The organism is Pelosinus sp. IPA-1, assembly GCF_030269905.1.
GTDB lineage: Bacteria > Bacillota > Negativicutes > DSM-13327 > DSM-13327 > Pelosinus.
In genome coordinates, this window is the sequence record NZ_BSVC01000005.1 from 1 (window position 1) to 230,686 (window position 230,686).

Annotated in this window: 202 protein-coding genes, 7 tRNA genes, 1 other RNA gene and 1 riboswitch (1 of these 211 cut by a window edge); of the genes, 37 read left to right on the forward strand and 173 right to left on the reverse strand. The window is 39.3% G+C overall.

Annotation, left to right across the window (positions count from 1 at the left end):
* Nucleotides 1-231: 231 nt before the first annotated feature.
* From QSJ81_RS12800 to ilvD, 10 genes are all read right to left on the reverse strand, one after another.
* On the reverse strand, nt 232-510 hold the full coding sequence (locus tag QSJ81_RS12800) for a pro-sigmaK processing inhibitor BofA family protein (protein ID WP_038674755.1): 279 nt from the start codon (nt 508-510) through the stop codon (nt 232-234).
* A gap of 180 nt (nt 511-690) precedes the next feature.
* Nucleotides 691-984 (reverse strand): DUF2508 family protein, encoded by a 294-nt coding sequence (locus tag QSJ81_RS12805; protein WP_285717775.1) that lies wholly within the window; start codon nt 982-984, stop codon nt 691-693.
* A 56-nt stretch (nt 985-1,040) separates the two neighbouring features.
* Nucleotides 1,041-1,637: a recombination mediator RecR gene (recR, locus tag QSJ81_RS12810; RefSeq protein WP_038674751.1), complete on the reverse strand. Its 597-nt coding sequence runs from the start codon at nt 1,635-1,637 to the stop codon at nt 1,041-1,043.
* Between the two features lie 3 nt (nt 1,638-1,640).
* Entirely contained in the window at nt 1,641-1,967 is a 327-nt protein-coding gene (locus QSJ81_RS12815; RefSeq protein WP_038674749.1) for a YbaB/EbfC family nucleoid-associated protein, read from the reverse strand.
* Nucleotides 1,968-1,971: 4 nt separating this feature from the next.
* Entirely contained in the window at nt 1,972-3,696 is a 1,725-nt protein-coding gene (dnaX, locus tag QSJ81_RS12820) for a DNA polymerase III subunit gamma/tau (RefSeq protein ID WP_285717776.1), read from the reverse strand.
* A 112-nt stretch (nt 3,697-3,808) separates the two neighbouring features.
* Nucleotides 3,809-4,008: signal recognition particle sRNA large type (gene ffs / locus QSJ81_RS12825), an RNA gene on the reverse strand.
* A gap of 48 nt (nt 4,009-4,056) precedes the next feature.
* Nucleotides 4,057-4,146 (reverse strand) — tRNA-Ser (locus QSJ81_RS12830).
* 377 nt (nt 4,147-4,523) lie between these two features.
* On the reverse strand, nt 4,524-6,065 hold the full coding sequence (locus QSJ81_RS12835; protein ID WP_285717777.1) for a gluconokinase: 1,542 nt from the start codon (nt 6,063-6,065) through the stop codon (nt 4,524-4,526).
* Between the two features lie 230 nt (nt 6,066-6,295).
* Nucleotides 6,296-7,627: a GntP family permease gene (locus QSJ81_RS12840; RefSeq protein WP_285717778.1), complete on the reverse strand. Its 1,332-nt coding sequence runs from the start codon at nt 7,625-7,627 to the stop codon at nt 6,296-6,298.
* A gap of 62 nt (nt 7,628-7,689) precedes the next feature.
* Nucleotides 7,690-9,336: a dihydroxy-acid dehydratase gene (gene ilvD, locus QSJ81_RS12845; RefSeq protein ID WP_285717779.1), complete on the reverse strand. Its 1,647-nt coding sequence runs from the start codon at nt 9,334-9,336 to the stop codon at nt 7,690-7,692.
* Between the two features lie 346 nt (nt 9,337-9,682).
* Between ilvD and QSJ81_RS12850 the strand changes: the two genes are divergently transcribed.
* Nucleotides 9,683-10,546: a MurR/RpiR family transcriptional regulator gene (locus tag QSJ81_RS12850; protein WP_285717780.1), complete on the forward strand. Its 864-nt coding sequence runs from the start codon at nt 9,683-9,685 to the stop codon at nt 10,544-10,546.
* Between the two features lie 166 nt (nt 10,547-10,712).
* Here QSJ81_RS12850 and QSJ81_RS12855 read toward each other — a convergent pair whose 3' ends face one another.
* From QSJ81_RS12855 to QSJ81_RS12980, 26 genes are all read right to left on the reverse strand, one after another.
* Nucleotides 10,713-11,903, reverse strand: coding sequence for a M20 metallopeptidase family protein (locus tag QSJ81_RS12855; RefSeq protein ID WP_285717781.1), 1,191 nt, complete (start codon nt 11,901-11,903; stop codon nt 10,713-10,715).
* 186 nt (nt 11,904-12,089) lie between these two features.
* Nucleotides 12,090-13,418, reverse strand: a complete 1,329-nt coding sequence (locus tag QSJ81_RS12860) for a GTP cyclohydrolase (protein ID WP_285717782.1) — start codon at nt 13,416-13,418, stop codon at nt 12,090-12,092.
* Between the two features lie 133 nt (nt 13,419-13,551).
* Entirely contained in the window at nt 13,552-14,736 is a 1,185-nt protein-coding gene (locus tag QSJ81_RS12865) for a sugar ABC transporter permease (RefSeq protein WP_285717783.1), read from the reverse strand.
* Nucleotides 14,733-16,259, reverse strand: coding sequence for a xylose ABC transporter ATP-binding protein (locus tag QSJ81_RS12870; protein ID WP_285717784.1), 1,527 nt, complete (start codon nt 16,257-16,259; stop codon nt 14,733-14,735). The genes QSJ81_RS12865 and QSJ81_RS12870 overlap by 4 nt, the downstream gene beginning before the upstream one ends.
* 64 nt (nt 16,260-16,323) lie before the next feature.
* Nucleotides 16,324-17,403, reverse strand: coding sequence for a D-xylose ABC transporter substrate-binding protein (xylF, locus tag QSJ81_RS12875; RefSeq protein WP_285717785.1), 1,080 nt, complete (start codon nt 17,401-17,403; stop codon nt 16,324-16,326).
* Nucleotides 17,404-17,540: 137 nt separating this feature from the next.
* Nucleotides 17,541-18,854 (reverse strand): xylose isomerase, encoded by a 1,314-nt coding sequence (gene xylA, locus QSJ81_RS12880; RefSeq protein WP_285717786.1) that lies wholly within the window; start codon nt 18,852-18,854, stop codon nt 17,541-17,543.
* A 17-nt stretch (nt 18,855-18,871) separates the two neighbouring features.
* Nucleotides 18,872-20,368 carry a xylulokinase gene (gene xylB, locus QSJ81_RS12885; protein ID WP_285717787.1) on the reverse strand — a complete coding sequence of 499 codons (1,497 nt, stop codon included), beginning with the start codon at nt 20,366-20,368 and terminating at the stop codon, nt 18,872-18,874.
* Between the two features lie 232 nt (nt 20,369-20,600).
* Nucleotides 20,601-21,770 (reverse strand): ROK family protein, encoded by a 1,170-nt coding sequence (locus tag QSJ81_RS12890; protein WP_285717788.1) that lies wholly within the window; start codon nt 21,768-21,770, stop codon nt 20,601-20,603.
* A 391-nt stretch (nt 21,771-22,161) separates the two neighbouring features.
* Nucleotides 22,162-22,497 carry a L,D-transpeptidase gene (locus QSJ81_RS12895; RefSeq protein WP_285717789.1) on the reverse strand — a complete coding sequence of 112 codons (336 nt, stop codon included), beginning with the start codon at nt 22,495-22,497 and terminating at the stop codon, nt 22,162-22,164.
* A 67-nt stretch (nt 22,498-22,564) separates the two neighbouring features.
* Nucleotides 22,565-22,867: a PTS sugar transporter subunit IIA gene (locus QSJ81_RS12900; protein ID WP_285717790.1), complete on the reverse strand. Its 303-nt coding sequence runs from the start codon at nt 22,865-22,867 to the stop codon at nt 22,565-22,567.
* 1 nt (nt 22,868) lies between these two features.
* Nucleotides 22,869-23,198: a PTS sugar transporter subunit IIB gene (locus QSJ81_RS12905; protein ID WP_285717791.1), complete on the reverse strand. Its 330-nt coding sequence runs from the start codon at nt 23,196-23,198 to the stop codon at nt 22,869-22,871.
* A 37-nt stretch (nt 23,199-23,235) separates the two neighbouring features.
* Nucleotides 23,236-24,504, reverse strand: coding sequence for a PTS sugar transporter subunit IIC (locus tag QSJ81_RS12910; RefSeq protein WP_352230896.1), 1,269 nt, complete (start codon nt 24,502-24,504; stop codon nt 23,236-23,238).
* Between the two features lie 31 nt (nt 24,505-24,535).
* A complete protein-coding gene (locus QSJ81_RS12915; protein ID WP_285717793.1) occupies nt 24,536-27,322 on the reverse strand; it encodes a sigma-54-dependent transcriptional regulator in 2,787 nt (928 codons plus the stop codon).
* Between the two features lie 115 nt (nt 27,323-27,437).
* On the reverse strand, nt 27,438-28,823 hold the full coding sequence (locus QSJ81_RS12920) for an aminotransferase-like domain-containing protein (protein WP_285717794.1): 1,386 nt from the start codon (nt 28,821-28,823) through the stop codon (nt 27,438-27,440).
* A gap of 374 nt (nt 28,824-29,197) precedes the next feature.
* Nucleotides 29,198-29,497, reverse strand: coding sequence for a PTS lactose/cellobiose transporter subunit IIA (locus QSJ81_RS12925; RefSeq protein ID WP_038674710.1), 300 nt, complete (start codon nt 29,495-29,497; stop codon nt 29,198-29,200).
* A 26-nt stretch (nt 29,498-29,523) separates the two neighbouring features.
* On the reverse strand, nt 29,524-29,826 hold the full coding sequence (locus QSJ81_RS12930) for a PTS sugar transporter subunit IIB (protein ID WP_285717795.1): 303 nt from the start codon (nt 29,824-29,826) through the stop codon (nt 29,524-29,526).
* Between the two features lie 92 nt (nt 29,827-29,918).
* Nucleotides 29,919-31,208 (reverse strand): PTS cellobiose transporter subunit IIC, encoded by a 1,290-nt coding sequence (celB, locus tag QSJ81_RS12935; RefSeq protein ID WP_285717796.1) that lies wholly within the window; start codon nt 31,206-31,208, stop codon nt 29,919-29,921.
* A gap of 380 nt (nt 31,209-31,588) precedes the next feature.
* Nucleotides 31,589-33,025 (reverse strand): glycoside hydrolase family 1 protein, encoded by a 1,437-nt coding sequence (locus tag QSJ81_RS12940; RefSeq protein ID WP_285717797.1) that lies wholly within the window; start codon nt 33,023-33,025, stop codon nt 31,589-31,591.
* A 91-nt stretch (nt 33,026-33,116) separates the two neighbouring features.
* Nucleotides 33,117-34,466, reverse strand: coding sequence for an S-layer homology domain-containing protein (locus QSJ81_RS12945; protein WP_285717798.1), 1,350 nt, complete (start codon nt 34,464-34,466; stop codon nt 33,117-33,119).
* 619 nt (nt 34,467-35,085) lie between these two features.
* Nucleotides 35,086-35,445 (reverse strand): zinc ribbon domain-containing protein, encoded by a 360-nt coding sequence (locus tag QSJ81_RS12950; protein WP_285717799.1) that lies wholly within the window; start codon nt 35,443-35,445, stop codon nt 35,086-35,088.
* A 118-nt stretch (nt 35,446-35,563) separates the two neighbouring features.
* Entirely contained in the window at nt 35,564-36,700 is a 1,137-nt protein-coding gene (locus tag QSJ81_RS12955; protein WP_285717800.1) for an HD-GYP domain-containing protein, read from the reverse strand.
* 256 nt (nt 36,701-36,956) lie between these two features.
* Entirely contained in the window at nt 36,957-37,835 is an 879-nt protein-coding gene (gene dapA, locus QSJ81_RS12960) for a 4-hydroxy-tetrahydrodipicolinate synthase (protein WP_285717801.1), read from the reverse strand.
* A gap of 777 nt (nt 37,836-38,612) precedes the next feature.
* Nucleotides 38,613-39,083, reverse strand: a complete 471-nt coding sequence (locus tag QSJ81_RS12965) for a pyridoxamine 5'-phosphate oxidase family protein (protein WP_285717802.1) — start codon at nt 39,081-39,083, stop codon at nt 38,613-38,615.
* A gap of 37 nt (nt 39,084-39,120) precedes the next feature.
* Nucleotides 39,121-39,396, reverse strand: coding sequence for a hypothetical protein (locus QSJ81_RS12970; protein ID WP_285717803.1), 276 nt, complete (start codon nt 39,394-39,396; stop codon nt 39,121-39,123).
* 56 nt (nt 39,397-39,452) lie between these two features.
* Nucleotides 39,453-41,159 carry a glutamate synthase-related protein gene (locus QSJ81_RS12975; protein WP_285717804.1) on the reverse strand — a complete coding sequence of 569 codons (1,707 nt, stop codon included), beginning with the start codon at nt 41,157-41,159 and terminating at the stop codon, nt 39,453-39,455.
* 82 nt (nt 41,160-41,241) lie between these two features.
* Nucleotides 41,242-42,051: a D-alanyl-D-alanine carboxypeptidase family protein gene (locus QSJ81_RS12980; protein ID WP_285717805.1), complete on the reverse strand. Its 810-nt coding sequence runs from the start codon at nt 42,049-42,051 to the stop codon at nt 41,242-41,244.
* A gap of 365 nt (nt 42,052-42,416) precedes the next feature.
* Here QSJ81_RS12980 and QSJ81_RS12985 point away from each other — a divergent pair, with 365 nt between their 5' ends.
* The 8 genes from QSJ81_RS12985 (at nt 42,417) to QSJ81_RS13020 (ending at nt 50,857) form a co-directional block, all read left to right on the forward strand.
* Nucleotides 42,417-43,349, forward strand: a complete 933-nt coding sequence (locus QSJ81_RS12985) for an ABC transporter permease (protein WP_285717806.1) — start codon at nt 42,417-42,419, stop codon at nt 43,347-43,349.
* A 3-nt stretch (nt 43,350-43,352) separates the two neighbouring features.
* The gene (locus QSJ81_RS12990; protein ID WP_285717807.1) at nt 43,353-44,264 is read left to right on the forward strand and encodes an ABC transporter permease; all 912 of its coding nucleotides are present in this window, start codon (nt 43,353-43,355) and stop codon (nt 44,262-44,264) included.
* Between the two features lie 8 nt (nt 44,265-44,272).
* Nucleotides 44,273-45,271, forward strand: coding sequence for an ABC transporter ATP-binding protein (locus tag QSJ81_RS12995; RefSeq protein ID WP_285717808.1), 999 nt, complete (start codon nt 44,273-44,275; stop codon nt 45,269-45,271).
* 7 nt (nt 45,272-45,278) lie between these two features.
* Nucleotides 45,279-46,256 carry an ABC transporter ATP-binding protein gene (locus tag QSJ81_RS13000; RefSeq protein WP_285717809.1) on the forward strand — a complete coding sequence of 326 codons (978 nt, stop codon included), beginning with the start codon at nt 45,279-45,281 and terminating at the stop codon, nt 46,254-46,256.
* A 12-nt stretch (nt 46,257-46,268) separates the two neighbouring features.
* Nucleotides 46,269-47,060 (forward strand): serine hydrolase, encoded by a 792-nt coding sequence (locus QSJ81_RS13005; protein WP_285717810.1) that lies wholly within the window; start codon nt 46,269-46,271, stop codon nt 47,058-47,060.
* Nucleotides 47,061-47,085: 25 nt separating this feature from the next.
* Entirely contained in the window at nt 47,086-48,681 is a 1,596-nt protein-coding gene (locus QSJ81_RS13010) for a peptide ABC transporter substrate-binding protein (RefSeq protein WP_285717811.1), read from the forward strand.
* A gap of 83 nt (nt 48,682-48,764) precedes the next feature.
* Nucleotides 48,765-49,709 (forward strand): S66 peptidase family protein, encoded by a 945-nt coding sequence (locus QSJ81_RS13015; protein ID WP_285717812.1) that lies wholly within the window; start codon nt 48,765-48,767, stop codon nt 49,707-49,709.
* Between the two features lie 23 nt (nt 49,710-49,732).
* Entirely contained in the window at nt 49,733-50,857 is a 1,125-nt protein-coding gene (locus QSJ81_RS13020) for an amidohydrolase (protein ID WP_285717813.1), read from the forward strand.
* A gap of 49 nt (nt 50,858-50,906) precedes the next feature.
* On the opposite strand, the gene QSJ81_RS25725 is transcribed toward QSJ81_RS13020, so the two are convergent.
* The 6 genes from QSJ81_RS25725 to QSJ81_RS13045 form a co-directional block, all read right to left on the reverse strand.
* Nucleotides 50,907-51,071, reverse strand: a complete 165-nt coding sequence (locus tag QSJ81_RS25725; protein WP_352230892.1) for a DUF1540 domain-containing protein — start codon at nt 51,069-51,071, stop codon at nt 50,907-50,909.
* A gap of 226 nt (nt 51,072-51,297) precedes the next feature.
* Nucleotides 51,298-51,388, reverse strand: a tRNA-Ser gene (locus tag QSJ81_RS13025).
* 29 nt (nt 51,389-51,417) lie between these two features.
* The gene (tadA, locus tag QSJ81_RS13030; RefSeq protein ID WP_285717814.1) at nt 51,418-51,897 is read right to left on the reverse strand and encodes a tRNA adenosine(34) deaminase TadA; all 480 of its coding nucleotides are present in this window, start codon (nt 51,895-51,897) and stop codon (nt 51,418-51,420) included.
* 20 nt (nt 51,898-51,917) lie between these two features.
* Nucleotides 51,918-51,994, reverse strand: a tRNA-Arg gene (locus tag QSJ81_RS13035).
* 18 nt (nt 51,995-52,012) lie between these two features.
* A tRNA-Arg gene (locus QSJ81_RS13040) sits at nt 52,013-52,089 on the reverse strand.
* A 368-nt stretch (nt 52,090-52,457) separates the two neighbouring features.
* Nucleotides 52,458-54,512 (reverse strand): RNA degradosome polyphosphate kinase, encoded by a 2,055-nt coding sequence (locus QSJ81_RS13045; RefSeq protein ID WP_285717815.1) that lies wholly within the window; start codon nt 54,510-54,512, stop codon nt 52,458-52,460.
* Between the two features lie 259 nt (nt 54,513-54,771).
* Here QSJ81_RS13045 and ppx point away from each other — a divergent pair, with 259 nt between their 5' ends.
* On the forward strand, nt 54,772-56,289 hold the full coding sequence (ppx, locus tag QSJ81_RS13050) for an exopolyphosphatase (RefSeq protein WP_285717816.1): 1,518 nt from the start codon (nt 54,772-54,774) through the stop codon (nt 56,287-56,289).
* Between the two features lie 275 nt (nt 56,290-56,564).
* A complete protein-coding gene (locus tag QSJ81_RS13055; protein WP_285717817.1) occupies nt 56,565-57,632 on the forward strand; it encodes a tetraprenyl-beta-curcumene synthase family protein in 1,068 nt (355 codons plus the stop codon).
* Between the two features lie 148 nt (nt 57,633-57,780).
* Here the strand turns inward: QSJ81_RS13055 and QSJ81_RS13060 are convergent, their stop codons facing one another.
* Complete coding sequence (locus QSJ81_RS13060; protein ID WP_285717818.1) at nt 57,781-58,908, reverse strand: M20/M25/M40 family metallo-hydrolase; 1,128 nt, start codon at nt 58,906-58,908, stop codon at nt 57,781-57,783.
* 194 nt (nt 58,909-59,102) lie between these two features.
* On the opposite strand from QSJ81_RS13060, the gene QSJ81_RS13065 reads away from it, so the two are divergent.
* A complete protein-coding gene (locus QSJ81_RS13065) occupies nt 59,103-59,399 on the forward strand; it encodes a hypothetical protein (protein ID WP_285717819.1) in 297 nt (98 codons plus the stop codon).
* A 119-nt stretch (nt 59,400-59,518) separates the two neighbouring features.
* On the opposite strand, the gene QSJ81_RS13070 is transcribed toward QSJ81_RS13065, so the two are convergent.
* From QSJ81_RS13070 to QSJ81_RS13090, 5 genes are all read right to left on the reverse strand, one after another.
* Entirely contained in the window at nt 59,519-60,679 is a 1,161-nt protein-coding gene (locus tag QSJ81_RS13070) for a DNA polymerase IV (protein ID WP_285717820.1), read from the reverse strand.
* Between the two features lie 101 nt (nt 60,680-60,780).
* Nucleotides 60,781-60,871, reverse strand: a tRNA-Ser gene (locus QSJ81_RS13075).
* Nucleotides 60,872-60,883: 12 nt separating this feature from the next.
* A tRNA-Ser gene (locus tag QSJ81_RS13080) sits at nt 60,884-60,973 on the reverse strand.
* 80 nt (nt 60,974-61,053) lie between these two features.
* Nucleotides 61,054-61,821, reverse strand: a complete 768-nt coding sequence (locus QSJ81_RS13085) for a polysaccharide deacetylase family protein (RefSeq protein ID WP_285717821.1) — start codon at nt 61,819-61,821, stop codon at nt 61,054-61,056.
* 129 nt (nt 61,822-61,950) lie between these two features.
* Entirely contained in the window at nt 61,951-62,169 is a 219-nt protein-coding gene (locus QSJ81_RS13090; protein ID WP_285717822.1) for a hypothetical protein, read from the reverse strand.
* A 171-nt stretch (nt 62,170-62,340) separates the two neighbouring features.
* Between QSJ81_RS13090 and ubiE the strand changes: the two genes are divergently transcribed.
* Nucleotides 62,341-63,057: a bifunctional demethylmenaquinone methyltransferase/2-methoxy-6-polyprenyl-1,4-benzoquinol methylase UbiE gene (gene ubiE / locus QSJ81_RS13095; RefSeq protein WP_285717823.1), complete on the forward strand. Its 717-nt coding sequence runs from the start codon at nt 62,341-62,343 to the stop codon at nt 63,055-63,057.
* 93 nt (nt 63,058-63,150) lie between these two features.
* Here the strand turns inward: ubiE and QSJ81_RS13100 are convergent, their stop codons facing one another.
* A complete protein-coding gene (locus tag QSJ81_RS13100) occupies nt 63,151-63,732 on the reverse strand; it encodes a superoxide dismutase (RefSeq protein ID WP_285717824.1) in 582 nt (193 codons plus the stop codon).
* Between the two features lie 230 nt (nt 63,733-63,962).
* Between QSJ81_RS13100 and QSJ81_RS13105 the strand changes: the two genes are divergently transcribed.
* The gene (locus QSJ81_RS13105; protein WP_285717825.1) at nt 63,963-64,289 is read left to right on the forward strand and encodes a YnfA family protein; all 327 of its coding nucleotides are present in this window, start codon (nt 63,963-63,965) and stop codon (nt 64,287-64,289) included.
* Nucleotides 64,290-64,476: 187 nt separating this feature from the next.
* Here QSJ81_RS13105 and addA read toward each other — a convergent pair whose 3' ends face one another.
* Together addA and addB are read right to left on the reverse strand one after the other, a co-directional pair.
* Nucleotides 64,477-68,202: a helicase-exonuclease AddAB subunit AddA gene (gene addA / locus QSJ81_RS13110; RefSeq protein ID WP_285717826.1), complete on the reverse strand. Its 3,726-nt coding sequence runs from the start codon at nt 68,200-68,202 to the stop codon at nt 64,477-64,479.
* A complete protein-coding gene (addB, locus tag QSJ81_RS13115; protein ID WP_285717827.1) occupies nt 68,189-71,641 on the reverse strand; it encodes a helicase-exonuclease AddAB subunit AddB in 3,453 nt (1,150 codons plus the stop codon). Before addB ends, addA begins: the two co-directional genes overlap by 14 nt.
* Before the next feature lie 210 nt (nt 71,642-71,851).
* On the opposite strand from addB, the gene QSJ81_RS13120 reads away from it, so the two are divergent.
* A complete protein-coding gene (locus QSJ81_RS13120; RefSeq protein WP_285717828.1) occupies nt 71,852-72,403 on the forward strand; it encodes a hypothetical protein in 552 nt (183 codons plus the stop codon).
* A gap of 139 nt (nt 72,404-72,542) precedes the next feature.
* Here QSJ81_RS13120 and QSJ81_RS13125 read toward each other — a convergent pair whose 3' ends face one another.
* Nucleotides 72,543-73,721, reverse strand: coding sequence for an MGDG synthase family glycosyltransferase (locus tag QSJ81_RS13125; RefSeq protein WP_285717829.1), 1,179 nt, complete (start codon nt 73,719-73,721; stop codon nt 72,543-72,545).
* Between the two features lie 387 nt (nt 73,722-74,108).
* Nucleotides 74,109-74,450 (reverse strand): carboxypeptidase-like regulatory domain-containing protein, encoded by a 342-nt coding sequence (locus QSJ81_RS13130; RefSeq protein ID WP_285717830.1) that lies wholly within the window; start codon nt 74,448-74,450, stop codon nt 74,109-74,111.
* A gap of 243 nt (nt 74,451-74,693) precedes the next feature.
* Between QSJ81_RS13130 and QSJ81_RS13135 the strand changes: the two genes are divergently transcribed.
* Nucleotides 74,694-75,158, forward strand: coding sequence for a hypothetical protein (locus QSJ81_RS13135; RefSeq protein ID WP_285717831.1), 465 nt, complete (start codon nt 74,694-74,696; stop codon nt 75,156-75,158).
* 199 nt (nt 75,159-75,357) lie between these two features.
* Here the strand turns inward: QSJ81_RS13135 and rocF are convergent, their stop codons facing one another.
* Nucleotides 75,358-76,308: an arginase gene (gene rocF / locus QSJ81_RS13140; RefSeq protein WP_285718151.1), complete on the reverse strand. Its 951-nt coding sequence runs from the start codon at nt 76,306-76,308 to the stop codon at nt 75,358-75,360.
* A gap of 295 nt (nt 76,309-76,603) precedes the next feature.
* Here rocF and QSJ81_RS13145 point away from each other — a divergent pair, with 295 nt between their 5' ends.
* Nucleotides 76,604-78,607 (forward strand): methyl-accepting chemotaxis protein, encoded by a 2,004-nt coding sequence (locus QSJ81_RS13145; RefSeq protein WP_285717832.1) that lies wholly within the window; start codon nt 76,604-76,606, stop codon nt 78,605-78,607.
* Between the two features lie 495 nt (nt 78,608-79,102).
* On the opposite strand, the gene QSJ81_RS13150 is transcribed toward QSJ81_RS13145, so the two are convergent.
* The 5 genes from QSJ81_RS13150 to QSJ81_RS13170 all read right to left on the reverse strand — a co-directional run bounded on the left by QSJ81_RS13150 (nt 79,103) and on the right by QSJ81_RS13170 (nt 86,684).
* On the reverse strand, nt 79,103-80,788 hold the full coding sequence (locus QSJ81_RS13150) for a glutamine--tRNA ligase/YqeY domain fusion protein (protein ID WP_285717833.1): 1,686 nt from the start codon (nt 80,786-80,788) through the stop codon (nt 79,103-79,105).
* A 138-nt stretch (nt 80,789-80,926) separates the two neighbouring features.
* Nucleotides 80,927-83,980, reverse strand: coding sequence for an AAA family ATPase (locus tag QSJ81_RS13155; RefSeq protein ID WP_285717834.1), 3,054 nt, complete (start codon nt 83,978-83,980; stop codon nt 80,927-80,929).
* Nucleotides 83,977-85,131 carry an exonuclease SbcCD subunit D gene (locus QSJ81_RS13160; RefSeq protein WP_285717835.1) on the reverse strand — a complete coding sequence of 385 codons (1,155 nt, stop codon included), beginning with the start codon at nt 85,129-85,131 and terminating at the stop codon, nt 83,977-83,979. The genes QSJ81_RS13155 and QSJ81_RS13160 overlap by 4 nt, the downstream gene beginning before the upstream one ends.
* A 385-nt stretch (nt 85,132-85,516) precedes the next feature.
* Entirely contained in the window at nt 85,517-86,161 is a 645-nt protein-coding gene (locus tag QSJ81_RS13165; RefSeq protein ID WP_285717836.1) for a YigZ family protein, read from the reverse strand.
* 82 nt (nt 86,162-86,243) lie between these two features.
* Nucleotides 86,244-86,684: a YaiI/YqxD family protein gene (locus QSJ81_RS13170; RefSeq protein ID WP_285717837.1), complete on the reverse strand. Its 441-nt coding sequence runs from the start codon at nt 86,682-86,684 to the stop codon at nt 86,244-86,246.
* A 172-nt stretch (nt 86,685-86,856) separates the two neighbouring features.
* On the opposite strand from QSJ81_RS13170, the gene QSJ81_RS13175 reads away from it, so the two are divergent.
* Nucleotides 86,857-87,174: a hypothetical protein gene (locus tag QSJ81_RS13175; protein ID WP_038674649.1), complete on the forward strand. Its 318-nt coding sequence runs from the start codon at nt 86,857-86,859 to the stop codon at nt 87,172-87,174.
* Between the two features lie 185 nt (nt 87,175-87,359).
* On the opposite strand, the gene QSJ81_RS13180 is transcribed toward QSJ81_RS13175, so the two are convergent.
* A complete protein-coding gene (locus QSJ81_RS13180) occupies nt 87,360-88,325 on the reverse strand; it encodes a phenylacetate--CoA ligase family protein (RefSeq protein WP_285717838.1) in 966 nt (321 codons plus the stop codon).
* A gap of 240 nt (nt 88,326-88,565) precedes the next feature.
* On the opposite strand from QSJ81_RS13180, the gene QSJ81_RS13185 reads away from it, so the two are divergent.
* Nucleotides 88,566-88,958: a hypothetical protein gene (locus QSJ81_RS13185; RefSeq protein ID WP_285717839.1), complete on the forward strand. Its 393-nt coding sequence runs from the start codon at nt 88,566-88,568 to the stop codon at nt 88,956-88,958.
* A gap of 25 nt (nt 88,959-88,983) precedes the next feature.
* On the opposite strand, the gene QSJ81_RS13190 is transcribed toward QSJ81_RS13185, so the two are convergent.
* The gene (locus QSJ81_RS13190) at nt 88,984-89,685 is read right to left on the reverse strand and encodes a polysaccharide deacetylase family protein (RefSeq protein ID WP_285717840.1); all 702 of its coding nucleotides are present in this window, start codon (nt 89,683-89,685) and stop codon (nt 88,984-88,986) included.
* A 128-nt stretch (nt 89,686-89,813) separates the two neighbouring features.
* Between QSJ81_RS13190 and QSJ81_RS13195 the strand changes: the two genes are divergently transcribed.
* On the forward strand, nt 89,814-90,974 hold the full coding sequence (locus QSJ81_RS13195; RefSeq protein WP_285717841.1) for a D-alanyl-D-alanine carboxypeptidase family protein: 1,161 nt from the start codon (nt 89,814-89,816) through the stop codon (nt 90,972-90,974).
* Nucleotides 90,975-90,977: 3 nt separating this feature from the next.
* Here QSJ81_RS13195 and QSJ81_RS13200 read toward each other — a convergent pair whose 3' ends face one another.
* The 5 genes from QSJ81_RS13200 to hypA form a co-directional block, all read right to left on the reverse strand.
* Entirely contained in the window at nt 90,978-91,760 is a 783-nt protein-coding gene (locus tag QSJ81_RS13200) for a CheR family methyltransferase (protein WP_285717842.1), read from the reverse strand.
* 252 nt (nt 91,761-92,012) lie between these two features.
* Nucleotides 92,013-93,122, reverse strand: a complete 1,110-nt coding sequence (gene alr / locus QSJ81_RS13205) for an alanine racemase (RefSeq protein ID WP_285717843.1) — start codon at nt 93,120-93,122, stop codon at nt 92,013-92,015.
* A gap of 189 nt (nt 93,123-93,311) precedes the next feature.
* On the reverse strand, nt 93,312-93,479 hold the full coding sequence (locus tag QSJ81_RS13210) for a Spo0E family sporulation regulatory protein-aspartic acid phosphatase (protein WP_285717844.1): 168 nt from the start codon (nt 93,477-93,479) through the stop codon (nt 93,312-93,314).
* Entirely contained in the window at nt 93,472-94,146 is a 675-nt protein-coding gene (gene hypB / locus QSJ81_RS13215) for a hydrogenase nickel incorporation protein HypB (RefSeq protein ID WP_285717845.1), read from the reverse strand. Before hypB ends, QSJ81_RS13210 begins: the two co-directional genes overlap by 8 nt.
* Before the next feature lies 1 nt (nt 94,147).
* Nucleotides 94,148-94,489 carry a hydrogenase maturation nickel metallochaperone HypA gene (gene hypA / locus QSJ81_RS13220; protein ID WP_285717846.1) on the reverse strand — a complete coding sequence of 114 codons (342 nt, stop codon included), beginning with the start codon at nt 94,487-94,489 and terminating at the stop codon, nt 94,148-94,150.
* A 192-nt stretch (nt 94,490-94,681) separates the two neighbouring features.
* Here hypA and QSJ81_RS13225 point away from each other — a divergent pair, with 192 nt between their 5' ends.
* Nucleotides 94,682-94,945 carry an alpha/beta-type small acid-soluble spore protein gene (locus QSJ81_RS13225; protein WP_285717847.1) on the forward strand — a complete coding sequence of 88 codons (264 nt, stop codon included), beginning with the start codon at nt 94,682-94,684 and terminating at the stop codon, nt 94,943-94,945.
* A gap of 142 nt (nt 94,946-95,087) precedes the next feature.
* Here the strand turns inward: QSJ81_RS13225 and QSJ81_RS13230 are convergent, their stop codons facing one another.
* From QSJ81_RS13230 to QSJ81_RS13285, 12 genes are all read right to left on the reverse strand, one after another.
* On the reverse strand, nt 95,088-97,049 hold the full coding sequence (locus QSJ81_RS13230) for a PASTA domain-containing penicillin-binding protein (RefSeq protein ID WP_285717848.1): 1,962 nt from the start codon (nt 97,047-97,049) through the stop codon (nt 95,088-95,090).
* 141 nt (nt 97,050-97,190) lie between these two features.
* Nucleotides 97,191-98,309 carry an alanine dehydrogenase gene (ald, locus tag QSJ81_RS13235; protein ID WP_285717849.1) on the reverse strand — a complete coding sequence of 373 codons (1,119 nt, stop codon included), beginning with the start codon at nt 98,307-98,309 and terminating at the stop codon, nt 97,191-97,193.
* Between the two features lie 305 nt (nt 98,310-98,614).
* A complete protein-coding gene (locus QSJ81_RS13240; RefSeq protein ID WP_285717850.1) occupies nt 98,615-100,165 on the reverse strand; it encodes a sigma 54-interacting transcriptional regulator in 1,551 nt (516 codons plus the stop codon).
* A 152-nt stretch (nt 100,166-100,317) separates the two neighbouring features.
* Nucleotides 100,318-100,467 (reverse strand): hypothetical protein, encoded by a 150-nt coding sequence (locus QSJ81_RS13245; RefSeq protein WP_285717851.1) that lies wholly within the window; start codon nt 100,465-100,467, stop codon nt 100,318-100,320.
* Nucleotides 100,468-100,700: 233 nt separating this feature from the next.
* The gene (locus tag QSJ81_RS13250; RefSeq protein ID WP_285717852.1) at nt 100,701-101,981 is read right to left on the reverse strand and encodes an exo-beta-N-acetylmuramidase NamZ family protein; all 1,281 of its coding nucleotides are present in this window, start codon (nt 101,979-101,981) and stop codon (nt 100,701-100,703) included.
* Nucleotides 101,982-102,162: 181 nt separating this feature from the next.
* Nucleotides 102,163-102,852 (reverse strand): methyl-accepting chemotaxis protein, encoded by a 690-nt coding sequence (locus QSJ81_RS13255; protein WP_285717853.1) that lies wholly within the window; start codon nt 102,850-102,852, stop codon nt 102,163-102,165.
* 475 nt (nt 102,853-103,327) lie between these two features.
* Nucleotides 103,328-105,415 carry a diguanylate cyclase domain-containing protein gene (locus QSJ81_RS13260; RefSeq protein ID WP_285717854.1) on the reverse strand — a complete coding sequence of 696 codons (2,088 nt, stop codon included), beginning with the start codon at nt 105,413-105,415 and terminating at the stop codon, nt 103,328-103,330.
* A 367-nt stretch (nt 105,416-105,782) separates the two neighbouring features.
* Nucleotides 105,783-106,136, reverse strand: coding sequence for a hypothetical protein (locus QSJ81_RS13265; protein ID WP_285717855.1), 354 nt, complete (start codon nt 106,134-106,136; stop codon nt 105,783-105,785).
* 237 nt (nt 106,137-106,373) lie between these two features.
* Nucleotides 106,374-107,111 (reverse strand): M48 family metallopeptidase, encoded by a 738-nt coding sequence (locus QSJ81_RS13270; RefSeq protein ID WP_285717856.1) that lies wholly within the window; start codon nt 107,109-107,111, stop codon nt 106,374-106,376.
* Nucleotides 107,112-107,466: 355 nt separating this feature from the next.
* Nucleotides 107,467-107,940, reverse strand: coding sequence for a hypothetical protein (locus tag QSJ81_RS13275; RefSeq protein ID WP_285717857.1), 474 nt, complete (start codon nt 107,938-107,940; stop codon nt 107,467-107,469).
* Between the two features lie 56 nt (nt 107,941-107,996).
* On the reverse strand, nt 107,997-108,464 hold the full coding sequence (locus tag QSJ81_RS13280; protein WP_285717858.1) for an ankyrin repeat domain-containing protein: 468 nt from the start codon (nt 108,462-108,464) through the stop codon (nt 107,997-107,999).
* Between the two features lie 400 nt (nt 108,465-108,864).
* Nucleotides 108,865-109,140: a hypothetical protein gene (locus QSJ81_RS13285; RefSeq protein ID WP_285717859.1), complete on the reverse strand. Its 276-nt coding sequence runs from the start codon at nt 109,138-109,140 to the stop codon at nt 108,865-108,867.
* A gap of 822 nt (nt 109,141-109,962) precedes the next feature.
* Between QSJ81_RS13285 and QSJ81_RS13290 the strand changes: the two genes are divergently transcribed.
* Nucleotides 109,963-110,175 carry a hypothetical protein gene (locus tag QSJ81_RS13290; RefSeq protein WP_285717860.1) on the forward strand — a complete coding sequence of 71 codons (213 nt, stop codon included), beginning with the start codon at nt 109,963-109,965 and terminating at the stop codon, nt 110,173-110,175.
* 87 nt (nt 110,176-110,262) lie between these two features.
* Here QSJ81_RS13290 and QSJ81_RS13295 read toward each other — a convergent pair whose 3' ends face one another.
* The 21 genes from QSJ81_RS13295 to QSJ81_RS13395 form a co-directional block, all read right to left on the reverse strand.
* On the reverse strand, nt 110,263-111,423 hold the full coding sequence (locus QSJ81_RS13295) for a M48 family metallopeptidase (protein WP_285717861.1): 1,161 nt from the start codon (nt 111,421-111,423) through the stop codon (nt 110,263-110,265).
* A 253-nt stretch (nt 111,424-111,676) separates the two neighbouring features.
* Nucleotides 111,677-112,387 carry an MBL fold metallo-hydrolase gene (locus QSJ81_RS13300; RefSeq protein ID WP_285717862.1) on the reverse strand — a complete coding sequence of 237 codons (711 nt, stop codon included), beginning with the start codon at nt 112,385-112,387 and terminating at the stop codon, nt 111,677-111,679.
* Nucleotides 112,388-112,939: 552 nt separating this feature from the next.
* Entirely contained in the window at nt 112,940-113,227 is a 288-nt protein-coding gene (locus QSJ81_RS13305) for a hypothetical protein (RefSeq protein ID WP_285717863.1), read from the reverse strand.
* Nucleotides 113,228-113,719: 492 nt separating this feature from the next.
* Nucleotides 113,720-114,751 carry a tetratricopeptide repeat protein gene (locus QSJ81_RS13310; RefSeq protein ID WP_285717864.1) on the reverse strand — a complete coding sequence of 344 codons (1,032 nt, stop codon included), beginning with the start codon at nt 114,749-114,751 and terminating at the stop codon, nt 113,720-113,722.
* A 133-nt stretch (nt 114,752-114,884) separates the two neighbouring features.
* Nucleotides 114,885-115,088, reverse strand: coding sequence for a hypothetical protein (locus QSJ81_RS13315; protein ID WP_285717865.1), 204 nt, complete (start codon nt 115,086-115,088; stop codon nt 114,885-114,887).
* 129 nt (nt 115,089-115,217) lie between these two features.
* Nucleotides 115,218-116,249 (reverse strand): DUF3829 domain-containing protein, encoded by a 1,032-nt coding sequence (locus QSJ81_RS13320; RefSeq protein WP_285717866.1) that lies wholly within the window; start codon nt 116,247-116,249, stop codon nt 115,218-115,220.
* Between the two features lie 370 nt (nt 116,250-116,619).
* Nucleotides 116,620-116,901 (reverse strand): hypothetical protein, encoded by a 282-nt coding sequence (locus tag QSJ81_RS13325; protein WP_285717867.1) that lies wholly within the window; start codon nt 116,899-116,901, stop codon nt 116,620-116,622.
* Nucleotides 116,902-116,927: 26 nt separating this feature from the next.
* Nucleotides 116,928-117,068 carry a hypothetical protein gene (locus QSJ81_RS13330; protein ID WP_285717868.1) on the reverse strand — a complete coding sequence of 47 codons (141 nt, stop codon included), beginning with the start codon at nt 117,066-117,068 and terminating at the stop codon, nt 116,928-116,930.
* 326 nt (nt 117,069-117,394) lie between these two features.
* On the reverse strand, nt 117,395-118,267 hold the full coding sequence (locus tag QSJ81_RS13335; RefSeq protein WP_285717869.1) for a hypothetical protein: 873 nt from the start codon (nt 118,265-118,267) through the stop codon (nt 117,395-117,397).
* A gap of 59 nt (nt 118,268-118,326) precedes the next feature.
* Nucleotides 118,327-119,328, reverse strand: a complete 1,002-nt coding sequence (locus QSJ81_RS13340; RefSeq protein ID WP_285717870.1) for a YiiG family protein — start codon at nt 119,326-119,328, stop codon at nt 118,327-118,329.
* A gap of 110 nt (nt 119,329-119,438) precedes the next feature.
* Entirely contained in the window at nt 119,439-120,368 is a 930-nt protein-coding gene (locus QSJ81_RS13345; RefSeq protein WP_285718152.1) for an RDD family protein, read from the reverse strand.
* A gap of 217 nt (nt 120,369-120,585) precedes the next feature.
* Nucleotides 120,586-121,500: a DUF2167 domain-containing protein gene (locus QSJ81_RS13350; RefSeq protein WP_285717871.1), complete on the reverse strand. Its 915-nt coding sequence runs from the start codon at nt 121,498-121,500 to the stop codon at nt 120,586-120,588.
* Nucleotides 121,501-121,830: 330 nt separating this feature from the next.
* Entirely contained in the window at nt 121,831-122,280 is a 450-nt protein-coding gene (locus QSJ81_RS13355) for a hypothetical protein (RefSeq protein ID WP_285717872.1), read from the reverse strand.
* A 226-nt stretch (nt 122,281-122,506) separates the two neighbouring features.
* A complete protein-coding gene (locus QSJ81_RS13360; RefSeq protein WP_285717873.1) occupies nt 122,507-122,893 on the reverse strand; it encodes a hypothetical protein in 387 nt (128 codons plus the stop codon).
* 346 nt (nt 122,894-123,239) lie between these two features.
* Nucleotides 123,240-123,917, reverse strand: a complete 678-nt coding sequence (locus QSJ81_RS13365) for a DUF4241 domain-containing protein (RefSeq protein ID WP_285717874.1) — start codon at nt 123,915-123,917, stop codon at nt 123,240-123,242.
* A 175-nt stretch (nt 123,918-124,092) separates the two neighbouring features.
* Nucleotides 124,093-124,617, reverse strand: a complete 525-nt coding sequence (locus tag QSJ81_RS13370) for a hypothetical protein (protein WP_285717875.1) — start codon at nt 124,615-124,617, stop codon at nt 124,093-124,095.
* Nucleotides 124,618-125,227: 610 nt separating this feature from the next.
* On the reverse strand, nt 125,228-126,424 hold the full coding sequence (locus QSJ81_RS13375; RefSeq protein WP_285717876.1) for an IS110 family RNA-guided transposase: 1,197 nt from the start codon (nt 126,422-126,424) through the stop codon (nt 125,228-125,230).
* 341 nt (nt 126,425-126,765) lie between these two features.
* The gene (locus QSJ81_RS13380) at nt 126,766-126,927 is read right to left on the reverse strand and encodes a hypothetical protein (RefSeq protein WP_285717877.1); all 162 of its coding nucleotides are present in this window, start codon (nt 126,925-126,927) and stop codon (nt 126,766-126,768) included.
* A gap of 325 nt (nt 126,928-127,252) precedes the next feature.
* Nucleotides 127,253-128,254, reverse strand: coding sequence for a CPBP family glutamic-type intramembrane protease (locus tag QSJ81_RS13385; RefSeq protein WP_285717878.1), 1,002 nt, complete (start codon nt 128,252-128,254; stop codon nt 127,253-127,255).
* 149 nt (nt 128,255-128,403) lie between these two features.
* A complete protein-coding gene (locus QSJ81_RS13390; RefSeq protein WP_285717879.1) occupies nt 128,404-129,150 on the reverse strand; it encodes a hypothetical protein in 747 nt (248 codons plus the stop codon).
* Between the two features lie 545 nt (nt 129,151-129,695).
* Nucleotides 129,696-129,989, reverse strand: a complete 294-nt coding sequence (locus tag QSJ81_RS13395) for a hypothetical protein (protein WP_007954185.1) — start codon at nt 129,987-129,989, stop codon at nt 129,696-129,698.
* 393 nt (nt 129,990-130,382) lie between these two features.
* Between QSJ81_RS13395 and QSJ81_RS13400 the strand changes: the two genes are divergently transcribed.
* Nucleotides 130,383-130,556 carry an Arc family DNA-binding protein gene (locus QSJ81_RS13400; protein WP_285717880.1) on the forward strand — a complete coding sequence of 58 codons (174 nt, stop codon included), beginning with the start codon at nt 130,383-130,385 and terminating at the stop codon, nt 130,554-130,556.
* Nucleotides 130,557-131,325: 769 nt separating this feature from the next.
* Here QSJ81_RS13400 and QSJ81_RS13405 read toward each other — a convergent pair.
* The 26 genes from QSJ81_RS13405 to QSJ81_RS13530 form a co-directional block, all read right to left on the reverse strand.
* Nucleotides 131,326-133,359 (reverse strand): contractile injection system protein, VgrG/Pvc8 family, encoded by a 2,034-nt coding sequence (locus QSJ81_RS13405; protein WP_285717881.1) that lies wholly within the window; start codon nt 133,357-133,359, stop codon nt 131,326-131,328.
* Nucleotides 133,360-133,401: 42 nt separating this feature from the next.
* Nucleotides 133,402-133,731, reverse strand: coding sequence for a DUF4280 domain-containing protein (locus QSJ81_RS13410; RefSeq protein WP_285717882.1), 330 nt, complete (start codon nt 133,729-133,731; stop codon nt 133,402-133,404).
* Nucleotides 133,732-133,751: 20 nt separating this feature from the next.
* Nucleotides 133,752-134,276, reverse strand: a complete 525-nt coding sequence (locus QSJ81_RS13415; protein ID WP_285717883.1) for a hypothetical protein — start codon at nt 134,274-134,276, stop codon at nt 133,752-133,754.
* 39 nt (nt 134,277-134,315) lie between these two features.
* The gene (locus tag QSJ81_RS13420; protein WP_285717884.1) at nt 134,316-134,909 is read right to left on the reverse strand and encodes a hypothetical protein; all 594 of its coding nucleotides are present in this window, start codon (nt 134,907-134,909) and stop codon (nt 134,316-134,318) included.
* Complete coding sequence (locus tag QSJ81_RS13425; protein WP_285717885.1) at nt 134,906-136,447, reverse strand: DUF2345 domain-containing protein; 1,542 nt, start codon at nt 136,445-136,447, stop codon at nt 134,906-134,908. Before QSJ81_RS13425 ends, QSJ81_RS13420 begins: the two co-directional genes overlap by 4 nt.
* Nucleotides 136,447-137,079, reverse strand: a complete 633-nt coding sequence (locus tag QSJ81_RS13430) for a hypothetical protein (RefSeq protein WP_285717886.1) — start codon at nt 137,077-137,079, stop codon at nt 136,447-136,449. Before QSJ81_RS13430 ends, QSJ81_RS13425 begins: the two co-directional genes overlap by 1 nt.
* 110 nt (nt 137,080-137,189) lie before the next feature.
* Nucleotides 137,190-137,681, reverse strand: a complete 492-nt coding sequence (locus QSJ81_RS13435; protein ID WP_285717887.1) for a hypothetical protein — start codon at nt 137,679-137,681, stop codon at nt 137,190-137,192.
* A 62-nt stretch (nt 137,682-137,743) separates the two neighbouring features.
* Nucleotides 137,744-138,415 (reverse strand): hypothetical protein, encoded by a 672-nt coding sequence (locus QSJ81_RS13440; RefSeq protein WP_285717888.1) that lies wholly within the window; start codon nt 138,413-138,415, stop codon nt 137,744-137,746.
* A 33-nt stretch (nt 138,416-138,448) separates the two neighbouring features.
* A complete protein-coding gene (locus tag QSJ81_RS13445; RefSeq protein WP_285717889.1) occupies nt 138,449-139,225 on the reverse strand; it encodes a hypothetical protein in 777 nt (258 codons plus the stop codon).
* Between the two features lie 22 nt (nt 139,226-139,247).
* Nucleotides 139,248-141,893, reverse strand: coding sequence for an Hsp70 family protein (locus QSJ81_RS13450; RefSeq protein ID WP_285717890.1), 2,646 nt, complete (start codon nt 141,891-141,893; stop codon nt 139,248-139,250).
* 17 nt (nt 141,894-141,910) lie between these two features.
* Nucleotides 141,911-142,606, reverse strand: coding sequence for a hypothetical protein (locus tag QSJ81_RS13455; RefSeq protein ID WP_285717891.1), 696 nt, complete (start codon nt 142,604-142,606; stop codon nt 141,911-141,913).
* Complete coding sequence (locus tag QSJ81_RS13460; RefSeq protein ID WP_285717892.1) at nt 142,603-143,877, reverse strand: hypothetical protein; 1,275 nt, start codon at nt 143,875-143,877, stop codon at nt 142,603-142,605. The genes QSJ81_RS13455 and QSJ81_RS13460 overlap by 4 nt, the downstream gene beginning before the upstream one ends.
* Nucleotides 143,878-143,898: 21 nt before the next feature.
* Nucleotides 143,899-146,076 (reverse strand): hypothetical protein, encoded by a 2,178-nt coding sequence (locus QSJ81_RS13465; protein ID WP_285717893.1) that lies wholly within the window; start codon nt 146,074-146,076, stop codon nt 143,899-143,901.
* Nucleotides 146,077-146,096: 20 nt separating this feature from the next.
* Entirely contained in the window at nt 146,097-146,945 is an 849-nt protein-coding gene (locus QSJ81_RS13470) for a PP2C family protein-serine/threonine phosphatase (RefSeq protein ID WP_285717894.1), read from the reverse strand.
* 3 nt (nt 146,946-146,948) lie between these two features.
* The gene (locus tag QSJ81_RS13475; RefSeq protein WP_285717895.1) at nt 146,949-147,464 is read right to left on the reverse strand and encodes an FHA domain-containing protein; all 516 of its coding nucleotides are present in this window, start codon (nt 147,462-147,464) and stop codon (nt 146,949-146,951) included.
* A gap of 48 nt (nt 147,465-147,512) precedes the next feature.
* Nucleotides 147,513-148,103 carry an FHA domain-containing protein gene (locus tag QSJ81_RS13480; RefSeq protein ID WP_285717896.1) on the reverse strand — a complete coding sequence of 197 codons (591 nt, stop codon included), beginning with the start codon at nt 148,101-148,103 and terminating at the stop codon, nt 147,513-147,515.
* Between the two features lie 13 nt (nt 148,104-148,116).
* Entirely contained in the window at nt 148,117-148,563 is a 447-nt protein-coding gene (locus tag QSJ81_RS13485) for a DnaJ domain-containing protein (protein ID WP_285717897.1), read from the reverse strand.
* A 67-nt stretch (nt 148,564-148,630) separates the two neighbouring features.
* On the reverse strand, nt 148,631-149,056 hold the full coding sequence (locus QSJ81_RS13490) for a membrane-associated protease 1 (RefSeq protein WP_285717898.1): 426 nt from the start codon (nt 149,054-149,056) through the stop codon (nt 148,631-148,633).
* A 34-nt stretch (nt 149,057-149,090) separates the two neighbouring features.
* The gene (locus QSJ81_RS13495; protein ID WP_285717899.1) at nt 149,091-149,516 is read right to left on the reverse strand and encodes a membrane-associated protease 1; all 426 of its coding nucleotides are present in this window, start codon (nt 149,514-149,516) and stop codon (nt 149,091-149,093) included.
* Between the two features lie 96 nt (nt 149,517-149,612).
* Nucleotides 149,613-151,787 carry a transcriptional regulator gene (locus QSJ81_RS13500; protein ID WP_285717900.1) on the reverse strand — a complete coding sequence of 725 codons (2,175 nt, stop codon included), beginning with the start codon at nt 151,785-151,787 and terminating at the stop codon, nt 149,613-149,615.
* A 162-nt stretch (nt 151,788-151,949) separates the two neighbouring features.
* Nucleotides 151,950-153,578, reverse strand: coding sequence for a vWA domain-containing protein (locus QSJ81_RS13505; protein WP_285717901.1), 1,629 nt, complete (start codon nt 153,576-153,578; stop codon nt 151,950-151,952).
* A 450-nt stretch (nt 153,579-154,028) separates the two neighbouring features.
* Nucleotides 154,029-154,622 (reverse strand): manganese catalase family protein, encoded by a 594-nt coding sequence (locus QSJ81_RS13510; protein WP_285717902.1) that lies wholly within the window; start codon nt 154,620-154,622, stop codon nt 154,029-154,031.
* A gap of 16 nt (nt 154,623-154,638) precedes the next feature.
* Nucleotides 154,639-154,896 carry a spore coat protein CotJB gene (locus QSJ81_RS13515; RefSeq protein WP_285717903.1) on the reverse strand — a complete coding sequence of 86 codons (258 nt, stop codon included), beginning with the start codon at nt 154,894-154,896 and terminating at the stop codon, nt 154,639-154,641.
* A gap of 19 nt (nt 154,897-154,915) precedes the next feature.
* Nucleotides 154,916-155,149, reverse strand: coding sequence for a spore coat associated protein CotJA (locus tag QSJ81_RS13520; protein ID WP_285717904.1), 234 nt, complete (start codon nt 155,147-155,149; stop codon nt 154,916-154,918).
* A 79-nt stretch (nt 155,150-155,228) separates the two neighbouring features.
* Nucleotides 155,229-155,510, reverse strand: coding sequence for a PspC domain-containing protein (locus QSJ81_RS13525; protein ID WP_285717905.1), 282 nt, complete (start codon nt 155,508-155,510; stop codon nt 155,229-155,231).
* Between the two features lie 88 nt (nt 155,511-155,598).
* Nucleotides 155,599-156,789, reverse strand: a complete 1,191-nt coding sequence (locus tag QSJ81_RS13530) for an FtsW/RodA/SpoVE family cell cycle protein (protein ID WP_285717906.1) — start codon at nt 156,787-156,789, stop codon at nt 155,599-155,601.
* 132 nt (nt 156,790-156,921) lie between these two features.
* Between QSJ81_RS13530 and QSJ81_RS13535 the strand changes: the two genes are divergently transcribed.
* Nucleotides 156,922-157,899 (forward strand): YncE family protein, encoded by a 978-nt coding sequence (locus QSJ81_RS13535; RefSeq protein WP_285717907.1) that lies wholly within the window; start codon nt 156,922-156,924, stop codon nt 157,897-157,899.
* Nucleotides 157,900-157,950: 51 nt separating this feature from the next.
* Here QSJ81_RS13535 and QSJ81_RS13540 read toward each other — a convergent pair whose 3' ends face one another.
* The 5 genes from QSJ81_RS13540 to QSJ81_RS13560 form a co-directional block, all read right to left on the reverse strand.
* Complete coding sequence (locus tag QSJ81_RS13540) at nt 157,951-159,165, reverse strand: DUF2935 domain-containing protein (RefSeq protein WP_285717908.1); 1,215 nt, start codon at nt 159,163-159,165, stop codon at nt 157,951-157,953.
* A gap of 91 nt (nt 159,166-159,256) precedes the next feature.
* Nucleotides 159,257-159,946 carry a tRNA (guanosine(46)-N7)-methyltransferase TrmB gene (gene trmB, locus QSJ81_RS13545; RefSeq protein WP_285717909.1) on the reverse strand — a complete coding sequence of 230 codons (690 nt, stop codon included), beginning with the start codon at nt 159,944-159,946 and terminating at the stop codon, nt 159,257-159,259.
* 20 nt (nt 159,947-159,966) lie between these two features.
* Nucleotides 159,967-161,868 carry a sigma 54-interacting transcriptional regulator gene (locus tag QSJ81_RS13550; RefSeq protein WP_285717910.1) on the reverse strand — a complete coding sequence of 634 codons (1,902 nt, stop codon included), beginning with the start codon at nt 161,866-161,868 and terminating at the stop codon, nt 159,967-159,969.
* A 371-nt stretch (nt 161,869-162,239) separates the two neighbouring features.
* Nucleotides 162,240-164,042 carry a heme NO-binding domain-containing protein gene (locus tag QSJ81_RS13555; RefSeq protein WP_285717911.1) on the reverse strand — a complete coding sequence of 601 codons (1,803 nt, stop codon included), beginning with the start codon at nt 164,040-164,042 and terminating at the stop codon, nt 162,240-162,242.
* Between the two features lie 134 nt (nt 164,043-164,176).
* Complete coding sequence (locus QSJ81_RS13560) at nt 164,177-165,706, reverse strand: HD domain-containing phosphohydrolase (protein WP_285717912.1); 1,530 nt, start codon at nt 165,704-165,706, stop codon at nt 164,177-164,179.
* A gap of 249 nt (nt 165,707-165,955) precedes the next feature.
* Here QSJ81_RS13560 and QSJ81_RS13565 point away from each other — a divergent pair, with 249 nt between their 5' ends.
* Nucleotides 165,956-166,633 carry a ferredoxin-like domain-containing protein gene (locus QSJ81_RS13565; RefSeq protein WP_285717913.1) on the forward strand — a complete coding sequence of 226 codons (678 nt, stop codon included), beginning with the start codon at nt 165,956-165,958 and terminating at the stop codon, nt 166,631-166,633.
* 146 nt (nt 166,634-166,779) lie between these two features.
* Here QSJ81_RS13565 and QSJ81_RS13570 read toward each other — a convergent pair whose 3' ends face one another.
* From QSJ81_RS13570 to QSJ81_RS13585, 4 genes are all read right to left on the reverse strand, one after another.
* Nucleotides 166,780-167,115, reverse strand: coding sequence for a SemiSWEET family sugar transporter (locus tag QSJ81_RS13570; RefSeq protein WP_352230897.1), 336 nt, complete (start codon nt 167,113-167,115; stop codon nt 166,780-166,782).
* A gap of 175 nt (nt 167,116-167,290) precedes the next feature.
* Entirely contained in the window at nt 167,291-168,514 is a 1,224-nt protein-coding gene (locus QSJ81_RS13575; RefSeq protein ID WP_285717914.1) for an HD-GYP domain-containing protein, read from the reverse strand.
* Between the two features lie 247 nt (nt 168,515-168,761).
* Nucleotides 168,762-170,135 (reverse strand): triphosphoribosyl-dephospho-CoA synthase CitG, encoded by a 1,374-nt coding sequence (gene citG / locus QSJ81_RS13580; RefSeq protein ID WP_285717915.1) that lies wholly within the window; start codon nt 170,133-170,135, stop codon nt 168,762-168,764.
* 22 nt (nt 170,136-170,157) lie between these two features.
* Nucleotides 170,158-170,883 carry a nuclease-related domain-containing protein gene (locus tag QSJ81_RS13585; protein ID WP_285717916.1) on the reverse strand — a complete coding sequence of 242 codons (726 nt, stop codon included), beginning with the start codon at nt 170,881-170,883 and terminating at the stop codon, nt 170,158-170,160.
* A 368-nt stretch (nt 170,884-171,251) separates the two neighbouring features.
* Between QSJ81_RS13585 and QSJ81_RS13590 the strand changes: the two genes are divergently transcribed.
* Nucleotides 171,252-172,226 (forward strand): alpha/beta hydrolase, encoded by a 975-nt coding sequence (locus QSJ81_RS13590; RefSeq protein ID WP_285717917.1) that lies wholly within the window; start codon nt 171,252-171,254, stop codon nt 172,224-172,226.
* A 150-nt stretch (nt 172,227-172,376) separates the two neighbouring features.
* Nucleotides 172,377-173,192 carry a 4-hydroxy-tetrahydrodipicolinate reductase gene (dapB, locus tag QSJ81_RS13595; protein WP_285717918.1) on the forward strand — a complete coding sequence of 272 codons (816 nt, stop codon included), beginning with the start codon at nt 172,377-172,379 and terminating at the stop codon, nt 173,190-173,192.
* Between the two features lie 26 nt (nt 173,193-173,218).
* Here dapB and QSJ81_RS13600 read toward each other — a convergent pair whose 3' ends face one another.
* Nucleotides 173,219-173,848, reverse strand: a complete 630-nt coding sequence (locus tag QSJ81_RS13600) for a GntR family transcriptional regulator (RefSeq protein WP_285717919.1) — start codon at nt 173,846-173,848, stop codon at nt 173,219-173,221.
* A 289-nt stretch (nt 173,849-174,137) separates the two neighbouring features.
* Between QSJ81_RS13600 and QSJ81_RS13605 the strand changes: the two genes are divergently transcribed.
* On the forward strand, nt 174,138-174,359 hold the full coding sequence (locus QSJ81_RS13605) for a hypothetical protein (protein WP_285717920.1): 222 nt from the start codon (nt 174,138-174,140) through the stop codon (nt 174,357-174,359).
* Between the two features lie 228 nt (nt 174,360-174,587).
* Here QSJ81_RS13605 and garR read toward each other — a convergent pair whose 3' ends face one another.
* The 9 genes from garR to QSJ81_RS13650 all read right to left on the reverse strand — a co-directional run bounded on the left by garR (nt 174,588) and on the right by QSJ81_RS13650 (nt 186,326).
* The gene (gene garR, locus QSJ81_RS13610; RefSeq protein ID WP_285718154.1) at nt 174,588-175,490 is read right to left on the reverse strand and encodes a 2-hydroxy-3-oxopropionate reductase; all 903 of its coding nucleotides are present in this window, start codon (nt 175,488-175,490) and stop codon (nt 174,588-174,590) included.
* 33 nt (nt 175,491-175,523) lie between these two features.
* Entirely contained in the window at nt 175,524-176,879 is a 1,356-nt protein-coding gene (gudD, locus tag QSJ81_RS13615; protein WP_285717921.1) for a glucarate dehydratase, read from the reverse strand.
* Nucleotides 176,880-176,938: 59 nt separating this feature from the next.
* Nucleotides 176,939-177,853, reverse strand: a complete 915-nt coding sequence (dapA, locus tag QSJ81_RS13620) for a 4-hydroxy-tetrahydrodipicolinate synthase (protein WP_285717922.1) — start codon at nt 177,851-177,853, stop codon at nt 176,939-176,941.
* Nucleotides 177,854-177,878: 25 nt separating this feature from the next.
* On the reverse strand, nt 177,879-179,285 hold the full coding sequence (locus tag QSJ81_RS13625) for an enolase C-terminal domain-like protein (protein ID WP_285717923.1): 1,407 nt from the start codon (nt 179,283-179,285) through the stop codon (nt 177,879-177,881).
* A 19-nt stretch (nt 179,286-179,304) separates the two neighbouring features.
* A complete protein-coding gene (locus tag QSJ81_RS13630; RefSeq protein ID WP_285717924.1) occupies nt 179,305-180,678 on the reverse strand; it encodes an MFS transporter in 1,374 nt (457 codons plus the stop codon).
* A gap of 538 nt (nt 180,679-181,216) precedes the next feature.
* Nucleotides 181,217-181,984, reverse strand: a complete 768-nt coding sequence (locus QSJ81_RS13635; protein WP_285717925.1) for an IclR family transcriptional regulator — start codon at nt 181,982-181,984, stop codon at nt 181,217-181,219.
* Between the two features lie 174 nt (nt 181,985-182,158).
* Complete coding sequence (locus tag QSJ81_RS13640) at nt 182,159-183,241, reverse strand: iron-containing alcohol dehydrogenase family protein (protein ID WP_285717926.1); 1,083 nt, start codon at nt 183,239-183,241, stop codon at nt 182,159-182,161.
* A gap of 217 nt (nt 183,242-183,458) precedes the next feature.
* Nucleotides 183,459-184,994 (reverse strand): galactarate dehydratase, encoded by a 1,536-nt coding sequence (gene garD, locus QSJ81_RS13645; RefSeq protein WP_285717927.1) that lies wholly within the window; start codon nt 184,992-184,994, stop codon nt 183,459-183,461.
* 18 nt (nt 184,995-185,012) lie between these two features.
* Nucleotides 185,013-186,326, reverse strand: a complete 1,314-nt coding sequence (locus tag QSJ81_RS13650; RefSeq protein ID WP_285717928.1) for a nickel pincer cofactor-dependent isomerase, group 22 — start codon at nt 186,324-186,326, stop codon at nt 185,013-185,015.
* 314 nt (nt 186,327-186,640) lie between these two features.
* Between QSJ81_RS13650 and QSJ81_RS13655 the strand changes: the two genes are divergently transcribed.
* Nucleotides 186,641-188,554 carry a sigma 54-interacting transcriptional regulator gene (locus QSJ81_RS13655; RefSeq protein WP_285717929.1) on the forward strand — a complete coding sequence of 638 codons (1,914 nt, stop codon included), beginning with the start codon at nt 186,641-186,643 and terminating at the stop codon, nt 188,552-188,554.
* A gap of 78 nt (nt 188,555-188,632) precedes the next feature.
* On the opposite strand, the gene QSJ81_RS13660 is transcribed toward QSJ81_RS13655, so the two are convergent.
* Nucleotides 188,633-190,654, reverse strand: coding sequence for a methyl-accepting chemotaxis protein (locus QSJ81_RS13660; protein WP_285717930.1), 2,022 nt, complete (start codon nt 190,652-190,654; stop codon nt 188,633-188,635).
* A gap of 141 nt (nt 190,655-190,795) precedes the next feature.
* A riboswitch (cyclic di-GMP riboswitch) is annotated at nt 190,796-190,881 on the reverse strand.
* Nucleotides 190,882-191,051: 170 nt separating this feature from the next.
* Between QSJ81_RS13660 and QSJ81_RS13665 the strand changes: the two genes are divergently transcribed.
* Entirely contained in the window at nt 191,052-192,392 is a 1,341-nt protein-coding gene (locus QSJ81_RS13665; protein WP_285717931.1) for a Na+/H+ antiporter NhaC family protein, read from the forward strand.
* A gap of 162 nt (nt 192,393-192,554) precedes the next feature.
* Here QSJ81_RS13665 and QSJ81_RS13670 read toward each other — a convergent pair whose 3' ends face one another.
* Together QSJ81_RS13670 and QSJ81_RS13675 are read right to left on the reverse strand one after the other, a co-directional pair.
* Nucleotides 192,555-193,193, reverse strand: coding sequence for an RpiB/LacA/LacB family sugar-phosphate isomerase (locus QSJ81_RS13670; RefSeq protein ID WP_285717932.1), 639 nt, complete (start codon nt 193,191-193,193; stop codon nt 192,555-192,557).
* Between the two features lie 32 nt (nt 193,194-193,225).
* Nucleotides 193,226-194,011: a gluconate 5-dehydrogenase gene (locus tag QSJ81_RS13675; protein ID WP_285717933.1), complete on the reverse strand. Its 786-nt coding sequence runs from the start codon at nt 194,009-194,011 to the stop codon at nt 193,226-193,228.
* A 167-nt stretch (nt 194,012-194,178) separates the two neighbouring features.
* Here QSJ81_RS13675 and QSJ81_RS13680 point away from each other — a divergent pair, with 167 nt between their 5' ends.
* Nucleotides 194,179-195,039: a helix-turn-helix transcriptional regulator gene (locus tag QSJ81_RS13680; RefSeq protein ID WP_285717934.1), complete on the forward strand. Its 861-nt coding sequence runs from the start codon at nt 194,179-194,181 to the stop codon at nt 195,037-195,039.
* Between the two features lie 136 nt (nt 195,040-195,175).
* Here QSJ81_RS13680 and QSJ81_RS13685 read toward each other — a convergent pair whose 3' ends face one another.
* From QSJ81_RS13685 to QSJ81_RS13770, 18 genes are all read right to left on the reverse strand, one after another.
* Entirely contained in the window at nt 195,176-196,306 is a 1,131-nt protein-coding gene (locus QSJ81_RS13685; protein ID WP_285717935.1) for a YibE/F family protein, read from the reverse strand.
* Nucleotides 196,307-196,390: 84 nt separating this feature from the next.
* The gene (locus QSJ81_RS13690) at nt 196,391-197,143 is read right to left on the reverse strand and encodes a TIGR03943 family putative permease subunit (RefSeq protein WP_285717936.1); all 753 of its coding nucleotides are present in this window, start codon (nt 197,141-197,143) and stop codon (nt 196,391-196,393) included.
* Between the two features lie 19 nt (nt 197,144-197,162).
* Nucleotides 197,163-198,125 (reverse strand): permease, encoded by a 963-nt coding sequence (locus QSJ81_RS13695; protein ID WP_285717937.1) that lies wholly within the window; start codon nt 198,123-198,125, stop codon nt 197,163-197,165.
* A gap of 458 nt (nt 198,126-198,583) precedes the next feature.
* Complete coding sequence (gene lplT / locus QSJ81_RS13700; protein ID WP_285717938.1) at nt 198,584-199,753, reverse strand: lysophospholipid transporter LplT; 1,170 nt, start codon at nt 199,751-199,753, stop codon at nt 198,584-198,586.
* Nucleotides 199,746-201,857, reverse strand: a complete 2,112-nt coding sequence (locus QSJ81_RS13705) for an AMP-binding protein (protein WP_285717939.1) — start codon at nt 201,855-201,857, stop codon at nt 199,746-199,748. The genes lplT and QSJ81_RS13705 overlap by 8 nt, the downstream gene beginning before the upstream one ends.
* Before the next feature lie 15 nt (nt 201,858-201,872).
* Nucleotides 201,873-202,445, reverse strand: a complete 573-nt coding sequence (locus QSJ81_RS13710) for a TetR/AcrR family transcriptional regulator (protein ID WP_285717940.1) — start codon at nt 202,443-202,445, stop codon at nt 201,873-201,875.
* A gap of 110 nt (nt 202,446-202,555) precedes the next feature.
* Nucleotides 202,556-203,338, reverse strand: a complete 783-nt coding sequence (locus QSJ81_RS13715; RefSeq protein WP_285717941.1) for a hypothetical protein — start codon at nt 203,336-203,338, stop codon at nt 202,556-202,558.
* A 273-nt stretch (nt 203,339-203,611) separates the two neighbouring features.
* On the reverse strand, nt 203,612-206,710 hold the full coding sequence (locus QSJ81_RS13720; RefSeq protein ID WP_285717942.1) for an efflux RND transporter permease subunit: 3,099 nt from the start codon (nt 206,708-206,710) through the stop codon (nt 203,612-203,614).
* Between the two features lie 11 nt (nt 206,711-206,721).
* Nucleotides 206,722-207,819, reverse strand: coding sequence for an efflux RND transporter periplasmic adaptor subunit (locus QSJ81_RS13725; protein ID WP_285717943.1), 1,098 nt, complete (start codon nt 207,817-207,819; stop codon nt 206,722-206,724).
* Between the two features lie 92 nt (nt 207,820-207,911).
* Nucleotides 207,912-208,517: a TetR/AcrR family transcriptional regulator gene (locus QSJ81_RS13730; RefSeq protein ID WP_285717944.1), complete on the reverse strand. Its 606-nt coding sequence runs from the start codon at nt 208,515-208,517 to the stop codon at nt 207,912-207,914.
* Nucleotides 208,518-208,797: 280 nt separating this feature from the next.
* Entirely contained in the window at nt 208,798-209,184 is a 387-nt protein-coding gene (locus QSJ81_RS13735) for a ribosomal maturation YjgA family protein (RefSeq protein WP_285717945.1), read from the reverse strand.
* 134 nt (nt 209,185-209,318) lie between these two features.
* The gene (locus QSJ81_RS13740) at nt 209,319-210,668 is read right to left on the reverse strand and encodes a B12-binding domain-containing radical SAM protein (RefSeq protein ID WP_285717946.1); all 1,350 of its coding nucleotides are present in this window, start codon (nt 210,666-210,668) and stop codon (nt 209,319-209,321) included.
* A gap of 480 nt (nt 210,669-211,148) precedes the next feature.
* Nucleotides 211,149-211,811 (reverse strand): hypothetical protein, encoded by a 663-nt coding sequence (locus QSJ81_RS13745; RefSeq protein WP_285717947.1) that lies wholly within the window; start codon nt 211,809-211,811, stop codon nt 211,149-211,151.
* An 81-nt stretch (nt 211,812-211,892) separates the two neighbouring features.
* A complete protein-coding gene (locus QSJ81_RS13750; protein WP_285717948.1) occupies nt 211,893-212,750 on the reverse strand; it encodes an AraC family transcriptional regulator in 858 nt (285 codons plus the stop codon).
* Nucleotides 212,751-213,044: 294 nt separating this feature from the next.
* Nucleotides 213,045-213,884: a methyl-accepting chemotaxis protein gene (locus tag QSJ81_RS13755; RefSeq protein WP_285717949.1), complete on the reverse strand. Its 840-nt coding sequence runs from the start codon at nt 213,882-213,884 to the stop codon at nt 213,045-213,047.
* Between the two features lie 130 nt (nt 213,885-214,014).
* The gene (locus QSJ81_RS13760; RefSeq protein ID WP_285717950.1) at nt 214,015-215,274 is read right to left on the reverse strand and encodes an MFS transporter; all 1,260 of its coding nucleotides are present in this window, start codon (nt 215,272-215,274) and stop codon (nt 214,015-214,017) included.
* Between the two features lie 101 nt (nt 215,275-215,375).
* A complete protein-coding gene (locus QSJ81_RS13765) occupies nt 215,376-216,641 on the reverse strand; it encodes an L-cysteine desulfidase family protein (RefSeq protein ID WP_285717951.1) in 1,266 nt (421 codons plus the stop codon).
* 27 nt (nt 216,642-216,668) lie between these two features.
* Nucleotides 216,669-217,175, reverse strand: a complete 507-nt coding sequence (locus tag QSJ81_RS13770; RefSeq protein WP_285717952.1) for an L-2-amino-thiazoline-4-carboxylic acid hydrolase — start codon at nt 217,173-217,175, stop codon at nt 216,669-216,671.
* A 203-nt stretch (nt 217,176-217,378) separates the two neighbouring features.
* On the opposite strand from QSJ81_RS13770, the gene QSJ81_RS13775 reads away from it, so the two are divergent.
* Both QSJ81_RS13775 and QSJ81_RS13780 read left to right on the forward strand, forming a co-directional pair.
* Nucleotides 217,379-217,930 (forward strand): helix-turn-helix domain-containing protein, encoded by a 552-nt coding sequence (locus tag QSJ81_RS13775; RefSeq protein WP_285717953.1) that lies wholly within the window; start codon nt 217,379-217,381, stop codon nt 217,928-217,930.
* Between the two features lie 253 nt (nt 217,931-218,183).
* Nucleotides 218,184-219,818, forward strand: a complete 1,635-nt coding sequence (locus QSJ81_RS13780) for a WG repeat-containing protein (RefSeq protein WP_285717954.1) — start codon at nt 218,184-218,186, stop codon at nt 219,816-219,818.
* A gap of 198 nt (nt 219,819-220,016) precedes the next feature.
* Here QSJ81_RS13780 and QSJ81_RS13785 read toward each other — a convergent pair whose 3' ends face one another.
* Both QSJ81_RS13785 and QSJ81_RS13790 read right to left on the reverse strand, forming a co-directional pair.
* Entirely contained in the window at nt 220,017-221,201 is a 1,185-nt protein-coding gene (locus tag QSJ81_RS13785) for a M20 family metallopeptidase (RefSeq protein ID WP_285717955.1), read from the reverse strand.
* 115 nt (nt 221,202-221,316) lie between these two features.
* Nucleotides 221,317-222,717 carry a YfcC family protein gene (locus tag QSJ81_RS13790; protein ID WP_285717956.1) on the reverse strand — a complete coding sequence of 467 codons (1,401 nt, stop codon included), beginning with the start codon at nt 222,715-222,717 and terminating at the stop codon, nt 221,317-221,319.
* 357 nt (nt 222,718-223,074) lie between these two features.
* Here QSJ81_RS13790 and QSJ81_RS13795 point away from each other — a divergent pair, with 357 nt between their 5' ends.
* Nucleotides 223,075-223,941: a LysR family transcriptional regulator gene (locus QSJ81_RS13795; RefSeq protein WP_285717957.1), complete on the forward strand. Its 867-nt coding sequence runs from the start codon at nt 223,075-223,077 to the stop codon at nt 223,939-223,941.
* 193 nt (nt 223,942-224,134) lie between these two features.
* Here QSJ81_RS13795 and cuyA read toward each other — a convergent pair whose 3' ends face one another.
* Nucleotides 224,135-225,127: a D-cysteate sulfo-lyase gene (gene cuyA, locus QSJ81_RS13800; RefSeq protein WP_285717958.1), complete on the reverse strand. Its 993-nt coding sequence runs from the start codon at nt 225,125-225,127 to the stop codon at nt 224,135-224,137.
* A 158-nt stretch (nt 225,128-225,285) separates the two neighbouring features.
* On the opposite strand from cuyA, the gene QSJ81_RS25730 reads away from it, so the two are divergent.
* On the forward strand, nt 225,286-225,483 hold the full coding sequence (locus tag QSJ81_RS25730; protein WP_502929660.1) for a helix-turn-helix domain-containing protein: 198 nt from the start codon (nt 225,286-225,288) through the stop codon (nt 225,481-225,483).
* Between the two features lie 133 nt (nt 225,484-225,616).
* Here QSJ81_RS25730 and cuyB read toward each other — a convergent pair whose 3' ends face one another.
* Nucleotides 225,617-226,339, reverse strand: a complete 723-nt coding sequence (gene cuyB, locus QSJ81_RS13805) for a cysteate racemase (RefSeq protein WP_285717959.1) — start codon at nt 226,337-226,339, stop codon at nt 225,617-225,619.
* Between the two features lie 128 nt (nt 226,340-226,467).
* Between cuyB and QSJ81_RS13810 the strand changes: the two genes are divergently transcribed.
* Nucleotides 226,468-227,418 carry a LysR family transcriptional regulator gene (locus tag QSJ81_RS13810; RefSeq protein ID WP_285717960.1) on the forward strand — a complete coding sequence of 317 codons (951 nt, stop codon included), beginning with the start codon at nt 226,468-226,470 and terminating at the stop codon, nt 227,416-227,418.
* Between the two features lie 121 nt (nt 227,419-227,539).
* Here QSJ81_RS13810 and QSJ81_RS13815 read toward each other — a convergent pair whose 3' ends face one another.
* Nucleotides 227,540-228,298 (reverse strand): hypothetical protein, encoded by a 759-nt coding sequence (locus QSJ81_RS13815; protein ID WP_285717961.1) that lies wholly within the window; start codon nt 228,296-228,298, stop codon nt 227,540-227,542.
* Nucleotides 228,283-228,855, reverse strand: a complete 573-nt coding sequence (locus tag QSJ81_RS13820) for a hypothetical protein (RefSeq protein ID WP_285717962.1) — start codon at nt 228,853-228,855, stop codon at nt 228,283-228,285. The genes QSJ81_RS13815 and QSJ81_RS13820 overlap by 16 nt, the downstream gene beginning before the upstream one ends.
* A 314-nt stretch (nt 228,856-229,169) precedes the next feature.
* Between QSJ81_RS13820 and QSJ81_RS13825 the strand changes: the two genes are divergently transcribed.
* A tRNA-Ala gene (locus QSJ81_RS13825) sits at nt 229,170-229,245 on the forward strand.
* 41 nt (nt 229,246-229,286) lie between these two features.
* Here QSJ81_RS13825 and QSJ81_RS13830 read toward each other — a convergent pair.
* Nucleotides 229,287-229,976 carry a copper homeostasis protein CutC gene (locus tag QSJ81_RS13830; protein WP_285717963.1) on the reverse strand — a complete coding sequence of 230 codons (690 nt, stop codon included), beginning with the start codon at nt 229,974-229,976 and terminating at the stop codon, nt 229,287-229,289.
* A gap of 80 nt (nt 229,977-230,056) precedes the next feature.
* Nucleotides 230,057-230,686 carry the final stretch of an ATP-dependent DNA helicase gene (locus QSJ81_RS13835; RefSeq protein ID WP_285717964.1) on the reverse strand. Its footprint extends 816 nt past the window's final position, so only the last 630 of its 1,446 coding nucleotides appear in the window; its start codon lies off the right edge, out of view; the stop codon is at nt 230,057-230,059.

The following is a 230,686-nucleotide window of genomic DNA, read 5'->3' on the forward strand; positions in this document are numbered from 1 at the left end:
AAACGAGTACCGCACATCTGGCTTATTTTAACCTTACTTACATTGTTTAGTTTTCAAGGAACATCATGCCGCTTGTGGCGACTCATTTATAATATCACAGCCATTACCACCATGTCAATAATATTCATTAAAGTTTTATAACTTTTTTGATATTATTCAATGTTATCTAAACCTTGCAATACCTATTTATAAAACCAGAGCGGGAATTCATAGGAACTCCCGCTTTTATCCTTAGGCAACAAAGAGCTTAAATAAGATCAGTAGGATAACGCCTGGCAAGCCTAAAAATCCAGCAATCAATGCCGTAATTGGGTTAATTGCAATATTAAATCCAATATGTATTCCTATAAAATTCAACGCCCACAGCATAGCACCACCAATTAGACCATTATAAATCAAACGAAAGATAAGTTTAATCGGCATTAAAAACATTCGTCCTACTACATATAATAATATAATTCCGAAGACATATGCCAAAATTACATTAAATTCACCAAATCCAGCAAACATAAAATTACCCCCTTCTATTTTAAACAACCTATTACAATTTCAATCATTTTTGATTGTATCTTTATTATAACTGATATTCACCTCCTATAGATACTTTATGAGATAATATATGTCTCCAAGAGGCAAGTATGAAAAAAACCAGAGCATTTTACTCTGGTTTTTATTGATAATGATGTTTTTTTATTGTCTCTTATATATATTGGTATCAGAAATTTCGTAAGGAGAAGATCTCACTCCTTCTTGACGGGCTTTCTTCAGTAAATATATATATTTTTTTTCAGCTGCCTGCATCAAATATACAGCATGATCAACCAGGTCTTGATCTGATACAGTATTGTAATAATATTGAGCATTCAACCATTCCTGCCTAGCTTCTTCTACTACAAGAGAAAGAGCTGGCAGGGGTTTTGCTTCTATAGTATCACCACGGTAAAGATAATCTTGCACTTTCTGTAATGCTTCTACGAAATTCATCGTTCTCCCCCTCCTGTCTTAGGACTATTTTTTCCAAAAACAAGAAGATTTAAACATTACATTTCCCGTCGATTTTCCATCGCTTTCATTAAAGTAACTTCATCAGCATATTCTAAGTCGCCACCTACAGGCAACCCATGTGCAATTCTAGTGACTTTCACACCTAATGGTTTCAAAAGCCTGGCAATATACATTGCCGTGGCTTCACCTTCCACATCTGGATTGGTGGCCATAATGACTTCCGTGATTTCTCCAGACTGAATACGAGCCAGCAACTCTTTTATTTTAATGTCATTTGGGCCAACTCCCTCTAATGGAGACAATTGCCCATGTAACACATGATACCTGCCACGGAATTCACGCGTGCGTTCCATGGCAGCCACATCACGTGGCTCTTCCATCACACACAATATGCTGGTATCTCGCCCCTCGGCCTGACAAATAGAACATGGATTACAGTCCGTTAAATTAAAACAAACGTCACAATAACCAATTTTTTCTTTTGCTTCTATAATAGCCTGAGCCAACCCTTCAGCTCGTGTTTTATCCATTTCTAAAACATAATACGCCAAACGCGCAGCCGTTTTAGAGCCTATTCCTGGCAAAGCACGAAACTGCTCTATTAATTTCGCTAATGGCGCTATATATTGCATATTTTAAAACAATCCAGAAGGCAGATTCATACCGCCAGTAAGTTTACCCATTTCTTGAGCCATCATGTCATCCACTTTTTTAATGGCTTCATTGACAGCAGCAACTACTAAATCTTCCAACATCTCCATATCATCCGCATCCACTACTGTAGGATCAATTTTTAGAGATTGAATTTGTTTCTCACCAGTAATTACAACTTTAATCGCGCCGCCACCTGCAGTTGCTTCTAAAGTACGAGTTTTTAGTTCGTCCTGCATCTTCGCCATTTCACCTTGCAACTTTTGCATTTTTTTCATCATACCAGCCATATTCCCCATATTTCCAAACATTATCTTAGTCCCCCTTATATTCTTCTTTTTTTATAACTTTACCACCAAACATATGTATAGCCTGACGCAAAGCAGGGTGTTCTGCCCCCTCTGGCGGCAATACTGTAGTAACTGGCTTGTTTTTAGGCGGCGCAGTAGGCCCCTCTTTTGGCTTTGCTGCCCCATTTCCCAGTATACAACAAAGCTGCACTGTTTTTCCACAAAATTGAGCTAATACTTTTTCAATCATTACTCGATAATCATCTTTTTCAGTACGTTCTTTAGGAAAAGCTGCCGTAAATTGCACCGTAGCCTGTTTGTCATTTAGACTTATCAAATTTCCTTGGGAAACACAAGCATGAACAGAGCGCTTACCCGTTGTTACCAATTCCTTGAGAACTTGATCCCAAACCGCCTTAACATCTCCCGATACGGAAGGGTTTACCGTTACAGATTCTTGTTGGGATTCTTGACGTGGCTCAACCTTAGCTTCCGCTACTATTATATCTGCTATCACAGGTTTTACTGTTACTGGTTTAACCGGATTACTATAAAGAATTGGTTCTGTCGTCCTTACTATTTCCGGTTCTACATATATAGGAGTATTCGACAACTTGGCCTCTAATGCTGCTATTCTTTCTAATAAATTGGCTATATCCCCCTTCGCCGCAGGGCGACAGAGAGATAGGAAGGTCATTTCAGCCGTAATCCGCGGCTCGGGCGCCCACTTCGCTTCATTGGCACCCTCATTCACTATTTTAATCATATCGATTAATTCTTCATGAGTAAACCCTTCAGCATGTTTAGCCAACATAACCCGATCATCACCATATAACTCAATACTATCAATTGTAGGAGCAGCCTTGAATAACATAATACTTCTCAAATACAAAGCTACTTCTAACAATATTTGTCGAACTTCTTTACCCAATGAAATCAATTCACTTAAAGCCAGTAATATAGTCTTAAAATCCCGTTCCACCAATGAATCCGTAATTCGCCATACCCACTCATGGCCAATAAGCCCTAATAATTTCCGCACCTTATCTGCTGTTATTAAACCATCTTCCATAGTGGTACACTGATCTAAAATACTAAGAGCATCTCGTAGACCGCCATCTGCATGAGATGCAATAAGTTTTAATGCATCTTCCGCCACATGTAAGCCGTTATGCTCAACAATGGTAGCTAACCGTCCTTCAATTTCCCCTGCAGCAATACGTCTAAAATCGTAGCGCTGACATCTAGAATGAATCGTAGCGGGAATTTTATGAGCTTCCGTTGTGGCCAAAATAAAAACTACATGAGCAGGAGGTTCTTCTAATGTCTTTAGTAAAGCATTAAATGCCTCCGTCGTTAACATATGTACTTCATCAATAATATATACTTTATACCGTCCATCTACCGGAGCAAACTTCACAGTCTCACGAAGTTCGCGTATCTCATCAATTCCTCGATTAGAGGCAGCATCTATTTCAAACACATCCATCGAAGTACCAGTATTAATCCCGGCACAATTGGAGCATACATTACACGGCTCATGGGTTGGACCATGGATGCAATTTAAAGATTTTGCTAGAATTTTTGCAGTACTGGTTTTCCCCGTACCTCTCGGACCAGAAAACAAATAGGCATGCGCTATCTTCCCTGATACAATCGCATTTTTTAATGTAACACTAATATGCTCTTGCCCTACTAAGTTTTCAAAATCATGAGGACGCCATTGGCGATATAATGCGATGTAAGCCATCTAACAAACACCTCCTTACTCTAGTTATTCCATACTAAGATACAGTTTCCTTTTTATAAATTAAATTACCCTTATAGTCTCTATCATAGCCAAAAAGCAACCAGAAGTCTGGTTGCTTACTATATGCATTTATCATTTTAGCGTCGGGCCACAACAAAAGTCAGGCGACCTCACGGCACATAAAAATTATCACTTACCGCTGCTTCCTTCCGGACCTGACGGGGTTCATGAGTTTCCATTGCGTAAGACCCAACTTTTGTCGTGGCCCCACTCTAAAATAAATAAATGGCTAAAATATTAAATTTTACGCCAACAATTATCAGTACAATTCATCAACTGACATCCCTATGAAAATATAAATGGCGGAGAGAGAGGGATTCGAACCCTCGGTACAGTTGCCCGTACACACGCTTTCCAGGCGTGCTCCTTCAACCGCTCGGACATCTCTCCAAGTTGTATACTTCTGCAAAACCTTTTATTTATCTGGCTGCAAGAAATATAATATCATTTTACAAGAATATTGTCAACAAGAATATATGAGAATTACATAGGATATTTGTTGGGATTATTTACCAACCCTATAGAAGGCTATTAAGCCAACCTATAGGGTTATACATAAAGAAGACTTGATTCAGATGGAGTTTTAACTCCATCTGAATCTTAGTCGCACTTATCCAGGGACTTAGCCGCTCTTAACTCCCACTTATAGAAGATGGGAGTCTTAGAGCGGTTTAGTCATCGGATAAACAGATCCCATTTATATCAGCACCTTACGTTATTCGGTGCTTGTAACCATATTTAACTTTTGCAGATTACAAAAAAGTACTCTATTTTTTCCATGTTCGTTGAATTTCAGCAATTTCTTCAAATTCACTTTGGAGATTCCAGTATACTCGCTCATAAATTCCAAATAAACGTTGGTATATCTCACGATTTTCTTCATTTGGATAATAAATCTCTTTTATCGTAATGAATTTTTCAACCTCTTTAAGATCACTAATCATGCCTAAGGCATACATTCCTAAAACAGCAGCGCCAAAGGCCGACCCCTCAGGTTCACCTGGAACATGAATTACTCGTCCAAATACATCTGCCATAATCTGAACCCAAACCTTTGAACGAGTAAAGCTACCGCCAACGCGGATTTCATTTACTTCTCCTGCGACTTCCTCTAACGACTTAAAGATACTATACATCCGATAAATAATACCCTCTAGTGTCGCCCGAACCAAGTGGCGCTTCCCATGATTGAGGTTTAATCCAAACAATACTCCACGAGCATTCGCATTATAATAAGGCGCCCGTTCTCCCGAGAAAAGAGGCAGCATAATTAAACCTTCACAGCCAGCAGGTTTTTGTTCTGCGTAGCGACCTAAAATATCATAGGTATCAAGCCCTAGATTTGCTGCAACCCGCTGTTCTGTAGTCGCGAATTTATCTCTAGCCCAGCGAAATGCCACACCACCGTTACTTAATGCTCCACCTAATACCCACGTATCACCTGCAAGATTATAGCACCAAGTTCGCTGTTTTTCATCCGCTTGCGGCTTATTGGTAATCATTCGTACAGCACCGCTGGTACCAATCATGGCTGTCACCTGGCCTGGATTGATAGCACCGGAGCCTAATGTAGATAACACGCCATCACTTGCGCCTAATACTATGGCAGTATCAGATGCCAATCCAAGCTTTTGAGCAATCTCTGGTTTGAGGCTTCTTTCCGTATGAGTCGTAGGCAATACCTCAGATAACCGATCCGCGGTAATTCCTATCATTGCTAACAAATCCTCATCCCATGTACGAGTATGAATGTTGTACAAAGCAGTAGCCGAGGCAATGGATTCATCCACAAAATATTTACCAAATAATCGATGACAGATATACTCTTTAATGCCGATAAACTTCGCAGTGCGAGAAAAAATATCGGGCCGCTCATTTTTAAACCAAATTATTTTAAATAAAGGATACATAGGATGAATTGGACAACCTGTTTTAAAGTAGATCGTACTTGCATCAGGGGATGCTTTTACCTTTTCAATATAGTCCTGAGCACGGGAATCAGCCCAAGTTTGCATACGATCCAAAGCATTGCCATGCTCATCTACAGGAATCACACTATGCATAACTGAACTAAAACATAATCCCGCAATTTCTTCGGGAGCTAACTTTGCTTCGGCAATTGCGCCGCCGACCACTTCCAAAACACCTTGTAAGATTTCCTCAGGATCTTGTTCCGCCCAGGCAGCTTGTGGTGTATATAAAGGATATTCAATTGACCTACTGCCAATTGTCGTACCGTCTGGCCGATAAATAACAGCTCGGCAGCCTGTTGTACCAATATCTACACCAATTATATTTTGCCCACTCATGTTGGAAACCTCCTATAATACATAGTTTTATTAGTAGAAAGAAATGATCAAGCCAACATTTGATCATTTCTTTCTGAATCTAAGTCATAATGAAAATAATAAAGAAGACTTGATTCAGTTGGAGTTTTAACTCCATCTGAATCTTAGTCGCACTTATCCAGTGACTTAGCCGCTCTTAACTCCCACTTATAAAAGATGGGAATCTTAGAGCGGTTTAGTCATCGGATAAACTAAGCTAGAAACATGCTAAGTAATAAGGTAAAGACAAGTCCTGCTACACCAATAATTGTTTCTAATACGGTCCATGTTGATAGTGTTTCCTGAACAGTCATACCAAAGTATTCTTTAATCATCCAAAATCCAGCATCATTCACGTGAGATAAAACAAGAGATCCAGCTCCAGTTGCCAAAACCATTAACTCGGGGCTAGCGCCAGGAGACATCGCAAGAATTGGAGCTACAATGCCTGCAGCAGTCAACATTGCTACAGTAGCTGAACCTGTTGCTACACGAATTAATGCAGCAACCAGCCAACCAAGAACAATCGGGTTTAATTGTGCAGCCGTTGCTAATTTAGCAATTTCTGCTCCTACTCCACTGTCAAGCAACACTTTATTAAAAGCACCGCCGCCACCGATAACCATTAATATACTAGCAACCGCTGGTAAGGATTGGTCACAGTACTTGCCGATTTGAGCCATGGAGAAACCACGCCATAGTCCAAAGGTAAATAAACTGAGCAATACAGAAATCAACAAAGATGTGATTGGATTACCGATAAAATTGAGCACCATCCGAGCAGAAGCATCCTTGGGTAAATAAATATCTGCGAAAGTTGATAATAGCATCAAAAATACAGGGAATAAAATAGTAATCACTGTGATACCAAATCCAGGTAACTCCTCGTCTTTGCGACCAATTTTTACTGTATTAGCTATATTTTCTGGTGGAGTTATCTTCACTTTTTTACTAATAAAAGATGCAAATACTGGCCCTGCTAATATTGCCGTCGGTAAACCTACGATAATGCTATAAAGAATGGTTTTACCTACATCTGCTTTAAAAATGCCTACGGCTGCCATAGCTGCAGGATGTGGTGGAACTAGTCCATGTACCACGGATAAACCTGCAACAAGAGGTAGACCAATTTTAAGTAGAGAAATTCCAGTTTCTTTTGCAATGGTAAATACTAGAGGTAATAATAAAACAAAGCCAACTTGAAAAAATACAGGAATACCAACAATAAATGCTACAAACATCATTGCCCAGTGTACATTTTGTTTACCAAAACGATTAATCAGTGTGCGTGCCACCCGCTCCGCCGCTCCCGATTCTTCCATTAACTTACCAAGCATAGTGCCGAGTCCTAAGACAATAGCAATAAAGCCTAAGGTATTTCCTAATCCTGCCTGAATGGAGCCCACTATTTTGTCAAGAGGCATACCTGTAGATAATCCCACGAAAAAGGAAACAATCATTAAGGAAATAAATGGGTTTACCTTTAATTTTGTAATCAATAATAGTAACAATAAAATAGCAACAAACACAATTCCTAATAACATATTCTGATTCCCCTCCACTCATTTAATAGTTTACCAAAATCCCTAAATCATAGACGCTCCTCTCATTTTATTTTCCGGCGTACAGCGCCTTTTGCTGATGACGTGGTCGTAAGTCCATATAGTTTGAGAAATTCACTTTCGTCTTCTTGTTTTGCGATAGGTTTAGTATTTGTGCGACGGTAGTGTAACTCCTCGTCATCAATCCCTAACTGAATACTTCTTTCAAAAATATTTATATCAATTCGGTCACCGTTTTGTACGATTCCAATCGGCCCTTCTTCGGCAGCTTCCGGCGAAAGATAGCCTATTGATAAGCCTCCCGATGCTCCAGAAAAACGACCATCTGTAACAATTGCTACATTACCTACTTTCCCAATGACTTCTGTAGCCCGATGCATCTCACGCATACCTGGGCCCCCGATAGGTCCTTCATAGCGAATTACTACAACATCACCAGGTACAATGCCCCCATTATCAATGGCATCCATACACTCTTCTTCAGAATCAAATACTTTGGCCGGTCCAGAAAAGATCCACATATCAGATGGCACAGCTGAGCTTTTAACGACGGCTCCCTCAGGAGCTAAATTACCACGAAGCACTGCAATGCCGCCCTCTGCAGTAAAGGCCTTATCAAAATTGCGAATAATAGCACCATCTGCAGGTTTAGCACACTTAAGATTTTCTTCTAAAGTTTTACCGTTAATCGCTAGCGTATCTAACGTTAGTACCGACTTCAATTCATTCATAATCGTAGGAATACCACCTACTGGATATAAATCAGCTACCGTATATTCCTGACTATTTGGAACAACTCTAGTAATGAGAGGAACGTAGCGGCTAATGCGGTCAAAGTCATCATAAGTTACTGCAAGTCCACATTCATGAGCAATCGCTGGAAGGTGTAGTACCGTATTCAAAGACCCTCCCATTGCCAAGACCACTGCTACCGTATTATCAAAAGCAGCTTTACTCATAATATCTCGAGGCTTAATATCCTTTTGTACTAAGTCCATAATGACCAGGCCGGTATCATATGCCACCTTATGTCTAAGTTCACTTAATGCAGGGACTGCTGCTGATCCAGGAAGAGACATGCCCAATGTTTCAGCAACAATACACATGGTATTTGCAGTGCCAAGAAAAGGACAGACGCCAGCTGTAGGATAGTAATCTACCGTAACCTCGACTAGCTTCTCCTCATCAATTTCCCCTCGGATAAACTGTTGCCTAGCAGCTTTCGATTCTGCAGGCTTTATTTTATTAATCATAGGACCACCTGTTACCATGGCGGCTGGAATGTTTAAACGAGCAGCTGCCATCAGCATGGCAGGAACAATTTTGTCACAAGAGCCCAGCAATACCATGCCATCAAAAATCCCATGCGCCCGAATCATTACCTCAATCGAGTCAACAATTAATTCTCTGCTAGGCAATACGTATTTCATACCATCATGTCCTTGAGCAATACCATCGCAAATGGCTATCGTATTAAACTCTAAAGGATAACCACCCGCTTCTATTATTCCTCTCTTTACATCTTCTGCAAGTTCTCGAAGATGACAATGTCCAGGAACAATTTCATTCCAAGAGTTAACCACTGCAATAATCGGCCGATCCAAATTTTTATAAATTGCGCCGCATGATCCTAGGTGACCTTTGGCGATCGCCCGCTGATAAGCTGGCAATTTGTTAAGAGTTGTACTCATTTTAATGCCCCTTTGAAATTAAATATCTATTTCATTTCTTATTATGAAATATTTTTTCACAACTAATTATCATAATATACTGCTTTTTTACGAAAAGCAATAGGGCGCAAAAAATATTTCTTTTTCCAAGTGAAAATAGATATTATTTTTCTAAACAGCAAGCAACCTCCTTGCAGGATAGCAAAGTGTCTGTTACAATATTCCTACATAAGAAAAGACTTGGCTTGTGCCAAGTCCTCGGACGCAGGCAGAAGCCTTAGTCGTTCTTACTTGGAATCAAGAAAGTGTTATACTTTCTGATTCCGTAAAAAAGATCCTTTTAGCACAAAAGGGTGGAGGCCGTTGAATGGAACGTAATGAAAATATAGTAAGCTCATGCTTGCCTCGGATACGCAGTAGCTTTACTGATTTAACCAAAACAGAACAAAAAACTGCAACTTATATTTTGGAAAATCCATCGGAAGTCATTCACATGACCATTACAGAATTGGCTGAAGCAGCTCAAAATGCCGAAGCAACGGTTTTTCGGCTGTGCAAAAAACTAGGATTTTCTGGATACCAAGAGTTAAAAATTGCCTTAGCTGGTGATTTATATACCCCTCTAGAATCTGTTTACAAAGAAGTAGACCCTACAGACTCGATTCGCACAATGGCGAGTAAAATATTCTTAGGGATTAACGAAGGGCTGCAAGACACCCTCAAAATTATCGATGAAGATGCTATTGAAAGGGCCATTCAAGCCATCACCACCACGCGGCGTATCGATGTTTATGGCTCTGGGGGCTCAGCCATCATAGCTTCTGATATAGAACATCGGTTTATGCGTTTTGGTATCTCGGTAAGGTCTTATTCTGACCCACATCTCCAGATAGCATCAGCGACCCTACTTCAGCCAGGGGATTTAGTCATTGCAGTATCTCATACAGGTGCAAATCGGGATGTATTAGAGGCTGTAGAAATGGCCAAAAGCAATCAAGTTACTACCATTGCTATTACAAGCTATCTACGTTCCCCCCTCAGCCAAGCAGTAGATATTGCACTCCATGGCATGGGTAGGGAAGTCACATACCGCTCGGAAGCCATGGCTTCTCGCTTGATTCATCTAGCTATTGTCGACGTCTTATACGTTGGATCACTGCTTCGCCAACAAGATAAAATCATCGAAAACATGAAAAGAGTTCGTAAGTCCATTGCGAAACGAAAAATATAAGAAAAGACTTTGCTTAGGCCAAGTCCTCAGACGAAGGCAGAAACCTTAGTCGTTCTTACTTGGAATCAAGGAAGTGTTATACTTTCTGATTCCGTAAGAAAAGGTTATTAACTCACCTGAGTTAATAACCTTTTTCTTGTTTTACCACATTAAAAAATCGATTTACCTATACCTTTTCTTTATTATAATGAGTTAATGCTAATAAGACAGCTTTATACATAATAGTAGCGCCTATTAGCAGCGCATTCTCATCTATATCAAAATAAGAACTGTGCAAGTGGTAATTTTCTTCTCCCTCTTTACCACACCCTAACCAAAAAAACGCTCCTGGAACTTTTTCTAAATATCTGCCAAAGTCTTCTGCAGCTAAGACAGGTTGAACATCCGAGTGTATTTGCTCATCATCGAGTACTTGCTGGGCTGCCAGTATAATCAAATCCGTAGGCTCTGCCCAATTACTTAGTACAGGATAACCATATTGATAATCCAAAACATAACTTCCTCCCTGGGCAGCTGTGATACCAGTTACTGTACGTTCTACCTTTTTAGCTATCTGTCTACGTATTTTTTCACTAAGAGTCCGTACCGTTCCATCCAATAGGACTTCCCTAGCAATTACGTTATACCTCTCGCCACCCTGTATATTGCCAATGGAAAGTGTTGCGGCTTCCAAAGGATCAATTTGACGGTTCATTATATGGCCCAAACCTTGTATTACATCAGCAGCCATCGTTATCGCATCAACCCCATGCTGGGGCTGGCCAGCATGAGCTGCCTGACCTAGAATTTTGATACCAATTCGATCTGAGGCTGCCATTAAGGGACCTTGACGAGTTCCAATATGGCCGCAAGGAAGATCTGGCCATAAATGTAAACCAAAAATTACATCCACATCCTCTAAGACACCATCTGCTATCAATAAACTAGCACCGCCAATTGGAGCTGCTTCCTCTGCAGGTTGAAAAACGAATTTTATCGTCCCCGCAAATTCTCCATGACACAAAGAAAACGCTTTGGCTACGCCTAACAAAATCGCCATATGGCCATCATGACCACAAGCATGCATAACCCCTGGACGCTTAGAACGATAAGGAACATCGTTTGTTTCTGTAATCGGAAGAGCATCCATGTCACTCCGCAGGGCAACTGTAGGACCAGGGTATTTACCGTGGATAACACCACAAACCCCAAAGTGATCCTTAAATGTTAAAACTTCAATGCCCATGCTCTGCAAAATAGCAACGATCTCTCTCGATGTTTCTTCTTCTTCTCGACTTACTTCTGGATTGCTGTGAAACAAACGCCTCCAAGAAACTAACTGCTTCTCAAGATCTAGTGCCTTCCTCTCATCCCACATTCTTTAAAACCACCTTTTATGATAAATCACAATACGATTTACCAGAACTATATACGTATTATATCATATGTTTTAGGGCTTTTTAAAGACATTTCCTTAAATTGCTTTATTGGTTCAACAAAAAAGCCCCCATATTTTTATGAGAGCTTTCTAATTCTAAGAAACTCCGATGCTAGTTTTATCCCGCTAATCAGCTGCCTTTTTTAACAAAGAATTCAATAGCACCTTATACAATTTTCGTGGACGCCCTTTCGCCAACATCTCTGCCCCAATTACTTCGGCAAGACCTTGGTCAACCAGGGTAGATAGAAGTCGTCTAGCACTACGTGGAGTAATTGCCAGATATAGGGCCAAATCATCAGCCGCAATTGTATCCTTATCTAATTTGTTAATCGCAGCTAACAGCTTATTCACTGTTGTATTACTTATATTTAGGGTATCCGCAAATTGTCTAAGAATAGCGTCATCGACACGAATTGAATACTTAAGATGGGTAGCTGAACTGAGTGGCCCAATTGCCTCCCTATTATCTGTTACTACCATCCAAAGACCTTTTCCCCTTTGTTTTGCAAGACCAAGGGCATTATACGCATTTTCCTCCGCAGCGTAAGCAGTTGATCCAAAACCAATACCGCCACTTACCTTAGCAGCTACACTACGGGTAATTTCTTCTAGAATTGGCATAATGGTAAAATCAGCAGTAACTTCTTCAAGTATCCCCCGAGTAGAATATAAGGTATACTGCCCCTCTCCCCGAACAACGATGGAACCTTTAATTCTTTCGGCATAGCCAACCAGTATTTCATATAATCTCAGTTCAATTCGCTTTACCCCGTAACTAGAGCTGGCACGCACGATATCTTCATAATCATCAATTGCTATATGCTGAATGGCAATTTGCCCCCCCTTAAACCGCTGGGCTTCAAATGCACTAATCGCAATATCAAGTGTTGTACGAATATTACTACGCGTTGGCCATATGCGAAAAGCAGGAACGCCCATTTCCTTTAATTTTTCATAGGTTGCTAAAAGGCACGTAACTGCAATATTTGTTTTACCATCTTTCCATAGCTGATAATGATATTCCGTTATATCTTTTGCAGAAGTAACTCCGCTATAATGATTTACATAAATTTGCGGCAAGGGCAAATTGATATCAGTAAATGTCTCTTCAATTTCTTCTTCGCTGAAGGTATCAAAACTTATGCTACTGAGATTCAGTTTTTCAATATACGTAATTTGTAGTAAGGCACGCCACAAACTAGACCCTGCGTGTGGAATATAAAAAATTGGTTTTGCAACTTTTAATTGTAGAGCATGTTCATAAGGAACAATTCCTGAAAATACCCATACATCCACATCATTAGAACGTTCTGCTATTATATCTCCTACTTCAAGCGCATCCTGATACACGATAGGAATTGGTATTAAAATATCGGCCCGTTCCATTGCCACTTTATTTGCTAATACAATAGAATCAGCTGGCCCCACAATCGCCACTCTTATCTTATTCATCATTTTTCTCCCATAATGATATAACAATTACTTCTTTACCTATTATTATACCTATTTCAGGAGAAATTACCAAGTAAATGACAGAACACGCACCTATTATGAAACAAGAAACCTATAAGAATAGATAATCTTGTTACTTTTTATTTTTAGTAGCAATATCCACCCAAACTGCTAAAACTAAAATACTTCCCTTTACAATATACTGCCAAAAAGTTTCAATATTAAGCATACTCATACCGTTGTCCAAGCTAGCCATAACCAAAGCGCCAACGATAGCGCCACCAATACTTCCTACCCCCCCCATTAAACTGGCACCACCTATAACACAGGCAGCGATCGCATCCATCTCCGCATTTTGTCCTGCAGCGACGGAAGCAGCATTAAGTCTTGAACAGAGCAATATACCTGCAATCGAAACCAAGAAACCATTAATTGCAAATATACTTAATGTCATCTTATTAACATTAATTCCGGATAATTTAGCTGCTTCTATATTTCCACCTATTGCATAAATTCGGCGGCCGAATACAGTTTTATTTAATACATAAGTAAAAATAACGGCCAATACAGCGAGAATAAATACAGGAACAGGAAATCCTTGATATGAATTTAAGACAGTTACAAGCAATAATATCAAAGCCGCACTTAAAACAATTTTTAAGGTTTCAACCGATAAAGGGCGAAGGGCCAAGTTATATTGAAGGCGCAATTTTCGGCTGCTTATCGAAGTATAAATGATTGTTGCAATAGCCAATATCCCTAAAAATATTCCAATTCCTTCTACTAAATAGGCATTACCTAAAAACCTAATTTCTGGGCTCAAGGATGCTACGGTAGTGCCTTTCGTTGCTCCTACAAGAATTCCCCGAAATACCAATAGCCCGCCCAGCGTCACAATAAAGGAAGGTATTTTTTTATAAGCAATTAACCACCCATTAAACAATCCAATAGATAAACCTACTAATAATGTAATTCCCATAGCCAAAATACCATCCACTTTAAACCATACATTCGTAATTGCTGCTATACCACCTAGTAAACCCATTAATGAGCCTACCGAAAGGTCAATGTGTCCAGCTATAATTACAAAAACCATACCAATGGAAAGAATCCCAGTTATCGACATCTGTCTAAACAAATTAGATAAATTCCTTGCACTCAAGAAATCTCCATTTGTAGCAAACGTAAAGATTAGCCATATGGATACCAATGCAAATACCATAGTATAGGTTTTAACATTAAAATTAAACATTGATTTCAATGGACTTTGATGCCACTTATTCACTTTTGCATTCGTTTGCTCTATCTTCGTCGTCACCCTCTAGTCCCTCCTACAGCACAATGCATGATTTGTTCCTGGTCTAAATCCTTATTAATAAACTCGCCTTTAATTTTACCTTCATTCATTATTACAATACGATCGGCCATACCAAGAATTTCTGGTAAATCTGAGGATATCATAATAATCGCGATACCTTCCGCCGTTAAATTGTTAATTAGATTATATATCTCATATTTGGCACCAACATCAATCCCTCTAGTAGGTTCATCTAGTATTAATACCTTTAATTTTCGCAGTAAATATTTTGCTAGGATTACTTTTTGTTGGTTGCCACCACTTAGATTTTTAATGAGGGCATCCAAGCCCGGTGTTTTTATTTTTAACTTATCGATAAAATGATTTGTATCCGTTAATTCTTTACAATCATCTATGCAGTCTAAGTTTAATCGATAATTTTCAATATTCGCCAGTGTCATGTTTTGCTTAACAGACATTTGCTCTATAATCCCATGACGTTTACGATCCTCTGGCACCATAGCGATGCCATATTGCAATGCATCATTAGGATGATTAATTTTTATCTTCTTTTTATTTAAGAAAACTTCACCATACTGTTTGCCAGCATGAAAACCATAAATAGCAGAAACCAATTCTGTCCGACCAGCCCCTACTAAACCTGCAAATCCTAAAACCTCACCTTGTTTTAGGTGAAAACTTACATTATCAACTAATTTCTTATTGGCTTCGTTAGGATCGTATACAGTGTAATTTTTTACAGCAAAAATCTCTTGTTCAGTTACGTGAGCTACTTTAGGATATAAATCAGTAATTTCCCGCCCTACCATCATTCTTACAATATCATCTCGAGTAAGTTCATTCTTAGAATTTGTGCCAATGGATTGACCGTCACGAATAACGGTTACTGTATCTGCTAAACGGAATACCTCATCTAATTTGTGAGATATATAAATACAGGTAACTCCCTTAGCTTTAAGTCGCCCTAAAATATCCATTAAAATCTCCACTTCTCCTTCTGATTGAGAAGCAGTAGGTTCATCCAGTATCAGTAACGTAGCATTCTTCGCCAAAGCCTTCGCGATTTCAACCAATTGTTGCTGACCTGTTCCTAAATGTTTAACAAGGGTATCGGGGTTAATGTCTAATTTCATTTCTTTTAATAAATCCTGGGTTTGGGCTAGCATTGCAGGAGTATTAATAAAACCTTTTTTACTGCATTCATTACCCATAAAAATATTCTCATACACGGCAAGTTCCTTAAATAGGGCCAATTCTTGATGGATAATAGCTATGCCAGCCTGCTCAGCATCTCTAATATTTTTAATGATAAGATTCTTATTGTTAAAAAATATCTTTCCTTGGTAAGTGTCATGAGGATACACTCCACTTAGTACTTTCATTAAAGTTGACTTGCCAGCGCCATTTTCGCCACATAAAGCGTGAATTTCTCCCCGCTTTACTTTAAATGAAACATTTTTTAGTGCTTTTACTCCAGAAAATTCTTTGACGATATCCTTCATTTCTAAAATAAAATCATTCATTTTTATCCCCTCAAATCATAATTGGGAAGGCGGGGAAAACTCTTTTCCCCACCTTTTATATAGACTATCCTTTTGGCCATTTATCCTTTGATACATTTTTAAAGATATCTTCTAATTTGTTGTAACCATCCTTAATTACAGTTTCTACTATATTCTTAGAATCCACTGCAATCGGAGTAAGTAAAATAGCTGGAACATCTTTCGTACCATTATTCACTACGCCATCTGTTTTAATTGAGTCACCTTTGGCAAGTTTTACAGCGAGATCTGCTGCAGAGGTTGCCAGGTTCTTGATAGGCTTATACACAGTCATGGTTTGTTTGCCTTCTACGATTCTTTGACAAGCTGCTAACTCAGCATCTTGACCGGAGATGGGAACTTTTCCACCTAAACCTTGCGCTGATAATGCTTGGATAGCGCCACCTGCCGTACTATCATTTGAAGCAACAACAGCATCAATCTTGTTGTTATTCGCAGTCAAAGCATTCTCCATAATCTTCAATGCTTCTTCTGGCAGCCAATCCTTGGCCCATTGGTCTCCGACCACTGTAATGTCACCTTTGTCAATTAAGGGTTTTAAAATATTCATTTGTCCTTGACGGAACATCTTAGCGTTATTATCGGTAGGTGACCCCCCCATCAAAAAGTAATTTCCTTTAGGAGCTTCCTTTATGACTGCTTGGGCCTGCAATTCGCCAACTTTGATATTATCAAAGGATATATAGTAATCAACATCGGACTTAGTTATGAGACGATCATAAGCTAATACCTTAACACCAGCTTTATGAGCCTGTTCAATAATTGGTGCAATAGCCTCCCCATTGTGAGGAATAATAACTAACACATTGATACCTTGAGATATTAGATTTTCACATTGAGAAAATTGCGTTTGGTCATCACCATTCGCAGACTGAACAACAACTTCCGCACCTAATTCTTTGGCTTTTTGTACAAAAAGATCACGATCATGCTGCCATCTTTCTAGCCTCAAGTCATCCATACTAACACCGATTTTAATCGTTTTACTTTTTGGAGCCTCCTTGGAAGTAGTCGCCTCCTGTTTGGTACATCCAACCACCCCTAGTAAGGAAATAATACAAATCGCTACCAAAAGAACTAATCTTACATTTTTACCTTTAAACACAGTGCTTCCCTCCAACTATTTTATGATTCTAAAAATAATGAGATGGATTTTATATCGCCTCCTATGTGAATCATTTTTACCTAAGGCGCTGCGACGCTAAATATAGCATCCCGGCAGCCGTTGATTCCATTGGCCTTTTAGACTTCTAAAAGATATTGATTCAGAATCGATTTTATTTTTTCTTGTCGCCCTGATTGATTGTTTATCCTTTGATTTTCCATTGCATACTTTTCTAATGTATGAAAATCAGCATTCCCTGAAACGATAGCAAGACCTATGCCCTCTGTAAAACTATGATAGCGATCAGCAAGAACATCTTCAAAAACTCTATCTTCAATGAGTTTCTGCGCAACTTTTAACCCTCTAGCAAAACTATCCATTCCAGCGATATGAGCATAAAATAGATCATCCGTATCAATCGATCCTCGTCTTGGCTTGGCATCGAAATTAAGTCCCCCCTTGCCCAAGCCGCCATTCTTCAAAATTTCATACATTGCTAAGGTTGTTTCGTACATATCTGTGGGAAACTCGTCTGTATCCCAACCTAGCAATAAATCTCCCTGGTTAGCATCCACCGATCCAAGAATACCATTAATTCTGCACCATCTAAGTTCATGTTGGAAGTTATGACCTGCAAGTGTAGCATGATTGGCCTCAATATTCATCTTAAAGTGTTCCAGCAAACCATATCTTTCTAAGAATGCCACCGCTGCTGCTGCATCAAAATCATATTGATGTTTGGTAGGTTCTTTTGGTTTGGGCTCAATTAAAAACTGTCCTGTAAAGCCAATCTCCTTGGCATAAGCAACAGCCATATGGAAAAATTTAGCTAAATTATCTAATTCTAATTGAAGATCAGTATTAAGCAGAGTCTCGTAGCCTTCTCTACCACCCCAAAACACATAATTTTCTGCCCCTAACTCCTTCCCAACTTCTAAGCCTTTTTTTACCTGTGCCGCACTATAAGCAAAAACATCCGCATTGCAACTCGTAGCTGCTCCATGGACAAAACGAGGATGGGAGAAAAGATTGGCCGTATTCCAAAGTAATTTTGTCTTACTTGTTTTCATATATTCCTTAATCATAGTTACCATTGTATCTAAGTTTTTATTTGTCTCTTGTAAGGTACTTCCCTCAGGAGCTATATCTCGATCATGAAAGGCAAAAAAAGGGACATTTAACTTCTCAAATAATTCAAAAGCTGCTTCGACCCTTACTTTCGCTTTATCCATTCCCGTATACTGATCCCATGGTCTGGTCATCGTCGCTGCACCGAAGGGATCGGCCCCCTCAGCCGTAAAGGTATGCCAATAAGCAACTGAAAACCGTAATTGTTCTTCCATGGTTTTCCCAGCCACTATTTCTTCTGGATTATAGTATTTAAACGCCAATGGATTTTTTGATTTAGCACCTTCATAGGCAATCTTTGTTACATTCGCAAAATAAGTCATCTTATATCCTCCATTTTTTAAATCGTTACGTGCAATACTTCAAAAGTATCTTTTAATGTTTTATACAGTCCACGATATACAGGGTACATGTCATTGTATTTTTTCACATGCTCTAAGATAGGCTCTATACTATCTAAAGTTTTAATGGTCGCTTCACAGGCGTTTTCGACATTGGTAAATACCCCTGCACCTACTGCCGCTAAAATAGCCGCACCAAAGGCGGGCCCTTCAACCGAATTGACAACATCGACGCGTAAGTTAAGAATATCTGCTAATATTTGGCGCCATAGAATACTGTTTGCTCCCCCTCCGCTCACCCTAATAGCTTGAATGGAAATGTTTTGTTCCCGCGTTATTTCTAGGGAGTCCCTTAGACCAAAAGCTACCCCTTCTAAGATTGCCCGTGTCATATGTCCTCGTTTATGAGACATACTCAGTCCGATAAAAGTCCCCTTAGCATAAGGATCACTATAAGGTGTACGTTCACCCATTAAATAAGGAAGAAATAATAAACCCTCACTCCCCGGTGAAACCATCTTTGCCTCTTCCAATAGTGTTTTAAAACCGTCCTCTCCTAACTGACAAACCTCTTCAACCCACCATTTAAGACAAGACGCAGCCGACAACATAACGCCCATAACATGCCATTTCCCATTGGCATGACAAAAGGAGTGAAGACGGTTCTGAACATCCACAGCGTAATTCTCCTGACAAGCAAACACCACCCCTGACGTTCCCAAAGCTACAGACGCAACACCTGCCGACACAACGCCAGCCCCAACTGCGCCACAAGCTTGATCTCCACCGCCGCCAACTACGGGAGTTCCTAGGCGTAACCTAGTTTCTGAAGCTGCCCGGGAGTTTATCTTGCCAGTTACTTGATCTGATTCATAGCACTTCGGTAACACGTTTTCACGCAAACCTAGTACTTGCAGCATTTCTGGGGACCAACGCCGATTGGCAACATCAAAAAACAATGTACCGGAAGCATCGGATACATCTGTTGCATATTCTCCTGTTAACTGAAAACGTATATAATCCTTGGGCAGCAAAACGTGTCTTATTTTTTCATATACATCGGGACAATTTTTTCTGACCCATAACACTTTAGGAGCTGTAAAGCCTGTCAGCGCCTTATTGCCAGTATATTCGGATAATTTTTCACCTAATTGCTTGGTGAGGTAGTCGCACTCAGCATAAGTCCTTTGATCACACCATAACAATGCAGGCATGAGAATCTGATCCTCTTCCCCTAAAAGTACTAACCCGTGCATCTGCCCACTGAGGCCAATGCTACTTATTCTTTCTCCAGCAGCACCCGATTTTTCTACGATTTCTTTAATACCTTCTTTAGCAGCTTGCCACCAGTCTTCAGGATTTTGCTCAGCCCAGCCAGGTTTAGGATAATACACAGGATAATCCTTGGACACGGTTTGAATAACTTTCCCTTCTTCACTCATCAACAATAATTTGACAGAAGATGTTCCAAGATCAATCCCTAAGAAAGCATCCATATTACTCCTCCATTCTTCCTTTATATAATTTCTTATACATCTTTCGACTTAATTTGTTGTTTGTACAAACTAAGTTAAGTTAAAAAAATAGTTTGTTGTATGGATAAACTATTTCAACGTTAGTTAAAAAATTCCTGCAAGGATTATCTTTTTACAACTTATTTTTTTCATAGTCACTCTTTATAGATCCTTACCACCTATTTTTGTAAGGATCTATAAACGAGAAACATTACTACACTACAGGCGAAGCATAAAGTCTGGATATGACCAGCGCTGCGGCCCCCATAGCACAAGCGTGCATATTAAGCTCAGAAGAGAGTATTTTTACAGAATAATATTTAGAAGCAAAACAACGGAGTTCAACTTCTTTGCGAAGTTCATCCATAAGTATATCACCTACTAAAGGCAACGTATTTCCGATTATCACGATTTCAGGATTAAAAGCATTAATTAGATTGGCTACACCAATTCCCAAGTACTTTCCTACATATTTAAACCCTTCTTGAGCAGCGTCATCCCCATTTGTTGCTAAATCAATAAGATCGAAAACGCTTAACGATTCTACAGAAGTATGCTTTTGCATGTATCGAAATAATGCCTTTTCTGATGCATACTCTTCCCAGCAGCCGTGATTTCCACAGGAACAAGTCATGCCATTTAGCTCAACCGTCATATGACCAATTTCACCAGCCAATCCCTGTGAACCCCGATACACTTCGTTGTTAATGACAATTCCCGCTCCAATGCCAGTTCCAGCGCTAACATATAATAGATCTGTCGCTTTTTTGCCTGAGCCAAACCACTTCTCACCAATCGCCCCTGCATTTGCTTCGTTATCAATAAATACGGGGACTTGGAATCTAGTTTCAACAATCTCTTTAAGCTTAACGTCTGTCCAGCATAAATTAGGTGCTGACAGAATATGACCCTGTTCATAATTTACAATACCAGGAACACCAATCCCTATACCAATAACGCCACGCACAGAAGGCGGTGCATTTTTAATGGCTTCTTCTATTAATTGAAAGAGATCATCAATTCTCTGTAAAGAGGAATTACCATTCTTCTTTACACTAATACGTCTTTCCCAAATTATTTCTCCCGCGAAATTCGTTAGTACGCTCAAGATATAGTTTACGCCAAGGTCTATACCTATAATATTTCCTACCTCTTTATTAATAGAAAGATGTACTGGCTTGCGTCCACCCTGTGATTCTCCCGTCCCGGTTTCCATAATAAGTTCTTCTGCCAGCAATTCATCTACTAAAGCCGAAACTGTGGATTTATTCAGACCAGTCACTTTTGCTATCTCCGCTCTAGAAATTGGTTTCTTTTTATATATAGTATTTAGAGCTATGGCTTTATTAATTTGTTTTACTAAAATTTGATCAGCAGTTATCATATCTCACTCTACCTGTCTTTTTATTGTTATTTCTTGTTTTCAAGCATATAATCTAATATTTAGTTTGTATATCCAACAAACTAAATTTCTTCAGCAATATCCCTATTTCCTGCTTTTCAAAAGATATTATTTTCCTTTTTATAAAGAAGACTTGATTCAGATGGAGTTTTTAACTCCATCTGAATCTTAGTCGCACTTATCCAGGGACTTAGCCGCTCTTAACTCCCACTATAGAATATGGGAGTCTTAGAGCGGTTTAGTCATCGGATAAAGAGAAAAGGGTCTTCCGTTTAACAGCTTTAACATCAGCAAATGTTATGTTTTTTCTGGTTCACAAAAAACCAGCTAACCAAAGTAAAGCTTAGTTAGCTGGCTTTTCTATAAGTTCTAATTATTTTAAGATCCTTACTGGTGTACCTAATGGAACGATTCGAGATAGTTCTAGTACGTCTTTATTATACATTCGAATACAACCATGAGAGACAACACGACCAATTGAAGATGGGTCATTGGTTCCATGAATGCCATAGTGAGGTCTACTCAACCCCATCCACATTGCACCAAAGGGACCGCCCGGATTCGGTGCTTTATTAATAATAGAATAGGTACCAGTCGGCGTTGGGGTAACCATTTTACCAATACCCACTGGATAATACTTAACAGCTGAGCCACCTTGATAAAGTACTAGTTGTTTGGCTGACAAGTTTACAATAATTGAATACGCCACATCTATCCACCTCCTCTTTAGCATATGCGAAAACTATGTTAACGCTAACTAAAGTAAGGTGCTAAGATTATTTATCTTGCAACATACCAATCATTTCTTTAATTAAATCTTTTGCTAGCAACGCATTCATTAAGTGGTCCTGGGCATGCACTAATAATAGACTGACTTCTTGTTTTTCCCCCTGTGCCTCCAATTGTAATAGATTGGTCTGCATAGCATGTGCTTTTTGTAATTCCTTGGTGGCATCATCAAGCCGTTCTGCTGCGTCTTTATGTTTACCCGAACGCGCTGCCGTTAATGCCTCAAAGCAATAACTACGCGCATTGCCCGCATGCAAAATGATGGTAAAAATAACTTGTTCTCTTTCCACCTTATACCTCCCTCAGATCCTGTTCCTGTTTCACCAGGCTAAAGGCTTGTTCTAAAACACCAATAGCATCAACACGACCATAGTTAATCCCATTGATTACGGCACATCCCTTTTTCCTTGACGTAGCTAATGCCTTAATATATTTCTCTTTGTAACAAATCTGTGGTGCAATGAGCACTACATCATAGTTGTTTATATACTTCTCCATTTCATCAACAGAACAAGCAAAAATGTCCATATTATTTATCTGCTGTTTTTCTCTCTCTGCCTTCATTTTACTCATCAAAAGTCCTGTTGACATACCTGATGCACATACTAATAAAATATTCATGGTAGTCTCCTTTTAGTTTAACGTTACTTAATTGTTACTACTTGCCACAGATAGATTGCTCTTGTTCTTCCTTAACTTTGGCATTATCCCATATTTTTAAAAAGGGATAATAAATGATCCCAGCAATAATAAAATTTAAAACTTGCAGCGCTATCCCCTTCCAGTCTCCCGTTACCAAAAAACCACTGACAAAAGCAGGAGTCGTCCAGGGAGCCAAAGCATAGGGTTTGGCAACGATTCCCGAATTCATAAATACAAAAGTAGTCATTACACAAACCAAGGGAGCGATAATAAAGGGAATCATCATAATTGGATTCATTACGATCGGCATACCAAATGTAATTGGTTCATTAATATTAAAAAAACCTGGCAAAATAGAAGTTTTGCCCAATGCTTTTAATTGGCTGGATTTTACGGTAGTAAATAATAATACTGCTAATGCTAGAGTGGTACCAGAACCACCAATAAGAATAAAAGCATCAATAAATTGTTGACAGATAACATTGGGAATTGCTTCACCGACACTTTTAGCCGCAGCATTTTGTTGGGTAAAAGCCAACCAAATAGGTCCCATAATTCCTGTCCCGACTAAAGCTTGGCCATGTATTCCAAAGGCCCATAAAAGTTGAATGGCAAACACTGCGAATAATGTCGCTGGCAGCGTACCACCTAGATTTAAAAGAGGGGCCGTAACCACTTTATTAATAACGCTAGGAATGGATAACCCTCCCACATCTGCTAACGATACATTAACTAGTAATATTATAGTTAGAATAACGAAACCAGGCAGTAAGGCTGCAAAGGATCTTCCTACGGAAACAGGAACTCCTTTTGGCATAGTAATGATAATATTCTTATTAATCATAAACCGCTGTACTTCCACCACAAATATCCCAATAATCATAGCAACAAATAATCCTTCACTCCCCATTAATCTAGAGGCAATATTGCCATCCTTGGTTAAAGGTGAGGCTAGGAGAAACGCAGAAACGCTCAAAAGACCCGAAGACAAGGTATCTATTTGATAGGAAGCAGCTAAGCCATAGGCCACGGAAAAAGCTGCTACCAGACCCATAATACCAAAAGTGGCACTCACTACTGCAAGCAAAGCAGCACTATAGGGGGCCACTATTTTAGCAAAGAATTCGATTGGTGGAAAGGCAAAAACCAAAAAAAACGATCCAATTAATAATAGGGGAATGGTAGCAACTACACCATCCCTGATTGCTTGCAAATGCCTGTGTTCCGAAATTTTACCTACAATCGGCAGGAAATATCTTTCAAGAAATCTAATTAGCTTATCCAGTAACAAACACCTCCTAACCCATATAAGCTGGCTATGTATAATGAATTAATTTAACAATATTGCAATATTCGCTGATAGGTAACTTGATACGCAAATTTTCTTCGATAGACTGTAGGGCCGCCTCTACAATAACGTAGATTTCTTTATCTATCTCCATATCTATTAATTCGCAGGAATTGGAAGGAGCAATAATTTCACCTGTAAGCAATTTTTCAATGGCACAGGCCAAATGAAGAATTAAGCCAATACTGGCATCCTCACTAATGACAAAACCATTTCTAGCTAGCTCCAAGTAAAATAAGCGGAAAGATTCCATAAACTTTTCACTATCAATACTAACATGCTCACTAATAATCTTTTGCATAAAACTTAGCCTATCTAACGAGAATACAGTTTTTCCTTCCGAAATGTTTTGCTCTTCATCTACATTTACGTCTAAAGATATGTTACAAGGTAAAGTTTCTTTCCCATCACAAAATACGTTTGCTAATAAAACGTCTAGTTTGCCTTCGAGTAATTGTTTTGGAGAAATATAGTGTACAACACTATCCTTTGGCCGAATACTACTAACTACGGCGATTAGATTTTTTTCTTTTTTTATCTTAGTTAGCTTAGCGTCAAAATCCTTCATGCTAGAAATTTCCATAGGAATGATATCAACCCTTCTCTCTTGGGCGGTTAATAAACCTTCAATCATAGTTTTCAGCTTAATGGCTGTACCTTTACCAGTAATACAAGCTACTACAATTACATCATTCTTTAGACGATTACTAATTTCAGGTGGATTTGAATAAATCCGACCAATATAAGGACTCAAGTTAGTTACAGCATAATATATATCATCTAAAGGAACTCGCATTAGCGATTTTCTAACAGCTTCTAGTACCATGGGCGTGCTGGTCATCTCTATGGTTTTTATCGGGATGGATGTATTCTCATAAATCATATGGCCAAACATCACTAAAGATCCCATATCAACTAGCATGATGACGCCTTGCCCTTCATTTCGTTCTTTCACTAGTTGCGTAATTTCCGCTAGTGCGGTTTCCGTCTTTTTCTCAAGAGGCATATCGTATCCAATGGCATGTTGTTCACCGAGCAGTCGATTGGCAACTTCGGCCATGGAGCTGGCAGTACTTGTCCCATGCATGGCAACAACTACACCAACCCGCCCATGATATTCCTTGCCAATATACTCATCTAATACGATAAACATGGTGATAAACCCTATTTCATCAAGTGGTATCTGTATACCAAAAGTATCTTTTAACAATACTCCAAAATGAACCGCTGCCGAAAATTCTTTAGTATAGGATTTCTGTATTTCAGCTAAATGGGGATTTGAAATTTCCTTTCCTTCGCGAATCCTCTCCAGGGTGCTGGATATATGTATCGACATTCCAAATAGGATCTTATCATTAAATTGCTTACCAATTTTATTAGATGCATACCGCAAAAACTTTTGCGTTACATCTACCACTTTTCTATCCACTATTTTATATAATGCTTCTAAGTTATCTTTGCGAAACTTAGCCATATACTGCTTAATATAGGTATCAATATCCAACCCCATAATGAGTTGAATATTTTTTTCGCTCATCCCCTTCATTCTGAGGCTTTTTATTTTTTGTTCTAGCACTTCATAAATACTTACTGTATCCCTATATTTAATTTGAATTTTTTTCCCATGAGAAACTTGAAAAATAATATCTTCTGTTAGGCCAATCGTATCAAGATCCTCTCGATGTTCCTTGTATTTCACGAAGCCTTTCAGAATGTATTCTGGTAATTCCTCACTACTGACTTTGATAATTTCATCCTTGCTGCCTACATAATCTAAAAATGCCCTAGCACAACTAAGTTTGATATCACTTTTTAGTTGACCAATATTATTAGGACAATCATATAATAGAAACGCTTTTAAGGCATTCGGCGATACACTGATAGGAACATTGAGACATTGCACCTCTTGCTTGAAAAAACTTTTAATTAATTCCCAGCGTTCGCTTATCGTTCTCTCTCTGATAACTGGCAACTTAATAATCATAGGAATACGCCGGGTAAAAGTTTTAAGTAAGGAAGAATCAACGTTTTCCGTTGTGGCACAAATAATTAAAACTTCTACCTTTCTATAGGACTCTACTTCTCCCATACTGCGGAATAATCCCTTATCAATTAAATAAAATAGCATTTCTTGCCCTTCTGGCGACAAACGATGGACCTCGTCCAAAAATAAAATACCACCATTCGCTTTTTCCACTAGGCCTACTCGGTCACGATCTGCACCAGTATAACTCCCCTTTTTTGCACCAAATAATTGGGCTAACAGAAGCTGTGGATTATGAGCATAATCAGCACAATTAAAGGCGATGAAGGGAGCATCGGCCTGCAATTTCCCAATTTCTTGGGCATAACGAAAAATGGTTTCAGCAAACATGGATTTACCGACCCCAGTCTCACCTAGTAACAAAGTATGTAAGCCAAGTGGTGGGTATCTAACTGCAGCCTTGGCTTGCTTAACGGCATTTTTCAAACTTTTATCCGCGCCAATGATAGCATCTAAGGCTGATCGTTCCATTTGATCCTCATCTTCACTTTGCAAGCTATCAATACTTTGATATAAAACTGGTTTACCTTCTATTTTTTCCAATCTTCCAGCCTTTACCAACGAGTTTAAATCGCAGGAAGCATTCGATCGCTGAATACCAAGTCTAATAGCCACCTGCTCAGTGGATACGCCCGTTACTATCCCTTCTGTACTGGATTGTTCTTCGCATAAACTTTTAACGATTGTAAATACATTTTCAATTCGTTTCATCCCTACCTCCGGCCTTTTACCACATTAAATCCAAATTTATCAATACCGCATCTAACTATTGTCTAAATATTTCCACTTCACTTCGTGGTTTTATGCACATTATCCTGCAAAAGCTTTACTTTATATACTTTTCGAGAACTCCACAAATGACTTGAAGCCCTTTTTGGATTTCTCTACTATTGCTCCGGGAAATGCTTAACCGTACTCCCTTTTCATAAAAGGAATCATCAATGTAATACAATCTACCTGAAGTAACAAGAACATGCTGTTTCCTTAATTCATTAATAAAAAGATTTTCATTTATATACTCGGGAAGTTTCAAATAAGAATAGAACCCACTTTCCCCGCCAATGCACGTCATCTGATATTTTTCTATATCACGAAAACCACCCCGTAATGCTTTAAGTCGCTGCCCCAATTCTTTTCTAATTGAACTTACATGTTTTTCAAGTAATTTACTGCGAATATAGATATCTAATGTTGCCTGGGAGACCAAAGATGCAGAAAAGTAAGAATGATAATAAGAATACCAGGCATGCTCTTCAAAAGTTGGCACTAAATGGATAGGAATCACTACGAGTCCAATTCTAAACCAGGGTATTATTTTAGAAAAACTTTTTAAGTAAATATGATGATAGTGATCGCCCAACGTATAAATTGTATCGTATTTATGGTCTATAGAAGAAACATCACCAAAATAATCATCCTCAACAATATACACATCATATTTTGCTGCTAATGCTGCTATTGCTTTTCTTTCAGCTTTGCTATATGACGTTCCTAATGGATTATGATTACGAGGTACTGTATAGAAGAACTTAATCTTTTCTTCCCGAAAAATAGCTTCAAGTAGATTTAAATCTATACCTTCTTCAGATCGTTTTATGCCTTTTACCTTAGCACCAATGTGTTTTAAAAAATCAGTGAAAAATCGATAGGTGGGCTGCTCTATCAAAATTACATCCTTTCCATTAGGAAAAGGCATTTGGGTTAACATACTTAGGGCTTGTTGAACCCCTAAGTTAACAAATATGCTCTTGGGAGAAGTGAAAACCTGGAAATTGGCAAGGTATTTTGACATAATATTTCGCAGCGATTCTGTTCCATGTAGATCCCTCAACGCAGAATAATTATTGCTGCTATCAACTGCTCTATTAAGACAATGTTTTAGATCAGGAATATGTATCTTTCCGATTAGCGGATTACCTGTTGAAAAATCGATAACAGAATTATCTACTACTTCATTCTTTAGTAAATTTTCCAACACGTAATAGCCACTTTGCGGTACAGAATATACAATGTGTTTCATTTTTAATGACTCATATGCCTTAACAACCGTGCTTTGACTACAATGATAACATTTAGCCAACTCTCGAACAGATGGCAATTTTTTCTTTTTGTAAGTACCTTGTAAGATATTTTTTTCTAAATCTTCTACGATATTTTGATACATATCTTCCGTTACCCCCTTCAACTGTACTAATACAGTTCTACTCATCATGAGTGCCTCCCTTCCCTTGCCACTAATTTAGGAAATATAATTTAGTGACAGGGAGGTCCTTGCTCATAAATGTTTTAAAGGTTGTAACCTACCTCAGTTTAAGGCCGATTTTCCTTTAACTACGAAATAGAATAACTCATAAACTCATAGAAAAAACGACGCCTGATCTATTCAACTGATCTGGCGTCATTTTTTAAATAGTTGCCTTTAGGGTATTCGTAAAAAGTTATAAGATAAGCTATATTTATCGGCTTGCTCCGTCTATGTTTGAAAACAACTAGGTTTTACAATATAATCATCGCCACAATATGGACGGCATTTAAGCTTGCAGTTTTCATTTTTCATATAGAATTTAATAAATCTTTTTATCTAATCTACTTTTTAAACATTAAAATCATTTCTTCTATTAAATCCTTTGCTAAAATAGCAGTCATCAAATGATCTTGGGCATGTATCAATAAGAGGTTTATTTCCTGTTTTCCTCCCCGCGCTTCCGCTTGTAACAACTCCGTTTGAATTTGATGGGCAGCAATAAGCTGTATTTTTGCCTGGGCCATACTTTCATCTGCTTCCGTAAACTTATGATCGCGTGCATAACGTAGCGCCTCTAAAGCGTGGCTACGAGCATCGCCTGCATGTAGTATGATTGAAAAAGCAACTTGTTCAGTCTCCATTGGTGTCTCCTTTTTTTTAAAAATAACTATTTCTTTAATTGATATGCTTGAGCAAGGACTTTCTTGCCATCGACCATACCATAACTTACAGAATCAATGACAGCATATCCTTTCCCCTTTGCTGTAGCAATTTCACTAATGCTCTTTAATTTGTATCTTATTTGTGGTCCGATAAGCACCACTTCACAGTTATCAATATGCAGCTCTAACTCATCCACTGAACAAGCAAAGATAGTATCCTGATTCCCATTGGCTTGACTTTCATTTTGCATTTTGGTTACCAAAAGACTAGTAGACATTCCTGCATTGCAAACTAATAAAATATTCATAATAACATACCTCTCTTCTCATCTTTAATCCTAATTTTATAATCTCGATGCTATAGACCTCTTATTGACCCATAGCATCGAGATCTTATTACTTAAACTCCAATTGTTAGGTTTGATTTAGCCTTTGCATCCTGTGCAGCACCAAATTCTTCTTTGGTTTTCGCTGCATCCCACATCTTAAAGAAGGGGTAGTAAACCGCACCAGTAATAAAGAAGCAAAATATCTGCAATACTGCTGCTTTTATATCACCTGTATCTAAAAACGCATTGATAATAGGAGGAGTAGTCCATGGCGCCATGACAAATAACTTATCTACTAAACCTGCATCCATAGCAAAGTACGCAATCGTAATAGAAATAAGCGGTGCGAAAATAAAGGGAATCATTAGCACAGGGTTCATTACAATTGGCATACCAAAAAGAATCGGTTCATTGATAGCAAAAAAGGCAGGGCCTATTGCTGATTTACCTAACGCTTTTAACTGTTTGGATCTGGCAATGGTAAGTAACATGATTGCCAATGCAAAGGTGGCACCGGATCCGCCAATATTACCATAAACATCCCATAATTGTTGACATATAATATTGGGAATAGGCAGACCAGCAGCTTTTGCAGCAGCATTTTGTTGGGCTAATGTTAAGTATACAGGACTCATTACACCACCAACTAAGGCAGCACCATGAATACCAACACTCCATAACAACTGGGCAAAAAATATCGCAAGCAGGAAGGCTGGCAAACTGCCACCAAGGCTAAGTAGTGGTGCAGCAAGGATCTTGTAAATAACATCTTGCAAATTGGTTGCACTCATAGATAACATGCTATTAATAAACCACACGACACTGATTGAGATAAACCCAGGAATCAATGACATAAAGGAACGAGCAACCGCAGGAGGTACGCCCTCGGGCATTCTGATAACAAGATTTTTCTTAATCATATAGCGCTGTACTTCTACTACAAAGATGGCTATCAGCATAGCTACGAACAACCCTTTACTCCCCATCCAAGCGGAAGCAATATTACCATCTTTGGTAAAAGGTGTCGCTAGCATAAAGGTAGCCACACTAATCAAAGCATTTCCTAATGGATCCATTTTATAAGAGCCAGCCAATGAATATGCAATAGAAAATGATGCCATTAATCCCATGAGACCCATTGTAGCATTGTTAACGGATAACAAACTACCAACATAGGGTTCCACCATTTTTGCCAATCCAGCAACAGGAGGAAAGGCGATAATTAAAAAGAACGAGCCCATTAATAATAAAGGTATTAAGGATACGACACCATCTCGAATTGCTTTTAAGTGCCTCTGGTCACCAATGCGAGTCGCAACAGGTGCATAATATTCTTCGAGCCATTTGATAAATTTGTCCATAAAGCAACACTCCTTTTTCTTTTACTTACCTGCTACTAGATATTGCAAGATGCATGCCAATACGTAGTAAGAGCTTTTTCGCCGTCTAGAGGCTACTTTGCAGTTAGGACTTCTCTTCTAGAATTCCACTCTGAAGGCCCTATTTATAGGCTTCTTACCACTGCAGACTAACATAAATAGGTAAGTAATAAAGCTTAAGTATCCTTGTACCAGAATGTGTATTTTATCTCCTGGGATCTGTATTATTTTTTGCCATATATATGTCATTTTCTAAATACAAGTGTATTTTTTTCCAAAGTAATGCTAAAAACCAAAAAGGACTGCCTTAAATGGCAGTCCTTACGATTATTCTATCCAAATAGGGGTGTTCAGCATTCCGCTTATAATTCCTTCCCATTGGTTTCAATAACCTTCTTATACCAGTAGTAGCTTTGCTTTTTAATACGTCTCATATCTTTTTCACTTTCTTCATCTCGATTAACATATACAAAGCCATAACGTTTTTGGTAACCATTGAGCCAACTCAGTAAATCTGTAAAAGACCAAACGCAGTAGCCTAATAAGTCGACTCCATCTGTGATGGCTTTTTTGCATTCTTCAAGATGTCTACGGATAAATTCAATTCGATAATCGTCATTTACTACATCCCCTTCTTCGAGTGTATCAAAAGCACCTAAACCATTTTCTGAAATAAGAATTGGCAATCTGTAGCGACACGTAATCCTGCGCAAGGCAATACGTAATCCTATTGGATCAATCTCCCAATCCCAATCTGTCGCTTCTAAATTAGGATTTCTGATGGTTTTAAATAAACCTGGAATACCAGTATCCGGTGTAGACCCTTTTTTCCCTGTTGTATTCATTTGACCTGCCCCAACTCCAGCAAGTGAATTTATTTCATAGGTAGTCGTCCTATAATAATTGACCCCCATAAAATCGGGAATCCCAGCTTTCAATAGCTCCCTATCGCCATCTTCTATAGTAGGAGCCAAACCTTCTCTTTCGAGATAGTTCCAAACTGCCTTGGGATATTCACCCCAAGCATACACATCCATCCACCAAAAACTATTTAGTTCTTCCGCGTTTTCATAGGCTAGTACATCTTCTGGTTTACTACTAGATGCATAGGCAGGAGAGTAAGCAAAGCTGGGGCCAATTTTTCCATTAGGTACAACCTTTCTAAAATATTGGATGACCTTAGCATTCGCTAAGCTGGCAATATGATTTGCCTGATACATCCGCTTGCAGTCCATAACCTTTGGAGGATGAGCCCCACTCAGATAACCATGCATAATAAATATATTTTGTTCATTCAAAGATACCCAATATTTTACCCTATCTCCAAATCGTTTAAAGAGAGTAACGCAATAATTGCTAAAATCCTCGATGATTTTTCTAGATTCCCAACCACCATATGCCTCCTGTAATGCTTGGGGTAGATCCCAGTGGTATAATGTAATAATAGGCTCTACATTATTTTTGATCAGTTCATTGATTAAATCATCGTAGAATTTTAGACCTGCTTCATTGACCTCACCGCTGCCTTCAGGATAAATACGAGTCCAGGCAATAGAGAAACGATACGCTTTTAGCCCCATCTGGGCCATCAAAGCAACGTCCTCTTTATAACGATGATAATGATCAACAGCTACATCACCATTGGTTCCTTTAAAGGTAGTGCCAGGGATTCGCACATAAGCATCCCAATTAGAAGGTCCTTTACCATCTTCATCCCAAGCTCCTTCCACCTGATAAGCCGCCGACGCCGCACCCCACAAAAAGTTTTCAGGAAAATTCACCAATTTTTTATGAATCATATCAATTGCCCCTTTACTTAGAATAATTACTATGTCAGAAGTCTGAAAAAGACCGATAACAAGTTGTTAGCGGTCTTTTTCTATTATTTGATTAGAAGTGCAAGTCAAACTGAGTACGAATCAGCTTTCTGTTGTATTCCGAAGCTGAGTTAGATATTCCTACCTTTTGGTCGGAGTAAAGAGTTGTCCATTGCACATTTTTGGCAATTGCATAATCAACACCTAATACCCAACCTTTAGAATCTTGTCGCAATGAATCCCACTCGTCATCGTGGGAAGGATCGCCATTTAAGCCAAACTTGAAGTATCTAGCATATAGCCCATAGGTTCCTGGCTTGTTCAGGTCACAAGTTTTATAATCTAATCTAATATGCTCTGTATTATTAAAGTCATCTGCATTGGTTTTTGCATAGGTACCGGTCAATTTCAAGTCATCCGTTATCTTGGTGGTGAGAGTGACTCCACCCCAACTGCTCATTTGCTGTTTTTTCACAGTAGTAGTTGGAGCAACCCAGTTTGGCGAACCATTTTTATCTTCGTAGTAACCTGCTGTATTGATTGTCCGATCATTTTTTTGATTGCCACCAACTAGCAAGTTAATATTTAGTTTTTTTGAGATGTCGGTATTAAAGTTAACGCCGTAAATATTTGTATTCGTAGCATCAATCAGACTGATTGCCCCATTACCTTGAGTAGGCTTAGCCGCAAACACAGTAGTTTTTAATTTACCTGTAGGAAGATCCAACCACAAGCCAGTAGCTTCATGGCCCCACACTGCATTGTCCCCAAAACCAATCCATGCCCTACCTGCAGTAACACCTACATCACCCACTTTTCCTTGGGTCCAGATTCTAAACCAAGTACCATCGCCATCATTTGTATTATCCTGCTGTGTACCTAATTTGCTCCATCCATTAGAAGTGTAATCATGCCTTGTCTCACTTGCCCAATATGCTTGCCAATTATCGCTTACTTTGGCAGAACCGTCTAACCTTAAAAAATAATGTTTATTACCACCATTTATATTGTGACCATCACTAGTGTCACTATCATACTTACCGCGGATAAAACCGCTCCATTTTACATTATCCACCTTATTTTCTACTGTAGTCATACGAACATCTAGTTTACTAAGTTCACTGGCATATTCTTGGGATAATTTTTCAATAAGAGCCTTATTGCTTGCGTCAGCTTTATCCATTTTCGACATTGCTTTTGCTACAATGATTGCCATCTCATAACGACTAATGGTTGTATCACCGCGAAATGTACTATCACCATATCCTTCCAGAATACCGTCGTTAGCCAATTTTGTAACAGCTCCATAGGACCAGTGTTTCGCAGGGACATCAGAGAAAGGATTTACTACTGCTGCAAAGGAAGTTCCGGCTATACCTAACACCATAGAAGCCGCCAAAGATGCAATTAACTTTTTTTTCATAATTTAAATCTCTCCTTAGGTTTTTTCGTTTTTTTCTTGTACTACTGAGCCTAATTTGAGAGGGACCTATCTAAGTGTCTACATTTCCTTACATATTCCCTAACTAACAAGCCCATATCTACCATTACTCCATATACTGTACTCAGGTACCTAATATATGGCACCCCCCTCACCTGAGCCGATTGCGTAATGGAAGATCTAAAGTATTCTTACTCCAATACTCTGCAAGTCTCATGCCAATGTTTTTGCAATAATCTGTTATCATACCAACAAAAATTTTTTTTCACCTTCGTCCAAGAAAAATCAGCACTTATGTGTTATGTGGGAAGCAACTTTTTAATTTTAGAAGTTGGTAACCTAGAATGTTACACTTACGTGTATCACTGATATTAAAATGTGTATTCTTTTTCATATATTTTCCAACAAAATGAAATGTTGTGTATTACTTTACACTGCTACAATATTTAACACCAAGAATTTGGGGCGCAAAAAAAGAAAAGGCTCAACGGGCATTTGATTTCTACCCATTGAGTCTTTTCTTTAGACTATTCATTTTAATAACGTTCTAAACCTTATTCTACCAAACTTATAAGCCTCCACACTTGCCGACATTGAGGGATCAGCGTTTCCACCAAAGGTAAACCATCAATAAACCACTCCACAATCCAGTTAAGCTTTGGTATTCTTTAATTGTTTTAAATGTTGCAAGAACATATAGCAGCGCAATACATATTGCTATATAAAATAAATCGTATAGAATCTGCCACACTTTAGACCGATTTGTATGAGGTTTCTTTGGTAAAATCGCTTTATACCATGGCTCAAATCTTTTCCTTTGTTGCGTAACATCAAAAATCTTTAGTTCATTGATGATCGGCAAGGGCTGGGTATCGTCTAAAGGATCTTTTTGCCTCGAACCGCAATGGCGGCAATATTTTGCATTATAAGAAAGTTTTTTACCACAAGAATCACAATACATGGTTACCCTCGCATACCTTTTCTTACTCTATAGTTTTCCCAATATTTACAGTTCTTCTTCATATCAGAACAAAAATATTAGAAAAATCTTCTAGAAGTACTATGCATTATCCTTCCTATTATACCTCCTGCTCTTTTACATGAGAAATATAGGCACGGTCAGCATATGCTTGCGAATAACTAGATACTTCTTCAAAATCCACGATAAAGAGTCCAGGGGTCTTCATCAAATCAAGGGCCACAACCTGATCAATATCTTTTTGATCTTGGCTAGAAGTAATACGAACGATGGGTGTCGTTTTATTTTTTATATCAACACCAAGAATTACACCACTTTGCTGGTTACTAAGTCTTACTGTTTTTCCAATAGGGTAGATCGCAACATTCTGGTTAAATTTATCGATAATAGCCGGGTTAAAGTATTCCCCTGCCGCTTTGTTCAAAATGGCAACTGCATAATATACAGGTGTAGGCAAGCGATGAGGCATTCCTACAATCAACCGCTCGTAAACATCGGCGACACTAATAATCTGGGCATATTCACAGATATCATTTCCCTTAAGGCCCATAGGATAACCACTACCATTCCACCGTTCATGATGCTGAAAACAGGCATTAAGAACATTCACTGATAAGGAGTAATTTTCACGTAAGATTTCTAAAGAGTAAAAAGGATGCCGCCTATACTCATCCTTTTCCTTCTTCGTTAAGTAGTTAGGAAATTGCTGTGCTACGTTTTGTGAAAATTTAATTTTACCGACATCGTGAAGTATCGCTGCCAATCCCAATTCATCTAACTGCTTAGCATCATATCCCATAGCAATACCAGTCATAATTGATAAAATGCAGGTATTAATGGCATGAGAAAACATATACCCTTCCTTACGTCGTACGTCAAGAAGGTTAACCATACTTTCTGGCTTCTGTCCCAGATGATGAATCCATTCACTAACAAGATTTTTTACATTATCTAGCTTTAGTCCTTTACCAACACTAAAGTTATTAATTACTTCCCGTGCAGCGCCTAAAGCCTCTTGTTTTTTTTGTGGACTGTAAAAGTCTTCTTCAACTTTAGCCTTTTCTTCGATTTCTAGATCTCCAACAAATAGCGTTGTAAAACCTTTATTGCGAAGATACTCAATGTACCTTTCCTTCATTACTATGCCCTCATGAAGTAAAACCGTACCATCTGCGGTAATGAGTGGTTTTGATAAATACATGCCCGGCTCTATTTCATCTAAAGTTATACTGCGCATAAAAACTTCCCTCCCAGGATCATCGTGTTAACCACTAATTCTTACTATGTATATCGAAACATTAGCCAAAATACTTAAAAAATCAAGAAACATACTTTGCGGGCATACTCTCGTCTGGCTATGATAATGCAAGAAACACCATAATTAAATAAATAATTGCCTGATATCACGCAAAAAAAATCCTGCAAAGGTTATTGATCACCTTACAGGATTTCTCTATGTATTTAGAATATATCTCTTTCATGAAGCTGACTATTTAGATTAACCCATAAGCTTTCATTTCAGCGCGAAGAACCTCAAGATTATCTTCACTAAGTTCCGTTAAAGGCATACGACATAAACCAGTTCTAAAACCTAATAGGTTTACAGCTGCTTTAATTGGAATAGGATTTACTTCGCTAAATAATGCTTTTATGAGATTTAGTGTATGAAGCTGCATCTTGATAGCACCATTTACATCACCCTGGAAAAATTTTGCGACCATGTCATGAGTATCTCTTGGAATAATATTTGCCATCGTGGAAATGACACCTTTCCCGCCCAGTGACAAAAGAGGTAATACTGTATTATCATCACCAGAATACACCGCAAAATCTTCGCCACATAGATTTACTACATCACCAACTTGTCCAAGGTTGCATTCCTTAAGAGCAATAATATTATCAATTTCCGATAATGCTTTTATCGTCTCAGGATTTAAGTTCAGATTGGTTCTACTTGGTACGTTATACAGAATGATTGGAATCTTAATATGATTCGCAATCAATTTAAAATGTTCATATAAGCCTTTTTGTGTCGCTTTATTATAATAGGGAGTGACTGATAAGATTGCATCAGCACCTACATCTTGGGCTGCTTTGGATAATTCGATTGCATGACGGGTATCATTACTGCCAGTACCTGCAATAACCGGTACACGTTTATTGATTTTTTCTACTGCAAACTTGATAACGGCAATATGTTCATCATCTGGCATAGTAGAAGCTTCTCCTGTGGTACCACAGACTACAATAGCGTCTGATCCACCTGCAATCTGAAACTCAATTAATTTTTCTAATGTTTCATAATCCACACCATTTTCAGTAAAGGGAGTTACAATAGCTACAGCAGACCCGATAAATAAAGGTTTTTTCATTGATTAGCCGCCTTTCATTTCTATTTATAAATCAAAAAATCATTAATATTATAATTTTAGCTTATTATTATAAAAAAGGAAATTGTGAGTTTCCTCCATGCTCTTTTCTAAAAAAGATCCTATCCAAACATTATATAATATCTTCAAACTTGATAACTTTATTTCAGCCATTTAATTAAAACAGTTAACTACATTATATACCCTTCTACTAGAATCGTACAACCATCATTCAATGAACTATTTAAAGGCAATATTTATTGGTACTGGAACGAAACTCAATTAAAAAAGGCCGCCAATCTTATGGCGACATCTTGCTTACTTCTTTGATACTCTTATATTTACCTTTTTACCACATCCAGAACATATCCCGTTACCATAATTATCAATATTTACGATCTTCCCACATTGAATATGAATCAGCAATATTCATACCTCCTTTTCAACTACTTATTTATATCCTAACGATAGAGTTATCATACTTTATTTTTAAATTAAATACTTCCACCATAAGGTATAGATTTATAAACTTTTTTACGGCTACACATGTTATGCAGAAATCCTGTTTTTCTTTTTATCAATTTCACCCCCATATCTTTATAGTATTTACCTCAAAGAAGATTTTAATGTTAAGGAAAATAACAAAGAACTGCTTAAAAAAATATTCTTAAGCAGTTCCTATATAAATAACTTGAAGTCCAACCACCATACCTATATGTATGTAGAATTGATAAACTTTTCAAGCCTAGCTTCATTTGGGGATAAATTTGCAATAAAAACCTATTGTTCTCCAGGATCTATATTGGCTTTTCCTTGCATAGAGTCAACAGTTATCTCAACAACAGTAACACGCGAAGCGGCCTCAGCAGATATGTGAGGATAAGAACGCCCTTCGGCAAACTGCTCAGTAAAGATATTCAGAAGGTCTGTTTTTGCGGCTATATCTTCTATTGTATAGGCCTTACCGAATACCAACACAGAAGTATAGCGGGTAGAACATTGACAAGCTACCGAGCCAAATACAGATTTATTGACGCGACTGACCTCAAAACACACTTGAGGATTGGCAGCAATATTATCTAATTTACGCCCTTCATTTGCACAATGAAAATAAATTTTACCTTGATAGTATATATAATTAAGAGGCGTAATATAAGGCGTATTCCCCAAATCATAGGTTGCTAGGTGGCCTACCCTCTCCTCTGAAATAAATGTAATAATCTCTTCATTAGAAAGCTGTTTTTGCGGCATAATAATTCTCCTTTATATAATGATTGCATTCCTCTTTCTAGGATCTTATTTTAACCGTGTTACTAATTTTGCTACCGTTAAACAATAATCGAATCAGATATAAAACTTCTGATGGTTTCATCTTGTCATCATAACCTAATTGCTCAAACTCAGTCCATACAGTTTCTTGAACTTGTGCCGAAAGCTCCTTAAGCTTACGAATTTCAGGAACAATCGCATGTATTTCCCCATTGTCCATTAATTCAATAATGTTTCTGCCTCGTTCTAGACCTACTATAACAAGAAAAATAGCTGCTTTTTCCAATGGTTTCAATATATTTTACCTCCTTAGCAAAAACCAGGACGCTTGTATGAACGTGTTAAGATCATTCATATCTTTTCGCCGAGCTCTTTAATACGATCTTGGGCTGATTCCACCCAACTTTTGTCTTGTGGCAGATTGGCATTTTCAACAACCTTGCCGTATGCACGAATCGCGTCTTGGTATAACCCTTTTTTCTCGTAAGCTAGTCCCAGGCCGAAGTGGGCAAGAATATACTTTGGATTCAGTTCAATGGCCTTAGTAAACTCTTGAATTCCAATTTCATCCTTTAGTTCTTCAAGACTAAGCTGCTCACTCTTTTGTTTTGCTTGTTGCCCTTTCTCTTTATTATTATTTTTCGTTATTATCGCTGGAACAATAGGCTTATCAAATACACTTTTTACGCCTGTAATTCGGGCTGTAATATCATCAAGTGCTACAAGATCTTTAGCACTAAGTTCTTTTAGTGATTTCTTCCCTAAGGCGCGCATTGCTTCCTCCATTTCCAAAACCATGGCCGTCAATACATTTGCTACACTAGTGGCTGCCTGATCAACATCAAGCTGTGTTTTGGTTGGAGAATTGTAGTAAATCAACGTAGTAGGTGGTTCCCATGGGGCAACCTTTGGGATTTGATTATGTCCAAGGGCAAAAAGAGGTACAGTTGCCAAGTAAATAGCATCTGCTCCTAAAGCCAACGCCTTTAGACATTGACCGGGTGTAAAATACCCCCCTGATATAATCAGGCTCATTTGGCTATCTTGTAAAAAACGTTTTGCTCTTACCAGCGCGTGTAGGCTAGGTATGCCAAAATCATCTTGTTTAATAGGGGCAGTTGCATGGGAACCACCCTCACATCCATCAATAACAATTGCATCAAACCCTAATGCTACCGCCATAGCTAATTCTTCTTCTAGGCGATCCGTCGCCATGATTTTGAGCCCTATGGGAATGCCGTTCGCTCTTTGTCGCAATTCTTCAATGAACCTAGGCCAATCCTCCGGCTTTTCAATCCCCGGAGGGGCATTAAGGACAATTGCTGGCTCATCGGGAGCTAAGCCTCCCAAAACCCGTGCTCTGCCAGTAAACTCCGCAGCCTCTATGCGGGATACCCCGACATCTGCTCCTTGTCCCATCTTAACCTCTAACATATCAGCAAAGGCAATCTGTTTATTCGTTCTTGCCCCCCATGACCAACAGCAGACTTGTAGAACAAACTTGCCTGATTCCCCTGGTTCTTCAGGCAAAAAAGGACCTTCCCCCGAATTGGCTGCAGTTCCCAGTTTCTTTGAAGCTCTAGCCAATGCCACCTTAGCCTCTTCACTCATCGCAAGTCCATAGGCCATCCCCCCAATCATCAAAGGAATCTTTATCTTAAGAGGTTTTTTTGCACTAGAACCGATCGTTACACTCATGTTAATCTTAGCACTTTCAGGCAAAGATAAGGAAGTCATCTGCCTTGGAGAAAACATTAAATTATCATAGCCAACAAAGTGTTTCGGTGATCCTAAGGGCCGTGCTAAGGCTTTTCCCGTTTGAGCACGCAAACTCATTTCCACTAAATTTAATAAAGAAAATCGAGTTAGTGATGGCAACAACTCCGCAATATTTTGCGTATAATCATCGGTAAGCAGTTTGCCTAATGCATCATTTGTCACTCTTTTAATGATATAACGCATAACCGGCTTCGCCAAAAACATTGCTCCTAGTAACAAAAGTACTAATAAAATTAACAGTATATATATCCATTGATAATTATTTATGATTATTTGCATCTATGTTATCCTCTATCGTTTTTGCTAGTAGTATTCGACAGAGTCTAAATTTTTAAACTAGAGAACGCCAGATTGCATACGTTTACAGGCCAAGCTGAGCAAAACCGAAATCCAATAATTTAGTCGCATCGCGCCAGCGATAATCGCTGTTAAGGATGACAGCAATAAGTTCAACATTACCCCTTTTGGCACTCGCTACTAAACATTCACCAGCATCGTTGGTGTAACCTGTTTTAACACCATTCATCCCTGGATAGGTTTTTAGTAGTTTATTTGTATTATTCGCATAAATACTACCTCGATTGAGAAATTTAACCTCATATGTAGGAGTTGAAACGATTTTTACAAAGCTAGGCATTTTCATACCATATGCAGTAATCAATGCAAGATCATATGCTGTCGTATAGTGATTAATTGGGTCAGGCAAGCCATGAGGATTGGTAAAATGCGTATTTTCCACACCAATTTTATCTGCCATCTGATTCATCATTTCTACAAATTTGGGTATAGAACCACCTACATTCTCAGCGATTGCCTCAGCGGCATCATTACCTGAGACCAGCATCATACCTGTCATTGCTTCATTTAGTGTCAATTTGTCGCCTGCATTTAGTTCTAGCCTGGATTCTTCGCAAGCAGCAGCTTTGGGACTAACCGTTACGACACTGTTTGGGTTGCCTTTTTCTAAAGCAGTAATCAGAGTCATAATCTTAGTCGTACTAGCAGGATACATAATACCTTTGGAATTTTTCTCAAATAAGATTTCTTTTGTATCGGCTACCATTAAAATAGCAGCTTCGGCATCTACATCTGGTTGCTTAGCAGCCCCTAAGACAATCCCGCTCCATAGGAAAGTAATGAGGAGCACTAATGACAAAACTCTTCGACCCACGATGACTACCTCCATAGTATACTTGTTATTTAAGCTGAATTAAGCAGTATAGCTCGCAACCATCAGAAATGATTGAGCTCTGCTGCGTTAATCCCACTTATTTACTATTTGCTATCAAAATGTAAAACCCTGCAAAAATTTACTTACCTTATAATAACATCCCCTCGTAAAACCATTTAGTTCCCGTCAATAGAAGGACTTTACTGTCTTTTTATAGAAGTTTACCTTAAATTCCAACATACGCCAGTCCAAATAGGGTACTGTATAAGTCCCACAACATTAAGGGAGTCTATAGATAAGAATGATCCTCAAAAAGGCATACAGTACGTATGCCTTTTTCTGCTTAAGAAAGGAGTGTACCGCCTTTGTTGCGTTATATGCTAAACCGCACTTTTAATTCTCTTCTTGTATTATTGGCCATTATTACCATTACCTTTTTTTTAATGCATGCCATTCCTGGTGGTCCTTTTACTAGCGAAAAAAATATCCCCGCTGCTGTACTAAAAAATATTGAAGAACGCTATCGGCTTCATGATCCTTTGTGGAAACAGTATATTGACTATTTGGGTAATCTGATTCGCTTTGATTTGGGCCCTTCCTTTAAATATGGGGGACGCACTGTTAATGATCTCATTCGTGAAAGTTTTCCAATCTCCTTACAATTAGGGGTATTCAGTATTGGCTTATCGATTTTGATAGGAATTCCTGCTGGTGCCATTGCAGCTCTTCGCCAAAACAAATGGCAAGATTATACTACCATGATCTTCGCCACTCTAGGTGTATCTGTTCCTAGCTTTGTACTTGCTACCTTATTAATTTACGTCTTTGCTATTAAACTGTCATTATTGCCCGCAGCCATGTGGGGTGGATTTACTTATGCGATCTTACCGGCCACGGCCTTAGCCGCACATCCCATGGCCTTCATAGCTCGCCTTACTCGTTCGAGTATGCTGGAAGTTCTTGCTCAGGATTACATTAAGACAGCTAGGGCTAAGGGCTTATCCCAGACTGTTATCTTATATCGACACGCACTAAAAAATGCTTTAATTCCCGTTGTTACTTATATCGGACCTATGTCCGCTTCTATCTTGACAGGAAGCTTTATTATTGAGACCATTTTTGCCATTCCAGGCCTTGGGCGACATTTTGTCACTAGCATTTATAACCGAGATTATACAGTCATTCTCGGTGTAACAATCTTTTATAGTGTACTTGTAATTGGTTTGAATTTATTTGTGGATCTTATCTATCCACTGCTCAATCCTAGGATAAAAATAGATGGGAAACAGGGGGAATAATGAATGCAGCAAAATAGTCAATCCTTTGAGCCCATTTTGCAAAAGAGTGCCCTAGCCATTCCCGCTCGCCCTAGTACCACTTTTAGCCAAGCTGCTTGGCGGCGCCTGAAAAAAAATAAGTTAGCTATGATAGGCCTATATACAATTCTATTGATTTTCCTACTTGCTCTTGTTGGCCCTTTATTATCTTCGGGAAATTACTCCGATCAGAATCTTATGCAGACCAATAAGCCTCCTAGTGCCGAGCACTGGTTCGGTACTGACAGTCTTGGGCGAGACTTATTTATCCGCGTCTTGTATGGTGCACGAATCTCATTGTCTATCGGCGTGGTCGCCAGTTTCCTCAACCTTACTATCGGAGTTTTTTACGGTGGGATCTCTGGTTTTTTCGGTGGCCGTGTTGACCGAGTTATGATGAATCTTGTTGATATTTTATATGGTATACCTGTTTTGCTCTATGTAATCTTGCTGATGGTCGTCTTGCAGCCAGGACTGACGAATATTTTTATCGCCTTAGGTATTGCTTATTGGCTAAACATGGCACGAATTGTTCGTGGACAAATTTTAAGTTTAAAAGAACAAGAATATGTGATTGCCGCTCGTACCATTGGGGCGAGCAACTGGCGCATTCTTGTTTATCATCTGCTTCCCAATAGCATGGGCCCTATTATTATCACTATGACCCTAGCGATTCCCGAAGCAATTTTTACCGAAGCCTTTTTAAGCTTTATTGGTCTCGGTGTAGCAGCACCCATGGCAAGCTGGGGAGTACTAGCCTCTGAGGGAATTACCAGCTTAAGATCCTACCCCTTCCAATTGTTCTTTCCCGCCATGGCCATCAGTATCACTATGTTGGCCTTCAATTTCTTAGGGGATGGTTTGCGAGATGCATTAGATCCCCGCGTACGGCGTTAGGAGGTAAAATGAAAAAGTATCCTTTGTTAGATGTTCAAGAATTATCCGTGTCCTTTGATACCTATGCTGGCAAAGTAAAAGCCGTTGACCTTATTAGTTTTCAAGTCTTTCCTGGAGAGGCTCTCGGAATTGTCGGCGAGTCAGGCTGCGGCAAAAGTGTAACGGCCCATTCCATCATGCAGCTAATCCCAACGCCTCCTGGTCGTTATAGCAATGGGAAAATACTATTTGAGAGCTCTGATTTACTCAAAATGTCTGAAGCCGATATGGAAAAAATTCGGGGCAATGAAATTAGCATGATCTTTCAAGATGCTATGACAGCCCTTAATCCAGTGCTTACTGTAGGAATGCAAATCGTGGAAGCTCTTCAACTGCATCAGGGAATGAGCAAGAAAGACGCTTACACTCGAACCATAGAGTTACTACGTTTGGTAGGCATCCCTTCCCCAGAACAGCGTATAAAAGATTATCCCCACCAATTTAGTGGTGGCATGAGGCAGCGTGCCATGATCGCTATGGCACTCTCTTGTAACCCTAAACTCTTGATCGCTGACGAACCGACTACTGCGCTTGATGTAACCATTCAAGCGCAAATTCTTGATCTTATGAAAGATCTGCAAGAAAGATTTAATACAGCTATTGTCTTGATTTCCCACGATCTTGGGGCCATTGCTGGACTCTGCAGCCGAATTCTTGTGATGTATGCAGGTAAAATTGCTGAGGCGGGAACAGCCATGGACATCTTCCATAACCCCCAGCACCCCTATACCCAGGGGCTTTTACAATCGGTGCCGCGCATGGATGTGGATAAACAAGTACTATCTACCATTAACGGGCAGCCACCAGACCTTTTACAACCACCGCATGGCTGTCTCTTCCACCCTCGATGCCCGCATGCGATGCATATTTGCTTAGAGCATGCTCCTGAAACTACACATATTAGCCAAAACCACAGCGTGAGATGCTGGTTGCAACATCCTGACGCACCAGGGGCAAAAGGGAGGTAATTGGTTCATGAAAGAAACAGCGATTCTAGAAGTACGCAACCTTAAAAAATACTTTGTTACACAAAATGATTTCTTTGGTCGCCCCACTTCCTACTTAAAAGCAGTTGACGACGTAAGTTTTTCTATTGACAAAAGAGAAACTCTCGGACTCGTAGGAGAAAGCGGTTGTGGCAAATCTACTACGGGACGAACGATTATTCAATTATATAAGCCTACTGCTGGTGAAATCTTCTTCAATGGAAAGAACATTGATAATTCCACTGATAAAAAAAAGTTGCGACGTAACATGCAGATGATCTTCCAAGATCCTTATGCTTCTTTGAATCCTCGTATGACTGCAGGAGATATAATTGGAGAGCCCTTAGATATTCATAAACTTGTTTCACCCAAAGAACGTAAAGAGCGTATTATTGATCTCTTGCAACTGGTAGGAATGCACTCCGAACACATGAGTCGTTTTCCTCATGAATTTAGCGGTGGCCAGCAACAGAGAATCGGAATTGCCCGGGCTTTGGCTGTAGAGCCAAGTTTTATTATTTGCGATGAACCAATTTCTGCTTTAGATGTGTCTATCCAAGCTCAAGTCGTCAATCTATTGGAACGTCTGCAAAAAGAATTAGGTTTAACCTATTTATTCATTGCCCACGATTTAGCCATGGTAAAGCATATTAGTAATCGTGTCGCTGTCATGTACTTAGGCAAAATTGTTGAATTGGCGGATAGCGTAGAACTCTATAGCAAACCGCAGCATCCCTATACCCAAGCGTTACTTTCCTCTATTCCGATTCCAGATCCTTTAGTAGAAGGGAAGAGAAAACGAATTCACCTAGTAGGTGATATACCAAGTCCTATTCATCCGCCTTCTGGCTGCCGGTTTTCCACTCGTTGCCCCCACGTTATGCCCCTATGTTCGGAGCTAGAACCAGTTTTTGTTGATATAGGTGCTGGTCATATGGCAGCATGTCATTTACTACATAAAATGTAAAGGAAGAGAATAATGGAAGAATTACGTAGGAAAATAGAACCTGTTTTAGCAGGATATACAGGGCGCTGGGGCATCGTTATTAAGCACCACGCCACTGGAGAAAGTGTTAAAATAAATCCAGAAATGATATTCCCTTCTGCAAGTATGATTAAGGTCCCTATTCTCTATGAAGTCGTGCGCCAAACTGCATCAGGCCTCATATCCCTAGATAAGTCTCTTGTCGTAACGGATCATTTCCGTACAGGTGGTGCCGGTATTCTTAAGGAGTTGCGCCCAAATATTAGTATGACGGTTCGCGAACTTCTTACCTTAATGATTATCCTTAGTGACAATACGGCTACCAATATGCTGATTGACCTCGTTGGGATGGACTCAGTTAATAAAACTATGAAGGACCTTGGATTAGGGCAAACTGTACTTAGACGGCGCATGATGGATTTCGAGGCTGCCTTGGCAGGAAAAGAAAATGATACCTCAGCAGCCGATTTAGCCCATTTGTTCTCGATTATTTATGGCAATTCAAAACTACCTACCGAATATAGTGAATTAATGCTAGATATCTTAACAAGGCAGCAAGTCCAAGATAAGTTACCTTTTTATTTACCAGAAGAAACGGTAATCGCTCATAAAACGGGAACCTTATCTGGGGTAGAACATGATGGAGGGATTTTATTCCTGCCCGGTGGCCCCTATATTATTTGCATTTTGACAGCTGATCTTATTGTTAATTTCCAAGGGCTTCAGTTGGTAGCTTCTCTTGGTAAAGTGATCTATGACCACTTTTGTCTTCCAGAAGATAGGTAAACAATTTTTATTAGGAGGAATAACAATGTCGTATAAAAAACTCATTGGATTAATGCTAATGATGGTAATGATCCTTCTCCTCGGAGTAGGGTGTAGTAAAACGAGCAATAATGAACAGGTGCTTCGCTACGCCTTAGAAGCGGAACCAGCCACTTTAGATCCAGGCAAATCCACAGCCATTCCAGAATCCTTGGTAGAGCTGCAAATCTTTGAAGGGTTGACCCGTCTTGATGCCAAAGATCAGCCTACACCAGGTGCAGCAGAAAAATGGGATGTCTCTAGTGATGGACTTACATATACCTTTTACTTGCGCTCTAACGCCAAATGGTCCAATGGCGACCCTGTCACCGCCACAGATTTTGAATTTGCTTGGAAACGCGCTTTAAATCCAGAATTAGCTTTCGAAAACGCTTACATGTTATTTCCTATTAAAAATGCCCAAGCTTATAACGAAAAAAAATTAGGGTCCGACGCCCTTGGAATAAAAGCTCTCAATGATCACACCTTGGAAGTAACATTAGAAAAACCTACTGCCTATTTCTTGAATTTAACAGCCTTCCATGCTTTCTACCCTGTTAATCAAAAGACGGTAGCGGCTAATCCTGACAATTGGGCTAATGATGTTACAACATTAATCGGAAATGGCCCCTTCAAAATCACCAATTGGGTTCACAGCGGGCAACTTCAATTTGCTAAAAACGATCACTATTGGGATGCAGCAACCGTAAAATTATCAAAAATGGAATGGCCAATCAGCGATTCCCAATCAACTAGGCTGGCACTCGTTGAAAATAACCAAGCAGATATGATGGTAGAGCCACCAGTGGTAGAACACGACCGCTTAAATCAAGCTGGTCTCCTCAAAATATCACCTTATCTCGGCACCTACTACTATGTATTTAATACGCAAAAGGCCCCTTTTGATAATCCTAAGGTTCGCAAAGCCTTTTCCCTTGCAATCAACCGTGACGCGCTAGTTAAAAATGTTATTAAAGGTAGTAAAAAACCAGCCTACTCTTGGGTTGCACCTGGTCTTATTAATCCTGCTACCAATAAAGACTTCCGCGAGGAAGGAGGCAATTATGAGGTAGAAGATATAGCCTTAGCCAAAAAAATGTTAGCGGAAGCTGGATATCCTGAGGGCAAAGGACTACCACCAATCACGCTTTTATTCAATACAGGTGAAATTCATAAATCAATTGCCGAAGCCATTCAAGAAATGTGGAAACAAAATCTAGGTGTTTCCGTTACCTTAGCAAATCAGGAATCTAAAGTCTTCTTAGAATCGCGACACCAAGGTGAATTTCAAATTGCTCGTGCCTCCTGGCAAGGAGACTACACGGATCCTATGACGTTTATGGATGTATTTAAAGATCCTACTAATGATGCTAAATATAACAATCCCGTCTATAATCGTGTGATAGAACAAGCACAGTCCACTATGGATCAAAAGATCCGTATGCAAGCTATGCACGATGGTGAGAAAATTCTTTTTGATGATGGAGTCATTCTTCCCATTTACTATACAACCCAACCCTTTGTAACCAAACCTTATGTAAAAGGCTATTTCTGGTCCGTTCTTGGCCTCGCTGATTTTAAGACAGCTTTTATTGAAAAGTAAAACTGGCTCACTAATTAATTTAACTGGTAGATACAGTAGATTTTCAATCCTAGGCTGCATATCTTACTGCTAGAGGTGATTCTATGGATACAATTCCTAAGCTAAAACCAAAACGACTCTATCCAGGAGACACGATTGGCATCTTGTCTCCCGCAAGTCCTGGTGATTCGGAAATGAATATGGCTGGTGTAAAATGGCTAGAAGAGCAAGGTTTTCGCATCGAGCTGGGTAAAACCTTTGATCAGATCTGGGGCTATTTATCGGGATCAGATGCCCAACGCGCAGCAGATATCAACACCATGTTTGCCTCCCCTAGTATCAATGCTATTATTTGCCTTCGTGGCGGATACGGAACTATGAGGCTTTTAGAACTTTTAGATTATCCGCTTATTCGGTCTCATCCTAAGATTTTTGTTGGCTACAGTGACATTACCGCCTTACATACCGCAATTGGTCAACGAACGGGTCTTGTCACTTTTCACGGCCCTATGATCGCTTCCGATATGGGTAAACACTTGCCGGATTACACGAGGGATTCCTTTTACCGAGCACTCACTAGCCCATGGCCTATTGGCCCTATTACAAATCCGCCCCTTTCTCCTCCTCCCCAGTTTCTCGTGGCAGGAACAGCGCAGGGATACCTAGCAGGAGGAAACCTAAGCCTTATAGTTGCCACTCTTGGAACTCCATTCGAAATTGATACCCGTGGGAAAATTCTTTGCCTGGAAGAAATCGGTGAAGAACCCTACCGCATTGATCGTATGTTAACTCACCTAAGATTAGCTGGAAAACTGCAAGATGCAGCAGGCATTGTCTTTGCAGTGTGCGCAGATTGCGAAACGGCGGATGATCCTCCTAATTTCACTCTACAAGAGGTGCTACAAGATCGTTTAGGAGACTTAGGCAAACCTGTCCTTTATCATTTATACTTCGGTCATACTGCGGATAAAGCTACTCTCCCATTGGGAGCTATGGCAATGCTAGGTATTAATGGACTTGAAGTAATTGAAACGGCCACCATAGACTAAACTTTAAGAAAAGGAGGCAAAACGTGAATAAAAAAGCCTTAAAGGAGCAAGTGATAGCCCGAATTGATACCATGGCTCCAAATCTTAGAGAAATCAGTCTGTTTTTGCACAAACACCCTGAGCTAGGCGAACAGGAGCACGAAGCCGCTAAGCTGCTTCGTACAGCCGCTGAACAGGAAGGATTTAAGGTGGAGCAGAACATTAGCGGCTATGAAACAGCTTTTATTGCTACAAAAGGAATCTGTGGTCCTAAAATTGCCTTTTTAGCAGAATATGATGCCCTGCCAGAACTAGGGCATGCCTGTGGACACAACTTAATTGCCGCTATGAGCTGGGGAGCGGCTGCCGCATTTGCAGCCGTCGCAGGTGATAAAGCTGTTTCTTGTTTGATCGGTTGCCCAGCAGAAGAAACCAGTGGAGCAAAAGTAAGGATGGCCTCCGATGGAGTTTTCGACGGTTTAAAGGCTGCTCTCATTATTCACCCCGCAGATCGTAACAACATGGGTGGTACCTCCTATGCAACCCATCCGCTACGGATCACCTTCCGCGGCCGTCCAGCCCATGTTGCAAGCAAAACCAACAAGGGTGTAAATGCATTGGATGCCCTGATTATGTTTTATCAAGGAATAAAGCCATTGCGCCAAACTTTTACCCAGGAAACCATTTTAGCTGGCATCATTACAAAAGGTGGGGTTGCACCTAACATCATACCTGAAGAGGCCGAAGCAAAGTTTACCATCCGGGCTCTATCTTCTCATTACCTAGAAGAAACAGTAATTCCAGCAGTAAAGCAATTGGCAACAGGCGTGGCCTTAGCCACTGGAACAACAGTAGAAACTGTGCATTATGAACCTTTATACAAAGAATTGATTAATGCTCCGCAACTAATGGATTTATTCCAAGATAATATGACCCTGCTTGGCGAAACAGTAACTATCCTTGACCCAATGGACGCAGGCGGTTCCACTGATGTGGGAAATGTTAGCCACCAGACTCCTACTATCCATCCCGATATTAACATTGGAAACAACTTGTCCGCTCATACGCCAGAATTTGCAATAGCGACAGGATCTGACTATGCCCAAGAAAGGTTGTTAGTCGGCGCTAAGGCTATGGCAATGACCGCGATTGATCTTTTGGAAGAGTAAGAGTTAATAAATAATCCCGACCTGTTAAACAGGTCGGGATTTCCTTAAATTAGCCTTTCCTAAAACTTCCGCAGTCTGTGCATTCAACACTAACTGCCTTATGACCATGTCTTACTACCTGGATCTTGTCTAAAGTACAGTAATCATCATCTTTACAGTGAAACTCACATTCTGATACTACGCAACCTATGCTTGAATTATGGTTATGACCCATGCTTATTCCTCCTTTTATATGAATAGAAACATGTTTATTCTATGCCTATTAATGATAATTATACTTTAGAGATTATCAAAATAAAAACACGATAGGGCTAGATAAACAGATTCAATGATAGGAGGGCCTTATTTGCTCAAGCAGGGTCAGCCTTTTATTTTTATATAAATAAAAAACCAGAAGTCTTCACTGCAAGCAGCTACAACCTCTGGTGTTATTGACTTCATGGCGGAGAGGGTGGGATTCGAACCCACGAGACAGTTTCCCGCCTACTCGATTTCGAGTCGAGCGCCTTCGACCAGCTCAGCCACCTCTCCGTGACCTGATCTACTTGAATACTCATGTCTCAGGTATCTATCTTACTAGTATTACTCTTTTTTCTGCGTTCTCTAAAAAATTTTTTCATAATTTCAGCACATTCATCTGCTCTTACACCTGATCTAACTATCATCCGGTGGTTTAGTGCTTCATTTTGAACTATATTAAATATCGAATCAATTGCCCCTGCTTTTACATCCACACTGCCATATACCAAGCGGTCAATGCGGCTCATGACTAAAGCACCTGCACACATAGGACAAGGTTCTATCGTAGCGTATAATGTAAGTCCAGTTAAGCGCCATCGCCCCAGCTTTTCACAAGCTTCACGAATCGCTATCATTTCTGCATGGGCCGTTGCATCATGCCAAATTTCTCGCATATTATGTCCCGTGGCCACTACCTGACCATCCAGAACAAGTACAGATCCAATTGGAACTTCACCGATGTCATAAGCCTTTTGCGCTTCCAACAAAGCTAATCCCATAAAATAGTTATCATCCAACATCCGGTCACCACACAAAAAATTGGTGCGCCCGGGGGGACTCGAACCACCGGCACACGGTTTAGGAAACCGTTGCTCTATCCGCCTGAGCTACGGGCGCAAATACAGTAGTAAAAAATGGTGACCCCGGCAGGATTCGAACCTGCGGCCTTTTGATTCGTAGTCAAACGCTCTATCCAGCTGGGCTACGGAGTCACGTCCCTCGATGGAACCCTTGTCCCGTCGACAAAAAATATCTTACCACAGATAGCAATACAAAGTCAACATCTTTTTATTATGAATATTTTTTTAAGAATCAAATTTTACTTCTCTTTCCCTAAATGAATGGATAAAGTAATGTGGATAACTTTATCCACATTACTTTATCCACACCTTTTTACCCACTCAGACCATAAATATCCTTAATTTTTCAAGGCTCGTCATTATATTTCCACATAGTTATCCACATTTGCACACCTTTTGTTGATAATTTTGTGGATAACCCTATGATTAGTGTGCAAAATGCAGTAGTAACTTGATTTCTCTGGCAAGTTGCTACTGCATCTAAATTTTAAAATTTTTTTTTAGAAATCTGTTGTTCCAGCTTTTTCTTGTGCCTCTTGATATAAATATTGCTGACAATTTACTACTTTACCTCGACGGTATGCTCGCCGATATGTTCCATCACTTTTCATAATGTAGGCTTTGCGATTATCTTTTAGCATAATATGCAAAGTATCTTTAATACGTTCCATAAGTTCATGCTTGTCCACAGGGAACAATAGCTCTACCCGCTCACTTAAATTGCGATGCATCCAGTCAGCGCTAGATAGATATATCTTTTCTTTGCCACCATTTGCAAAATACAAAATACGATGATGTTCTAGGAAGCGTCCCACGATGCTTCGCACAGTAATATTCTCACTCACCTTGGGGAGACCTGGGATTAGAGCGCAAATACCACGAATAATAAGTTCAATTTTAACACCCTTACTGGAAGCCTCATATAATTTAAGAATAATTTCTTTATCTAGTAAAGAATTCATTTTGGCAATGATATGTCCGCCTTTTCCAGACTCGGCAAATGCAATTTCTCGATCAATCATTTCCTTCAATTTATCCCTTAAACCGATGGGAGCAACCACTAATTTCTTCCACGAGGGTGGCTCAGAATAGCCTAATAACATATTAAAAAAATCAGACGCGTCTGCGCCAATTTTCTCATTAGCGGTAAATAGACTCATATCAGAGTACATTCGGGCAGTAATGTCATTATAATTACCTGTCCCCATATGCACATACCTTTTAATCTGCGAGCCTTCTTGCCTAATAATCAAAGCCATTTTCCCATGGACTTTAAAACCTAATAAACCATAAATAACATGACATCCCGCCTCTTCTAGGCGCCTAGCCCATTGAATATTGTTTTCTTCATCAAAGCGGGCCCGAACTTCCACCACAACGGTGACCTGTTTGCCATTTTCTGCAGCTTGAGCAAGGGCCTTAACAATAGATGAATTACCACTTACTCGATATAAGGTTTGCTTGATCGCTAAAACCTTAGGATCAATTGCTGCCTGTCGAATGAAATTGACGACGGGCACGAAAGATTCGTAGGGATGATGTAATAAAATATCTTTACTCCATATTACGTCAAACAAAGATTGAGCATCTTTTAATTCTATAGGGATTTGCGGTGTAATTTGTTCATAACGTAAATAATCGTAACCAGTTAAGTCTGTCAAAGTTGTAAAACAAGAAACATCAATCGGTCCAGAAATTTCATATAAATCTTGCTCATCAATATTAAACATTTCTAGTAAAAAATCTTTTAAAAAAGGTTTATTGATTTTACTCGTTTCTAGGCGCACCGCTTCACCGCGTTTTCGCTGACGTAAGGATTTTTCTACTTCTGCTAAGAGATCCTCAGCACCTTCCCCATCAATTAACAAATCTGCATTTCGCGTAATACGGAAGGGTACAATCTCTTTAATGTTATACCCACAAAAGAGTTGGGAGCAATGGGTCTTAATAATATCCTCTAAGAATACAAATAGTTTGCCTACCCCTTGATCTGGTACTTCAATCATTCGAGGTAGAGCACTTGGTACTGGAAGAATCGCCGTTTGCATTTCCTCTTTCCCTTTACTTAGTAGAACCGCTAAATTTAGGCTCCGATTCGCCAACAATGGAAAAGGATGACTCGCATTGACAGCTAAAGGTGTAAGAATCGGATAGATCGTATTATAAAAATAACTTTCTACCCATTGTTTCCCATTACCAGATAAACTTTGTACATCGTTTACATAAATATCATGGTTTTGCATGCCACCAAGAATTTTCTTTAAATACAAATACTGTAATCGTACCATTTCCCGCACAGACTGCCCAATCAATAGAAGCTGCTCTCTTGCATTAAACCCTGCCGCATCCTTCTTAACAATACCACTCTCAACTTGCTGTTTTAATCCAGCAACTCGAATCATAAAAAACTCATCTAAATTAGAACTAGCAATCGCCACAAATTTTAATCTCTCTAGCAAAGGTTTTCCAGAGTCATTGGCTTCTTGCATTACCCGTTCATTAAATTTCAGCCAGCTTAATTCTCTATTTAAGAAATTTTGCTCTTTATCAAACATGGCTCCACCCTGCCTATATTAAAATTTTCAATTATTTCATGTAAATTTTCACTTTCGACATAAATCCTTTTATTTCCTGCACTTTTAGGCAGCAAAGGGTGACTTTTGCAGGAATTAACAATATCTTAACAATATAAATATTGCAATCTTCTTAATATTGCGCGTTTAATATTTTGCTAATTTTGCAGAGGATTTTTAATAAATAATGCTAATACTTAAGAAGATAAATATTTGTAGTCGATAAAGGAGAAATGAATTCATGAATCAACGAATTGCTATTATTGATTTAGGATCAAACTCTGCCCGCCTAATCATCGTAGAAATCTACGAAAACGGTGCTTATAATCTAATTTATCACCAAAAAGATGCCGTTCGTTTAAGTCAAGCTGCAGATAAAGACCGTAGATTACAACCTGAAGCCATGGATCGCGCTATGAACCTACTAAAAAGCTTCACCCATATGTGCCAAATACATAAAACTGATAAAATTCTAGCAGTAGGTACAGCAGCACTCCGTAATGCAGTTAACGGTGCGGAATTTATTGAAGAGGTTCAACGAGAAACAGGAGTTACCATTGAAATTATTAGTGGTGAAGTAGAAGCCAAACTTGGTTATCTAGGAGCTATTAATACGCTAGATGTAACAGATGCTATCTTATTTGATCTCGGCGGCGGCAGCACAGAAATAACATTAGTTAAAAATCGCAAGGCTGAAAAATTAATCAGTTTACCCTTTGGCGCCGTCACATTAACAGAACGATTCAATATCGAGAATAAAGCCAGCGAAGAACAACTAGCAAATCTCAATGATTTTATCAGCCAAGAGATTGATAAAATTCCTTGGTTAAAAAACCTTAATCTTCCCCTCATTGGTATCGGTGGAACAGCCCGCAGTATTGGTAAAATGGAGCAGAAGCGTAACAATTATCCTTTATTGAAATTACACAACTACCGCACTAGTTCTATCTCCTTTCATTCCTTATGGGATGATGTTACAAAAATGACCTGTGCTCAGCGCCGCAAAGTAGCTGGCCTCAGCAATGATCGCGCCGATATTATTATTGCCGGACTGGCTATTGTTAAACAATTATTCGATAAAAACACAAGCACCCAACTTATCATCAGTAGCTGTGGCGTACGAGAAGGACTATTCTTTGAATATTATCTTTCCAAAACCGGACACACAGAACTTATCCCTAGTCCCCTCGTCCATAGCACCCACAACATGTTATTATTCTATAAAGTAAATACAAGCCATGCCTATCATGTGGCCAAATTAGCCGACCAACTGTTTAATGATTGGCAAGAAGCATTAGATCTACACCCCAGTGATAAACCCCTTTTAGAGGTTGCTGCCTTGCTGCATGATACCGGTATTCGTGTTAATTATTATGATCACGCTAGACATAGTGCCTATCTGATAGAAAATGCTCGTTTATTTGGCCTTTCTCATCGGGAGCAAATTATGGCGGCTATCATTGCCGGCTGGCATCATAGTCCTTCGGTAAAATACTCCTACAACAGAATTTATAATGAGTTCTTAGATGCAGGCAATTGGCAAACAGCTCGAAAATTAGCTTTACTACTTGCTTTCGCCGAAGCCTTAGATACGACCCAAATGGGCCTTGTTGAAAAAGTTACCACTGTATTTTCAGATAAACAAGCCCAATTAAAATTAACTACTAAAGACGCCATTCCTCTAGAACTACAAGCACTAAAGAAACATAGCAAATGGTTAAAAAGAGAAATCCGCTTAGAATTGAATATTACTGAGTAAAAATAACTAGAAGGTAAAAGGCACAGCAGAGTAATCATCTGCTGTGCCTTTTACCTTCTAGTTACATTCATCTTTAGTTTGTGCTAAAATCCAAATTCTGAATTAAACTTCACTTGTTTTAATGAATTCGTTACAGGTAAATGCATAACCATGAAGATAGCTAGGAATACTCCAAATATATGATAAAAAAATCTAATTTAACTTTATATCATCATATTTACTTTCAAATCCAAACTATTATAAAATGAGTTATAAAACCCTCACTGGAGGCTCCCATGAATATTTTTTCAAATCCATTCAGCAACCTAACTTTGATTTTCACCTTTGTCAGTAAGGTATTCCCCTTAATTACAAAGGAACTAACACATTGGTCCAATTATGCCTCCTCCCACGCTTCCTCAGCACTTCGGACACAAGCATTGGCTAGCATTAGGGATAAAAAATTTCACTGCCAAGGGGGAAGCATTTATAGTTTATATCCTACTGTAGATATAACCAAATTCATCCCCCTGATAGTATCCCTGCAAACAATTAGCGATTACCTAGATAATCTTTGCGACCGAGCCGATATCATGGATGAACAAGCTTTCAAACAGCTGCATTTAGCTATGACAGATGCTCTTACCCCCGATGCACCACCCCAAGATTATTATGCTTATTATCCTTTTAAAGAGGATGGAGGTTATCTCAAACAGTTAGTTATCACATGCCAGCAACAAATAAAGGCCCTACCGTCCTATGAACTTGTAAAGTCAGAAGTTCAAAAATTAGCCTGCTTTTATAGTGAACTACAGACGTACAAACACCTTGACCCTAGTATGCGAGAAGTAAAAATGCTAAATTGGATAGCCCATCATATTATAGACTACCCTCAGATTACCCCTTGGGAATTTGCCGCCGCTACGGGTTCTACACTAGGAATATTCATGCTCTGTGCTGCCGCTAGCGACAGAAATCTTCACCCTCATACTGTCAAAGTAATCGATTCCGCTTATTTTCCTTGGATTAGCGGATTACATATATTACTGGATTACTTCATCGACATGGGAGAAGATGAGGCAAACGGTGATCTTAATTTTGTATCCTATTATCAGAACTCATCCCAAATGCTCTCTCGCCTAACCCTTTTCACAGAGCAAGCCTTTTTACAGGCTAGCACCCTGCAAAATCCATCTTTTCACAAAACAGTCGTACAAGGACTGCTCGCTATGTATCTTTCCGATCCGAAGGTCACCACTTTAAAAAATCAATCAATACGGAAGTCTCTCTTAAAAACTGCTGGTGGATATACTCGTTTTCTTTATTATTTGTGCAAATTGTTACGCTTTAAAAAGAAACTCTAATAAGAAATAATAAGAAAAGATTTGGCTTAGGCCAAGTCCTCAGACGCAGGCAGAAGCCTTAGTCGTTCTTACTTGAAATCAAGGAAGTGTTATACTTTCTGATTCCGTAAAAAATGCTGAGCGCAATGAGAGCACTCAGCATTTTTTATTATTTTTTCATAGTTCCGGCAGTTTTTATTAGAGCCGTCACCAATTCAGCACTATTATATAAATCAATTTCCTTAATGAATTCATCTGTTGTATGTACTTTATTCATCCCTACTCCCAATACAGCTGTAGGTACCCCATAATTATTAAAGAAATTAGCATCACTGCCGCCACCTGTCGCTTTAATTTCTGGAGTTAAACCAATACTTTTGGTTGCATTCACCGCAAGTTTTACTACTGAAGCTTCTTCTGATAATACATAGGGACCGTATGCCTTATTTACCTTGACCTCAGCACGTGCGCCATTATCCGCTGCCACTTTTTCAAAAGTTTCCTTCATATGAAGCGTTTGTTTCTCTAACTTTTCCATATTACGGCTGCGGGCTTCGCACTTTAACTCTACCACATCGGGTACAATATTAGTCGCAATACCGCCACTAATTATACCTATATTGGAAGTAGTTTCAAAATCAATACGTCCAACCTGCATTTGGGCCAAAGCCTTGCCAGCTACCACGATGGCATTAATGCCTTCTTCTGGAGCAACACCTGCATGGGCCTTTTTGCCATGAACGACTGCCAAAATACTATTTTGACCAGGAGCCATAGTAATTACTTCACCAGGAGCACCACTAGAGTCAAGAGCATAACCAAAATCAGCTTTCAACAAGCTTGGATCAATGTTCTTTGCTCCATTTAAGCCACCCTCTTCAGCCACCGTAAACACCACTTGAATCGGACCGTGAGAAATATTTTCTTCCTTGATTACACGCAAGGCTTCTAATATAGCTACGATCCCGGCTTTATCATCTGCGCCAAGAATGGTATCGCCAACAGAAGTGATCACCCCGTCCTTAAGTTGAGGTTCTATACCACCACAAGGCTCCACACAGTCCATATGAGCGCTTAACATTAAAGTGGGAGCATCTTGCAAGGTCCCTTTGCTATAAGCAAGTACATTACCACAATTTCCGCCAATTTTTTCTCCTACATTATCTTCGGTAACTTCAAGTCCTAAATCCTTGAGACGTGCCTTAAGCAAATCGGCGACTTCACGTTCATCCCTAGTGGAACATTTGATTCTTACTAGTTCAAAAAATTCTTCTAATACTCTTTGTTTATTAATCATTCTACGACCTCCCTACAATATAAGCAATAATTTTGTACTCCGTAGAAAAACACCATCTTACTTTTATAAGATTCTTACAGCAAAATAATATTCCTGCCTAGGGAATGTAAAAATGTAGCTTTTTCTCGATATTTTTTTATTTTAGCAGACATACTAGAGTAAAGTACTCATCGATAAAAGGAAGATTATACACTATGCCTAAAATTATTGCTCTACAAGCTACTGATCCAACACTAATCGATCTATTGCATGAACAAGGCTACACTGTTATCGATATGTATGAAGCTCACCGCAATCGAGAGCTTGTTGATGCTTATCTCTATACCACCTATCATCCGGATGCCTTAACTGCTTATCATAGTGTAGCCGAACCAACAGATATTATCCTAGAAAACCAAGAAGAAATAGCCCCCTTACCGACCACCCTTATGCTAAATATTTCTGACCTACAGCCGGAACAAGTGCTGCTAACATTAGGGCGAAGACTATAAGAAAAACGCTACGCGTCCTTTTTGAACCACAGAGGCGCAGAGGACCGCAGAGAAAAGATAGATAGAGTTATAAAATCCCCCCTCAGCGTTCTCTGCGCCTCTGCGGTTCATCATCTTTCTCACTTCTTGGGAACACTTATCAATCTTCCCTTTGTTACGATACCTTCACCAAATTTATTTTTCAGTTTATCAAGCGCTTCATACACAGCCGTTCGTTTATTATCTTGTTCATCAAATAGTGAGATTTGGCTATCTCCTGCTTGCAAGTTGGATACAGTAATACCTAGTAACCGAACCCCTTCTTGCAAAGGTATTTGACGACAAATGTGGATTGCCGTCTCATAGAGCATTTCATCAAAATGCGTAGGTTCCGATAGGGTTTTACTACGAGTAATGGTTTTAAAAGATGCAAAACGCAATTTAACAGTAATGGTCCTGCCCTTGTAACCATGCTGCCTAAGCCGCCAGCCAACCTTTTCAGCTAATGCCAAGAGTTCTGTTTCAATTTGTCCTATTTGCCTAAGGTCAACAGGAAAAGTTAGTTCATTACCAATCGTCTTAGGCTCAAGTTCAGGAATGACAGGTCTATCATCTTGCCCATTGGCTAAGTTATGTATGGTATAAGCCATTTGTCCACAATGTTTTGCCAATTGAACTACGTCCGTTTTCCCCAATTGACCAATGGTGTAAATCCCCAAATTTTTTAAAATCTGCGCTGTAGCCTCTCCTACCCCCCACATCCGAGTAATGGATAAATCATGGAGCATAGCTTTTTCTTCTCCTAGAGCAACCATTACAAGCCCATCTGGTTTTTGCAAATCGGAAGCCAATTTAGCTAAAAACTTATTAGGGGCTACCCCAGCGGAAGCTGTAAGCCCTAGTTCACTCTTAATACGTTCTTTAATACATTGGGCAATTGCTTTGGGACTATCATAAAGTTGATCCATTCCTGAAACATCTAAGAATGCTTCATCTAATGACAAGGGCTCAACGAGGGGGGAAAATTCAGAAAAAATTCGGTTTAGGTCAGCGGAGACTCGACTATACTTTTCGTGGTCACAAGGTAAAAACACTCCCTCCCGGCAGCGACGTCTCGCTTCCACCATGGACATAGCAGAGTGTACGCCAAAACGACGGGCTTCATAAGAGGCAGTAGCTACGACTCCTCGATTTCCCATACCTCCAACAATCACAGGCCTACCCCTTAATTCCTCATTATCTCGTTGTTCTACTGCTGCAAAAAAGGCATCCATGTCAATGTGTATAATCCAGCGCTCCATTATTTCACCAACTTTTAATTCGCTTGCTATAATACTCTTTCTGACTATACAACAAACGCCTTCATCTTGTTCACAAGATAAAGGCGTTAACTATTTTAAAATGGCGGAGCGACAGGGATTCGAACCCTGGCAGGCCTTACGACCTCTAACGATTTAGCAAACCGTCCTCTTGAGCCGCTTGAGTATCGCTCCATGTTATTTGAATGGCGGAGGGGGTGGGATTCGAACCCACGGACCCCTTACGAGATCGCTGGTTTTCAAGACCAGTTCCTTGAACCGCTCGGACACCCCTCCGGGCTCGGTAACACATTTATGATTATAACAGCATATCGTTCCCATGTCAACAGCAGTAGACATAAAATTTATAAATATTTTTATAGTAAGTGACCACGATTGGCAATCACATTAATCACACCACTATCATACTTGAAAATAGGGATACGCCTAAGTTCAAATTCAGGAGACTCTTTGAGACAAATGCCTTCCCGTACAGTAAACCCTGTATTATAACCCACATTTTTGGCTATTTGTACAACTGCCTCATTATAGCTTCCCCGCGGATAAGCAATCGCATCCACTTTTTTTCCTAAAACACTCTCTAATACGGCTTTTGAATTTACTAATTCATCATAAACTGCAGCTTGATCTAGTTCTCCTAAGGCTCTATGTGTTACTGAATGGGAGCCAATGGACATGCCGCCTTGTTCCATTTCTACAATATTTTCAGGAGTAAGCCGATCTTGCGTCCATAACATATCCGTAATAATAAAAAAAGTTCCCACCATTCCATGCCTTTTTAATATCGGATAGGCATTTTGAAAATTGTCCAAATAACCATCATCAAAAGTAATCAAGACAGGTTTTTCTGGCAACTCTACATTGCGGTCACTCATAAAATTTTGGAATTCTCCTAAGGTAATACTGCAATAACCTCTTTGCTGTAAACTGTCTAAATCGTTCGAAAATCGTTCTGGAGTAACAGTCAGCATATCTGTCGTATATCCTACTCGATGATAAGCCAACACAGGAATTTTACGATAACCAGATCCACTACTAACAGCGGCCTGAAATAGCAATTCCGAGGTACTTACACCGACCAGTGTACTAAAGCACACTTTTAAGAAGTTACGACGTGAAATCATCACTATTACCCCTTTCCACCAAGGAACCTACTTCTAATATATTGTATACATTCCTCTTAAGGTTATTGTATCATTATCTATATTTTTTTCCCATATTTTTTATGCTTTTTTTGTCGAATTTTTTTCTTATTAGTCTAGTCGATAATATGACCATACACAATGTAGACCTTTTAAGGTACCACCGCACTGGCAATTTTCATGACCACATACCCTAGAACATACCGTGTCCACACCCGACTTGCTTACCCGCTCTGAAACTTCTTTCACTGGTTGAAGGGCCCTCCCTCTCTTTATTTTATAACCAGTCCGTTTATCACCTAGCTTACAGAACCACTGCCACAACTCCAAAGTAGAACCCCTCCTCTCGCTTTTGCTTTTAGTATAAGCTACTACACTTCCTTTGCCTATGACATAGATCACAAATTTAACTTATAAACCTACTTCTCGCTAAATATTTGTACAGCCATTATAATGATGATTATATTATTCTCCATCCTTGAGCAGAAAGGCGGATTCGGCATGAAACAAATTGACCAACACCGACAGGAAGCTTTTGTACAACAATTATTTTCCAGCATTGCTAAGCGGTATGATATATTAAATGCACTCTTTACTCTAAACCAAGATACCTATTGGCGAAATTTCGCCGCAGCGAAAGCTGCTCTAAAAGAAGACAACTCCGTCCTAGATGTATGTTGCGGCACAGGGAAGTTATCCCTCTCTTTAGCAAAATACCTAGGAGTTGGTGGACAGATCATCAGCCTAGACTTTTCAGAAAGTATGTTACTTGAGGCCAAGCAAAATATTCAAAAATCCCCTTACCAACAAAAAATTACCCTCATGCAGGGCAATGCCCTTAAATTACCCTTTGCTGAAAATTGCTTCGACTGTACTACCATTGGCTTCGGCCTTCGAAATGTATCAGATATAAAGAGCACCTTAGAAGAAATGTATCGTGTGACAAAACCTGGCGGCACTGTATTATCCTTAGATTTATCTAAGCCTAGTGCCCCCATCTTTAAACAACTCTATTACCTTTACTTTGAGAACTTACTCCCCTTCTTAGGGAATTTAGGTTTTACTAAGAATCACCCTTACTACAATCTTCCTGCCTCTTTGAAAACCCTTCCCCATCAATCCGTTATTGCAAATATATTTAGTCAAGTAGGTCTACAACAGGTTACCTACCACCAACTGACAGGAGGTATCGCAACTGTACATTTAGGAAAGAAATAAATTTAGTCAGGTAAAGCTTTACTCTAAAACTAAAAAGGAAAAGATTTTTAGGCACAAAAAAACTCAAGGAATGTACTCCTTGAGTTTTTATACTTATATTTTGATTCTGTTATCTACTACATTCCAATCAATATTCTTGAAAAAGTTTGCTATATATTGAGGTCTCTTTAAACCATAGTCTAACATATAAGAATGCTCCCAAGCATCTAACACCAATAAGGGGGTACGGTCTACAGGGTGCCCGCTATGATGTTCATCCAGCCAAAGATTATTTAATTTCCCATTGCTGTTATCTTGGCATAGCATAGCCCAACCAACGCCTTGCATACTAGCTGTAGCCTTAAAATCTTCTTCCCATGCTTCATAACTGCCGAAATTTTCCTTCAATAGTTTTAATAATGAGGAACTAAGGTGAATCTCATTTCGCCCACCCAAATTTTCAAAATACAGTTCATGCAAACGCATACCAGCAACTTCCTGGTTGATTCGCTTTTTAAGTCCTGCATATTCTATGGGGTCTGCCTGTCCTTCTGCTAAGTTGTTTTCAATATGCGCTACAATTTCATTCGCGTTTTTAACATATCCATTGTATACGTTAAAATGATTTATTAAGAGCGTGTCACTAAAACCCTGAATACCCAAAAGATCACTATAATCTTGCGCTTGATATGACATCTGCCTTCCCTCCATGCGAAGTATTTTTACACTAAACAATCGTTCTTTTGTTGCAGATACGCTTGTAATTATTTACTAGCATATCCACCTTTTTATATTATATGATATTGTTTTTGTATTATATCACGTTACGACTGTCTTTGCTTCATCTATACAGTATTTATACAGTATACTTTTTTACGTGTTATAATGAAAATAATTATCAATAAAGATTTAAAGGGTGGATAAAAATGGATGTTTTAAAATCAGTCATTTTTTTTGTTCTAGCTGGGTTATTTGAAATTGGTGGCGGTTACTTAATTTGGCTTTGGGTTCGAGATGGTAAGGGTATTAGCTATGCAATCTTTGGCGCTATCATCTTAGTAGCATATGGATTCATCCCTACATTACAACCTGCTAATTTCGGACGAGTTTATGCCGCATATGGAGGAATTTTTATCGTTCTTTCTATCTTGTGGGGTTGGGGCATTGATAAAATCGCCCCAGATAAGTTTGATATGATTGGGGGGCTCATTTCCCTAGTAGGCGTCATGATTATTATGTACTGGCCTAGATGATAGCTTAACAATATTATGAATAATAAGGGCTTAATCCATCTTTTTTTTACCGCAGAGGCACAGAGGACACAGAGAAAATAGGGTTACATTTCAAAAGTAAAGCATTAATAACATGAAACTACTCTAAGTATAGGTTGCAGGTTTATTTAAAATCATAAATCTTGATAAAGTAAAAAGAAGCTGTCAGTTATAACTTGACAGCTTCTTTTGTACTAAATACATATAAATATTTTTCTTTTACTGGCTGCTTGAAAATCCGTTCTACTGCATCAGCATATAAATTAAGCTGCACAGTATAGCGCTCAATAAGCTCTTTGCTATCGGTGACCCAGTCGGTTTTATAATCTAGTAATACTAAGCCATCATCCTCATCAAACAAGGCGTCGATAACCCCTTGAATGAAGATTCCTTCTCCCGCACCTGCCATATCATCATAGAACTTTTCCGCGGGAAGAACTAGGCTGAAAGGTAATTCTCGCCTTACCTTAGGTGAAGAACATAACCGCTGACCTAAGCTACTTTGAAAAAAGGCTACCACACCTTTACTATCTACAATGTCAGCGTGTTCAGGTAAGATCATTTCCTTAGCAACCATATTGGCGATCTGTTCTTTAATACCACCCTCAGACAAATCTCCCTGTAAATCCATCTGTTGCATGATACTATGCATTAATGTGCCGCGTTCTGCACCAGTTAATCCCACGGACTGTTGAATAAACCGTGGACGTAAAGCAATCGATTTTTTAGCAAAGTTTTGCTGACTACTTTCAATTACCTGCGTATCAAAACGCCGTTTGATTTCCGTCACCGACAACTTAGCAGGTTTTCCTACAATATGCTGATAACCATATTGCCAGCCTAGCGTTTTCTCTACCCAGGCATAATCTTCCCCACTATCGACGGGTTGCATGTTGCGAATATTCTCTAGCAGTGCGGCAGCTTCCGATTGCTCCTCATCTACCTCCAGTAATTGACTACGAGAATAAACATCTACTTGCCATTTTGACGGGTCCTTAGAAAAAATTGGTCTCAGTTCTTGTTCGCACTCTCCATATGCCCTAAGAGCAGCGCCTCCTTCATGCCGAGCCACAGCAGGACACAACCAATCCAAATAGTTACTAGCCCCTGCAATTAGTGAGTCAGGCAATGTAGGTTGCAGACGTTCTGTATATTGACACCACCCAGCCGCCTTTTTAGCCAATTTACTTACGGAGCCTACAAGAATCAATTTTTCCCTTGCTCGTGTTAAGGCTACATAAAGAATACGCAATTCCTCTGCTTTGGTCTCCATAATAAGCTTATGACTAATGCCATGTCGTGCTAATGTAGGGTAACGAAAACGTAGTTCTGGATTGGTAACATAAGGGCCAACCCCTAAGGCCTTGTGACATAACACCAACGCTTTACTATCTTGCAGATTGATATTCTTGCCTAAATCAGCTACAAATACAAGAGGGAACTCAAGTCCCTTACTTTTATGAATACTCATAATCCGTACTACATTTTCACTTTCCCCCAAGGCTCTGGCAACAGCAAGGTCAGAGCCTTTATCCTGCATACGCTCTACAAAACGCAAAAAGCGAAATAAGCCGCGAAAATTTGTTGATTCATATTGACGAGCCCGATCATGCAGCGCTCTTAAATTGGCTTGCCTTAGCATGCCACCAGGCATACCTCCGACATAATCATAGTAACCCGTATCACGATAAATCTGCCAAATGAGTTCTGGAACACCCTTACAACGAGATAAATTACGCCATTGTTCAAGCTGTTTTACAAAACTTTTCATTTTTTCCCGTGTTTCTTCGATTAGACTTGCGTTATCCACCTCGTGGCTCAAAGCGCTCCATAATTCCTCCCCCTGACAGCACAAACGAACTTCTGCTAGCTCTTCCGTCGTAAATCCTGCCAAAGGCGAACGCAGCACCGCTGCCAAGGCGATATCTTGACGAGGATTATCGATCACACTTAATAAAGATACCATGATCTGGACTTCGATTTCCCTAAAGTAACCAGCATCTAGTTCAGCATAAGCAGGTATACCTGCCTTTCTTAGTACATCCAGCATTACATTTGCTTTGCCTTTTACTGACCGAAGTAAAATGACGATATCTCGCCAAGCTAGGCTTCGATACTCTTTTAACCCTTTATCATATACACGATAATTGCCTGTCATAAAATCACTCATCTTTTTGGCAATTAAACGAGCTTCTAATTCAAAACCACTTAGTTCTGCCTCTTCCATTAAGTCAGCTGCAGGACCATCAGCGGTTTCTACACCTTCCCCAGTATCCATCTCCCCTTCGGGAGAACCCATCTGTTCTTCCGCTTCATCCCGATCTACAATGCAGAGTTCCACTGGCCCTTCCAGCAGTTTGCCTTGCTCTTCTGGATAATCTGGGCCAGGATTAAGTTTCTCCGCCTCTCCATACTCTAGTTCTCCAATCCGGGGCGACATCAACTGCGCAAAGAGAAAATTGACAGCATGAAGTACCCCAGCCCGACTACGAAAATTCTGGGATAAGTCGATTCGAGCATACTGGCTTCCGGCAGTCGGATACTGGCGATATTTTTTCATAAACAATTCCGGTTCTGCTAGACGAAAACGATAGATACTCTGTTTAACATCACCCACTAAAAATAAATTAGGCTGTTTCGTACTGGCTACCAAACGTAGAATGGTTTCCTGTACTCCATTGGTATCTTGGTATTCATCCACCATTACTTCCGCAAAACGTTCCTGCAATTGAATCGCAACAGAAGAAGGTATGATCTCTCCTATCTGACTTTCCGGTGCAAGCAAAATTTGTAAACAAAAATGTTCTAAGTCATTGAAATCCAATACATCTTTGCTACGCTTTGCCTTGGCAAATTCCTGACCAAATTCAATAACCAACTTACCTAACGTATCCACTACAGGAGCAATTAGACGCATATCTGCCAATAATTCTTCTGCAGGACGATCAAAGAAATGCACCTTACAGTCATTGATTTTATCTTTAACCTTCTGCCTGACTCGTTGAAAATACTTCTTCATGGATTCATCTGTACCTTTTGGCACGGCCGCAATTTTCTCAAACTTACAACCAGCAATCGCAGTAGCCAGACTTTCCCATGAGTGATTAGCTGCAGACAGCAGTTCATCAAGGACAGTCCGATCTGCCATAAAGGTATCTACATAGGCGTCTATACTGCCAGGTCTTCCAGCCTCTAGGCAAAGAACATCTAATTGCTGCCCTGCCTGTTCCAAATCCAAGACTATTTTCTCCCGAATTAACTTCGACCAAGGAGTTTGATCAACAGTAGCTGCTTCAGGCAAAGCAAACTCTTGTGAAAGACCAGCTAACCATTTTTCTGGCCAAGGATGACTCTGGGAGAAATTATATAATCCTAGTACCAATTGATATAAGGAATTGTCACTTTGTTCATCCCCATAGTGTTCTACCAAGTCTAGAAATGCCTCATCCCCTTGAGCGTATTTCGCCTCAAACAAGTTTTCCAGCACTTCTGTTTTCATAATTGTCACTTCTGCCTGACCAGCAATGCGAAATTGAGGATCTAAATCTAAGAGATGAAAATTCTGTCGTACAATGTTTTGACAAAAGGCATGAATGGTAGAAATGGCAGAAGAATTGAGCAGCGCTAGCTGCCGCTGAATATGCTCAGAACGAGGCTGTTTTTTTAATGCATCATTCAGAGCCGAGCCAATGCGCCCGCGCATTTCAGCCGCTGCTGCATTGGTAAAGGTAACAACTAGCACCTTATCCACATCAACTGGTTGCTCTTTATCTAATATACGAGAAATAATCCGTTCAACTAGTACCGAGGTTTTACCCGAACCAGCAGCCGCAGCTACTAATAGATTTTTATTCCGTGTTTCAATTGCCAATAACTGCTGCTCAGACCAACTCATTTGGTTTTACCTCCTGGCCTTGGGTAATTTTCCCCATAATAGTACTTTCATCTGGCTTTGCCAATCTACGATATTGATTTTCTGGCAACAAACTATCAAACTGACATACGGCACTGTACTGACAAAAGCCACAAGGAGTCCTTTTATCTAAAGCATAAGGACTAATCTCGATTTTCCCTGCCATAATTTCTCGTGCCGTATCAACTAATTTTTGCTCTACATGGCTAAGTAATAATTGGAACTCTTCAGGTTCTTTGACATAAGACAAGCAATTACTATAAAAGGTATCATCCTTTTTCAAGGCAACCTTCAAGAATTCAGAATAACCATCAATGGTGTGATCCAATAACCGTATTACTTGAGAATCGGCTAGTACCCAACCTGGCATCTTTAAGAGTCCATTAATTTTTTTACAAATTTCATCGGCGTCTAACTTAATTTTATCTGAGAGATTCGGATTCTTTAAGAAATAATACAACACTCCAGCAGGTAAACAGTCTTTATACGCTTTACTTGCTACTAGCAGATACGTTAATAGCTGGAGACGCAAACCATAATACACATCCACTAATTTAAGCCAAGCTCCCCCTGACTTATAATCAATAATTAGCATATACTTTTTGCCTTCCAATTCCCCAATGTCCAAGCGATCAATTTGCCCGACTATTTCCAAGGAAATATCATCTGGCAACATATAGACGAGAGGTGGCAAAGCATCCTCCCCCCGCCCGAATGATTTTTCCATGGCTATGGGTTTAAACGTACTTACCCGATCGAATTCGACTAAACGACGTACGGCACGAGTTACAGTCCGCTTCAGTCTGCCCACCAAGTGCTTATGCTGTTCCGAGCTTAACAAAATCTCATTCTGCAGTTTTGGCGCCAATTCTTCCACTACTTGGTTTACAATCTCCTTATACTCCCCTTCGTTCATACTACCCCAGTCACGACCGGCTTCTTGTAAGCTATCACCAAATCCTTTGAGAGCAGCATGCAAAAACTGCCCCCAGTCAGGTGCCTGCAAACGAAAAACCGCTCGCTCCTTAAGACTTAAACCATACTGCGCAAAATGTTTGAAGGGACAGGCCTGATAGGATTCAAAACGGGTAACACTGCCCCGCAGTTTATTCTGCTTCGGATATAAACGATTCGCCAAATTTCCAGGCAATGATTCTACCTGATTGTGATGAAACAACCCAGCTACGGCTCTTTGCACATACCATTCCAGCCCTTGTTCTTGTCTTGCCCAGTTATAAACATCCCACCACACGCCAGCAATCTTCTCACCGCTCTTGTAGCTTCGAAGTACGGCAGCCAAAGCGGAAATACTGCGTTTCCCATGAGCGATATACTGCTGTTCACTCCCAGTTATAGGCTCTACAGGCAAAGAATGAAAGGGTACTCTTGCCAATTCTCGAACCCGTTTAATTAGCAAGGATGGGCTAAGCCCCTTGCCTTCTTCATCTGCCAGAGGATAGCTAAGCCATAAATACTCTTTCGCTCTTGTTAAGGCTGTATATACCAAAAACCGCTCCGCAAAAGAATCGGACTGTGAGCCTGGGGCTAGCTCTAAACCAAATTGAATCATTTGCCCCCGTTCCGCATCCGTTAATAAACCTTCACCCCTCCCGCGCATGGGCAACACTCCATCATTTACCCCTGGAACATAAATAGCCTTGATATTTACCAAACTAGTCTGCTCCATAGGAGATACGGTAACATAATCAAGCCCTGGAGGAATGAGACTGAGAGTAAGACCTTCCAAGCCTTCACTCAACATAATCCCATAGTCGGCTACTGCCATCTCCTCAGTGCCGCAGATCTCCACAATTTGTTCTAATAACTGAATCACTTGATCCCATAACTGACGATGTTCCCTTGCCTGCTCCAAATCCCCTATTTCTTCGGCATGCACCGCCCACTGTTCTAATTTTTCCGGCACCATCAATCCTGCTAAAAAATCATATAAAGCTGTCGTCATCTCTAGTACCGTCGTTGCGGTTTTCATTTGCTGTTCAAAGACAAGTAAAGGCGCAGAAACTTTGCTTCTAACCTCATTGATAGTTTGAAGATGCTCTTGTTGTACCTCATTTAGTTCCGCATCTTCCCCTAAGGAAAAGCGGCGAATAAATGTCCACAGCTGACCATTCGTCCATTTTGTACCGCGAATACCAAACTCCAATACATAGTTTTCCAATTTATCAATATCATCCCGGGACAAATCAAATAAATCTGTCTTAAAACAGCGAAACAAGGGTTCATAACCCCATCTTTCCGTGATCACTTCTATACTGGAACGCAATAATTCCGCTAAGGGATGATGCACTGGTTGGCGTTTTCGGTCACTAAAGAAAGGTATCTCATAGTCAGCTAACACAGTCTCCACAAGTTCCGCATAACTTTCTGGATCACGAAGCAGAATACCAATATCTCTCCAACGATATCCTTCCTCCCGACATAAACGTAACATATCCCTTGCCATACCTTCGACTTCTACCCGGCGATTGGCAGCTTCCGTTACCACAACTCCTTTAGTTTCACCTGCCCAAACTGGAGAAGGAAAAGTAAATAGATGCGCTTCCATATGCCCTAGCAAAGGAGCCATAAATCGTTGGCTTTGGGTTAACTCCACTTCTTCAATTTCTGCCCCCATCTTCTTTGCCATATCCAATAACTTTCTTCGGGTGTCCCATTGACGATGAAATAAGGCTGTCTCACTTGCCTGTTCAACCGACTTGGCATCTGCCAAACACAAGGTAATGGTCACACTAGCAGAATTTGCTAATAGCTGAGCCACTACATCTGCTTCTTGCGGATTGAACCAAGTAAAGCCATCAATCCACACCTCTGCTTGATGTAAAATGGCAGACTGGGGAATCTTCTTTGCCAAGAAGGTGAGATAATCTTCTGGATCGGTATAACGCCCTTGCAAGAAGTTTTCAAAACCTTGATAGACTAAGGCTAAATCATGAATTTTATCACCAATCGGCAAATCACCGCATTGCCCTTCTACCTCTGCCAAAGATTCTGGAGATACACCATAGGCTTTAAACTCTTGAATCATACTGGCTAAAATATCGGCAAAACTACGTTGGGCAGCCGCCCGGTGAAATATTTTAAAATCTTCACGATGCTCATGTAATAATTTATTCAATACGATGCGTTTCCCAAGTTCTGTAATATGAGGGCGAACCGCACCACCTGTTTCCATTAAGATTCGATGCGCCAAACGGCGAAAGCCAAAGACATAGGCCCTAGTAAAACCGTCAATGCCCGGAGTAGATGCTAACTCATGCTCTACCTGAAAGGTAGCGTGCTCCGGTAAGATCATTATCATAGACCGTCCCTCTGGTGATGCTGTTAGCATTTGGCCCATTTCTTCTAAACAATACTGAGTCTTACCAGCCCCAGCTCTTCCCATAATTAAACGAAGCTTCACTTGTGTTTCACCTCTAACCTTATATCTTGCTATTAGCAGTGTTATTCGGTATGAGAGAGGAAAAGTCCTACCCTGGCCCGACTGCGTTGGTACGTTGCAGGTAAAAAACGTTTTTTTATTTTATCAGTCTTACTACTTAACATTGCTGGTAATTTCTTCGATATGTAATATAATGGTTATATTTGTCAATGATTAAGGAGGGGACTCTTAATGTCTAACAGCAGAGGGCTAATCACTAATTTATTAAATACTAACTCGAATAGTACGTTAAATTCCCTAGAAAAATATAGGGATGACATGTTAAAGAAATTACAATCTGACACTGGCAATAATGGAAATGACGATGCTAGTTCTCATACAGGCAGAAAAGAAACGATGGTAGCCTTACAAGGAGTTACAAAGCAAATACAACAGGTTCAGTATGCAAAAACCGCACAGAAACTTCAAGACGATTGGTATAAAAACGAATCATCACCAGCTAAAAGTCCTAGTAAACGGGAGAAAATTAGAAGGGAGCATGAAACCTATCTTTTTAACACTAGTATGGGGCATTTAATGCTAGCCAAAGCAGATATTTCTGTAGATGAAAACGTTAACGCTGCGAAAGAATTGGGAATTGAGGCCGCTGAAGTAGAACGTAAAAGGAAGAAAGATGAAATGGATGCTGATACGACAAATGATAACAGTAAAAATAATGAAGCAAAAACAGTAAGTGCGATAAAGAAAAAAAATAAAAAACCATCTTTAAATATATTAGCATGAGTAGCATGATTTAATTTCCAATCTTGAAAATGATAGATACATCCTACCAAATAGAGCTTGAATTATAAGCAACCTTATCCAATAAAGTTGCTAGAAAAACAGGAGCCTCTTCCCCACTAAAAGGGAATGGCTCCTATTCTTATGCCCCGATAACAATATGTTTTTCTTGGAAGGTATTAGGATTATTGATAGCTAAAGTTGTGTTAATTGTATCAAGAATAATCTGAGCGATATTCTGAGAACCATTTATCGGAATTGTATTGTTAGTCATCACATTACTATAAGAAGCAAAAATAGCCATTTCGTTAATTATTGTGCATGCTTCGCTGGGGGTCGGACAATGGTAACCTAATTGATTTCTATTAACAAATTCAATATTACCCGTCTCTTGGATACCAATTGCTTCCGTGACAATTAGCTTTTTTTTCATTGATACGCCTTCCATAAGAGTACCAGGACCAGCTTTAGAGACAATTACATCACTTGCTGCCATTAATGTTTCCATGTTATTGACAAAACCGTAGACGTGCAATCGGTCGGAATGAATTTTGGGGTTGTTAAGTTCATCATATAAATCTTTGTTATTGCCTGCTATGACAAGTATTTGTTTATCAGGACACTGTTTTTTTAAGGTATGAACCCAATCCCCCATATTGCCTGCCCCAACTCCACCACCTGCAAGGAGAATTGTAAAGGGTTCGTTTTTTATGCCAAGTTCATCACATGCTTGTTTTTTTGATAATTTACTATTTGAAAATTTAGGGTGTACTGGAAAACCAGTGTAGATAATCTGACTGTAAGGAATCCCATACTTTATTAGAGATTGAAATGCTTCTTTTGTAGGAACAAGATATAGATCCGCTCCTGGTGTTGCCCATGATGCATGTATGGTAACAAGATCTGTAATGACAGCTATGATTGGCCAAGTGGCTCGTAACTTTTTGCGAGTTTGTTGCAGTAAACCAATAACTAGTGGATGAACGGCTACAACGGCATCCGGCTGGCTATCAGCTATTGCTCGTTTAATACTATAGTGAGATTGAGAATATACTATTTTTGTTAGTGCATTGATACGACTAATACTATTAGTTTCTTTGAAGAACAAATTGTTTAGCCAAACATGGTTTCTGGAGCAGTAATCATAAATTTCTGGTGCTTTTTTTAAACCTGGAAAATTTGTTGTTCTTAAAAAATCGACAATGGTAGATTGTATGCTCTGTTCTTTATCAAATGCAGCTATTATTGATGTCGCAGCACTGCGATGTCCACCGCCTGTGTCTGATATTGCGAACATAATCTCTATAGGCCTAATTGCCATAAGACACCTCTCATTATCAGATTTTAATAATACGGTAGGTACTTTATTTTTTATTATACGAAGCTAATTCAATTATAATGGAATCATATAAATTTTACGTTAATGAATGATTAAGAAAATGTTAAATGTTACACTAAGTGTAAAAAATACGGTTTAGCCGCAATAATAGGATATCAAGGTGAGTTCAATCAACTTGCTGCTCGCAAAAGGCTCAACATGCAGCTGATACTACTTGTTGAGCCTTAAAACCTTTATTCGAAATCGGCTTTCATTAATGATCTCTTTTTGCATGTTATGTAAAATTAACTAAGCAGATATACTTTTGTCACAAGACGGATCCCCTTTATCTCCCCTTGAGCAATCACGTCTTGTTGTGATGAGATACTTTTATTTATGTACAGTGAAATTAAAGTTATCGCTATCATCCTTTAGATGAATTTTTCCCCGGTATGTTCTGTATTTATCTTTACCTATCGTTACCCAGTAGGTTTTGCTTGTTAATGGTAAGTAAATTGTATAATTACCCCGATAGTCAGTCTTGGCAACTTGTATGCCATTCAAGCCACCTTCCATTTCGAACACTATTTTTGCTCCAGTAATTGGTCTTAAGTCTGAATCCGTTATTTTTCCAGAGATAGGGACTTTAGAGGTTGCCGCTGCAGTATTGATATAAAGCATGTTTACTAGAAGAAAAGAAAAAATAATTAGCAAAATCCTTTTGTTTTTCAAAATAAGCACTCCTTATTGGTATGTAATTTTTTACATATAGGAAATATGATACTATAAAGTTGTGATGAAAGTATGACAACAATACCAATATACACGAAGATAAATGTTCCCTGCCTATTACCCTTGTCACACTTTTGTCTTATTTAAATGATATAATGCAACACAGGCTACTCATTAACCTACATAATGATACTTAGTAAATGAAGTGCCAATTAAGAATTAAACATTCCAGGAGGACTTATCATGAAAAAAATCGCACTTACTGTGGCTTCCCTACTCGCCTTCGGTATCAGTACTGGTTTTGCCGCCCCTATTAATAATCTGTCACAAGGTCAGACAGCTGTCGGTGTAGTGGATGACTCTTTCTATCTCGAACACAAGATGTCTGATAACCTTACACTTGGATTCCAAAAGAACGACATTTACGGACAAGTTAATGTTAATAATAATATTAGAGCTATTATTGGTAGCAGAGATTATAATTCCAATTCAAAAATCTATGTAGGGGCAGCAGTGACAAGCCCATTAGCTCCTTCCTTAGATGGCTATGCCTCTCTGGTCGGCGCTTCTGGTTTTAAAGAACTGCAAGTTGGGGCTAATTACAACCTGACTAACAATCTTGACCTTAATGTAAACTACCGCTCCTTTATGCCAGATGAAGGCAGCAACAGTAACCGTACAGCGTTGGGTGCGACATTTAAATTTTAAGAAAAGACTAAGGCTTCTGCCAAGTCCTCGGACGCAGGCAGAAGCCTTAGTCGTCCTTACTTGGAATCAAGAAAGTGCTATACTTTCTGATTCCGTAAAACCAAACGCTAGCAACTGATAATAACTTGAGTACTTCAACAAAAATAGAGGGTTTCGCTTAATAAAGCGAAACCCTCTATTTTTGTTATTTCATTTATAATTACATTGCCTCAGCACTTTTCCGCCGGCCATAGACTCTTTGCGCCTGTCTGCTCTTTCCTCTTTCACCAAATAATGCTCCGATTAAGTTAACGGTTAAACGAGCTGTAGTGTCATCTTTGTCTAACAAAGGATTCACTTCCACAAATTCTGCAGAAATCAATTGATTGGATGCCGATAATAACCTAACAGCTTGTAAGCTCTCTTTATAACTGATACCATCAGCAACGGGAGTGCCTACTCCCGGGAATTCTCGAGGATCTATACCATCTACGTCAAAGCTAAGATGAATTCCATCACAGCGCTCAGACAAATACCGTAAGGTTTCGGCTATGACGACTTCGATTCCTAGTCTTTTTACATCCTCAGCTGTATACATTTTTATATTTCTTTCTGCAATTAATAACTTTTCGCCCTCATCAATATCTCGGGCACCAATCAACACAATGTGCTCTGGTTTCACTTTCCCATGATAACCACCAATATAGGTAAGAGCAGAGTGTCCTAGCCCCATGCTAGCCGCCAAAGGCATGCCGTGAATATTGCCACTAGGTGAAGTCTCAGGTGTGTTTAGATCCGCATGAGCATCATACCAAATTACACCTAGATTTTTATAATGTTTGGCAATTCCAGCCAGTGTCCCCATAGCAATACTATGGTCTCCCCCTAAAACAAGAGGGAAACGTCCTTCTTGTATAATATCTGAAACCTTTGTTGCTAATTTCTCACTTGACTCAACAAGGGTCTTAACATTTTTAATATTTTCACCGGTCTGCCTAAATCGTCCCGTAATGCCAATCGTAAGATTACCTTCGTCAACTACATGTTGCCCTACGCCCTTTAGACGCTCTACCAAACCTGCGCTACGGATACTATGAGGTCCTAAGTTGGTACCATAACGTGTCTGTCCCAGCCACATAGGTACACCAACAATTGAAATTCTTCTTTTCATGGAATTCACTATCACCGCCCCAATCTTTTCCAATTTTAATTCACTGCGAATTTTATTTTAAACCTTTCTTGTCTAGTGTGCAAGAAAAGATTTATAAAATACTTCTCTTTTTTTAGAAAAATAGTATTCTTCTCCTTATCTTTTTTAATAATTAATTATTTTTCTGTTATTTCGATAAAATATACCATAAAATTGCCTAAAGAAATCCTCTTTTAGCAAAACATCCCTTTCCATGTTATAATGGAATTCGGACTGCTTTTAAATATAATACAATATACATTTTAGGAGGAATACTATGCAAACTTACACGTTTAGTAAATTACAAGCAGCAAACAGTCTAAGGATCCGGTTAATCGTGTTATTTGTACTATTTGCTTTACTGCCTACCTGTATAGTGGGCATACTGAATGCCTACCAAGACGTAACCGAAAAAAAATCTGCAATTGTCCAAAATAACATAGTGTTAACTACCCAGCTTTCTAATCAGATTGAGCGTCTTTTAGAGGATTCTCAAGGATTACTAGTGACAACGGCCACAGCAATTGGTGCATCATCGACAAACAAAACATTAGATCCAGTCGCTATAAAGGCTGCATTACTTGAGATGAAAAAACAAAACCCAATTTTCGAGTTAGTAATCGCCAACAATATCAATTCAATGCAAATTGCTCGAACTTCCGGAGAGTTGCGAGACCAATCCGGTAAGGCAAATATTATAAGTGCTTTGCAGGGTAAAACCTTCTTTTCAGACGTATACATATCAGCCTCTACACAGGCCCCCTGCGTGACAATCTACACTCCTATTAAGGACATTACTGGGGCAGTTATTGGACTTATGTCTGCCGATATTAGCCTTAGTTCCATTCAAGATATCGCCAACAGTGGCAAAATCGGTAATACTGGCTATATCGACATTGTTGACAAGCAAGGAGTGCTTATTGCTCATCCTAATAAAGACCGGGTTTTGCAAAAGGAAAGTGTTGCTGAGCTTAGTTATATTTCTAAGGCTCTTCAAGGACAATCCGGCAGTACTACCGCTGTAGCAACGAACGGAGCAGAAGCATTGACTGTATTTACCCCTATTCCAAAATACAACTGGGCGATTGCCGCCTATATGCCTACAAAGGAAATAAACAGCACCCTCTTATCATCTTTACTCGTTACTGTATTACTAAGTTTATTGGCCGTCGCATGTGCTGCAATCACAGCCTTTTTCATTGGTCGCAGTATTTCCAGACCCCTGCAACAGTTAGCTGTCAATGCCGACTTATTAGCAAATGGTGATTTAACTGGCGACATCAAGGCTCAAGGTGCATTGGAAATTAATCAACTTTCCCAGGCCCTCAACAAAATGCAAGTTAACTTTAAACAAATCATCCAAAATATCGTAGCGACATCTGAACAAGTTGCTTCCTCCTCTGAACAATTAATGGCTGGTGCCGAGCAGTCAGCACAAGCCGTTGATCAAGTAGCCCACTCCATTACCCAAGTAGCAGGTGCTACGGATAAACAACTTACAGCTGTTAATCAAGCAACCGATATCGTAACCGAAATATCTACTAGTATCCATCATATTGCTGAACAAGCCAATATGGTTTCCAGTACTTCGGAACAAACAGCAACTACCGCAAATGACGGTGGTAAAGCAATTATTACTGCCATGGAACAAATGAATCGCATTGAAAGTACTGTCATAAATTCCGCTCAAGTAGTCGCTACCTTAGGTGATCGTTCCAAAGAAATTGGACAAATTATCGATACCATCGCTGGAATTGCTGGCCAAACAAATTTATTAGCGTTAAATGCCGCTATTGAAGCAGCACGTGCCGGAGAACAAGGTCGGGGCTTTGCAGTTGTTGCTGATGAGGTAAGAAAACTAGCGGAACAATCTCATGATGCAGCAAAACAAATTACTACTTTAATCAACGGTATTCAAATGGAAGCGGACAAAGCTGTAGAATCGATGAATAATGGAACTCAAGAAGTTAAAATTGGTACCGAAGTCGTGAATAACGCAGGACAAGCCTTCCAGCAAATCACATCGTCTGTTACACAAATGTCTGGACAGGTACAGGAAATATCCGCATCAATTCAGCAAATAGCAAGTGGTAGCCAAAAAGTAGTAGCTACCATGCATACTATTGATGATATCAGTAAAGACACTGCCCTCCAAACACAAACCGTCTCAGCAGCTACTGAAGAACAGTCCGCTTCCATGGGGGAAATCTCTCATGCTAGCCAATTATTAGCCAACATGGCTGAAGAATTACAGAAGGCTGTACATAAGTTTAAAATGTAATATTATATTTAAAACTAGAAGCCCTATTCCACTAACGGAATAGGGCTTCTAGCTTTTTCTCGATAAGAAAAGACTTGGCTTGTGCCAAGTCCTCGGACGCAGGCAGAAGCCTTAGTCGTTTTTACTTAGAATCAAGAAAGTATTATACTTTCTGATTCCGTAAAAATAGGCCTCGCTAATGCTGGCTTCTCACCGGCCAGCCAACTCTTGTGTTTTTTATTGAATTATTATCTCTACTTATTCTGATTCTGTAAATCTTACATTTTTATAATTTCTAGGGATACAATAACTTAGAAGCGTGAGAAAACTCTATATTAAATATCAAGAAAAGGAGTTTTTATTATGGTTCTACAATTAGGAGCAGCTGCTTTTCTCTTCATTGCAGCTTGCTTCATATTATTGCAAATGATTCACAGTGCGGGGATTATTTGAAATAAGCACGCTGACTTAAACCAAAATAAGGAGCTCGTCATTTTGCTGACGAGCCCCTTATTTTTATGCCTTCTGTGCTTTTGCCCAGGAATCCCTGAGCCCTACAACACGATTAAATACAGGTAACTCTGCTGTAGAATCCTTAGCATCCAAGCAGAAGTAGCCTTGGCGTAAGAATTGATATCGTTGGTCTGCAGTAGCCTTAAGCAAACTAGGTTCTACCATACAATTTGTCAGTCGAATCATGGAATTAGGATTCATCGCTTCCTTAAAATCCTTTTCCCCTTGCTCGGCATCTTCTTCTTCTGAAAGCAAATAGTCATATAATCTCACTTCTGCTTGAGCAGCCTGAGGAGCAGAAACCCAGTGCAGTGTTCCTTTCACCTTACGAGTTGTTCCACTACCACTCTTGGTTTCTGGATCATATGTGCAACGCAGCTCGATGATCTCACCAGTTGTTTCATCTTTAATTACTTCTTCACATTTTATAAAGTAAGCATTTTTCAAACGCACTTCTTGTCCTGGAGCCAAACGGAAGAATTTTTTTATTGGTACTTCCATGAAATCATCCTGCTCAATATAGATTTCTCTTGAAAAAGGAATCGTGCGACTGCCCATTTCAGGCTGCTCAGGATTATTTTCTGTTTCCAACTCTTCTACTTGACCTTCAGGGTAATTTGTAATGACTACCTTCAAAGGACGTAGTACAGCCATAGCCCGTATTGCCTTGCTATTTAAATCTTCTCGAATACAATGTTCCAGCATAGCAATATCTACAGTACTATTGCTTTTTGCAATCCCGATACGTTCACAGAAATCACGAATGGCTTCTGGAGTATACCCACGACGGCGCAACCCTGAGATGGTAGGCATCCGTGGATCATCCCAACCATCTACTAAACCTTCTTCTACTAACATTCTAAGTTTGCGCTTACTCATTACCATATTCGTGATATTTAAACGGGCAAATTCAATTTGCTGGGGACGAGCTTCCATTGCAAGTGAGGAAATCAACCAATCATAAAGAGGACGATGATCTTCAAATTCTAAGGTACAAATAGAATGAGTAATGCCTTCTAAAGCATCAGAAATAGGATGTGCAAAATCATACATAGGATAAATGCACCAGGTATTACCTGTACGATGATGCTGCGCCCGCATAATACGATACAAAATTGGATCCCGTAGGTTTAAGTTTGGCGATGCCATATCAATTTTAGCCCGTAATACTTTAGAGCCATCGGCAAATTCACCAGCTCTCATACCGGCAAATAAAGCAAGATTTTCGTCCACAGAACGTTCACGATGAGGACTATTTTTACCCGGTTCTGTCAAAGTACCACGATATTCTCGCATTTCTTGAGGACTCAAATCACACACATATGCTTTTCCTGCTTTGATGAGTTTCACAGCACAGTTATAGATCTCCTCAAAATAATCAGAAGCATAAAACATACGGTCATCCCAATCAAAACCTAGCCATTTTACATCTTCTTGAATCGAATCTACATATTCAACTTCTTCTTTACTAGGATTCGTATCGTCAAAGCGCAAATTACACAAACCCTGATATTCTTTCGCAATACCAAAATTAAGGCAAATGGACTTTGCATGTCCGATGTGCAAATAGCCATTAGGTTCTGGTGGAAAGCGGGTATGCACTTTGCTATTGTTTTTATTTGTTTTTAAATCTTCGTTAATAATATTTTCTATAAAATTTGAAGATATTACAGCATTTGTCGTAGTCATCCTTGAAACCCCTTCTCGATTTTTAATTCTTTATATCCTTTTATCTTATTCACAGTTCGGCATTTATCGCCCTTTTCCTGCTTATACCAAACATGCTACTACGTATATAATAGATAAAATAACCATTTTAGCTAAAAATTAACCAATTCTAAAGCAAGCTTTACTACCCCGTTCTGTTGCCATAACTTCTAAGCGGGCATCAATTCGTTCCTTTAGTTCGGGTACATGAGAAATAATACCCACCAGACGTCCCCCCTGCTGCAAATCGACTAATGCTTTAATCGCAAAATCTAAAGATTCAGGGTCCAAGGTACCAAAGCCTTCGTCGACCAAAATCGTATCTAAATGTATCCCGCCTGAATAGGATTGAACAACATCAGCAAGTCCCAAGGCTAACGACAAGGAGGCCAAAAATGTCTCACCACCAGATAAGGTCCCTACACCTCTAGCAATACCTGTATAGTTATCAAAGACTTCTAAATCTAGGCCACCTGCTGCATTCTTTCTTGCTCGATCCATGGTCCGCTGCAAATAATATCGATTTCGACTCATCATTTTGAGTCGTTCATTCGCTGCTACAATCACATTATCTAACAAGGTTCCAAGTACAAAACGCTGGAGCGTTAATTTATGTTCATTACCACCATTGGCTACCTCAGCGAGGCGCCCTACCACTGCATACTCAGCTTTTACCGCGTCCGCCTTTTCATCGATCTGGGTTATCCTTTTTATCCAAGATTGTTGCCGCTTAATTTGCGCCTCAAGATTAGTATGGGCGGCAAATACTTCATTATACATTTCTTGGTCCTCTGCTACTACCCCTTCTAGATGCATCAAATCTGGCATTACTAAATCTTTTGCTGCCTGGGAAGCCTGCTCTACTCTTATCGATGCTGCACTGAATTCCAGATCAAAATCAGCAATCTTTTCTTTTAATCTCTGCATTCCTTCTTGTGACTTCTTAGCTTGTTCATAATCTTCCTTGTCTAAGAAACCAGCTTCACCAATACGCACCATAAATTGTAATTTTTCTTTCTCATATCGTTCTTTGTCTTCTAGCAAGCGGCTCTTTATATTTTCTAATACGGTCTGATCTTTAATAACGAGTGCTTGGGTTTGTTGTAAATTCCGTTGTGCTTGTTCCCAAGCCATCTTATATTCTTGGCACTTCCGTTCAGTATCTTTTAACATACTTGCCAATTTCTCTTTGTCCTGAAGTTCTTGTGGTACCGCCAAGCGCCTCTCTGCCAGAACCGTCTCCGCTGCTTTTAAAAGAGTGTCAGCCTGTCGCCATTCTTCCGCTACCTGCTCTAATGTCTCATTTATTTTACTATGTTCATTTACTAATACTTCTAATTCTTTGGCTAGTTCCTTGGCTTTCTTCTCCCCGGTCACCGCTTGTTCATATTGTTCCCTTAACCCTTTTGTAACTTCGTCTAGCTCTGCCACGGAAAGCCCGGTGTGCTCATTTAGGTCAGACTTTAAATCTTTTATTCGAAGTTCCCAGGTATTCTTTTCCGTTTGCAGTGAACTATTCTGACTACGGAATTTCTCCCGTTTCTTTTCTAGAAGTTCTAACTGTGCTTGCGCTTTTTTGATCTGCTTTTCATCAGGCATATCTTCTGAGGAATGTGCAAGCTTTGGATGATTGGTTGCACCACACACAGGACAGCTAGCACCTTTTACTAAATGACTCGCCATTAAGGCCGCTTGTCCCTTTACCCAGTTATCCTGCAGCTGGAGCAATGCCGTTTTAACGATTTCATATTCTTCATCAAATTCAGCCAATTGCTCTCTGGAAGTAGTTACCTGCACATCCAACTTAGCAAAAGTTTGGCATGCCTCATCGAATGATCTACGTTTTATTAGCAAACGCTCTGCTTCCTGCCACTGTGCCTCTCTATTACCAACCTGCAGGGCCAGCACCTGATATTGTTCTTGTTCAACGAACAACTGGTCCATCTTCTGCTGCGCCTGAGTACACCTGAGCATTACTTCTTGTTTCTTATTCTCTACTTTAGTAAGCTCCTTGTGATTTTCTGCCAATCCTTTCAAAGACTCTTCCAGGAGAACCACTTTTCCTTCTAATTGTTGCAGACTTAGAATATCACGGGCAATATTGTTCCGTTCTACTTCTTTCTTAGCTTCAACCGTAAATATTTGCTGCGCCTCATTTTCTTTTGCGATATCTGTTTCTAACTGCAACAAATATGTTTTGCTTTTCTCTTCTAATTCCATTACATCTTGAGCACACTGTAGTAAGTTTTTTTCTAAATCTCCCAGAGTTGCTGCTGCAGTTGCACGAACGAAATTAACTCTTTCCTCTTCTATGACCCTTTTTTTATCAGTAAGTTCGGCTAGAGTTTGTATTGCTTTTTCTTTTTCTTTTATTTTTTCTTGAATAACCCGCCCTTGGCTAACCGCTTGCTGAGCCTGTTGTAATTGTTCCTTTGCCTTTTTTATCTCCAGCAGCAAAAGCGCTGCTTCTTTTTGATTTTCTTTAAGACTCGCCAAAAGTTCAGGTAAATCTGCGGCACTTGCTTCCTGCAATATCCACTGGTGCTGCTTTGTTAATTCTTCATTAGCCATTTTCAATTGCTGAGCATTTGCCTTTAACTTATCCTCTATCGTCCGGTATAAATCAGTCTTAAACAAGGCTTGCATAATTTCTTGTCGTTCACTTGAGTTGGCAGTCAGTAATTTCCGAAATTCACCTTGGGGTAATAATACCACTTGCCTAAATTGACTACTTTTGAATCCCAATACCACTTCGATTTGCTTCGTAACATCCAACCATTTTGATGCCAAGAGTGTAGGCTGGCCTGAGAAGGGAATACTCCATAGCTCAGCCTTAGGTGGCATGATCATTTTGCCCTCGCCCCTTTTCTTGGGGCGTTCTTGCTCTGGAATACGTTTTACTTGATAGCGTGCCTCTCCAATCGCAAATTCAAAGGAAACCTCTGTAATAACAACCTCTTCTGCATGATCACTGCGCATAGATTTCCCATCTCGCTCTACACCACTGGCATCACCATAGAGAGCAAAACACATACCATCTAAAATTGTAGTTTTCCCCGATCCGGTTGGACCATGAATCAGGAAAAAATTCCTGTCTTGCAATTCCCTAAAGTCAAGTTTTTGCAGCCCTGCATAAGGACCAAAGGCTGTCATCGTTAAACATAGCGGTTTCATAAACCGGCCTCTCTTTCCTGCCGATATAACTCCTCAAGTACCGTTACTAATTGGGCCTCCTGCTGAACCGTCATCGACTCTCCTGTCATTTGTGAGAAGAAAGAGGCGAATAATTCCTTTTCACTAAGTTTTCGATGGTCCGCCCCTACACCAGCCAGCATACCGCTTTTAGAAAATCGGGGGTATTCAATCTGCAGTACGTTTGGATAAACCTGGCGCAGCCTTCCCATTGCATCTAGAATTGGTTCTGTATCTAGCAAGGTAACTGAGATATAATCCTCTCTATTTGCTGAATCTTGTAGCCCCTCTACTATGTCTTTAAAGGTTCCTTTTATCAGACGTACATCATGGCGGGGAGATAAAGGGATTTGTTCTATTTTAACTTCACCCTCTTGGTTTATCTCTACGATCTGAATACCCTTCTGCTGAGAAGCTTCGGCAAAAGAATATTTTAAAAGAGAACCACTATAGCGAATGTTCGGACTTCCTGCCTGTTGAGAGTTATGCAAATGTCCTAGAGCGGTATAGGAAAAGGATTCAAATACCCTCGGACTCACCATACCGCTGCCACCTACAGATAAGGGACGCTCTGATTCACTCTCCAAACTGCCTGCAATAAAAGCATGAGCTATTGCCACCGAGCGGCAGCCTTGAGGAATCTTCATTTTTACTTGCTGTACCATAGCTTCCATCCCTTGCTCATGTGTGCTAACTTCTGGACAAGCAAGACGCTCCCTAACTAATGCAGGTTCACCATAAGTAAGTGGCGCAAAGCAAACCGGACCGAACTTGTCATACAACGTAATTGGTTCAATTTCCTTTGCTAAAGACCCTACCACATATAAACCTTGACCTGCCAATAATCGGCTGCCAAAGCCTAAACGTTCTGCACTGTCATGGTTTCCAGCTATCATAATAACAGGGACCTTATAGTCTAATAAAATTTGCGATAAAACCTCATTTAATAACTCCACAGCTTCAATTGGCGGAACTGCCCGATCGTAAATATCGCCAGCTATCAAAATAGCATCGGGTTTTGTTTCTCGCACCAAGTCCTTAAACTGCTCCAAAATATAAGCTTGATCTTCGGTTAGGTGAATCCCATGAAACAACCGGCCTAAGTGCCAATCCGAAGTATGTAAAAAGCGCACAATCCCAATCCTCCTTCAGCTATTTTTTACCTTGTCATTGCAAAGATAAAGAAGACTTGATTCAGATGGAGTTTTAACTCCATCTGAATCTTAGCCCTTCTTATCCAGGGACTTGTCTGCTCTTAACTCCCACTTATATAAGTGAGCCTTGGATTCGAAAATCCTTAGAGCGAACTTACTTCGAGTTTACAGACTGTTATCCCAACCAGAGGGCAGGATATTACAGGCTGTTAACGAGATAAGTGAGCCTTGGATTCGAAAATCCTTAGAGCGAACTTACTTCGAGTTTACAGACTGTTATCCCAACCAGAGGGCAGGATATTACAGGCTGTTAACGAGATGAAAATGAGAGTCTTAGAGCGGTTTAGTCATCGGATAAATCGAATTATTCCTGAAAAGAAATAGGAGTATCTACATACATTTGCCCTCCGCGATTCAAGATTGCTTGTCCAGCTGTCCAATCCGTAATCTTTTTCTCCAATATTTCCTCTTGTCCTACCTTCTCTAACACGGTCAAGGTTATTTTATCGGTAAACTGTTTGTCTTCAATTCGATATCCTTGCATTCTAAGCTGGTTTTCTAACATCCCAATAAAGGTATAATCAATGGTTACTTCTATACAAGTATGATTTTGCCGTTCTGTCGTACCAACCGCCTTTAGACCCGCACTAGCACTTTTGCCATAAGCGCGAATTAAACCTCCAGCCCCGAGTTTAATTCCGCCAAAATAACGAGTTACTACGATCACCGTATCCTTAAGCTGGTTTTTCTTGATAATCTCCAAAATAGGTTTACCTGCTGTACCTGATGGCTCACCATCGTCATCCGCCTTTTGATATTGGTCATTCTCTCCTACCACATAAGCAGAACAATTATGAGTCGCGTTCCAATGCTTTTTCTTTATTTCTTCAATAAAAGCGGTGGCAGCCGCTTCTGTTTCTACCCGTTTTACATAGGATATAAATCGAGATTTTTGAATCTCAATTTCTGCATCACCATAACCGCTAACGGTTACGTAATAGTCCAACATTCTTAACACCTCGATCTTAGCATATCACAACATCGTCCAAATTTTATTAAACGAATTAAATACCAATCCTCATTGTCTGCATCTATACGATTGTGGCTGACAGCATTTCTTCCAAACAACTATAAAATCGACTATCCTCTTGCGTTGTTCTCTTATTCGGTCCTTTGGTGCGGCCACCGCTACGACGTAACTTGGCTTTTACCTCACGTTCTTCTAACAAAAATTCAATATTTTCATTAGTAAACACTCGCCCAACAGGGCTAAGACAACTAGCCTTTTTTCCTAATACCATTGCCGCTAATCCCCAATCCTGGGTAACGATGATATCTTTCGCCTCCGTCAAATTAAGTACTTTAATATCCGCTTCTTGAGAAGCATCTCCTACCACCACATGATAGTCTGACACAATATTATGATTAAAGCTGGCTACTGTCCACACAGGTACAGAATACCTACGTCCCAGTTCCATACATATCTGTAGAGCATTCTTGGGACAAGCATCGGCATCTACTAAAATTTTCATCCCATCATCCTTTGTCATTTATAATTCCTTACAGAATTTTACCATATTTCCCTCCTATTATCTCCAAAATTTTTACTTGTCAAATTACCAGTACTAAATTAAGATAAAAAATAGATACCAACCAGAGCAGTTGGTTATACTATTACAACTAACAATAAAGGATGATAACAACATGGATGACAAGACAATAGTAGATTTTTATGAACCCTTTGGCTTTTATGAAACAGAAATTGAAGATGGCTGCACTGCTCTTCTTTATGAAACATTAAATAATGGTGATTACGCCTTAGTTACCGATGGCGATGGAACAATGCCAGAAGACTTAGAGCAAGAAATCATCTTCGCCTATTATTCTGCTGACGGAGCCTTCTCCTGGAGTGTGAGCTTCGAAGATTCTCATCACTTCTTTGAACTATTAGGCAAAAATACAGACAGCAACCACCTGATCGATATCGTAAAAAGCTATCGCGATAGTGGCGACTATTATTAAAAAGATTTTAATAATAAGGGGTTCTGAGATAAGTATCTCAGAACCCCTTATTCTATTCCAAAGATTATTTTTTTAGCAGATCTTGGCTCTTTGGAATAAAGCAATCTCTTCTGCTTCTGCAGGATTAACAACCAGATATTATAGGTAGATTTTCCATTCTCATCTACACGTTTCCTGCTATTAATTTATTTTTTCATCATACGTACTAGCGTCCGACCACAAGCACATGGATTATCATCCAGAGAGCAAAGAATGCCGGTGGAATAACGAACTAACGGCATCGCCTCTAAGGTGAGACTCGTTAGAACTAACTCACCAACTTCTCCCATAGATAACGATTGTCCACTTATTGGATGTACAACTTCTGCATAAAAGCAATCTTCCTGAATATGTAGCCCTTCTTGGCAATGACATTCCCCTGCTATAGCCATCCCCCAAAGATCCTGCATTCCATAAATCTCAACCGGCCTTTTACCATAGAGTTCTTGGATCTCTTTTTCCTGGTATGAAGATATGGATTGGGTATCACAAAAAATAACTTGCAATGGTAATTCTGCTAAGTTGACCTGGGCTTTTTTTGCCTCATGCGCCACTGCCAGCAAATGAGAGGCATTGGAATATACAGCAGTAACACCAAAATCTTGAATTTCTTGAATCTGCTGTCCTATGTTATTAGTATCCGTTACCCAAGTTGCACCAGTTTGCTGTACTCCATACTGCATACTATAATGATTATTGCATTCACCTGTTTTACTAAGAATCTGAAAAATAGAGGTCATATTTACGCCCCCAGCAACCAACAAGCGTGATATAAGCTCCGCCCACATACCCATATCGTTTTTTGTATAACTTATTGCCGTATTTGCAAGGCCCCCCTTTGAGTTTTTATGAATATAGGAAACCCCACTAACAGGCATAGTTAATAATCCATAAGGATAGTTACTAACAATATCCTGAAAAGTCGTTACAGGAATCCTAGCTAGTTCATCTACTTTTGTGACGTCCTCTGGCTTCACGCCACACTCATCAAAACGTTCTTTATATAAAATACTTTTCTCATAAACACGCTCTATGACCTTCGCTATTTTGTAATGTTGCCAAGCCTTCATATCACTTTTAGCTAACGTTTCCACTTGTTGATTCCAAAACATTACAATACCTCCTCTGTATCAATACTATTTTTTAGCGCCACACCAAACCCTACTTGTCCCTATTTCTCTGTCAATACAAGATAACCTTTTACCTAGGAAATTAACACAAATGCTTCATATTTACTGACTCATTGGGCAACCTATATAAAGCACACTAAGTACTGCTTTTAATACCATAAATGATATGTGCACTGATGGCAAATTTTTAGTGTGTTTTATATAATATCGGAGGTGTACTACATGGATGGAATGATTTGTACTAACTGTAATACTTGGATGACCTTACAGGTCAAAAATTGCCCCAATTGCAATTCCAGCATTTATCTCGAAGGAGAAAACAAAAATGTGATTGACCGCATAGATCCGAACTGCCTCATTTATCGTTATGACGGTTCAGATCTATTAGAACCTGCGGTTGTTATCAAACAACTAAAAGCGAATATGAAAGTAGCAACGAAGCTCCAAGAATATTCTAACCCGATTACTGTACCTAAACATAAAGTATATGCCTTTAACCCTAACGTGTTAAGCTCCATTCAAGGCTTACGCAATGAGCGGACTGCTACTATTATGCGCTACGACCAACTGATTCAATCTCATTGGCAACAGTTAAAGCCATACAAGACGGAGTAGCAAAATACTTTTCCAAAACTATCTCCTAATTACGTACTTCATAATACTGCAGCAGCTCACTCACTGTTACAATACTATATCCCTGCTCACGGAGCTTATCAATTATGATGCCTATCGCTTCAGGTGTAGGCAATGGATATTGCCCTTCATGCAATAATACTATACTCCCAGGTTCCACATGCTGCATGACATTATCAACGACCTGTGAAACACTTGGTCTGCGCCAATCACCAGGATCAATAGACCATAAGATGGTAGTGTAACCACGTTCCTTAGCTTCTGCTAGGACATTGTCATTATAAGCCCCCCCTGGAGGACGAAACAATGTTGGTTTCGGTGCCACTAATGTAATCGCTTTTTCTGCCTTATCCAGCTCTTCTTCGCTCTCTCTCTTACTCATCTTAGCTAAAGATTTATGACTATAGGCATGGTTAGCAATTTCATGACCATCCGCTACTGCCTGCGCTAAAAGTTCAGGGTGGGCGGCGGCATTTTCTCCGAGAATAAATAGGGTTAGCTTAACCTTTTTTTCTCTAAGAATGGCCAACATGAGGGGCGTAGTTTTATAATGTGGGCCATCATCAATTGTCAGTGCCACTACTTTATGAGTTGTGGGCACTTTTTTTATCACTTCGTTTTGCTGCGCTACCATCCCCTGAATGATTACAGCGGTAGATAGTATTACACCAAAGATTCCGGCAAAAAAACCAAACCTTCTCCTTCTCATATGAAAAGCCTCCCAATTTGCTCTTATTCATTGGATCTTACGCAAAAGAATAGAAAGATATGCCTGGAAACTCGCATGATTCTAGACTTACAGCAATATACTATAAGAGCTTTTACGAGGAGGATGAAATGTGGATGCGGTTTATTTATAACGTCATACTCCTATTTTGCCTTTTACTTTACCTACCGATTTCAATAGTTTATAGTGCTCCACCGAAGATTGAAGCCCAGGCAGCCATATTAATGGATGCCAAAACGGGCCAAATACTCTATGAGAAAAACAGTCATGCCCGAAATGCACCAGCCAGTACCACCAAAGTATTGACAGCTATCATAGCAATTGAAAGTGGTCATCTTGACGACGAGGTAAAAGTCAGCTCTCGGGCTGCTAATACAGCAGGTTCTTCTATGCATCTAAGCTCTGGTCAGATTATCTCGATGCGAGAGTTAGTTACTGGACTTTTATTACGTTCAGGAAATGATGCCGCCGTAGCCATTGCGGAACACCTCGCAGGTACTGTCGAAGATTTCGTTACTTTAATGAATCAAAAGGCCCAACTCTTAGATGCAACAGCAAGCCATTTTGCCAATCCTCATGGACTTACTGCGCCTGGTCATTATTCAACCGCTTTCGATTTGGCCTGGATATCTAGATACGCATTAACAAATCCAATCTTTGCTACCATTGTCAACACAAAAGAAACCAATATTGAATGGCTAGATCGCCGGGGCAAAGAGCATGATCAAAGTTTGAAAAACACCAATAAATTACTATGGTTACTAGAAGAAGCTGACGGCGTAAAAACGGGAACGACGAATCAAGCTGGGCCCTGCCTCATTGCCAGTGCCACCCGTGGCAATCAAAAATTAATTGCTGTAGTACTTCATGATCATTCTCGGTGGGTTGACTCCATGAAATTATTAAAATATGGCTTTGAGTCCTTTGACTTATATGAATTTGCCAATAAAAATGATATTTTAGGCTCAATCCCAGTCGAAGGTGGTCTTAGTCCAACAATTGATGCAGTAGTTAGCAATATAGCTAGCCTTGTGGTGCCCTCTGCTGATTATGAACATATTACGGTCTCTGTTGATATCCCAGAAAAAATAAATGCCCCTGTGTATCAGGGGCAAAAAATCGGTGAAATTGTTTTTTTTGTCCGCCAGCAAGCAGTGAAGACTGTCGATATTGTCTCTGCCCAGACCGTTGACGAGCGCACAAATAGCAAGATATTTCTTGACTATTTACTTCGTTCCTTCCGCTTTCTTTCTAGCTGGGGAGTACTCTAAAGCTTATAAGGGTTTACGATAAAAAAATGGCAAATAGTGAGCAAAGCCAATATCACGGAAATTCAATATTGCCTCCGTACCACCAACAAATAAAACCCCACCAGGTTTGAGGGCCGCTAAGAACCTTCGATATAAGCCATCTTTTGCTTCCTCAGTAAAGTAAATAACTACATTACGGCATAAAATCAGATCAAAGCCTGTTTCAAATTTATCTAATAATAAATTATGTTTCTTAAATTCTACACGAGAGCGAATATCTTCATCAATCGTATAAGTACTACCAGATTGTTTAAAATATTTGGTAGCTCGGCCAGTTGAGATATTCTTAAATTCCGTATTCGTATAAACACCACTTTTTGCTTTTGCCAACATTTCAATATCAAGATCCGTCCCTAGAATACGATGTTTTGTATTCGGTGTTACATCCTTTAATATCATTGCTAAGGAATAAGGTTCCGCACCAACAGAACAACCTGCACTCCAAATATTAAGTTTCGGGCTTTGAGCTAACAAATCTGGAAGCACCTTGGTCTCTAGCTCGGAAAACTTCTCTGGTGTACGAAAAAATTCTGTAACATTAATTGTCATATAGTCAACGAACTCTTTGTACATCTTTGTATCTTTATCCAATAAATTAAAAAAATCTACATAAGTATTAGCTCCGTAGCGAGTCATTAAATTGTTAATTCGACGCTGCATTTGAGCTGGTTTATAATCATTTAAATTAATGCTAGATTTAGCATTAAATTTTTGTTTAAACAATTCCCAATCCTTTTCATCTACCACGACAACACCTCCACTAGTTTTTAAGTATATTCGACATATTCTATTAATTTCCTACTATATAAAACGAAAAGACTTTTACTTTGAACTTAAGTGTCCGTTAATAGAAAGTTTTATCACGTAATAACCAATAATAATAATAATAATAATAATAATAATAATAATAATAATAAGAGACACCCTCCCTTATTGCGAGTGTGTCTCTTTTGCTAGCCAATTAGAATCAATTATAGAAATGGTATATATTAAAAAACCTCATTCCGCATAGATCCTAGGCACCCTATTTCCTAACATACATACAACTTCATAGTTAATGGTCCCAATCTTTTCTGCTACTTCTTCCACCGGCAACGAGGCCCCACCAAACAAAAGTACTTCATCACCAATCTTGGCGCCAGGAATGTTACTCACATCTATCATACACTGGTCCATACATACCCGCCCCACTAATGGTGCCCTATAGCCATGTACCAAGACCTCCGCCTTATTGGCTAATAAACGGGACCAACCATCCGCATAACCCAAGGGTAACGTTGCTATACGACTTGCCTTTGGCGTAAAGTAAGTTCTTCCATAACTTATCGAAGTTTGCGGTAGTACATCCTTTATAAATCCTATTTGGGTCTTGAATTTCATGGCAGGTCTAAGCTCAACGGTTTTTTTCACCTCATCAGAAGGCCATAACCCATATAGAATGATACCTGGCCTTACCATATCGAGATGCATCCCAGGCAATTCTAATAAGGCTGCACTATTTGCAATATGTCGGATTGGTATATTAATGTTGTGCCCTTTAATATATTCAATACCTTCCATAAATTTATCATACTGTTGAAAAGTAAATGTCTTATCTAGACTATCTGAATCCGCAAAATGTGAATATACACCTTCAATTTCAATGCCGGGCAAAGTAGCTACCGCCGCCGCAAATGCTCCTGCTTCTTGAGGTGGTATGCCAACTCTCGCCATTCCGGTATCAATTTTGATATGTACCTTTATTGTTTTACCTAGAGCTACAGCAGCTCCAGATAGAGCCTGAGCAGTATCTAAAGAAAATATAGTTTGGGTAATATCATGCTCTGCCACTAATCTAGATTGATAAGTAGGTGTATATCCTAATACTAAAATCGGGACCTGGATTCCGGCCCTTCTTAATTCAATCGCTTCCGCCACAATGGCTACCGCCAGCCTATCAGCACCTGCCTGTAATGCTGTTTTTGCCACCGCTATTGCCCCATGTCCATACGCATCCGCTTTAACAACTGCACAAACCTTTGCATTTCTTGTAGTGACTGCTCTGATTTGTTTTACATTGTGCGCAATTGCTGATAAATCAATTTCTGCCCAAACTGCCCTTTCACTCATGTATAGACCCTCCTGTTCACCTAAGAAAAAACAGACGACAAAGGAACCTTCATTCTACTCGCCTCTTGCCGACTTTATCTTTTACATTGCTAATAAAAACTATACTACTCCCAAGAAGCAGAATTGGCAACATTATTTTAAAGAAAAGGACTTGGCATATTCGCCAAGTCCTCAAAATCACCTGTATTCTTATTGTTGATTTTTTGCTTTCTCAAATTCTACTATTAACTGATCTAACTCTATACTTACAGCTGCAACTTCCTGGTCAATTAAGTTACCTGATTTTTTGTCTACTAGTTCGTGAAGATGCACACGCACCCTCTCAATCTCCTGCGCCAATTTATGCAAATTAGACATTACTAGCTCTCCTTGCCCGCTTCATTCTTGCCTGTTCAATAAGCCAATTATACCAATCCTCTAACCCGGTACCGCTTTGGCAGGAAACCTGTAATAAGGTAACCCCCGGATGAATACTAGTAATATCCCCTACTGCACTTTGCATATCAAAATTAGTATAGGGAAGCAAATCCACCTTATTTAAAAGGACTGCACTGGCCTGCTTAAATATTAAAGGATATTTTAAAGGCTTATCATCACCTTCAGTAATACTAAGTACAGTTACCTTAACATCTTCTCCAATATTAAATTCGGCTGGACAAACCAAATTTCCTACGTTTTCAATAACAATTACATCTAAATCTGTAAGATCAAGACAATCTAGTGCACTACGAACCATATTGGCATCTAGATGGCAGCCGCCACCTGTATTAATCTGTACTACAGGGACACCATGTTGCTCTATACGCTCTGCATCCTTTGCTGTAAACAAATCTCCTTCAATTACAGCCATAGAGAGTTTGTTTTTCAATGCTCCAATGGTATTTTCTAGCAAAGTTGTTTTTCCGCAACCAGGTGATCCAAGCAAATTTAATACTAGGATACCAGATTCTCGGAATCGTTCCTGCAACTCGGCAGAAATTTGATCATTTTTATCTAGAATACCTTCCATAACCTTTATTTGCATTTTATTCTACCTCCAGGTAATCAACTGCTAGTTCGCGTCCAGATACCACTGTCACATTAGCAGAGTGACAATGGGGACACAAAAATGAATAGCGCTCTACTGTAAACTGTTTCTCACAACTGCTACATTCTCCAACAAGAGGTACAATTGTAATATCTATTTTTGCGCCGTCAGCTATTGTACCAGCAGATAAAGCAGCAAATCCAAACGTGAGAGATTCAGGCTCAACTTGCGTCATCTGTCCAATGAGTAGCTTAATGTAAGTTACCTTCACCGCACTATGTTCTGTGGCCGTTTTTAGTACGATGTCCAGTATTCCTTGCGCAATGGACATTTCATGCATAGGCCTCACTCCATATTACCATTTTCATACAATGATTTCGTCGTTAAAGAATAAATTCCTGCTACAACAGCAAGTTCCGTCTTTCACATTTCCTTAACGAATTTTTGGAACTATTTACATAAGATAAACTAGAATAATCATTTTCTAATTTGTTGATACTAGAATTACACCAACATAAAGGAGGTGATTATATTGTCTAGAAGTAACAGACCTGTAAACCCAGGTGCTGAAAACGCTCTTGATCGCATGAAACTAGAAGTTGCTAGCGAACTAGGTATTGCTGATCGAGTACGTTCTCAAGGCTGGAATACTATGACTTCTGCTGATTGCGGACGCGTCGGCGGTCATATGGTTCGCAAAATGATTGAGCAATACGAATCTGGCATGAGTGGCAATACTGCTCAAGCTACTAACAGCACACTTACTGCTCAATTTGATGCTAACAAACAATCTTAATCTTGTATCCTAGGGCGGCGCAAGCCGTCCTTTATTTACGGAATCAGAAAGTATAACACTTCCTTGATTCCAAGTAAGAACGACTAAGGCTTCTGCCTGCGTCTGAGGACTTGGCCTAAGCCAAGTCTTTTCTTATTTCATCCTACCGTGGTTCAAAATATATCGTAATCTCTGTTCCAGATTCAACTATGGTATTCTCGGCTATACTTTGTCTTACGGCAACTCCTGTCCCTATAGGCACTATTGATAGGCCAATTTGTGTTATTTTATCACCGGCTTCTCGTATACTCTTACCAGTGACATTTGGCACCACAACTTTTCCTGGAGGTGCTTTAATCTCTGTTGACACATCTCTCACAGGCTGAGGGGGTTCTTTAGGGCTAGGTACTTGATATGTAATTTGAGGATAGATAGCAAGATGCCGCATAATCTGCCCTAAGATTTCACCTGCTATTGGTGCTGCAATTTCACCGCCATAATAAACACCTTGCGGATCATCAAGGACAACTAAAACAGCAACCTGAGGATCTTCAACTGGTCCGAAGCCAACAAAGGAAGCCACATAACGTCCTGCGGAATAACCACTGCCATTATCCTGCAGTTTTTCTGCAGTCCCTGTTTTTCCAGCAAAACGATAGCCTTTTACGAAAGCTTTCTTACCGCCACCTTCTGATACTACTTTCTCCATTAATCCGGTAAGTATCCTTGCTGTTTCAGGAGTAATCGCTTGGCGAACGGTTTGAGTTGTTACCTCCTGATCAATAGAACCATCCGCATTGCGAATTTCTTTTATAATATGAGGTTTTAATAGAACGCCTTCATTGGCAATAGCTGATACAGCGGTAATAAGCTGTAATGGCGTGACTGCAATACTTTGTCCAATAGACATCGTTGCCACATCAGAATCCCGCATATCCTTTGGATCAAATAGTAAGCCTTCCTCTTCTCCAGGTAATTCAATACCTGTTGCTTTGCCAAAGCCAAATAGCTTAGCATATTCTGTCAGCTTATAAGCTCCTAATCTCATACCAATTTGCACAAAACAAGTATTAATAGATTGTTCTATAACCGTAACAAAGGAAATATTACCATAGCTTTCGCCACTCCAATTCTGTATGCGACGCCCGGATACTTCCACAAACCCGGCATCCGTAAATCGCTCTTCTGGGGTTAATTTGCCTTCCTGCAAAGCGGCCGCTGAAACAATACTTTTAAATGTGGAGCCTGGCTCATAGTTATATGCTACCGCTCTATTTTTCCACTCTTGATCACTGTACTTGTAAAACTGGTTCGGATTATAGGTTGGACGATTCGCCATCGCCAATATTTCTCCAGTATGAGGATTCATAACAATTACGGTGGCTCCACGCGGTTTATTCGCGATCATTGCTTTATCCAAACTTTGCTCAACAATAAACTGGATCGCACTATCTAAGGTAAGATATACATTTTTCCCTTGCTTCGGAGGGGTAAAGGTGAAAATCGACTTAAAAATAGGAGTACCTCGACTGTCTGTATCTACTGAGTGCTCGGTTGATTTCCCTTTAATAACGTTATCTAAGGCCATTTCCATGCCATCAAGACCAATGTCATCCGTGCCAACAAATCCCAAAACTTGGGCGGCTAAATTGTCGTTGGGATAATAGCGCTTACTTTCTTCTAAAAAAACCAATCCCTTAATATCCGCCTCTTTGATTACTGCTTGTATCTTCTGCGCCACAACTGGTTCAATCATACGTTTGATCCAAATGAACCGTCCACCTGTCGTTAATTTTTCCCGTAGGTCTACAGGATTCATCTCCAGAAGGGTAGACAACAGAGACACAATTGCATCTGGATCTTTAATCTCTGAAGGATCGGCATATAAGGATTTCGTTAGACTGCTGATAGCTAATTCCCGCCCATTTCTATCGTAAATAGTCCCTCTCGGCGACTGCAGCACTTTACTCTCCTTTACTTGCATCGCCATCTTTGCTGTCATACGCTCACCATTAACAAATTGCAACCACCCAATGCGTCCAAGCAAAATAAGGACCATTCCTAGTAATACACTTAAAAATATAACCATACGCCGCTGTAAGACCACAACGTTTTTTTCTGCCATACAAAATCAACCCTTCCCAAAAACACAATACTGCAACGACTAACTATTCGTCCCAACTAGCGAATTTCCCTGCCAAAAAGCAGTTTGCATTTTCAAAAGAAAAAACACCCGGCAAAGGGTGTTTTCTTATAATTATTTATTTTATGCCAGTATTTCTGTTACTGGAGTATATGGCAAGTTTTGATCATCAGCTACAGCCTTGAATGTCACTTTCCCGAGATAAACATTAAGACCTCTTGCTAATCCGGCATCATCAATAAGAGCCTGCTTCCAGCCTTTATTGGCAATCTGTAAAGCATATGGCAAAGTTGAATTCGTCAAAGCCAAGGTAGAAGTACGAGCCACTGCACCAGGCATATTGGCTACAGAATAATGTACTACACCATGTTTCGTATAAGTCGGTTCACTATGAGTTGTAATACGGTCTATGGTTTCTACAGAGCCACCTTGATCGATGGCTACATCGACAATCACGGAACCAGCTTCCATAGTTTTAACCATTTCTTCACTTACCAACTTAGGAGCCTTAGCACCAGGAACCAGAACAGCACCTACCAAAAGATCCGCTTGTTTAACCCATTTGGCAATATTATAGCTGTTAGACATTACAGTTGTAACTCTACCGCCAAAAACATCATCAAGGTAAGCAAGACGATCAGTCGATTTATCAAGAACAGTAACACGAGCTCCCATACCAACTGCCATCTTAGCTGCATTGGTACCTACAGTACCGCCACCAACAATAACGACTTGACCAGACTCAACTCCAGGTACACCGCCTAAGAGAATGCCTTTGCCACCCCAAGGTTTTTCTAAGAATTGTGCACCAATTTGTACAGCCATACGACCAGCCACTTCACTCATCGGTGATAATAAAGGCAAGGTGTTATTGCGGCCTACAATAGTTTCATAAGCAATACCAATTACTTTTTTCTCTAACATTGCTTTCGTCAATTCAGGTTCTGGTGCTAAATGCAAATAGGTAAATAAAATTTGTCCTTCATGGAATAAATCATATTCAGGAGCTAAAGGCTCTTTTACTTTAATAATCATTTCGGAGGAGTCAAACAATTCTTTCTTATCAGCAATCACTTTAGCCCCTACTTGGGTATAACTTTCATCGGAAAAGCCACTGCCTACACCTGCACTTTTCTCAACAAGCACAGTATGCCCAGCTCTACAAAGATCTTCTGCTCCCGCCGGTGTCAATCCAACACGGTTTTCATTGTTCTTAATTTCTTTAACTACGCCAATAATCATTGTAAGTCCCCCTATTTTTTTCGTTTTGTAATTACAGTAATATATATAACGATGCAATTAGCATTGTTATCTTATACCATATTGCAAAAAACATGCCAATTAATAAAAAAATAGTGATTTACATTTTTTTTGGTATGGTCCAAGGATTGCTTACTTACAACGACAGCCTACTATGCTTCAAAAAGTAATAAGCCTGCTTTTTTATCCTTCATTGGAGCAACTTGTAAACTTTAGTTTCCACAATGCATTCCACTGTTACGAAAAGTTTCCACAAACAGAAAAACGTCTGTCACATATCTTGTTATCTAACTGATGGGAAAATTATACTTTCGCATTTTTTTCAATACGGCAGTATGAGATAATCCTAGCACCGCCCCCATACGCCTAGAGGAACGAAAACGGCGCATGGTTTCCTGTAGAATAACAACTTCTACCTCCGCTAACCGTTCTTCTAATGTTTGATAGGTTTCAAACTGTACTGCTGGTGGCGCTGCCTGAGAACCAGACGGTCTTCCTAAAAATATATGTTCAGGCTGCACTTCTGAACCATCAACTAAATTAACGGCTCTTTCAATACAGTTCTTTAATTCTCGCACATTTCCCGGCCAATTATAATCTTGTAAACGTTCCAGTGCCGCAGCAGAGAACCCGTTGACTGGACGTTGTAGTTTTCCGGCAAAATGTTTTAGAAAAAGTTCCCCTAATAGCTGAATGTCCTCGAAACGTTTTCTAAGAGGCGGTACTAAAATTGGTATTACATTTAGTCGATAATATAGGTCCTCACGAAAAATTTTATCCGCTACCATGTCCTCCAAATTGCGATTAGTAGCTGCAATAATGCGCACATCGATTTCTACTTCCTTAGTACTCCCTACCCGCCGTACGCGGTGTTCCTGAAGCACCCTTAATAATTTAACTTGTAAATGGGCCGAAATCTCCCCCACCTCATCAAGGAATAAGGTTCCTCCATTTGCTAATTCAAACATGCCTGGCTTACCACCTTTAACTGCACCAGTAAATGCACCCTCGGCATAACCAAAAAGCTCACTTTCCAGTAAAGTTTCAGGAATCGCAGCGCAATTAATTGGCACGAAGGCAGCATGAGCCCTTGCAGAAGAACTATGTAATGCTCTAGCAAATAGTTCCTTGCCTGTGCCTGTTTCTCCGCGAATTAATATGGTCGAATCACTAGCAGCATAGCGTTTTGCCTGATTAACCACTTGTCCCATTATGGCACTGGCAAAGGGAATATCAGCAAACGTCATTGGCAAGGATGCCGTCATATTATTCATTAGGCTCCTTACCTCTTGAGTATCACGAATCAAGGCAACAACACCTACGACCTCATTGCCATTATTCCTGAGGGGGATGGTACTAACTACACAATAGCTAGCCCCGCTTTCAATATATACTTCCCGATTATGATAGTGACTACCAGTTAGCAAGGTTTCCTGTATGAGTAGTTTTTTAAATAATACGTCCCCTAAGGGCTGCCCTAATGCTTTCTTTATTGGCAAATTTAGAATACGAGCCGCAGCCGGGTTGTATTGCGTGATCATACCCTCTTGATTAACAGCCAGAATACCATCATGTACTGAGGTTAATATAGCATCAAGCTGCTCCGTTTTTTCCTTAGAAGGCATAAAGGAAATTTCCTCTATTTTTTGCACGCCAACAATACTCGATAATTCCTCAATACACTCCTTACGTTCATCCCCACATACACTTTGGCATTCTAGAAATACTTTATTTTCCTCTAATTCCATTGATATAATATTAATTCTCCGCTTGGCTAAAATTCCTGTAACATCATGAACAATTCCAATACGGTCTATATATAGTATACGCAAATACACCCTCTACACCCCTCTTTGCCATCCAGTCCTACAAGCTGCCCTATAGGGTTTAATTCTTGTTATTATTCATCAAGCCAATCATTATTCCTGCTGTAACCTAACTATACTTATACGAAAAAATAGAGCCTAAAAAGGCCCTATCCTCAATACCCTTACATTTTGTTTTTTTGGCAAACCAGTGCTTTTTCTAAAATATTCTTAAACAGACTATGCTGTTTCTTCTTCATTTCATCCTTGGGCTGCCGATTTTCATGTCTTCGGGTATCTACTTGGTAAACATACGATACCTTCGTAATCATCATAATCGCCCTCCTTTGATGTGCTATATATAAAATATATCGGAGGTTACCAATATTTTCTTAATAGTTTGTGCAATATTTTTCCATATTTTTCAAATAACTTTCCCCTTCTAACACAAGAACTAAGGCTTGGCAAATGCCAAGCCTCAGTTTCCCTAACCGTTACACAAAAGTTGATTCTACTTCATTCCTGAAAAATAAGTAGAATGCTTCGCTATTCCAAAATATCCGCTCACTTATTTGTATAAATAATATTTTTTAGACCTTTCTTGAAATTCTCTAGCATCTTTTTCCCATAAAACTAACAACTCGGAAAGAGAATAGACCCCTTTCCTCACAGTATCATCCCCCGTCGATAAATCCATGGTCCCCTCCGTCTTCGTGCCACGTTGGAATGAGAACTTATCGCCGCTCATCTCCTTTATCTTATAGAGCAAACTTATGCCTGTCTTGACTGGTAAAAATGCTTTTCGGTCAACAATATGTAGTTGCACTCCTGCACAAGCCGTATCCTGATACAAGCCAAAGCGCGGCACAAAGTAAGCAGGGCGAAAAATAACACCAGGCAGCTTCATCGCTGTCATCTTTTCTGCAAGTTCTTGCGCATTAAGCCAAGGAGCACCGACGAGCTCAAAGGGCCTTGTCGTTCCTACACCTTCTGAAATATTTGCACCACCAAATAAGCCCGTTCCTGGATATAATAAAGCCGTATCAGGAGTAGGAATATTAGGTGATGTCATAACCCAAGGCAGGTGTGTTTCATCAAAATACATCTCTCGTTTCCAGCCTGACATTTCGATCACAACTAAATCACAACCAATACCAAACTCCGTATTAAATAATCTTGCTAACTCTCCTACTGTCATCCCATGCCGAATGGGGATGGGATACATTCCGATAAAAGACTCAAAACCTGGCTTTATAAGATTGCCCTCCACCTGCACTCCACCAATTGGATTGGGTCTATCAAAAACCACCATGGTTTTCCCCAGTTCTTTGCAAGCTTGCATCGCATAGGCCATTGTGTAGATATAGGTATAGGAACGAGCACCTACATCTTGTATATCAAAGGCAATTACATCAACATCAGCCAGCATTTCCTTGGTCGGTTTCTTCGTAGCACCATATAAACTATAAATAGGCAGTTTCGTTTTTTCATCAATAGCGCCACTGACTGCATCACCAGCCTTAACCGCTCCCCGAATACCATGTTCTGGGGAATATAAGGCCACCAAATTGGATTTTTCAAATAATATATCTACTGTACTTTGAAAATTGCTATTCATACCTGTAGAATTTGTAATTAAGCCAACACGTTTTCCTGCAAATACCTGCATATAGTTATCAATTCTATCAATACCTAATCGTACAGGCTCTGGTTGAGCAACAATTTCTAATTCTTTTTTGGCTTTTCCTTTTTCCTTCGCTTCAACAATATTCACTACATTGCTGAGACTTACGACTAACACCATTATCAGCAGTAATAGCTTCATCGGATGATCCTTAATCATCTTCATTGAACCTCCATTAAAAAGGAGCCTGCGAGAAAACTCGGAGGCTCCATCTATTCATTTATCCGATGACTAAACCGCTCTAAGACTCCCATCTTCTAAAGTGGGAGTTAAGAGCAGCTAAGTCCCTGGATAAGTGCGACTAAGATTCAGATGGAGTTAAAACTCCATCTGAATCAAGTCTTCTTTATATCTTTTCGCCTGTAATCAATTCGCGTTTCGTGTGTTTTTCTGCTACCGCAGCAGTTTCTTCAATTCCAACAATAATATGTTGCATAGAAGCTTCAATATTTCCTAAAATATCATTTATTTTTTTAGTTGCCTCTACACTATCCTCTGACAGCTTACGAACTTCTGTAGCCACTACCGCAAATCCTCTGCCATGTTCACCAGCTCGCGCTGCTTCAATCGCAGCATTTAAGCCTAAAAGATTTGTTTGTTGTGATACTTTATTAATAAAACCAATTACTTCATGAGTATTGTTAATATGGTTTTTCGCTTCATTGACAGATTCAGATAAAACAACAACCTTCTCATTCAACTCTTCACTCATTAAGACTTGCGACTTAATGAGGTGGTATAACATACCCGTAATAAAGTCGTCCACAACTTTAATATTCGGAGTTTTATTTTCTTCAATCAAACGATTTACCTGTTGGTTGCCGGTGATATTTAGTACTACATTCACATTTGGCATTTTCATTCCATCTCGAACATCAGTAAATGTACGGATGCCCATGTTTTGTGCCATCTTAATTGCTACAGCGTCCATCTTTACATCTACCACACCTATTATTTCCATTTGTGGCACTTGATTCGCCATTTCTAATATTGCAACGCCGCTTCTACCGCCGCCTACCAACAAAATATTAACCAATAACTCCGCCCCCTAAATCATGTTAATCCGTAAAGTACATTATTATTCATTATACTATAAATCAAATTTTTCTACATTAAAAATTTGAGGTATCTTACGCTAAAGATAAGACGGTTCAAATTCTCAATATCATATATCTATAACGAAACTTAACCTTTCGACATATTGTATTTCAAATACCACGGCACACTTTCTTAATAAATTCGCAGATTCATTTGCAGCTAGAGTTCTATCTGCATCCGATATTCACTAATTACAACCGAATGACTTTTCAGTTTCCATTGTTTCCTAATTATAGATGATTTTCAATATTATTACCTCTAACAAAAGGTATAGATTCCTCAATTAGATCCCGCCCCATGTTAACGCAAGAAATATAGATTCCAAAATACATTTAAATTATTCAAAAAAAGAAGCGTCTACCTTAAAAGGTAAAGACGGCGAAGTGTGGATATTTACTTGATAAACTATCCACCTAGGAATCGGCATTTTTTAGCTCACCCGCCAGCTGCAGTTGATTTCGCCCTGAATTCTTCGCCTGGTAAAGAGCATGATCGGCAGCGAGAATCATCTTTTCTGGTGTCAGATCTGCCCTGGGGATAGCGACAGCAATACCAAGACTTACTGTAACAATTTCTGCAACTGGCGACATCTCATGTCGAATCGCCAACTCTCTAACCCGAATGAGAATACGTTCTCCTACCTTAATAGCCCCAGCTTGATCGGTATCAGGCAAAATTACAGCAAATTCTTCTCCACCGTAACGCGCGACTAGATCAGTCCCACGTTTCGCGCCCTCACCTAGCGCAGTGGCAATTTGTCTTAGGCAATCATCTCCTGCGACATGTCCATAAGTATCGTTATACAACTTAAAAAAATCGACATCTAACAAAATTAAAGCAATGGAGGTTTTCTCTCGTTTAGCCCCTTGGCACTCCCGTTCCAGAAATTCGTCAAAATAGCGCCGATTGGCGACGCAGGTAAGACCATCGTGCAATGAAATCTGACATAGTTCTCTATTTAATACTGTCAGTTCTCTAGTTCGCTCTGCTACTTTCCGTTCTAACTCAGCGTGAGCTTGGCGCAATTTTTCGTTTGCCATTTTGCGTTCCGTAATATCTTCAATCATGCTGTCAATACAAAATGTGTCAGTTTGGTGATTGTAATGCTTCAGCGCCGTCATAGAACACCAGAGGGCTGTCCCGTCTTTTCTTCTCAATCGAATCTCTTTATTTTTCACCGTGCCTTCCTGTTCGACCAATTCACTAACTGCAGCGAATTCTTCCTGACTCCAAAATGCCGTTGAAGCTGGAATGGTTAATAGTTCATCCATAGACTCATATCTGAGCATCCTTAGAAGTGCGGGATTTGCATATTTAATAAAAGACTTAGCATCCCCTGTTTCCCGGTAAATACCAATGCTGATATTCTCTACCAAGGAGCGATATTTCTCTTCACTTTCCAGCAAGGCACTGGTTCTTGTACCCAAATTATCAGCCATAGAGTTAAACGTAGCTGCTAGCTGTCCTATTTCGTTTCCTGTTACAACCGAGCTTCTGGCATCCAAATCTCCTTTGGCTAAACGGGCGGCGGCCTCTGATATATCTGTAATTGGCCTTGTCATCATATTGGCAACGGCAATACCAATTAAACTTGCAAGGATAGCGGAAACTATCGTAATCATACACGTTGTCCGTTTAACTTCGCTTACATCTGCCAGAGCTTCTTCTGCTGGTTGCTGAACAATTAAGCCCCATCCTGTTTGCGGTATATAACTGAAAGCAGCCCATTTCTTTTGTTTCTTGTATTCATACTCTACCAAGCCGGTTTGTTTATCCTTCACAGCCTTAACAGGCGCAACCCAGGAGACATCCCGGCCGACCATTCCCCGATCTGGGTGCAGCAAAATATGTCCATCTCCATTAACTAGATAGGCGTAACCAGATTGACCAATCTTGATCTGGTCAATCCGATCAATAATGGTTCGCAAATCCACGTTTAAAATCAGCACGCCTACCAATTGCTGATTTTCATCCTTGATTGGCTCAGCAATAACAACGCCCGGGTATCCAGTGCTTTTCGCAATAATAACATCGGAAACTACTGTCTCGCCGGTTCGTTTTATTTTTTGAAAATATTCCCGATCGCGATACGTAATCGTATCATCAACCACGCGCTCATCCGATCGGGCAATCTGATTGCCTGCACTATCAGCTATAACCGCAATTTGAATATCAGCATCCGCCTTAGTGATGGCCGTAAGTAAGGCATTTTGCTTATCAGGCAGCATTGACTTTACCTCAGCCGTATTTACGACAATCCGCAGCACCTTAATTTTTTCACTAAACATCTGATCAATATCTTCAGCAGTCTGCTTTGCAATATCACGATTCTGATTAAACGCTAATTTAGTCAGAATTTTCTCACTTTTATTTTCAGTTATTAACATAGATAGCAGCAAGGGAAAAATCGTCATACAAACAAGGCAAAAACTCAGCGTTGTCCTCAAAGTTTGCCTGTTCCACAGCTTCGTAACATTATGTAATATTTTAGCAAAAAGCACTCAAAAGCCACCTCCCCACTTACGTAAACTAAAATTTAAATTCGACGACTTCTTTGTTAGCATGTTCCTCTCTATTTCGACAAATTATTTAATATTCCTCTGCTATTTACACAGCCAACTAAAATCTACAAGCCTTTTTTTACTTGATTTTATCTGTGGGGAGCCAGTCATTTTGCTTTACCTACTTCAAAAAAAGATCCGTCTCACCTTGAAGGTAAAGACGGCAGAGAGATTCGTATAGGGCGAACCTTCTCCAGCAATAGATGCGGAGTAGGTGATTATTTTTTATTTACTGATCCAGCCACTCTGGATAGTTATCTTACTGCAGCAGCGTCAGCTTTCATTCTGGGGCAAAGTGTGCTTGCGCCTACTGAGCAGGCTCATATACCTGATTTCCATCTCTAATAGCCATTGTATTATCAACGTATTGTACCATCGTTACACCTAATGAATGCCCCATAATATTTGCACTAGGGTATTTTTTTCGAATATAACTATAATATGCTAATGCGTCCTCACATTCCTGGGGTTTATTATCCTCTGAACCATGGTAGGAAATGATAATATCCTCACCTCGTTTATAGGCTGCTGCGTAGAAACCGATCTTGTCATTTCCCATCGAATCGATTTCGGTAAAGCCGTTATTTGTAAGATCTATATCATTCTCTTCACGATATAAGGCATTAGAAACTACCCCATGTTTTTCGTTAGTCACTGCCACAGTACATTCCCCCTACCACGTATTCTATCTTTCTATAGAATACGTGGTTTTTAAAATCTTTGCCTCTAGCAAAAGGTATAGACTGACAAATATATTTTAATTTGGATTGTTCATAATCAACAGAGCGCAGACGATGAAGGTGACGAATCCTTTAAAATACTCAACCTTGATGATCTGATCTCTAAAACAAAAAGAGAAGACCTTCCCTTATGAAGTTCTTCTCCTTATTTATATAATTTACTCTTTTGCTTGGATATATCTTTGGATATTACTAACTCTCTTAGGTAGATTGGGGTGGGTAGCAAGAAGCTCAGAGAAACGAACCCAGAAGCCGCCATCTGATTCTGCTTGTTTAATGTACTGTTGCACATTTACTTTTTCATATAATTTTTTTCCTATTGCCAAAATAAGCAGGCCATTTTCTGCACCAGTTGTTTGGTAATAAGATGCAAAATTATCACAGGTATATTCGCAAGCTCTAGAATAGGCTTGCGCTAAAAAAGGGACAAACATGGATGGAAATAAAAGCACTTTCCTACTCACATGCTTTCTTTTTAGATGGGCAAATTCATGACAAATTATAAAGGCAAGCTCAGCCTCCCCCTGGCGATATGCTAATTCAAAAACATCAGAATAAAGTACTACAAAAGATCGCCCTAGAAACTTTGTCGCAAAAGCATTAATCATACCACCGGACTGAATAATGTAAATATCAGGCACTACTTCTAACCCCATCTTACTTGCAATCTCTTTCGATAGCTGATACACTTCTGGGAACTGCGTTTCAGATAACTTAATACCGTTACCTTTTATATTACCTACAAATAGTCCATGTGCAATAAAACTAATAATAATACCTAGCACTATGTAAACGATTCCAACAAGAGATATTACCAGCAAAATATAAATCAACACACTGATCACTAATGATAGCTTGAAATAAAAGTTTTCCTTTGAATGAATTAAGGAATCCACAAATTCTCCCCCTTACGATACTAATTGATTAGATTTTTTCCGTTTTTAACAAGGCAACTCATAAAACTGGATGATTGCGCCATTATTTTAGTTTTACATCTCCATAACTATTTAGCCGCCTGAACTGTCTCGTTGCCATCAACTTGTACTCCTCCTTCTTCCAGATTTATATGATACAGGAAGAATATGACAACACGGTGACAAGTAAGAAGAGTCGCCATAGGCAGACGACTCTTTTTCTATCTAGAATAGTTTTTAGTACTTCATCCTCTCTTTACTTTTCCAGTGCCTATAATTCCATCTCTTGTTATAGACGCAAACGGTTTTGAAGTTTGGCGAGACATTTTAGGTAACGTTAATTATTTTTTAAACGATCGTAAATACCCGTTATCTCTTCAACGTAATTGTTATACTCCACTTTGGTAACTATCCATTCATTATCTCGATAAACTCCTATAAACCTGTATTTAAAAATCGAGTAAACATCTGATGCATTTGATTCATCCGCCAATTCTTTTGTTGAGCAATTTTCACCACGTTTGAATACTCGGGATATTTCGGCAATACCAATATAAGGAGCCGTCAATGAATCACTTTTTCTAACTTCCATGGTAAAATTACGATCTAGATTCTCAGAAAACTTGTACCATTTACCATTATCCTTACGAATTTTATAATTATCTAATGGATAAGTAGAAATAGCCTTTGATAGCTCGTCACCAACATATTGTTTAAAGGAAGCAACGACCTCCGCATCATTTGGTTGGGCACATACTACGTTGGATAGAGCAACTAGCAGCATTAATACTAAGATTAACAGTTTTTTCATAATACACCTCTTGTTTATACTTTAAAAATTACTATACCTCTTAATTATGGCAAAACCTACTTTGAATCTATTAGGAGCTTTCTCACTTCAGAATCTATTATCGCATCGGTTGACTCCGTCGGTGATACATTAATTTTAAAGTTTTTTTCTGTTTCATAGGAAAGCAACAGTTTTATGACTTCTTTTCGGCCTCTTGCGCTACATACCGCCCGAAATAAAAGTGTATTTCCATTCTCATCCCTTACATCAACAGTTGCTTTATTTTCAAAAAGTAGTTTCCACATTTCCAATGAGTATTCTTGTGCTGCGTAATGTAGGGCAGTGCATCCCATTAAGTCTTTACGATTCACATCCGCACCTGCTTCAATAAGGAACTGAGCGATTTCCACTCTACCTTCAATGACAGCATTCATTAGAAGTGTTCTTCCAGAGTTATCTGTACTATTAACATCAACCCCAGATTGAATTTGCTCTTGGAGTAATTCGAGGTTTCCATTAATGGCCACCTTTGATATGCTCTTCATTAATTGCCTCCTTCTAATTACCTCATTTCGCCAGATTTTAAACCTGCTTAAACATTCTATAGATTAACGACGAGCCTGTAGGACATATATTTTTTCTATTAGCGATTTTATAACAGCTATGACTCATCCTGTAATTTAAAATGATGGGATTGCCACTTCAGGAATAGATAACTATATGCTGATTACTTGGCTTTTTATAAGTTGTTACTTATATCTGTTTTTTAGAATAATCCATTTTGGTAATAATTGCCTCCCCCTAAAGGTATAGACTTTCACTAAATTTTAGTTTAATTAACAAATAAGCCCATGACTTTTGATTTTAGTCATGGGCTTATTAGCTATTACTATTTACTTGTTTTACGTTGTCGCATCTTTTTGCGCGAAAAACTTCCTATAGAACTTAAAGATCTCTTCTCCTGGGTTTGATTCCTTGCTCTAATAATTCCTTATCTAATCTTGCATAGGTAATCTCTCGATACTCTTTGAATGAAACATCGTGAACTATTTCAGTGACGTTGCCAACCAGCGAAAGAGTGTATATAGCAACTTCTTTCTGCCTCTTGACCATCACATATTCTTTCTCATCTAAATCTGTAATCAATGTAAGTGTAGTATCAGCATTTTCCGTTTCCGCCCCCATAATCGTTTCCGTCGTTGTTCTGTAGGTCCGATACATTTACAGCAGCCTCGTCTTTCTAGCTATCAAGTCTTGCCCCTCGTAAATGGCGCATTTGTCTCCTACCTGTTGTGGCGAGGAGGAGTCCCCGCCACACGCTGGTGCGGTACTTTTACCGATTCTCTTACCTTGGACAACTACCAAATTATATCCCCCCGTCTTCATCCTGTAGGAGGTTTCTTCTATCCGAAACACTGGATAGAAGAAACCATCATACAGTTTGTTTCAGGGGAAATTAAAAAAGCGCATGCGAGGTTTTTTACCTACACATGCGCTTTGCTTCGTCTTGATTGCATGCAGACGTTAAGCTTCTGCTAAGACCCACAAAATTACTATCCCGAACGTACCATCCCTTGTCTTCAAGGAAAGATCACGGTATAATAAATTGTCGTCGTAGACAGCTAGCTGTTACGTGTAGGTGCTTGCCCACCTGCTCGTGCCTGGGAGTGGTGAGACACTCTCAGGACACGGCGACTTTTTTAATTTCCACCTGTTTCTAATTATATTACATTTTATGGAGATTGCAAGGGAAAATAGACTGAAAAATCAGTTCTTATTGCAAGAATTGGCAGTTACAATATTTTAAAAATAAACAAGGGGATGTCAGAGCGTGGGGAAATAGACTTACTTTTCACACGTTTTGACGTCCCCTTGCTTATTGAGTCAGACAAAAATCGTAGTCTTTTGCTTATAGGAAAAGAGTTATATTCTTGATGCTGCTATCGTACAATACATTATAATAGACCCATCTTAAAAGAAGCTAATGAAATAACTTGAAATATTTTTATGATTAAAACCCGATTTGAAAAGGAGGATTCTAAAATGCTAAGCGCTGTCTGTGGTTGTTTGACAAGTTCACCAGATGATACGAATGTTTGCATAGGCCACATCCCTAAGAGTTGTATTTATCTTAGCAGTACATTAAAGGGATTAACTCCTGATGGCAGGTATATACATCGAATAAAAAACGGCAGAGCAACGTATCATCCAGGTTACTACACTATAGACGGAAGGTTATTGCAGCCCCACATATAAAGCAGTAACTCAGGGCTGGCAATACCAGCTCTGAGTTACTGTTCTAATCTGGGGCTTTATTCTTACACAATTTGTGCATGAAATCTATTATTTTATTTCATTTAGGATTCTTACCAATTCCTCTGCGCTTATATCGGCAGAGCACGGCTCTACGATCGCATTATCGCCAATTTTAACCACCCCATTGTCATTTATTGCTTGTGTTGAAGCCTCGTTTTTATGATAAACAGCAGCCAAATTGCCGGCAATCAAGTAGCTTCGTTCCACACCGCTCATGTTGGCAAAAGGAGCTGGTTTCATAAAGACTTTATTATTTACCTTGATTTCACCGGTGGCAGGATTGACAGTGACTTTTTGATTGCCATATTCACTCAATTTTTTGGAATAATTGTCACGTCTTTCTTTCTCCCCGGGATGCGTAGAAGGATTTAAAAGATCATCAAAAAGCCCTTTTGATCCACCACTGCTCATCTTGTCAATCACACGCTGCCATACTGCGGCAGGAGCACCCGGATTATAACCGGCCTCTGTTATGTAAGAAAAGGCGATATTGTCTGCTTCCCATTCATTCGGCTTGGTTATGCCCGCCGCCTTCGTATTAGTCGCCACTACATCAACAGCCAATTTACTGCCGCCGCCAAGTTGAGAGCCAGCGATTTTCTGGACAAAATCCACAGTCATTTTCTTTTTGGCGCCGTTTATAGGATGATTTCGTTGCCCGTGGACCAGCTCATGGGCAACGACGGCTGCTATCTTATCCTCGTTATTATCAAAAAACTGAAATACACCAACATTAACGGAAACATTGTGTCCCAGACTGCAAAAAGCATTGAATGCAGTTTGCGGGTTTATGAAATAGTTGTACGGTTTGTTTTCAACTCCCGGTTCCGTTTTTGCAATCGTGCTTGTCAGCCTAGTCATTACACGGGCAAGTTCTGCATTCAGATCAGGGTCTTCTATCACGCCTTCTGATTTCTTAAGCTGTTCAAAAAGCTCATACCGCCCATCATTTTCATAATGGTCAAGAGATTTTCTGACCTCGTTCTGTTGCGTCGCAGTACCTACTAATGTACCACCAAGTTTTCCAAGATCAATGGCTTCGGTTTTGGTTGGCTGAAATACCCCTACTGCCAGTAAAATAGCAAAAGTCAAGGCTCCTCCCAGTACCGTCTTACGCAAAAAAGTTCTCAAATTCAATGTAATAGCACCTCTTCTTATTTTTTGCTGCATTAAGCTACGTAAATGCATCCTTCTTAGGATAAAACATTCTGTAAATTATTACCTCCCCTAAAAGGTATAGACTTCGATGTCTTTACTAAAATTACATAATCTTTATTATTGCATTCGGGAATAAAAAAAGACTACGTTTTTGCCATTCAGACATAAAACTTAGCCTTTTTCCTAAAGAAGCAAGGAGAATTTCTCCTTGCTTCCATAATGAAAGTCAGCCCTGCATTACGCAATAATGTAGGACTGACTCTTTCTTCTTACCGCCCCAATGTTATCCCCTAAATATTTCTACCACATTAAAGCCTTTGTCTATGACCTCTTTAGGATGAATATGGTTATCTAGATGCATACAGTTCACCTTATTCCGAAACTCAATACTAATAATTTCTTCCAGCCTCCTTAGCGACATATGGCTATTGCCTTCATAATCAAGTCCACAAGTATCTTGATACACTTGGTCAAACTCTCCATATTGAAATCGAGTTAGAACTTCTTGGCTTATATTATTAGTATCTCCGCTATAATAGAATGCTCCTGATTTCTGCTTCATAATGAAACCGTAGGCAGGAATCGTTTCTACATGTGTAACCGGCAAAAACTCAATGTTAACATCTCCAAAGTCTTTATCTACCACACCTGACTTTTCACGACTATCAAGCACGTACATATCCTTGCTAACTCCGATGCATGCAAAGAAATTCTCTATTAATTCCCGATTAGGGAAAAAAACAGTCGGCTTACAGCCCAAGATATAGTAACAATAAAAAATCACTTCTCCAAGGCTTCCTACATGATCAGGGTGCGTATGGGTTATAACAATATATAAATTCTTCACCCCGTCAAATATGCTTAATTCTTGCAGCCTGTGAAAAACGGTTCCGCCACAGTCAAACAGAAATAAGCCATTATTTTTTTTTATAAAAGCACTTGTATTACCCCATTTAGTATTGAACGCACTACCAATACCAATAAATTTAAGCATTCTTCTCACCAACTTGTCCTTTGATTTTTCTAAGAAACGGGGACGGACGGTGGTTGTGTCTTAGTTTCTTTTCAACAATCCTTATACTACAATCATCCTGGAGATTGTACTAATAGATAAATCCAGCTCTTTAGAGTTATCTTACCCTACTCCAATACTCTTTATAGGGCAACTGACTCTTCAAATCACTATACCTCTAACAAAAGGTAAAGACGGCAAAGGATTTAATACAGTAAAGTCTTACGTAAACGTTAGAGTATTACGCATAGCATAAAAAGCTGCTAATTGCTATATTATTCAATAATTTTTTCGATATTTAGTACGTATTTACTATATGGTAGATACGTAAATTGCTGGATGTAATAATTATCGTAAGTTGTGGAAGGTTAGTCCAAATAACTATTTTCGCAAGGCACGAGGATGGTGGTTGTATCTTAGTCTTTTTTAACTGGAGTGAATCTCAAAATTCGTACACTGTCCCTTTGCTTATCTTCCATTTTGTAATGAATATGATTTGTTCAATAATTCCTTGCCCTTCTCTATTACTATTGTTTATTTGCTAGATTCATTGAGATCATCTATATCTATCGCAAGAAAAGTTGACACTATTGGGAAAAATGCTCCCGCAATCCACCAAATCCAAAAGGAATGACCCTTTATCCATGCAATATATGCTGGGATGATTCCAGCAAAAGCAAATAGCCAAAAATTACCGATAAAAAAATCCATCTTACTACCAAAAATAAACTCCAATAGAGATTTTGAAAGTAAAAAAAATAACACCATTCCTCCGGTTTTCAATAATAACAATCCACAATTTTTGATGGTATTTATACGCATTTTCAACCTCCAGTCTTTCAAGCATACATATACTTCTCCACTGTTTTTGGAATACTTCCATAATACGGAAGAGAGGGGACTGTTCTTTTGCTCCCAATATTGTATATACCTAAAGCTCCATATTACCATGCTTTCTCATAGCCTGAATTTATCGAATAACCGTCGTTAAATATTTAAGTAAGAAGCAACCGAGTCGTCCCATACTGATCCGTCAACTACCAAATCTTTGGCCTTTTATCATACTTGCTGATAGAATAATCTATCTTGGTAGTTATTACCTCTCCTAAAAGGTGTAGATTTGATATCTTTCATAAAAAATACTAACTTATTATTTTTCCGAGAATAAAAAAAGGCTACGTTTTTGCCTTTTAGCAAAACGTAGCCTTTTACTAAGAAGCAAAAGAACCGTCTCTTTGCTTCTCCTAAAGTTTCTTTATATCAGCTATTTTTTCAAAAAAATATTTGGCTTTAGTTATCTGGTATTTTGCTCTCTTACCTCACATGAGATAATTTACTAATAATGCTTTTCTTTAACTTCTGTACGTTTTCATTCTTAGGATTCAGTCGAATTGCCTCATCACAATCTGCTAATGCCAAATTGTAATATTCTTTCTCATACAATAGATTCCCACGATCATAATAAGCTGTTGCCAATTCAAGATTACTTATAGGCACCATATCCCGCCAAGAAGTATTAGCTCTTTTAGCATCTGTTATGAATTGTGTATATACATCTATTACCTTGTCTCTTTCTCTTTTGTGAAGATAAACTTTGACAAGTGGCTGATAAGCATCGGAGAGAATGTTATCCAGTTGGATTGCTTTCTTTAAGTCGGCTATCGCACTATTATAATCTCCTTTTAAAACATATACCTTACCACGTCTTGTATAATTTTGTCCTGATCTTGGTTCATACTGTATTACCGCTGTGAAATCGACTATTGCATTATCATAGTCACTTAATCTCTCATGTGCAATAGCACGATGTTCATAAGTGTATTCAGAAGGGTATGCGTGGACTATCTCATTATAATCACTCATTGCCTTGTCATTTTCACCAATATCTAGATATGCATCAGCACGGGAGATATATAAATAAGTATTATGAACCTTAGGAGGAACGTTCATCTTGATTGCTGTTGTATAGTCAACTATTGCCTTTTCAATATTTTTTTTAACTTCTATGTCACTTTTAGCAGTTGACTTATTTTTCTCGACATACGCTTTAGCTAATTTTATATACATGTCACCTCGATAATAATAAACGCTTGCATCTTGAGGATTTTGCTCTACTATAGGTGTATATTTAAGTATTTCTTGTGTAAAGTCGGCTATGGCATCGTCGTATTTGTGAGTGTAATAATAAGCCTCTCCACGATTATGATAAGCTAATATATCTTCCGGATTTTCCACCAGTACCTTTGTATAATATTCTATCTCAAATTCAAAAAAACGTATCGGCCCTGCATGTACCGGAGCATTAATCATAAGCAACATACAAATTATCGGTAAAATCCTCTTCATTATTTCTCCTAAGCATCTAACTTAACTTCTAAGAAGTTTGCCGTTTTTTCCTATCGTCCTGGCAATGGTTACACTTTCAAATCTCCGAATTGCCCTTATTAGCAATTACCATATACGTAGCAATACGCAAATATTAATCACTCCAGAACCAGTCAGAAATTCGATCCATCGCATAAACTCCAATAACCACCAAAAGACCTGATATTACAGCATTAATTATTAGGAGTAAAACATAGTTACCATGGGAGATAAATCGATGAACTATTTTTAATATATCAACCAGTAGAATCAATACTATTGGCATAATAACAAAAAGGTCAAATATTAATTTCTTCATGTTTTCACCCCATGTCAGATTTTTAAAATAAACTTATCCCCTTATTCCCTAATTGAGTAAATTGTTGCCCAAACACTGCGCCAAGGACACTTCCTAACGCTACCAGTATTATGCCTTCAACTACTATTGTTATTTTTTATCTTCTTTTTCAATGGTGATGTTATATTTTGAGATAAGGTCGCTCAACTCTCTTCTGATCTTGCCTATCGGATAATTACGTCCCATTGTGCTCAATCCCTTGCCTTCTCCTGTATCAATTTCAGAAGTTCCGGCTTTGATCATATTCCTGGTCTTTGTAGCCTCTTTTTGAATTATGTCAGCATCGTCAATAACACTTTTTATCCATCCAATCTGCTCTGACGTATAGCCGTCTTTTTTCAGTATTTCTTTGTCTCCATAAGCTTTTTTAAGTTCGGCAAGATTTGAAACAAATTTATTATATACTTCATCGTACTTTCCTGGGTCTACTTCTAAAAAGTCTTTTCCTTGACCTTCAATTTCGTCAAACATATTAGTTATCTCTTTTGCATTCATCACTGTACTTAAAGCATAAAAATGTACAGTTTGACCGCGCTTTTGGTATTTAGGTAAATCCGCCCCATAATGTTCCATCAGTTTAGACTGAAAGGCAATATTAAATTCCTTAATTGCTCTTATTAGTTCTTTATAACTTTCTATCATTCTTTTGTGCAGCTCACGCCCTTTAGCAAAGTTATCTTTTTCATATTCTTTATTCGTGTAATATGTATTAACTTCATTAAAGTATAGTTCTATAAATGACTCTTCCTTATCACATAGGGTTGCCATTTTAGTATCCGCATCCCCATAGCTAGGTTTACTCGACGAATATTTTTTCTGCAGCTGGGTATGTTTATCCTTATGAAACTCATAAAGATTAAATTTTTCATTTTCTTTGGTCCTCACAAACAATATAAATCCTGAAAAATCTTTTTTAATACGTAGTTCTTCTTCCTTACCAAATTCATTAAAATAACTTTGACCCATATTCAGTAACCAATCAGTACCATTCAAAATTTCGACATAGGAATTATATTTTTTGATTTCATCCTCTGGTGAACCAGTCTTGATGTTTGCAACATTTGCACAACCTGCCAATAAAAGGCTCATACAAATGCAAAGTAATAATAGTTTCGATTTCAAGCCATGACCCCTTTTCACATGTAAAATCAGGCGCGTAAACGCCTGTAAATATAGTTTATGCCGTAGTCTTGTCGTAAGTAAGAGTAACCCGAGAAGCAAAGGGACGGTTTCTTCTTTTTCTTAAAAATTTCAGATATTATTACAAACTCTACTCTAATGCCCCTTCATAGAATAAATGTTTTTCAAAATTATTACCTCTAACAAAAGGTATAGGCTCCCATATTTATTTAAAAATGGCAAAAAAAAAAGCCATCTTTCCCAAAGGCGAAGACGGTAAATAGTTTCCGATATGTACGAATAATTCTCTAGATTGAAGCGGAAGGGCGTAATCAGTTTTAAAGCCTAAACCACCCTTCGACTCATATTAGCCTCATAAATTGACCAGTTGAAAATAGTTAAGTATTGCACTTATCAATGACGCTATACTAAATAATATAAACGCTACTTTCGTTGCTCGCGATGTCTTTCTTTTTTCTACTTTAGGCGCATCAGCTGATACATGAGCAGCATTTTCACGTCTTTGTTCTTCTTTTTGTATCTCCTTTTCAGTCGATACAATTCCCGCATACATAATTAATATGAAAAATAAATCTATCCAACTCCAACCAACATATAAAAATGAACTAATTACACTAACTAATACTACCATCATACTCAAACATTTTAGGGCAATAAAACTTATAATTTTTTATAGCGCAAATACATTAATCCTGGAACTATAAAAATGCCACCATACCCTGTTATATCGGATATATCCCTATAAAATAAGTATATATCCTTATAATGAAACGCCACTGCAATGCTTTCCATAATACTCATTTTCATTTCTCCCTTAGCAAGACACTACCACCGTCCTCATGCCTTATTTGATAATCAACTTGATAAACTTAAGACAAAAAGCCGCTACCATCGCAAGGAGGAAGCGCAGGGACGTTTCTTTCAATACTGATATACCTTAACATCCAATATTCCCTATGCTTCCTCATCCATTTATTTGATGCACAAAGTCTCAGGTAAAAAAGGGGTGGTAGTTCCTCTTGCTGGCAAGACAAAACTTCCACCGCCCCTTTTCTTCCATGCTTTGGACACTGTGCCATGATTGTCTTTAAATGCAGCTATTCTTTTGCACTAACTCACTTAGCAACTCAATTGTCGATGATTTTGAATTCATATGTGCGGTCATTTTTATCAGTAGCAGTTGCTTGCTTAATTTTTCCAAATTTTATTGGTACTTCGACATTCAAGATTGCACCTTCTGGCCCCATTTTTGAATCTACTTCTACATCGAAGCTACCGTTATCTGTCACAAATTTAAATGATTTTACCTGCATGCGGTGCTGGCTGGATACAGCCATCCATATCTTCCACGGACGAGCAACTTCTTGATCAACACATTTTTCGAGAGCAATCGGTAATATAACGTTGCTGGGATTATGGGGATCAGGAATTAATTTTGCCGCAATATCTTTGCCTGAAGAAAATTTAAAGAAAAGCTCCTCGAATATATATTTTTCAATGGTATAGTCCAATAGGAATTTGCCGTTTTTATTAACAATGGCAAATATAGCACCAACCTCTTTACCTTCATTATTAGTAAACTTATATTGATAATGAGCTGACATTCCATCTTTTTCTTTCCAAGCTTGTACCAATTGGGGGTTATTATAAACACGCCTTCCTTCAGCATCACCGGATCTTGATTTCAGATAATCTATAAAATAGGCATAAAAATCTGTTGTGCCGTCATACTGGAAAGTTCCCTCAAGCATACTTTCAGCTGTTGAATGATCCACCATAGCCTTAAAATCCTTTTTGACATACATATCAATAGCAGCTTTTTCGGCTTCATCCAGAGTAGTAAAACCCTCTTCCTTAAATTGAGAAAATATTGTTTGTGATACATTCGCTTTAGATATATTAGCCTTTTCACTCTGTAACGACTGACACCCGGTAAAAAGTGCCGTTGTACCAATAATTAAGATTGCTAACCATTGTAGTGACCTTTTTTTCATTATCATAAAACATCCCTTCTAAATTTTTTATCATATCATTGCTTTTGGGAACTTATACGCCTCGACTAATTTAAGTAGTTGTATTCACGAATCGCATCACTAAGTTTTTTATTGAATTTTTCCGGAGAGCCATCTACACTTTCCCTAAAAAATCTGCTTCCTAATTGGTGTTTTTCAAAATTACGTCTTTGCTTAACTCTTTCCATCAATTGCGTAGCACAGACTTTAACCTCTATAATATCGTTTATGTATGATTCATAACGTCCCGAATTAGTAATGCCTTCCTTCTTTAGTGCTTGCTCATCTTTCGAATATTTCATGATCTCATTAACATCCGCTATTAGTAAATTGTATCTTCCCTGAAATTTGGGTAAATCCAAATCTAATATGTTGTCTGCTGTAATCTGTTGCTCATCCATTTCTTGCTGCAAAGCTTCTGCATGCATCAAGACACTTAAGCAATGATACTTTAACAATTGCCCCCTATTTTTATAGTTTTCTAACCTTCTTTTTTCACGCTCCGAAGCAATTGCATTAAAATTAGCACAGTATTTATTAGCTAGAGGCTGGTAGATTTTATAACAGTTTACTATTTTGGTATGCAATTCTTTTGCTTTTACGTAATTATCATCTACATACGATTTTAGCTTATAATACGTATGTGCCTCTGCTAAAAGGTTAATTAATTCCGCCATCTGAGGATATAGCTCCTGGGCAGCACCATCTACAGATGCATATTGGGGTTGATGATGTGAAGCATTAAATGCTTTTTCTAGTTTTTCTATATCATATTTGGAAATAGATCGCGGAACAAAACTAAAGTATTTCTCAAATTTTGGATCTTGCTCATTCCCTAGATGTTTAAAATAATCATCCAAAGTTTCAGCAAAATCTTTAACTATATAATTATTTAGATCAACATATGCGTTGTACTTATATATTTCATCTTCTTCTGTTGGAGCTTCATCATGATTTTGTACTATAGGTGCAGATTTCTTATTAGAATAACAACCAGTCAGTCCCACACAAAGAATTAGAAATATAACTAATAAAGTTGCTTTTCTCATTTATACTTCTCCCTCTATATTACAAATTCGCCCTATTGCATAAAAACAAGTGGTTTTTCAGTGGCTTAGGACGTTCTCCTTGCTTCTACAACCTTTGGAGGATTTACCTATTAAAATGCTGTCCATTCTTCAGCGTATATCCGTTTCTCCCAGTTTCCCGGCGTAAAGGACAGAATACTGCTCTGAAAACTTTTAGCGATACCAATGTCATAGCCATTACTAATTTTCACGTGTACTGATTGTATATTTGTCACAGGATATTTTTCCATAACCAACTTGGCAACGTCATTCTGCATATCCCTATAAGATAATGGTTTTCTTTTAACATATACTGTTACGGCTAATTGGTCCGCAGTTCGATTGTCTTGTAGTGAAGTCACACGAACAACATCAACAGAAGCGTCATTAACTCCATCTATTCTCTTTAACTCATTCTGTAAGTTCAGCATACTCATAACTCTCGTCTCAAGTTGCTTAGAATACACATATAAGCTACCTATGACAAGAATAAGAATAATAGATGAATAAATTAAGTAATGTTTACGCCATATAGTTAAACTAATTGATCTATCCTCTGCATCAGCTTTCACAACAAAGCTTCTACTAATTAAATCATGAATGGACTGGCGCGTTATGCGATTAAATAAATAAAAATAGATAATTCCAGCGCCCACTATTATACATAATATTGAATTTACAAGAATAGCGGTATCTGAAACTAATAAAGAGTTAACAGCAGATAAACAAAAAAATATGCCGATTATTGAAGCTCGCAACAATGCCTTGGTAAATGAAATATATTTTCCTCTAGCATCTACTACGCGAATCTTAAGTAATTTTTTCCCTAGCGTTTGTCCTTTGCCAATTGGACTGTGCAAAATTCCAAAATAGAGCACATACACACCAAAACCAACCAACGGACCTGTTCCGCCCATTTGCGCAAAAATGGAGCCAAACAGTAGTCCTAGTCCTTTGCCTACAACGGCTAAAATAACACCGTCAACCATAAACGCTATAAGCCGTCGCCAAAATCCACAAATGGATCTATTCGTTTAAATTTCTTTCTTTTGGTTTTCCGTAGAATTTATCATTTTATTACCTCATATTTTTAAACTTACTTTTACCTACCTTAAAGCGATAGAATGGAGGAAGCAAGAAACGGCTTAAAGCCCACCCCATACCATCCCTTACTTCTTCCTCCTCATGCTTCTTCATTCCCTGTTTCCCCACAGCCTGTTCATTACTAGGTAAACTTGGCTACAGTTCTGTCGTTTCTGAAGCGTCGCTATCTTTTTCATTCTTCTTTTTCTTAAAAATTTTAACTATCAGGACACCTAGTGCGCCGACACCGATGATAATCAGCTTGATAAACTTAAGACAAAAAGCTGCGATCATCGCAAGTAATCCTAACTTTTTAGCTGCTACACCTGTGACTAAAGCAGCTAAGCCATATTCGGCGATATTATCTGTTAATGAATTGAATTCTTCATACCGCTTTCCCGGAACAAATTCTGTAGCGGCTAGTAAATTTTGCGCTATTGCTTTCTCCGACCCGATTTTCTTTAAATCGGTAACTAAGGCAAGAGTCAAATACCCTTCTCGGCCAAGGGCGTAGGTATTGTAATTAATAGTTTTTTCTTTTTCTCCTCTTGCCGCAAGTTCTATTGACCAGATAAGATAATGACGGGCGGCATCGTATTGAGGTTTTTCTACCCACCCGTTTACGGTCAACTCAGATAGTCCTTTTTGTTTTCGTTCCTTATTGTTTTCTTTTGTGCCTTCCTTGAGGCTGGTTAATAGTTCATCTGCATTCCAGTTTTTTGCCTCGTCATCTTTGATATATCCGGATTTCGTATAATCAATGGTTAGGATCCATTCCTCATTGTCTTTGTCAGATATGATGAAACCAACCATTTCCGGGCAATCCCCATTTCCCATACTCTTCATGACTCGGCTGGCTTGGGGTTGGGGAATAAATTCATAATGCGCAGGAATCGTAATTTTGGCTTGATCCAGCAAATTGATTTGGGTAGGACCTACAATCTTCGCTTTCTCTGCTTCCTCCCAAGCGTCTTTCTGCTCTTGCTTAGCATTATTTTGTGATGCTCCAGCGATGCTGATAAAATTGAATAAACACATCATTACAAGAATACTACTTATATATTTCTTCATGTTATTACTCCTCACTTTGCTGATTAGATTTAATTTGATATACGCTGATTACAAGATCATTCTTTTTTTACTGCTACTGCACCAATCCTAGATATTGCCTACTTACTCTACTCCAATGCCCTTTTATAGAATAAATGGTTTTCAAATTTATTACCTCTAACAAAAGGTATAGACTCCCATATTTATTTAAAAATGGCAAAAAAAAAAGCCATCTCTCCCAATGGTGAAGATGGTAAGTAGTTTGCGATATGTACGAATAATTCTCTAGATTGAAGCGCGAAGGGTGTCAGTCAGTTTAAAACCTAAGCCACCCCTCGGCTCATATTAGCTTCATAAATTGACCAGTTGAAAATAGTTAAGTATTGCACTTATCAATGACGCTATACTGAATAATATAAAAAACATTTTAGTTGTTCCCGATAACTTTCTTTTTTCCCTTTTATGCTTGTAATCCAAAACGGGGTAATCATTTTGATGTTTTTGTTCTTCTTTCTGTATCTCCTTTTCAGTCGTTACAATTGATACATACATAAGTAATATATAAAATAAATATATCCAACTCCAGCCATTGTATAAACACCCACTAAGTACACTAGCTAATACTACCATCAATCCCAAATACTTAAGGGTATTAAGATTTATGATTTTTTTATAGCGCAGATATATCAATCCAGGGTATATGAGAATGACACTAAGCCATGTTATATTTGAAATATCCCTATAAAATAAGTGTATATTTTTATAATGAAATGCCACAGCAATGCTTTCCATAATACTCATTTCCATTCCTACCTTAGCTACGTTAACCTAATTTGTTATTTTTCACCCTTCTGCTGTTGTTCTTGATTAGAGGACAATAGCAGAAGGGTTGAGTTATATTTAAAATTGACTATTACCTTCTATTTGTCAAGTAACTCTTGACAAATCCTATTAGCAGACTATCTACTATAAGTCAGTTTCTAAATAACTCAAGCCTGACTCCATGGATTTCCAATACTTCTCGTCTTTAAAAATCGAGGATTACAACTATTAAGATGAATATAACAAACATTATTGCCCATGGTACAAGCTCTTTTTTTATTTTTTTTCTAAATTCATCAATTTGCTCTTCTGAAGTATTCAACTGCTCGAAACGTTCAAATTCTTTCAGCACCTCTAGGCTGTAAAGCGCAGCGTAGCAAAAAAATAAGAATAATATATACGGCTCCCAACTACTAATAGGGTTACCACCTATTATATATAGGTTTATCGCTAGTAGTATCATATTAATCCATTTAAATGTACAAAAACTTATACTTCTTTTTGTATAACGCAAACGAACCAACCAACTGTATGCTAATATAGATCCAATTACAGATGCACATTGTATTGCAAAATAAAGATAATCATTCATAGTTATAAATTCTCTTTTCGTCCAAAGATAATTTTTATTTATGCCCATGGGCTTTATTATAATTAATCTGATCAATTGCAGGTAAAAATATTGATGGTCCCATTGTGCTCAAACCAGATACATTACCTAAACCTTCAACATAAATTACGGTATCTTTTACCTTTACCAAGCAAATTGGATATTCTGACTACTTTATATAAGCATAACGGGAAAATCCAAGCCTCAACTACCCTTCTTACCCCTTTCCAATATCTATCATATTGTGCACTTGCAATATGATAGATATCTTTCTGGTTGCTTTTTTCACATACAATTGTTACCTTTTACTACAGGGAAAAGGTAACAATTACTCATGTGTATCTTCACCTTCGTCATCCTCCCCAGCAATATCAACAGTCAAAAAATCAGTAATCAGACAGCACACATCCCCCTTAGCATCCATTCCCCAAAAGGTTGGATAAACCCCATCGCCGAAACCGCTGGAAAAGGCCGCTATATTGCAATCAGAATCCGGAAGCACTACATTCGCCATAGAATAGGTGTGTACATAACTGTCATCCAAAGCCTTTTCCAAATCAGGCCACATTCCATCCTCAAAACCTTCCGCTAGCTTTTGAAGAGCCTTACAAGCACACTCGTCCATAAAGCCGCCTGTCCCACTGTCAACACCATAGCCAAAAAACTCATCATCCCCCAACGCTTCTGCCGCTTGCCCCGCAATAAGCGCAAGCTCAAAATGCACTGGCAGTTCCTTGGTGAAACGGATTTCTGCAAAAGCCACTCTTTTGTCGGTATCAATATGGTGTATGTACAATACTACAGGATAGCGGCTTGCCGCTACTGCTTTGGCAAAAGGTTGAGTTTCAAAAAGTATAAGCGGGTCATTTGCCACAATCTTACCTGTAGGAAGATAGATTTCACCCAAAGGCTGTTCTTTGATATATTCATCCCATTTACTATTTTTGAAAAACTCTACGGTATGACCGGTGCGTAATGCTTTCATTAATTCGAATTCAGTATCCATGATATTACCCCCACACTACCAGTATTTATTCTTCAATTTATCATATACTCCCATCAACTTCACTTTTCGCCACTATATTTTAACACCACATTGGTAACTACCCATTTCTCATCCTGATAAGCCAGGATAAATATGTAGCACTCGGTGTTCCCTTCCATTTCCTCGCTAAGAATCCCTAATGCAGATAACCCACTTTAGGCTCAATCTTCAATACATCATAAATACTGTTTGTTTTCAGTTCACCGTTATATTGCAACTCTACTTTAGTGACTACCCATTTATCCTCCTGATAGGCAATGCTAAATGTATAGTGTTTGGTATCCCGATATTTGGGTGAAACACATTGTTCAGCTGCTTCTTTACTGGAAAAATCCTCATAATAGTTGACTTTATAAATTTTTAGTATTCCAATATATGGCCTAATCAAAGAATCGTTCTTGCGAAGATCAACATCGTACTCGCCATTAAGTGTAAAGTGTACTCTGCGCCAAAATGGCGGTTTTAGCCAATCAGGTGGTTGTGGCCTATCTATTATAAAAATCATCTCATTATTCGTTTCATAGCTAACCAATGCCTTTTTGACTTCCTTGTCCACATAGCTCTTAAATGAAGCTATAACTTCCGACTCACTGGGCGCAGCAAACACTAGATTGGAGAATCCCAACAACAGGACTAATGTTAGCATTAACACTTTTTTCATTGGTACATCATCCTTCCGTTTTTTCTTTACCTTTACTAATCTGGGCAAATGTTTTATACAAAACTCCCTTTTGGATTTATCTTGCTCTACTCTAATGCCTCTTTTTATAGGATAAATCGTTTTAAAAGTCATTGCATCTAGCAAAAGGTATAGATTTCCAAATAGGGGGAGCAAGGGGACGGTTCCTTTGCTTCCGATATTGTATATGTCTTAACACTCGATATTACTATGATCTCTTATAGCATAAATTTCTCTAACGATCGTCGTTAAATATTTAAGTAATAAGAAACTGAGTCGTCACACACTGATCCCTTCAACTACCAAAGCTACCTTTGCCATACTTACTGTTAGGATAAGCTATCTTGGTAGTTATTACGTCCCCTAAAAGGTGTAGATTTGATGTCTTTCATTAAAAATTTCTTTCGGGAATGAACCGTCCCTTCCCTTTTTCTACTATAAGTCAATTTCGTAATAACTCAAGCCTGAACATCCCGCTCGTTTTGTCAACGGTTTATTGTTCACTTTATTTGATATAATAATTGTTTTATTTTATGTAAAATCCCAAAAAAGAAAAAGATAGTACACTTATTGAAAATGCATACCAATTTTTTTATGCAGATAGAGTTTCTTTTCTCGCTTTGTAAGGTCGATTGTTTTGTACCATACTCCAAATTACTCGGATTAAATGTCTACCTAATGAACGTAGTGACTGATTATAAGTTTTCCCTTCGTCTCGCTTCTTCTTATAATATAACTTTGATTCATCTACAATTCGGACGTGATGCCCTAATGCCGTCATCATAGCCATTTCTGCGCGTTTATTAACCTGACGAGGTGATTTTGTACCTTTGTATTTTCCAGAGCTATTATCGAGTGGTGCCATACCCAAATAGATGGCCAATCCAGCTTCAGAATCGAATCGCGACATAGTACCAATTTCACCACCTACTTCCGCGGCACAAACCACACCAAAACCCGGTATGCTAACTAGCAAAGTAGCTAAGGCTGATTCTTCTACTAACTTTTTCATCTGAGTCTCTAAACTATTTATTTTTCTCTTCAGTTCTAAAATACGCGTAGCATCTTCTGAAATCATCGGCCCAACCCAAGAAATTTCCGTTCCGAAAACAGCTAGGTTTTGCCATTTAACTAATTTTTCTGCCTTTGTTGCTCCTATTCCAGGAATACTTCTTATGGTGGTAGGTTTAAGCCTAGCTAACTGACGCAAGTCTGAGCGAAAGCTGAGAAAACGTAGAACATAAATGGCATCTACCTTTTTGATAGTATCGAGAAAGCCTGGGCAGACCGATTGCAAGTCTGCCTGCATACGATTCTGCAGAATGACCTTTTCGTTTACCAACTGTCGACGACGTCGGCTGAGTCGTTTCAATTGCATCTCGATTTCGCTGATAGTAGGTACTGGTTGTAATGATTCTTTGACTTGGTCCATAAATGGAGCCATTATCATGAGAGAAACAATCTGCTGCGCGTCAATACTGTCAGTCTTTGCTGGCGAAGCAAAAATTTCTTTAAATCGCGCCAGTTTTAAATTATTTACGTTTAGCAAAGAATATCCTCTGGCTTTGACCATTTGATCCAGAGGACGGGCGTAACCATTCGTTCCTTCCATGCCTACTACAACCGGTAGCTTTTGGCTACGAGCTTGCGCTGACACACGGGCAAAGAAATACTCAAATCCACGGATGTCATGAGTGATTTCAAATTGCTCTACGATCCCATTAGGGCCACCGATAGCAACAGCATGTTTGTGACAACCTACATCTACGCCAACTAATAGTTGTTGCATTTGCTTGTCCTCCCACATTTCGTTGTGCGCCACCCTTTTTGTTATCCAACATTACGTCTACTAACAGAGCCACTTCCCACAGGACGGCATCATCCCGGTCAACGTCACGGATAACAAAAAACGAGGGCGGCATTTCAGAGCTGAGTCAACTCACTTTCGCAAGCAACTAACCCCATGAGCCACACCCTCGTCTATTTTTTATTATATCACTTTGTTTCGGGAATGTGTCTCATAAATACTATGGTAGACCCCATGGGCCCTTCGGCAAGACAATACCACTGCTCCCACGTCTTACCTCTGGTAGACACCATGTAAATCCCTTGCTTCATTTTTGACTTTAGTTAGTTGGTCTGTGATTTTTCTGCCCACGTATATGCACACATCACTACTAATATATCAATTATACTTTCAACCAATTGTGGAACTCCATAAACACCACATAAAATAGCGATAATAAAATTAATCGATAAAAACACAATAGTTGCGATAATATACCGGCGCATATTAAAACTCCTCCTTCACTTCACTTGTTTTGTTTATAAAAACGGTAATTTTTTGCGCGTGCATCTTATCTCTAAGACATTGATCTCTAGAAACAATTCTTTTTTGTAAATAAATTTATTAACCGCTTTTAACATTCCCTTTCTTTACTCCAGGTGCTCTAATTTTTTTATCGTGTAGACTAACCTTCTTAGCCTACTTTCGGCAAGACACTACCGCCGTCCCCATATCTCATTTCAAAGAATAGCTTAATTTTTTTCAATAACTAAGACCTGCCCCCCACGAGCCTCCATGAGCTCTCCTCACTGTCCACCTTAATAACAGTCTTCATATCGCTAAAATATATCCTATTATTGGCAAGGACAAATTATATAAAAAATGAAGCATTATCGGAGCAAAAATATTTTGATATTTATTATACGACCAGATAAATACAATTGATAGTAAAAAGTAAGTTAGATTTATTTCTAAATGTGATAACATAAATAATAAAGATACTCCTATATAGGCTAATATTTCACCATATTTGGCCAAATAATTATACCATGCTAAACGAAATATTAGCTCTTCATTCAGGGGTGAAGCAAGACCTGCTAACCACCATAAAGATTGAGAAACTTCTCTGGGGGTTATTTCTACATGAATCCCAAGCAATGTTATGACCATATAATAAAATCCAACGCCACTTAGAAAATTAATAATCAATAACCTAAATGAATGACAAATAATAAGTTTATGTATTTGCTCTTTTACCCATTGGAATCTGAGCCATAAGTTAAGAGGTAATAATGTACTGAAATGAAAATAGATCAATTCAATTATCACTACTATATATGTTACTATAGCAACTCCTATTCCTTTGAGTTCATTGAGTTCAACGAATCCATGAATAACAACTCCAACAGCAATTATGATTCCAATAAGCGAAATGAATTGTCCTATAAAAAGAACAGTAAATAATTGAATTATTGAGTATTGTTTTTTAAAAAAACACTTATGCAAGTTATTATTAATCTCCAAATCACATTGCTGGAGCTGTTCCTTTAATAGTAAACCATTATCTAATCGATTAATTAAAATCTCCCATGGTGTAATAAGTAATTCAACCACTTTAGGTTTTAATATACGGCATATATTGAACAAATTCTGTGCATTTACATAATCACCAAGCATTATTGATGTCCTAGCTGTCCAGTAGTTAGCCATAAAATCGTGCGAGTCAATGACTAACGCTTGCTCAAAACTGTACTTTGCTTTTACAAAATCTTTTTGTTGATAAAAATACATTCCATTTTTCAACACTTTACCTAACTGAATAAACTTAATCATTAAACTCTCCTTGTCCTATTTAGGTATGCCAAACTAAACATATTCAATAAAACAAAAAATGCATTGCCATTTTGCATAAATTTTCTTCACCTGCAAGTATAGCATAATATTATCGCATTTATCTTAGCCCTTAGATCTATGATCTACAATTATGGGGATTCTTTTTCTTTTTCTTTCTCTTTTTCTTTCTCTTTTTCTTTCTCTTTTTCTTTCTCTTTTTCTTTCTCACGATATAGATATGCTTTATATGCGTAATTAAAACCCTTGAACCAAGGTAAGCCAGTAGCATCTGAGCTTGCGCTAATCACTCCACCCAAGGCCTCAGTAGGCTTTGGTAATTCTTGATTAACTACAGCACTTGTCAGAAGTTGAACAGGTGCCGTTATAACTACTATCGCTATAATTCCAGTAACTTTGTCTGTAATTGGAAGTGTAGTGTCTTTTACTATTGGAATTCCAGCAAGCACGGCGGCCATTGTTATTTTTATATTTGCTATATATTTAAAAACAGACTTTACGACGGTCGTCTTAACAGATGCAGGAATTGCCGCAATAGCTGCATCAATTATACCTTGCTTACCTTGATAATTTATCCTCACATCCAACGTTTGCTCCACCAGTGGAAAAGCATCACCATCCGTGCAATCTATGATAGTCTTCATATTACCAAAATGTATCTCATTCTCCATAGCAACGCCACCAGTTGGCGTAGTCATGAGGATTTGACTAGGAGCATTAAAGGCCACTTTTGTCTTAGAGTCAAAAGTTATTTCCTCTTTCGCCTCTAGTACGATACCTTTGTGGCTGGAGATTTTTACGCCTTTTTTATCGTCAAATAAGAAGCGAAGAAGCGAAGGGACGGTTCTTTTGCTTCTGATATTATTATGCCTTAACACCCAAATTGCCTATGTCTTCTCATCGTCTGAAGGCTCCAACGACCGTCGTTAAATATTTATGTAAGAAGTAACTCCTCCCCTACAGATCCCTCTAAACTATCGTCTTTTATCATCTTACTGATAGGATAATCCATTTTGTTAATCATTACCTCCCCTAAAAGGTGTAGATTTGATGTCTATCATTTAAAATTGCTTTCAGGATAAAAAAAAGACTACGCTTTTCCCATTCAGACAAAGAACTTAGCCTTTTACCTAAAGAAGCAAAGGAACCGTACCCTTGGTCTGACGTCAATGACAAAAAAGAAGCGTCCCTTCTGTCTCTCATCGGATTCACACTACCATTCCTCTCCCGAAGGACATAGATACCAAAATAAATTTTAAATATTACCCCAGAATGTACTTTATCAATACTGCAGCAACAAAGCATATCATTGTAATAAATGATCTTTTTTTTAAAATTAACCATTCAACAGTCCTTCCAATTCAAGACAAAGAAACAAAAAAGGCACCCTTTACAGAGTACCCTTCGTTCTATTTCCAATAAATCACCGCCTTGATGGCTCCCAGGACAATGCCTGCATAATAAATCGTATCGAGTCAGAAAATCCTTGTCGATAACTAACGGCCATACTCGCTGCTTCCCTTTCATTGTTTTTATCCGCTAGCCTACTTAGAATGAGGTGTAAATTCTGAGGGAGTGCTGCTCGAAGTTCCTCTTCATATTCTTTAGCCGCTATATTAGAATAATAATAGTCGTTTGATATTTGCTGTAGTGGTATGTTAAGACTAATATCCTCCATAGAATCCATTGCACTTTCAAAAAGGCTTTCTTTTTTCACGATAATCCTCTCCTTATTATAATGAACTCCTGCCATGTTTCTTATAGATTTTCCTTATCCATATTCCCCCTGTAATCATATTTTTGATAAGCCTTACGATCTCCACCATTCTTTTTCTCGATCGGGTTAGACTACATATGTAGCTTTCTAGTATGATGCCGTAGATTACATTTATTACTTTTTGAATATTTTTCTTCTTAGCAGGTTAGTACTCACATTGATATTTCTATTTTTCTAATCACGAATACCTTACTCTTTTAAAATTATTATACGGTGCATTCACCTTGATGTCAATGTTAAAATGAATTACTCGTGAATTCACCGTGGATGTATACTTAACTCATTCATATTGATAGAATAGTGATATCAATACACAAGGGGTTGATTCATCCAATGCCTTCAATCATTCCACCTTTTTCTTTACGTATACCAGAGAAATTATTAAACAAAATGAGAATTATCGCTGAGCGTAACAAGCGATCAACCAATAAAGAATTAGAATTTATTATTGAACAATACGTTTCTAGCTACGAAGATAAATACGGAAGCATTAAAGTAGAAGACTAGTCCCACACTTTAACAACTTCCGTATCAACCCTTGGGTAAGGCTATTAGCTTCCTCCTTACCCTCTTTACAGGAAAGACCAATTAATAAGTTAATCATTTACACCGACAGCGGGGACGCTTCTTTTTGTCATTATTTCAATGACAAAAAGAAGCGTCCCCAATTGTCTGATAGACTTACTTTCTAATTGTTATTGATTGTAAATTCATTACAAATGTTTAAATCCTCATGTGTAGAATAGGTGAAAGCCACAACATGTCTTGCGCTATTATATGACCCCCTGACTCCTAAAGAGTGTGTATAAAAAAGGCACGAGTCTGCATTTCCAAAATGCCGATTCTCACCTTTTCATTAACACCTTAGTAAATAATGCTGCCCCTCCACGCACTCCTACCCCTTATCTCATGGCTGGAGGCTATGCATTATGTGAGGATAAGAAGTTGACGCTTAAAAACGGAGTAGCGTCTATATCTAAAATAAAACATACTATTATTATTAGTACAGATACTATTAAGTCTAAGATAAGTCCAATTATAAAATTTACGGTCAAATTACGATAAAAAGACGGTCCTAAAAAATAGCCATTATCACATGTCATTCCCCAAGCTACAAATACAGCAATGGACTTGATCGGTATTAAATAGTACATATTAGGAATACCAGTTCCACACATTAACCAAATACATATAAAAAAATACCAGAACAAGAAACGTTTCCATCGTGTCTTGAATACTTTTTTTATTCGTTGTAACACCTTAATCAACCTTTCTCCTAATTTGCAGGAGTTTCTTTCTTAGGAAGCATGCCCCTAAAAGTCTCCTCCAAGTTAATCCAATCAAATTCATGTGAGATAAATGATTTTGCGCTTTCTGTTACCTTATCTAGATAATAACCAAATTTTATGATTCCATTTGCACCATAAGGAGCATTACTAAGACCACCGCTAATCACCTGCTTAATTGAATATGCACCTATAACCACCTGTGTAACATTATAAATCTGCTCGCCCCATAGCAGTTTCAAAGCATTCCACTCCCCATTTTCATTTCCACGTAATCCACCATGCACCCTTGTCAATCCTGCAACCATACTATTCACACCATCAGCATATACATATCCCCCCGCAACAGCGAAGGAAGCACAAGGGACTGCTGCAAGTCCACGTGAAATCATGGCTCCTGATACACCAATTCGAACCATCCCAAGTCCCAACTCCCTCTGAAAATAACCACCTCCAGCTTGTACACCACCCAAAAATACTTCTTTCCATTGTATATTATTCCACCATGTCGCTATAGCACCTTTGGCTGCCTTCCATAACTCACCGAAATCTATCGCCTTGCGGCCCGCAGCTTCTGGTTGACCCAATTTTTGTTCCGCCAACGAAAACTCCATCTCATCTGTGCACTCAATAATAGTTTTCATATCACTAAAATGCACTTCATTTTCCAATGAGATGCCGCCCATAGGTGTAGCTATACAAATTTGATTAGGAGAATTCATTATCACTTTTTGCTTAGAATCAATCACAATCTCATCTTGTGCCGACAGAACAATCCCTTTATGACTGGAGATTTTTACGCCTTCTTCATCGTCAAAGGTGAGTATCAGATCATTGCGGCCTGCGGTAAAGTAGATGCCGCCCGGTGCTAGTTTCATTTCTTGACCATATTCGGTACCAAGGTAGCGGGTACTCGGATCGCTTGTTTTTTTGCAGTCACCGCCGTTGGTTCTGGCACTGCCTGTGATGATGGCATTTTGCTCTTTGAGTCCCGGTATGTATAGGCTGGCTGTGGTCCCCAGCTGAGGCATGAGATACATCATGTCCGTAGTAGGCGGTACGAAGGGATACCAATAAGCAGTGTCTTGCTCTTGTTCCTGGTCTATGGCTAGGTGTAGCTTGATTTCTTGGTTTTGCAATTCCAGTACAGTGCCTTCTAGGCTGATTCCCTGGATTTTTTCATTGCGGATCGGATTTTGCCGTAATGTCATATATCTGACCAGCTTAGAACGATAGACCAGTATACCATCTTTCAGTTCAATAGTAACGGCGCCTACATATAGTTCATTACCCTGAAAGGTTACCTGATCGCCTATAGTAAGTTCATCATATGTCTCTACTTCATAATAGGCATATTCATTACAAATGAGACCAGGTTTATAATCTGATTCCACATCAGTATTAAAGGCAGCAATATCCTTGCCACTTAAATACCTAATATCATTAGGCAGTGATTTTGCGCCTCCAGATGGGTAGCCAAAAGAAAAAACCACCTCATCTAAAGTGACATTCGGCACCAAGACATCCTCCTGAAGGGAAGCTAAACGCCTTATGAACTGCCAGTCGGTTTCCTTGTACTGAATCAAAGGGCCATCAATTGTTACCGTTTCAGCCGTCAGTTCAAAGCTCTTTTCCGGATAACCTTCCATAATTTTGGCTACTATATCGCTATAGGCAAGACTGGTATCTTGGAATGAACGGCTTTTCTCTTCCCGATCTAACACCGATGATTCTGACAAAAAATCAACCGTAAGTATATATAATCCACCGCTAATGCTTACCTTTACATCTTTGAGACGGCCTTTAAACAACCAGCTTTTATTGCCATCATCTTCGGTATATACTTCGATCTTGTCATCTACTATTTCTTGCAGACCGATCTGGCTGGCATCGGATTCATTTACCAGCGCGCTTACGCGCAGTTCGGCATGCTGGTTGAAGGTTTTCTTGATAGAAAGGTCATATATTGTCTGAATTTCCCAGGGACTGATCATTTTTATTTTATCATAGGTTATGGCTGACATCTATGCTCACCGCCATTTTCTTGTTTTTTACCGTTAAAAGGGTTATCCTTTTTGCCCATCATTAAGTATTGTAATTGCTCCGCCGATCGTACAGCTAAGTACCGATTTAGCCAGCAATGCCGGATGACCTTTGAGGATTGTTGTATCCTTTGCGTCTTCCCATTTTGGCGCCAAAGCCAATACACACGCTTTTTTTATTTTGTCGCATTTGCCAAAAGGCAGTACATTACTATAAGGAACACAGTCGTGATCATTTAATACTGCCTTGTCATTGACATACATACCATGGCTTTTAGGCAGATTTAAATTACAAGTGGTGCCACCATTGCTGCATTTGACCTTAGCTCCTCTGACGACATATTTGGTATCCATTTTGGGTCAGCTCCTTTTCTTTAATCCAATTCTACCCGAACCATTTTTATCCCCCGCAAGTTCCGCCGTAACATACTTTCGGCAGCATCGAGACGGGCTATTATTATGTTTTCAAAATCGTGCTGTACTTTGAAAATCGCCTTACGACCTAGTAGAGATTGTTTGAGTACTAGCTTTCTAACATTCTTTTTATCAGGCGTCATGACACTTTGCTCTGATAGACAATCTACAGGCGCAAAGATCGGCAAATGATAGGTATTTACTAGACCTTTTTCGGAATTGGCAACAATGACTATCTTGTATTTCAGCTTTGGCACGTATAGGCCGAAGACTTCCTTGAGCTGGCTTGATACCAAGAATAGCTGCCTGTCTAATATATCTATGAACTCTGGATAATCTGTGCCATCAAGGCGAAAGACGGTTACATCTTCTATACGATCTGCTTCTTCAGGCGTAACATATCGCCTGTCAATTTGCTTTATTGCATCAGGAATGACTACCGCTTCCAAACACTCCGGATCTTGTTTGATGCGAAAATACTCCATGATTTTACTCCCTTTTTACATAATCTTAGAAACAACTGTTTACATTTCTTTGCACTCTGATGCTTCTTCATATAGCAGCATGATTTTATCTTTATAATCACCCATTAGGATTTTGAATTCCGGTACTTTGGACAAGGCTCTATATTCCGGTGTCTTAACAGCTTCATCAATTAGTAATTTCGTGCACAGCATTGCTACCTGATGATACTGCTCCGCCATATCTAGTTTGATTGCATTTAGCTGTCGAGTGCGGATTTTGTTTTTATATATGCTGGAATGGACAGCCTTTTCTAGTTGAGCCATCCGGGCCTGAAAGTACTGCCAGACAAAATCGATTTCAAAGCAGCCTGAACATTCTGTCCTGTCTAAATAGAATTTTTCATCATACATATCCATGCGATATTGAAAGCAATCCTCCAGAATGTTTGTTCTGAGAAAAGATATACAAAGATAGGCCGCAGGGCCTTTACATCCGACTTGTTGTTGCCTACTAGCTTGGTGGCATATTTGTCTGATAGCAGCTGATAAACTTTCTGTAATAGTTTCTTGGTTCTTAGGAAATTCTTGCTGCATAACTGGTACATCTTCTTCCAGCCAGTTTGCAGACTGTTGTTCTATAAATTTCTGCATCATGGCTGTATTTTCACTTTGTTCCCTTTAATATTAATATCTTTCTGTATGTTTATCTCGCTGCCGCCTTGTTTGAGACTAATTTCGTTTTTGCCGTTTACCAGTACCTTACTAGTTTTACTGGTTATTTCTATATCTTGATCCGCTTCCAGGATAATTTTTTTGTCACTCTTGATACTTACACCGCCTTCATCGGTAAGGGTCATCAAGAGATTGCCGTTGGCAATAATCTGAATACCACCGGGAGTTAGGATTACTTGTTTACCATATACTGTACTGATAATTTTGGTGTCAGGGTCTTCTCTTTTTCCTCGTTTGGAGGGGGTGAGGTTGACGGAGCTGGCTGCTACAGACTCTTCTTCTTTGACACTAGGAAAGTAGATTCTTACATTATCCCCTACCTCCGGCATGCAATACCAGCCGCTGCCATCTGGCGAGGAGTATACTGTGGTATAGGGGAAATACCAAGTTGAGCCGTCATCCCATTCGTCATCGATTTCAGTAATATGTACTTGTACTTGATCATTTGTTACTACTTTGATGATACCACGCAAGGAAATTCCCGCTATTTTGGTGTTATATAGATCGTCCTGCATCAACCCTTGCTGGGTGGTCAGGGTATAGGTGCTGTTGATAGCGCCTTTTTCCATTATGGTATGAATATTTTTAACATACCAAGTCAGTCCCAGGAAGGTTACTTTCTGTCCCAGCTGCAGCAGATCTAAGGATTGGGCGTCACAATAGGTAAAGTCATTTTCACTAAGGGCTACACCACTATTTTTGCGGCAGTTGCTGCTGGCTGTTGCATAAGCCGCCGTATCCCGCCAGACTCGATAGGAAGATACGTTAAACTCTGGCCCTGCTTTCTTATTATCGCTGCTTTCCTCCTCATTCTCTTCTTTCTGAGGCGGCATACCGAAATAGACTTTGGGACTATCAAATGTAATGTCTGGTATCAGTCCAATGTTAAAATCTGATGCAAAGCGTTTTAGAAATTGCCAATCTGTCTCTTGATACTGAATTAGCATACATTCAGTGATCGCTTCTTCATACTTTTCTTCAGCAGTCACTACGTCACCTTGGGCATTTGGCACATATTCACGAGCTAGAGAATTAATCCTGTCAAAGAGATAGCTATATGGCTCCCCATTACGCTGGAACGAGCGGTTGAGTTTCTTGACATCTAGTAGATAACTAAAGCTAATGGCCTCAATGTTTAAATGCTTCACATCTGCCATTGTCCACTGCTTTATACTCGTCACTACACCTTGGAAAAGAATGTTTTCCTTACCTGTATTGTCAATGTATTTTAGCGTTACTGGGGTATTCTGGTCGGTGGTTTGCACATAGTCTTTATTTTCTGTATTGGCGTCATCCTTTGGTAGTATACCGCTGATAAAAAGGGTAGCGTGTTCATTAATACCTTGGGTAATTTTCAGGTCTAATATATCTTTGAATTTATACTTGCTAAACACTAACTGGTACCAGTTAATGGCTTTGCCTTCAGAGGGCGCTGGCTTCTTTTTTTGATCTTCACTCATTATTTTAGCCCTCCTACTGCTGGGATCTCTTGCCCTGATTCCAATGTCTTAGGAGCGAATCGCACAGATTGCATGATTTGACGGGCTATGAGCCGCCAAGCCATATGTTCACTGTATGGGCAGTTAAAGACTATCATCACAATGTTATGATTCATTTCAACAAAGAACATTAGATTAAAGAGGGAGTCATCAAGAGTCGGACTTTTGAATTCAAAAAATCCTATGGTTTTTTCTTCGATTGTTTCCGCGCCTTCTTCCATGAACAGATAGGAGGGATTCAATTTTTGAAGGATTGACTTAATTCCCTCCTTCACTTCTGGGATGTGTTCATCCTCAATGTTATTAGGAATTAGGTTCAAGGTAATGTTAATACTGCCAGTTAAGTCCGTTTGGATAATCTGCGGGCGGTCACTAGAAGGGTATTTCATTGCCGCCAGTTCAGCGGGCATATCTACAAAGCTTGTGGGAATATGTAGTGTTAGCTTATCTTCGAAAAAGCTTACTTCGTGAAATTCATAGTGTTCATCGTTAATGGTTACACCTTCATAAATATTTTGGCTGCTCCATTCTTCCTGCTCCTCGACCTGATTGATCATATAACGAATTTCTTCGTCCATGTGTTCATTAGGCATGGGTTTACCTCCTCACTTTTGTGGTCCTGTATAACGTCTCTTTAATAACCAAGTTTATACACTAGAGAAATTTAGCTTTACATATATTTTTTTGTCTTTCTTTTTATTACTTATTTAAAATTAAGCTTAACCTCTACCTTTTTCTGTTCTGCCAAGGCATTTAGGTCATCTCTGTATTCTTTCGTAAGTTTAATGACTTCTTGTTGTCTTTTCATAATGTTATTGAACTGTTCTTTAGAAGGGTTCTTTAAGTTCATGAATTTATTCAGGTCATTTAAGGTCTCTACGGTAATATCCATTACCTTGATGTTTTTATCATGAATATCCTGTACTTCCTTGGTTTTTGGTTTGTAGTTCTTTTGTTTATCGGCAATGGCTGTCAATTTTTGCGCTCCATCGCTGATGATTTTTTGTGCCTCTTCTTTACTGGAAGCACTGCTTGCATTTCCCATAAAATCTAAGGAAAAGTCCTGGGCTTCTTTTTCGACACTACTTTCAAAAGTCATATAGGCTTCTAGGTCACTTTTGACTGGATCGCCAAAACATCCTGTACAGATAACTAGTAATGCTATTGCTAATATTGCTATTAATTTTTTCTTCATTTCTTTCTGCCTCCGTTTGTGCTAAATTCTCTAGTCTATAAACTTGGTTATATTCACTCTTGCTATTCTTGTTCTGGCTGAAGATCGTTACCTATAATTGGAACAATTTCTGTTCTCTTATTTCTGTCTATCTTTTTTAGCAAAGACGTTGCTTTTATGGCTCGAATACTCATATACAACATAAGAAAGGCCAACAATACATTGCTACCCCCATAATCAGTTACTTTAAGCATGTTTAATGCCGTCACTAATAGACTCGCCACTGATATTAACATTAACGCAACAGCACAAATTCTGCTCTTATATTTCTGCAATAGAAAACCAAGCAATAGGTATACCATGCAATCTGCAATCATACCATAGGCTTGTAAAATTATGGCACCTAATACAAACTGCAATGCCGCCAAAACATAACACCCTTTGGCGGTTTCCTTAATAACCAAAACGGCATCTTCATAAGTTTCGATTTTAGATTGCAACGCCCCGCTGCCATACGTTTTTTTCGTATGTAAAAAGGCTCCTTTAGAAGAGTAATATATTGAGATGAGTCCTGGAATAATCGTAGCAATGGTAATTGTAAAAAATCCAATTTTCACTAAAGTAGAAAGTTTATTAAAATTTTTATGAAAAATATCAAAATAAGAACCATACATCCAAAACAGAGCAATGCCTAAAAAAAATGCCCCCAACATGATAAAGCCCTTATTTCGTAATTTTTTCGCTTGTTCTTCCATTCTTTTCTCCTTTTAATTTGAATCAGTTATATATTAATCCACTAGTATCTTACGCCCACCGTTTCTTCCTGTTGTGGTTGCCATATCTTTGCCTAGGCGAATGTCACTTAGGATTTTAGCTAGGTGGCGGTGAATGTCTTGGTTGGTACTGTCTTTGGCGATGATGCCTAACCTTGCAGAGGTATAGGCGGTGATCAAGCTGCGCGCCACAGGTTCGCCCTGTGCACATTGACTGATAAAGGCATAGTCAAAAGAATGCACGGGACGTCCCGCTAGGGCTTCGGTGGCAAAACGTCGAGTCAGTATAGGGGAAAGCGTGCTTTCATAGGGTGCGGCACAAGGTACGCTTATGATGTTAATGGTATCGTATTCGGTAGAATAGTCCGTAAAGTCCTGATATTCATCCCGCAGCCTGGCACCTAGTTTTAGTTTGAATCGACACAATTCCAATTCATTTTCGGTGACTTTTAGGCTGGGAGTGATGAGGATATCCCCGCTAGATAGGATATAGTCACCGTTCTCTTTTTCTTTAGTAAAGTTAACTTTGACCAGCATATCTTGTCCGGTAGCCGTATAGGGTACAGAGGCAGTCTGGCTTAGGTTATAGAGTTTGCCCTGGTGGCGAACCAGGCCGGGGGCTATGTTGATGGTCTCACTATTGACCTGCAGAGTGCAACCTGCCAGAAGCCCATCGCTGTAGTGGCTGTAGAGGATATTTATATAATCTCGGGGATAGTCCCGCAGTTCGTTGAGCATGTCATTTTTCAACACCCGTCCAGGGGTGAATTTTGGGAATTTATCTAGAAACATGTTGTATATACTCCTTAAGGCTTTATTTCAATCCGTCAAAGAAATTAGTCTCCCACTGGTCATTCTCAAAGGTAAAGAGTTCTTCTCTTCCTAAGTGCAGGCTGCCATTTTGTCTAAGTACGGGTACGACTGCAAACCCCCAGTGGCTTTCTTTGGGCCAGACGAAGAATTTGACTTCGTTTTCGATAATGTTGTCGGTTTCATCTTGAATGATGGTGTTGTTGTATTGCTGTGCAATTTCTTCGTAGGTCACTTGCTTAAAATCGTTATGCTGATTTTCATAGACATAGGTAAAACGCTCCTGACCTGTTAAATCTTTAAGCTGCAGTTTTAAGGTCACACCTTCTACAAAACGTGAGATATGCCCGCCGATATTGTGGTCACCGCATCGGGAGATAAGAACTTTTTCTTCGCCAGTATGAGTATCAGCGGTGATGATATAAGGCAGAGCTGCTGGTCGGTGGCTCATGGTAACTTCGGCATAGCCGCCTTTTTTGGCTTTAAGATATTTGATAGCACCTCTTAGGCAGGAGAGCTTGAGTTCCTGGCCGTAGGTTCCTTCCTGTCCGCCAAATTCAATGATCCGTCCGGGGATGAATTCCTTGAGAGCGTCTTTAAATAGCCCAATTTTACAGGATTGACCCGTCAGCTTTATGACGCTGTAGTCCAGTAGTAGACCTTGGTTATATGGTTCTTCAACAAATTTGCGGACGATTTCATAGATATCCGCCTTGAGAATAAGGTTAATGTCTTTGGCGGTAAAGTTAATGAGGGGAATGTCCCGCACGGTTTTCAGTGTAGCATCCTCTCTGATGGACATGCGCCAGCGGCCGGTGTTTATGACTTTATCGTATTTATGATTAAAGGTAAGACCCTGACTATCTAGGACAACCCTCTGAAAACTCTGTCCAGCAAACATGTCGGTTTTGATTTGCTCTGCTAATTGAAACAAGAAATAGAAATTATTTTTTACTTTAAAATATTCTTTGGGACTGCCGCTTTCGTAGTGTTTAAAGCGGGTGGGAATGAGCTCTTCCGCCTCTTCATAGGCTTCATCCAGTTCCGCATACACCGCCGTTATGCCTTCTCGGTCTACCCGGCGGTAAAGATCCGTATCAAAGGCATCTAGAATTTCCTGCACTTTGGCGCCGTTAGTTTCTGACAGATGTTCTGCGATGGCGATTTTGATAAGCTGCATGATGCGAAAAGTCAGGTTATTGCCGCCAAAGTCGGTATCACCATTTTCATAGGTGGTTTCAATATCAATTTTATAGGATACTCTGCGGCTCTCTATGCTAAATAGACAAGAGGATAGGTCGGTAGTTCCGCCCCCGCAGTCTATTACCAGAGCTTGGTGCTCTTCTTTGTCGATATGCCTTCCCGGATTTTTCTCGATAAAGTTAGAGATGGTATTAAAGAGTACCGCTGCCCCCTCATCTAGCATGTTTTCCGTTTCTAGCTGCCAAGGAGAGAGAATTTCTCCAAACAAGGCCAAAAAGCGTTGTTTTTCTTTAACTGGCGATGATAAGTGCAGGGTTTTGAAACGGCATTTGAACCGCTGTTCGGCAATGGCGATGACGTATTCTAAGAAGGATTTGATAATTTCTTTGCGTTTTTTATAGATACGCCTACCCGTTAGGTCTATGAGTTCTTCCTGACGTTCATAGTCACGAATCCAGCGTTTGACATCGAAAAATACGCAGAAGCCTTCATGAATATAGTTGGTATGTGCCAGTTTTACAGCCTCATGTCCAAAGATATATTCTACTTCCCCTTCATTTGCATCAGGGATATTCCATATCCCGGCTACTGTGGGAATGAGAGGCGTGAGAACTTCCCCCGTTTCTGTCTGGTGAAAGACTTCTACGAGGTTGATTTCTTCCGGCTTTAAAAAGTTTTCTTCTGCACCACTTTTGTCAATGCTGTTATAGAGTTCACGGTCAAGATAGAGTCCGGCGGTAGTATTGGCTGTGCCAAAGTCAATGGCTAAGGTCTGGGCGGTTTCGATAGGTTGCTTGATGGAAAAATTCAATAGGGGCAGTTTATAGCATTTGAGATTTTTGGGCAGGGGGACATTTTCATCTTGGTAAATGTTAAAGAGAAGCTCTGATTCTACTTTGCCAAAATAGAGCAGACTGTAGTGTTTATGTTTTGACTCCCGGGCTGGCAAGTTCCCTTTACGGGTAAGGTAAAAACGCCCTGGAATATTCGGGTCAGCAATCAAGTTAAAAACGGCGCAGAGTTCCTTGGCACCACTGACCAATAGTACATTACACTCTTCCAAGAGACCAGGAGCTGTAATGACATAACGATCATATTTATCCGTATCCAGACCTTCATAAATGACGATGCGAGAAGGGTTTTTGATCGCTTTTTTATCGTCGAGGTACTTGTCAATCCTTCCGGCTACTTGTTCTAGCCGTTCCTGTCCGCCAGGTACATAGTCGGTGATGAGTAGGTGCTCGTTCAGACCTCGATAGCGCATGATGAGTTCCACCAGTTCATACCGTTCCAGGCTGCCGAGCATGCTTTCCACCAGTTTTTCTTTAATACAGATTTCACGTAATTGATGGGTAGTCATCAGTTCCAGCTCTTTGCGAACATATTGTTTGGCTGGTGGTGTATCTATCTGATTGTTCTTATATAATTTATAGGTATAACTTGCCATATTTTTCTCACCCTTCGTTAGTAAATCACAATGTTGTCAATCTCCATGGTTTGATCTGCGCCAATGATACCAAAATGTTTTTCCCAATAGAGGCGAAAAGCAAAACCTAGCGGCAAAAAGAAGGCCAACAGGGTATCGATTTTTCGCCGAGTTATGGCAGTCTCTGTTGTTCCCAGGTATATGAGTACCTCAGGGGTATCTTCACTCCGGTAGTAAATGATGCCATTTACGAAGATCTGTCGTACCACCTGTTTGAAAAGGTGTACGGAAGCACTGGTACGGTACAGGGAAATCAGACCGCTGAGAAGGATGTGCCGTTCATCAACGTTAAAGACGTTCAGACTTTCTTTGACGCGCTGTCCGAACGCACTATTTTCTATATCGTTAAGGATAAACTTCCCATAATATTCACGTTTGCAAAGGCCTTGGTGACAGTCAATAAAGAGTAAATAATGAGTAATAATATCAAAGAACACAGCCTGAATCTCTTCATGACCCGTAAAATTGATATCGAGAAATTTCTTGAAAATATCGCAAAAGCGGTAATAGGGATTGATTTCTACCGTTGGTTCTGCCTCCAGAGAAACGGTATTCAAATCTTCAAAGGCCATTTCCATATACGGGCTGCAGCTTTTACTATGGACAAAGGTTATGGTTTCCGGTTCTATATCTTGGCGAGTGGCTTTAATTGCCATATCCCAAATATAGTTCATAGTAAAACTCCCTCGCACTTGTAGTCCGGATAGTACAGTTGTACTTCGGATACAAGAAAACTCATCCGATCTGAAATAAATAAGCTGTCCCTGTCAGTGGTAGTAAAGTTGAGAATCAGCCGGTGTTGGCAGTCCGCACGGCGTATTTCATCCTGTATAAAGCAATTCATTTCATAGCTTGCCACATTCTCTATTTCCTGACTGCAAGGCTGAATGGCAATATGGGAAAGACTAAAGTTAGCTGCAGCGGCAAAGGAACCAATGAGCCGTCTAAGCTCGGCCTCCGTACGTATCACCCGTAGGCTTTTTTGTGCCAGAATATCGCTAAATGCCTGCCGTTTAGCATTGGATACCAATGGATAGGTATACACGTCTGTTTTTCCGCCTGTCGGATGAATAATCCGCATGATATCCCATACATCTTTTAATTCGGTTGGCGCTACAATCACTAGCGCCTGCTTGGTGCGACGGACATAGCTAATATTTTTGTTTTGAAAAGCTGCTAGATAGCCATGTTCTATACCGATTCCCTCTAGAGGCACCATATGTTCAAAATTGATTTTATCCTCACAAGGCAAGGGAAAACCCGTACTTTTGAGTTTCAGCAACTCTACATTCCACAAGGGCACCATGTCGTAGTGTACATATTGTCCGTATTCCCCAAAATCGACTTGAATCTGTGTAACCGTTTCGTCATTTTCTAGCGGACGCTGGCAACTTTCCATCAGGACTTCGGCAAAGCGAAAGGCATAAGGATTGTTGATGGTTCTCCAAGGTATATTGTTATTTAGAAAGGTTTCATACAGTTCATTGATTTGGTTTAGATATCTTTTGTCTTCCCGCAAGATAAACTCCGCCGTAATACTGCCTAGGTTGGTAACAATGGTACCGTGAAAAATCCTGCCGCCGTTTATGATGGAAGCAAGCATCCTGTAATCACAGCTAAAAAATACTTGGAGCAGGGGCTCCGCTATTGCATCAACTACAATAGCGGTCAGATTAACCTGTTTTTCTTCTAAATCCCCTACCTGCATTGGCCGCAGAAAATAATGCACCGGATCAAGGTTCTGCCGTGAAACTACAGTGGTATACACATCATAAGAATCAGATACTCCCGACATTTCCGAAAAGACCCGATCTTCTAGTTGCTGATACATCGTTTCACTGTGTTCATAAAGATTGAGAAATACATCATTTAAAACGTCTTTCAAGAGCAGCCTATCTTCCAGATTACTCATTTGATTCAGTTTGGCGGCAATTTGCTCTTTCACGATAGTTCTCCTCTCCTCTGGTTATACTTTGCCATTCGACAGCTTGGTCAACAATTTCAGTTTTTCATTTACTTTATTTACTTCATCTTTTAGTCCAAGCCTTTGATAAATATCACTGGCCAAAATATACAGGTATTTCGCTTGCACGTATTCTCCATTGGGCACTCGGCTATCCGCTTCGGCTACATAGGCAGCTGCCTTATTTTTTTGCTGCTCAGCCGCTGTCACTTTCACATCAAGCAGATCAATTTTTTTCTGAATACTGGCCGCTTCCCCAGTAAGTCCAGCCAAGCCGTAAAGCTGCTGGGCCGTAGCATAACTAAATCTTGCTTCGTCCAGTAGCGCCTGAGCTGCTTTCAGATCGCCTTCTTTTTCCGCTTCCACTGCGCGATGCTGCAGGTCTATTTTTTCCAGGTTTTTCTTCCGATCATTAACCGTATCAATTTTCTTTTGTACTAGCACGGTTTTTTCTTTTTTTCCGCCTTCGTTGTACAGTCCCATTGCCAAGCCATACATATCGATTGCCCCGGCCAAATCCCCTTGCTCATTCGCTAGTTGATCTCCGTCTCTTTCATACTTACTGGCCTCCGTTATCAAGTTATTTAGTAAGGCAGCCTTCTCTGACGCAGTCATACGGTCTTCAATCGCACTAATTTTCTTTTGCACACCTGGAACCTTATCCGATTTGCCGCTTTGGTCATACATGCCTTCAGCAATACTGAGCATGCTAATAGCACCTTGATAGTCACCTTTTTGCGCCAGTCTGTCCCCCTGCTGCTCATAGGTAGCCGCTTCCTGTGCCATGGACTTTTTGCCTTCTTCTATCGCCTTCTGCCCTTCTTCTATTACTTTCTTACCCTCTTCTACCATTTGGGCATCGATTTTGGCCAGTTTTTCCGCTGCTTCTTTTCGCCCGTCATTATAAAAAATCCGGGTGGAGATGACTTTTGCTTCCAGATAGGCTTTGCGAGCTCTTTCATAATCTTTGCGTTCCAGCTTTTGATCCCCGCTCTGCAGTAAATCCGTAATATCCATATAATCACCCGTCAGACGCTGCTGCTTGAGTATATAACTTTGTCCAAGTTGATCGGCGGAATAAGATGCTTCTAATGCTGCCCTATATAAATCCGCAGCTTTCGCTAGGTCCTTTTGCTGCAACGCCATATCGGCCGCCATAATTAAACCCGTCGTTTTATACCATTTTTCTATATCTTTTTGCTCATTTCCCAATTTTAATTGCTGGGCAAGATCCAGCGCTGCCTTGTATTCCTCGGTCGCCCTGGAATAATTTCCTTCCCCGCACAAAATTTGAGCCTGACTGACATGTGCCCCCATAGCTGCTATCTGATCATTTCTATTACCCTGACTAATGTGCATATAGATTAAGAGGCCGATCAGGATAATCAAGATGGGAATGGACGCAATCAGAATTTTTTTAATCAGCGCTTTGCGTTTACCCGGATCAATATATACCTTATCGACAAAGATAGTCGCCAAAGTATAATTCTCCAGATTTTCTGGCTGTCGCGCCATTAGCAAATCTTCTACATTATCCAATGCTTCTTGAGGTTCTTTGGTGTCGCGGATGGCATCCGCCATTTCCCCCTCATCCACGTTTTCCCAAATTCCTCTTGTGAGCAAGGTAAGGGTATCTCCATCTGCTAGCCGAATTTGGGACGATACTTCGGGATTAAAGTCCTTGGGCTGTCCTAGATAACAATATAGGTTATGCCGTTCCAGATGGGCAGATATTTTATCTACCGGGAGGTTTCCTGCTTCCATGAGTTCCTTGGTTAATGACTGATCCATACTCTTATGAATGAGCGTACCTTCCCTGTAAAGATTCAACCTGGTATTTCCCACCAAACCATATACTATGCTGGCATAGTCCGTAACAACTACCGTAATAGAAGCCTTTAAGCGCATCCCCTTACTATGCTGTAATAACTCCTGATTGGTTTCTTTCAGCCAAGTCTTTATATCGTTTTTTTTCATGGATGGTTTATCGGTAAATTGCCTTATCACACTAGTAACTGCCATTTTAGCGCTGTCCAGCTCTAGGTCATCATCAATTCCATCGGCAATGGCATAGCAAGCAAAATCGTCTAATTCTACAAAGGCAAAATAGTCTTTATTTTGTAGGAAACTGCCTCCTTCGGATAGAAAGGCTGTCCTAAAGTTAGCATTGATTTTTCTCATGAATACAGTTCCTCCGCACTTTATCTTCCGGTATACCTTATTACAAATAAGCTGGCATTTTCTTTGTGCCCAGCAGGTTTTTCATTAAACTTTTCGATTATTTTCTCCGCTATTTTTTTACAGGAATAGGAGCTTGCCAAATTATCTTCTAGTTCTACCCAGGAAAGACAATTGTACAGCCCCTGATTCATGACTACGATGATATCACCATGTATAAGTTTGATACCGTCGGCACCCATTTCCACGTTTTTAAAAGCATCACGACCGATATAGTTACTTCGGCGTTTTGTTTGACTAATCGCCAGTGCCTGCTCTCTATCTAAAAGTCCTTGGGCAAACCCTTTGGCTGCCGCGGTTTGCATTGTTTGCCCCTCATTTACGGCAATCAATTCCCTCTTTCTAAGCACAGCAATTTTGACATCGCCTACTGCCGCATAGTAAAGATAACCTTTGCTGACAAGGACAGCGGCCACTACCGCACCGCCCTTATTGCCTTGCAGATATTCCAATACCCTTTTATTACTGCGATTACATGCTTGTGTAAAAAAATATTGAATATTGCCAGTAACATCGCAGGCAGTAAAAATTTCTATACAGGTTTCTACCGTCACCTGTGCTGCCATTTTCCCTGCTCGCCCTTTTCCCATACCATCAGCCAGTACAGCCAAAGTCCCCCAGGCAGTTTCTACTACACCGGCAGCATCTTCCTGGGTTTCTTTTGTACCCATAGCACATTCTTCGGCAATCTCAAGAGTAGAACCATTCGTAAACTTATTCCGCCAATAGCGCTGGCAGAGTAGTACTAGGAGTAGCAATATAGGTACGATAGCAAATAATCCATATTGATCATACAGACTTGTCCATTCCATCTTTTACGCCTCTTGTTCCTCTTTCTTATCTTTCCATTCAAAATGTTCCCCGCAAAATGGAATAAATAAAAATTTACTCTTGCCTAATTCGATGATATCGTAAGCCACCAATTCTTGAGGCACATAAACCGCATCGCCATTTAAATAAGCAAGACCAGAAGATTCACCCGGCAGCAGCACCGCGTTACGTTTCTTGGGGTCATAGACTAATATCGCATGATTCCGGCGGGAAACGGTATTATCGCCCAGTAATTGGATATCCATATCATCGCCACGGCCAATAAAGTTTTTGCCTGTATGAATCTTGTAATCCAAGCCCCGCTGCGCCCCCTCAATACATACCAGCCAGCCACAAACAGGCTCAATTTCTTCATAATATAAATCCTCTTCTACTTCCGCATCTTTTATCTGTGTATTTTGTTTGGCCTTGGTAGCGGTTTCGAGATTACAGTAAGGACAAACCGTTCCATACCGCCTGGCACTAAACATATGTCCATTTTGGCATCTAATGAGACTCAATCTATCTTCACTCCCTATGGTTGCGTATTTTTTGGGAAACACGCTCTTCTATTTGATCATCAAACGTGTATTGGCAATATAGATAATATCACCTGACGTCAACTTGCACGGCCGATTGCTGGTAATCCGGTAACGCATCTGGTCACCTGTTTTTTTGAGGCTTACACTACTTGGTACATGTAGCCCTTCTAAATACCAGTTGTTGGCAGCGAAATTAAGAACGGCATGTTCATCATAAATTAAAGCGTCATACGTACTTTCACTTAAGTCTATATCAACGTCCTTATTCTTTTTGTTTTTACCAATCAATAAGGATACTTTTCCTTGAATTTCCCACTGTTTGATTACATTTCCGCTATCATTAATCATAAGGATAGCATTGATATTATTATTGCACGCAGCAATTGGCTGGCAGCATCTTCTCCAGAATTTTGCAGAATAATACAAGGCAATGGCGGCAAATGCACCTATTGCAATATATTTATTGGTCATGTCCTGATTAAGATACTGATATATAAAGATACATAGAACAACTGCCAAAAGGGAAATGATCCCGTCCAATGACTGCAGGTATTTTCTTGGTAACAAGATTTGCTCTGCAGGTAAATCGAATACTTCTATCCCGTTTTTCTTTCTCAAAAAACCAACCCCATTATTTCTTTTTCGGCTTGAAAAAGCCTTCGAAAATATGTGATGTATCTAAAGGGCTTTTTTTCTTTCCCTGGCTTGTACCTGCAAAGTTTTGGTTTCTCTCCCCTGTTTTAGGATCATAACCAAAAAAATGTTCAAATCGCCTGCCCACATCACCCATATTAAATGTCTCCGTAGAATAGTTAGGCTGCTTTGGCCTTGGTTTTCCACGCTCTTGAAAGCTCTCATTAGCACCTGCTGTATGCAGTGTCGCATCGTATTGTTCCCGCGCCTCTTGATCTCCCAGTGTCCCATAGGCTTCGGTAATTTCTTTAAATTTAGACTCAGCATCCTTATTGCCGGGATTTAAATCTGGATGATATTGTTTCGACAATCTGCGGTAACTTTTTTTGATTTCTTCCTGACTCGATTCTCGCCTTACCGCCAGGATGTCATAGTAATTTTTCATTTTGAAATTCCTTTATGGAAGTTTAAATATTTTTTTAAGAAGGGGGACGATGCCCCCTTCCTATTGGTTATGCGTTATAACCGCCCTCGATTTTTATATCAGGTAACTTATCTTTTTTCTGTTTAAGAATTAACTCAAATGTGCCTGTACCTTCGACATGGCCATAATCTTCTGTATAATCCACTACAAATGCGTTAGGGAAGCTAAACTTTCTAACCATTTGGTCGGCAGCGATTACTTCCACTGTTAACTTGCGGTAGCAATCCGCCTTTTCGGCAGGAACTAAAGACCAGGTAGCAATCTTCATAGTATCATCAGCATTGCCACCATCAACGGCCGCCAAAATCTTTCCACTAATCGTAATCGTCGCTCCTAAATCAGTAGATCGCGCATTAGAATCAATGGGTATATCTGTTTTAAACTGTACTGTTTTAATACTAGCCTTTGGTAAATCAATTGTTTCATTTCCTTCAATTTTTACGTTAAAGCCCATTCCTATCAATCCTTTCCAGCAAAATTATTTTAATCTACGCTGAGTAACCACCCTCAACCTTAACATCCGGCATTTTGTCTTTCTTTTGCTTCATGTGAAGGTAAAAGGTTCCTACTCCGTCTTCATGGCCGTAGTCTTCTGTGTAATCGACTACAAATGCATTGGGGAAGGAGACTTTTCTTACTACCTGATCGGCAGCAATCATCTCAACGGTAAGTTTCCGGTAACAATCTGCTTTCTCAGCCGGCACTACCGACCAAGTTGCAATTTTCATTGTTCCATCTGCCTCTTCGCCGCCCACCGCTGCCAATATTTTACCTGTCACAATAATAGATGTCCCCAAGTCGGTAGACCTCGCGTTAGAGTCATTAGGAGTGTCTGTTAAAAACTTAACGGTTTCAATACTTTTAACTCCTAATTCAATGTTTTCCTGTCCTTCAATTTTGAGTCTAAATCCCATAAGGATGCCTCCTGTTTTTTAGATTAGGTATTATAATTCGGCCTCAAAACCATATGTTTGAGACCGGATACCTCAAACTTGCTTTTTATTGTGCAGTTATGCTTTGCCTGCTACAGTTTTGGTAATTTGTACTTCTAGATTTTTTATATTGCCATTGAAAGTAAGATCAATGTTACAAAGTCCACTTTTATCATCTATGGCATAATTAATATCATCGCCCTCTTGAATAATCGAGTTGATATATCCGCGGGTAGATAGCCATGCACTTTTTTGACTGTTTGGATTTTTGCTGAAGAAATGTACAATATTGTCTTGTTTAAAATCATTACTGTTAAAACGAAGAATTCTTTCAATGTAGGTGCTGACAGTTGTCTTATAGACCGAATCAAAGTCATCTCCATCACTTGCAAGGCTCCTGGCTTTATATACCGTAATTTTTTTAATATCTTTTCCCTGTACTTGGGCGTTTTCTGAAGAAAATATGAAACCGAAGTTCCTTCTGTTTATGGCATTTTTAATATTATTTGTAAATCCAGAGATTTCTTTGGCCAGTGTAGTCGTAACCCTAAGGGCATTATCAGCAGATTCAAGGTCAAAGCGCACACCTGGATAGGATTTATTAACGCTTTTAAAGGATGACCGTAAGAAGTCAGGGCATTGGCACGCTGCAGTAAGGCCGGCAGCCACATAAGAACTTCCAATATACACGCCTTCAATCCAAAGCTTCATAATGTTTTCTTTTTCTTTGGATAGCTCAGCCGCACCAAGATCATTAACGGTCATCTTATTGTCAAGAACAACTCCTGATTTGTCTTTCGGTATAATGGTGAAATTCGGTACACAAGGAATGGCGTATTCACTATAATCCTTGCGCATCAGAGTTGAGCACTTATCAATAAATCGATCGATTCCTGCGGTGGCAACATAATTAAAGGTGGTTTCTTCCCGACACTCAAAGCTGAAGAAAGTTTGAATTTTATAGTCTTTTACTGCGTTTAGCAGCATTACCAATGATTCCATGGTATTGACTTCTTGGCGGTCATTATTATTGTCATTTCCTTTGAACCGTTCTCTGCTTAACCGAGTTTTAGCAGCAACTTCCATACTTACCGAAGGTACAATAGCAAACCAGATGGTATTCGTGAAATCATTTTTTGCATTTACAGTATTCAAAAAGGTGTCTAGACGAGGAAGGTTATTGCTTTTCACCGTCATATCCAATTTTGCATTGGTTACCAGCAAACTAGGCTGCATCCCCTTGTTTTTCACGGCATATTGTTCGAAGAACATTTTGACCCCGATAATCTTTTCTACAAGAGGTTTAACTGTTTTAATAAAATCATCTTTTGCATTCTTATAAAATTCTAGATACGTATTATAATTTTGTACTTCTGTTGGTACATCAACTTCACTTTGAATTGTGGAAGGCAGTGGGCAGAACGTTCTGACCACTAAGCTTTTCACATAACTTGAAGGTCCTTCAGTGATCGCCTCATAATCTTCTTCAAATGCTGTAATTAGTCCGATATTGGCTTTATCATCCAATACCGCCAAAGCCGTACTTTCGCTTTTCGGAGCTTCAATGATTTTGAGCTCACCATTGTCTCCCATACTGAGCACACCAATTTGCAGTGGCTCATTGCTGCCTTTGCCATCACCGGCACCTAATAATAATCGTGTTTTTATATCTTCGATTGCTAGAGGCAGCATAGCCATAACATTGTTGTAATTTGCACTGGCTTCTTCAAACATATAGTTTAATTTGTCACCCATATCCAGCTTTTTGGGATCGCCATCATCTAATGCCTCATATTGATTGTACTGATAGTTAATTTCTTTTCTAGATTGACGAATATCATCCATCACCTTTTTAGGTGAAATCATATCTAACAGGTTTTCAAATTTGAAGTCCACATTTGGAGTTCCTTGTGCACTTTTTGCATCAATCAGAGTCATCAGCATTTTTAGGAAATCATTTTGTTTGGTAATAGGAATTTCAGTAATGCAATTGTCGGGAATATTCTCTGGTTTCTTCAATGTGTACAGCACTTTCTGATTGGCTGCATTGTAAAAAGAATAAATGACTGGTGAAAACTTATCCAAAAATTCATCAAAACTCTTGACTAGTAGTGTCTCATTTATTTCTTTGATTTTCTCATCACTCAGGCTCTCTAAACCTTTCGTATCACCAATCACGGTGATAAGATCCAGTTTTTCTGGATTAATTTCCTCAAATAAGATGGTTCGATTTGTCTGTTCAATTGTTTCCATTTTGCTAGTCCTCTCTCTCAGCAGTTTTTATTTTATCCGATGACTAACCGCTCTTAGAATCCCATCTTCAAGTAGGAATTCAGAGCGGCAAGGCCCCTGGATAAGTGGGACTAAGATTCAGGTGGAACACGCCATCTAAATCAAGTCTTCTTTATGAAAACGCTAATTACACGTTTCAGCTGACTTAACGCTTTTATAATGCAACTCGATTTCCGCTATATTGTCGGGAAAGGTTACATAGATTTTGTCGCCATAGTGCAGAATATATTTTTGATTTTTACAGATCAAGTTCTGCCCCACCACAATGGTACACTCCGACTTATGAGACAATATAATCGTCTTATCAATTCCCGGTGAAAACCATACTTTTTCACCTTCTGTCAGACCTTGATCGGCATTTAGTGTGTGGAGCATATCAAACAAACTAATCTTCTTCTGATGGTTAACATCTTGCAATAGTATTGTCAGTGGTGGAACCTCATCGTCCTCCCCCTGCTTCCACTTCAAATAATAGGCATTGATTTTTCCCGTAAATCTAGGCTTAGGTCGCTTTTCTCGATAATAGATGAGTACCGATATTATAAGGATAAGTAGGACGATTGCCACCTTGTCCCAATCGACAGCAGCACCAACATTGACTTCTACACTCTTTATCATGACGTTATAAAATTTGTTGTCAGCCTGCACGCTATAGGAATATTTTCCCTTGCTAGGAAAGGCATGTTTTACCTCCCACCCATTATCAGTAGCTTGCATCGGAATTTTTACTTCTTCCTGGGTATCCAAATTCTTAATAATAGCCGTTGCTGTAAAGGTACTGTAAAACTTTTTATCAACAATCGACTGATCAAGATTACTATCAATAAGATTTGCTTTCAGCAATATGGATTGACCACTTCTCGGTTGGCTTTCTACTTGGGCTTCGCCTTTTAAGTCATAATACAAGAGCATATTTACTTTAATGACATCATTCGGCGAACTTTTAAAACGAATTTTCACTTCTTGCTGCTCAGGTTGTACTATTTTTACCGTAGAATAATATTGGGTGTTAAAAAAGCTAATATTCCTCGACCCACTAAATACTTGAGTCTCTTTCAAAGCGGATGATGATAAGAAAATAATATTCCCTTCAGCAACATGATAATAGGGCAATTTAATACTTATTTCCTGTGTATCACCAGTAGCCGTAACCGCCGCGATGGGAACAAAACGCGACTTAGAGGTTAGTGTGAAAATGCTATTAAAAATTTCTAGAAGTTCTTGAGGAATGTTGGCAACATAACTGGACGCACCTGTCTTATTGGCAATGTCCTCAAGTAATGCAATATCAACACCATTACGCCCCATAGCTACAGTGTAGATAGGTACACCTTGGGCAGCGGCTTGCTCAACTACATAGTTGATATCATTCCTAGAGTCAGTCGCTGTACGCTGATTCCTTGTAGGATCAATATCAATCTCACCATCAGTCAGTAATACAAGACAAGACTTTCTGCCTGAGTTATCTTTATTTAGAATTTCCCAGCCCTTTTTAAGCCCTAGACCGATATCTGTTCTTCCTGCACGCCCAATCGTATCAAGACTTCTTTTAAAAGTTTCTTTATCTTTATCACTGGATATTTCAGTTAATGGAGTTTCTCCTTCGATAATATCGTTATAAGCTACAAAGCCTATTCGTGTTCGTTTTGAATAACTAATATCGGTAAAAAGTTTTACCATTTCCATACTGATTTTATCTTTATCTGTCTCATTCATTGAATAACTGGTGTCTAATACAAATACGACATCCATATTTTCAGTATCTGTATTTATATTTTGAGCCGAAATATTATTACCGAGAAAAATAAAATTGCATATCAATAACACAATAAAAATAATGACGTATTTTGAGATATTCTTATTATTTAAAATCTTCCTTCCTCCTTTCATTTCCAGTTATTAACTTTATTCTGTTTGCATAGAATAAAGTATTTTGGTAAAGTTTACCTCCCCCTAAAGGTATAGAATGTAAAAAAAAAACCATTTTTTATAGTTTTTTTAGCAAAACCATCTCTACCAAAAGGTATAGACGGCAACAAATCTCACCAAAAATCACGTTATACACTGTTCTTTCGACATTAATCTACTTTTTATAAAAATAAACAACTTACTGTCATAGTTGCTATTTGAAAGACCTCTATTATCAGAAAAAAAACGCTCTATTAAGAAGAAAATCTCCTTAATAGAGCGGTCCTTAATTTTCTATTTTTCTCTATCACAGCCACACCACATATTTTTCTTACTCATATGTTCCTGTACATCATTCAAACATTCGCCAAATCGTTGGAAATGAACGACTTCTCTTTGCCATAAAAAGCGCAGCATATCTTTTACGCAAGGATCATTCGTCATCTGAATAAGGTGCTCGTAAGTAACGCGCGCTTTTTGTTCTGCTGCCATATCTTCTGTTAAATCTGCAATTGGATCGCCAAGACAGGCAATATATTTTGCTGACCACGGTACCCCATTGGCATCTGTCCAGAATAGTCCGTGATTATGTTGTACATACTGACCACCCCAACCAGCCTCTTCATAATCCTTAGGACTAGCCCCATCCGTTAATTTATATACTAAGGCCGCTATCATTTCCATATGGGCCATTTCTTCTGTACCGATATCAGTAAGTAACGCTATCGATTTATCCGTGGGCATAGAATATCGTTGATTCAAATATCGTAAAGATGCGCCTAACTCACCATCTGGTCCACCATATTGAGTAACTACTAGCTTGGCAAAAGCTACGTCAGGACAAGTAACTGTTACGGGGTGCTGTAAACTTTTTTCATATATCCACATTATGCGATTCCCCCATCTATAGTTCCCATGGCCATGGACCTTGTGACCATTGCCATGGTTCTTTGGAATATCCGCCAAAACCAAAATTTAAAAGCGGTCCATATTCATCTTCATACGCTTTTTTATGTTTTTTTAACATCTCAGCAGCACAATTAAAATCATTGATTGCATCCCTATCCATAGGATGGGTGTCTAAAAATAAATTAAGCTCTAACGCAACAAACTGTATCTCCTGAATCTTTTTTAACATACTAAATTGCTGTGTACAACTCACTTTTTTCACCTCCAACGTTTCAATTGGGTATAGGATACACACCATACAATTCAGGGAATAATGTTCCTTTCATCAAAGCCTCTTGAGGACAGAAGGCGTCATCATAACTTTGCCATAAAACATACGCATGGGCTAGTAGCATTCCACTATGTCCATTTTGACCGTTACAATTCCACATTTCTTTCTTTACTCTCTCCGGTTCTTCTTGGTCCTCTATCTCTTCAACCCATTTTATATCTTCATCCTGATTCACTGATCCACCCTCCTCATCACTAACTTACTGTATCTTATGTAATAGGCCATATTTATGTGACTTTACAAAAAAAATCTGATTATTGCCCGGATGTTGGCATAATCAGAAAGGCGAGTATATATAATGCTATGCCGGCCCCACGATAGAAGGCCAGTAAGGCCCAAATGAAACGAATCAAACTTACATCAATACCTGTAAAATTGCTAACTCCTGCGCATACACCTAGCAGCATACCATGGTTCGGATCAAGGGCTAATGATTTATGCAATGCACCACTCATGCCTCCTATATCCCCTTGAAAGAACTGCCAAACAGTCAGTCCACTCACTAAATAAGCTCCTATACGTAATATTCCAAACACAACCTTACCACCTCCTATTATCTTTTATTATTACCAAGTTTACATTTTCTAATCAAAAAGAGATAGTTTTATAACTACCTCTTATCACTTACTTAATTCTATTTAGATTTCTAGCTTGTCTAGCCTTTTTTAACCGGATATCTCGACTCGGATCGGATTCTATTACAGGACCTTGTGGCAATGCCCGATCAGCTTGCCGCCCTACATTAAGCAAAATGCCAATTGCCGTTAGATTCACGATTAAGGATGTTCCACCAAAACTAATAAAGGGTAAAGGTACACCAACGACGGGTAACAAACCTGAAACCATTGCAATGTTAATGACAGCCTGTCCCGAAACCAAAACTATGCTGCCCATCGCTAGCATTTTACCCAATCCATCTGGAGCTTTTAGTGCAATCTTGCCGCCATAAAAAGCTAATAATGCAATCAGTGACAATACTACAAACGCACCTACAAACCCCATTTCCTGACACAATACGGCAAAGGCAAAATCCGTATGGGCCTCAGGCAAATAATGAAACTTACTCGATCCCATACCAAATCCTGTCCCCCAGAATCCACCTGAACCAATAGCCAGTAAGCCTTGCACCGTCTGATAACCAATCCCTTGCTGATAGGCCCAAGGATTAATCCATGCAGCAATCCGTTCTGCACGATAAGCAGCTGCAAAGGTGGCATATACAAATAAGGAAGCACCAAGTCCTAGCAAAATAAATACTTGTTGTTTAGGTAGCCCTGCGAGAATATATAGAATAAGACACACACCTACGATAATGACTGCCGTCCCCATATCTGGTTGTTTTAATACCATAACTCCCAGTATAATTGCAATGTAGAAAGGTACAGATAACAAGGTAATTCTGCGTTTACGATCGATTAAAGGCCCTAAATGAACCGCTGTTATCATCAGTCCTGTCAATTTGGCAAGTTCTGAGGGTTGAAACTGAAAACCAAGGTTTAGCCAACGCCGAGCACCATTTACTTGCACGCCAACAAAATGTACCGCAATTAATAAACATACTGTCACCAACATTAATGGTCCTAGCAACCGATTCAAACGGTGATAGTCAATCCGACTCATCATCATCATCGCAATTATACCAATACCAAAGGTCATAATATGCCGTTTTAGATAATAATAGCCATCTCCCACTGTTTGACCTGCTTCTACGAAGCTTGCACTAAAAATATTAACTGTGCCAATAAGGAATAATAATAGGGTAATGCAAATAACAGCTTCTGTGCTACTTCTCCACAATCTTGATAACTTACTCATTTTATTTCTCCTTCACGACTCTCTACCCCTATTATACAAAATTAATTCTTCATACCCAATAACCAATTTGCCATACCATGAATAATATATAAGGAAATAACACTCATAAACTGGGATAATCGAGGTGAGCACATGGAAAGTCTGTCATATCAACTACTAGTAATTGACGATACTACCCATGCCTTGCTCCTTGTAGATGGCAAACAAGGAGAAATAACAGTTGAAATGCCTTACCCCCTAGAATATACCCCTACTGAACTACGATTGTCCTCTGACTACAGTAAAGCTTATATGCCAGTGATCGGAACCAACGGTACTGGTGCAATTTTCGTCGCCAACCTAGAGCAAAAATCAATTTACCGTTTGCCAGTACAACTACCTCCGCCAGCACAATTCACATTAGCTCCGGATGATACTTGTGCCTACATAGCCGATCCCAATGGCAGGCTATACGCTCTTACTATCCCTTCTATGTCCCTAGTTTCTTGGGGAAACCCAGAAGAAGCTTCCTGTGTTGGTCTAGCTGCCAGTTCTAGTGCTGTCTACAGCGTATGGGAACAAGATAATCAAGGTTTTCTTGCAGTTTTCACTCCCATGGGGGAATTAGTACAAGAGTTTCCTATTCCAGGAATTCCAACAAATATCATCTTAGATGATACGGGACATACCGTTTTAATCCCCTTTACTAGTACTGCTTTTACATTAGAAGGAGTTATAGTCTTTAAACCAACAGAGGAAAATGAATCGAGCCCTTGTACTATGATTAGTGATACATGTCTTTATCCTCAGGATAAAAGCAGTTCTCCTGCCTACCCTTGCCACGTCGCAATCTCCTCTAAGGAACAAGTTGCCTATATTGTGAATGAGGAAAGTGGTTCAATTACGGTAATTGATCTCCCGAGTGCCACGATCACCCGCCATATTAAGCTTGGTCGTTCTATCTCGTGCTTACATCTATTGCCAAGCAGTAACTTGGCTATCGCAACTAGCCATATCTTCGCCGATCTTAGTATGATTGATTTGGCAAACGGACGTTTATTATCAACTACAAATACCGAGCGACAACTATTAGGATATATAGCAGTAATACCCTTACCAATTTCAGAATAAAAAAGACTTGGCTTAAATGCCAAGTCCTTTTTTTATTACCTGGCAAACTACTTACTCAGGTTTTTTCCCTAATTGACGAGGCCATTTCCCGCTCCATTTATATTTAACATCACTAGTTTTGCTCTCTGCTTTTTCCATCACAGGATTGACATTTTCTTCTTGCAAAATGACTTCCGCTTTTACTACTTCTTTTGCCTGGAATGCTTTGCCCATGCTTTCCGGTTTGTTGAACTTGGGCTCTTTACTCATTTTAATTTTACTGTTCACTTTTTCATTTGTAACTATTTCTACTTCTACTTTTGGCTCTAGCACTGGCTCTGGTTCTGGCTCTCTTACTTCTTCTGTAAAATCCTCATCACGTCCTGGTTTCATTAAAGTCGGTATCTTACAGTTATCATTCGTGTCTATTATTGTTTCCATTAAAGGGGTCTCTCCAATATCCTCCAAGGATGCTACCGCCATGTTTTTCACGACGCCTTTTTCCATCATCGTCAAGATTAATAGAAAATGCTCTGCTTCTCGCCTTACATGATCTGCTAGCAAGGCAGGAATTAACCCTACTAATCGGCACTCTTCGATCATATCTTGTGCTGCACGTTTAAAATCTCTCAGACGCAAGACGGAAACACGAACATCTTGAATAAACCGTTTAAAAGAAGGAACCTCGGAATACCCCTGCAACATACTAGAGAAATCTCTTCCTTGTAAAAATAGTTCATCAAACTCTTGGGAAAACTCATTTGCAGTCTGAATTAAGTTACGTTCAGAAGGATCCAATAAATGACTAATGAAATAAGTATGATCCGCCATTATACGAAGCCAAAATACATTTTCTTGTGCCTTAGTTCCCCCGCTTAAAGCTACTCTGCCATTTCTCATTTTTTCTAATAGACGCAGAAAATACTCCGCTTCACGCGCCATATGATCTAAGAACAGGGGAAAATTATAACCCGCTAATTTGCACTCGAGCATCCGATGTAATAAACCACGTTTATAAGTATAAAAGTCCTTTACTAAAACCTGAGCATCAGTAACGATCTCCATGAATTTCTTTTCATTTTGCACTCTTTCCGCGCGTACGCGCAAGGATTCGAATTCACGTTGAAAAGATTCGGCCTCATCAATTGAATCAGCATTCTCTTTAGGTAAACCAGACCTAATAAATATGGCATGCTCTTCCATGATTCGCAACCAAAACTTAACTTCTTCTACGTTGAGTGGTTCCAAGGGCTCAGGAACCATATAAGACATGTTTTGACGCGGCATAGCAACACTCCCTTTTTGCTCCCACTACATTTGTTACATTCTATGCCGCAACTTTGATTTCTGTTATAAAAAATTTTAAAAATAGTATTTTCTACGGAAATTTTATCTCACACCGATTAATACTCGTACCCATGCCGCTAAATTTCGTCTCATATTCTGTCATTACATTTCCTTGATAATCACTCTTATGCAAATCAAAAGTTACTTGATTTACCTCTAAATTACAAGCTGCAAACTGCTCTAATGAAAAATCAAATAAAGGTCTATTATCGGTCTTAAAGAATATTTCTCCGCCCTTTGCAAGTAATAGGCGATACTTGTCCAGAAAGTTGGCATGGGTTAAACGTCGTCTAGCATGCCGCGCCTTAGGCCATGGATCACAAAAGTTAATATAAAATCGATCTACCTCACCTGGAGCGAAAATATCTAATACTTGGTTAATATCAAAAACAAGCAGCCGAACATTAGTAAGGTTCTTTTCCCTTGCCTTTAGGGCCGCATAGTATAAAACATCTTGTTGGGCTTCAATTCCAATAAAATTAATTTCCGGATTTTCTTCCGCCAACTGGGTGATGAACTTCCCCTTACCTGTTCCAAGTTCAACATGCAAAGGCGCATTTCGACCAAAAACTTCATGCCAATGCCCTTTTCTATGCTCATGAACATTCGTTCTCTCCTGATCTGGCTTTCCATATGTACCATAGGGAATTTCTTTTATTACTACGATATCTTTATATTCTTCTAATGCCTCATCTACCCAAGGCTTTCTTCTTAGTCGCATTCCTATACCACCTATATCCTCTATTCTTTATCTAAACCAAATTTTTTCAAATATCTGTACAGCGTAACACGACTAACATCTAGCATATTCGCAAGACGACTAATGTTACCACCAGCAACCTTCCATGCCTCTACAAAGATCTCTTTATCTTCTTTCCAAGCAGAACTAATGCCAGTTTCACCAAGCAGGCTAATATCTTTCAGAGCAATTTTACTTCCTTCTGTATTAAAGAAGGCCTGCTCTACAACTCCTTGCAACTGTTTAATGTTACCAGGCCATTCATAAGACATCAAAAGCTCTTTTGCTTCGCTCAGGAGTTCCTTTACTGGCATATTATGCTGCTCCGCCAATTCTTCAATAATATGTTCAGCCAAGAGCGGAATGTCTTCACGCCGCGCCCGTAAAGGCGGGATGCGAATCATGCTTTTTGAGATGATCTCATACAGAGGTGCAAAGAAAACTCCCTTTTCCGTTAGGCGTTTCAAATCACTATCGCAGGCTGCAATGATACGAATATCAAAACTACGCTGTACATCTTCCCCTACGCGACGTAACTGGCGTTCTTTCAAACATTCAGCTAATTGGGAAGCTACATGCAGAGGCATTTTTTCAATTTCGTCTAAGAATAAAGTACCGCCATTAGCCAGCTCTAGCTTCCCTGGGCGGCTTTCATCCTTATATTCACCACTGCCAAATAATTCTTCCTCTAATACTTCTGGCAGTATATCACCGCACTTCAATGAAATGAGCGGACCTGCAGCTCTGACACTTGCTTGATGTATAGCATGGGCCATCCGTTGTTTACCAGTACCAGATTCGCCTTGCAATAATAGGTGATTGTTATTACGGGCTACTCTTCCTGCCTTTTCTTGCATTGTAATGAATACAGGAGTTTCTCCTACCATACTAGCAAGGCTATATCTGGCTTTGTAGCCAACAGCATGAGCAACTAGGGTTCTCAAATCCTCAATTGGCAAAGACACAGCAACAACACTGGTTACTACCTTCTCCTGCTCTAGAGGTATTACCGTGGTAATATCTTCGTATGTTTTTCGCTGGGTAATCCATGTCACTTCTTTATTATAGGATGGTATTCCTTTGAAACCTTTATACAAGGGTGTATGACGATAATTCAAGACCACATCATTTAGGTTCGCTACAATATCATTATTAACAGCATCAATCCCCGCCAAACGACTTTTCCCTAACTTATTACTATAGACAACATCGCCGCCTGGTACAATGTGATACACCGCAAAGGGTACGGAATCTAAAATCGCATGACGTGCCTCTAACTGGTCTAAGATAGTTAAATGCTGTTCCATAGAATATTTAATACTGAGCAGCAAAGATACCACTGCACTGTAGGGTAATGATTCTTGCTCAACTGACACAATTGTTACAATATATACTAACTGACCATCTACCATAATCGGCACAGAGCAGGCGTCACCATCCTGACATTCCTTAATCCACATCTCTGGACCAAATAGTAAGAAGGGTACCTTATGTTCATGAACAATACTAATGCTTGATGTTCCAATATCTTCTTCTGCCAATCTTGATCCTTCTAATTCTCCAGGGCTCTTTTGAAAAAATGGCAACGCATAATTTTTCATTACATAACACTCTTGGTCTAACAACAAAAGACTTAAGTTATATACATTGAAATGCTCCCTAGTTTGATTATACAAACCATTTAGATACTCCATCGCTGCATGATGTAAATGTTGTCTTCTAGCTAATTCTTCCTTGTTAAGCTTAATCAATTTAGGTAAGTCCTTTGAAGGAATACCTTGTTCCCGGCTTTTTTCCCAGGAATCGGCTACCCATGGGTGTACATTGGGGTCCATTACACCCGTACTAGTAAACTTTTCATAATAGGTTACAAGCTTTTCTTTACTGCGCCGCTCTCTTATCATATAAATCCTCCATGTGTCTTATCATATTTAGCATCTTAAATCATCAACGTTAGAACGTGCTTACTAAAAACACGCAGGAACAACAATGCAGATGAGTGTTTTTTATAGTACATAATAGAAAAATAATATCACACATTTAAGAAAAACTATAGTACTCTTACTATTATTGTCTCCATTTCCTAGTTTTTTAGGATCATTATCCTATTTCATAAAAAAAGACTTGGCTTAGGCCAAGTCCTCAGACGCAGGCAGAAGCCTTAGCCATTTACTTGGAATCAAGGAAGTATTATACTTTCTGATTCCGCAAAAAAATTGAGTAGGTTGACAATTTGCCGAACCTACTCAATCAAATCAAAATCACTACCTATTGATCAAGTACGATATTGATTTACGTCTTCACTAAAATGCTGAATAACCACTTTAAATTCACCAATTTTACTCATCATATCCTGCAATTTATCATTGTATACCTGAACCGATGCACTGACTTCCTCACTCGCAGCAGAATTTTCTTCTGAAATAGCTGCTAAGGATTCAATCTTTCCATATACCTGTCCAAGCCCTGTCATCTCATGTTCTAACTTTCCAATCATATCTACAATATTCGTAGCTACATTCTGCACATTACCTACATGACGACTATTGCTTGCTACCACTTCATTCAGTTGATGACTTTCTACTGCCAATACATCATATTCTTCTTCAATCATCGCTACGACACCGCTAATAATATCCATTAATACCTTTAAATCACTAGTAATACTATCGGAATGTTGATGAGATTGTTCCGCTAATTTGCGTACTTCTTCTGCTACAACGGCAAAGCCTCTTCCCTGCTCTCCTGCCCTTGCTGCCTCAATGGCTGCATTTAGTGCCAATAAATTGGTCTGGCCAGCAATCGCAGCTACCATGCCCGTAATTTCCGTAATCTTCGTAGCTTGTAATTGAAGATTTCCCGCCGACTTCTTTACCTCGGCAAATTTTTCTAAACTATGTTCTAATTTAGCACCAGATGCCTGTACTTCCCCAAAGCCATGATTGATTTCCGATACTGCTGCCTCGAGTTGTACTTTATTACGATTTTGCTCCACAACAAACTTTTTCAATGTATCTAAATTGCCACTTAAAATGCCAACTGCCTCTGTTGTTTCCACGGCCTGATTGCTAGCCGCTGTTGCCACATCATAGACAACACCAGAAATACTATGAGACGTCTCTGACATTTTATCAGCTAAGGTATTGAAAAGATCCGCAAAGCGGTTCATTTCATCTCCAGTGCCTTTAAATCCTACAAATTCCCGTTTTAAACGCTTCTTATACAAGGAAAGCCCTTGCATCAGATCTTCGAATTGATCATTTGTATGTAGTTTTGTTTCAAGGAAGTACTTTCTTTCTTGTATGTTCCCAATCTCTTTTTGAATAGAAGTAAAGGGTTTTAAAAGCAGAGCAGATGCAAAAGCTGCGAGCCCACCGCTAATAATTGCCGACCACAGAGGAATGGATGCCCCCATCATAGCTACTATGGCATCGACCACAACCGTTAACAAGGTTGCGGCCACACCGATTTTAACTGGTAAGCTTTTGATAAATCCAAAGGATAATAGCTTGTTAATACGGTATGTTTCGTGTTGAGTAATCGGATTTTCAAAGCAAATTTTTATTTTAACATGACCGGTAGACTTTTCAAGCACTTCTGTTTTGATCTTTTCTTTGAAATGCTCTGCAGCTCCGACAATAAGACCATTAAGGTACCCAAACATTCCCCTCTTGGAGCGATAACTAAAAACGGCCTCATATTCAGAGATCGGCTCAATTAAGATTTCTGGAGGATTAGCACCCGGTATTCGTTTTACCACTACAACATGTACATCATACATGGACCGCAAGAAAGAATATAAGTTTTCTTGCTGAAAAAATGCCGGATAAGCCTCTAAGAACGCTCTCACATTGTCCTTACCAATCGTTAACCATATTTCATCCTCTGATTTTCCTGAAGATGTGGCTAAAGTCCCAATGAACTTTCGAACCTCACTATCTTCAATATCTTCAGTAGGCCCTACAATCCGGTCCTTTGCCCATCCTGCACTTTGCATGGCCTTACCAACTAATTCCGGACCCCACATATTTCTTGCAGTGCCAACCCATGTAGCAACAACTGTCCCTTTAATAACCATCACCCCATCAAGATTGTAATAATCTTCTATTTTATCTTTTACTTTTTATTTCGCTATTTATTTCCATTTTCCTGCCCAGATTATATTAATTATCATTTAAAAAGCATTGTTAAAAAAGGTCAGCATATGCCGACCTAAACACCCTCGATCTCTCTATAAAATTTTTCATACAATGCTACACTCTCTTGTGCACTGTGGTTTATTTGTAAAAAGGCACGAATTACTCGAGGATCAAATTGAGTTCCACTGTTTCTTACTAATTCAGCCATAGCCTCTTCATATGGTCGCCCCTTGCGATAGGGTCTATCACTAATCATGGCTTCAAATGCATCGGCAACAGAACATATCCTTGCCAATAAGGGAATGGCATCACCCTTCAAGCCATTAGGATACCCCTTACCATCAAATCGTTCTTGATGATATAAGGCAATCCGAGCTGCCTCCCGCAAATATTCGGCACCTTGCAAAATTTGATATCCAATGATCGGATGCTGCTTTATCTTTTCATATTCTTCTGCTGTTAAATTTCCTTCCTTAAGTAAAATATCATCACTAATCGCTAACTTACCAATGTCGTGAAGCAATGTTCCCCAATGAAGATATAAAAGTTCGTTTTCAGAAAGCTTCATCTCTCGCCCAATCTCTAAGGCAATATTATTGACAGCTAGGGAATGATTCGCAGTACCGCTTTCCCTTTTCTCAAGGGCACTAAAAAAGGCGCGAATCGTAACATCATAAGCATGAACTAGCTCCTGATTCGCCTCCCTTAAACGACTCGTGGCGACCTCTACTTTCCGGCGTAAAGAATAAACAAACAATACGACTATACCAATCAAAACAATTGCTCCAAAAACACCCCAAGTAATAAACTCCATAAGACGAGGATTACCAAAAATTTCTCGAAGAAAATAATTTTCACCAAACCACTTATCCTGCAATTGCTTGAGTTTACCTGTTTTCTTTAAATGATCAATTCCAACATTTAGATTTGATAGTAGGACAGTGTTTCCTTTTGGTACTCCTAATGAATAAGAATTCACAGCTAGCGGGGTTCCAACAACCTTGATATTACCATGTAAATTATGCTGATTGATCCAGTACATACCTATAAAGTAACTACCTACAACAGCATCCAATTCACCTTCTGACAGAGCCTTCAATGCATCTTTTTGATTTGTATACCGATTTAAGTGCAGGTTAGGAAGATGGCTCTTCAAAAAATCCTCGCCAAAATCTCCACGCTGTACTCCCACTCGGCGATTCACCAAATCATTTGCAGATCTGATTAAAAAATTACTCCGCATTGTAAAAATAACGAGCCGAGTTTCCAAGTATGGCTCGGTGAAATCAAAAAATTTTTCTCGTTCTGGCGTATCCACAACACCAATTAATATGTCGCCCTTGCCTTGCGCCACGTTCTCTTTGGCATTGTCCCAATCTAGTAACATAATATCAAAGGTACCAGCGCCCTCATTTTCTAATAGATGAATAAAATCAACATCATAACCATCTTGCTGTCCCATCTCATTAACAAATACCAAAGGAGGATGTGCATTATCGCCAAAGGCTCTGTATGTATCATTTCGATTCGCGAACCCCCAGGTAGGCTGGAGTAAAATTAATAATCCTAGCGTCATAGTACTTATCTTCCTTGCTAATGACACAATTTTTATCCTCCTATATGGATAAGACCTATCCATCCCTTATCTTATAAAATAATGAATCCCAATTATCGTAAAGTAGAATCCTACAAACAGCAGCTTTCTTATTACTAAAAAACTTCCAATCTGATTATTCGACGACAACATAGGAAGCCCCTGCCTATTCTACCCATGTGATATTGATCACAGACGAGAATTCTAAACGATCTATAATAAAGTGGAGGATACCATGTCTCTAAAGGAGGATCTATTATGACAATTCCATTTGCTAGCATTCCTATTTTGAATAAGAAAATCAAGTTTCCTGTTACACCTCATATTCCTGGCGGGTTAACCACCTCTGCCCAACTTAGGCAAATTGCTGAGATTGCTGATAAGTATGAGGGCTCCTTAAAGATAGTAGGAAATACGATTACGATTATCGGACTTAATTTGAGTGATGGAGAAAAAGCCCTTGCCGAACTGAATTGCCAAGGAGAATCCTTTATTGCGAAGGCAGTACGGTCCGTTGCATTTTGTCCTGGCAAACCCGACTGCCCCAGAGCATTGCAGGATAGCTCTAGCTTAGGACTAGCCCTTGATAAAGAATTCTTTGGGCAAGAGCTGCCAGGTAAACTTCGAATTGGCGTGAGTGGTTGCCCTAATTGCTGTATTGAACCCTTAGTCAAAGATATCGGTATGTATGGAACGGCCAAAGGTTACACCTTAGCCGTAGGCGGCAACTCCGGCTTTTCAGCTCAAATTGCCACAGTCGTCGCAGAAAAAGTTCCTGCTGAAGAAATCCCTAGTATCATACAATCTATACTAACGTTCTATCGACAACACGGAAAAGCCAAAGAACGCCTAGGACAACTCATTACTCGTATTGGTTGGGAGCAATTCATCAATGAAACGATACCTACTCAATATAAGAAGAAACTTGACTTGTGACAGTACACGGGCGCAGGCAGAAGCCTTAGTCGCTCTTACTTGGAAGCAAGAAAGTGTTATACTTTCTGATTCCGTAAGAAGATAAAGAAATAGATAAAAGCACTTGCATTTTTCTGCAAGTGCTTTTATCTATTTCTTCTATTGCCCTATTCTTCTTTACTAAACTCTGTATTGCGGTGATTGCTATACTTTACCCAAAAAAGGGTTGCCACAGAACAAAAAGTCACTGCATTCGCAGAAACCAGAGAAAGGCTTTCAATAAATACTCCGTAAACTAGCCAGAAAAACACTCCAGCAATCATCATAATCAGCCACGTCCAAGATAAGTCATCTGTTGATTTTGTTTTCACCGTTTTCACTACTTGAGGAAAAAATGCAAAAGTTGTTAAAACTGCTGCTAGCATTCCAATCAGTTCAATCAGTACAAAAACCCCCTCAACAATATATATATATAAAAAAAACTCGCACCACGCGAGAGTAATTTTCCTAGATTATTCGGGGCAACGGAGTTCCCCCAAGACTAGCAAGCATCCACCCCAACACTTACTAATCATTAACTCCGCTGCTTCATTATCTATTCTATCACAAAACAGTACACTATAAAAGTCCAAACTGCCAACCTTTTGTAAAAACTTTAGAATTCTTACTTTTTCTTTACTAAATCTTTATCTGTACCATATCATAAACACAGTCAAAATGTTTAAATAGGTCTTCTACCAGATTACCATCTATTTTTTTATTATCTACCATACTACACATAATGCTCTTCACTTTACTCGGAGGCAATATTGGGCGATAAGGACGATTCTCGGTAAGGGCTGCAAATACATCTGCAACAGCGACTATTCGTGAACCATTCTTAAGCTGAGACTCTTTAATCCGGAAGGGATACCCTGAGCCATCTAGTGTCTCATGGTGATAGGCAGCCCACTCAGCAATCGTACCAAATCCATCAATTTGTTCTAAGATACGATAGGTATAGTAGGTATGCTGCTTAATCAAAGAAAACTCCTGACTTGTCAACTGCCCAGGCTTCTCTAATATTTCATTGGGCACAGCCAACTTACCTAAATCATGAAGCAAACCAGCAATACGCATAGCTTTGCTTTCCTCTTCACTATAACCTCGAACCTTGGACAAAAACGAGGACACCATAGCGACATTACGAGAATGGGCACCCGTAAAAGAACTGGTATGATCAATGATATTGGCAAATATCTCAGCAATTTCCAAAATATCATCAATATTAAAACGCATATGCCCATACCTATTTATATCATTAAAGAAATGCTGGGCGTAATTAGGATCTGCTAATTCTAACCAAAAGCTTTCTTTTTTTGAAAAATCATTGAGTGCCTTTACTAAGTCGGGATCAAAATAAATTCCACTTAGATTTCGTATTGCATTCAAGATGCCTGCTCTTTGCCCAAGAATGTATTCTTTATCACGAATTAATATTTCGATTCGGTCGGCTACGTTTATAATACGACTGATGAGAGGAATTTGATCACCCGCTAGTCCTGATGGACTAGAGCCATCCCAAAAGTCATGATGATGGCGAATTGGCTTAGCAAGCATACTAAGCTTACTGGAATTTTTAAGTAGATGATAGCCACCCTCTGCATGCTCATAAATGTCCCTGCCCACTTCAAACTGATGCAATCTTGCTTTTTCTTCCCAACGAGCTGCAGCCCCTAGATCATGAAGTAATGCAGCATATACCAAGATTTGTCGTTGCCACTCATCCATCCCTATGGCTTCCCCTATACGATTACTAATCATCGCTGTCCGCCAGTGGTGACGGGACAAGCCTCCATTTGACAGTTCTAACGCCAATGATAAGGCTCTGAATAAATTAATTGGGTGGATATTATATAACATCCCTCTTCCCCCTTTTGAGCCCGTTCATAATAAAGAAGACTTGATTCAGATGGAGTTTTAACTCCATCTGAATCTTAGTCGCACTTATCCAGGGACTTAGCCGCTCTTAACTCCCACTTATAAGTGAGACTTGGGTCCGAAGACCCCTAGTTCGAACTTATTTCGAGTTTACAGCCTGTTTCCCTGACCGTCAAAGGCAGGGAATTACAGACTGTTAACGAGATGAAGATGGGAGTCTTAGAGCGGTTTAGTCATCGGATAAGCAATGCAAGAACCAGGTCACAGCCAGTAAATCAGCTACACCACCTGGACTAACATTTTGTAAGATAAATTCTTTATCCAAAGCTGCACACATGGCCTTACCTTCCATCGTTGCTAGACTTCCTGCCTTAAGGACCCTTTGAGCCTGCTCAGGTACCCATACTCTCATTTTATCGGGATGATGGCGATGCATAACGGTAGTATCCTCTACACAAGTCATAAGTACCAGCAAGGTGTGTAATAAGGCATCATTTACCGATAACCCTTTTTTCAAAGCTTCTCTTAGCGCAGGTAGACCTCTCTCTTTGACAGATGGCAGCCCTTTTGCTAATTCTCCACGAATTCCCGTAATACCATGGTCAATATATAACCGTTCCCCTGCCGTTAACTCATTAGGATTCTTATTCGCTGCACTCTCTAGCTCTTTTTCTACAATCCCAGCTACCATGCTGGCTGCACTAGTTAAAACGCCCTCGGCCGTTACTGAAAGGGCCCGCCCCATTAACCAGCCAACTGTCCCTGTCATAATACCAAGCAAGAACATTAACCCTTTCTGGGTATTCACCCCCTGCGTGGCATAGAGCATGGCCTCCTCACCTTCTAAGCCAATTATCCTTAGCACAGGCAATAACTCTTCGATTGGACCTTCGTGGAGTAAACCCGCCTGGGCACATCTTGCCATAGGTAAACCAAGAGCAGCAGAACTTGCCATAAAGCTATAGAAATCCATATCCTGATGAGCACCACTATTTACTCGATCCACTAAACCGGGAGATGGTGTACAGGTTACCTCATATAACATGGCCTCTACCGCTTTGGCCCCTATACTTTGAGCTGTAGGGCTAATTAACCGGCTTTCATAAGCCCTGAATTGATTCTCCATTTTATTGACCGCCTGCTCTAAATCCTCTTGCCTATGTCTTCCTTCCCGCCTACATACCACAAACTCTCCACCGCAAACAAAACAACCTCGACTTTGCCCTGCTTCGCGACGTGATAACAAGGAACCGTTTTCGTCAAACACATCAATATCCAGCAATCTAGCAAATGGTTGACTTTCTTCTATCTTCACGGCAGCCTTTTTAACTAGCCGCCCTTCTTTCTCAATTGATATTAGAGCCTCGGGACCTGTACTCAAATTCACCCGTTCCTCAGCCGAAATAGTAAATATTTTTTTTATTTCTTCCAAACCATAATCCCGAAGGCGTCTGAGTAATGGCGTATCCTTTACTGCCCCGGGCATATTAATTGTAATACTAACGAGTACTCCACCGTGCTTTTCTATAAATGCTTTTTGCCTACTATAGCGAGCTTCTTTTGCTGCTAGAACATCTTCTAATGTTACCTCTTGCTTTGTCATTTATAACACTCCATTTAGCCAACTACTTATTCTGTAAGGTATTTATAATCTCTACTACTTTGCTAATTAGGGTTTTATTCAAATATTGACGATTTTTATAGGTCAAAATATGATGAGTCAACCGTTTATCAGGAAGCAATATGGGAACACTGCTGTTATGCACCTTTACATGTACCGCCTCATTGGTAAACAAGACAATGCCTTCCACCCAAACGTTAATGCCTTGTTCTTTTAGAAATTTGGAAAGCTTATAGACCTGACCCTTTACCTGTTTTACGGGATTCGCCATTTTTTTAGAATACTTTCCGCCACCCCGGCCTACTTTATACTGTGTCCATTCAGAATCTGCTGCATCCCCTACGATACTGCCATTATGATTTTTAACCTCTACAACATAGATTCCTTTCATTCCCACGATAATGAGATCGGTTTCTTGGCTGTAATTCTGATAAGAAATACTCACATTCGTAAATACATGATAATCATCTGGCAGATGTAATGCTTCTACTAACCCTAGACGTTCTCCCCGCGCACCAAAACGAAAAATAACTCCTCGCCTTATATAATAACTAGATAGAATCATAAATAGAGTGACGGGTACAAAGTAAAACCAACTAATCACTTGTACCTTATGCACAAATACCAAATATAGAGACACAAATACTAGCACTAGCATTAAAACACCAGCCATTAGACTCCGGTTGGCCTTACTACTTATATTATTTTTCCCTTTATAAAATTGATCCATTCCTTTTTCTCCCCTATTCTATACATCTCATTTTGTGCATCGGTTATTTATAAAGAAGACTTGATTCAGATGGAGTTTTAACTCCATCCGAATCTTAGCCCTTCTTATCCAGGGACTTAGACGCTCTTAACTCCCACTTATATAAGTGAGCCTTGGGTCCGAAGACCCTTAGAGCGGTTTAGTCATCGGATAAAATCTAAATTTTACAATTTTTTTCTATCAAATATACTTTATTCTGTTCATAACACAAAAAAACCTCCATACATTGAGATGTTTTCTTCTGTACAAATTTTTTCAAAGGACAGAAGTATAGCCCTTTCCCATTTTCTACAATATAATAGATGTAACAACTATCGGAGGCTCGTTCCATGTATGAAGATATCACATTAAAAATATATAAGCGTAAAATTCATCGTCAAATGGTCTTGATCCTTAGCATTGTACTGGTTTTTGTCATCAATGTTGCCGGTTTATTTGCCGGTGCTGTCTTTTACAATGAATTTTGTGTCTTAAATACTCGTACTAGCTTAGAGCGTTTTAATCCATTAAAAGCAAAACTTGAGAATGGAATCAAAACAAAAAAGTGGCAACAAGTTACCATTCCCTCTTCTTTCGGTTATGATTTAAAAGGAACGTATATCCCTAATGCCGTTCCCTCCGATAAGACGATAATACTTGTACACGGCATTGCTGCCAATCGTTTAATGGGCTTATGGTATAGCAATATTTATTTAGATGCGGGTTATAACATCCTCATTTATGATTCACGGGCTCATGGAGAAAGTGGCGGTAACTCTGTAACTTGGGGGTTTTATGAAAAATTTGATCTTGATGAATGGGTACGTTTTGTAGCCCACATGCACCCGAATGGCACTATTGGTGTACATGGAATATCCATGGGGGGAGCAACTGCTCTCATGCATGCTGAACTCAATGAATTTTCAAAGCAAGTAGCCTTCTATGTTGTTGATAGCGCCTATAGCGACTTAGAAAATTTATTAACAAAGCAAATTAGCTCCATCGTAGATTCTCACAACTTCCTTTGGGTTAAAATCCTATTAAAGTACTCTAGCGCAGTCGCGTACATGCAATCCCATTTTCGTTATGGTGAAGTGTCGCCAATTCGCTCTATACAAACAGTAACTACACCCATCTTATATTTGCACGGGGAAGCAGATGCCCTCGTACCTGTTAACATGACACGTCAGCTCTATGCTACCACAAAAGGTTATCGTGAAATTCATACCTTTCCCAATGTAGGACACGCTATGGCTATTTTTGACCGCCGCTCGGAATACCAACAAATCGTAACTACCTTTATTGAAAACGCTACAAAGCAATAATTGTACGTTTTTAAAAATGTAGCATATTTTAATTATTTCCACCATAAACTAGAAATAATTATATTTTTTGGTAATTATAAGGATATTCATTGACTATCTAACAACCCAATGTTAAGATAAGATTGTTAGTAAGGGAATGGAGGCGGCAAAGTGAAGATTGCATTAGTAGGATTGGGTAGAACGGGAAAAATAGTGGCCGAATATCTACTTCAGCAAGGCGTACTCAGCATGGTACTATGTAGGCCAAATAGTATTAATGCGCATAAAGACATTGGCGAACTACTAGATTTAAAAGATACAGGAATTATCGTAGAAACAAGTGACCATTTGGAAAGTAAATTATTTCAGTGCCAGCCAGATATCCTAATTGATTTCTCCTGTACTAGTTTTTTGGCAGAACATATTCATATCATAGAAAAGTGCGGCGTGAGTGTAATTACAGCGGTAACAGGTTATGAAGCAATCGAGCTTGAGAAACTCAAGAATGTAGCCCAAAGAGGTAATATCGGCATTGTTGTCGCCCCCAACATTACCTATGGAGTAAATGTACTACTTGCAATGACGGAAATTATGGCGGAATTAATGAGTGATTATGATTTCGATATTTATGAAGAACACCACAAATACAAAAAAGATAGTCCGTCAGGGACTGCTAAGAAGATCGCAGATAAAATCCAAGAAACCTTAGTTCTTAATGAAAAAATTCCAATACACGCTATCCGAGCAGGTGGCATTGTCGGCAAGCATAAGGTTATTGTTTCTGGAGAATTTGACCAAATCGAAGTATCTCACCAATCTTACTCTAGAAAAGCATTTGCCCAAGGTGCTTATAAAGTAGCTTTGTTCCTTTTCGGTAAAACAGGATTTTATGAAATGAGCGATGTTTTTGAGCAGGAAAAAGACAAAAGAAGGCACATCTTGGCCGCTCATAAAATCAAAGAAGATATTAGGTTAAACTTAGCGTAACTATAATAGAAAATCACATGAATTGATCATGTGATTTTTTTATTTTTCTCGACGAACTGCGTCGCCTTCTGCAGTATATTACTTTTTCCTACAATGATCAGGCGATCATCTGGTTCAATAATGGCATTTGGGCCAGGGGATATGTCAATTTTTCGGTCACGCCGAATTGCCACAATCGTTGCGCCAGTACTTTGCCAAAATTTTATATCCGCAACGGATCTTCCCACTAAATGAGAATCAAAGGGAACTTTTATCTCGATTGGATTATAAGGATTTAGATTCTTCAATCGATCAGAATAGCCAACAATTTCACTAAAGATTTCTTGCAACCTTTTATCAATTACCAACTTCTGCGTTAGTAATGCTTCTAATTCTTGTTTTAGAGAGTAAACGGATTGCATACTTTTGTGATGTGTAATGAAAGGATAGGCTCCCTCAATGGATAGTACGACAACTTCTTTCCCTTGTGAAACGGAAACAATATTTGCATCCTTTAGTAAAGCAATAGCCTTTCGTATTGTCTCAGATGACACATTATAGTGACTAGCCAGTAAGGTCCGACCAGAAATTCTTGATCCTACGGGAAATTCGTTATTGACAATTCTTTGCGCTATATCAAGGGCTATCGAGTGATACATGGGGAAAGCAGACGGCATAATGTTCCTCCAAATTCAGCTACAATTATTTCTTTTATATTAGACGAAAGTAAAAGAATTAGCAACTGCTTGCCCTGGTTTTCTTGCATCAACAAGATTTCATGTTATTTGCTCATAACTCCGCTTTTTAGATAGAACAAAATTTACTATTTTTTTACTTTATTGGGTTTTCTATATCTTTAGATGGAGGTACAAAGTCCTGGAACATGTTATTCTACAATTAGTTGTTAACTTTTTTCTAAAAGATGTGGATGCGAGCTAGAATAGATGCTTCAAGGAGGATCGTACCATGAAAGAGCCCACAAAATCATCCCTTATAGCTGATAACATTGATCGGATTTTAGAGCAGCTCAAACAGGCTGATTTAAACCATTTGGACACTTCCGATTTAGTTAAAGAATTGGAAAGTATAATGCTTCAGTTCCTTAATCATAGACTTATCAATCCTGACGCTGCCTTAACCGATAAAAACTCATATTCTAGATGCGGGACCCTAGATCGAAGGTCCTAACGATAAGAAAAGACTTGGCTTGTGCCAAGTCCTCGGACGCAGACAGAAGCCTTAGTCGTTCTTACTTGGAATCAAGAAAGTGTTATACTTTCTGATTCCGTAAAATAACGAATACCCAGGAAGGCTAAACTTTACATGAGTATTCCCATTCTTATACATATTACAACAATTCACTTTCTATAATTTTTTAGAACCTCTTATCTTACGATAAGAGGTTCTACTGCTAAATTAGCGCTTAACTTCCACTTTAGCCATTTTTTCATAATATCGTACCAAACTGCAATGATCCGCATCTCCCATATCGTCTACCTTGAGAGCTTGCATCATTTCCATGACAGCTGCTGTCAGAGGCAATGGAACCCCCATATCATGAGAAGTTTCTAAGGCATTATTCAAATCTTTAATGTGAAGGTTAATGCGAAATCCAGGATCAAATTTACGATCCATCACCAGTGGCGCTTTTGCGTCAAGCACTGTACTTCCTGCTAAGCCACCACGAATTGCTTGGTATACTAACTCTGGCTCTACCCCAGCTTTGCTTGCTAAAACCAAAGCTTCCGACATAGCAGCAATATTCAGAGCAACAATCACTTGGTTTGCAAGCTTAGTCACATTTCCTGCCCCTATTTCTCCAGTTCGCACAACAGAACCAGCCATGGATTTCATAACAGGATAGCATTTATCAAATACTTCTTGCTTACCGCCAACCATAACAGACATGGTACCGTCAATGGCTTTAGGTTCGCCACCACTTACAGGAGCGTCCAACATTTCTACACCCTTTTCAGCAAGCTTTGCAGAGAGTTCGCGACTTACCAACGGAGCGATAGAACTCATATCAATGAAAACAGTACCTTCTTTTGCTCCTTCAAGTAATCCATTTTCGCCTAATACTACTTCTTTTACATGAGGTGAGTTAGGTAACATGGTAATAATAATATCAGCTTGCTCTGCCACAGCTTTTGCTGTTGGCGCACTCTTAGCACCCGCAGCGACCACTTCGTCAACTGCACTTTGGTTTCTATCTACAACAATGAGATCATAACCAGCCTTCAATAAATTTTTGCTCATAGGTTTTCCCATAATTCCAAGTCCAATAAATCCAATTTTCATATTATCTACTCCTTTAATTTCAATTTAATTGTAAATGTTTTACATATCCCTTTAGCGAACTAGACAAGGGCGCTTATTATCAAACTTCCAGTTTGGAATCAGGTACTGCATTGCCATAGCATCATCCCGTGCACCTAGGCAATTTTCCACGTAAAGTTTGTGTGCCTTCTCAACCTGCACCATATCTATTTCGACTCCAAGGCCCGGTTTATCAGGAACAGCTACCATTCCACCAACTATTTTAAATGGCTCTTTGGTCAAACGTTCTTGACCTTCTTGCCAGATCCAGTGCGTATCTAGCGCTGCAATTTTTCCTGGAGCAGCAGCTCCTACATGAGTAAACATGGCTAAGGAAATGTCAAAATGATTGTTAGAGTGAGATCCCCAGGTCAATCCCCATTCATGGCACATTTGGGCTACACGTACCGAACCCTGCATGGTCCAAAAGTGAGGATCGGCTAATGGAATGTCTACTGAATGCAACTGGATTGTATGCCCCATCTGACGCCAATCCGTAGCAATCATATTCGTGGCCGTTGGCAATCCTGTAGCTAGGCGGAATTCAGCCATGATTTCCCGCCCAGAATAACCATTTTCGGCTCCACATGGATCTTCAGCGTAGGCTAATACATGTTGTTTATTACTGCACAATCTGATTGCTTCGTCTAGTGACCATGCACCATTCGGATCAATGGTAATTCGCGCATTAGGGAAACGCTGGGCTAACGCGGTAACCGCGGCTATTTCTTCTTCCCCTGGCAGTGCGCCACCTTTTAGTTTAAAGTCGTTAAAGCCATAAAGCTCGTGAGCCGCCTCCGCCAACCGCACGACGGTTTCTGGAGTCAACGCCTCTTCATGACGCAAGCGATACCAGTCATTTGCAGCATTCGGATCACTTAAATAGGGTAAATCTGTTTTGGTACGATCACCAACATAGAACAGATAACCCAGCATTTCTACAGCCTTACGTTGCTGGCCCTGACCAAGCAATGCCGCAACTGGTACTTCAAGGAACTTACCAAGCAGGTCAAGTAAAGCAGCTTCTAGTGCTGTGACAACATGAATTGTGATCCGTAAGTCGAATGTTTGCAGCCCTCGTCCAGCGGAATCTCTCTCCGCAAAAGTCTGCCGCACCGCATTGAGGATGTTGTTGTAATTCCCAATGGATTTACCAATAACCAAATCTCTTGCATCCTCAAGCGTTTGACGAATGCGTTCTCCTCCAGGAATCTCACCAACACCTGCGTTGCCTGCATTATCTTTAAGAATTACAATGTTACGGGTAAAAAAGGGACTATGTGCACCACTGAGATTTAAGAGCATACTATCTTGACCAGCAACAGGAATGACCTGCATTTCAGTAATAATCGGTGTAGACGAACTACCTTGTTTTTTGTTCTGATCCATATTACTCACTCCTAGTTATCATAATCTTGTCTTTGGACTATTGTCCTAACAACTATGCATTATTTCAACAAGCCCATTTCTATCAGCACCTTAGAAAGTTGCTCTCTTTCACTATGGGTCATGGGGCCGGCTGGGTCCATACAAGGTCCCGCTTCAATCCCGAGTAAGGTTAATGACTCTTTAATCACTGCTGGGAAAGTACCAATGGAAAAGGCAATCCTGAGAGGCGCTAGAGCAAACTGGGCTTTGAGGGATCCTTCTAAATCGCCAGCCATATATTTTTCATAGATGTCAGCGCAAAGTCTAGGCGCTACATTGGCGCAAGATGCAATGGAACCAGTAGCACCATATAAAAGAGCTCCATAGATAAGGGTGTCTCTCCCCATAAGCACGGAGAAATCCTTCCTGCCTTGGGTCAAACGTATATATTCAGCAGTTAAGGTTAAATCACCACTGGAATCCTTAATACTCACAATATTAGGTATCTCAGCTAACTTAGCTACAGTTGCAGGCGCAAGGTTAACTGCGGTCTTAGGAGGATTGTTATAGAGAATTACGGGAAGAGATGTACTTGCCGCAATATCCTTAAAATGTTTGTATAACTGATCTTGATTTGGAGTGACAAACATAGGAGTCAAAACAGACACGGCATCTACTTTGCATTCCTCTGCCATTTGGGTAAGCATGATGCTCTCCCGGGTAGTGATCCCATTTGTACCTGCATAAACTGGCACTCTACCTTTTGTCTCATCCATAGTAACCAGCAAAATTTCCCGTTTTTCTTCAGGAGTCAACCCATAAAATTCTCCCGTAGTTCCTGTAACAAATAATCCGTGTACACCACCGTCAATCAGATAATTAATCAACTTACGCATGGCTTTTTCGTTAAATTTTTCTTCAGCCGTAAGAGGAGTTATCACCGCTGGTATAATTCCTTTTGGTGTAAAGCCTACTTTATTTTCTGTTATCTTCATTTATTTTTCCTCTCCTTAGTTCTATTTAACGTACCATACTAGGACGTTTTGGATCATACTTCCAACCAGGAATTAGATATCGCATAGCCATGGCATCATCCCGAGCGCCTTGACCAATTTTCTTATATAGTTGATTTGCTTTCTCGATCTGCTCCATATCAATTTCTACGCCAAGACCTGGTTTTTTCGGTACTTCTATCAATCCATCTACAATTTGGAAAGGTTCTTTCGTCAAATTTTCCTGGCCTTCCTGCCAAATCCAATGGGTATCAATCGCCGTAATATTACCTGGAGCAGCAGCTGCTACATGGGTAAACATGGCTAGAGAAATATCAAAATGATTATTGGAGTGGGAACCCCACGTTAAGCCCCATTCATTACATAACTGTGCAACTCGTACTGAACCCTGCATCGTCCAAAAATGAGGGTCAGCCAAGATAATATCGACAGCATGCAGATTCGCTGAGTGTCCCAATTGCCGCCAATCAGTAGCAATCATATTTGTCGCAGTAGGCATACCAGTCGCACGTCTAAACTCTGCCATAATCTCCCGACCGGAATAACCATTTTCAGGACCACAAGGATCCTCCGCATATGCCATTACATTGTGTTTGTTACGGCACAAATTAATCGATTCGTCTAAGGACCAAGCACCATTAGGATCAAGAGTGATCCGTGCCTCAGGAAAACGTTTTGCAAGTGCAGCCACTGCTTCCATTTCCTCAGCACCGCTCATTACGCCGCCTTTTAATTTAAAATCTTTAACACCGTAGCGTGCCGTTGTTGCTTCGGCAAGGCGTACAACTGCTTCGGGCGTTAACGCTGCTTCATGACGCAAACGCAACCAATCATCTTTTTCATTCGCATTACTTAGGTAAGGTAGATCTGTTTTTTTACGGTCACCGACGTAAAATAAATAAGCGAGAGTTCTTACGGCATCACGCTGCTGTCCACTACCTAGTAATGCTGCTACTGGCACATTTAGGAACTGTCCTAATAAATCCAGCAAGGGAGCTTCTATTCCTGTAAGCACATTATCAGCGCGCAAATTGATTTCGTGTGGCTGTTTTAGCACCGCTTCTTCCGCTGCAGAAGTTACTTTATGCACCGTAGATTGGGGACCGGCTGTACTTTTTCCCAATAATTTTTGTCTTATATTATTGAGAATATTGTTATAGAGACCAATGGATTGCCCCACTACAAGTGATTCGGCTTTTTCTAGTGTCCGAAGGATGCTTTCCCCTCCTGGAACCTCACCTACCCCCGTATGTCCTAGGCTATCTTTCAGTATGACTATCGTTCGAGTGAAAAATGGGCCATGTGCACCACACAGATTTAATAGCATACTATCATGTCCTGCAACAGGAATGACTTTCATTTCTGTAATAATCGGAGTACCTGTATAAGCAGCGTTGTTTACCTGAGTCGTCATATTTTAAAAGAGCCTCCTTTTATTTAAGTTCAACACGTTTAATTTCTCCAACAACAAATAGGTAGCTGACTATGGCAATAAAAGCATGTACAACAACATAGATTAGCGCACCATTAAACGATCCTGTTGATTGAATAATATAGCCAATAGCAATTGGCGTCGTAATACTTGAGAGATTACCGCAAGTGTTTAAGAGTCCTCCACTCAAGCCAGCAATTTGTTTTGGCGCCGTATCCGAGTTAACCGCCCAGCCCAGTGCACCAAGACCTTTGCCGAAGAAAGCTAATGCCATAATAGCAATAATCATCCAATGAATATCTACATAGTTACAAGCAAGCATACTCATGGACAATAACATACCAAGTACGATGGGCACCTTCCTTGCAACCGTAAGGGAGTAACCCCTTTTAAGCAAGAAGTCGGATATAACGCCACCCAAAATACCACCTAAGAAACCGAATATAGCGGGTACAGATGCAGCAAAACCGGCTTTCAAGATTGTCATTCCACGAGCCTGTACTAGATAGACTGGAAACCAAGTAATGAAGAAATAGGTAATGGCATTGATGCAATATTGAGCAACATAGATGCCTACCATCATACGATTTTTCAGCAATTCTTTTATATAGTGCATATTAGGTCCTTCTTGCTTAGCGACATCCTTTTTCTCTTGATCTACATCGCACTGCATATTAGACCCTTCTTGCTTACAAACATCTTTTTTAGATTGATCCATATCAACCAAGCCGCCGCCTTGTTCAATATACTCAATCTCAGCCTTATTAATCATCGGATGATCTTTAGGGTTATGAATCAACTTATTCCATACAAATGTAAAAGCGATTCCCAATCCGCCCATGACTACAAATACATAATGCCAACCGAAATTGTGAATAAGCCATCCCATCAGCGGTGCGAAAAATACAGTGGCAGCATATTGGGCCGAATTAAAAATAGCGGAAGCAGTACCACGCTCTGATGCAGGAAACCAAGCTGCAACAATCCGGCTATTTGCCGGGAAAGAAGGCGCCTCAGCAGCTCCAACCATAAACCGCAACGCAAACAATGTTATAATTGCTGTAGCTCCAGTAAGAAAACCTACGAAGCCTTGAAATAGAGTAAATAAAGACCAGAAAAAAATGCTATATGCATATACCTTTTTTGAGCCAAAGCGATCTAAGAAATATCCTCCGGGCAATTGAAAAATAACATAGGACCAACCGAAAGCTGAAAAGATATAACCCATTGATATCGAATCCATGTTTAATTCTTTTGCTATCGCTGGACCAGCAAGGGAAATAGTGGCACGATCGGCATAGTTGATTATGGTAATAAAGAACAATACGGCTACGACGATCCAGCGAACATTACTTTTTTTAATAGAATCTTTCATAATATATCCTCCTTATAATTTAACTTGTTAGCAGCGCTTCCGTGAATCTTGTTTTGACTAAGAGACAACTTCCGATAATAGATAAGATAGCACTAAGGTAACTGTCTGCCCTCCATTTTTTACGTTTCTTTATTTCCCAATTGGAGATAACCATTAATAAAATTTTCTCAGCCTCATTTTATTCCATTTTCGATATTTTTATTTCATATATTGAAATTCTATTTCTTTTTTAATAGTATTCTATTCATTATATTAATATTCCTTCTATTTTTAGCAAATAAATTTATTTTTCTAAATATAAATAATAATATCGACAAATCTGACTCTTATCACGACACAATGATATATATAAGAAAAGACTTGGCTTAGGCCAAGTCATCAGACGCAGGCAGAAGCCTTAGTCGTTCTTACTTGGAATCAAGGAAGTGTTATACTTTCTGATTCCGTAAAAGAAAACAAAGCACTCTTTGAGATCTTCAAAGAGTGCTTTGTTCTTAATCTTACTTATAAATTAGAACGGAATTCCTTTCCCCTACTGTCACCAACCGCCTCTTGAACCCATTCTAGCTGACAGTCGGTTGGCATAATCAATCAATATAGGTACGTATTCCATTAGTTTTTCTACCGAATACATGCTGGTAGGTCCCGAGATACTGATACCTGCAATGATTTTTCCTGTTGCATCATAAAGGGGAGCAGCGATGCAGTTAATCCCATTGTTCCATTCCTCTAAATCTACTGCATACCCTTGTAAACTTACTTTTTCAATTTCTTTTAAGAAAGTATCAGCATCAGTGATTGTGTTTAGCGTATAGCGATTGACATCGCGTTTAAAAACTTCACTTACCACTTCTGGGGTCTTACAAACTAAGACTTTTCCTAAGGCAGTACAGTAAATAGGGCGACGCATTCCAATATGAAAATAACCATATGTGCAATAGGGAGTCTCGGCTCTCGCAACATAAATGACCTCATTATCATCAAGCACTGCTAAATTCACATTCAACTTTAGGTTATTTGATAATTCTTCAAGATAAGGAAGACAAATCCGCCTAATTTCCATCGAATTAAGAACAATACCCTCATACTTTAGAAAACCGCGGCCCAAGGAGTAGTTGACTTCGTGTTGTTCAATTAAATTAAACTCTTTTAATGTATTTAATAAACGATAAGCAGTTGGTTGGTTAATTCCCGTGATTGCACTAATATCCTTTAAGCGCAGTCTCGGATTTTCATAAGAAAAGCAATTTAGTATTGTAATTGCCTTCGTAATGCTATTATTTAACAATTCCTTATTAACAGCCATTATTATCACTCCAAATTTCACATGTTAGCTACATAATTCATTATTTCGATATAATTCATTATTATATGAAATAATCCTGCATTCTAAAAGTAGTTAACTAAAAATAATATGTTTTCATTTCATTTTTTACTGAGTGATAATACTATATTTACATCATACTTAGTTAATGACACTTCAAACTTGAGCCGCCAAACTATCAACTCGCTTTATTGCATTAATTACCATTTCTTTGGATACTTCAAATGGCATACAAGCCATAGCTGTTGTTTTAGAGGAAGCTTCAGCTATAATTTCTAATTCCTCTTTTGATAAACTAGCAATTTGTCTTAAAGTGGTCGGGATTTTGCAGCGATTCGCCAGCTTTATTTCTTCCAGTATTTCTTGATCCGACTTCTCCTCTAGTGCTAAGAGGCATAAGTTCCCATATCCTACAATGAGTCCATGAGCAACACTATGGGATTTAGGCACTTTAGTGAATCCGTTATAAATCGCATGTGCCGCAGCATTACGCAGTTTTTCTCCGCCATAAATAGATGACATGCCCGCAAATAGAACAATAGCGTCTACTGTTGCATCCAACGCCGTACTATGTCTCATATTTTCTGCCGATTCCAGTGCATCCTTACCAAAATGTTTTATTATATCGTAACAAATCTGACCATTTGAAACAGCTGCCATTGTTAAACTTGTTGGTTGCATGCGCGACGCTGCAGCACGCAATTCGTACATTTTTGCTAGCGTATCGCCGATGCCGGCAGCTAACCAAGAAGATGGGGCGCCAAGAATGACTGTAGTATCAATAATGGTTGCCACTGGACACTCTGTTAGAAAAAGATTGTCGGCAAATTGACCCTTTTCATCGTACAGTACTGCTAAGGGTGTTATTGCCGCACAAGTGGCAGCAATGGTGGGAACGGTAACTATAGGCAAAAGGCATTTAGCTGCGACCGCCTTTCCTGTATCAAGCGCCTTTCCACCACCAACAGCTAAAATGAAATCCGCCTTACCTGCCATAGCCCTATCAGCTAAATGCTGAATATTAGCTCGTGAACATTCACCACCATACCAATCAGTAGCAATGATCTCAACTTTAGATTCTGCCATTTGTTTATCGATTATTTCCTGTGTTTTCTCCAGTGCTGTCTTACCACCTAAAATATAAACTCTTTTCCCTAATGTCTTACAATACTCTCCTATATACTGCAAGGCATCTGCACCACGAAATATTCTCCCAGGGAAAGGCAATTGAGTATTCATGTAATTTCCTCTCCTTCATTTTTAATTAGTACTTATGCTCATAGATAGGTTACTATGCTATACCTGCTATTTTACAAATATTGTACCAATCTTCAAAAACAGAATTTGTCCTCTAGATCATTAATAAATAAAATATATACAAAGCATTCATACTACATATGTCTTTTTCCAGGACCTGGCCTCATTGTTTTTATTTCGTTTAACTCAATACGAACTATCAGGTTACTGGCGCAGGGTTAAATAAGCATAACGCATTCTGCAGCCCCCAGTGCTGAGCCCAAGTTTGTTTACGACCGCTGGCAACTTCGATAATAAGCCGAAAGATTTCCCAGCCAATTTCTTCAATCGTTGCATTGCCAGTTGCAATTTGTCCTGCATTCACATCAATAAGATCATGCCACTCTTCTGCCAACGCGTTCCGGGTCCCGACTTTGATAACTGGCACCATGGCAAGTCCATAGGGTGTTCCTCGTCCAGTGGTGAATACTTGCACATGAATCCCAGAGGCCAGTTGCAGAGTACCACAGACAAAATCACTAGCAGGCGTTGCTGCATAAATCAGTCCTTTTTCCTTAGCCTTTTCACCAGGAGATAACACTCCTACAATCGCACTGCTACCGGATTTGGCAATAGAACCAAGGGCCTTTTCCACAATGTTTGCCAGACCGCCTCTTTTATTGCCCGGCGTTGTGTTCGCACTTCGATCCACTTCGCCAAGATCTAAGTAATGATCATACCATTTCATTTCTTGAATAAGTTTACGACCGACTTCTTCATTCGCGGCACGAGGCGTTAATAAATGAATTCCATCTCTCACCTCTGTAACTTCTGAAAATAATACGGTCGCTCCAGCACGCACTAACAAATCAGCTGCATATCCCACTGCTGGATTAGCGGTAACACCTGAAAAAGCATCACTACCGCCACACTGCATGCCAATCACTAAATCCGAAATAGGACAGGTAACCCGTTTTCGAGCATTCAATCTTTTTAACTGTTCTGTAGCCTCTTCCATAATCTTCTCAACCATTTTACTAAACCCACGTTGCTCTTGTAATACAACGATTGCTGCAGCATCACTATTTTGGCTCATTTTTTCTGGCATCAGCTTTTCACACCCCAAGCCAACAACCATTATTTCTCCGCCAAAGTTAGGATGTGTGGCAATATTTTGGAGAGTACGAATAGGAATAATCGCTTCAGGAGCATTGATCGCCACACCACAGCCGTAATTATGATTTAACGCCACTACATCTTCCACATTAGGATACTCCGGAAGTATTTCTTCTTTGATTCTTTTTACCGCATAATCAAGAACACCGGCAACACATTGAACACTGGTACTAATGCCAAGAATATTTTTTGTTGCCGCACTGCCATCTGCATTGCGAAATCCTTCAAAGGTATACCCTTCAAGAGGCGGAAGCTTTGGGGGAACCTTGCTCGCAAGGGATAAATCGTCTAAGTTTGGTGAAGTCGGCATACGAACTAATGATTCATCAATCCAACTGCCTTTAGTAATGGGACGAATTGCATATCCAATCACTTCACCATAGCGAACAATCTCCTCTTCTTGTTTTAAATCCACTAAGGCAACTTTATGCCCTTGAGGAACATGCTCTTTGAGCTCAAGACCGCAAGGAAACACTGTACCTTCTGGCAATCCTCCAGTATTGACAACAATCGCAACATTATCTATTGGGTTAATCTTAATGTAAAGAGGCGCTTCTTTTTTATTGTCAGTCAAAGTCATTCTCTCCTTTATTTCATCTTACTCTTTGATAATAGACGTAATTAGATTTCCTTCCACATCAAACTCCATATATTGTGGCTCACTTTCTGCTTCTAACCCTTCGTATTTTCCATGATTAACATCCTCATAATATGCTTCTGATAACATAATCTGTCCAATATGAAGACTATTCGGAATACGAATGATTCTTGCTTTTTCTTTGTTTACATTATTTAAAGTTCGTATACATAATTGAATGGCTTCTTTATCGGTTGCTACAACAATCGGGATTCCGGCTGATTTTAGCACTGTACTTGTCAAACAATTAGGATACATCTTTTCAGGATCCAGCTTATCAAATAACCGTTTTGTAATCGCACTAGCTAGACCAGTACCTAATCCATTTCCATGAGAACACTCTGTAATATCTAACATACACGTTCTTTGAACCTGCACACCACCTGTTGCATAATCAGTAGAGAATGTACCAGTAATATTGGGATCTACCCCCGTGCCGCTATAGTTCTTGCCAATTTCGTCAACAATGAGAACATCTGCCTCGCCTACAATTAATTGCGGCATATTAGCAGCCGCCCATTTTAACAATTCAGGTTCTCTAGCCATAATATCATCTTTGTGAATGGCTTCTATTTTACACGTTTCATCATATGCATTTTCCAAACAGGGAATAGCTAGTAAAATAGGGGCTTTTTCTAGGATTATTTTTGCATTGGCCGGTAGATTCTCAGCAATCTTCCCCATACCATCGCTATGAACACTCTCTGCACCATGCTGTTTCCCTAGACCAACTACCATCATCTTACAAGGACCACTCTCATATTCACCGCGAAATGCGTTATGAAGCTTTAGACGGCAAGATACAATAATACCATCTGATTGATAAGCTATTTTATCTAAATAAACTGGCTTTCCTAATTCTGAATAACCTAACATGACGGTGTCCATACAGGATTTTATTGGGCATCCCATACTGTCTTCTGTAATGTTATAACCAGCTAAAATTTCTCTTTGTCCTTCTGCTGTTGCTCCGCCATGACTTCCCATTGCTGGAACAATAAAAGGGATTGCATTTTTGGATTTTACAAAATCTACTATCCCTTTCGTAATAATGTCTACGTTTGCAATTCCTCTGCTGCCTGCAGTAATGGCTATATTCATCCCCGGCCTAATTTGATCGCAACATTTTTCTTTAGATAATTCTGCAAAAACAACCCCTGGTATTTCTTTTGGCGTAATAATTGGTCTTGGGAATATTTGTTTTGCATGAAACATTTTAGGAATAAGTACATCCTTTAATAAATCTGATACAACCCCACCTTTTTTAATTTTCACGGTTTACTCCTCACTTTTACACCTTTCTTATAGTAATAAAGCTTTTTAGACTCGCACATACTTCAACTACTGCAAATACCATGCCAATTGTCAGAATGTTGTAAACCTTATCTTCATACTTCATTTATCACCATAACTGTAGGAAATTCTGCAACAACTGTTGCAGAATTTCCTACATATGTTGTTTCACGCCTACCTCTAAGCGTGTATAATAAAAAAAGAACAAGTAATTCTTTCCTGGTCGTACATAAACTATAGTTAAACTTTTTTAACATATATAATCTGAAGACTTAGTTAAGGGGAGTGATCCGATTTTGTCTAAAATAGCCTTTATTGCTCCAGACAAACAATTGTTTTTGCAAGGCAAAGAAATTATCCATGAGCTTGGCTTAGAACATAAATTCGACCTTTATTTAGCAAGGCTGAATCGTGGAATTCGCCTTGCTAAGAAACTACAAAATGAAGATGTTGATGTGATTGTTTCCAGAGGGGGCACTGCTCAATTAATTATTGAATCAAAAGTAAAAATCCCTGTAGTTGAAATTCCCATTACTGGCCAAGATTTGGCCCAAGTCTTCCATGACTCCAAGAGGATAACAGGGATACCTCACCCCAAAGTTGCCATACTAGCCTACCCTAATATGGTAAATGACATTGAAGTACTTTCAAAGATTCTTGCTATTGAGTTAGTCATTTTTCCTCTGAAAACCGTCGAGGATATTCCTGCAAAAATAGCGGAAGTAGCAGCAACAGATGCCAATATTGTAGTGGGTGGAATCAAAACAGTACTGTTAGCTGCAGAAAAAGGCTTACAGACTCACCTTATACGATCTGGAGATTTTTCCATTCGGTCCGCCTTTCTTGAAGCGCAAAAAATAGCCTTAGGCCGAAAATTCGAGAAAGAACGAGCCCAAGAATTCAAAGCATTAGTGGACTATTCCCTAGAAGGTATTATTAGCATCAATCAAGAGCGAGTCATTAAAGTTTTTAATAGGGCAGCCGAGCGGTTATTAAATCGTTCTGCCAAAGATATGCTCGGCAAGAAAATAGACTCCCTGCTCAATTTTATAAACGTTGAAACATGTCTATTAGAAGGTAAACAATCCATTGGCCAAGTTATACAACTTGGTGCTATTTGGATTACCTTTAACATTGCACCTATCATTGTCGACCAAGCTATCATTGGCGTCATCATTACTTTCCAAGATATTACACGTATTCAAGAAATGGAGCTTAGAATTCGCAATGAAGTAATCGCTAGGAAATTCGTTGCCAAATATAACTTTGGTGATATCTTGGGAGTATCCTCTCAAATTATTGAAAGCAAACGAATTGCCCAGGAAATATCTTCTATTGATGCCACTGTATTAATCTCTGGTGAATCAGGCACGGGCAAGGAATTATTTGCCCAAAGTATTCACAACGCAAGCCCTAGAAAGAATGGACCTTTTGTTGCCATCAACTGTGCCGCCTTACCACAAAGTTTGCTTGAAAGCGAACTCTTTGGTTATGTCGAAGGAGCATTTACAGGAGCAGTCAAAAAAGGAAAGCCAGGTTTATTTGAAATGGCTCATAGAGGCACCATATTTCTTGATGAAATTTCAGAAATGGACAAATACGGGCAAAGCCGATTACTACGGGTATTGCAGGAAAAGCAGGTCATGCGCCTAGGAGATGACAAATATATTCCTGTAGACATAAGGATCATTGCCGCTACTAATAAAAATTTAGCAGAACTTATTAAAGAAGGGAATTTCCGGCAGGACCTTTTTTACAGACTTAAAGTGCTAACAATGACGCTGCCGCCATTACGCAATCGAAGCACGGATGTAAAATATCTCGCACAACACTTTTTGCAACACGATCAAAGAAAGTACCTTAAACAACTGGAAATTACGTCCTCAGGCTACGACTATCTAGCGAACTACTTTTGGCCAGGAAATGTTAGAGAACTAAAGTTTTTTATTGAAAGACTTGTCGTAATAGCAAATGAAAAAATCATTACTGAGATAGTACTCCAAAAGTATTGGGACGACAGAGAATCCGCTCTAGAGCTTGCTAATGATACACTTGAGGCGCCTTTACTATCAGAGGAAGATCGCATTATTTCTGCATTAGCACAATATAATTCGAATATAACCCAAGCAGCTAGATTCTTAGGTATGGATCGAAGTACACTTTATCGCAAACTTAAAAACTATAAAATCGAGGTCAAGAAAACCTATTAGGGAAAATAACATTTTCTTTTAAGATAGCCAAAAGCCGCTTAAAACGTATCGTTTTAAGCGGCTTTTCCAGAGAGTTATTTATACTTTAAATTGGGCTATAATGGATCGAAGTTCTTCAGACATTTTCGCTAAGGCTTCACTGGAAGCGGCGATCTCTTCCATCGAAGCAGACTGTTCCTCAGTTGATGCTGAAACAGTTTGCGTATATCCTGCTGTCGCACCACTAATTCTGTCGATTTCCTTAATTGAGGAAACAATTTGTTCGCTCCCACCTGCTACCTGTTGAATGGCAGCAGAGATATCCCGGATTTGATCGGAAACTTGCTCAATTAAATTCAAGATTTCCCTGAAGGCTTTGCCTGCTATATGAACTACTTCTGAACCTCGCTTGACTTCTTTCGTCCCCTCAGACATTACATTAACCGCGATTTCTGTATCCCCTTGAATTTCACCAATGAGTACTGCAATATGCTTTGCTGCGTCCTCGGATTGTTCAGCTAGTTTACGAACTTCTTCCGCTACCACAGCAAACCCTCTGCCCTGCTCGCCAGCACGTGCGGCTTCGATAGCGGCATTTAATGCAAGGAGATTTGTTTGGCCGGCAATTCCAGCAATCGTATCAACAATTTGACCGATCTCTTTGGAACGATCGCCAAGTTTTTCAACAACCTGGGCTGAATTTGTTACTGTTTTTTCGATATTTTCCATCTGTTTTGTAGTATCTTCGATTGCCTTACCACCATTTCGGGCAGCAAGTGCAGTCTTCTCGGCAGTGGCTGCTACATTTTCAGAATGAGCAGCTACCTGCTGTATACTAGCAGACATTTTTTCAACAACATCCGTAGCAGCATCGACTGCTTGCATTTGGGAAGCACTGCCTGAAGCCACTTCCGTTATCGTTTCAGCTACTTGATTGGCAGCTATAGAAGATTGTTCTGCACTTGCCGTAAGTTCCTCAGAAGATGCTGCAACCTGTTCTGCTGAGGTAGCAATTTGTTGAACCAAACCGCGTATTTTTTTCACCATAGTATCAAAATAAATTCCCATTGCATCTAACTCGTCTTTACCCGCGACACTCTGTGTTGTCGCCCCACCAATAACAGCCACTTGTGAAGTTAAGTCACCTTCCGCCATTTTTTCGATCGCTTGATTCAAGCGTATAATGGGTTTCGTTAAACGCCTTGAAATTAGAATACCAAAACCACAAGCAGCAATAAGAATCAAACCGATTGTAATAAGGGAGGACCTTAAAAATGGAGTTAACTTTACAAAAATCTCTTTCTCTGGAGCATTAATCCCTAAACTCCATTGAGTCCCAGGAACAGGAGCGTAAGCTACATACTTTGAAATGCCCCCGTCTACGTAATTACCAGTTCCAGTTTCACCGTTTACCATTTTATTTATTACAGCTTTAAGTTGATTATTTCCATTAGGATCCTTTAATATATTGGTCTTCATGACTTGTTCTTTATCAGGATGAATAATGATGAGTCCGTCACCTTGAATAACATAAGCATAACCACTTTGTGCAACCTTAATTTCATTAACACGCGAAATGAGAGCATCAATAGGGACTGTACCGCCTAGAGCACCTATAATCTGGTTATTCTTTTTGATCGGAGCAACAACAGATACTACCATTTTGCCATCCGCCTTAGAAATAATAGGATCGGTAGTTACCACTTTGCCAGTTGACATGACCTGTTTAAAATAGTCACGATCAGCGATATTCGTTCGATCACCCGATGTATGAATGGATTGCCCCTTTGCATCTACAAGCCAAAACCGTGAATAAATCGGATTACGCTTGATCTCTTCTTTTAAATAAGTAAGTGCACCTTGCGTATCTCCGTTCACAACACTTTGATTCGTTGCTAATATGGAAACCTCGATTTCACGAGTGCTTTTCCACGTTCCAATATCTTCAGCATAAGCACTTGCTCGGTGGATAAGATCCTCCTCAACATCGGAAACTAATATGCTTTTTGCATTGTAAAAATTACATACTCCTAGAATACTCAATGTAAGTAATAAGCCAATCACTAAAACAGCAGTAACCTTTACCTGAATACTTTTTCCCATCCATTTAAGCAAATTCATAAAAAAATTCTCCTCCGCCTCATTTTTCACTTCTTGCCCAAATTGCTAGCTACCTACCTTGAAACTCTACCTCTCTCCCAAATAAAAATAGCACCTGCCCAAAGCAAGTGCTAATTAACTCATCATAATTAATTATGATTCACTAGCAACCTGGCAATCATAGACAACTCGTCTTTAGACCCATAGCTTTGCGTCCCAATTTTTCAATTGGTTTGCCAATATTTCCTTTTTAATATTGTTCATTGTACACCCAATAGCCAAATTCGTCAAATAATGCCAAAATACAACGTTAAGAGTCATTTTTCAGCCTTGACTTGGGGGGCACATACACTATAAGATTTGAGATGTCTTAGTATCTTATCAATCTTATTAAATACTCATGGAAGAAGTGATGACTTTGGACACTATAATCGTCTTTATTCTTTTTTTTAGTTCTCTGCTTTTCAGCATTTATCATGATATTTCTATTATTTATTCTTTGCTTTTGGGGCTTCTAGGTTTTTCCTTACTTTCGTTACGTCGAGGTTATACCCTAACAAATTTATTTAACATGATGATGATTGGTTCAAAAAAGTCCCTTATCGTAATCAAAATTTTTGTACTGATCGGCGCAATAACAGCTGTTTGGCGAGCCAGTGGCACGATCTCCTTTATCGTGTATTATGCAATTGCCTTTGTCAGTGCAAAATACTTCATACTATCCGCCTTCTTACTCTGCTGTCTAGTATCCTTTCTACTTGGAACCTCATTTGGCACGGTTGGAACCATCGGTGTAGTGCTCATGGTATTAGCTAAAGGGGGTAATGTTGATATCAACATGACGGCAGGTGCCATTATCGCAGGAGCCTATTTTGGTGATCGCTGCTCTCCTATGTCTTCGAGCGCTAATCTTATAGCATCTTTAACAGATACTAAGCTGTATATAAATATAAACAATATGATGAAAACTTCGATTTTACCATTTATCCTTTCAATTATAGGTTATACCTACTTATCAAATGCGAATCCTCTGTCCTTCTATGACACGCAAATGACAGACGAGATATTGAAATCTTTTGATATAAGCATAATTACCTTATTTCCCGCTGCCATTATACTCCTTTTAGCCGCCTTTCGCATTGATGTAAAATTATCAATGGGCATCAGCATACTTTCTGGTATCTTGATTGGCCTTTTTGTTCAACATCTATCCTTTTCACAAATGGCAACTTACATTATGACAGGCTACACGATGGAACATGGCGGCTTCTTTGCCAATATCATTCAGGGTGGCGGCCTATATTCTATGCTGAAAGTTGCTCTTATTGTTTTAATTTCCTCTTCCTACTCCGGCATTTTTGAGGGAACTGGTTTATTACAGCCAATTGAACAATTTTTCGAAAGACTTAGCGAAAAAATCAGTGTCTACCCTACTACGATACTATCCAGCATCGCTACCGCTGCTTTTAGCTGCAATCAAACCTTGGCAGTCATGCTCACCCATCAATTTGCCTATAAGATCTATGAGAAAAAACAACGTAACAAGTACCAATTGGCCCTCGACATGGAAAACACGGTCATCCTGCTCTCCGCTGTCATCCCCTGGAATATTGCAGGGGCTGTTCCTGCTGCGGCACTCGCAACAGATTCAGCCTTCATCCCTTATGCTTTCTATCTTTTCCTTGTTCCCCTAGTTAATTTATCTTTTTCATACAAGGTGAATACTTCAACTACCAATTCCAATACTACTAGCAAATAAAGGCACCCCCATACTCTACGACCCGCCCTCCTCCTATTAATCAAATTAAAAGGATGTTCAAATCTTACATACAATCCCTAGTTCAAATTACACTTCGAGTGCTTCCAAACGAAAAATGCCCTAAAGTTCATTCGATCTGAACTTTAGGGCATTTTTGTGCAGTTAAGCTAATACACGTTTGATATAAGCGGCAATTTCGTCATTTTTGCAATTTGCGAAGAAATACTCTTGGAATTTCTCTCCACTTACTGCACCTTTTAATAACTCTTGATCAATATTTTTTAATATTGTCAGCATATCTTGATGAGTTACTTTTTTAACTTCATCTAAGATTTTCTTGTTGCGTTGTTCTGGGATTACTCTATCTTTTGGATATCCTTGTCCGCTTTCGCCTAGAAACAATTTTTCAAAAATATATTCAAGGTTTAATTCAGCACCCCAGCCAAATCCTTTGGCAAAGGGTAACGCAATTGCATTTCCATCATTGATTTGAGCAAACATATAGGCATCGGATGGATCGACCACATGTCCACATAACACTCCTGGAAAGGAATTGCAGGATAACATAGCACCTTCTCCTGTGCCACATCCTGTTATAACATAATCTACTGCCTTTGAGTTTAACAAGATCGCTGCCAGAATGCCATTCTGTACATAGGTCAATTGCGCTTTATCTTCTGCACCATACATTCCGTAGTTGAATACTTCATGTCCCATAGGTTCTACCACTTTTTTCAAAGCGGAACAAATCATTTCATTTTTAGCCGCTTGGCTATTTTCATTGATTAATGCAATTTTCATGTTTTTACGCCTCCTATAATCCAATTCTAATCTTATGGTTGTTTCCCAATATAAGCTAAGATACCGCCATCTACATAAAGGATATGTCCGTTAACGAAATCAGAAGCATCAGATGCTAAGAATACGGCAGGGCTCTGTAAATCTTCAGGTGTTCCCCAGCGAGCAGCCGGTGTTTTTGCAATAATAAAGCTATTGAATGGATGTCCCTCTTCTCTTAGAGGTGCTGTTTGTGGGGTTGCAATATAACCAGGTCCAAGGCCATTACATTGGATATTATACTGTCCATATTCTGATGCAATATTTCTTGTCAACATCTTCAATCCGCCTTTAGCAGCTGCATACGCAGATACTGTTTCACGTCCAAGTTCACTCATCATCGAACAGATGTTGATAATTTTCCCATGACCTTTTTTAATCATGGATGGTATTACTGCTTTTGCTACGATAAAGGGTCCATTTAAATCGATATCGATTACCTGACGAAATTCTGCTGCTGACATTTCATGCATCGGAATGCGTTTAATAATACCAGCGTTGTTTACAAGAATATCAATGATACCAACCTCTTGTTCCACTTTGGCTACCATGGCTTGTACTTCTTCTTCCTTCGTCACGTCAGATACATAGCCAAAAGCATTGATTCCAGCTTCTTTATAAGCTTTGATTCCTTTATCCACCAAATCTTGATTTATATCATTAAAAACAATCTTTGCACCTGCCTCAGCATAAGCACTCCCAATTGCAAAACCTATCCCATACGATCCGCCAGTTACTAATGCAACCTTTCCCTCTAGGGAAAACTTTTTCAAAATATCCATTCTATTTTACCTCCTTTTTATTTAAAACCCCTATTGCTAGATTCTTGCTTTTCTTACCTATGAAAGCAGTATATCATACTAATATTTCATAATCTTGTCATTCTTTCTTATAAATATTGCATATCTTGAACAAGCCCATTATAATTAGCATAGAAAGGATGTGTACTATGGAGAAATTCACATCTTGCAAGTTAGCAATCTTGGAATGCCTGAAAAACAAATATTATGCAATCGCCCATTTGCATAAAGAAGAGAAAATCATGGATATGCATATCCATGATTGTTACGAAATCTATTATTCCATTTCTGGTGGAAAACAGTTTCTGATCGATAATCGGTTTTATGATATTAATCCAGGAGATTTATTTATTATCAATCAATTTGAGAGCCATTATCTAACCCAAATCAATAACATGGTTCATGAGCGTATTATTATCTCGATTCACCCTGATTTTTTAAAGGAAATTTCGACGACAAAAACAGACCTTAACCATTGTTTTACCGAGCGTAATCAGCTATTCAACCATCGCATTTCATTAAACAAAGAGCAGCAGCATCGCTTTCTTTATTATATTGGCAAAATAACTACCTTAAATGAATTCGGCAGTGATATACTCGAACGAGTAGCTTTTATGGAAATGATGGTTATGATCAATAGTTTATTTATCAATAACCATAGCTCAGAAATAGCAGATTCCAACTTTCAGTACAATCAACAGGTGCAAGAAATCCTGACCTACATCAATCAACATATTACCGAGGCTATTACGGTAGAACAGCTGGCAGAGCAGTTCTACATCAGTACCTCTTATATCTGCAGGATTTTCAAGGCAACTACAGGCACCACGATTAATAAGTACATTAATGCCCGCCGTATTACCATCGCAAAATCTTTATTAACGATGGGCCACGGAGTCGGTGAAGTATGTGAGAAGTGTGGCTTTAATGATTACAGCAACTTCTTAAAAGCGTTTACAAAAGCAGTTGGCATATCTCCAAAAAAATATGGTCAATATAGTGCAAGTTAACGACAGGCTATAGACTCTATATGCCTCAAAAGATAATTCTAAAACCTTATAAAACAAAAAATCCTCGACAACACTACATGAGTAGTATGCCGAGGATTTTTTATGTAGAGACAAGCCATATCATCGTTCGCGAGATTTACTGTGGTTTCTTGCAACACAAAAGGATAGCCGAAATGATTGCCGTGAGAGGTATTGCATAAATCAAACCAATACTGCCTATTATCGCCCTAATTAATTCGGTCATAATACCTTGTGTATTGATTATATGGGTAAAAGACACACCATTATAGCTAGCTAGCAATAGTAATGATGGCATAAAACCACCTACATATGCCAAAATCAAAGTATTAACCATAGCCCCCATCATGTCACTGCCAACATTCATACCGCGTTTATACAGATCTCTCCATCCAATTTTCGGATTTGCAGCCCATATTTCAGATTGAGCTGAAGCTATGGAAATTGTTACATCTATAATAGCCCCTAACGCACCAATGATTATACTCGCAAACAATATGCCTTGAAAATCGATTGAAGGCATACCCATTTTTAGAGTAACAGCCTCTTCTGTATCAATACCCGTCAAATGCATGAGTTGTATTGTCATATAGGATAATAAACCTGCAATAAAAACACCACCCCAAGTACCAAGCAAAGCTGCCCATGTTTTTTTTGTAAAACCACCAACTAACATAAGTACAAGTAGGCTTATAAATCCACAATACAATAGAGTCAGCAAATAGATATTTAACTGTGAATGCATAGTATGCGCTAAAAAACCATGCCAAAGCAAAAACAAAACAAGTCCAATGCCTATTAATGACTTAACACCTGTAATTCGTCCAAAAATAAATAATCCTAATAATAATATACCTAATAATAATATGAAATATGGAATTCGATAAAAATCACCTATATAATAGCCTTCTATTCCATTTTCATTGAGAATTTCGATAACCAAACGATCTCCGGGGTTTACAACTAAATCAAAAATCTGTTGCTTCGCAGCAATAGAATGTCTAATTTCTACGATTTGACCTTTATTTGCCCCAGTTTCTAACCGTACTTTAACCAATTCCTCTTGATAATAATCTGGGTGTTCATCAATAAGCATACTCTTTGATAATACGATTGCATTTTCATAATGAGAAGAACTAGAGTCAACAATGTTTTTTGTTTGTGTATCAAACTCAAAATAAGTAAATAGAAAAGCCATCAAACCTAAGAATATTAAAGAATAACAAATCGTATACCATCTCTGTTTCAACAGATTCCCCCCATTACTGTAAAATAGTAAACTATAACATATACTTCATAAATGCTAGCTAAACAAGCTCAGTTAGTGTTAACCTTAAGGGAAAACATAAGGAGAAAACAACGCATCGATTTGCTTTACCCATGTAATTTTAATAATAGGAAATTCTTTTCCTTGATACTCATTGGTTTCTATAATTCCTTGAATTTGATACCAATTTCCATCAGTGTAATTCGCTGCATCTTTAATTTCGCACAAGAGACCATAAGGAGAAGCATCTGCCACACAACATCCAATAACATATCTAACCAAAGAGAACCGATTGGGAGATGTTGATGAACCCTTAAAAATAAATCCCTTCATCTCAATCTCTTTCCCTGCATAATCCTTAGGATAACGATTAATTTCAGACATAACCCCAAGAAAGTTTTGATCCGAAACTTTTATAAAGTTTGTTTGTCGAAGTTCATTCGCCAATGGCCGGTATTCTCTGTTAGAAACTTCATTGGAAATCTGACTATTCAAGCCTTTATTATTAACTAAGCTTGCGTTAAGAGATGAATTCGGTAATATAAAAGCGATTAACAAGGTCAGAACGAACGGGGAATATTTCCAATATGTTCTATGACTATGAGATCCGCATACAGACTGATTCCATGCCTTTTTTAAATTCCAACACTGTCTTAGAAACATCATAAAGAGTATATATCCGGATATTTTGATTAAACTCGTAACTCTGGGATGAACGTATAAAGTTAGCTGGCTAGTAGTGATTATTGAAAATAACAGTATAATAAATCCCAATAATAGTACAACTCTTACGAAAATATCCCTGTTTAATTGCGGCATTTCTAACGTGACCTCACTTCTATAATATATTAATTAATAGATACGTTTCCAATACGCATAATAGCGAAACTATCGCCACCAAGAAAATCACAAACCGTAAACGAAAAGTATGTAAAAGCATTAACGTATTCTTTATATCTATCATTGGACCGAAAACCATAAAAGCAACAAGTGATCCCGTCGTAAAACTAGTGCTAAATGATGAAGCAATAAATGCATCGGCAGAGGAACAGACCGAAATTGCAAATGCAAATAACATCATTACGATGATTGACAGGAGCGGTTCATGACCAATATTCAAAAGAAGTCCTCGAGGTATAAATGTCTGTACAGTCGCACCTATAAATGATCCAAGTATTAAATACTTTCCCATTTCAAAAAACTCATTACACGCATCATCTAGAACATTCAAGAATTTTTCGCGCAACAGCACTTTATGTTCACTATGCGAGTGACATGTACAACCGCAATTATGATTATGGCTATGTTCCATATCTTTTAACTCCGTACCTTTAAACAACTTACTGATTAACCATCCTGTGGTAAAGGCTATTAAAAAAGCAACACTTATCCTAGTTAAGGCCATTTCACTGCTATTAAAAGCATATGTCGTAGCAGTAGCTACTACTGGATTAATAATAGGGGCAGAAAGCATAAATGCCACTGCAGAATATAGCGGTACCCCCTTCATTACTAACCGTCTAACAATTGGTACCATTCCACAATCACATGCTGGAAAAATCATTCCCAAAAAACACGCTAGCATAATGCTATATGTTTTATTCTTAGGCAACACTCTACGAATCAATTCCTCGGAAACGAAATTATGTAATAATGACGAAACGATTACACTGATTAAAATAAAAGGCAATGCTTCAATAATGATTCCTAAGAATATTGTTTTAAAGTTAAGAATAATTTTCCACGTAATTAAGTCTACATCGTTTTGTATATACTCTAAAACTAAACTGGAAATATCCAAACTAATCCTCCTAGCCTTTATGTTTAAGATCCCACTCATTCATAAGAGTGGGATCTTATTGCTATTAAATAGTCACTGTATAACTATAGAATCTCTTATATAGTTTTTTTAAAAATATTAATTGATGAATAAGAATATTCTTATTTACAAATTGTAATCTATTAATCAAAAACTCGCAATCTTTTTAGTATCAAAATTATGCCCGTCAGAGGTCGGTCTATGGGTGTTTTACTTTATCAAGTAGCAACCTAATTGCTTTCTCCAGTCTAGTGCTACAGCCCTCAATTTATTTTTCTGAGACATCAACCTGTCCCTTGTCTCGTAAAGTTAACCTCTAAACAAGAAGACAGAGATGCATCTGCCCCCTCACTGAGAGTAATCTTTACATTCATTCTTGATGCAAGTAATACATTTCACTTTGTCATGCTTAAAAGACAGCCTCTTTTAACATAAAATGACTACCTTTCACCATTCCTTCTAATGTATAAATACATATAACTAACAAGCAGCAACAGCGTTATCCCCGCAGCACCGATTGAGATATGGGTACTCACTCCATATTTCGTAGCAAGAGTATAGATAACTACTCCTAAAAACATAAATACATTTTCTACAAAATTTTGGACGGCAATGGTCTTGCCCTCACCAACAGTACTATGACCGACCTGCTGTAGACAAGTATTCATCGGTACAATATAAATACCGCCCATCACCCCAATGAGTAATAAAAACACGATGGCGGCTTCGATACTTCTAATCATCAAAAAAGTCAGTATACATCCTGCCATAACATAGCCAAACCAAATGGTACGCCTATATGTCTTAATGCTAATCAGATATGGCGTCACCACAGCACCAATTGCAATCCCTACGCCAGTAACAGCAATAATCATACTAATTGAGGTGCCACTAGTAATGCCCAACGTAAGAGGTGCCCACGCAAAAATAACCATACGGAGGACAGCGGAAGCTAGCCAAAATGATCCCGTACCAATTAAAGAATAATGACTCTGGGGATTTCTAAGTAAAATTCTGATGTCATTAAAAAATTCAACAATTGAATTTTTATATGTAATCGATCGATTACCTACGTCTTTGGGGATCATGGTATTGATGCCAATTGATGTGCAATAAAGTAGTAGGGAGATAACCAGTGCTAACGTGATTGATAGATCAGATAAAAAGCCCCCCACCACTGATCCTAGAAGAATGGCAACAATCGTATAACCTTCTAGTCCAGAATTAGCCCTAAGTAACTCATCGTCACCCCGGGTCAGAAAAGGCAGAATACCATATTTAGCTGGGCTATAAATGACCGCACCAATCCCCACTACCCCATAACTTAGCGCTGGATTACAACCAAGGAGCAGCAGCAATACACCCATTGTTTTGACTATATTTGCGATAATAAGCACCTTAGCTTTAGGTTTCTTGTCAGCAAAACGTCCAACCCATGGTGACAATAAGATATAAGAAGCTAAAAAGATACTCTGTACAAATGGTAAGTAATACTCAGGATAAACATCTCGTTTTATAATCCCTAAAGCTATAAACAAAATCATATTATCAACAAAAGCCGATAAAAACTGAGCAGTAAACAGCGCCTTTAAAGGCGATAACCTACTCATTATTTTGCCCTCCGCTACTGGCCATAGTCTTAAGGGTAACATAATCTGTTTTACCAGTACCTAAAAGGGGTAATTTATCGACTATAAAAACGTCACTAGGCATAGCCAGCATACTTTGATTTGCTTGACTCATAAAATCTCGCAGCAGTTGCTTAGAAGCATTTTTCTCCATCGTATATAATACAATTTTTTCTCCTTTTTTAGTATCAGGAAGGTTAATAGCAGCATTACGATTAGTACCAAAACATTTTTCTGCAGTCTGTTCCACTGCATCTAAACTAACCATTTCCCCTGATACTTTGGCAAAACGTTTCAATCTGGAACGAATGCTTACAAAACCATCCTGGTCAACACTAACAACATCACCGCAATCATACCACTGGGGTGCTGGCACAAAACCTTTGCCATATAACAGATAACCTGCCATGACATTGGGACCTTTTACAAAAAGGTTGCCCCCCTCTTTAATTCCCGGTACCGTTTCTGTACGCCACTCGATGCCTGGAAGAAATCTACCCACTGTGCCAAAGCGGTTAAAAAGCGGCGTGTTTATACAGAGCACTGGCGCTGTTTCCGTCGTACCATAACCCTCAAAAATACGAAGACCAAATTTATCTTGCCAAATTTGTCGCACCTCATCCCGCAGTTTCTCTCCGCCAGCCAGTACATAACGCAAACTATAAAAATCATACTGATGAGCATATTTAGCATAGCCGTGCAAAAAAGTAGGCGTCCCTAATAACAATGTGACATTGCGGTCATAAGCAATCTCCGGCACAATTTTATAGTGCAGCGGCGATGGGTACAGAAACACTTCAACACCACTCAGCACAGGAAGTAATGTGCCAGCTGTAAGGCCAAAGGAATGAAACATTGGCAATGCATTGAGCATCTTATCGCGGTGAGAATAGTCTATAGCGCAAGAAATCTGGTTAATATTTGCAATAATATTCCCATGCTCTAGTAACACACCTTTCGGCTTACTCTCACTGCCGCTAGTAAACAGGATAACTCTAGCCGCACCTGCTGCTTCTACTCTTCTCAAATATTTTACCAAGCCATAAATCTTATCAATCCAGTTCATCTGTGCTTTTATATCTTCCAAATAGACAATCTGGAATTTAGTAGCGAGTTTAGCCACAAGCTCTTCAAAATGCCCTTTTTCAATAAATAAGCGGGATGTCAAAATGGTCTTGGCACCTGCCGTCTCGCTACAATCAAGATTATTTTGCACACCAGCACTAAAGTTAAGAATTGCTGGAGTTTTGCCTAGATAAAATAAAGCAAACAGGGTGATCAGATGTCCGATTGAATTAGGAAGCAGCACACCTATGTTTTCCTGCTCTATTAGTAAGGGACGTAGTTTACCTGCTAAGACATAACTCCCGATAATCCCTTTGCAGTACGTAATGGTGCCATTAATATCCTCAGCCATAATCTTACTACTGCCATGTACCTTTTTGGCATCTAATAATTTGTCAAATAAATTAACACGCTTTTCTTGTTCCTGCCGAGCTTTAAACAACCCTTGTTGCAGCATATCCAGAATTTTATTACTGCTTTCCTGTTTTTGTTGCCGAATATTTTGAGTGCTTGAGACTACAAGTTTTCTTTTCTGATCAAAAAAGAGACTGACTTCAGGAAACCAACAGGACTTTACCTTATCTTGCATCCTAGACATTTTCGAACGTTCTAATCCAAGGAAAATTACCGGATATAAAGTTGCTGATGCTTTAAGGGCAATGAAGCCTATACCGCTATAAATTTTCATCAAATTACCCGTTGTTGTAATCCGCCCTTCAGGGAATAGAACCACTGGTGTACCGGTCTTAACAATAGAAACTATTTTTTTCAACGAATAGGGATTGAACGGATCTACCGTAATATGATTGACCCACCTCAAGACAAAGCGAATCTTTTGTGCAATTTGTGTATTTACAACAAAGCATGTACCACTGGGTAAGTAGGCATATAAAAAAATGGCATCAAGAAATGAAACATGATTTGGTAATACTATCGACGGGCCCTCAAAAGAAAGTTCTTCCCTGCCAACCACCCTTGTATTAAATAATAATTGCAAGAACCATCGTAATAATGTCTTCATACTTTCCTCCTTCTTTTAGCTAAACAACTTGCGCACTGAGGAAATAATTTTTGCCTTTAATATATCAAATTCGGGTAACACATCATGAAAATATGGATACTGGGCCAAGGGTTGTAGCATGATTCCCGTATAGATCGTAATCCAAAGATATACGTCTTGAATCGGTATATCTCCACGTTTCATACCCTCATCAATAATTTTCCGTATAATAAAGTGAGGTTTTATTTCCTCCGGTACCATATCCCACAAAAAGTACTGGGACAGTAATGCAAATTGAATCTCATTGGGATACTTTCGATACAAATCATAAGTAACTTCAACAATCTTGCAAAGTTTATTCACAGATTTATCATCCCTAGCATCAACTTGTGCTAGTTGCCTAGTATATTCACTAATTATGGCACTAAAAATATAAAGAGCCATGTCTTCTTTTCCTTTGAAATGCTTATACAAGGCCGCTTCCGATACCCCGGCAGCCTTGGCAATATCTCGCACAGACACCGCATTATAGCCTTTAGCAGCAAATAATTCCAAGCTTGTTTTCAAAATAACGCCTTTTTTCCCCTCATGTACAAATAGGTTTTCCATATTCTTTCCTCCATAATTCAGCAGAAGTCGACTTAATTATATTATTGAAAATTGTCTTGTCAAGAATACTTCTCCACTCAAACTTAACACCAACAGGTTCACTTCCATCTTTATACTGTTTCCTTTTCAATTTTATCTGCCCGGAACAGTAGAATACCAAGCCCGGCGATTAAGTGCTTTAACGTATGTCCGCTAATGACATGATGAGTCATTTCAAAAATATGATAATCTTGCATTTCAAATCCCTTTGCAATTATGTAACTGCTTAGTAATATCCAGTAATACCGATCCCCTGTAGATTTCTTGGGAAAGAGAATCAAAATGAGAGGCACAATAATCATTGGAAGATATTGTACCAATATATAGAGACGTAAATCCCCTGCCCCTGCTAGTTCTGTAATGAGCCAATAAAATACACTACATACACCGCTTAAAACTAGGGGAACGAATACGAAACCTCCCACCCGCAGTCCAAAACGTTCTGCGCATATACATGCTGTTAATGTAGCAAATCCTAGAGTCATGGGCAATCGATCCCAGAATAAAGTACTGTTCGATGGTTGCAAATGATAATATGCTGATCCAAATCCAACAAACGTGATTGAACAAAAGAAGAATCTCCACATAAATGTCATCTTAGACCAAGGCCAATGCCTCGTACGTATTAAACCCACAATACCAGCAATAATAAAACTGATATTCGAAATAACATTACTTCCATTCTCAATTCCCCATCGCCTATCAACATCGGAAAAATTATGATAACTAATATCTTGCGGGATGGCGGGTAATTTTGCCACAATACCAACCGCCAATAAAATGACTGCTACTAAACAGGCAATTCGCAAATAATAGGTTTTGTAATTTATGATTTCGGATACTGTTCTCAACATTTCAAGCCCTCCAGTTTGGTTAACGATCGTTAACCAAACTATAATACAATCCTATTACTCTGTCAATCTATTTTATATTTTTTTTTATCCGATTGACACTCTCCCTCGACTGCACCACCTTCTGAATTTTTGTTAAGAAAAGACTTGGCTTAGGACAAGTCCTCAGACGCAGGCAGAAGCCTTAGTCGTTCTTACTTGGAATCAAGAAAGTGTTATACTTTCTGATTCCGAAAAAAAAAGAGCCCGAAGGCTCTAAAATCATTTAACGATTTTTCAGTTGGATTTTTGATTTATTACCGGAGCCAGAGATGGCTTCTCAACGTTTACCTTTATTCTCCTTTTCATGAAATCATCCAACAACGTATATACAACAGGTACAACCACCAGCGTCAAAATGGTTGAGGTAATCAAACCACCGATAATCGCATGAGCCATAGGAGCACGCGATTCGGCTCCTGGCCCAATTCCTAATGCTAGGGGAAGCATCCCAAAGATCATAGCTGTTGTTGTCATCAGAATCGGTCGCATTCTGACAACAGCCGCTTCCACCAATGCCTGATTTCGTTCGATCCCTTCTTCTATACGCTGCTTAGCAAAATCAATCAATAAAATCGCATTTTTGGTCACGAGGCCCATCAGCATGATAATACCAATCAGAGACATCATACTGAGCATACTATGAGCAGTTAAGAGACCTAGTATCGCCCCTATAATTGCTAATGGCAGTGCCAGCATAATGGCAAATGGTTCAATATAGCTCTCAAATTGGGCAGCAAGCACAAAGAAGATAAAGAGCACCGCGGCAGCCAGCGCCATTGCTATGCTTTCAAAGGCATCCGCCATTTGCTGTGATTGACCTGTAGTAACAAATTTATATCCTTGCGGTAATTTTACTTCTGCTAACTTTTTGTTTAGTGCTGTATTGAAATCACCAAGAGAGGCTCCACTTAAATTTGCCGAAATAGTGATCTGCTCCTGACGGTCATAACGCTGAATTTGCGTTGGACTTGTTGCATAGACCATCTTTGTTACCTGTGATAACGGAACCATAATAGCCTGCCCGTTTTTATCCCGTTTAGAGCTTGCTGCATATATATTGTTTACATCTGCTAAACTCTTGCGGTCACCTGGTGCTAAGATAAGTCTCACATCATAAGAATCCTCTTCATCTCGAAACTGGGTTACAACGGTTCCATTAAACATGGTCTGAAGAGTACTGGCAATATTGGAAGTGGAAACACCGAGATCTGAAGCCTTGTCACGGTCTATCACAATTTGGGCATCCGGTTTGCCAGCTTCATAGCTTGAAGAGACATCGATTGCACCAGGTATGCTAGCCACAATTCCCTCTACGTGTTCCGCTATCTCAGCCAATTGATCTAGGGATGTTCCCTGAATAACAAGAGAGATTGGCTTACTGCTAGACATACCCGATTTTTTGGAAACACTGACTTGCACACCGGCAATGCCACTTAATTTTTCACGAAGGCTTGTAACGATTTGATCATCACTCACCTTACGATCACTTTTTGCAGTTAGTTTTGTAAAAATATTAATATTGTTAATATCTGCAGAACTATAGGTCAAAGTCACTTGTGGTATTGTACGAATAATTTGAGACATATTATCGGCAATTTCACCTACAACTTGTGGGCTCTTACCAGGATCAACCCTTGCAGACACTGTAATTTCACCAGCATCGGAATCAGGAACAAAGGTCGAACCGAGTAAAGGCAGCAGCATTAAACTTCCTACAAAAAGTGCACCGGCAATAGCCATTATTTTTTTTCGATGTCCTAGTGCATATTTCAGAAATTCTCCATAGCGCCTTGTCCAGTAATCAAACTTATCATTCCACGTATTCCAAATTTCCCCCAATTTGCTGGCAGATTCCTTATGATCGCCTGATAAATATTTGGCGGACAACATGGGAGTTAGTGTAAATGCAACAAATAAGGAAACCAACACACTAACTGCTACCGTGATACCAAATTGTTTGAAATACTGCCCTACTATACCTGTCATCATACCTACTGGTAAGAATACAGCAACCAACGTAAGGGTTGTTGCGGTGACGGCTAGACCAATTTCCGCCGTTCCTTCGGCAGCAGCCTTAAATTTATCCTTACCCATTTCGAGATGGCGAACTACATTCTCGATGACAACAATCGCATCATCAATTAACAGACCTACTGCCAAAGATAGGGCTAACAGGGACATTGTATTTAGCGTAAAGTTTAACATTTTCATCGCTAAAAAGGAGGTAATAATGGAGGTTGGAATAGCGATAGCCGCGATCATCGTACTACGCCAATTACCTAAAAACAGAAATACGATCGCAACAGCCAATATGCCTCCAAGTACCAAATTAAACAATACGTCGTGAATGGAATCCTTAATGTTTTTAGAATTATCCCGTACTAATACCAATTCAACACCAGCTGGTAATTCTTTTTTGATATTTTCCAGTTCTTTTTTTGCATTTTCAACTACTTGTACTGTATTACTGCCGGATTGTTTCATGATATCTAAACCAATAGCGGTTTTATCATTCAGTTTTGTGATGGTAGTTGCATCTTTCGTTGAGTCCTTTACGGTAGCAATGTTTTCGACATACAGTTGTACTCCGTTTCTCTGAGCAATAGGAAGCTTTAACAACTGACTGGGAGAAGTAAGATTACCCACTGATCGTAAGCTAGTCTCCCTTTTGCCATCTGTCACCTTACCGCCAGGAGTATCCATATTTTCACTGCGTATACTGCTCATTATTTCTGAAACTGTCAGATTATAAGCAGCAATTTTATTACTATCCATATTAATTTTTATTTCCCGATCGGCACCGCCCGTTACATTTACCGCTGCAACCCCATTGATTGCTTCTAATCTTTTTACAACGATATCATTAGCAGCAATCGTTAACTCCCTAGGACTGAGATTGCCTGTGACTACAATGGAAGCAACAGCTGTATCAGAAGGATCATACCTTGTTACAATAGGAGCATCTGCTTCATCAGGCAGAACATCTTGCATTCTGCCGACTTTGTCGCGAACATCCTGGGCGGCAGTCGCTGCAGAAGTCTCAATGGTAAACTGGATAACCGTTGTAGATACCCCTTCTTTTACCGTAGATGTTACATGTTCTATCCCAGGCACAACACTGACGGTTTCCTCTACCTTTTGTGTAATTTTAGATTCAACCTGCTCTGGTGATGCACCAGGATAGTTGACGGTAACGGCTACAACCGGGATTTCAACATTTGGATATTCATCCACATTTAAAGAAATGTAGCTAAATAATCCTAGAACGACAAGGGCCAGAATGGTTACAGTTGCAAAAACTGGCCGTTTTAAGCTTATATCAGTTAGTATCATGGCGATCTCCTCTACTCTACTATAGTAACTGCATCACCGTCTTTAAGTTGGCTCACGTTGCTCACAGCTAACTTATCACCGGATTGTAGACCGGATTTTATCTCTATACGATCACCAGTCGTCGCACCAACTTCGACTTGATGACGAGTAACTTTATCGTTTGCTACCGTAAATACATAGTAAATACCCTGTTTTTGAATGATTGCTGCTTGCGGTATTGTTAAAATTTGTACAGCATCCCCGGTTGCCAGCTGCACTTTACTAAACATACCACCTTTTAATGCACCAGAACTATTATCAATCTTTACTTTCGTGCGAAACATTCGATTGTCGGAACCAGCTTCAGGATTAATCGTATCAACAGTACCCATAAATACCTTGTCAGCATAGGTGTCAACCGTTACTTCTGCTGGCTGCCCCTGTTTTACCATTCCTAAATCCTTTTGTTCAACATTAACGACTGCATATACTTGACCAATATCTGCAACAACCATCAGCGCAGCACCAGGAGAAACAACCTGACCGACAGTAGCTGTAACGTTGGCCACCACACCATCTACTGGTGCTGTAATCACGCCATAGGCATATTGCTGCTGTGCGTCACTTTGACCATTAACTGCGGTGGACAAATCTGCCTGGGCAGTTCGCAGTTTAGCCTCAGCAGTATCTAACGTCTGTTGAGATATAGCCCCTTGCGCAGCTAGTGTTTGATAACGATTGTAGTCCATCATCGCCAAATCATAGTTTACCTTAGCTTTGGTTACGGCATCCTGTGCGGTTCGCACAGAGTTTCTTAGCTCTACACTTTCTAATTTAACTAAAGCATCTCCAGCTTTTACATGCTGCCCTTCTTGCACCAGAACTTGTTCAATGCGTCCTGCAAGTTTAGCACTGATAGTCGCCGCTGTTTTGCCTTCAATTGAACCATTTAACATTAGTTTTGGTATTGTATTTATCAATTGTGCTTCTGCAATCTTTACATTTGTCCCTGTAGTATTGGCTTGTAATTGCGTCTTTCCACTGGAAAATGCGCCACTGCGGAATACTACAAATACACCGAGAATTATCACCACTGGGATAATCCAATATTTTAATCTAAAACCTTTCATCAAATAAGCCTCCTAAGTTCATATATATTTATTCTAATTTTTTACTCTCGCCTGTTACATACCGACTAGTCGGTATGTAACAGGCGAAGAAATTAAACAATTTCTTCTTTGTTATCATTAGCTCGAATGAAATTCCAGATATTATCTATCAGCTGTTGGTGCATAGCCGAGGTATTTATCTGTTTACCCAAGATATTGAGTCCGCTGGAAACAGAAAGTATCATGGTTGCAACTACTTGAGGATCGAAGTCTCGTCTAACTTCTCCTGTTTCTTGAGCTAGTTGTAACTTTTCTTTGATTATATTTCTTAATTCTAACTGTCCCTGATCAATACGTTGTTGAATTTCCGGAAAATTATGTATTACCTCTAATGCAAGGCTTGCATTATTTGCACGATAGTCTCCTTGCTCAACATTGAGTAAACGCTTAAAGTAAGCATCTTGCTCATCACCTAACAGAAAGTTTAAAATCCCTCGAAAAGTTTTTTCCTCGCTAAAGAATTTAGCATACTTTTCTCCAAAATGATCATATAAATAGCATATACATGCATGAAATAATTGTTCTTTACTTTCAAAGTAGTGATATATCCCACCTTTGGTAATACCAATTTCCTTTGCTACATCAACGAGAGACACATTCCTGTACCCACGCAATAAAAACAGTCGTAAAGCAGATAAGATTATATTTTCTTTTGTCAAAATTTCCACTCCTTTAGGTCATACCTACCAGTCGGTATGTTTTAATTATCTACCAATTACTGGTCAATGTCAAGGATAACTTTATTGTGAATGTTATATTTTGACCATTCTTCTGTGCCAAACATTGGCACGATTGTTCCTCCGAGGCAGTCCCATAGTATAATATATGAGTTATAAAATTCATTAAATGAAGAACTCCTGCAAATCATAAGAATTTTGCAGGAGTTCTTCGTCATTATAAATTATGTGGTTCTCCGTATCGGTCTAACGGCGGGTTTTATCATTTCGATATACGAATTCTTGAACATAGACTTTCACACATAGCCCCCAAGGAAATTCCACTGATGTATAACGAAATATTATTCCATGAAAAGACATATCCCAAGAGTAGCCCTCCTATCTTTGTATAACGAAATTCATCAATCCACGGCGTATGATATAGCTTCGCCACTTCAACCCCTATCGAAAAAATGGCTGCAATTAACGCAGTATGCCGCGTAGTTCTATCCCTAAAGATAAATCCCATAATGAAAAATACCATCAGTCCCCATAAAATACTCCCTACCCATTTAGGAAACCAACTAGAAAGTTCTCGGGAAAGTAATCCTAATATAATAACCACAATTACCAAAATCAGGTAGTACCCTCTCTCGCGCTTAATAAACATAAAGATCCCCCTCTTGTGTTTTCGATAATTTTGTTTTTTACTATGGGATTATTTAAATCAAACTCCTTTAAGGTTTTTAATTTGCCTATTTCAATACTTAAGCATATTTAATTACCAATAGATTAATCTACATTTCATTTTAAAGTTTTTTCTAGAATGCTCCTAGTTTTATATAAAAACTCATTTTTAATTATAAAATTCCATACTGGCTCAAATTTCTTCCATGCACCCGCATAACTTAGATGCTTTAATTTCATTTTTAGTTTTTCATGTTCGTTTGAAGATCTTATTATGCTTCCCCATTTGTAAAAATCATTATAGGCCTTTTTATATCCTTCTTCCATTTGCTCCTTCGAAATATTCGGATGCTTAAATACAAGATGTCTTGTGTCATATAAGTCCCAATTCTTTGTTAATATCCTATTCTCACTTTCCAACCTTTTGAAAAGTTCCGTCCCGGGATAAGGCGTCAATATATGATTAGTAGCTGTAGTTATCCCACTATTTATTGCCCACTCGCTAGTCCTATCAAATACATCTAAGGTATCATTATCTAAACCAAAGATAAAACTTCCATTAATCATAATCCCTAATTGGTCGAGTCTTTTAATTGCCTCATTGTAATTTTTCCCAAAATTAGATCGCTTATTAACAGCTATCAAATTACCTTGATTGATGCTTTCAAATCCTATGAATGCACTCCTAAAGCCAGCTTCGTAAGCTAATTCTATTGTGTCATCTGTAAGAATAGAATCAACAGTTATAGCCCCTTGAAAAACCTTATTCATACCTTTCATTTGCCTGAATAGTTCTCTTGACAGCTTTTTATCTGCAAAAATATTGTCATCTAGAAAGTATACATATTTACCAGCCATACTGTCTATTTCATATAAAATTCTATCAATTTTATACGAATAAAACGTTTTTCCATCCTTATAAAAAGAATTTACATAACAAAAAGAACATTTATTAGGACATCCTCTTGAAAAAACCATCGAATTTGGCACAAGATATTTTTCACTTTTAAATAAATCTCTCCTTGGTAAAGGTAATGAGTCTAACAATACATCACCTTGCTTATAAACCAACAATTCCTTTTTAGCCCTAAAATCTACCAGAAATTTTGGGAAGCTCTTTTCTCCAAGACCAAGCATGACTACATCTGCATGTTTTCTAGCTTCATGGAGCATAGAGGTTGCATGTAATCCCCCAATGACAACCTTAATTCCTCTAGCCCTATAACTATCTGCTATCTTATAAGCTCTACATGCATTAGTTATATAGCTCTGAATAACTACCAAATCTGGCTTGTCTTCTAAATCTATATTCTCAATATGCTCATCAATAATCTCTAATTCATCTGATACATCACATAGTGAAGCAAGAGTAGCTAATCCTAATGGTGGAAAAAGAGAATATTTTATTGGCCTCCAATAAGGACTTTTTGCTTCTTCTAAGGCAGGCAGAATAAATTTTATTTTCATAATTATAGCCGCTCCCTTATCTCATATAACTTTCCCCACAGATTCAGTGACAGTTCTTTTGCCTGGAATGGCTCTATTTTTCTTCTGCCGAGAAGAACTTAGACCTATAATCGTCACCCACAGATAAGGATTTTCAAAACATTATATATCGTATTGGCATCACATTCTTCTGCCAAAGGATATAGATTTCAAATTAATTTTAGACATTACCCCCAAAATGTACTATTTTATTATTTTAAAGACATACTTACACCTTATAGGTTTGTAATACTCACTTTTCCTCTAATTTCTATTTTTTCTTCTTGCAGCTCTAAAAAAGTTTTATACAAAACAACAGCCCACAACCTATTTAAGGTTGCAGGCTGCTATTTTTTTAGAGGAGACAAGCTTCTTTTTTTGATTACCTATGAACGTTTAGAATTACATTACGTCTTCATGATAGGTTGGAATTTGGTATTTCTTCTTTACAATCAAAGCGTTTTAACTATATACTTCTTGTTGCTCTATTTTTGCATCAGGGGCTGCTAATTTGGCATAAGCGTAGATGTCGGACAAATGGTCTAGTACTATGTCTTTCGAGATACCCGAAGGTGCATAAACTATAAAAACAACCTTTTGGGTACCAGTTGTAATTTGAGAACGTGAATCAGGGCCATGTATAACACTTGAGATAATCCCTTCCCTATCTGCAATCATCATATCACCAAGTTTCACAATTTGTTCTTTGCCATTCATCAGTACATATTTTTCATCCCCCATACCTACATCAAGCTTTAAAGGGAATGTAAGTGTCTCATAATCATGCCCCGCGGTTAATAGGCAATTTTTAAGTTCTGCCATAAACATGGCCTCAACGAGTCCTGTAACATCAGGAATGGACTTGCCTTTAAAGACAATGGACTTCAGTTGTTGCAGTACGTGATACGTCTTAGAGTATCTCTTATAATATGCATTATAGGCCTTAATTGCCTCATGACCAGCTAACTCTTCCTCATTTAGAAATTTTTCTCGAAGATTGATTTCTAAATTACGTTTGTACTTCTTAAGCTCTGTACGTTGCCCGCTAGTAAATACATTGCTGAGAACCATGAATCCCACACAAGCTCCGGGATATGTTTTTCTCCATAATTCCGTTACATACAACTTATAGACATCTCCCTTTTTTATAAGTTTGAAAAAAACAATAGAAAGCCTAACTCTTTAATCCAATTGTTTTTCTCCATTTTAGACTTTTTTCGGAGAGAATCCTTGTATAAAATTGCTATATTTACTAGGCGTAATTCCAGTAATTTGCTTGAATTGTTTAGAGAAGTGACTTTGATCTACAAATCCTAATTCGTGGGCAACAAAAAGCGGAGAAACGCCCTTAGCTAGAAGCTCCTTGGCTCGCTTAATTTTCACTTGTTTCAGGTATAGATGTGGGGGAACTCCAATGCTATCTCCAAAAACACGTATTAAATGAAACGGGCTGAGACCAGAAATAGTAGATAGCTGTTGAATGGAAATGTTCTCCTTATAATTATCCTCAATATATTCTCTTGCCCGATTCACTTCCTTTTTCTGTTTACCTACACTTTGCAATAGTAAAGGATCGCCAGCATGACGTAAAATACACATAGTAAGCATTGTTAAAAGATATGATTCTTGCTCAATCACGGGCATATTAGACCCTTCCAGCATCAGGTGGAAATTTCGTATAAGAGCAGCCAGATAGGCATCTTTAATAATGCCATCACGAAAGAAGGGAATACCAGTTGCTTTACCTGCGATCTCGAAAGCGGCTTGTTGCAGCAATTCTGGTTTAAGATAAAACATTCGGTAGGACCAACCTATCTCTGATGCAGCATGCCCGTCATGAGCTTCTCCAGGAATCACTAAGTTGATGTGCCCCGAAGGAGCAATCAGCTTTTCACCTCGATAAAAGAACTCAAGGGCACCACGCTCAATAACGCCAATCCCGAATCCTTCATGAGTGTGCTTTGTAAAAGAGTGGGTAATATATGTGGCACGAAGTAATTCAATGTTACTCAAATTTGGCAGTACCCAAAATTTCACTTCCTCTTGTGGTTTAATCCCATACATTACGACCCTCTCCCAATGAATCTATTTCAATTTATGGCGGATTGATCTACTCCTCATCTATTAGGTTAAGGGATTTCTTCATCATATGAATGAATCCCTTGTAGTAATTTATCTTTTTGAGAAATATATACCATTTTCTTACTTTGTGGAGGTAATTAACTCTTTATTTAAACCCATATAAAACAAAAAAGCCACGAAATTCATGGCTTCATAAGTAATCGGGACATTCCTGGTAGAGGCGATCCGAACCAGTCCAAATCCACCCATTCTATCTTTATATCTACACGCTTTAATTTATCGATACCGATTGATAACTAACTCTAATCGCTTGGCTGTACTATTAATCTCCTCAAGAGTAGACATTATTTCCTGGGTAGATGCTGCCTGCTGTTGACTTACAGACCCAGTTATCTCGGTAGCTTTACCCATTTCCATCACAGCATTATTCATTTCTTGTAACGTTTTTTGAATTTTTTTCATTGCATCTTGTGACTGATCAGACAGTTTGCGAACCTCTTCTGCCACTACGGCAAAGCCACGACCATGTTCTCCCGCCCTAGCTGCCTCAATGGCAGCATTTAAACCTAGGAGATTCGTTTGAGCAGCAATGGCTTTTATAAATTCCAATAGTTCGGTAGTCTGACGGGTTTTATCGTTCATTTCTTGAGCCAACTTAATACTATTTTGTCCAGATTCCGCTAGATCAGATGCCCCCTGCGCCACTTGTTCAACATTGTTGGTAGCATAACCAGTGGCCTCTGTCAATTTCTCAACGATATCAATCATATCCATGGTGTTCTGAGCATCTATACCAGAACTCAGCGTACCCACAATCTTACCATTTTGATAGATAGGGACGAAGATTGTTTTAAGTTGGCGGCCATAAATTTCTTTCGGTATATCTGCATAATTGGCTTTACCTGTTTTTATACATTCTTCAATTCTCCCTATGCCCTTAATCGGCTTGCCTACTGGCAAATTAATTTCAAAACCTTTCGCTTGGTGAGATCCTAAATACTCATTTAAATCAGTTAATCCCACTGCCATGTCTTCCCGTGCGATTTGATTCAAATATGGCAATACTAATTTAAATGCCTCTAATATGGGGATTTTTTCATTTTCCTGTTTTTCCATAATGGCAACCATTCCTTTCGTTGTAGTGCACAAAAATGACAAAACGCTGATATTCTAGGAGGGTCTGGTTTACAAATTACGTAGCCCAGACCCTCCTATTGAATAGCACTTAAATCTTTGGTAGTTTTAATTAAATCTCAGTCGTTGGTGTAAGATGCACATCAACTTTCTTAGGTAATTTTACTAAAGATACAACTAAAGCGGTGAAGACTAATGCACCGCCCATAAAGACGAATGCAGCATTATAACCTGACATGCCAACCAAATATCCAATGATAATCGGAGATAAGATACCACCTATACTACCACCTGCATTCATAACGCCGGTAGCCATACCTACATAACTGCGTTTAACCGATTCCATTGGCATAGCCCATAAGGGACCAAACGCCATACCTACAAGAAATCCTGTGCAAACTAGAAGTCCCATAGCAACATTTTCTGTTGGGGCTGCAACCACACCATAAAGCACTGGCCCAGCTGCTAAATTCACAAGAATTGCCTGGGTTTTGCGGTGGCCGCTAAACACCTTATCGGAAAGCCATCCACCAAATGGTTGGGCAATCCCCAATGCTAAGAATGGCAATCCCGAGAAGATACCCATTTTCACCAATTCAAAACCACGTGCTTTCACTAAATAACTGGGGAGCCAGGATAATAAACCAAAGAATGCACACATAAAGCCGAAATAAGTAAGGGCCAATAAACAAATATTCCGATTTTTTAGTACACTCATCAGTCCTACACTCGTTTCATCTGACGTTGACTGGGCTATTTCTACTTGTCCATTTTTTATATACTCAAATTCCTCTTTCGATATAGTAGGATCCTCTTCCGGAGAATTTTTTACTAGGAAATGTAACAAGGGAAGAATTATAAAGCCTAATCCACCAAAAATATAAAAAAGCGCATGCCAGCCCCAGAGACCAATAATAGCCACAGCGATTGACGGTGCAATCGCAGGACCGAAGGAACATGCTGAGGTAAAGATTGCATTAGCAGTTGCCCTTTCTTGATTGGGAAACCAGTTGCTATTTAGTTTGAAGGCGCAAGGAGGCTGAAGACCTTCGCCAATACCAAAGAGAACACGTACGATAAAAAATTGGGAAAATGAACGAGCTACCCCTGTAGCCATTGTCATAATCGACCACCATACTAAGGCAACAAGCAGCACCTTTTTGGGCCCAACTTTGTCGCTCAGATAGCCACCTGGTATCTGAAAGATGGTATATGTAATAAAAAATGCACTAAATAGATATCCGACTTGTTCTGGAGATAGTGAAAATTCCTTGGATATGAGGGGCATAGCTACCGACAAATTTACCCGATCGAGAAATGCTACGAAAAATACGATCCATGATACCGCTAAAACTACCCAGCGTTTTTTCATATGACCCTTCCTCCTATTATTGCATTGGTTTAGTTACGTTAAAATTCCAATACTAAAATCCCCTTGCACGTACCCCACACCCTCGTTTTATGATCTGAAAGTTACTTTCCTATCATAATATTAAGAATTTCTACATCAGTGGATTTCATGCCATAGCGGCCCATACGACCGATATTCTGGATTGTATGTTCATAATCTTTCTCTACAAGTCCTTCTCCGAATGGAAAGACCAGATTGCTTTTTGCCATTTCATAGCCCATGATACCCGCATCTACTGCGCTGGAAATTTTAGCTGCGCACGAAGCCTTGGCCCCATCGCACACAATGCCGCCCACATTCCCCAGAGCATTGATGATGGTCTTTCCGATGACATCATAATCCGCACCATTCAGATAAGCAATGCCACAAGCCGCAGATGCTCCGGCCGATACAGCTCCACAGTAAGCAGACAGGTTTCCAATATAACGTTTCTGATGAAGGGACAACAGATTTGTCAGAACAAGAGCTCGATAAAGGATATCTACTTCTGCTCCCATATCTTCAGCATAAACAACAACCGGCATCGTACAGGTGATCCCCTGGTTTCCGCTTCCTGAGTTGATGACTACAGGGAGGGCACATCCATTCATTCTCGCATCAGAACCTGCCGCTGCCGCCGCTCTTGCCCTGATCCGCACATCATTACCGCCAAGTTTCAGGAAAGTCTGCCCCACTTGGGCCCCCCATTTATTGGTCAAGCCTTCTTCTGATATAGCAGAATTGTACTTAATCTGTCTACTGATGATTTCCCTTACATCATCCAAGTGTACTTCATTGGCAAACTGGAGTATGTCTCTAATATTGAGCTTTGACCTATCCCCAGACTTTTGAGTTGCAATATCATTCTGTTCAAATACCAACTGACCATTTTTTTCAATTCTGGCTATGTGATTGTGCTTGCTTCTGACTTCCACAGCTGCCGTTTCCTGTCCGGCTTTCAATTCTGCGCGGATGTAAAGATTTTCTTCTCCTTCTTCCAGCTCACAGCTGCAGATTCCCTGACTGTATAACATTTTCGCCTTATCGATGTCTTCCTGTTTTACCTGGCTGATGACCTGAAGCTCCAGTTCTACCTTTCCTGCAACAACGCCTAAGATGCCTGCCACTTCGACGCCTTTCTGACCTCCGGAATTAGGTACGACAACTCCCTTAACATTTTTAATTATATTGCCGCTGCAGCGGATAACCATCCGTTCCGGCATCTGTCCAAGTACCTCTCTTGCCTTCGCGGCTGTAAACGCAATGGCAATCGGTTCCGTACAGCCCATAGCTGGAATCAACTCTTCTTTTAATATCCTAACAAAATTATCATATTGAATCTTATCCATGAGCTTTCTCCTATAGCCATTGCTTACTTATTTGCCCTTTTTAAAAAAAGATACCTGACAGGTCTTGCATCCTTTGGCAATAGTATCTCCCAAGTGGAATCCATATCCCATAGCCTTAGCAATACGTCTGTCACCATCCATAGCCATGTCGCATAATTTCTCGCAGGTTGCATCATCAAAGCCTAAATCCTGCCATGCTTTCACCAGTGGGCAGTGATGGAATTCTATGTCCACTCTTTCCTCAGTTTTTGTCTTGAATTCAAGTTCAAAAGTCTTGACGACATTCGGAGTTAGGAAAGTTTCTGCAAAGCATGAAACGTTTTCTGGTTCCTGGCATTTGGCTTTGATTTCGGCGCCCTGAACCATACCTGTTTCTGAAATAGCTTCACGAATAAATTTTTCTGCGTCTTCTGCCTTCCCTGCTTCTCTGGCCTTTGTGTATGTTAAACCGGTCCAGGTTGCACGATGTCCCATTGCACCTCTCTGAATGTCTACTACTGGGTCACCTTTGATACTAGTTTTGTTATCAATCATATTCTTTTTCTCCTTTTCTACTTAATTCTAACTGTTTAACGAAAATTCAATTAATTTAAGTCTAGCTCATTTAAGCCCGACATCGCCTCCCCTATTCTCACCTTTAATTAAGTATGTTATAATATACGAAAAGTATATAATAACATACAAAAATATGCAATAGCATATTTTTGTATACAATAACGCACAAGAGAGAGGGATATATGATGTATGATTTGACACCGATAATAGGAGAAAATCTTGCTAAGCTTCGCCGTAAAAAGAGACTTAGTCTTGATAAACTTTCCGAACTTTCGGGAATCAGCAAGGCAATGATTGGACAAATCGAGCGAGGAGAATCAAATCCAACTGTTAATACCTTATGGAAGATTGCTTCCGGTCTCCGCGTATCCTTTGGTAAACTGATTGATACAAATCAACCTGCTACAGAGTTAGTACGGCTAAACGATATTACTCCAATAATAGATACTGACGGCATGACCTTAGTTCCGTTGTTCTCCTTTGATAACGATAAAGGATTTGAAGTATTTTCGGTCACTATGGCACCACATTCCGTACATGAAGCCGCCGGTCATGTGGGAGGATCAGAGGAATACGTATTGTCCTTTGAAGGAGATCTTGAGATAACCGTGGAAACGGAGACCTATACGCTGACTGCAGGTGATGCAATTCGTTTCAAGTCTGACCAAACACATACGTATCGAAACCATTCCGATAAAATCGTGAAGTTTCAAACTATCCTCTATTATTCTTGAGATATATTGATCTAGCTACATTCATAGTGCAAAAGATAAAAGAAAAAGAGTCTCAGCCCTCGCATTTTGCAAAGGTTGAGACTCTTTTTATAGCCTTTATTTAAAAATAAATGGGAGTCTATATCTTTTGCTAGATGTATTCATTTTAAAAACCATTTATCCTATAAGAGTACTTTTCATTGCCGTAATGTATCTAACAGCTTACTATGTTGGTATATTTATGCTTTAGACAATTAAGGAAGGGGTTATAGATTTGGAACTTAAAAGTAATATAAAACTTCTATTACTAGTAATTAGTATCAGTTTCGTAGCGCTGGCGTGCCCAGTAAACAGTTCAGCTGAAACCTTGACAGCACAACAAGAGGCATTAAACACTAACTCAGACTTGGATAAATCAAAAACATCTTTGGTTCAGGAAGCAAGCTCTATACCGCAAAAGGAAATAGATACAACATTAGCACAGGTAAAAATCGATGGCAAGTGGGGATTTATTGATAACACTGGAAAGTTTATAATACCTGCAACTTTTGATGAAGTGAGATATTTTCAGGATGGGCTGATAGCTGTTAAAAGCCAAGGAAAGTGGGGCTATTACGATAAATTCGGACAAGTTATCGTGCCCGTCCAATTTAAAGAAGTAACTGACTACAAAGAAGGTTTTGTGGCGGTAAAAAATGATAATAATAAATGGGGCTTTTATGATAAAAAAGGTGCGATTATTGTACCAATACAGTTTGAAGAGGTAGCTGGCTTTAAGGATGGTGTAGCTCTAGTTAAAGATAATAAAAAATGGGGCTTCTATGACAATAAGGGGAATCTGTCAATTCCAGTACAGTTTACAGAAGCAAGTTTCTTTTCGGAAGGCCTGGCTCCGGTGAAAAGTGATAATAAGTGGGGTTTTATCGACCGAAGCGGAAAAACAGTGATACCTTGCCAATACCAAGAGGTTATGACGTTTAGTGAAGGCTTAGCGCCTGTAAAGGTTAATGATAAGTGGGGTTATATTGATAAAAGCGGTCGTTTGGTAATCGCTGCACAATTTAAAAGTATTGCACACGGATTTAGCGAAGGTTTGTCAGCAGTAAATCTTGAAGGAAAATGGAAGTATATTGATAAAAATGGTACTGCTTTATTCGCGGCACCCTTTGATAGCCTTTTCCCCTTCAAAGATGGGCTGGCTGAAGTTCGAGTCATAAAAAAAAGTGTAGGCTTTTTTGATGTCGTGGCATTTGCTGTTGGGGCCAGCGCCAATTTTTATGATATAGATACTAGTGTGATAAAAAGTAACGAAAAGCGCGGTTATATTGATCGGACTGGAAAATTGATTGTGCCGACAAAATATGATCTCGTAAATACCTACGATGAGGATTTGGCAATTGTAAAGGTTGACGATAAATGGGGCTGTGTTGATAAGAAAGGTACATTTGTAATACCTGCTCAATATGAAGAAATGTCGCAATTCCAAGATGGTATAGCGAAGGTAAAGATAGATGGTAAGTGGGGTTTTATAAATAAAACCGGAAAATTATTATCAATCTATCAATTTGATGAGGTTTCTCCATTTTCAAATGGTTTAGCCGCAGTGAACCGGGAGGGAAAATGGGGATTTCTATCAAAAGAGGGCAAGATTACGATTTCACCACAATTTGATGAAGTTCATAGTTTTAACAACGACTTAGCAGTCGTTAAGAAGGATGATCTATGGTGCGTAATCAATATGGATGGAAAAGTTGTCATTCGATCATGGCGTGGCGTCTCAAAAATATCGGATTTCTCTACAAGTTTAGCTGCGGTAAAGGTTGATGGAAAATGGGGCTATATGGATACAAACGGAAAATTGGTTATCCAGCCAACCTTTAGTGATGCCGGGTTATTTTTTGTAAGGTAGTTGAGTCTTCTAGTGTAAGAAGAATTCACCGCCTTACACATCTCAATGAATCACCGATAAACTTATTTACATACGAAAAATCCTGATAAGTAGTTATACTTATCAGGATTTTTCGTTATTCCCAATAATACAGTTCTGTGCATCATTGGGAATAGAGAAATTATAACACCTTTAACCACATGATTCCTCGGGTTGCAACTACGCCCGCTTAACTTGCGCCTTGAATTCATCATAAATCTTTTCGCGCAGTTTAGCATCAGTAAGAATGTCCCATGCCGTCATTGCCAGGCCTTGGGCCGCTTTTATAACTACCTCGTCAGCGCGTTTTGAAACCGCTGCTTCTTTAAAAGCAGAAGAATGTCCAACTACATCTTCCGGAGCAATCCATAAGTATTCATGAATGCTAGGCGTTTCTATCGATACATTCCCAATATCCGATGAACCAACAGATTCGCCAGGCTCAGGATAATTCATTGTCTCGCCAAGTATAGCCATATTTGCTTTGAAAGACTCTCCCATAGTCAAATTGGGATAGCGCTCCGCGAATATTAATTCTAGTTTGACATTAACTTTGGCGCCAGTCACGGCGGCGGATAATTCGGCTATCCGTTTTAAATCTTCAATCATTGTCAGCAAATACGATCTGGTTTTTGCACGAACCGTAAACGACGCGGCGGCATATTCAGGAACGATATTGTCTGCCAGGCCACCAGCGGTAATTATGCCGTTGATCTTCGGGTCTTGCTTCTGTTGCCAAGTCTGACGCAGGATATCAATGTTATTAAAAAAACTGATCAAAGATGTTAACGCATTAATGCCTTTTTCCGGTCTGGCCGAATGTGCTGCCTTGCCTAAGAATTCAATTGCAAAGGTCACGCAGGCAAGACCGCCGCGCCCAATTATATTTTTGGTGCTGGGATGTACCATCATGGAGAAATCGATATCTTTAAACAGCCCTTGATCAACCATGATGATTTTCCCGCCGCCGCTTTCTTCAGCCGGTGCTCCGAATACGACTATTTCTCCGTCCACCTGATCCATGAACTTGGATAAACCAATCGCTGCTCCTACAGCGTTGGCGGCAATCACATTGTGGCCGCAGGCATGGCCAGCGCCTTTCAACGCATCATATTCCGCAATTATCGCTACCCTCGGACCTTTATTACGGCCAGCGAATACCGCTCTGTATGCGGTATCCATACCGCATATAGGACTTTCTACCTGAAATCCATGCCGTTTTAACAATTCAATCTGCCATTTGGCGGCTTGATGTTCCTCAAAGGCAACTTCGGGATGAGAATGAATTTTATGACTAAGCTCCACAAGGTCAGTCTTAATGCTTTCAATTTCGGATAAAATCCTGCTTTTTATTGATTTTTCCATTAACCAAAGCCTCACTTCCATTAATTTATGATATCAGAACAACATCCAATTCTTTTTCTACATACGCGTTTCACTGACAAAACGATTTCATCAGGTCTGTGCTCAGATTTTCTTATTAATAGCCGATAACATAAGCGATAATCACGAATATTCCGCCGATGCCTATCCAGATAAAAAACAGTGGCCATACCCACTTTATCCATCGTTCAAAGGGAATTTTAGCTGTCGCCAACGCTCCCATTGTAGCCGCCGAAGTAGGCAGAATCACATGAGTCATACCATCGGCACATTGGAACATCAATACTGCCGTTTGCCTGGTAATGTGCAAAAGATCGGCTACTGGAGCCATGATCGGCATAGTTGCCATCGCCATTCCCGATGCAGATACAATAATTAAACTAATAATTACATTAACTACGTACATGCCGATCGGCTGAAGAAGCCCTGGCAGAAACGCGATACTTGACGAAAGATAAAAAATAATAGAATCCACAATCTTCCCATCTTCAAAAACCACAATAATAGTACGTGCAAAACCAACCACCAGTGCGCCAAAAATAATCCCCTTAGCGCCTTCAATAAAGATTCGGGAGACTTGATTGGGCGTATAACCAGCTACAAAACCACTCAAAACCCCCATCGTCAGAAAGAGTGCCGCCATTTCGTCTATCCACCATTTTTTGGCCGTCACACCATACAACAACCCGGCTAAACCACTAATGACAATTGCCAACACTGCATAATGATGCGGTTTCAAATCTGGTAAAACCGCAGCCTTCTCATCCACTTCATTTATTTCCGTTAAGTCGTTCAAAATATCTTTTGATGGATCGGCTTTTACTTTATACGCATAGCGCAAAATATAAATACTGGTTGTAATAAGTAGCACTACCAACATAGCAGCGCGCAACCACATTCCAGAAAAAAGTGGCACCTGGGCGATGGCTTGAGCGATTCCCACGCCAAAGGGATTCATCAAGCCTGCGGTAAAACCAGCGTGCGCTCCCAACAAGACCATCGCTGTACCGGTTAAAACATCAAATCCCAGAGAACGCGCCATTAGAATACCAATCGGTATAAATACTAATACCTCATTTGACATCCCCATGGTAAAACCACCAACTGAGAATGCGCTTAGAAAAATGGGCACTACCCAGCCCTCACGACCGCGCAAGGCCCTAGCCATACGGCCTGTAAAAGCAGCAATCATTTCTGTTCTTGTAATAATTTCAAAGGCGCCACCGATAATAATTACAAAATAAACGACATCAGCCGCTTTCATAAGTCCCTTGAACAACTTTAAAGGCACCTCATACAGAGGTAGCGGTTGACTTGCAACAAAATGGTATGTACCTGGTACAATGACCATGCGTCCTGCTGCGTCTTTGACGCGGTTAAATTCACCGGCTGGAATAATATAGGTCAGAATGCCGGCAACAAGAACGAGCAATACCAACAATACAAAGGTATGTGGCATTGAAAAACGCTTTTTATTATCCAACAACGGAATCCTCATTCTTTTCCTCCTTTTCTTTGTTGAAATATTCACCATGCAAATTCATCGATTTAGCAAAGTAAAATGATTACATTTAATTCTTTTCTATGTTAACAGGACTGTTTGGCCCTGACAATCGAAAGCCTTCTCTCTTTAAAACAATGAAGCTAATGGCAACTCATTAATTTGCCATTAGCTTCATTGCTATATATAAGTAAAATCTATTTGATTGGTATCATCCATCATTTGCAATATGTCACCAAAGAAAATCACTTTAACAAAGGAAAATCTATTACGTAGCAAGAACTTAAAGATAATTTATCAAAGATAAATTTCATAAGAAAAACTTATGAAATTAGTAAGGAGCTTGCACTTGTTATGGATATTAAGCAACTTCAATATTTTCTTGCCATCGCGGAAGAAGGACAAATAACGAAAGCGGCCAAAAAACTGCATGTAGCCCAACCTGCCCTCAGCCAACAACTGCGTCTGCTTGAAGACGAGCTAGGTATTCAGCTACTGGAGCGAGGCTCTAGAAAAATCCGCTTAACAGAAGAGGGAATTGCACTCCGCAGTCGCGCTCGGCAACTTGTGGAGTTAATGGATACCACCACGCAAGAGCTGAGAGAAATTAATCATGGATTAAAAGGTACTATATCAGTTGGCACGGTCCCATCCGTCGGCACCAAACTCTTGCCGGAACGAATTCAACTCTTTCACGAACAATATCCGGAAATCAACTTTCAAATCTGGGAAGGTGAAACCTTCGAACTTCTGGATAAGTTAAACCAAGGTATAATTGATATTGGGATTGTAAGAGCTTGTTTTAATATTGAGCCCTATAAATCCATCAGTTTACCGAGTGACCCTATGATAGCAGCCATGCATAAAGATTGGAACATAGGCAAGCAGCTCAATCATATCAATATGTTAGAGCTTGCTGAAAAGCCACTGTTACTACATAGCGGCGCTGCTCCCCGTATTATTGAGTACTGTCGCCAATACGGCTTTGAACCACGCATTCTTTGTAAATCAACTGACGTCAGATCAGTAATCGCACTGGCTGATAAAGGAATCGGCATTGCCATAATCCCAAAATCCTCTATGGCGTTTGTTCCTAGCCAAAACCTTCATTACAAGACAATAGCCGACCGTTCCCTAGACCTGGCAACGGTAGTCGTTTGGTTGCGAGACCACCGTCTTCCGACAGCAGTAAAGAATTTTCTTGAAACATTTATTAGCTAGGCATGTTACATGTGGATTATAACAAGCAACTCCCTATATTACTAATATCGATTACTTATTCAATCCATAAGAAAAACTTATAAAGGGATTGCTTTTACTACAAGAACACCTGCCGAAAATCGGCAGGTGTTCTACTTTGTTCCCCTTTACTAGTGATGCAGTTCTGGGTATCATCGCTATTAATCATTCCTATTTATTCAGCAAAATAATCTTTGTAATGATATAAAGCGGGTGATCCTCCCGTATGTACAAAGACTATATTTTCATCTTTCTTAAATCGGCCTTGACGAATAAGCCCAATAAGACCAGCAAAAGATTTACCAGTATATACAGGGTCTAATAATATTGCTTCCGTTCTCGCCATCAATGTTACGGCTTCTACCATTTCAGGAGTAGCTAACGAATATCCAGGTCCAACGTATCCCTCAACACACTCAACTATTTCTTCAGGGAAATCAAGACCCAATCGCTGCGCTGTTGCCTTGGCATCTTTGCAGATTACTGGGAGTTGGGTTTCATTCGGCCTGCTAATATTGATGCCTACTACTGGAATCCCAGTATTGTTTCCCCAAAAACCAATAGCCAACCCTGCATGAGTACCACCACTACCACTCGTGCAAACAACATAGTCAATATCAAGTCCCTTATCAAAGGCTTGCGCTATAATCTCTTCTGCACAAGCAACATAACCCATTGTACCTACAGCATTGGAGCCACCACCGGGAATAATATATGGTTTTCCCCCTTGACCACGAATATCAACCGCTACTTTTTCCATGGCTTCCATTACGTTGGAGCCCCCTGGAACTACAGTAATTCCTGCAACACCCATGAGTTCAAATAAAAAATTGTTTCCAGATGCTTTTGCGTTATAACTGCCAGGCACTCGCTCCTCAAGCACCAGATGACAAGCCATACCTTCTTTACAAGCAGCCGCCAAGGTTAAACGACAGTGATTGGACTGGACGGCACCACAGGTAACCAGTGTATCCGCCCCTTGAGACAAAGCATCCGCAACTAAAAACTCAAGCTTACGAGTCTTGTTGCCGCCCCCTGCCAATGCAAGCATATCATCTCTTTTAATCCAAATATTCGGTCCACCCAATTCTTTAGTAAGACGAGGTAAAAATTCTAGTGGAGTTTGTCCTTCTGTATAGCGCCGCCGCGGAAACTGTGCAAGATTCATCTTTATTCCACCCCTCATAAATTTCCTTTATCTACCATTCAGTATAATCTATAATTAAAAATAAGAAAAATAAATAATTCTGATGTTTATGATAAGCGAATACTTATGATCATTTGTAACCAATACTGATGTAGGATGGTATATAGAATGGATCAACCATTACTTGTCTTTATCAACGTCGTGGAAAAAAGAATTTTACACATGCAGCCGATGCATTACATATGACACAACCAGCAGTAAGTCAATATATTCAAAACCTGGAAAGAAAGCTTGGGACAAAGCTACTGGATCGTAGTAATAATAAATATATACAACTAACAAAAGGCGTACCTAACTTTTTTGGCAAACCTATTTGATAATATCGAAATCATGATCCTATACAAGACACAAACTAAAAAAATGGCATGAATGCTTACAAGATAAGCATTCATGCCATTTTGCACTGTTATATATGATCCGGTTCTGCGTATCACCTATATTGGGCTTACTTTAATGAGAAGTAGGTGATTCTAACCTATTTAATAACGGCTTCTCAACAAACCGTATTGCCGCTGCCGCTAGTACAGAGGTGGGGTCAATTGACGGCCTATTAATATGAAACATTTCAAAGGCAACCGGGAGCTCTGTACAACCCAACACCAATACTTCTGCCCCTTTTTCAAAAAGCTCGTCGATTGTTTCATAAAACTGATTCAGGCTGATATTCTTATTGGAAGCCTTGATCCCATTATAAATAACATCCATTACACTCCTCTGTTTCATTGGCGAAGGAATCACCAAATCGATTCCCGCCTCCGCTAAGGCTGAATGATACACTCTTGACGTAATGGTCCCATCTGATGCCAGCAACCCAATTTTTCTTATGTTTCTTCTTTTGATTTCCTGTACCGTTTCTTTCAACATATTTAAAAGTGGAATATCGAAGAAAGGCGTAATCTTATCATAAAAATAATGGGCTGTATTGCATGGCATCACTAATACATTTGCCCCCATAGACTGCAGCCTAACACCACTTCTCACCATTTCGGGAATGGGGTCCTCCCCGCCTCCTAATATGGCTTTTGTCCTGTCTGGAATATTCGTATTACAATCTATACAAATATGGATATGTTCCTGGTCGCACTTGGCATCCGTCATATCTATAATTTTTTTAAACAAATCACACGTAGCTAACGAACCCATGCCGCCAATAATACCGATTGATTTTTTCATTGACCTTTCCCCCTGCTTCTAACAAAAACTCTCTTATTTGATTTCATTATAGATTTCAACTACAATAGAATCAAATACATATATCGGTATAAATGATATAACCATATGGTTATGCCGGAGGGGGCATCATGTTTAAAGGAAAAGAATATATTTATGAAGTATACAAAGAAAAAAGCTTTTCAAAAGCAGCACAAAATCTCTATATCAGCCAACCAGCCTTAAGCGCTTCCATCAAAAAAATTGAAAACCGCCTTGGCTGCTGTATCTTTGACCGAAGCAGTAATCCTGTTCAATTAACAGAAGCCGGCACCGAATATGTAAAATCCATAGAAAAAATTATGGATATTGAAAATCGGTTTGAAAACTATCTCAGTAATTTAAACCAATTAAAAACGGGACGCCTTTCCATTGGCGCAAACAATGTGTTTGCTTCCTTTATTCTTCCGGCAATCATCACAAGATTCACTAATAAATACCCGTCGATTAAAGTAAATCTAGTCGAAGCCAATAGTACTCATTTAGAAGAACAATTATTTTCAGGCGCACTTGATTTTGTCATTGATAATTACCCTTTAAATGAACAAACCTATGAAAAACACTTATTCTGCCGCGAGTCCCTGATTCTTGCCGTTCCTCAAGAGTTTGCTTCAAACAGTCTCGCCCAAGAATATCAGTTAACAATTGATGATATCCGCCAAGGAACACACTTAAACCCAGCGACAAAGCCCGTTCCTTTATCCTTATTTACCCACGATCCATTCATTTTTTTACGGGCTGGGAACGACACGCGAATGCGTACAGACAAAATTTTTCAAGAACACGGCATTACACCCAAGATTATTTTAGAATTAGATCAGTTAGCTACCGCTTATAATGTTTCCTGTTACGGCATGGCAATTACCATCATCAGCGATACCTTAGCGCAAAAAGCAAGCGATCCTTCCAATATGCTATATTACAAAATAGATAGTACTCACACATTCCGCAACGTATACTTCTACAATAAACAAAATAAATATATCACCAAAGCCATGGAAGAATTTATAAAAATAGCACAACATACAGATAGCAAACACTAACTACATCGATAGTTTTCCAATTTAAACCCTACCCAATTGTCTAAAACAAATGCCTTCAACCCTTCTACGTATCAGGGCTGAAGGCGTTTTCCTCGTTACCAGTGGTACTGCAAATTATAAATCACCAAGGAATTTCTTTTGCCAGTTCATTATATACCCGCATAAATTGCGATTCTGAAATTGTTTTATTCTTAGTATAGTCGCTAAAGTATTTCCAGGAATCCTCTTCATCTAAGACACCATCTTTGGTCCGAATCTGCGAAAAACTACCGGTTCTGATATGCCTTGATCCGAAGGCACGTAGTGATAAAACCCTTACAAACTTTGGGTTGGGACTCATATTAATTTTAATGGTACGGTAATCATGATTACTAAACTGTAATGAAGCCAATGTCTTAGAGGCGATTCGAATCATAAAGTCCAATAACAGCTGATTGGCAATCGGCGTTTCAAAACGACACCACAGGTGATAGCCCCGGCCACTTTTAATACTAACCGTCTCCATGCCGTATTTTCCAAGATGCTGCTCTAAATAGTCTACGGCAAGCTCTATCTCCGGTATGATTGCATTATTATTGGCTTTAAAGTTATTGTCTAAATTAAAACAACATGTGTTATTTGCCGTATCATCAAAATATAGGCAAGCATTATACTCTTGCTTTACATGTCCTTGCAGTAATTTCTTTCTACGGGACTCCGAGACATTGAGCAACCTGTATTTATGGATAAAATTGCTTTCCATCTGCCCATAATCCAGTTTCACATTGTCTGCAACAAGTTCATCGATAAAAGCAAAGCCGTACTTCTTATTTTCTATTTTCACTTTATCCTTACGCATGGTCTGATAGAAAACATCGATCAGCTCTACTCTTGTATCCATTGTTTTATCTCCTCAAATCTAGTAAATCCTTTTGCTGCATGGAAAGAAACTGAACTATGCTTGTCCATAATAGGATAATACACCTTAATGCCATATCGCTCACCATGAATCATATTTAAAATATCATCATCAATTAAATGGGGTATATCCCATAGTTTACAAAATACAATTTTGTTTAAGGCCATAAAAAAATAATCATAGGGAATGTCATTGTCTTGCAGCCACTTTTTCGTACAGTCCCCTGTCAAACGCAAATTTCGTTTTGTACAAATAACGACTTTCCAGCCATTCTCTTTTAGCCAATGCATAAACGCTACTCCGTCCGGGTTTACCTGTGCCAAACCATAACACTGCTCATGTATACGATAACGAAAATCGGAAAACTTACTCGTCAAAAATTTACTTTCAGGAAAAACATCACGTTTTACCAAATCAAGATATGTATCAAATTCCTCACGAGATAAGCCATAAGAATCATTATATACAAACGTAGCACGCCCTAAGATATCTGAAAAATTATTCAATACATTGTCAATATCAACAGCAATTACTTTCATACGGTGCACCTCATCTTATAGTACCGGTCATTATTTTGTTGCCACATTTATTTAACATTCCTTTATTCATCATCGCAGAGAAAAATTAATATAGGATTAAATTTTTCCCGGGAAATAAATAAATCCGTCTACAGCCTCTTACTTTTTATCAGGCTGTCGACGGATTTATTTTAGTAGCTTTATAATTACCAAGTTTGACGGAACAACTGTTATCATATGACCTAGGGCTGAAATGCATTATTATATTAAATTGGAGTTTTTTTGATTCTATTATATTAAATATTGGTAATTTATGGTACAATGATGTTATCATTGGGGGCGTAGCTCAGTTGGGAGAGCGCTTGGTTCGCATTCAAGAGGTCATGGGTTCGAATCCCACCGTCTCCACCATAAGAAATGAAAGGCTTCGCAGTATACCTGCGAAGCCTTTTTTAATGGAAACCAAACTGATTAACGATTGTAACTAATGAGGCTAGCTTTTCTGCATTGATTTCTCCAAAAGAAGAAGTATTCTCACGGATGGCTGTGCCAAAATGATACTCTGGGGCCCTAGTTTCGGTGATAATTTGTTTTATGTTTTTTAAATTCAACCCGCCTCCTACCAAAACCCGGAGCGATCCTGCATTGGCAATCATTTGTTTGATTCTGGATAGATTATCTAAGATATCTCCCTTACCGCCTGAAGTAAGAACCCTTTTTATCTGTGAATACTTAGCCAACACGGTAATGCCGTTTACAGGATCAGCCAGTTCGTCAATGGCTCTATGAAAGGTAACTTCCAGATCCCCACATACTTCTAGCAGTTTCGCTAGAGAATTCTCACAGATTCTATTATTTTTATCCAAAACGCCGAGAACCACGCCATTTGCTTTTAACTGCTTGGCGATCAAAATATCTTCTTTCATTACATTCAATTCATCATCTGTATACACAAATGATTTCGCGTGGGGTCGAATCATTACATTAACGGGTATCTTCACACTTTCTATCACTTTTTTTATCAGCCCATAACTCGGTGTCAGACCACCTTCCGTCAGCGCACTGATCAACTCGATTCGGTTGGCACCAGAAGCTTCTATTCTTTTTGCATCTTCCACAGTGGTTGCGATGATCTCAAGCATTTTCTTCCCCCCTCAATGCAGCAGCATTGTTAATAGCAATTTTCACACTCATGCTACTCCCGATACACATGATTGGCTATTTACGTGATCTGATCCCATGTTCTTCGATAAGAGCTGGACTCACTTGTAAGTGTGAGCTCTTTTTCGGCACGAGTGACTGCGGTATAAAGCCATCTCGGATTATTGCGAAAAGCGTCTTGGTGGACGAAGACCTTTTCCCATTGACTGCCTTGGCTTTTATGAGCAGTGATCACATAGCCGTAGGTGGCGATAGATACTTCTTTGGAAAGTTCATTTTTTCGACTAATGGCGTTTTTATCATACCAGTCAACAGGAAAATGTTCCTTCACATCGAGGAACTGGGCATGATAGACGGAAGACTTCTCGATGGCGGGAAGGAGCAGGATTTTGTGGTTATTGTTTGTAATCAGATACGCCCGAACGGTGCTAGGAGATTCCTCAGCGTTTCCTCGAATCGGCAAAATCTTGGCAGTGATGACGGTGACTTCATCTAGTGTCAAGCGATCGCCATTGACAAAACGTGTACCATTGCCAATAAAGAGGATTCGGTCACCATTTTGGGGTTCATCCGTGCTATTTTCGCCGAATTTGACTTGACGAGCTTTTTGGTTGAGGATGAGTCTTGCTTTGTTCGTGCCAATGATGAAAATACTATCTTCGTTTTGGACGACTGACTGGAGAAAGGCTCG

Coding starts and splice junctions, on each gene's coding strand:
- QSJ81_RS13820 (WP_285717962.1), bottom strand. CDS start 228,855: ATGAAAGTAATTGCTGTTGATATTGACAATGTATTGAATAATTTTTCA.
- QSJ81_RS12925 (WP_038674710.1), bottom strand. CDS start 29,497: ATGGAGACTGAACAAGTTGCTTTTTCAATCATACTACATGCAGGCGAT.
- QSJ81_RS13305 (WP_285717863.1), bottom strand. CDS start 113,227: ATGCGTATAAATACCATCAAAAATTGTGGATTGTTATTATTGAAAACC.
- rocF (WP_285718151.1), bottom strand. CDS start 76,308: ATGAAAAGAAGAATTTCAATTGTTGGTGTACCTATGTGGCTGGGACAG.
- QSJ81_RS13755 (WP_285717949.1), bottom strand. CDS start 213,884: ATGGAAAAACAGGAAAATGAAAAAATCCCCATATTAGAGGCATTTAAA.
- QSJ81_RS13120 (WP_285717828.1), top strand. CDS start 71,852: ATGTCTAACAGCAGAGGGCTAATCACTAATTTATTAAATACTAACTCG.
- QSJ81_RS13250 (WP_285717852.1), bottom strand. CDS start 101,981: ATGAAGATGATTAAGGATCATCCGATGAAGCTATTACTGCTGATAATG.
- QSJ81_RS13625 (WP_285717923.1), bottom strand. CDS start 179,285: ATGACGACTCAGGTAAACAACGCTGCTTATACAGGTACTCCGATTATT.
- QSJ81_RS12855 (WP_285717781.1), bottom strand. CDS start 11,903: ATGTGGGATGAGAGGAAGGCACTAGATCTTGAGAAGCAGTTAGTTTCT.
- QSJ81_RS13735 (WP_285717945.1), bottom strand. CDS start 209,184: ATGTTTATTAAGCGCGAGAGAGGGTACTACCTGATTTTGGTAATTGTG.
- QSJ81_RS12965 (WP_285717802.1), bottom strand. CDS start 39,083: ATGCCGCAAAAACAGCTTTCTAATGAAGAGATTATTACATTTATTTCA.
- QSJ81_RS13575 (WP_285717914.1), bottom strand. CDS start 168,514: ATGTTATATAATATCCACCCAATTAATTTATTCAGAGCCTTATCATTG.
- QSJ81_RS13555 (WP_285717911.1), bottom strand. CDS start 164,042: ATGGTTATTAAAGGGACAGTTGTTGCTACATGGGTTGGCACTGCAAGA.
- QSJ81_RS13495 (WP_285717899.1), bottom strand. CDS start 149,516: ATGGGATTTAGACTCAAAATTGAAGGACAGGAAAACATTGAATTAGGA.
- QSJ81_RS12940 (WP_285717797.1), bottom strand. CDS start 33,025: ATGATTCATAAAAAATTGGTGAATTTTCCTGAAAACTTTTTGTGGGGT.
- QSJ81_RS13405 (WP_285717881.1), bottom strand. CDS start 133,359: ATGTCAGCCATAACCTATGATAAAATAAAAATGATCAGTCCCTGGGAA.
- QSJ81_RS13170 (WP_285717837.1), bottom strand. CDS start 86,684: ATGAAAATTTTAGTAGATGCCGATGCTTGTCCCAAGAATGCTCTACAG.
- QSJ81_RS13710 (WP_285717940.1), bottom strand. CDS start 202,445: ATGGAAAACCTATTTGTACATGAGGGGAAAAAAGGCGTTATTTTGAAA.
- QSJ81_RS13195 (WP_285717841.1), top strand. CDS start 89,814: ATGTGGATGCGGTTTATTTATAACGTCATACTCCTATTTTGCCTTTTA.
- QSJ81_RS12800 (WP_038674755.1), bottom strand. CDS start 510: ATGTTTGCTGGATTTGGTGAATTTAATGTAATTTTGGCATATGTCTTC.
- QSJ81_RS13150 (WP_285717833.1), bottom strand. CDS start 80,788: ATGACTACGACAAATGCTGTAATATCTTCAAATTTTATAGAAAATATT.
- QSJ81_RS13450 (WP_285717890.1), bottom strand. CDS start 141,893: ATGGCAAGTTATACCTATAAATTATATAAGAACAATCAGATAGATACA.
- QSJ81_RS12950 (WP_285717799.1), bottom strand. CDS start 35,445: ATGTATTGTGATTCTTGTGGTAAAAAACTTTCTTATAATGCAAAATAT.
- alr (WP_285717843.1), bottom strand. CDS start 93,122: ATGAGTGAAAGGGCAGTTTGGGCAGAAATTGATTTATCAGCAATTGCG.
- QSJ81_RS25725 (WP_352230892.1), bottom strand. CDS start 51,071: ATGGGTCATAACCATAATTCAAGCATAGGTTGCGTAGTATCAGAATGT.
- QSJ81_RS13245 (WP_285717851.1), bottom strand. CDS start 100,467: ATGATGATTACGAAGGTATCGTATGTTTACCAAGTAGATACCCGAAGA.
- QSJ81_RS13015 (WP_285717812.1), top strand. CDS start 48,765: ATGGATACAATTCCTAAGCTAAAACCAAAACGACTCTATCCAGGAGAC.
- hypB (WP_285717845.1), bottom strand. CDS start 94,146: ATGCAAATAAAGGTTATGGAAGGTATTCTAGATAAAAATGATCAAATT.
- dnaX (WP_285717776.1), bottom strand. CDS start 3,696: ATGGCTTACATCGCATTATATCGCCAATGGCGTCCTCATGATTTTGAA.
- QSJ81_RS13175 (WP_038674649.1), top strand. CDS start 86,857: ATGGATGACAAGACAATAGTAGATTTTTATGAACCCTTTGGCTTTTAT.
- ubiE (WP_285717823.1), top strand. CDS start 62,341: ATGAAACAAATTGACCAACACCGACAGGAAGCTTTTGTACAACAATTA.
- QSJ81_RS13830 (WP_285717963.1), bottom strand. CDS start 229,976: ATGCTTGAGATCATCGCAACCACTGTGGAAGATGCAAAAAGAATAGAA.
- QSJ81_RS12805 (WP_285717775.1), bottom strand. CDS start 984: ATGAATTTCGTAGAAGCATTACAGAAAGTGCAAGATTATCTTTACCGT.
- QSJ81_RS13065 (WP_285717819.1), top strand. CDS start 59,103: ATGCCTAAAATTATTGCTCTACAAGCTACTGATCCAACACTAATCGAT.
- QSJ81_RS13635 (WP_285717925.1), bottom strand. CDS start 181,984: ATGGCTGTTAATAAGGAATTGTTAAATAATAGCATTACGAAGGCAATT.
- QSJ81_RS13105 (WP_285717825.1), top strand. CDS start 63,963: ATGGATGTTTTAAAATCAGTCATTTTTTTTGTTCTAGCTGGGTTATTT.
- QSJ81_RS13280 (WP_285717858.1), bottom strand. CDS start 108,464: ATGAAGAGCATATCAAAGGTGGCCATTAATGGAAACCTCGAATTACTC.
- QSJ81_RS13210 (WP_285717844.1), bottom strand. CDS start 93,479: ATGTCTAATTTGCATAAATTGGCGCAGGAGATTGAGAGGGTGCGTGTG.
- QSJ81_RS13470 (WP_285717894.1), bottom strand. CDS start 146,945: ATGGAATGGACAAGTCTGTATGATCAATATGGATTATTTGCTATCGTA.
- QSJ81_RS13540 (WP_285717908.1), bottom strand. CDS start 159,165: ATGCCGCGTCAAAACATGTCTTATATGGTTCCTGAGCCCTTGGAACCA.
- QSJ81_RS12945 (WP_285717798.1), bottom strand. CDS start 34,466: ATGAAAAAAAAGTTAATTGCATCTTTGGCGGCTTCTATGGTGTTAGGT.
- QSJ81_RS13085 (WP_285717821.1), bottom strand. CDS start 61,821: ATGATTTCACGTCGTAACTTCTTAAAAGTGTGCTTTAGTACACTGGTC.
- QSJ81_RS13185 (WP_285717839.1), top strand. CDS start 88,566: ATGGATGGAATGATTTGTACTAACTGTAATACTTGGATGACCTTACAG.
- QSJ81_RS13045 (WP_285717815.1), bottom strand. CDS start 54,512: ATGTTTGATAAAGAGCAAAATTTCTTAAATAGAGAATTAAGCTGGCTG.
- QSJ81_RS13340 (WP_285717870.1), bottom strand. CDS start 119,328: ATGAGAAAAGCAACTTTATTAGTTATATTTCTAATTCTTTGTGTGGGA.
- QSJ81_RS12995 (WP_285717808.1), top strand. CDS start 44,273: ATGAAAAAGTATCCTTTGTTAGATGTTCAAGAATTATCCGTGTCCTTT.
- QSJ81_RS13790 (WP_285717956.1), bottom strand. CDS start 222,717: ATGAGGATTCCGTTGTTGGATAATAAAAAGCGTTTTTCAATGCCACAT.
- QSJ81_RS13425 (WP_285717885.1), bottom strand. CDS start 136,447: ATGAGTGAAGATCAAAAAAAGAAGCCAGCGCCCTCTGAAGGCAAAGCC.
- QSJ81_RS13445 (WP_285717889.1), bottom strand. CDS start 139,225: ATGTTTCTAGATAAATTCCCAAAATTCACCCCTGGACGGGTGTTGAAA.
- QSJ81_RS13165 (WP_285717836.1), bottom strand. CDS start 86,161: ATGTTGGACTATTACGTAACCGTTAGCGGTTATGGTGATGCAGAAATT.
- QSJ81_RS13125 (WP_285717829.1), bottom strand. CDS start 73,721: ATGGCAATTAGGCCTATAGAGATTATGTTCGCAATATCAGACACAGGC.
- QSJ81_RS13380 (WP_285717877.1), bottom strand. CDS start 126,927: ATGCGCCGGTATATTATCGCAACTATTGTGTTTTTATCGATTAATTTT.
- QSJ81_RS13145 (WP_285717832.1), top strand. CDS start 76,604: ATGCAAACTTACACGTTTAGTAAATTACAAGCAGCAAACAGTCTAAGG.
- QSJ81_RS13330 (WP_285717868.1), bottom strand. CDS start 117,068: ATGAGTATTATGGAAAGCATTGCAGTGGCGTTTCATTATAAGGATATA.
- QSJ81_RS13660 (WP_285717930.1), bottom strand. CDS start 190,654: ATGAATTTGCTTAAATGGATGGGAAAAAGTATTCAGGTAAAGGTTACT.
- QSJ81_RS13385 (WP_285717878.1), bottom strand. CDS start 128,254: ATGATTAAGTTTATTCAGTTAGGTAAAGTGTTGAAAAATGGAATGTAT.
- QSJ81_RS13055 (WP_285717817.1), top strand. CDS start 56,565: ATGAATATTTTTTCAAATCCATTCAGCAACCTAACTTTGATTTTCACC.
- QSJ81_RS13070 (WP_285717820.1), bottom strand. CDS start 60,679: ATGGAGCGCTGGATTATACACATTGACATGGATGCCTTTTTTGCAGCA.
- QSJ81_RS13505 (WP_285717901.1), bottom strand. CDS start 153,578: ATGGATGTCGTATTTGTATTAGACACCAGTTATTCAATGAATGAGACA.
- QSJ81_RS13715 (WP_285717941.1), bottom strand. CDS start 203,338: ATGTTGAGAACAGTATCCGAAATCATAAATTACAAAACCTATTATTTG.
- QSJ81_RS13510 (WP_285717902.1), bottom strand. CDS start 154,622: ATGTGGATATATGAAAAAAGTTTACAGCACCCCGTAACAGTTACTTGT.
- cuyB (WP_285717959.1), bottom strand. CDS start 226,339: ATGAAAAAATCAATCGGTATTATTGGCGGCATGGGTTCGTTAGCTACG.
- QSJ81_RS13435 (WP_285717887.1), bottom strand. CDS start 137,681: ATGAAGAAAAAATTAATAGCAATATTAGCAATAGCATTACTAGTTATC.
- recR (WP_038674751.1), bottom strand. CDS start 1,637: ATGCAATATATAGCGCCATTAGCGAAATTAATAGAGCAGTTTCGTGCT.
- QSJ81_RS13740 (WP_285717946.1), bottom strand. CDS start 210,668: ATGAAAATAAAATTTATTCTGCCTGCCTTAGAAGAAGCAAAAAGTCCT.
- dapA (WP_285717922.1), bottom strand. CDS start 177,853: ATGAAGATAACAGAAAATAAAGTAGGCTTTACACCAAAAGGAATTATA.
- QSJ81_RS13770 (WP_285717952.1), bottom strand. CDS start 217,175: ATGATTGATAACAAAACTAGTATCAAAGGTGACCCAGTAGTAGACATT.
- addA (WP_285717826.1), bottom strand. CDS start 68,202: ATGAGTTGGTCTGAGCAGCAGTTATTGGCAATTGAAACACGGAATAAA.
- xylA (WP_285717786.1), bottom strand. CDS start 18,854: ATGACTTATTTTGCGAATGTAACAAAGATTGCCTATGAAGGTGCTAAA.
- QSJ81_RS13400 (WP_285717880.1), top strand. CDS start 130,383: ATGCCTTCAATCATTCCACCTTTTTCTTTACGTATACCAGAGAAATTA.
- QSJ81_RS13440 (WP_285717888.1), bottom strand. CDS start 138,415: ATGGAAGAACAAGCGAAAAAATTACGAAATAAGGGCTTTATCATGTTG.
- QSJ81_RS13310 (WP_285717864.1), bottom strand. CDS start 114,751: ATGAAGAGGATTTTACCGATAATTTGTATGTTGCTTATGATTAATGCT.
- QSJ81_RS13060 (WP_285717818.1), bottom strand. CDS start 58,908: ATGATTAATAAACAAAGAGTATTAGAAGAATTTTTTGAACTAGTAAGA.
- QSJ81_RS13275 (WP_285717857.1), bottom strand. CDS start 107,940: ATGAAAAAACTGTTAATCTTAGTATTAATGCTGCTAGTTGCTCTATCC.
- QSJ81_RS12860 (WP_285717782.1), bottom strand. CDS start 13,418: ATGAATAAGATAAGAGTGGCGATTGTGGGGCCAGCTGATTCTATTGTA.
- QSJ81_RS13315 (WP_285717865.1), bottom strand. CDS start 115,088: ATGAAGAAATTAATATTTGACCTTTTTGTTATTATGCCAATAGTATTG.
- QSJ81_RS13815 (WP_285717961.1), bottom strand. CDS start 228,298: ATGGATACAAGAGTAGAGCTGATCGATGTTTTCTATCAGACCATGCGT.
- QSJ81_RS12835 (WP_285717777.1), bottom strand. CDS start 6,065: ATGAGTGGGCAAAATATAATTGGTGTAGATATTGGTACAACAGGCTGC.
- trmB (WP_285717909.1), bottom strand. CDS start 159,946: ATGCGACTAAGAAGAAAGCCTTGGGTAGATGAGGCATTAGAAGAATAT.
- dapA (WP_285717801.1), bottom strand. CDS start 37,835: ATGAAAAAACCTTTATTTATCGGGTCTGCTGTAGCTATTGTAACTCCC.
- ald (WP_285717849.1), bottom strand. CDS start 98,309: ATGATTATTGGCGTAGTTAAAGAAATTAAGAACAATGAAAACCGTGTT.
- QSJ81_RS13465 (WP_285717893.1), bottom strand. CDS start 146,076: ATGAGAAAAATCAATGCTAACTTTAGGACAGCCTTTCTATCCGAAGGA.
- QSJ81_RS12815 (WP_038674749.1), bottom strand. CDS start 1,967: ATGTTTGGAAATATGGGGAATATGGCTGGTATGATGAAAAAAATGCAA.
- QSJ81_RS13530 (WP_285717906.1), bottom strand. CDS start 156,789: ATGAGTAAGTTATCAAGATTGTGGAGAAGTAGCACAGAAGCTGTTATT.
- QSJ81_RS13640 (WP_285717926.1), bottom strand. CDS start 183,241: ATGAATACTCAATTGCCTTTCCCTGGGAGAATATTTCGTGGTGCAGAT.
- QSJ81_RS13500 (WP_285717900.1), bottom strand. CDS start 151,787: ATGGAAACAATTGAACAGACAAATCGAACCATCTTATTTGAGGAAATT.
- QSJ81_RS12890 (WP_285717788.1), bottom strand. CDS start 21,770: ATGATAACTGCTGATCAAATTTTAGTAAAACAAATTAATAAAGCCATA.
- QSJ81_RS13705 (WP_285717939.1), bottom strand. CDS start 201,857: ATGAAGACATTATTACGATGGTTCTTGCAATTATTATTTAATACAAGG.
- QSJ81_RS13360 (WP_285717873.1), bottom strand. CDS start 122,893: ATGAATGATTATCTTTATTTTGCAATACAATGTGCATCTGTAATTGGA.
- QSJ81_RS13190 (WP_285717840.1), bottom strand. CDS start 89,685: ATGAGAAGGAGAAGGTTTGGTTTTTTTGCCGGAATCTTTGGTGTAATA.
- QSJ81_RS13335 (WP_285717869.1), bottom strand. CDS start 118,267: ATGATAATGAAAAAAAGGTCACTACAATGGTTAGCAATCTTAATTATT.
- QSJ81_RS13135 (WP_285717831.1), top strand. CDS start 74,694: ATGAAAAAAATCGCACTTACTGTGGCTTCCCTACTCGCCTTCGGTATC.
- QSJ81_RS13325 (WP_285717867.1), bottom strand. CDS start 116,901: ATGATGGTAGTATTAGTTAGTGTAATTAGTTCATTTTTATATGTTGGT.
- QSJ81_RS13455 (WP_285717891.1), bottom strand. CDS start 142,606: ATGAACTATATTTGGGATATGGCAATTAAAGCCACTCGCCAAGATATA.
- QSJ81_RS13285 (WP_285717859.1), bottom strand. CDS start 109,140: ATGTATCGGACCTACAGAACAACGACGGAAACGATTATGGGGGCGGAA.
- QSJ81_RS13430 (WP_285717886.1), bottom strand. CDS start 137,079: ATGCCTAATGAACACATGGACGAAGAAATTCGTTATATGATCAATCAG.
- xylB (WP_285717787.1), bottom strand. CDS start 20,368: ATGGATGCTTTCTTAGGGATTGATCTTGGAACATCTTCTGTCAAATTA.
- QSJ81_RS13290 (WP_285717860.1), top strand. CDS start 109,963: ATGCTAAGCGCTGTCTGTGGTTGTTTGACAAGTTCACCAGATGATACG.
- QSJ81_RS13600 (WP_285717919.1), bottom strand. CDS start 173,848: ATGCCGTCTGCTTTCCCCATGTATCACTCGATAGCCCTTGATATAGCG.
- QSJ81_RS13005 (WP_285717810.1), top strand. CDS start 46,269: ATGGAAGAATTACGTAGGAAAATAGAACCTGTTTTAGCAGGATATACA.
- QSJ81_RS13230 (WP_285717848.1), bottom strand. CDS start 97,049: ATGGCAGAAAAAAACGTTGTGGTCTTACAGCGGCGTATGGTTATATTT.
- QSJ81_RS12870 (WP_285717784.1), bottom strand. CDS start 16,259: ATGAATGATTTTATTTTAGAAATGAAGGATATCGTCAAAGAATTTTCT.
- QSJ81_RS13550 (WP_285717910.1), bottom strand. CDS start 161,868: ATGATAAGAGAGCGGCGCAGTAAAGAAAAGCTTGTAACCTATTATGAA.
- QSJ81_RS13630 (WP_285717924.1), bottom strand. CDS start 180,678: ATGAAAGATTCTATTAAAAAAAGTAATGTTCGCTGGATCGTCGTAGCC.
- QSJ81_RS13785 (WP_285717955.1), bottom strand. CDS start 221,201: ATGGAAAAATCAATAAAAAGCAGGATTTTATCCGAAATTGAAAGCATT.
- QSJ81_RS12905 (WP_285717791.1), bottom strand. CDS start 23,198: ATGAATATTTTATTAGTATGTGCATCAGGTATGTCAACAGGACTTTTG.
- QSJ81_RS13795 (WP_285717957.1), top strand. CDS start 223,075: ATGGATATTAAGCAACTTCAATATTTTCTTGCCATCGCGGAAGAAGGA.
- ilvD (WP_285717779.1), bottom strand. CDS start 9,336: ATGAGTACAACTCTTAACAAATTGCCAGCTTATCAGCGGGCGATCGCC.
- gudD (WP_285717921.1), bottom strand. CDS start 176,879: ATGGATCAGAACAAAAAACAAGGTAGTTCGTCTACACCGATTATTACT.
- QSJ81_RS13590 (WP_285717917.1), top strand. CDS start 171,252: ATGTATGAAGATATCACATTAAAAATATATAAGCGTAAAATTCATCGT.
- cuyA (WP_285717958.1), bottom strand. CDS start 225,127: ATGAATCTTGCACAGTTTCCGCGGCGGCGCTATACAGAAGGACAAACT.
- QSJ81_RS13420 (WP_285717884.1), bottom strand. CDS start 134,909: ATGATGCAGAAATTTATAGAACAACAGTCTGCAAACTGGCTGGAAGAA.
- QSJ81_RS13375 (WP_285717876.1), bottom strand. CDS start 126,424: ATGCAACAACTATTAGTTGGCGTAGATGTAGGTTGTCACAAACATGCT.
- QSJ81_RS13720 (WP_285717942.1), bottom strand. CDS start 206,710: ATGATACTAACTGATATAAGCTTAAAACGGCCAGTTTTTGCAACTGTA.
- QSJ81_RS13670 (WP_285717932.1), bottom strand. CDS start 193,193: ATGAAAATTGCATTAATCAATGAAAATAGCCAAGCGGCTAAAAATGAA.
- QSJ81_RS12850 (WP_285717780.1), top strand. CDS start 9,683: ATGGAACGTAATGAAAATATAGTAAGCTCATGCTTGCCTCGGATACGC.
- QSJ81_RS13810 (WP_285717960.1), top strand. CDS start 226,468: ATGTTTAAAGGAAAAGAATATATTTATGAAGTATACAAAGAAAAAAGC.
- QSJ81_RS13765 (WP_285717951.1), bottom strand. CDS start 216,641: ATGGATAAGATTCAATATGATAATTTTGTTAGGATATTAAAAGAAGAG.
- QSJ81_RS13300 (WP_285717862.1), bottom strand. CDS start 112,387: ATGCTTAAATTTATTGGTATTGGTAGTGCGTTCAATACTAAATGGGGT.
- garD (WP_285717927.1), bottom strand. CDS start 184,994: ATGACTTTGACTGACAATAAAAAAGAAGCGCCTCTTTACATTAAGATT.
- QSJ81_RS12975 (WP_285717804.1), bottom strand. CDS start 41,159: ATGCAAATAATCATAAATAATTATCAATGGATATATATACTGTTAATT.
- QSJ81_RS13605 (WP_285717920.1), top strand. CDS start 174,138: ATGAAAGAGCCCACAAAATCATCCCTTATAGCTGATAACATTGATCGG.
- QSJ81_RS13100 (WP_285717824.1), bottom strand. CDS start 63,732: ATGTCATATCAAGCGCAAGATTATAGTGATCTTTTGGGTATTCAGGGT.
- QSJ81_RS13680 (WP_285717934.1), top strand. CDS start 194,179: ATGGAGAAATTCACATCTTGCAAGTTAGCAATCTTGGAATGCCTGAAA.
- QSJ81_RS13535 (WP_285717907.1), top strand. CDS start 156,922: ATGGAAAGTCTGTCATATCAACTACTAGTAATTGACGATACTACCCAT.
- QSJ81_RS13000 (WP_285717809.1), top strand. CDS start 45,279: ATGAAAGAAACAGCGATTCTAGAAGTACGCAACCTTAAAAAATACTTT.
- QSJ81_RS12990 (WP_285717807.1), top strand. CDS start 43,353: ATGCAGCAAAATAGTCAATCCTTTGAGCCCATTTTGCAAAAGAGTGCC.
- QSJ81_RS13355 (WP_285717872.1), bottom strand. CDS start 122,280: ATGAGTATTATGGAAAGCATTGCTGTGGCATTTCATTATAAAAATATA.
- ppx (WP_285717816.1), top strand. CDS start 54,772: ATGAATCAACGAATTGCTATTATTGATTTAGGATCAAACTCTGCCCGC.
- QSJ81_RS13485 (WP_285717897.1), bottom strand. CDS start 148,563: ATGAAAAATTACTATGACATCCTGGCGGTAAGGCGAGAATCGAGTCAG.
- hypA (WP_285717846.1), bottom strand. CDS start 94,489: ATGCATGAAATGTCCATTGCGCAAGGAATACTGGACATCGTACTAAAA.
- QSJ81_RS13415 (WP_285717883.1), bottom strand. CDS start 134,276: ATGGAGTATTTTCGCATCAAACAAGATCCGGAGTGTTTGGAAGCGGTA.
- tadA (WP_285717814.1), bottom strand. CDS start 51,897: ATGTTGGATGATAACTATTTTATGGGATTAGCTTTGTTGGAAGCGCAA.
- QSJ81_RS12955 (WP_285717800.1), bottom strand. CDS start 36,700: ATGCGCAGTATAACTTTAGATGAAATAGAGCCGGGCATGTATTTATCA.
- QSJ81_RS13565 (WP_285717913.1), top strand. CDS start 165,956: ATGACAATTCCATTTGCTAGCATTCCTATTTTGAATAAGAAAATCAAG.
- QSJ81_RS13410 (WP_285717882.1), bottom strand. CDS start 133,731: ATGGATACCAAATATGTCGTCAGAGGAGCTAAGGTCAAATGCAGCAAT.
- QSJ81_RS13690 (WP_285717936.1), bottom strand. CDS start 197,143: ATGCCGCAATTAAACAGGGATATTTTCGTAAGAGTTGTACTATTATTG.
- QSJ81_RS13365 (WP_285717874.1), bottom strand. CDS start 123,917: ATGGATACTGAATTCGAATTAATGAAAGCATTACGCACCGGTCATACC.
- lplT (WP_285717938.1), bottom strand. CDS start 199,753: ATGAGTAGGTTATCGCCTTTAAAGGCGCTGTTTACTGCTCAGTTTTTA.
- QSJ81_RS13295 (WP_285717861.1), bottom strand. CDS start 111,423: ATGCATTTACGTAGCTTAATGCAGCAAAAAATAAGAAGAGGTGCTATT.
- QSJ81_RS12915 (WP_285717793.1), bottom strand. CDS start 27,322: ATGAAACGAATTGAAAATGTATTTACAATCGTTAAAAGTTTATGCGAA.
- QSJ81_RS13180 (WP_285717838.1), bottom strand. CDS start 88,325: ATGTTTTGGAATCAACAAGTGGAAACGTTAGCTAAAAGTGATATGAAG.
- QSJ81_RS13010 (WP_285717811.1), top strand. CDS start 47,086: ATGTCGTATAAAAAACTCATTGGATTAATGCTAATGATGGTAATGATC.
- QSJ81_RS12840 (WP_285717778.1), bottom strand. CDS start 7,627: ATGTTATTAGGAATTGTGTTTGTTGCTATTTTATTGTTACTATTATTG.
- QSJ81_RS13155 (WP_285717834.1), bottom strand. CDS start 83,980: ATGAAACCGCTATGTTTAACGATGACAGCCTTTGGTCCTTATGCAGGG.
- QSJ81_RS13585 (WP_285717916.1), bottom strand. CDS start 170,883: ATGGATCAATTTTATAAAGGGAAAAATAATATAAGTAGTAAGGCCAAC.
- celB (WP_285717796.1), bottom strand. CDS start 31,208: ATGGACAAATTTATCAAATGGCTCGAAGAATATTATGCACCTGTTGCG.
- citG (WP_285717915.1), bottom strand. CDS start 170,135: ATGACAAAGCAAGAGGTAACATTAGAAGATGTTCTAGCAGCAAAAGAA.
- QSJ81_RS13725 (WP_285717943.1), bottom strand. CDS start 207,819: ATGAAAGGTTTTAGATTAAAATATTGGATTATCCCAGTGGTGATAATT.
- QSJ81_RS13490 (WP_285717898.1), bottom strand. CDS start 149,056: ATGGGCTTTAACGTAAAAATTGAAGGAAATGAAACAATTGATTTACCA.
- QSJ81_RS13750 (WP_285717948.1), bottom strand. CDS start 212,750: ATGTATGGGATTAAACCACAAGAGGAAGTGAAATTTTGGGTACTGCCA.
- QSJ81_RS12930 (WP_285717795.1), bottom strand. CDS start 29,826: ATGAATATTTTATTAGTTTGCAATGCAGGAATGTCTACTAGTCTTTTG.
- QSJ81_RS13370 (WP_285717875.1), bottom strand. CDS start 124,617: ATGAAAAAAGTGTTAATGCTAACATTAGTCCTGTTGTTGGGATTCTCC.
- QSJ81_RS13350 (WP_285717871.1), bottom strand. CDS start 121,500: ATGAAGAAATATATAAGTAGTATTCTTGTAATGATGTGTTTATTCAAT.
- QSJ81_RS12920 (WP_285717794.1), bottom strand. CDS start 28,823: ATGATGAGTAGAACTGTATTAGTACAGTTGAAGGGGGTAACGGAAGAT.
- QSJ81_RS13775 (WP_285717953.1), top strand. CDS start 217,379: ATGATGTATGATTTGACACCGATAATAGGAGAAAATCTTGCTAAGCTT.
- QSJ81_RS13760 (WP_285717950.1), bottom strand. CDS start 215,274: ATGAAAAAACGCTGGGTAGTTTTAGCGGTATCATGGATCGTATTTTTC.
- QSJ81_RS13675 (WP_285717933.1), bottom strand. CDS start 194,011: ATGGATATTTTGAAAAAGTTTTCCCTAGAGGGAAAGGTTGCATTAGTA.